Origin of the sequence: Halosimplex carlsbadense 2-9-1, from assembly GCF_000337455.1 — an archaeon.
GTDB classification, from domain to species: domain Archaea; phylum Halobacteriota; class Halobacteria; order Halobacteriales; family Haloarculaceae; genus Halosimplex; species Halosimplex carlsbadense.
The window spans coordinates 1-221,380 of record NZ_AOIU01000033.1 but is presented as its reverse complement, the minus strand read 5'-3'; the positions used below and the strand labels follow the sequence as shown (position 1 = coordinate 221,380).

At 67.1% G+C, this 221,380-nt stretch carries 243 protein-coding genes, 4 tRNA genes and 2 pseudogenes (1 of these 249 cut by a window edge); 124 read left to right on the top strand and 125 right to left on the bottom strand.

Translation table 11 applies throughout. The features are described 5' to 3' along the window. Positions 1-82, top strand: partial view of a helix-turn-helix domain-containing protein gene (locus C475_RS15250; protein WP_006884751.1) — the final stretch only. It extends 581 nt beyond the left edge of the window; only the last 82 of its 663 coding nucleotides appear in the window; its start codon lies off the left edge, out of view; it ends in the stop codon at positions 80-82. A 58-nt stretch (positions 83-140) separates the two neighbouring features. Further along, positions 141-500, top strand: a complete 360-nt coding sequence (locus C475_RS15245; RefSeq protein WP_006884750.1) for a DUF7344 domain-containing protein — start codon at positions 141-143, stop codon at positions 498-500. A 1-nt stretch (position 501) separates the two neighbouring features. Here the strand turns inward: C475_RS15245 and tpiA are convergent, their stop codons facing one another. Further along, a complete protein-coding gene (gene tpiA / locus C475_RS15240; RefSeq protein ID WP_006884749.1) occupies positions 502-1,149 on the bottom strand; it encodes a triose-phosphate isomerase in 648 nt (215 codons plus the stop codon). Between the two features lie 151 nt (positions 1,150-1,300). On the opposite strand from tpiA, the gene C475_RS15235 reads away from it, so the two are divergent. Further along, a complete protein-coding gene (locus tag C475_RS15235; RefSeq protein WP_049930710.1) occupies positions 1,301-1,861 on the top strand; it encodes a response regulator transcription factor in 561 nt (186 codons plus the stop codon). Positions 1,862-1,902: 41 nt separating this feature from the next. On the opposite strand, the gene C475_RS22430 is transcribed toward C475_RS15235, so the two are convergent. Further along, a complete protein-coding gene (locus C475_RS22430) occupies positions 1,903-2,442 on the bottom strand; it encodes a multiprotein bridging factor aMBF1 (protein WP_082223331.1) in 540 nt (179 codons plus the stop codon). A 147-nt stretch (positions 2,443-2,589) separates the two neighbouring features. Between C475_RS22430 and C475_RS15220 the strand changes: the two genes are divergently transcribed. The 5 genes from C475_RS15220 to C475_RS15200 all read left to right on the top strand — a co-directional run bounded on the left by C475_RS15220 (position 2,590) and on the right by C475_RS15200 (position 8,497). Then, positions 2,590-3,468, top strand: coding sequence for an aldo/keto reductase (locus C475_RS15220; protein ID WP_006884745.1), 879 nt, complete (start codon positions 2,590-2,592; stop codon positions 3,466-3,468). A gap of 183 nt (positions 3,469-3,651) precedes the next feature. Beyond that, entirely contained in the window at positions 3,652-4,845 is a 1,194-nt protein-coding gene (locus tag C475_RS15215) for a thiamine ABC transporter substrate-binding protein (protein WP_006884744.1), read from the top strand. Next, positions 4,846-6,588: an ABC transporter permease gene (locus tag C475_RS15210; protein ID WP_006884743.1), complete on the top strand. Its 1,743-nt coding sequence runs from the start codon at positions 4,846-4,848 to the stop codon at positions 6,586-6,588. Continuing rightward, positions 6,581-7,624, top strand: a complete 1,044-nt coding sequence (locus tag C475_RS15205) for an ABC transporter ATP-binding protein (RefSeq protein ID WP_049930708.1) — start codon at positions 6,581-6,583, stop codon at positions 7,622-7,624. The genes C475_RS15210 and C475_RS15205 overlap by 8 nt, the downstream gene beginning before the upstream one ends. A gap of 78 nt (positions 7,625-7,702) precedes the next feature. Next, complete coding sequence (locus C475_RS15200) at positions 7,703-8,497, top strand: SAM hydrolase/SAM-dependent halogenase family protein (RefSeq protein ID WP_006884741.1); 795 nt, start codon at positions 7,703-7,705, stop codon at positions 8,495-8,497. Positions 8,498-8,661: 164 nt separating this feature from the next. On the opposite strand, the gene C475_RS15195 is transcribed toward C475_RS15200, so the two are convergent. Both C475_RS15195 and C475_RS15190 read right to left on the bottom strand, forming a co-directional pair. After that, positions 8,662-9,243 carry a helix-hairpin-helix domain-containing protein gene (locus C475_RS15195; protein WP_006884740.1) on the bottom strand — a complete coding sequence of 194 codons (582 nt, stop codon included), beginning with the start codon at positions 9,241-9,243 and terminating at the stop codon, positions 8,662-8,664. A gap of 118 nt (positions 9,244-9,361) precedes the next feature. Then, positions 9,362-9,787 carry an NUDIX hydrolase gene (locus C475_RS15190; protein WP_006884739.1) on the bottom strand — a complete coding sequence of 142 codons (426 nt, stop codon included), beginning with the start codon at positions 9,785-9,787 and terminating at the stop codon, positions 9,362-9,364. 158 nt (positions 9,788-9,945) lie between these two features. Between C475_RS15190 and C475_RS15185 the strand changes: the two genes are divergently transcribed. Continuing rightward, complete coding sequence (locus C475_RS15185; RefSeq protein ID WP_006884738.1) at positions 9,946-10,923, top strand: MBL fold metallo-hydrolase; 978 nt, start codon at positions 9,946-9,948, stop codon at positions 10,921-10,923. 290 nt (positions 10,924-11,213) lie between these two features. Beyond that, positions 11,214-12,530, top strand: a complete 1,317-nt coding sequence (gene hflX / locus C475_RS15180; RefSeq protein WP_006884737.1) for a GTPase HflX — start codon at positions 11,214-11,216, stop codon at positions 12,528-12,530. A 19-nt stretch (positions 12,531-12,549) separates the two neighbouring features. Here hflX and C475_RS15175 read toward each other — a convergent pair whose 3' ends face one another. Both C475_RS15175 and C475_RS15170 read right to left on the bottom strand, forming a co-directional pair. Then, positions 12,550-13,326 carry a class I SAM-dependent methyltransferase gene (locus C475_RS15175; RefSeq protein WP_006884736.1) on the bottom strand — a complete coding sequence of 259 codons (777 nt, stop codon included), beginning with the start codon at positions 13,324-13,326 and terminating at the stop codon, positions 12,550-12,552. 134 nt (positions 13,327-13,460) lie between these two features. Continuing rightward, positions 13,461-13,745 (bottom strand): hypothetical protein, encoded by a 285-nt coding sequence (locus tag C475_RS15170; RefSeq protein WP_049930706.1) that lies wholly within the window; start codon positions 13,743-13,745, stop codon positions 13,461-13,463. Positions 13,746-13,769: 24 nt separating this feature from the next. Between C475_RS15170 and C475_RS15165 the strand changes: the two genes are divergently transcribed. The 3 genes from C475_RS15165 to C475_RS15155 all read left to right on the top strand — a co-directional run bounded on the left by C475_RS15165 (position 13,770) and on the right by C475_RS15155 (position 19,211). Next, a complete protein-coding gene (locus C475_RS15165) occupies positions 13,770-14,810 on the top strand; it encodes a lamin tail domain-containing protein (RefSeq protein WP_006884735.1) in 1,041 nt (346 codons plus the stop codon). Between the two features lie 90 nt (positions 14,811-14,900). Continuing rightward, complete coding sequence (locus tag C475_RS15160; protein WP_006884734.1) at positions 14,901-15,956, top strand: alcohol dehydrogenase catalytic domain-containing protein; 1,056 nt, start codon at positions 14,901-14,903, stop codon at positions 15,954-15,956. Between the two features lie 306 nt (positions 15,957-16,262). Beyond that, positions 16,263-19,211: an MEDS domain-containing protein gene (locus C475_RS15155; protein ID WP_006884733.1), complete on the top strand. Its 2,949-nt coding sequence runs from the start codon at positions 16,263-16,265 to the stop codon at positions 19,209-19,211. Between the two features lie 24 nt (positions 19,212-19,235). On the opposite strand, the gene C475_RS23940 is transcribed toward C475_RS15155, so the two are convergent. Beyond that, a complete protein-coding gene (locus C475_RS23940; RefSeq protein ID WP_161625203.1) occupies positions 19,236-19,400 on the bottom strand; it encodes a DUF7576 family protein in 165 nt (54 codons plus the stop codon). A gap of 3 nt (positions 19,401-19,403) precedes the next feature. Then, positions 19,404-19,697, bottom strand: a complete 294-nt coding sequence (locus C475_RS15150; protein WP_006884732.1) for a HalOD1 output domain-containing protein — start codon at positions 19,695-19,697, stop codon at positions 19,404-19,406. Between the two features lie 164 nt (positions 19,698-19,861). Between C475_RS15150 and C475_RS15145 the strand changes: the two genes are divergently transcribed. The 6 genes from C475_RS15145 to C475_RS15120 are packed head-to-tail and all read left to right on the top strand — an operon-like array spanning position 19,862 to position 27,678. Further along, positions 19,862-21,655 (top strand): DUF7408 domain-containing protein, encoded by a 1,794-nt coding sequence (locus tag C475_RS15145; RefSeq protein ID WP_006884731.1) that lies wholly within the window; start codon positions 19,862-19,864, stop codon positions 21,653-21,655. After that, positions 21,655-24,087, top strand: a complete 2,433-nt coding sequence (locus C475_RS15140) for a VWA domain-containing protein (RefSeq protein ID WP_006884730.1) — start codon at positions 21,655-21,657, stop codon at positions 24,085-24,087. Before C475_RS15145 ends, C475_RS15140 begins: the two co-directional genes overlap by 1 nt. After that, positions 24,084-24,896: a hypothetical protein gene (locus tag C475_RS15135; RefSeq protein WP_006884729.1), complete on the top strand. Its 813-nt coding sequence runs from the start codon at positions 24,084-24,086 to the stop codon at positions 24,894-24,896. The genes C475_RS15140 and C475_RS15135 overlap by 4 nt, the downstream gene beginning before the upstream one ends. Further along, positions 24,893-25,834 (top strand): DUF7502 family protein, encoded by a 942-nt coding sequence (locus C475_RS15130; RefSeq protein WP_006884728.1) that lies wholly within the window; start codon positions 24,893-24,895, stop codon positions 25,832-25,834. The genes C475_RS15135 and C475_RS15130 overlap by 4 nt, the downstream gene beginning before the upstream one ends. Positions 25,835-25,857: 23 nt before the next feature. Then, the gene (locus tag C475_RS15125; RefSeq protein WP_006884727.1) at positions 25,858-26,808 is read left to right on the top strand and encodes an AAA family ATPase; all 951 of its coding nucleotides are present in this window, start codon (positions 25,858-25,860) and stop codon (positions 26,806-26,808) included. A gap of 3 nt (positions 26,809-26,811) precedes the next feature. Beyond that, positions 26,812-27,678, top strand: coding sequence for a DUF58 domain-containing protein (locus tag C475_RS15120; protein WP_006884726.1), 867 nt, complete (start codon positions 26,812-26,814; stop codon positions 27,676-27,678). Positions 27,679-27,684: 6 nt separating this feature from the next. Here the strand turns inward: C475_RS15120 and C475_RS15115 are convergent, their stop codons facing one another. Next, positions 27,685-28,239: an excalibur calcium-binding domain-containing protein gene (locus tag C475_RS15115; RefSeq protein ID WP_049930704.1), complete on the bottom strand. Its 555-nt coding sequence runs from the start codon at positions 28,237-28,239 to the stop codon at positions 27,685-27,687. Positions 28,240-28,416: 177 nt separating this feature from the next. On the opposite strand from C475_RS15115, the gene C475_RS15110 reads away from it, so the two are divergent. Next, complete coding sequence (locus C475_RS15110; protein ID WP_006884724.1) at positions 28,417-28,800, top strand: DUF7522 family protein; 384 nt, start codon at positions 28,417-28,419, stop codon at positions 28,798-28,800. A 129-nt stretch (positions 28,801-28,929) separates the two neighbouring features. On the opposite strand, the gene C475_RS15105 is transcribed toward C475_RS15110, so the two are convergent. After that, the gene (locus C475_RS15105) at positions 28,930-29,994 is read right to left on the bottom strand and encodes a tyrosine-type recombinase/integrase (RefSeq protein WP_006884723.1); all 1,065 of its coding nucleotides are present in this window, start codon (positions 29,992-29,994) and stop codon (positions 28,930-28,932) included. 271 nt (positions 29,995-30,265) lie between these two features. Here C475_RS15105 and C475_RS15100 point away from each other — a divergent pair, with 271 nt between their 5' ends. From C475_RS15100 to C475_RS22425, 3 genes are all read left to right on the top strand, one after another. Continuing rightward, positions 30,266-30,481 carry a hypothetical protein gene (locus C475_RS15100; RefSeq protein WP_006884722.1) on the top strand — a complete coding sequence of 72 codons (216 nt, stop codon included), beginning with the start codon at positions 30,266-30,268 and terminating at the stop codon, positions 30,479-30,481. A gap of 301 nt (positions 30,482-30,782) precedes the next feature. Continuing rightward, entirely contained in the window at positions 30,783-31,253 is a 471-nt protein-coding gene (locus tag C475_RS23245) for a hypothetical protein (protein ID WP_152436449.1), read from the top strand. Positions 31,254-31,388: 135 nt separating this feature from the next. After that, entirely contained in the window at positions 31,389-32,459 is a 1,071-nt protein-coding gene (locus C475_RS22425) for a restriction endonuclease (protein ID WP_082223330.1), read from the top strand. Here C475_RS22425 and C475_RS15085 read toward each other — a convergent pair whose 3' ends face one another. From C475_RS15085 to C475_RS15020, 16 genes are all read right to left on the bottom strand, one after another. After that, positions 32,460-33,416, bottom strand: a complete 957-nt coding sequence (locus tag C475_RS15085; RefSeq protein ID WP_006884719.1) for a DNA adenine methylase — start codon at positions 33,414-33,416, stop codon at positions 32,460-32,462. It abuts the gene before it with no gap. A 94-nt stretch (positions 33,417-33,510) separates the two neighbouring features. After that, the gene (locus C475_RS23240) at positions 33,511-33,810 is read right to left on the bottom strand and encodes a hypothetical protein (RefSeq protein WP_152436448.1); all 300 of its coding nucleotides are present in this window, start codon (positions 33,808-33,810) and stop codon (positions 33,511-33,513) included. A gap of 51 nt (positions 33,811-33,861) precedes the next feature. Then, entirely contained in the window at positions 33,862-34,818 is a 957-nt protein-coding gene (locus C475_RS15080; protein ID WP_006884718.1) for a hypothetical protein, read from the bottom strand. Continuing rightward, positions 34,811-35,722 carry a hypothetical protein gene (locus tag C475_RS15075; RefSeq protein WP_152436447.1) on the bottom strand — a complete coding sequence of 304 codons (912 nt, stop codon included), beginning with the start codon at positions 35,720-35,722 and terminating at the stop codon, positions 34,811-34,813. Before C475_RS15075 ends, C475_RS15080 begins: the two co-directional genes overlap by 8 nt. Continuing rightward, positions 35,709-36,245 (bottom strand): hypothetical protein, encoded by a 537-nt coding sequence (locus tag C475_RS15070; RefSeq protein WP_006884716.1) that lies wholly within the window; start codon positions 36,243-36,245, stop codon positions 35,709-35,711. The genes C475_RS15075 and C475_RS15070 overlap by 14 nt, the downstream gene beginning before the upstream one ends. A 27-nt stretch (positions 36,246-36,272) precedes the next feature. Continuing rightward, positions 36,273-37,847: a hypothetical protein gene (locus C475_RS15065; protein WP_049930699.1), complete on the bottom strand. Its 1,575-nt coding sequence runs from the start codon at positions 37,845-37,847 to the stop codon at positions 36,273-36,275. 4 nt (positions 37,848-37,851) lie between these two features. Then, positions 37,852-38,235, bottom strand: a complete 384-nt coding sequence (locus C475_RS15060; protein WP_006884714.1) for a hypothetical protein — start codon at positions 38,233-38,235, stop codon at positions 37,852-37,854. After that, positions 38,232-38,564 carry a hypothetical protein gene (locus C475_RS15055; protein WP_006884713.1) on the bottom strand — a complete coding sequence of 111 codons (333 nt, stop codon included), beginning with the start codon at positions 38,562-38,564 and terminating at the stop codon, positions 38,232-38,234. Before C475_RS15055 ends, C475_RS15060 begins: the two co-directional genes overlap by 4 nt. Before the next feature lie 146 nt (positions 38,565-38,710). Continuing rightward, positions 38,711-39,181, bottom strand: coding sequence for a Cap15 family cyclic dinucleotide receptor domain-containing protein (locus tag C475_RS25350; RefSeq protein WP_449404418.1), 471 nt, complete (start codon positions 39,179-39,181; stop codon positions 38,711-38,713). Between the two features lie 158 nt (positions 39,182-39,339). After that, positions 39,340-40,377 carry a nucleotidyltransferase domain-containing protein gene (locus C475_RS23235; RefSeq protein WP_152436446.1) on the bottom strand — a complete coding sequence of 346 codons (1,038 nt, stop codon included), beginning with the start codon at positions 40,375-40,377 and terminating at the stop codon, positions 39,340-39,342. Continuing rightward, on the bottom strand, positions 40,346-42,022 hold the full coding sequence (locus C475_RS15050; RefSeq protein WP_235728462.1) for a hypothetical protein: 1,677 nt from the start codon (positions 42,020-42,022) through the stop codon (positions 40,346-40,348). Before C475_RS15050 ends, C475_RS23235 begins: the two co-directional genes overlap by 32 nt. Positions 42,023-42,635: 613 nt before the next feature. Beyond that, positions 42,636-42,896, bottom strand: coding sequence for an HNH endonuclease (locus C475_RS15040; RefSeq protein ID WP_161625201.1), 261 nt, complete (start codon positions 42,894-42,896; stop codon positions 42,636-42,638). A 109-nt stretch (positions 42,897-43,005) separates the two neighbouring features. Next, positions 43,006-43,182 (bottom strand) — tRNA-Trp (locus C475_RS15035). A gap of 63 nt (positions 43,183-43,245) precedes the next feature. Next, positions 43,246-43,476, bottom strand: coding sequence for a DUF5795 family protein (locus C475_RS15030; protein WP_006884708.1), 231 nt, complete (start codon positions 43,474-43,476; stop codon positions 43,246-43,248). 376 nt (positions 43,477-43,852) lie between these two features. Beyond that, positions 43,853-44,755 carry a DUF5794 domain-containing protein gene (locus C475_RS15025; RefSeq protein WP_006884707.1) on the bottom strand — a complete coding sequence of 301 codons (903 nt, stop codon included), beginning with the start codon at positions 44,753-44,755 and terminating at the stop codon, positions 43,853-43,855. Between the two features lie 5 nt (positions 44,756-44,760). Further along, positions 44,761-45,147 (bottom strand): hypothetical protein, encoded by a 387-nt coding sequence (locus C475_RS15020; RefSeq protein ID WP_006884706.1) that lies wholly within the window; start codon positions 45,145-45,147, stop codon positions 44,761-44,763. Positions 45,148-45,269: 122 nt separating this feature from the next. On the opposite strand from C475_RS15020, the gene guaB reads away from it, so the two are divergent. Together guaB and C475_RS15010 are read left to right on the top strand one after the other, a co-directional pair. Further along, positions 45,270-46,757: an IMP dehydrogenase gene (guaB, locus tag C475_RS15015; protein WP_006884705.1), complete on the top strand. Its 1,488-nt coding sequence runs from the start codon at positions 45,270-45,272 to the stop codon at positions 46,755-46,757. 80 nt (positions 46,758-46,837) lie between these two features. Further along, positions 46,838-47,269 (top strand): GNAT family N-acetyltransferase, encoded by a 432-nt coding sequence (locus tag C475_RS15010; protein ID WP_006884704.1) that lies wholly within the window; start codon positions 46,838-46,840, stop codon positions 47,267-47,269. An 18-nt stretch (positions 47,270-47,287) separates the two neighbouring features. Here the strand turns inward: C475_RS15010 and C475_RS15005 are convergent, their stop codons facing one another. Next, entirely contained in the window at positions 47,288-48,001 is a 714-nt protein-coding gene (locus C475_RS15005; RefSeq protein WP_006884703.1) for a TOBE domain-containing protein, read from the bottom strand. A 64-nt stretch (positions 48,002-48,065) separates the two neighbouring features. On the opposite strand from C475_RS15005, the gene C475_RS15000 reads away from it, so the two are divergent. The 4 genes from C475_RS15000 (at position 48,066) to C475_RS14985 (ending at position 51,430) form a co-directional block, all read left to right on the top strand. After that, positions 48,066-49,094, top strand: coding sequence for an extracellular solute-binding protein (locus tag C475_RS15000; protein WP_006884702.1), 1,029 nt, complete (start codon positions 48,066-48,068; stop codon positions 49,092-49,094). Then, on the top strand, positions 49,069-49,863 hold the full coding sequence (locus tag C475_RS14995; protein ID WP_006884701.1) for a molybdate ABC transporter permease subunit: 795 nt from the start codon (positions 49,069-49,071) through the stop codon (positions 49,861-49,863). The genes C475_RS15000 and C475_RS14995 overlap by 26 nt, the downstream gene beginning before the upstream one ends. A gap of 78 nt (positions 49,864-49,941) precedes the next feature. Beyond that, positions 49,942-50,370 (top strand): DUF5807 family protein, encoded by a 429-nt coding sequence (locus C475_RS14990; RefSeq protein WP_006884700.1) that lies wholly within the window; start codon positions 49,942-49,944, stop codon positions 50,368-50,370. Between the two features lie 13 nt (positions 50,371-50,383). Further along, the gene (locus C475_RS14985) at positions 50,384-51,430 is read left to right on the top strand and encodes a phosphotransferase family protein (protein WP_006884699.1); all 1,047 of its coding nucleotides are present in this window, start codon (positions 50,384-50,386) and stop codon (positions 51,428-51,430) included. Between the two features lie 3 nt (positions 51,431-51,433). On the opposite strand, the gene C475_RS14980 is transcribed toward C475_RS14985, so the two are convergent. Next, positions 51,434-52,528 (bottom strand): DHH family phosphoesterase, encoded by a 1,095-nt coding sequence (locus C475_RS14980; protein WP_006884698.1) that lies wholly within the window; start codon positions 52,526-52,528, stop codon positions 51,434-51,436. A gap of 83 nt (positions 52,529-52,611) precedes the next feature. After that, entirely contained in the window at positions 52,612-53,061 is a 450-nt protein-coding gene (locus tag C475_RS14975) for a universal stress protein (RefSeq protein ID WP_006884697.1), read from the bottom strand. 96 nt (positions 53,062-53,157) lie between these two features. Here C475_RS14975 and C475_RS14970 point away from each other — a divergent pair, with 96 nt between their 5' ends. Next, positions 53,158-53,595, top strand: coding sequence for a universal stress protein (locus tag C475_RS14970; protein ID WP_006884696.1), 438 nt, complete (start codon positions 53,158-53,160; stop codon positions 53,593-53,595). Between the two features lie 27 nt (positions 53,596-53,622). Here the strand turns inward: C475_RS14970 and C475_RS14965 are convergent, their stop codons facing one another. The 4 genes from C475_RS14965 to C475_RS14950 form a co-directional block, all read right to left on the bottom strand. Beyond that, complete coding sequence (locus C475_RS14965; protein WP_006884695.1) at positions 53,623-54,150, bottom strand: GNAT family N-acetyltransferase; 528 nt, start codon at positions 54,148-54,150, stop codon at positions 53,623-53,625. Further along, positions 54,147-54,512, bottom strand: a complete 366-nt coding sequence (locus C475_RS14960; protein ID WP_006884694.1) for a universal stress protein — start codon at positions 54,510-54,512, stop codon at positions 54,147-54,149. The genes C475_RS14965 and C475_RS14960 overlap by 4 nt, the downstream gene beginning before the upstream one ends. A 94-nt stretch (positions 54,513-54,606) precedes the next feature. Further along, positions 54,607-56,571, bottom strand: a complete 1,965-nt coding sequence (locus C475_RS14955) for an ABC transporter ATP-binding protein (protein ID WP_006884693.1) — start codon at positions 56,569-56,571, stop codon at positions 54,607-54,609. A 104-nt stretch (positions 56,572-56,675) separates the two neighbouring features. Further along, positions 56,676-57,191 carry a DUF192 domain-containing protein gene (locus tag C475_RS14950; RefSeq protein WP_006884692.1) on the bottom strand — a complete coding sequence of 172 codons (516 nt, stop codon included), beginning with the start codon at positions 57,189-57,191 and terminating at the stop codon, positions 56,676-56,678. Positions 57,192-57,280: 89 nt separating this feature from the next. Here C475_RS14950 and C475_RS14945 point away from each other — a divergent pair. The 4 genes from C475_RS14945 to C475_RS24415 all read left to right on the top strand — a co-directional run bounded on the left by C475_RS14945 (position 57,281) and on the right by C475_RS24415 (position 58,941). After that, a tRNA-Val gene (locus C475_RS14945) sits at positions 57,281-57,354 on the top strand. Positions 57,355-57,453: 99 nt separating this feature from the next. Further along, positions 57,454-57,594, top strand: coding sequence for a hypothetical protein (locus C475_RS23930; RefSeq protein WP_161625200.1), 141 nt, complete (start codon positions 57,454-57,456; stop codon positions 57,592-57,594). A gap of 70 nt (positions 57,595-57,664) precedes the next feature. Beyond that, a complete protein-coding gene (locus C475_RS14940; RefSeq protein ID WP_006884691.1) occupies positions 57,665-58,507 on the top strand; it encodes an aldo/keto reductase in 843 nt (280 codons plus the stop codon). 260 nt (positions 58,508-58,767) lie between these two features. Continuing rightward, positions 58,768-58,941, top strand: a complete 174-nt coding sequence (locus C475_RS24415) for a DUF7556 family protein (protein ID WP_006884690.1) — start codon at positions 58,768-58,770, stop codon at positions 58,939-58,941. 279 nt (positions 58,942-59,220) lie between these two features. Here the strand turns inward: C475_RS24415 and C475_RS14935 are convergent. Continuing rightward, positions 59,221-59,294: transfer RNA gene (locus C475_RS14935), tRNA-Lys, on the bottom strand. Positions 59,295-59,396: 102 nt separating this feature from the next. On the opposite strand from C475_RS14935, the gene C475_RS14930 reads away from it, so the two are divergent. From C475_RS14930 to C475_RS14920, 3 genes are all read left to right on the top strand, one after another. Continuing rightward, positions 59,397-60,851: a DHH family phosphoesterase gene (locus C475_RS14930; protein ID WP_006884689.1), complete on the top strand. Its 1,455-nt coding sequence runs from the start codon at positions 59,397-59,399 to the stop codon at positions 60,849-60,851. Positions 60,852-60,894: 43 nt separating this feature from the next. Further along, positions 60,895-61,731 carry an alpha/beta fold hydrolase gene (locus tag C475_RS14925; protein WP_152436445.1) on the top strand — a complete coding sequence of 279 codons (837 nt, stop codon included), beginning with the start codon at positions 60,895-60,897 and terminating at the stop codon, positions 61,729-61,731. 93 nt (positions 61,732-61,824) lie between these two features. Next, positions 61,825-62,274 carry a DUF5799 family protein gene (locus C475_RS14920; protein WP_006884687.1) on the top strand — a complete coding sequence of 150 codons (450 nt, stop codon included), beginning with the start codon at positions 61,825-61,827 and terminating at the stop codon, positions 62,272-62,274. 18 nt (positions 62,275-62,292) lie between these two features. Here the strand turns inward: C475_RS14920 and C475_RS14915 are convergent, their stop codons facing one another. Together C475_RS14915 and C475_RS14910 are read right to left on the bottom strand one after the other, a co-directional pair. Then, the gene (locus tag C475_RS14915; protein ID WP_006884686.1) at positions 62,293-63,273 is read right to left on the bottom strand and encodes an isocitrate/isopropylmalate dehydrogenase family protein; all 981 of its coding nucleotides are present in this window, start codon (positions 63,271-63,273) and stop codon (positions 62,293-62,295) included. A 69-nt stretch (positions 63,274-63,342) separates the two neighbouring features. Beyond that, on the bottom strand, positions 63,343-64,014 hold the full coding sequence (locus C475_RS14910; RefSeq protein WP_006884685.1) for a cyclase family protein: 672 nt from the start codon (positions 64,012-64,014) through the stop codon (positions 63,343-63,345). Positions 64,015-64,155: 141 nt separating this feature from the next. On the opposite strand from C475_RS14910, the gene C475_RS14905 reads away from it, so the two are divergent. After that, positions 64,156-67,311: a methyl-accepting chemotaxis protein gene (locus C475_RS14905; protein ID WP_006884684.1), complete on the top strand. Its 3,156-nt coding sequence runs from the start codon at positions 64,156-64,158 to the stop codon at positions 67,309-67,311. 157 nt (positions 67,312-67,468) lie between these two features. Here the strand turns inward: C475_RS14905 and leuD are convergent, their stop codons facing one another. The 9 genes from leuD to C475_RS14865 form a co-directional block, all read right to left on the bottom strand. Further along, positions 67,469-68,089 (bottom strand): 3-isopropylmalate dehydratase small subunit, encoded by a 621-nt coding sequence (leuD, locus tag C475_RS14900; RefSeq protein WP_006884683.1) that lies wholly within the window; start codon positions 68,087-68,089, stop codon positions 67,469-67,471. Between the two features lie 82 nt (positions 68,090-68,171). Further along, positions 68,172-69,593 (bottom strand): 3-isopropylmalate dehydratase large subunit, encoded by a 1,422-nt coding sequence (leuC, locus tag C475_RS14895; protein ID WP_006884682.1) that lies wholly within the window; start codon positions 69,591-69,593, stop codon positions 68,172-68,174. Continuing rightward, entirely contained in the window at positions 69,590-69,898 is a 309-nt protein-coding gene (locus C475_RS14890; protein ID WP_394295281.1) for a hypothetical protein, read from the bottom strand. The genes leuC and C475_RS14890 overlap by 4 nt, the downstream gene beginning before the upstream one ends. Positions 69,899-69,915: 17 nt before the next feature. Further along, positions 69,916-70,914, bottom strand: a complete 999-nt coding sequence (ilvC, locus tag C475_RS14885; RefSeq protein WP_006884681.1) for a ketol-acid reductoisomerase — start codon at positions 70,912-70,914, stop codon at positions 69,916-69,918. Next, entirely contained in the window at positions 70,907-71,563 is a 657-nt protein-coding gene (gene ilvN, locus C475_RS14880) for an acetolactate synthase small subunit (protein ID WP_049930695.1), read from the bottom strand. Before ilvN ends, ilvC begins: the two co-directional genes overlap by 8 nt. 1 nt (position 71,564) lies before the next feature. Then, positions 71,565-73,391: a biosynthetic-type acetolactate synthase large subunit gene (ilvB, locus tag C475_RS14875; RefSeq protein WP_049930693.1), complete on the bottom strand. Its 1,827-nt coding sequence runs from the start codon at positions 73,389-73,391 to the stop codon at positions 71,565-71,567. Between the two features lie 297 nt (positions 73,392-73,688). Then, entirely contained in the window at positions 73,689-74,945 is a 1,257-nt protein-coding gene (locus C475_RS14870; RefSeq protein WP_082223328.1) for a LeuA family protein, read from the bottom strand. Between the two features lie 280 nt (positions 74,946-75,225). Next, positions 75,226-75,516, bottom strand: coding sequence for a hypothetical protein (locus tag C475_RS23230; RefSeq protein WP_152436443.1), 291 nt, complete (start codon positions 75,514-75,516; stop codon positions 75,226-75,228). Positions 75,517-75,731: 215 nt separating this feature from the next. Continuing rightward, positions 75,732-76,121 (bottom strand): hypothetical protein, encoded by a 390-nt coding sequence (locus C475_RS14865; protein ID WP_152436442.1) that lies wholly within the window; start codon positions 76,119-76,121, stop codon positions 75,732-75,734. Positions 76,122-77,228: 1,107 nt separating this feature from the next. Here C475_RS14865 and C475_RS14860 point away from each other — a divergent pair. Further along, positions 77,229-78,059 (top strand): SDR family NAD(P)-dependent oxidoreductase, encoded by an 831-nt coding sequence (locus tag C475_RS14860; RefSeq protein WP_006884676.1) that lies wholly within the window; start codon positions 77,229-77,231, stop codon positions 78,057-78,059. 33 nt (positions 78,060-78,092) lie between these two features. Here C475_RS14860 and C475_RS14855 read toward each other — a convergent pair whose 3' ends face one another. Next, complete coding sequence (locus tag C475_RS14855) at positions 78,093-79,583, bottom strand: aldehyde dehydrogenase family protein (protein WP_006884675.1); 1,491 nt, start codon at positions 79,581-79,583, stop codon at positions 78,093-78,095. A gap of 192 nt (positions 79,584-79,775) precedes the next feature. On the opposite strand from C475_RS14855, the gene C475_RS14850 reads away from it, so the two are divergent. After that, on the top strand, positions 79,776-80,435 hold the full coding sequence (locus C475_RS14850) for an alpha/beta hydrolase (protein WP_006884674.1): 660 nt from the start codon (positions 79,776-79,778) through the stop codon (positions 80,433-80,435). Between the two features lie 90 nt (positions 80,436-80,525). Next, positions 80,526-81,467, top strand: coding sequence for a VOC family protein (locus C475_RS14845; RefSeq protein ID WP_006884673.1), 942 nt, complete (start codon positions 80,526-80,528; stop codon positions 81,465-81,467). 48 nt (positions 81,468-81,515) lie between these two features. On the opposite strand, the gene C475_RS14840 is transcribed toward C475_RS14845, so the two are convergent. Together C475_RS14840 and C475_RS14835 are read right to left on the bottom strand one after the other, a co-directional pair. Continuing rightward, positions 81,516-82,484: a VOC family protein gene (locus tag C475_RS14840; RefSeq protein ID WP_049930692.1), complete on the bottom strand. Its 969-nt coding sequence runs from the start codon at positions 82,482-82,484 to the stop codon at positions 81,516-81,518. 104 nt (positions 82,485-82,588) lie between these two features. Next, a complete protein-coding gene (locus C475_RS14835; RefSeq protein WP_006884671.1) occupies positions 82,589-83,131 on the bottom strand; it encodes a DUF1684 domain-containing protein in 543 nt (180 codons plus the stop codon). Positions 83,132-83,271: 140 nt separating this feature from the next. On the opposite strand from C475_RS14835, the gene C475_RS14830 reads away from it, so the two are divergent. The 3 genes from C475_RS14830 (at position 83,272) to C475_RS14820 (ending at position 84,852) form a co-directional block, all read left to right on the top strand. Further along, positions 83,272-83,577, top strand: coding sequence for a DUF5779 family protein (locus C475_RS14830; RefSeq protein WP_006884670.1), 306 nt, complete (start codon positions 83,272-83,274; stop codon positions 83,575-83,577). An 88-nt stretch (positions 83,578-83,665) separates the two neighbouring features. Beyond that, the gene (locus C475_RS14825; protein ID WP_006884669.1) at positions 83,666-84,343 is read left to right on the top strand and encodes a hypothetical protein; all 678 of its coding nucleotides are present in this window, start codon (positions 83,666-83,668) and stop codon (positions 84,341-84,343) included. A 98-nt stretch (positions 84,344-84,441) separates the two neighbouring features. Next, on the top strand, positions 84,442-84,852 hold the full coding sequence (locus C475_RS14820; protein ID WP_006884668.1) for a hypothetical protein: 411 nt from the start codon (positions 84,442-84,444) through the stop codon (positions 84,850-84,852). A gap of 18 nt (positions 84,853-84,870) precedes the next feature. On the opposite strand, the gene C475_RS14815 is transcribed toward C475_RS14820, so the two are convergent. Both C475_RS14815 and C475_RS14810 read right to left on the bottom strand, forming a co-directional pair. Further along, entirely contained in the window at positions 84,871-85,080 is a 210-nt protein-coding gene (locus C475_RS14815) for a ribbon-helix-helix domain-containing protein (protein ID WP_006884667.1), read from the bottom strand. A 110-nt stretch (positions 85,081-85,190) separates the two neighbouring features. Beyond that, entirely contained in the window at positions 85,191-85,406 is a 216-nt protein-coding gene (locus tag C475_RS14810) for a hypothetical protein (protein WP_049930690.1), read from the bottom strand. 109 nt (positions 85,407-85,515) lie between these two features. On the opposite strand from C475_RS14810, the gene C475_RS24410 reads away from it, so the two are divergent. Beyond that, on the top strand, positions 85,516-85,662 hold the full coding sequence (locus C475_RS24410) for a hypothetical protein (protein WP_006884665.1): 147 nt from the start codon (positions 85,516-85,518) through the stop codon (positions 85,660-85,662). A gap of 6 nt (positions 85,663-85,668) precedes the next feature. Here C475_RS24410 and C475_RS14805 read toward each other — a convergent pair whose 3' ends face one another. Then, complete coding sequence (locus C475_RS14805) at positions 85,669-85,989, bottom strand: DMT family transporter (RefSeq protein WP_006884664.1); 321 nt, start codon at positions 85,987-85,989, stop codon at positions 85,669-85,671. A 125-nt stretch (positions 85,990-86,114) separates the two neighbouring features. On the opposite strand from C475_RS14805, the gene C475_RS14800 reads away from it, so the two are divergent. The 4 genes from C475_RS14800 to C475_RS14790 all read left to right on the top strand — a co-directional run bounded on the left by C475_RS14800 (position 86,115) and on the right by C475_RS14790 (position 88,181). Beyond that, positions 86,115-86,519, top strand: coding sequence for a CBS domain-containing protein (locus C475_RS14800; protein ID WP_006884663.1), 405 nt, complete (start codon positions 86,115-86,117; stop codon positions 86,517-86,519). Between the two features lie 230 nt (positions 86,520-86,749). After that, the gene (locus C475_RS23925; RefSeq protein WP_006884662.1) at positions 86,750-87,064 is read left to right on the top strand and encodes a HalOD1 output domain-containing protein; all 315 of its coding nucleotides are present in this window, start codon (positions 86,750-86,752) and stop codon (positions 87,062-87,064) included. A gap of 85 nt (positions 87,065-87,149) precedes the next feature. Further along, positions 87,150-87,314, top strand: coding sequence for a hypothetical protein (locus C475_RS24405; RefSeq protein ID WP_006884661.1), 165 nt, complete (start codon positions 87,150-87,152; stop codon positions 87,312-87,314). Between the two features lie 150 nt (positions 87,315-87,464). Beyond that, the gene (locus tag C475_RS14790) at positions 87,465-88,181 is read left to right on the top strand and encodes a PH domain-containing protein (RefSeq protein WP_152436441.1); all 717 of its coding nucleotides are present in this window, start codon (positions 87,465-87,467) and stop codon (positions 88,179-88,181) included. An 11-nt stretch (positions 88,182-88,192) separates the two neighbouring features. On the opposite strand, the gene carA is transcribed toward C475_RS14790, so the two are convergent. Continuing rightward, the gene (gene carA / locus C475_RS14785) at positions 88,193-89,260 is read right to left on the bottom strand and encodes a glutamine-hydrolyzing carbamoyl-phosphate synthase small subunit (RefSeq protein WP_006884659.1); all 1,068 of its coding nucleotides are present in this window, start codon (positions 89,258-89,260) and stop codon (positions 88,193-88,195) included. Positions 89,261-89,363: 103 nt separating this feature from the next. On the opposite strand from carA, the gene C475_RS14780 reads away from it, so the two are divergent. Then, complete coding sequence (locus tag C475_RS14780) at positions 89,364-89,777, top strand: Lrp/AsnC family transcriptional regulator (protein WP_006884658.1); 414 nt, start codon at positions 89,364-89,366, stop codon at positions 89,775-89,777. Positions 89,778-89,850: 73 nt separating this feature from the next. Beyond that, positions 89,851-90,453: an NUDIX hydrolase gene (locus C475_RS14775; protein ID WP_049930688.1), complete on the top strand. Its 603-nt coding sequence runs from the start codon at positions 89,851-89,853 to the stop codon at positions 90,451-90,453. Positions 90,454-90,545: 92 nt separating this feature from the next. On the opposite strand, the gene C475_RS14770 is transcribed toward C475_RS14775, so the two are convergent. The 3 genes from C475_RS14770 to C475_RS14760 form a co-directional block, all read right to left on the bottom strand. After that, positions 90,546-92,318 carry a histidine kinase N-terminal 7TM domain-containing protein gene (locus C475_RS14770; RefSeq protein ID WP_006884656.1) on the bottom strand — a complete coding sequence of 591 codons (1,773 nt, stop codon included), beginning with the start codon at positions 92,316-92,318 and terminating at the stop codon, positions 90,546-90,548. A gap of 135 nt (positions 92,319-92,453) precedes the next feature. Continuing rightward, a complete protein-coding gene (locus C475_RS14765; RefSeq protein WP_006884655.1) occupies positions 92,454-92,798 on the bottom strand; it encodes a hypothetical protein in 345 nt (114 codons plus the stop codon). After that, a complete protein-coding gene (locus tag C475_RS14760) occupies positions 92,791-93,837 on the bottom strand; it encodes a zinc-binding dehydrogenase (protein ID WP_006884654.1) in 1,047 nt (348 codons plus the stop codon). The genes C475_RS14765 and C475_RS14760 overlap by 8 nt, the downstream gene beginning before the upstream one ends. Positions 93,838-93,995: 158 nt before the next feature. On the opposite strand from C475_RS14760, the gene C475_RS14755 reads away from it, so the two are divergent. The 5 genes from C475_RS14755 to C475_RS14735 all read left to right on the top strand — a co-directional run bounded on the left by C475_RS14755 (position 93,996) and on the right by C475_RS14735 (position 100,977). Next, the gene (locus tag C475_RS14755) at positions 93,996-95,177 is read left to right on the top strand and encodes an ABC transporter substrate-binding protein (protein ID WP_006884653.1); all 1,182 of its coding nucleotides are present in this window, start codon (positions 93,996-93,998) and stop codon (positions 95,175-95,177) included. A gap of 87 nt (positions 95,178-95,264) precedes the next feature. Beyond that, entirely contained in the window at positions 95,265-96,599 is a 1,335-nt protein-coding gene (locus C475_RS25260) for a molybdenum cofactor synthesis domain-containing protein (RefSeq protein WP_006884652.1), read from the top strand. 302 nt (positions 96,600-96,901) lie between these two features. Continuing rightward, entirely contained in the window at positions 96,902-97,861 is a 960-nt protein-coding gene (locus tag C475_RS14745; RefSeq protein WP_006884651.1) for a WD40/YVTN/BNR-like repeat-containing protein, read from the top strand. A gap of 196 nt (positions 97,862-98,057) precedes the next feature. Continuing rightward, on the top strand, positions 98,058-100,226 hold the full coding sequence (locus tag C475_RS14740) for a beta-glucosidase (RefSeq protein WP_006884650.1): 2,169 nt from the start codon (positions 98,058-98,060) through the stop codon (positions 100,224-100,226). 76 nt (positions 100,227-100,302) lie between these two features. Next, positions 100,303-100,977, top strand: a complete 675-nt coding sequence (locus C475_RS14735; protein WP_006884649.1) for an MBL fold metallo-hydrolase — start codon at positions 100,303-100,305, stop codon at positions 100,975-100,977. 27 nt (positions 100,978-101,004) lie between these two features. On the opposite strand, the gene C475_RS14730 is transcribed toward C475_RS14735, so the two are convergent. The 3 genes from C475_RS14730 to C475_RS14720 form a co-directional block, all read right to left on the bottom strand. Further along, positions 101,005-101,670, bottom strand: a complete 666-nt coding sequence (locus tag C475_RS14730; RefSeq protein WP_006884648.1) for a hypothetical protein — start codon at positions 101,668-101,670, stop codon at positions 101,005-101,007. Between the two features lie 81 nt (positions 101,671-101,751). Then, positions 101,752-102,537, bottom strand: coding sequence for a hypothetical protein (locus tag C475_RS14725; protein WP_006884647.1), 786 nt, complete (start codon positions 102,535-102,537; stop codon positions 101,752-101,754). A gap of 80 nt (positions 102,538-102,617) precedes the next feature. Next, a complete protein-coding gene (locus C475_RS14720; RefSeq protein ID WP_006884646.1) occupies positions 102,618-102,956 on the bottom strand; it encodes a DUF7126 family protein in 339 nt (112 codons plus the stop codon). Between the two features lie 120 nt (positions 102,957-103,076). On the opposite strand from C475_RS14720, the gene C475_RS14715 reads away from it, so the two are divergent. Next, complete coding sequence (locus C475_RS14715; RefSeq protein WP_006884645.1) at positions 103,077-104,411, top strand: PQQ-binding-like beta-propeller repeat protein; 1,335 nt, start codon at positions 103,077-103,079, stop codon at positions 104,409-104,411. A gap of 6 nt (positions 104,412-104,417) precedes the next feature. On the opposite strand, the gene guaA is transcribed toward C475_RS14715, so the two are convergent. From guaA to C475_RS14695, 4 genes are all read right to left on the bottom strand, one after another. Next, positions 104,418-105,335 (bottom strand): glutamine-hydrolyzing GMP synthase, encoded by a 918-nt coding sequence (gene guaA, locus C475_RS14710; RefSeq protein ID WP_006884644.1) that lies wholly within the window; start codon positions 105,333-105,335, stop codon positions 104,418-104,420. Next, a complete protein-coding gene (locus tag C475_RS14705; RefSeq protein WP_006884643.1) occupies positions 105,335-107,005 on the bottom strand; it encodes a CTP synthase in 1,671 nt (556 codons plus the stop codon). The genes guaA and C475_RS14705 overlap by 1 nt, the downstream gene beginning before the upstream one ends. Before the next feature lie 124 nt (positions 107,006-107,129). After that, entirely contained in the window at positions 107,130-107,753 is a 624-nt protein-coding gene (locus tag C475_RS14700) for a thioesterase domain-containing protein (RefSeq protein WP_006884642.1), read from the bottom strand. A 91-nt stretch (positions 107,754-107,844) separates the two neighbouring features. Then, positions 107,845-109,794, bottom strand: a complete 1,950-nt coding sequence (locus C475_RS14695) for a response regulator (RefSeq protein ID WP_049930685.1) — start codon at positions 109,792-109,794, stop codon at positions 107,845-107,847. Positions 109,795-110,022: 228 nt separating this feature from the next. On the opposite strand from C475_RS14695, the gene C475_RS14690 reads away from it, so the two are divergent. Both C475_RS14690 and C475_RS14685 read left to right on the top strand, forming a co-directional pair. Further along, positions 110,023-110,940 carry a PspA/IM30 family protein gene (locus tag C475_RS14690; protein WP_006884640.1) on the top strand — a complete coding sequence of 306 codons (918 nt, stop codon included), beginning with the start codon at positions 110,023-110,025 and terminating at the stop codon, positions 110,938-110,940. A 158-nt stretch (positions 110,941-111,098) separates the two neighbouring features. Beyond that, positions 111,099-111,890 carry a hypothetical protein gene (locus C475_RS14685; RefSeq protein WP_006884639.1) on the top strand — a complete coding sequence of 264 codons (792 nt, stop codon included), beginning with the start codon at positions 111,099-111,101 and terminating at the stop codon, positions 111,888-111,890. Between the two features lie 9 nt (positions 111,891-111,899). Here C475_RS14685 and C475_RS14680 read toward each other — a convergent pair whose 3' ends face one another. Next, the gene (locus C475_RS14680) at positions 111,900-113,972 is read right to left on the bottom strand and encodes an SLC13 family permease (RefSeq protein ID WP_006884638.1); all 2,073 of its coding nucleotides are present in this window, start codon (positions 113,970-113,972) and stop codon (positions 111,900-111,902) included. Positions 113,973-114,105: 133 nt separating this feature from the next. On the opposite strand from C475_RS14680, the gene C475_RS14675 reads away from it, so the two are divergent. The 3 genes from C475_RS14675 (at position 114,106) to C475_RS14665 (ending at position 116,929) form a co-directional block, all read left to right on the top strand. Continuing rightward, entirely contained in the window at positions 114,106-115,965 is a 1,860-nt protein-coding gene (locus tag C475_RS14675; protein ID WP_006884637.1) for a threonine--tRNA ligase, read from the top strand. Between the two features lie 93 nt (positions 115,966-116,058). Beyond that, complete coding sequence (locus tag C475_RS14670; protein WP_006884636.1) at positions 116,059-116,493, top strand: universal stress protein; 435 nt, start codon at positions 116,059-116,061, stop codon at positions 116,491-116,493. Between the two features lie 22 nt (positions 116,494-116,515). Further along, on the top strand, positions 116,516-116,929 hold the full coding sequence (locus C475_RS14665) for a CBS domain-containing protein (protein ID WP_235728461.1): 414 nt from the start codon (positions 116,516-116,518) through the stop codon (positions 116,927-116,929). A gap of 27 nt (positions 116,930-116,956) precedes the next feature. Here the strand turns inward: C475_RS14665 and C475_RS14660 are convergent, their stop codons facing one another. Together C475_RS14660 and aroC are read right to left on the bottom strand one after the other, a co-directional pair. Beyond that, positions 116,957-117,616: a uracil-DNA glycosylase gene (locus tag C475_RS14660; RefSeq protein WP_006884634.1), complete on the bottom strand. Its 660-nt coding sequence runs from the start codon at positions 117,614-117,616 to the stop codon at positions 116,957-116,959. Between the two features lie 31 nt (positions 117,617-117,647). Continuing rightward, a complete protein-coding gene (gene aroC, locus C475_RS14655) occupies positions 117,648-118,874 on the bottom strand; it encodes a chorismate synthase (RefSeq protein ID WP_006884633.1) in 1,227 nt (408 codons plus the stop codon). 133 nt (positions 118,875-119,007) lie between these two features. Here aroC and msrA point away from each other — a divergent pair, with 133 nt between their 5' ends. Together msrA and C475_RS14645 are read left to right on the top strand one after the other, a co-directional pair. Further along, positions 119,008-119,565: a peptide-methionine (S)-S-oxide reductase MsrA gene (gene msrA / locus C475_RS14650; protein WP_006884632.1), complete on the top strand. Its 558-nt coding sequence runs from the start codon at positions 119,008-119,010 to the stop codon at positions 119,563-119,565. A gap of 90 nt (positions 119,566-119,655) precedes the next feature. Beyond that, positions 119,656-120,219, top strand: coding sequence for a type 1 glutamine amidotransferase domain-containing protein (locus tag C475_RS14645; protein ID WP_006884631.1), 564 nt, complete (start codon positions 119,656-119,658; stop codon positions 120,217-120,219). Positions 120,220-120,249: 30 nt separating this feature from the next. On the opposite strand, the gene aroA is transcribed toward C475_RS14645, so the two are convergent. After that, positions 120,250-121,539, bottom strand: a complete 1,290-nt coding sequence (gene aroA, locus C475_RS14640; protein ID WP_006884630.1) for a 3-phosphoshikimate 1-carboxyvinyltransferase — start codon at positions 121,537-121,539, stop codon at positions 120,250-120,252. 156 nt (positions 121,540-121,695) lie between these two features. Between aroA and C475_RS14635 the strand changes: the two genes are divergently transcribed. Then, on the top strand, positions 121,696-122,868 hold the full coding sequence (locus C475_RS14635) for a M24 family metallopeptidase (protein WP_006884629.1): 1,173 nt from the start codon (positions 121,696-121,698) through the stop codon (positions 122,866-122,868). A 30-nt stretch (positions 122,869-122,898) separates the two neighbouring features. On the opposite strand, the gene C475_RS14630 is transcribed toward C475_RS14635, so the two are convergent. The 6 genes from C475_RS14630 to C475_RS14605 all read right to left on the bottom strand — a co-directional run bounded on the left by C475_RS14630 (position 122,899) and on the right by C475_RS14605 (position 130,216). Then, the gene (locus C475_RS14630) at positions 122,899-123,324 is read right to left on the bottom strand and encodes a hypothetical protein (protein WP_006884628.1); all 426 of its coding nucleotides are present in this window, start codon (positions 123,322-123,324) and stop codon (positions 122,899-122,901) included. A 418-nt stretch (positions 123,325-123,742) separates the two neighbouring features. Further along, positions 123,743-127,030, bottom strand: coding sequence for a carbamoyl-phosphate synthase large subunit (carB, locus tag C475_RS14625; protein ID WP_006884627.1), 3,288 nt, complete (start codon positions 127,028-127,030; stop codon positions 123,743-123,745). 257 nt (positions 127,031-127,287) lie between these two features. Next, positions 127,288-127,518: a hypothetical protein gene (locus tag C475_RS14620; RefSeq protein ID WP_006884626.1), complete on the bottom strand. Its 231-nt coding sequence runs from the start codon at positions 127,516-127,518 to the stop codon at positions 127,288-127,290. Between the two features lie 239 nt (positions 127,519-127,757). Then, a complete protein-coding gene (locus C475_RS14615; RefSeq protein ID WP_006884625.1) occupies positions 127,758-128,291 on the bottom strand; it encodes a DUF5815 family protein in 534 nt (177 codons plus the stop codon). A 65-nt stretch (positions 128,292-128,356) separates the two neighbouring features. Then, positions 128,357-128,773 (bottom strand): DUF7124 domain-containing protein, encoded by a 417-nt coding sequence (locus C475_RS14610; RefSeq protein ID WP_006884624.1) that lies wholly within the window; start codon positions 128,771-128,773, stop codon positions 128,357-128,359. A gap of 162 nt (positions 128,774-128,935) precedes the next feature. Beyond that, complete coding sequence (locus tag C475_RS14605; protein WP_006884623.1) at positions 128,936-130,216, bottom strand: NAD(P)/FAD-dependent oxidoreductase; 1,281 nt, start codon at positions 130,214-130,216, stop codon at positions 128,936-128,938. Positions 130,217-130,440: 224 nt separating this feature from the next. Here C475_RS14605 and C475_RS14600 point away from each other — a divergent pair, with 224 nt between their 5' ends. Further along, entirely contained in the window at positions 130,441-131,034 is a 594-nt protein-coding gene (locus C475_RS14600) for a DUF6149 family protein (protein ID WP_006884622.1), read from the top strand. A 42-nt stretch (positions 131,035-131,076) separates the two neighbouring features. On the opposite strand, the gene C475_RS14595 is transcribed toward C475_RS14600, so the two are convergent. Together C475_RS14595 and C475_RS14590 are read right to left on the bottom strand one after the other, a co-directional pair. Further along, a complete protein-coding gene (locus C475_RS14595) occupies positions 131,077-132,447 on the bottom strand; it encodes an NAD(P)/FAD-dependent oxidoreductase (protein ID WP_006884621.1) in 1,371 nt (456 codons plus the stop codon). A 67-nt stretch (positions 132,448-132,514) separates the two neighbouring features. After that, positions 132,515-134,728: a sensor histidine kinase gene (locus C475_RS14590; RefSeq protein WP_006884620.1), complete on the bottom strand. Its 2,214-nt coding sequence runs from the start codon at positions 134,726-134,728 to the stop codon at positions 132,515-132,517. A 181-nt stretch (positions 134,729-134,909) separates the two neighbouring features. Here C475_RS14590 and C475_RS14585 point away from each other — a divergent pair, with 181 nt between their 5' ends. The 3 genes from C475_RS14585 to C475_RS14575 all read left to right on the top strand — a co-directional run bounded on the left by C475_RS14585 (position 134,910) and on the right by C475_RS14575 (position 137,950). After that, positions 134,910-135,785 carry a homoserine kinase gene (locus C475_RS14585; RefSeq protein WP_006884619.1) on the top strand — a complete coding sequence of 292 codons (876 nt, stop codon included), beginning with the start codon at positions 134,910-134,912 and terminating at the stop codon, positions 135,783-135,785. Positions 135,786-135,932: 147 nt separating this feature from the next. Then, on the top strand, positions 135,933-136,772 hold the full coding sequence (locus tag C475_RS14580) for a hypothetical protein (protein WP_006884618.1): 840 nt from the start codon (positions 135,933-135,935) through the stop codon (positions 136,770-136,772). Next, entirely contained in the window at positions 136,772-137,950 is a 1,179-nt protein-coding gene (locus C475_RS14575; RefSeq protein WP_006884617.1) for an inorganic phosphate transporter, read from the top strand. The genes C475_RS14580 and C475_RS14575 overlap by 1 nt, the downstream gene beginning before the upstream one ends. A 29-nt stretch (positions 137,951-137,979) precedes the next feature. Here the strand turns inward: C475_RS14575 and C475_RS14570 are convergent. Then, positions 137,980-138,566, bottom strand: a pseudogene (locus C475_RS14570) (undecaprenyl diphosphate synthase family protein). 168 nt (positions 138,567-138,734) lie between these two features. On the opposite strand from C475_RS14570, the gene C475_RS14565 reads away from it, so the two are divergent. Both C475_RS14565 and C475_RS14560 read left to right on the top strand, forming a co-directional pair. Then, entirely contained in the window at positions 138,735-140,081 is a 1,347-nt protein-coding gene (locus C475_RS14565) for a DUF92 domain-containing protein (RefSeq protein WP_006884616.1), read from the top strand. Further along, on the top strand, positions 140,078-140,551 hold the full coding sequence (locus C475_RS14560; RefSeq protein ID WP_006884615.1) for a GNAT family N-acetyltransferase: 474 nt from the start codon (positions 140,078-140,080) through the stop codon (positions 140,549-140,551). Before C475_RS14565 ends, C475_RS14560 begins: the two co-directional genes overlap by 4 nt. A 56-nt stretch (positions 140,552-140,607) precedes the next feature. Here C475_RS14560 and dnaG read toward each other — a convergent pair whose 3' ends face one another. Then, positions 140,608-142,086: a DNA primase DnaG gene (gene dnaG, locus C475_RS14555; protein ID WP_006884614.1), complete on the bottom strand. Its 1,479-nt coding sequence runs from the start codon at positions 142,084-142,086 to the stop codon at positions 140,608-140,610. Positions 142,087-142,342: 256 nt separating this feature from the next. Here dnaG and C475_RS14550 point away from each other — a divergent pair, with 256 nt between their 5' ends. Genes C475_RS14550 through C475_RS14540 form a run of 3 tightly spaced genes read left to right on the top strand, consistent with a single transcriptional unit; the run spans position 142,343 to position 144,983 of the window. Beyond that, positions 142,343-142,564 carry a DUF3311 domain-containing protein gene (locus C475_RS14550; RefSeq protein WP_006884613.1) on the top strand — a complete coding sequence of 74 codons (222 nt, stop codon included), beginning with the start codon at positions 142,343-142,345 and terminating at the stop codon, positions 142,562-142,564. Then, on the top strand, positions 142,557-144,023 hold the full coding sequence (locus C475_RS14545; RefSeq protein ID WP_006884612.1) for a sodium:solute symporter family protein: 1,467 nt from the start codon (positions 142,557-142,559) through the stop codon (positions 144,021-144,023). Before C475_RS14550 ends, C475_RS14545 begins: the two co-directional genes overlap by 8 nt. 57 nt (positions 144,024-144,080) lie before the next feature. Beyond that, a complete protein-coding gene (locus C475_RS14540; protein WP_006884611.1) occupies positions 144,081-144,983 on the top strand; it encodes an HFX_2341 family transcriptional regulator in 903 nt (300 codons plus the stop codon). 48 nt (positions 144,984-145,031) lie between these two features. Here the strand turns inward: C475_RS14540 and C475_RS14535 are convergent, their stop codons facing one another. Next, positions 145,032-145,919 carry a hypothetical protein gene (locus C475_RS14535; protein WP_152436440.1) on the bottom strand — a complete coding sequence of 296 codons (888 nt, stop codon included), beginning with the start codon at positions 145,917-145,919 and terminating at the stop codon, positions 145,032-145,034. Positions 145,920-146,112: 193 nt separating this feature from the next. Between C475_RS14535 and C475_RS14530 the strand changes: the two genes are divergently transcribed. The 3 genes from C475_RS14530 to C475_RS14520 all read left to right on the top strand — a co-directional run bounded on the left by C475_RS14530 (position 146,113) and on the right by C475_RS14520 (position 148,908). Then, positions 146,113-147,195, top strand: a complete 1,083-nt coding sequence (locus tag C475_RS14530) for a Gfo/Idh/MocA family protein (RefSeq protein ID WP_006884609.1) — start codon at positions 146,113-146,115, stop codon at positions 147,193-147,195. Beyond that, positions 147,192-148,106, top strand: a complete 915-nt coding sequence (locus C475_RS14525) for a DUF6807 family protein (RefSeq protein ID WP_006884608.1) — start codon at positions 147,192-147,194, stop codon at positions 148,104-148,106. Before C475_RS14530 ends, C475_RS14525 begins: the two co-directional genes overlap by 4 nt. A gap of 91 nt (positions 148,107-148,197) precedes the next feature. After that, positions 148,198-148,908 (top strand): hypothetical protein, encoded by a 711-nt coding sequence (locus tag C475_RS14520; RefSeq protein WP_006884607.1) that lies wholly within the window; start codon positions 148,198-148,200, stop codon positions 148,906-148,908. Between the two features lie 15 nt (positions 148,909-148,923). Here the strand turns inward: C475_RS14520 and C475_RS14515 are convergent, their stop codons facing one another. Next, positions 148,924-149,964, bottom strand: a complete 1,041-nt coding sequence (locus tag C475_RS14515) for an NAD(P)-dependent alcohol dehydrogenase (protein WP_006884606.1) — start codon at positions 149,962-149,964, stop codon at positions 148,924-148,926. Positions 149,965-150,076: 112 nt separating this feature from the next. On the opposite strand from C475_RS14515, the gene C475_RS14510 reads away from it, so the two are divergent. The 3 genes from C475_RS14510 (at position 150,077) to C475_RS23220 (ending at position 154,852) form a co-directional block, all read left to right on the top strand. After that, a complete protein-coding gene (locus C475_RS14510) occupies positions 150,077-150,418 on the top strand; it encodes a 2Fe-2S iron-sulfur cluster-binding protein (protein WP_006884605.1) in 342 nt (113 codons plus the stop codon). 333 nt (positions 150,419-150,751) lie between these two features. After that, complete coding sequence (locus C475_RS14505; RefSeq protein ID WP_006884604.1) at positions 150,752-153,502, top strand: valine--tRNA ligase; 2,751 nt, start codon at positions 150,752-150,754, stop codon at positions 153,500-153,502. 198 nt (positions 153,503-153,700) lie between these two features. Continuing rightward, positions 153,701-154,852, top strand: a complete 1,152-nt coding sequence (locus C475_RS23220; protein WP_152436439.1) for a hypothetical protein — start codon at positions 153,701-153,703, stop codon at positions 154,850-154,852. A 434-nt stretch (positions 154,853-155,286) separates the two neighbouring features. Here the strand turns inward: C475_RS23220 and C475_RS14500 are convergent, their stop codons facing one another. From C475_RS14500 to C475_RS14490, 3 genes are all read right to left on the bottom strand, one after another. After that, positions 155,287-155,685: a PDDEXK family nuclease gene (locus C475_RS14500; protein WP_006884603.1), complete on the bottom strand. Its 399-nt coding sequence runs from the start codon at positions 155,683-155,685 to the stop codon at positions 155,287-155,289. A gap of 72 nt (positions 155,686-155,757) precedes the next feature. After that, positions 155,758-156,600 carry a phytanoyl-CoA dioxygenase family protein gene (locus tag C475_RS14495; RefSeq protein WP_006884602.1) on the bottom strand — a complete coding sequence of 281 codons (843 nt, stop codon included), beginning with the start codon at positions 156,598-156,600 and terminating at the stop codon, positions 155,758-155,760. A 91-nt stretch (positions 156,601-156,691) separates the two neighbouring features. Continuing rightward, complete coding sequence (locus C475_RS14490) at positions 156,692-157,465, bottom strand: DUF1405 domain-containing protein (RefSeq protein WP_006884601.1); 774 nt, start codon at positions 157,463-157,465, stop codon at positions 156,692-156,694. A 117-nt stretch (positions 157,466-157,582) separates the two neighbouring features. Here C475_RS14490 and pdxS point away from each other — a divergent pair, with 117 nt between their 5' ends. After that, positions 157,583-158,491, top strand: a complete 909-nt coding sequence (gene pdxS, locus C475_RS14485; RefSeq protein WP_006884600.1) for a pyridoxal 5'-phosphate synthase lyase subunit PdxS — start codon at positions 157,583-157,585, stop codon at positions 158,489-158,491. Positions 158,492-158,577: 86 nt separating this feature from the next. Here pdxS and C475_RS14480 read toward each other — a convergent pair whose 3' ends face one another. Further along, positions 158,578-159,120 (bottom strand): hypothetical protein, encoded by a 543-nt coding sequence (locus C475_RS14480; protein ID WP_049930682.1) that lies wholly within the window; start codon positions 159,118-159,120, stop codon positions 158,578-158,580. Positions 159,121-159,241: 121 nt separating this feature from the next. Here C475_RS14480 and C475_RS14475 point away from each other — a divergent pair, with 121 nt between their 5' ends. Continuing rightward, positions 159,242-160,405 (top strand): mechanosensitive ion channel family protein, encoded by a 1,164-nt coding sequence (locus tag C475_RS14475; RefSeq protein ID WP_006884598.1) that lies wholly within the window; start codon positions 159,242-159,244, stop codon positions 160,403-160,405. 77 nt (positions 160,406-160,482) lie between these two features. Here the strand turns inward: C475_RS14475 and C475_RS14470 are convergent, their stop codons facing one another. After that, positions 160,483-160,800, bottom strand: a complete 318-nt coding sequence (locus tag C475_RS14470; protein ID WP_006884597.1) for a hypothetical protein — start codon at positions 160,798-160,800, stop codon at positions 160,483-160,485. A gap of 137 nt (positions 160,801-160,937) precedes the next feature. After that, a complete protein-coding gene (gene uppS, locus C475_RS14465; RefSeq protein ID WP_006884596.1) occupies positions 160,938-161,864 on the bottom strand; it encodes a polyprenyl diphosphate synthase in 927 nt (308 codons plus the stop codon). 125 nt (positions 161,865-161,989) lie between these two features. Here uppS and C475_RS14460 point away from each other — a divergent pair, with 125 nt between their 5' ends. After that, complete coding sequence (locus C475_RS14460) at positions 161,990-162,913, top strand: metallophosphoesterase (RefSeq protein ID WP_006884595.1); 924 nt, start codon at positions 161,990-161,992, stop codon at positions 162,911-162,913. Positions 162,914-163,091: 178 nt separating this feature from the next. Here C475_RS14460 and C475_RS14455 read toward each other — a convergent pair whose 3' ends face one another. From C475_RS14455 to C475_RS14445, 5 genes are all read right to left on the bottom strand, one after another. Then, a complete protein-coding gene (locus tag C475_RS14455; RefSeq protein ID WP_006884594.1) occupies positions 163,092-164,084 on the bottom strand; it encodes a tyrosine-type recombinase/integrase in 993 nt (330 codons plus the stop codon). A gap of 44 nt (positions 164,085-164,128) precedes the next feature. Further along, on the bottom strand, positions 164,129-164,341 hold the full coding sequence (locus C475_RS14450) for a hypothetical protein (protein ID WP_006884593.1): 213 nt from the start codon (positions 164,339-164,341) through the stop codon (positions 164,129-164,131). Beyond that, positions 164,334-164,555, bottom strand: a complete 222-nt coding sequence (locus C475_RS23215) for a hypothetical protein (protein WP_152436438.1) — start codon at positions 164,553-164,555, stop codon at positions 164,334-164,336. Before C475_RS23215 ends, C475_RS14450 begins: the two co-directional genes overlap by 8 nt. A gap of 298 nt (positions 164,556-164,853) precedes the next feature. Next, the gene (locus C475_RS24400) at positions 164,854-165,030 is read right to left on the bottom strand and encodes a hypothetical protein (RefSeq protein ID WP_006884592.1); all 177 of its coding nucleotides are present in this window, start codon (positions 165,028-165,030) and stop codon (positions 164,854-164,856) included. Continuing rightward, positions 165,027-165,647 carry a transcription initiation factor IIB family protein gene (locus tag C475_RS14445; protein WP_006884591.1) on the bottom strand — a complete coding sequence of 207 codons (621 nt, stop codon included), beginning with the start codon at positions 165,645-165,647 and terminating at the stop codon, positions 165,027-165,029. The genes C475_RS24400 and C475_RS14445 overlap by 4 nt, the downstream gene beginning before the upstream one ends. A 430-nt stretch (positions 165,648-166,077) precedes the next feature. Here C475_RS14445 and C475_RS14440 point away from each other — a divergent pair, with 430 nt between their 5' ends. Beyond that, positions 166,078-166,332 (top strand): winged-helix domain-containing protein, encoded by a 255-nt coding sequence (locus C475_RS14440; RefSeq protein WP_006884590.1) that lies wholly within the window; start codon positions 166,078-166,080, stop codon positions 166,330-166,332. A gap of 1 nt (position 166,333) precedes the next feature. Here the strand turns inward: C475_RS14440 and C475_RS24395 are convergent, their stop codons facing one another. The 4 genes from C475_RS24395 to C475_RS14420 form a co-directional block, all read right to left on the bottom strand. Then, positions 166,334-166,570, bottom strand: coding sequence for a hypothetical protein (locus tag C475_RS24395; RefSeq protein WP_006884589.1), 237 nt, complete (start codon positions 166,568-166,570; stop codon positions 166,334-166,336). 151 nt (positions 166,571-166,721) lie between these two features. After that, positions 166,722-167,036: a hypothetical protein gene (locus C475_RS14430; protein WP_006884588.1), complete on the bottom strand. Its 315-nt coding sequence runs from the start codon at positions 167,034-167,036 to the stop codon at positions 166,722-166,724. Then, a complete protein-coding gene (locus C475_RS14425; protein WP_152436436.1) occupies positions 167,029-167,538 on the bottom strand; it encodes a hypothetical protein in 510 nt (169 codons plus the stop codon). Before C475_RS14425 ends, C475_RS14430 begins: the two co-directional genes overlap by 8 nt. A 105-nt stretch (positions 167,539-167,643) precedes the next feature. Then, complete coding sequence (locus C475_RS14420; RefSeq protein WP_049930729.1) at positions 167,644-167,862, bottom strand: helix-turn-helix domain-containing protein; 219 nt, start codon at positions 167,860-167,862, stop codon at positions 167,644-167,646. Positions 167,863-167,997: 135 nt separating this feature from the next. Here C475_RS14420 and C475_RS14415 point away from each other — a divergent pair, with 135 nt between their 5' ends. From C475_RS14415 to C475_RS14390, 8 genes are all read left to right on the top strand, one after another. Further along, positions 167,998-168,231, top strand: a complete 234-nt coding sequence (locus tag C475_RS14415) for a hypothetical protein (protein WP_006884585.1) — start codon at positions 167,998-168,000, stop codon at positions 168,229-168,231. A gap of 2 nt (positions 168,232-168,233) precedes the next feature. Beyond that, entirely contained in the window at positions 168,234-169,058 is an 825-nt protein-coding gene (locus tag C475_RS14410) for a DNA adenine methylase (RefSeq protein WP_082223326.1), read from the top strand. Between the two features lie 78 nt (positions 169,059-169,136). Then, positions 169,137-169,367: a hypothetical protein gene (locus tag C475_RS14405; protein ID WP_006884583.1), complete on the top strand. Its 231-nt coding sequence runs from the start codon at positions 169,137-169,139 to the stop codon at positions 169,365-169,367. Positions 169,368-169,369: 2 nt separating this feature from the next. Then, on the top strand, positions 169,370-169,657 hold the full coding sequence (locus tag C475_RS23205; RefSeq protein ID WP_152436435.1) for a hypothetical protein: 288 nt from the start codon (positions 169,370-169,372) through the stop codon (positions 169,655-169,657). Beyond that, positions 169,657-170,034: a hypothetical protein gene (locus C475_RS23200; RefSeq protein ID WP_152436434.1), complete on the top strand. Its 378-nt coding sequence runs from the start codon at positions 169,657-169,659 to the stop codon at positions 170,032-170,034. Before C475_RS23205 ends, C475_RS23200 begins: the two co-directional genes overlap by 1 nt. Before the next feature lie 204 nt (positions 170,035-170,238). After that, positions 170,239-170,460, top strand: a complete 222-nt coding sequence (locus C475_RS23195; protein WP_152436433.1) for a hypothetical protein — start codon at positions 170,239-170,241, stop codon at positions 170,458-170,460. Then, positions 170,453-170,818 carry a hypothetical protein gene (locus C475_RS14395; protein WP_082223325.1) on the top strand — a complete coding sequence of 122 codons (366 nt, stop codon included), beginning with the start codon at positions 170,453-170,455 and terminating at the stop codon, positions 170,816-170,818. Before C475_RS23195 ends, C475_RS14395 begins: the two co-directional genes overlap by 8 nt. Before the next feature lie 41 nt (positions 170,819-170,859). Then, on the top strand, positions 170,860-172,833 hold the full coding sequence (locus C475_RS14390) for a transposase (protein WP_006884581.1): 1,974 nt from the start codon (positions 170,860-170,862) through the stop codon (positions 172,831-172,833). A gap of 114 nt (positions 172,834-172,947) precedes the next feature. Here the strand turns inward: C475_RS14390 and C475_RS14385 are convergent, their stop codons facing one another. The 4 genes from C475_RS14385 to C475_RS25180 form a co-directional block, all read right to left on the bottom strand. Continuing rightward, complete coding sequence (locus tag C475_RS14385) at positions 172,948-173,226, bottom strand: DUF7692 domain-containing protein (protein ID WP_006884580.1); 279 nt, start codon at positions 173,224-173,226, stop codon at positions 172,948-172,950. Next, positions 173,223-173,381 (bottom strand): hypothetical protein, encoded by a 159-nt coding sequence (locus tag C475_RS23920; RefSeq protein WP_006884579.1) that lies wholly within the window; start codon positions 173,379-173,381, stop codon positions 173,223-173,225. Before C475_RS23920 ends, C475_RS14385 begins: the two co-directional genes overlap by 4 nt. 273 nt (positions 173,382-173,654) lie before the next feature. Beyond that, entirely contained in the window at positions 173,655-173,822 is a 168-nt protein-coding gene (locus C475_RS23915; RefSeq protein ID WP_161625199.1) for a hypothetical protein, read from the bottom strand. A 25-nt stretch (positions 173,823-173,847) separates the two neighbouring features. Continuing rightward, the gene (locus tag C475_RS25180) at positions 173,848-173,973 is read right to left on the bottom strand and encodes a hypothetical protein (protein WP_268869918.1); all 126 of its coding nucleotides are present in this window, start codon (positions 173,971-173,973) and stop codon (positions 173,848-173,850) included. A 290-nt stretch (positions 173,974-174,263) separates the two neighbouring features. Between C475_RS25180 and C475_RS14380 the strand changes: the two genes are divergently transcribed. The 16 genes from C475_RS14380 to C475_RS14300 all read left to right on the top strand — a co-directional run bounded on the left by C475_RS14380 (position 174,264) and on the right by C475_RS14300 (position 185,715). Continuing rightward, positions 174,264-175,784, top strand: coding sequence for a hypothetical protein (locus C475_RS14380; protein ID WP_152436432.1), 1,521 nt, complete (start codon positions 174,264-174,266; stop codon positions 175,782-175,784). Between the two features lies 1 nt (position 175,785). Next, positions 175,786-176,232, top strand: a complete 447-nt coding sequence (locus C475_RS14375; protein ID WP_006884577.1) for a hypothetical protein — start codon at positions 175,786-175,788, stop codon at positions 176,230-176,232. Between the two features lie 3 nt (positions 176,233-176,235). Continuing rightward, the gene (locus C475_RS14370) at positions 176,236-176,577 is read left to right on the top strand and encodes a hypothetical protein (RefSeq protein ID WP_006884576.1); all 342 of its coding nucleotides are present in this window, start codon (positions 176,236-176,238) and stop codon (positions 176,575-176,577) included. Continuing rightward, the gene (locus C475_RS14365; RefSeq protein ID WP_152436431.1) at positions 176,564-177,031 is read left to right on the top strand and encodes a hypothetical protein; all 468 of its coding nucleotides are present in this window, start codon (positions 176,564-176,566) and stop codon (positions 177,029-177,031) included. Before C475_RS14370 ends, C475_RS14365 begins: the two co-directional genes overlap by 14 nt. A gap of 1 nt (position 177,032) precedes the next feature. Then, positions 177,033-177,314: a hypothetical protein gene (locus C475_RS14360; RefSeq protein ID WP_006884574.1), complete on the top strand. Its 282-nt coding sequence runs from the start codon at positions 177,033-177,035 to the stop codon at positions 177,312-177,314. An 84-nt stretch (positions 177,315-177,398) separates the two neighbouring features. Beyond that, on the top strand, positions 177,399-177,809 hold the full coding sequence (locus C475_RS14355) for a hypothetical protein (protein ID WP_152436430.1): 411 nt from the start codon (positions 177,399-177,401) through the stop codon (positions 177,807-177,809). Then, entirely contained in the window at positions 177,799-178,296 is a 498-nt protein-coding gene (locus C475_RS14350) for a hypothetical protein (RefSeq protein WP_006884572.1), read from the top strand. Before C475_RS14355 ends, C475_RS14350 begins: the two co-directional genes overlap by 11 nt. 1 nt (position 178,297) lies before the next feature. Further along, complete coding sequence (locus tag C475_RS14345; RefSeq protein ID WP_006884571.1) at positions 178,298-178,627, top strand: hypothetical protein; 330 nt, start codon at positions 178,298-178,300, stop codon at positions 178,625-178,627. Next, positions 178,624-178,842: a hypothetical protein gene (locus C475_RS14340; protein WP_006884570.1), complete on the top strand. Its 219-nt coding sequence runs from the start codon at positions 178,624-178,626 to the stop codon at positions 178,840-178,842. The genes C475_RS14345 and C475_RS14340 overlap by 4 nt, the downstream gene beginning before the upstream one ends. Beyond that, complete coding sequence (locus C475_RS14335; protein ID WP_006884569.1) at positions 178,839-180,548, top strand: hypothetical protein; 1,710 nt, start codon at positions 178,839-178,841, stop codon at positions 180,546-180,548. The genes C475_RS14340 and C475_RS14335 overlap by 4 nt, the downstream gene beginning before the upstream one ends. Further along, positions 180,535-181,311 carry a hypothetical protein gene (locus tag C475_RS14330; protein ID WP_006884568.1) on the top strand — a complete coding sequence of 259 codons (777 nt, stop codon included), beginning with the start codon at positions 180,535-180,537 and terminating at the stop codon, positions 181,309-181,311. The genes C475_RS14335 and C475_RS14330 overlap by 14 nt, the downstream gene beginning before the upstream one ends. Next, positions 181,308-182,474 carry a hypothetical protein gene (locus C475_RS14325; RefSeq protein WP_006884567.1) on the top strand — a complete coding sequence of 389 codons (1,167 nt, stop codon included), beginning with the start codon at positions 181,308-181,310 and terminating at the stop codon, positions 182,472-182,474. Before C475_RS14330 ends, C475_RS14325 begins: the two co-directional genes overlap by 4 nt. 172 nt (positions 182,475-182,646) lie before the next feature. After that, positions 182,647-182,925, top strand: coding sequence for a hypothetical protein (locus tag C475_RS14320; RefSeq protein ID WP_006884566.1), 279 nt, complete (start codon positions 182,647-182,649; stop codon positions 182,923-182,925). Next, complete coding sequence (locus C475_RS23190; RefSeq protein ID WP_152436429.1) at positions 182,925-185,108, top strand: MFS transporter; 2,184 nt, start codon at positions 182,925-182,927, stop codon at positions 185,106-185,108. The genes C475_RS14320 and C475_RS23190 overlap by 1 nt, the downstream gene beginning before the upstream one ends. Further along, positions 185,105-185,323, top strand: a complete 219-nt coding sequence (locus C475_RS14305) for a hypothetical protein (RefSeq protein WP_006884564.1) — start codon at positions 185,105-185,107, stop codon at positions 185,321-185,323. The genes C475_RS23190 and C475_RS14305 overlap by 4 nt, the downstream gene beginning before the upstream one ends. Then, a complete protein-coding gene (locus C475_RS14300; RefSeq protein WP_006884563.1) occupies positions 185,320-185,715 on the top strand; it encodes a hypothetical protein in 396 nt (131 codons plus the stop codon). The genes C475_RS14305 and C475_RS14300 overlap by 4 nt, the downstream gene beginning before the upstream one ends. Here C475_RS14300 and C475_RS14295 read toward each other — a convergent pair. From C475_RS14295 to cmk, 15 genes are all read right to left on the bottom strand, one after another. After that, on the bottom strand, positions 185,712-186,296 hold the full coding sequence (locus C475_RS14295; RefSeq protein WP_006884562.1) for a type IV pilin: 585 nt from the start codon (positions 186,294-186,296) through the stop codon (positions 185,712-185,714). The genes C475_RS14300 and C475_RS14295 overlap by 4 nt on opposite strands. 6 nt (positions 186,297-186,302) lie before the next feature. Next, positions 186,303-186,860 (bottom strand): type IV pilin, encoded by a 558-nt coding sequence (locus C475_RS14290; RefSeq protein ID WP_006884561.1) that lies wholly within the window; start codon positions 186,858-186,860, stop codon positions 186,303-186,305. 5 nt (positions 186,861-186,865) lie between these two features. Continuing rightward, on the bottom strand, positions 186,866-187,429 hold the full coding sequence (locus tag C475_RS14285) for a type IV pilin (protein WP_006884560.1): 564 nt from the start codon (positions 187,427-187,429) through the stop codon (positions 186,866-186,868). Between the two features lie 5 nt (positions 187,430-187,434). Continuing rightward, positions 187,435-187,983, bottom strand: coding sequence for a type IV pilin (locus C475_RS14280; protein ID WP_006884559.1), 549 nt, complete (start codon positions 187,981-187,983; stop codon positions 187,435-187,437). A gap of 578 nt (positions 187,984-188,561) precedes the next feature. Then, entirely contained in the window at positions 188,562-190,196 is a 1,635-nt protein-coding gene (locus tag C475_RS14275) for a DUF7845 domain-containing protein (protein ID WP_152436428.1), read from the bottom strand. Positions 190,197-190,201: 5 nt separating this feature from the next. Then, positions 190,202-190,780 (bottom strand): DNA N-6-adenine-methyltransferase, encoded by a 579-nt coding sequence (locus C475_RS14270; protein ID WP_006884557.1) that lies wholly within the window; start codon positions 190,778-190,780, stop codon positions 190,202-190,204. Then, positions 190,777-191,538 (bottom strand): class I SAM-dependent methyltransferase, encoded by a 762-nt coding sequence (locus tag C475_RS14265; RefSeq protein WP_152436426.1) that lies wholly within the window; start codon positions 191,536-191,538, stop codon positions 190,777-190,779. Before C475_RS14265 ends, C475_RS14270 begins: the two co-directional genes overlap by 4 nt. After that, complete coding sequence (locus tag C475_RS14260; protein WP_049930662.1) at positions 191,535-192,008, bottom strand: hypothetical protein; 474 nt, start codon at positions 192,006-192,008, stop codon at positions 191,535-191,537. Before C475_RS14260 ends, C475_RS14265 begins: the two co-directional genes overlap by 4 nt. Positions 192,009-192,024: 16 nt before the next feature. Next, positions 192,025-192,471: a hypothetical protein gene (locus C475_RS14255; RefSeq protein WP_006884554.1), complete on the bottom strand. Its 447-nt coding sequence runs from the start codon at positions 192,469-192,471 to the stop codon at positions 192,025-192,027. Next, positions 192,471-192,980: a hypothetical protein gene (locus C475_RS14250; protein ID WP_006884553.1), complete on the bottom strand. Its 510-nt coding sequence runs from the start codon at positions 192,978-192,980 to the stop codon at positions 192,471-192,473. The genes C475_RS14255 and C475_RS14250 overlap by 1 nt, the downstream gene beginning before the upstream one ends. Next, positions 192,977-193,414 carry a hypothetical protein gene (locus C475_RS14245; protein ID WP_006884552.1) on the bottom strand — a complete coding sequence of 146 codons (438 nt, stop codon included), beginning with the start codon at positions 193,412-193,414 and terminating at the stop codon, positions 192,977-192,979. Before C475_RS14245 ends, C475_RS14250 begins: the two co-directional genes overlap by 4 nt. Then, on the bottom strand, positions 193,414-193,764 hold the full coding sequence (locus C475_RS14240; RefSeq protein ID WP_006884551.1) for a hypothetical protein: 351 nt from the start codon (positions 193,762-193,764) through the stop codon (positions 193,414-193,416). Before C475_RS14240 ends, C475_RS14245 begins: the two co-directional genes overlap by 1 nt. A 67-nt stretch (positions 193,765-193,831) precedes the next feature. Further along, a tRNA-Pro gene (locus C475_RS14235) sits at positions 193,832-193,902 on the bottom strand. 50 nt (positions 193,903-193,952) lie between these two features. Then, complete coding sequence (locus tag C475_RS14230) at positions 193,953-194,822, bottom strand: RNA-guided pseudouridylation complex pseudouridine synthase subunit Cbf5 (RefSeq protein WP_006884550.1); 870 nt, start codon at positions 194,820-194,822, stop codon at positions 193,953-193,955. Further along, entirely contained in the window at positions 194,822-195,400 is a 579-nt protein-coding gene (gene cmk / locus C475_RS14225; protein ID WP_006884549.1) for a (d)CMP kinase, read from the bottom strand. Before cmk ends, C475_RS14230 begins: the two co-directional genes overlap by 1 nt. A gap of 939 nt (positions 195,401-196,339) precedes the next feature. Here cmk and C475_RS14220 point away from each other — a divergent pair. Continuing rightward, positions 196,340-197,590, top strand: a complete 1,251-nt coding sequence (locus C475_RS14220; RefSeq protein ID WP_006884548.1) for an orc1/cdc6 family replication initiation protein — start codon at positions 196,340-196,342, stop codon at positions 197,588-197,590. Between the two features lie 73 nt (positions 197,591-197,663). Here the strand turns inward: C475_RS14220 and C475_RS14215 are convergent, their stop codons facing one another. Continuing rightward, positions 197,664-198,635: a DUF106 domain-containing protein gene (locus C475_RS14215; RefSeq protein WP_006884547.1), complete on the bottom strand. Its 972-nt coding sequence runs from the start codon at positions 198,633-198,635 to the stop codon at positions 197,664-197,666. A gap of 65 nt (positions 198,636-198,700) precedes the next feature. Then, complete coding sequence (locus C475_RS14210) at positions 198,701-199,345, bottom strand: adenylate kinase (RefSeq protein WP_006884546.1); 645 nt, start codon at positions 199,343-199,345, stop codon at positions 198,701-198,703. A gap of 119 nt (positions 199,346-199,464) precedes the next feature. Here C475_RS14210 and C475_RS14205 point away from each other — a divergent pair, with 119 nt between their 5' ends. Continuing rightward, complete coding sequence (locus C475_RS14205; protein WP_006884545.1) at positions 199,465-200,163, top strand: class I SAM-dependent methyltransferase; 699 nt, start codon at positions 199,465-199,467, stop codon at positions 200,161-200,163. On the opposite strand, the pseudogene C475_RS25345 reads toward C475_RS14205, so the two are convergent. Beyond that, positions 200,090-200,302 (bottom strand): annotated as a pseudogene (locus tag C475_RS25345) (hypothetical protein); the annotation flags it as partial. The gene C475_RS14205 and the pseudogene C475_RS25345 overlap by 74 nt on opposite strands. A gap of 336 nt (positions 200,303-200,638) precedes the next feature. On the opposite strand from C475_RS25345, the gene wecB reads away from it, so the two are divergent. Both wecB and C475_RS14195 read left to right on the top strand, forming a co-directional pair. After that, complete coding sequence (gene wecB, locus C475_RS14200; protein WP_006884544.1) at positions 200,639-201,745, top strand: non-hydrolyzing UDP-N-acetylglucosamine 2-epimerase; 1,107 nt, start codon at positions 200,639-200,641, stop codon at positions 201,743-201,745. 212 nt (positions 201,746-201,957) lie between these two features. Further along, positions 201,958-202,995, top strand: a complete 1,038-nt coding sequence (locus C475_RS14195; protein WP_235728459.1) for a glycosyltransferase family 2 protein — start codon at positions 201,958-201,960, stop codon at positions 202,993-202,995. Positions 202,996-203,024: 29 nt separating this feature from the next. On the opposite strand, the gene C475_RS14190 is transcribed toward C475_RS14195, so the two are convergent. Then, on the bottom strand, positions 203,025-203,885 hold the full coding sequence (locus C475_RS14190; protein WP_006884542.1) for a CheF family chemotaxis protein: 861 nt from the start codon (positions 203,883-203,885) through the stop codon (positions 203,025-203,027). 495 nt (positions 203,886-204,380) lie between these two features. On the opposite strand from C475_RS14190, the gene C475_RS14185 reads away from it, so the two are divergent. Next, entirely contained in the window at positions 204,381-204,971 is a 591-nt protein-coding gene (locus C475_RS14185; protein WP_006884541.1) for a metal-dependent hydrolase, read from the top strand. A gap of 30 nt (positions 204,972-205,001) precedes the next feature. On the opposite strand, the gene C475_RS14180 is transcribed toward C475_RS14185, so the two are convergent. Beyond that, entirely contained in the window at positions 205,002-205,871 is an 870-nt protein-coding gene (locus C475_RS14180) for a CheF family chemotaxis protein (RefSeq protein ID WP_006884540.1), read from the bottom strand. A gap of 352 nt (positions 205,872-206,223) precedes the next feature. Here C475_RS14180 and C475_RS14175 point away from each other — a divergent pair, with 352 nt between their 5' ends. Then, entirely contained in the window at positions 206,224-206,682 is a 459-nt protein-coding gene (locus tag C475_RS14175; RefSeq protein ID WP_049930659.1) for a CopD family protein, read from the top strand. An 11-nt stretch (positions 206,683-206,693) separates the two neighbouring features. On the opposite strand, the gene C475_RS14170 is transcribed toward C475_RS14175, so the two are convergent. Continuing rightward, complete coding sequence (locus tag C475_RS14170) at positions 206,694-208,307, bottom strand: GMC family oxidoreductase (protein ID WP_006884538.1); 1,614 nt, start codon at positions 208,305-208,307, stop codon at positions 206,694-206,696. Positions 208,308-208,905: 598 nt separating this feature from the next. Between C475_RS14170 and C475_RS14165 the strand changes: the two genes are divergently transcribed. Both C475_RS14165 and C475_RS14160 read left to right on the top strand, forming a co-directional pair. Further along, positions 208,906-209,340 (top strand): GlcG/HbpS family heme-binding protein, encoded by a 435-nt coding sequence (locus C475_RS14165; protein WP_006884537.1) that lies wholly within the window; start codon positions 208,906-208,908, stop codon positions 209,338-209,340. Positions 209,341-209,700: 360 nt separating this feature from the next. Beyond that, a complete protein-coding gene (locus C475_RS14160; protein ID WP_006884536.1) occupies positions 209,701-210,093 on the top strand; it encodes a hypothetical protein in 393 nt (130 codons plus the stop codon). 13 nt (positions 210,094-210,106) lie between these two features. On the opposite strand, the gene C475_RS14155 is transcribed toward C475_RS14160, so the two are convergent. Next, positions 210,107-210,946 (bottom strand): CPBP family intramembrane glutamic endopeptidase, encoded by an 840-nt coding sequence (locus tag C475_RS14155; protein ID WP_006884535.1) that lies wholly within the window; start codon positions 210,944-210,946, stop codon positions 210,107-210,109. 184 nt (positions 210,947-211,130) lie between these two features. Between C475_RS14155 and C475_RS14150 the strand changes: the two genes are divergently transcribed. From C475_RS14150 to C475_RS14125, 6 genes are all read left to right on the top strand, one after another. Beyond that, positions 211,131-211,322 carry a hypothetical protein gene (locus tag C475_RS14150; RefSeq protein ID WP_006884534.1) on the top strand — a complete coding sequence of 64 codons (192 nt, stop codon included), beginning with the start codon at positions 211,131-211,133 and terminating at the stop codon, positions 211,320-211,322. Between the two features lie 110 nt (positions 211,323-211,432). Beyond that, the gene (locus C475_RS24645) at positions 211,433-212,614 is read left to right on the top strand and encodes a DnaJ domain-containing protein (protein WP_006884533.1); all 1,182 of its coding nucleotides are present in this window, start codon (positions 211,433-211,435) and stop codon (positions 212,612-212,614) included. Between the two features lie 93 nt (positions 212,615-212,707). Continuing rightward, on the top strand, positions 212,708-213,841 hold the full coding sequence (locus tag C475_RS14140) for an ArsR/SmtB family transcription factor (protein WP_006884532.1): 1,134 nt from the start codon (positions 212,708-212,710) through the stop codon (positions 213,839-213,841). Between the two features lie 107 nt (positions 213,842-213,948). After that, the gene (gene hisD / locus C475_RS14135) at positions 213,949-215,265 is read left to right on the top strand and encodes a histidinol dehydrogenase (protein ID WP_049930656.1); all 1,317 of its coding nucleotides are present in this window, start codon (positions 213,949-213,951) and stop codon (positions 215,263-215,265) included. Positions 215,266-215,346: 81 nt separating this feature from the next. Next, a complete protein-coding gene (locus C475_RS14130) occupies positions 215,347-215,850 on the top strand; it encodes a GNAT family N-acetyltransferase (RefSeq protein ID WP_006884530.1) in 504 nt (167 codons plus the stop codon). Positions 215,851-215,941: 91 nt separating this feature from the next. Beyond that, positions 215,942-216,313: a HesB/IscA family protein gene (locus C475_RS14125; RefSeq protein WP_006884529.1), complete on the top strand. Its 372-nt coding sequence runs from the start codon at positions 215,942-215,944 to the stop codon at positions 216,311-216,313. Here the strand turns inward: C475_RS14125 and C475_RS14120 are convergent. The 5 genes from C475_RS14120 to C475_RS14100 form a co-directional block, all read right to left on the bottom strand. Beyond that, the gene (locus C475_RS14120) at positions 216,310-216,510 is read right to left on the bottom strand and encodes a dodecin (RefSeq protein WP_006884528.1); all 201 of its coding nucleotides are present in this window, start codon (positions 216,508-216,510) and stop codon (positions 216,310-216,312) included. The genes C475_RS14125 and C475_RS14120 overlap by 4 nt on opposite strands. A gap of 150 nt (positions 216,511-216,660) precedes the next feature. Further along, a complete protein-coding gene (locus C475_RS14115; protein ID WP_006884527.1) occupies positions 216,661-217,317 on the bottom strand; it encodes a hypothetical protein in 657 nt (218 codons plus the stop codon). Continuing rightward, positions 217,314-217,952, bottom strand: a complete 639-nt coding sequence (locus C475_RS14110; protein WP_006884526.1) for a hypothetical protein — start codon at positions 217,950-217,952, stop codon at positions 217,314-217,316. Before C475_RS14110 ends, C475_RS14115 begins: the two co-directional genes overlap by 4 nt. 82 nt (positions 217,953-218,034) lie before the next feature. Continuing rightward, positions 218,035-218,343, bottom strand: coding sequence for a DUF7116 family protein (locus C475_RS14105; RefSeq protein WP_006884525.1), 309 nt, complete (start codon positions 218,341-218,343; stop codon positions 218,035-218,037). Positions 218,344-218,495: 152 nt separating this feature from the next. Then, positions 218,496-218,735, bottom strand: coding sequence for a DUF5816 domain-containing protein (locus C475_RS14100; protein ID WP_006884524.1), 240 nt, complete (start codon positions 218,733-218,735; stop codon positions 218,496-218,498). Positions 218,736-218,880: 145 nt separating this feature from the next. On the opposite strand from C475_RS14100, the gene C475_RS14095 reads away from it, so the two are divergent. Together C475_RS14095 and C475_RS14090 are read left to right on the top strand one after the other, a co-directional pair. Next, on the top strand, positions 218,881-220,236 hold the full coding sequence (locus C475_RS14095) for a bifunctional metallophosphatase/5'-nucleotidase (protein WP_006884523.1): 1,356 nt from the start codon (positions 218,881-218,883) through the stop codon (positions 220,234-220,236). A gap of 84 nt (positions 220,237-220,320) precedes the next feature. After that, entirely contained in the window at positions 220,321-220,722 is a 402-nt protein-coding gene (locus C475_RS14090) for a universal stress protein (RefSeq protein WP_006884522.1), read from the top strand. Positions 220,723-220,743: 21 nt separating this feature from the next. Here C475_RS14090 and C475_RS14085 read toward each other — a convergent pair. Continuing rightward, positions 220,744-221,380, bottom strand: a 637-nt coding sequence (locus C475_RS14085; protein ID WP_006884521.1) for a mechanosensitive ion channel family protein, incomplete at its 5' end; no start/stop codon positions are given.

Sequence of the window (221,380 nt, the reverse complement as noted above, 5' to 3'; positions counted from 1 at the left end):
GGCGTCCCAACGCGTCCGCCGCGGCTCGGCGACACTCGTCCGAAACGCGCTGTTGCTCGACGAGGAAGCGGAGGGCACTTGAACGGCGGTACGATCGAAGGCGGTGGCTGAACCGTCCCGGGGACCTCTTCGAAGACACGATGGGCAGCCAGAGATCCACGACCGTCACCCTCTCACAGCTATCCGAAGCCGACGTCGACCTCGTCTACGCCGCGCTGGCCGTCGCCGACCGACGGTTCGTCCTCGCGCTGTTGACCGACCGGGAGAGACCGGTTCACCTGTCGTCGGTCGCCGACGCGCTCGCGGCGCGGAAACACGACGGGCCCGGGTCGGCCCCCGAGTCGCTCGTCCGTTCGACGATCACCGCGCTCTATCACGTCCACGTACCGAAACTCGCCGACGCGGGGATCGTCGTCTACGACCCCGAGTCGGAGACGGTATCGCTGGCGGCCGACCCCGAAGTCGTCGAGAAGGCGGTCGAGCTCCCCTCGATCGACTGAGTCAGGCGAGCGGCTCGACGAGGGCTTCGAGCGCGGCCCGCGGGTCGTCGGCCTTCGCGACGCCGCTGGCGAGCAGGACGCCGGTCGCGCCCAGGTCGGCGGCGGCGTCGAGGTCGTCGCCGGTCGAGATGCCGGCGCCGCAGAACACGTCGACCGACTCGTCGACCGCCGCGGCCGCCTCGACGGCGTCGGTGACGATGTCCGGGTCGGCCTTGCTGACGGGCGTCCCCGTTCCGATGAGTTCCGGCGGTTCGACGGCGACCGCGTCGGGCCCGAGCGCCGCGGCGGCGCCGACCTGTTCGGGATTGTTCGCGCAGACGACCGTCTCCAGGTCCGCCCGCTCGGCCGCGTCGAGGCTCGCGTCGATGTCGGCGAGCTTCCGGCGGGCCTCGGAGTGGTTGATCAGCGTGCCCTCGGCGCCGGCGTCGGCGACGGCCTCGGCGAGCGTGCTGCCGGTGTGGCTGCCGTGTTCGACGGGGCTGACGTGCTGGGCCCACGTCTCGACGCCCGTCTCGGCGACCGCCGAGAGGTGGGCGGCCTGGGGCGCGACGGCGACTCGGACGCCGGTCTCGTCGCTCACGTCGGCCGCCGCCTCGGCGATCTCGACTGGGTCACACGGGTAGGCTTTCAGGTTGACCAGAACGAACATACCCGAGTGGCGAACCGCGACGGGCAAATAGGTTGCGAGTGCGGCGACGACCTGCGAGGGAGTCGCGCCCGCGAAGGCTGTCAGCTGTCAGATTAGTTCGCGCGGCGAGGGGGGAGAAGTTAAGGCGGATTGTTCGCAAGATCACTTCGTCGTGACACAGGGGACCGCCGAACGTGGGACGGTGCTGGTCGTCGAGGACGAGGACCACCTCGCCGAGCTGTACACGGAGTACCTCCAGAACGAGTACGACGTGCGCACCGCCTACGGCGGCGTCGAGGCCATGAAGATGCTCGCCTCGGACCTGGACGTGGTCCTGCTCGACCGGCGGATGCCCATCGTCTCCGGCAACGAGGTCCTCGCGGAGATCGAGGAGCGAGGACTGCAGTGTCGGGTCGCCATGGTCACCGCCGTCGATCCGGACTTCGATATCATCGACATGGGTTGTGACGACTACGTCGTCAAGCCCGTGACCCGGGACCGCCTCACCGAGGTCGTCGACCGGCTGCTGAAGCTCTCGGAGTACACCGACCGCAAGCGCGATCTCACCTCGAAGAAGCTCAAACGGAACGTGTTGCAGGTCGAGAAGACCGAATCCGAACTCGCCGACAGCGACACCTTCCAGCGCCTCCAGCGGGAGATCGCCGAGATGGAGGAGACCATCCAGGGGATCGCCGACGACCTCGGCGACGACTACGTCGCCAACAAGCAATGAGCGGCCGCGGTCGAGCCCAGAGCGCGCTCGGGGGCCGGAATTTAGGAGTCCTTCCGTTCGACTACGTCGCCGAGCGTGTACTCGCCCGTCGAGTCCCCGCCGGACCACTCGGACTCGTCGGCCGTCCCGCCCGCCGAGAGGTTCACGTCGAGCGCGCTCTCTAACTTGCGCTGCACGTCGTCGCTCGGGAGCGTGTCGCCCCGCTCGATCTTCCGGATGAGGCTGGCCTTCTCGTTGAGCTTGCGGGCCAGGTCCTCCTGGCTCATGCCCGCCGACTCGCGGGCGGTGCGGACGGTCTCGTCGTAGTCCTGGGCGAGCTCGTCCATCTCGTCGAACATGTCCCGTCGGCGCTGGGAGGACCCGCCCGAACTCGACGAGGACCCGGACGACGACGAGCCGGAGGAACTCGACGACGAGCCCGACGACGACGTGGAGTACTTCGTCGAGGCCGACGACGATGACTGCTGTTTGACCTCGGTACCGAAGTCGGTACACTCGTCGCAGACGTCGAGCTCCGCCCCCTCGACCTTGACGCGGTTGGGGGAACTCGTCTCGCTCCCGCACATCTCACACTGAACCATGATCGCCCCTTGCCGGTCACCGGTCATAAAGGATGCGCCAGTAGTGACCACACGCGCCCGACGGGGGGCCGCCGCGGTAGTCGAACGCGATCCGGACGCACGCGTCGGGTCACCGGGGTTTTTCTCGCTCTCGGCCCTATGGCGGGTATGGAAACCAGACCGCTGGGCGACACCGGCCAGGAGAGCACGGTCCTCACCTTCGGCGCTATCGCGCTCGACTTCCTCGACCAGGACGCGGCCGACGAGATGACCGAGCGAGTCCTCGACCGCGGGGTCAACCACGTCGACGTGGCGCCACAGTACGGCACCGCCGAGGTCAAGCTCGCACCGACGCTCGCCGACCGCCGCGAGGAGGTCTTTCTCGGCTGCAAGACGCTCGAACGGAGCTACGAGGGCGCCTGGGAGAAGCTGGAGGCGTCGCTCGACCGCCTCGGCGTCGACCACATCGACCTCTACCAGTTCCACGCCGTCACCGAGTCGTCGGAGGTCGACGCGATCACCGCCGACGACGGCGCGCTGAAGGCCTACCGCGAGGCCCAGGAAGAGGGCATCATCGACCACATCGGGCTGACGAGCCACGGCAGCCCCGCGGTGATCCGCGAGGCCGTCGACCGCATCCCGGACCTGGAGACGGCGATGTTCCCAGTCAACGCCACCGTCGCCGCCCACGACGACGACGCCCACGCGTTCCCGGCGCTCGCGCGCGAACTCTCCGAGCAGGGGATGGGCGTGCTGGCGATCAAGACGTTCGCGAAGCAGCCCTGGCCCGACAACTTGGCCGAGGACGAACGCCCGTACAACACCTGGTACGAGCCGTACGACGACCCCGCGGAACTCCGGCGCTCGCTCCGCTTCACGCTCGCTCAAGACGGCGTGACGACCCTGACTAACGCCGGCGACCCGCGCCTCGTCGACGACATCCTCGACGCCGCGGCCGACTTCGAGCCGATGGACGACGAGGAACAGGACGCGATGGTCGAGCAACGACGCTCCGAGGAGTCGCCCGTGCCGACGGTCGACATCTGATCGGGACCCCGGTGGCTGACTGCGGTGAGTCGCCAGGTTCCCCGGACTTCGGTCCGGACGGTTCCGGTTCGTTCCGTTTCGTTGTCCTTTCCTGCACGTTCACGTTCCAGAACGGGCGATTTTGTCCGGAATCGCCGACTCCGGATCGCGAGGTATTTCATTCGCCATCGATATTCCTCGGTTATGGACCGACGTCGTTTCCTGACGGCCGCGGGTGCGGGTGTGGCCGGACTGATGGCCGGGTGTAGCGCCGAATCGACCGACGACGGCTCGACCGATACCGGGAGCGGGTCGACCGACACGCCAGCGAGCGGGGGGACCGCCACGGAGACCGACGGGACCGCGACCGCCGACGGAACGGTGGCCGGGACGGCTTCCGGCGGGACGCCGCTGTTGCGCGTGGGCACCTACCCGTCGTTCGTCGACGCGCCGAGTTCGAGCCCGGGGGCGTGGCTCAAGGAGCGCTTCGAGTCGGAGTTCGACGCCGAGTTGCAGTGGTTCGCGCCCGAGAGCAGCATGGACTACTTCCTCCAGCGGCGCCAGCAGGGCGTCAGCATCGACACCGACCTGTTCCTCGGGCTGGCGCCGGAGAACCTCGTCAGGGCCGACCGCGCGGTCGGCGACGGCGATTCGCTGTTCACCAGCGTCGACACCGCCGACCTCTCGAACGCCGGCGCAATCGTCGATGACTACCGCTTCGACCCCCAGGAACGCGCCATCCCCGTCGGCGCCTCCTACATCAGCCTCGTCTACAACCAGAACACCCTCGACGAGCGGAGCGTCGAGGCGCCCACCACGTTCGACGACCTGGCGAGCGCCCCCTACGAGAACGGGCTGCTCGTGCCGAACCCCCAGAACAGCGAGACGGGCCTGGAGTTCATGTTCTGGACCATCGACCAGTTCGGCGAGGACGGCTATCTCGACTACTGGAGCGACCTGATGGGCAACGGGACGCGCATCCTGCAGGACTGGGGGACGGCCTACGACGCCTACTCGAACGACGAGGCGCCGATGGTCGTCTCCTTCTCGACCGACCAGGTGTACGCCAACCGCTACGACCAGGACATGGCTCGCCACCAGGTCGGGTTCCTGAACGATTCGGGCTACGCGTACCTGGAGGGCGCCGCGCCGTTCGCGGGCACCGACAAGCTGGGACTGGCGACGGAGTTCATCGACTTCGTCCTGCGGCCGGAGGTCCAGGCCGAGATCGCCCAGCGCAACGTCGCGCTCCCGGCGGTCGACAACGCGGAACTCCCCGACGAGTACTACGACTTCGTGTACGAGCCCGAGGAGATCGTCAGCTTCGGGTACGACGAGCTCATGGGCAACGTCGAGCCGTGGCTCAGCGACTGGTCCCGACAGATCGCGACGCAGTAGATGCCCGCCAGGCAGGTCGCCGAACGGCTGAGCGCCCCCGCCCTCGCAGTCGTGACGCTCGCGCTGCTGGCGCTGATGTTCTTCTACCCGGTCGGGACCGTCCTCGTCGAGGCGGTCCGCGTTGACGGCGCCTACTCGCTTGCGACCGTCGTCGAGGTGTTGCGCGACCCGTTCTACTTCGGCGTGTTCGCCCAGGCGCTCGACGACCCGGCGGTCGTCGTCCGGTCGTTCCCGGACTACCGGCTCGGCCTCTTCGGGTTCACCGCCTACCAGGCGTTGCTATCGACGATCGCCGCCATCGCGCTGGGGCTGCCCGGCGCGTACGTCCTCGCCCGCTTCGAGTTCCCCGGCCGCCGGACGATCCGGTCGCTGACGGCCCTGCCGTTCGTGATGCCGACGATCCTCGTCGCGATCGGGTTCGTCGCCACGTTCGGGGCGAGCGGCGTCGTCACCGGGGCGCTGCAGTCGCTGGGCCTGCAAGTGTCGAGTTTCACCGGCACGCTCGGGATCATCGTCCTCGCTCACGCCTTCTACGACGCGCCGCTGATCGCGCGGATCACCGCCGCCTCGTGGGAAGGCATCGACGCGGAGATGACCGAGACCGCACGCTCGCTGGGGGCGTCGCCGCTGCGGGCGTTTCGGGACGTGGTGATCCCGCAGTTGCTCCCCGCGATCCTGACCGGTGCCTTGCTCACGTTCATCTTCTCGTTCATGTCGTTCGCCATCGTTCTCGCGCTGGGGGGGCTCTCGCTGGCGACGGTCGAGGTGTGGGTGTACCACCGTATCAGCCAGCTCGACTACGGGACCGCGTCGACGCTCGCGACGATGGAGATGCTGTTCTCGCTGGCGCTCACCTACGCCTACCTGCGATACGAGGCGCGCCAGCGAGCGGCGGGCGCCGCGCGCCCGCCCGACCGGATCGACCTGCTGGGCCCGGCGACGAAACGGCGGCTGTTCGCCTGGGGCTACGCCGTCGTCGCCCTCGTCGTGTTCGTCCTCCCCATCGTCAGCCTGATCGTCAGCAGCGTCACCGGTCCCGAGGGGTTCACGCTCCGCAACTACCGCTTCCTGGTCGAGCGACAGGCCAGCGCCTACGCATTCCAGGTCAAACCGCTGACGGCCGTCACGAACTCCCTGCTATTCGGCGCGGGGACGCTCCTCCTGGCCGTGCCGATGGGGGTGTTCCTGGCCATCGTCAGCACCCGACAGTTCAGCGGTCGCAAACTGATCGACACGCTCTCGATGGCGCCGTTCGCGGTCAGCGGCGTCGTCGTCGGGCTCGGCCTGTTGCGCGGGTTCGTCTTCGGCACGGAGGCGTTCGGCTACCGCTTCACCGTCACGGGCGCGCTCGCTATCGTCGCCGCCCACGCCGTCGGCGCCTACCCGTTCGTCACGCGCAACGTCGCGCCGGCGCTCGCCGGCATCGACGACTCGATCGTCGAGTCGGCGCGCTCGCTCGGCGCCTCGCGCGCTCGCGTCATGCGCGACATCGAACTCCCGCTCGTGGTTCCCGCGGTCCTCGCGGGGACGGCCTTCGCCTTCGCCATCAGTATCGGCGAGTTCGATTCGACGGTTATACTGGCCACCGGCGACGGAAGCTACACCATGCCAGTGGCGATCGAGCGGTTCATCGGCCGACGGCTCGGCCCCGCGACTGCGATGGGCGTGGTCCTGCTGGTCGTGACGAGCGTGAGCTTCGTGATCATCGACAGGCTCGGCGAGGGGAGTGGGTTCGGTGGCTGACCTGGAACTGGCGGGCGTCCGCAAGGCCTTCGCCGACACCGTCGCGCTCGACGGCGTCACCCTCGACATCGCGGAGGGGGAGTTCTTCACGCTCGTCGGCCCCTCCGGCTGTGGCAAGACCACGACCCTCCGAACCATCGCCGGGCTCGAATCGCCCACCGAAGGCACCGTTCGCTTCGGCGGCGCGGACGTGGCCGGCGTCCCGACCGAGGAGCGGGACGTGGGCATCGTCTTCCAGAACTACGCGCTGTTCCCGCACATGAGCGTCCGCGAGAACGTCGCCTACGGCCTGAAGTTCGCCGACCCGCCCGACGGCCAGTCCGTCGACGAGCGCGTGACCGACCTGCTCGATCTGGTCGACCTCTCGGGGATGGGCGACCGCGAGCCCGACCAGCTCTCGGGCGGCCAGCAACAGCGGGTCGCGCTGGCTCGCGCGCTCGCGCCGGCCCCGGACGTGTTGCTGCTCGACGAGCCCATGTCCGCGCTGGACGCCCGCCTGCGCGAGACGCTGCGCCGGCAGGTCAAACGCATCCAGACCGAACTCGGCGTCACCACCGTCTACGTCACCCACGACCAGGCGGAGGCGCTGGCCATCTCCGACCGCCTGGCCGTGATGAGCGACGGGGCCGTCGAGCAGGTCGGGACGCCCCGAGAGGTGTACGAGCGCCCCGCGACGGAGTTCGTCGCTTCGTTCGTCGGCGAGAACAACCTCTTCCGTGGCGAGGTCGTCGGCCGCGACGGCGACGGGACCGCGGTGTCGGTCGACGGGACGGAGTTCCGGATCGACGACGGGAGCGGAGACCGACCCGGTGGCGCTAACGACCGCCTGACCTTCTGCGTCCGCCCGGAGGACCTGCGCGTCGGCGCCGACGCGAACCGCTTCGAGGTCGCGGTCGACACCGCGGAGTTCCTCGGTGAGACCACCCGCTACTACGCCGAGTGGGGCGACCGGACCGTCGTCTTCCGGACGCCCGACGCTCACGACGGCGACGCGCTGTCGCTCGGGTTCGACCCCGGAGACGCGCGGGTGCTGTGAGCGGTTCGGGGACGGTCGGGGCCGTCCGATCGGCGGGAGACCGAGGGAATTAACCGCCGAATCGCCGTGTGAACGGGTATGATAACGCTCGCTTCGGACTTCCCGAGCCCGTACCCCGCAGCGATGCGGGGCGTGATCTGCTCGCGCTCGGACGCTCGGATCGAGGACGTGGCCCACGACTTCCCCCGGCAGGACGTTCGGGCGGCAGCGTTCTGGCTGCGCGAGGTGCTGCCCTATTTCCCGCCCGCAACGCACTGCGTCGTCGTCGACCCCGGCGTCGGGACCGACCGGAGCGCGGTCGTCGTCGAGGCCGGCGACCACGAGATAATCGCCCCCGACAACGGCGTCGCGATCCCCGTCGCGCGCGAACTCGCGAGCGAAGGCGACGCGGGGGCCGAATCCGGCGATGGCCCCGGCACCGACGACTTCGACGTGTGGGAGATCGACTACGACGACGCGGCGACGGCGAGCAACACGTTCCACGGCCGGGACGTGTTCGCGCCGGCGGCCGCGGACGTACACGACGAGGGCGGCCCGGCCGCCCTCGACCGCTGTCACCGGACCGGCGACTGGGTCGACCTGAGGTTCCCGGAGCCGGACGTCGTCGCGAAGGGTGCCCGCGGCGAGGTGCTCGTCGTCGACGGGTTCGGCAACGTCATCACGAACATCCCCGGCGACTCCGTCGGAGACTCCGACGGCGTCCGGGTCGACGACGAGCTGATCCCGTTCCGCGACGCGTACGCGGCCCGCGACCCCGGCGACAGGCTCGTCACCGTCGGCAGCCACGGCAACGTCGAACTCGCCGTCAACAGGGGTCGCGGCGACGAGGCGTTCGGCCTGTCGGTCGGCGACAGTCTGTTGCTGGAGTGGTAGCCGGCGCCGCCGCTCTTGATACCGAATCAGCGGTGGCCGTCCGCTACGCCGCGAACGGCGACGCCCGCCCCGAGGCGGGCTTCATACGGATTGCTCTCCGTCATTTCCGTATCGACCGACCGAACGTGGGCGGTCGTCGCGGGAACCAGTGAGAGCGATCCGTATCAGTCGACGAACTCGCGGAGGTTCGACAGGCTCTCCGGGCCGAGTCCGGCGACCGCCAGCAGCGCGTCGTCCGCCGCGCCGCGCACGTCGCTCTCGGTGACGTAGCCGGCGGTGCGGAGTTTCCCGGCGGTCTTCGGGCCGATACCGGCGACCTCCTCGAAGGGAACCTTCGGGTCGGTGTCGGTACCGCTCTCGCCGGATTCGGCGTCGTCCGGATCGTCGTCGCCGCCGCCCGGGTCGGCGAGCAGGTCCAGCGCCTCGCGGAGCGCGTCGGCCTTGTGTTTCGCCTTGCGGCCCTCCTCGCGCTCGTAGGCGGCGAGGCGCTCGCGGAGGCGGGCGTACTGGCCGGCGTCGCTCGGCGGTTCGGCGCCCGGACGCGGGCGGTAGCGCGTCCCGAGTTCGGCGTCGAAGCCATCGCGGCGCACGAGCGTCGTGCCCCCGGATTCGTCGCGCAGGAGCACCACCTGCGCGTCGGTGTAGATCACCTGCCGTCGCTCGGCGGTGCGCTGGTCTTCGAGGACGAGTCCGATCTGCGTGCCGATCCTGTTGGTTCTCGACGGATCGAAAGTTGGGTCTGCCATGGTCGGGTTCGAAGCCGTGCCTGGTTGTTTCTCGACGGCACGTACCCCGTACGATCACCACGCTCTCGGGCGGTTTGGGCCTGTCGGTCCCCGCACCGCCGGCGGCGTGCCGAGCGGGTCAGAGCAGCGACGCGAGGTGTTCCGGGTAGACGGTCACGTCGTCGAGCGCGTCGACCGCAGTCCAGACAGCTCTGTAGGTCTCGTCGGTCTCCGGCTCTCGCCCCTCGAACTCGTCGCGCTCGTAGGGCCACGACTCCGCGAGCGTCACGTCGTAGAGAAACCAGATCTCGTGGCCCCGCTGGCCGTCGAAGGTGAACGTGTTCTCCAGGGTCTCCAGCAGGTCGGCCTCGACGACCTCAACGTCGAGTTCTTCCCCGAACTCCCGGACCAGCGCCTCGTCGCTCGACTCGCCGAACTCGATCGCACCGCCGATCGGACGATAGAACGTCTCGGCCTCGCTCTCGTCGGACAGTCGACTGAGGAGCACCTCGTCCCCGCGTCGGGGAACGCCGACCGCCACCGGCCGAATGTCGCGCCAGCTCATGGGCCGTCCGCTACAGGTGTCGGCCCGATAATCGTTACGAGCGCGGACCGGCGGACGGTCAGACTTGCGAACGCTGTTTTCGATGTCATACAACGTATACTCGCGACAGTCGGACGACCGACGACACGTATATTCGGCCGAGGGGCCTACGGGCGGGCGTGACTCGGCGCGTCCGGCTGGGAAGCGGGATCGAGGTGACGTTCGCCGGTGGCGAGCGGTTCGTCGCGGACGGGAGCGGCGACGCCGACGCGACGCTGGTGAGCCACGCTCACGGCGACCACTACGCGAGCGATTCGGCGGTCGTCGCCTCGGAGCTGACGGCGGCGCTGCTCGACGCGCGACGTGACGGCGCCGCCCCGGCCGCGGTCGACCACCCCGCGGTCGAGCTGTTCCCGGCGGGCCACGTGGCCGGGTCGCGGGCGATGCGGCTCACCGACCCCGATACCGGGCGACAGTACCTCTACACCGGCGATTGCTCGACGCGCGACCGGTTCCACCTCGACGGCTTCGACCCCGTCGACGCCGACGTGCTGATCCTGGAGACGACCTACGGGAAACCCGAGTACCGCTTCCCCTCGACCGAGGCGACGGTCGGGAGAGTTCAGTCGTGGCTCGCGGCGACGACGGACAGGCCGGTCCTCCTGTTCGGCTACGCGCTGGGACGTGCCCAGAAGCTCCAGCGGATCCTCGCGGAGTCGCCGCGCGACCGCGTGTTCGTCACGGACGCCGTCGCCGACGTGAGCGACGTGATCGAGCGCCACCGCGACGTGACGTTCCCAGGTGAGCGCTACGGCGACGACGTGGACCTGGGGCCCGGCGACGCGCTCGTCTGCTCGGGGTCGCCGCGGAGCCCGTGGGTCGAGTCGCTGGTCGAGTCGACCGGGGCCGTGACGGCCGGCTTTTCGGGGTGGGCCGTCGACGACTCGTTCGTCTACCGCCGCGGGTTCGACGAGGGGTTCGTCCTCACCGACCACTGCGACTACGACGAACTCCTCGCCCTCGTCGCCGCCGTCGACCCCGAGCAGGTGTACACCCAGCACGGCTTCGCCGACGCGTTCGCGACCAGCGTCACGTCTGAACTGGGCATCCCCGCGCAGTCACTCAAGAAGGGGCAGGCCACACTCAGTGACTTCTGAGCGTGATACTGGTTCCCACGCCACGACAACGCTCTTGACGGGGCCGGCCGATCTGCCAGACACGGCGATGGAGATCAGACACTTCTGCTGACCGGTCGCTGACCACGAATGCGTCGCGTCCAGCGGTCGGACGCGAGAGCGCCAGCAGGACCCGCCGCGTCTGGGGCACCCTCGTGGCGCTGTGACCGGTTCCTTCTGACCCCCGATAGCCCGGCGGCCGTCCGGCGATCGGACGGTCGTCGGACGGTATCGCGCGCAGACCGACACCATCCACAGAACCATCTACACACATGAGACGACGAACGGGATCGACGGCGGTCGTCGCGGGGCGAGCGGCCGACCGACCGGTCGACACCGACGAGATACGAGCGCTGACTGAGGCCGCCGGCTACGAGGTCCGCGGTGCGGTGACCCAGGCCCGCGCGGCGGACCCGGGGACGTACTTCGGCCGCGGGAAAGTCGCCGACCTCTCGACGCGAGTCGCGGAGACGGACGCGGACCTGGTCGCCGTCGACAACGAGCTGACGCCCCGGCAGACGGCCGCGCTCCGGGACGCGCTCCCCGAGGAGACCGCGGTCTTCGACCGCTACCGGCTCGTGCTCGCGGTCTTCGCCGACCGGGCGAGCGCGCGGCGGGCGCAGCTCCAGACCGAACTCGCGCGACTGCGGTACGACCTCCCGCGGCTGAAGGAGCGCTCGGACGTGCAGGGACTGAACAGGAGCGTCGAGAAGGGGACGCCGCTCAACGGGGTCAAAAACCGGATCACAGACCTCGAACGCAAGCTCGACGACCTCCCACATCCGGCCGAGCAGCACCGCGCCGAGCGCCGCGAGCAGGGGTTCGACCTGGTGACCCTCGCCGGCTACACCAACGCCGGGAAGTCGACGCTGTTGCACCGGCTGGCCGACGACCTGACGCTCGACGGCACCGGCGGGAGCGGCGGCCCCGGGCCCCACGGGCGCGACGCCCACCCCGACGCGGCGACCGAGACGGCGGCGGTGCGCGACCGCCTGTTCGAAACGCTGGAGACGACGACCCGGCGGGCGACGATCGACGGTCGGCGGGTGCTCTGTACGGACACCGTGGGGTTCGTCGCCGACCTACCCCACGGGCTGGTCGAGTCGTTCAGCGAGACGCTGTCGGACGCCGCGGCGGCCGACGCGGTCGTGCTCGTCGCCGACGCGAGCGACTCGCCACCGGAGTTGCGCGAGAAGGTCGCGGTCGCGCTCGACGTGCTGGACGGGCAGGGCGTCGACGAGTCGGCGGTCGTCACGGCGCTGAACAAGACCGACCTGCTCGACGACGACGCGCTGGCCGAGCGCCGCGAGGCGGTCGCCGACCTCGCTCCGGATCCGGTGCCGGTCAGCGTCCGCGCGGGGACGAACTTCGACCGCCTCCGCGCGGCGGTCACCGAGCGGCTCCCCACCGAACGCGCCGAGTTGCGGCTCCCCAACTGTGACGAGGCGATGGGTCTCGTCTCGCGGGCGTACGACCGCGCCGCGGTCGAGTCCGTCGAGTACGGCGCCGAGACGGTTTCGCTGTCGGTCCGCGGGCGGCCGTCGGTCGTCGAACAGTTACGGGCGGACGCTCACGCGCTCGGCGAGTGATCTCCGAGGGAGGCCGCCGCTATGCGGGCCTCGCCCGCAACGAGAAGGTGAGCGGGATCGGGTCGTCGGGGAGCCGCCAGCGACCGGCGTCGTCTCGGACCATCCGGTCCCACCGGCGCCAGTAGTCGAAGGGGTGCTCCCGGAGGAACTCGACCCGCAGTCCGGCCGCGGCCAGCGCCGTGACCACGTCGCTCAGCCGGTGATGCGTCAGGAAGTGGCGCTCGTCGGCGCCGAAGTCCGACTCGGTCCGCTCGCGCGGCCCCGTCTCGAAGTACGAGCGAGCGGGGTCGAGGTCGCCGTCGAACGAGTGAACGAGCGGGTGCCCTTCGAAGAGGTAGAAGACGCCGTCGTCGGCGAGCGAGCGGGCGACCGCGTCGGCCCAGCCGTCCAGATCCGGGAGCCAGCCGAGCACGCCGCGGGCGGTGTACACCACGTCGAACTCGCGGTCGAGCGCGTCCGCGACGTCGTAGACGTTGCACTGGACGAAGTCCGCGTCGAGCCCCGACTCGGCGGCCAGTTCGCGCGCGACTCGCAGGCTCTCGCCGGAGATGTCGACGCCGACGGCGTCGGCGCCTTCCCGCGCCCACGAGAGGGTTTCGAGGCCGTTGTTGCACTGGAGGTGCAGCAGCGACCGGCCGGACACCTCCCCCACCGCCTCGCGCTCGTGGTCGAACAGCGTCGACTCGCCCGCCCGGAACGCCGCCAGCGGGTAGCTCCCGTGGTCCATCTTCTGAGGCGTCGAACGGTCCCAGTAGCGGCGGTTCGCCGCGAACACGGTCTCCGGGTCCTCGGCCATGCCGGTGAGAGACCGCGGTGGGGCTTATTATCGAGGGTCGGTGACCGGACGACCGGGGACGGCCAGTTCGGTGGCGACGGCCGAGGCCAGGACGGACGGGCGAGAGAGCGGCGGACGGCTGGCCGACGGTGGACTCAGAAGTATCGATTCCACGCCGCGAGACCGAGAACGGCGAGGGCCACTCCGAGACCGACGGCGAACGACAGCGCGAGCGCCCCACCGACCGACCCTTCGCGGAGATATCCCACGACGGCGCCCAACACAGCGGCAGCGACCACGTACGAACCCGTCTGCAGAGTCCCACTGCGTGAGTCCCCGGCCATGCGAACAGTGGTTATCCCGACGCTGTAATACTGTGGGACAGGGACGCTGCCCGCGCTTCGGTTCGAACACGTCGCGTCCGAGGTGCCAACGCTCATGCGGTTGGCGGACCGATCGAGGGTATGAACGGTCGTCCCGCTCGAGTCGCGGCGGTCCTCGCAGTGGCGCTGCTGGCGACTCTCGGCGGCTGCGCGGGGCTGTCGACGGGCGAGGGGCCGGGTACCGGGCCGACGGCCGCGGCGCCGGACGCGGCGAACGGGACGGCGGCGACGGTGGTCGACGTGGTCGACGGGGACACTATCGACGTGCGCTACGCGAACGGCTCGACCGACACGGTGCGGCTGCTGGGCGTCGACACGCCCGAAGTTCACGCCGACAACGACCCGACGGAGTACGAGGGGGTAGCGGACGACGAGGCGGGCGCCGGGTGTCTCGAATCGGCCGGCGAGAACGCAAGCGCGTTCGCCGAGCGATGGCTGGCCGACGAACGGGTGACGCTGGTCACCGACCCGGCGGCCGACCGCCGGGACCGCTACGACCGGCTGCTGGCGTACGTTCACGTCAACGCGAGCGGGGCGGACGGGTCCCAGGCATCTGACACCGCGACCGCGACGAACGGCACGGACTTCACCTACCGGCTGCTCGCGACCGGGCACGCTCGGGTCTACGACAGCACGTTCCAGCGGTCCGAGCGATACTACGCCGCGGAGGCCGACGCCCAGGCGGCCCGCCGTGGGCTCTGGCGCTGTCGGGACCCGAGCGCGACCGTGGCGGGCGGTGGCGGGACCGACGGCGGCGACTCGGGCGACACCGACGGGCCGGTCGTCACCTCGGCCGCGGGGTTGACCGTCGAGCGGGTCCACGCCGACGCGGCGGGCAACGACCACGAGAACCGCAACGACGAGTACGTGGTCTTCGGCAACGACGGCGAGGGGCGGCTGGAACTGGGCGGCTGGACGGTCAGCGACGAGGCCGACCACACCTACGCGTTCCCGGCGGGGTTCGCGCTCGGTCCGGGCGAGACGGTGACGCTCCGTACCGGTTCGGGCACCGACAGCGACGACACGCTCTACTGGGGCAGCGATTCGGCGGTCTGGAACAACGGCGGCGACACGGTGGTCGTCACTCGCGACGGCGAGACGGTCCTGCGATACGCGTACTGAGCGGGGCTGGGACGAACGCCGCCGATAGGACCGGACTGCTGTCGCCCGGACGACCGAAACGGTGACTGCACACGGGCGGAAAGAACGAGTATGCGCGCAGTCGTCCTCGCCGAGCACGGCGAACCGCTCGAACTCCGCGACGTGCCCGAACCCGAGCCCGACCCCGACGGCGTCGTCGTCGAGACGGAGGCCTGCGGGATCTGCCGGAGCGACTGGCACGCCTGGCAGGGCCACGGCGACTGGGTCGACGACCGCGTCCCGACGGGGCAGGTCCTGGGCCACGAGCCCGTGGGAACCGTTCGCGAAGTCGGTGCCGACGTGGAGACCGTCGCGGTCGGCGACCGCGTGGTCGTCCCGTTCAGCCTCGCCGACGGGACGTGTCCGGCCTGCCGAGCGGGACGGCAGAACTACTGCGAGGGCGCGACCGCGCTGGGGTTCGGACCCGCCGCGCCGGGGGCGTTCGCCGAGCGCTTCCACGTCCCCGCGGCGGACGTGAACGCCGTCCACCTCCCCGAGGGCGTCTCGGCGGTCGCCGCGGCGAGCATGGGCTGTCGGTTCGTCACCGCTTTCGAGGCGCTGGACGTGACCGCCGACGTGGGCGGCGGCGATGTGGTGGCCGTCGTCGGCTGCGGCGGCGTTGGCCTCTCCGCGGTCCAGATCGCCGCCGCGCTCGGGGCCACGCCCGTCGCCGTCGACGTGCGCGAGGCACCGCTGGAACTGGCCGCCGACATCGGTGCCGCGGCGACGCTGAACGCCGAGGCCGTCGACGCCCCCGAGCGCGTCCGCGAGCGCTTCGGCGGTGCGGACCTGTCGATGGACGCGCTCGGATCCGCCGAGACCTTCCGGACGGCTCTCGACTCGCTGGGGAGCGGCGGCACGCACGTCCAGGTCGGACTGACCGGCGAGGCCGACCGCGGCGAGGTGGCGCTACCGGTCGACCGCCTCGTGCAGGACGACCTGACGGTCGCCGGCTCCCGTGGCATGCCCCCACGCCGATACGACGACATCTTCGCGATGGTCGCCGCCGGGCAGGTCGACCCCGGGGCCCTGGTGACCGACCGCGTCGCGCTCCGCGAGGTGCCCGACCGGCTGGCGGCGATGAGCGACTTCGATACCGTCGGCGTCGAAGTGGTCACCGCGTTCTGAGTCGCGCATCCGGTCGCGCGACGGCGCGCCGGCGCCGCTGTCCCCCGAACCCGGCAACTACCCGATCCGTACCGTCGCGTAACCGGCGAGCGCCAGGCCCGTTTCCGGCGCCGAGCCGGTACGTATTGTCAGCGAAATACCGCTTCCCTTATACGGTTTAGTCCGCTCCTCCCCACGACGACGACCGCGGGGCGGGGCGCCTCGCGGCCCTTCACATATCATGACACGGCAACTATTTTCCGGAACGGGAGAAATCGAGACCGAGCCGGGTGGACGCGTGCGGCCGGACGGGGTGAGTCACGACGGATGAGTACGAAGCGCCACCTCGACGAGGACCGGGGTCGGGTGCTCGGGCTTGACAACGGGGTCGACGCGCTCCGGGAGAGCGCGGAGTTCCGCGGACCGATCGAGCCGCTGGACGGGCACGACCACGCCAACGACCACTTCGCGCTCGTCTACGACGACCGCGCGGAGCGACTCGCGGCCACGGTCCCGTTCCTTCGGCAGGGCCTCGACGCCGGCGAGAAGTGCCTCTACGTCGGCGACGAGCGGTCGCTGGAGACGGTCGTCGACCTGCTCCGCGACCGCGGTGTCGACGTCGACGGCGCGGTCGAATCGGGCTCGCTCGTCTTCGCGAGCGTCCAGGACACGTATCTCCGGGACGGTTCGTTCGATCCGGAGTCGATGATGGAGGTCTACGGGACCGAGATCGAGGCCGCCACGGCGGAGTTCGAAGCGCTCCGGGTGGTCGCCGAGACGGGCTGGATCGTCGAGAACGGCGTCCCGATCGAGGCGTTCATGGAGTACGAGAGCCGGATCAACGAGCTGTTCGACGGCGCCGACGCGATCGCGCTCTGTCAGTACGACCGCGAGCGGTTCCCCGCCGAGGAACTGATCGAGATCGTCCGCGTCCACCCGCACCTCATCTACGACACGACGGTCTGTCACAACGTCTACTACACGCCGCCCGCGGAGTTCTGCGGCCCGGACCGGCCCGAGCGCGAACTCGACCGGATGCTGGGGACGCTTCGCGAGCGTGCGCAAGCGAAGGCGTCGCTGCACGGGCAGACGGAGGCGCTCCGCAGCCACCACGCCCTCGCCTCGCGATCGGATCTGTCTTTCGACGAGAAGCTCGGCCGGTTTCTGGAGCTCGGTTGCGAGTACCTCCGCCTCGATATCGGCTTCCTCTCGCACACCGCGAACGGGCGGTTCGAACTGGTCGACGCGGTCGGCGACCACGAGCTGATCCAGCCCGGATTGACCGCGAATCCGATGGAAACCTACTGCCGACGAGTCCTGGAGAGCGACGGCCTCGTCGCGGTCGACGACGCCCCGACTGCTGGCTGGACGGACGATCGAGCCTACGAGATCTACGACCTCGACAGCTACGTCGGGACGACGGTGACCGTCGGCGACGAGCGATACGGGACGCTCTGTTTCGCCGCCCGCGAGGCGCGCGACCGGTCGTTCTCCGAAGCCGAGCGGACGTTCCTGGAGCTGACCGCCCAGTGGATCGGCTACGAGCTAGAGCGCGAACAGTGCCAGGCGCAACTGGCCGCGCTCAACGAGATGAGTCGCGACCTGATGGACGCCGAGGGCGAGTCCGCGATCGCCGAGGCGACCGTCGCCCACGCCGGGGGGACGCTCGCGCTGCCGCTGACGGCGGTCGTCCAGTACGACCGGGCGGCGGGCGGCCTTGAGACGGCCGCGCGGACCGAGCGGGCGACCGACGAACTCCCGACGGCCGCGCTGAGCGAGACCCCGTCGGGCTCGCTCTGGGAGGCGTTCACGGCGGGCGAGACGCGCGTCGTCGACGGAGACGTGTCGGGCGCGGGCGACGACGTGACCGAGATCGCGGCGGTGCCGCTGGGCTCGCACGGCGTGTTCGTCACCGCGACCGAGGCGAACGGCGGGTTCACCGAGGCGGCGCTGGAGTTCGTCGAGACGACGGCCGCGACCGTCGAGACGGCCTGCGGCCGGGCCGGCCGCGAGCGGCTCCTCGCCGAGCGCGAGCGGACGCTGGAGGAGCAGAACGACTCGCTCGAACGGCTCAACCGCATCAACGACACCATCCGCTCGATCGGGCAGTCGCTCGTGGGCGCGTCGACCCGCGGCGAGATCGAGACGGTGGTCTGCGAGCAGCTGGCCGACGTGGGGCCCTACGAGCTGGCGTGGGTCGGCGACCACGACCCGGTCACCGACGAGGTCACGCCCCGCGAGTGGGCCGGCGCGGAGAAGGGCTACCTCGACGCGACGACGGTGACGGCCGACGAGCGGACGACCGGTCGCGGCCCCGCGGGACGGGCCGTGCGGACCCGCGAGACCCGGGTCGTCGACAACATCGTCGAGGACCCCGACTTCGAGCCGTGGCGCCAGGCGGCGCTGACCCGGGGCTACCACGCCTCGATCGCCCTGCCGCTCGTCTACGACGACGCACTCTACGGCGTGCTCAACGTCTACGCCAACCAGCCCGGCGTGTTCGACGAGCTGGAGCGGTCGGTGCTGGCCGAGCTGGCCGACACCATCGCCTACGCCATCAACGCCGTCGAGAGCAAGCGCTCGCTGGTCAGCGACGAGGTGACCGAGCTGGAGTTCGCCGTCGGCGACGACGACCTGGGCGTCGTCGAACTCGCGTGCGAGACGGGCTGTGACCTCACGCTGGAGGGGATCGTCCCGACTCCGGACGGGCGACCGAGGGCCTACGCGTCGACGCGGGGCGTCCCGGCCGAGGAGCTCCGCGCGGCCGCGGTCGACCTGGAGACGAGCGAGCCGACGCTCGTCTCCGAGTACGAGGACGGCGACGAACCGGTGTGTCTCTTCGAGGCGACGCTCGGCGAGCGGAGCCTCTGCGAGACGGCGCGGCGCCACGGCGGGCGGCCGCGCTCGCTCACCGCCTCGGAGGGCACCGCGACGCTCGTCGTCGAACTCGGCGTCGAGGCCGACGTTCGCGAGTTCGTCGCGGCCTTCGGGGACGCCTACGCGGACACGGAGCTGGTCGCCCAGCGGAGCCGCGAGCGACCGCGCCGGTCGCCCACGGAGCTGCGCGCGACGCTGACGGAGGAGCTCACCGACCGGCAGTTGGAAGTGCTGCAGACGGCGTACTTCGGCGGGTACTTTGCCACGCCGCGAGGACGGACGGGGAGCGAAGTCGCCGAGTCGCTCGGCATCTCCCAGCCCACGTTCAACACGCACGTCCGCGCCGCCCACCGCAAGCTCTGCCGGCAGCTCTTCGAGTCCGGCGGGCCGGATCGCTGAATCGGGTCTCGCTCGGGAGCCGGGTCAGCCCTCGCGCCAGCCCCGGAGACACGCTTCGTCGCAGAACGAGGCGACCGCGAACGACCCGTCTTCGACGTGGCTCCGCGCGGGGTACCACTCCGAGCGCGACAGCCGTGCGCCGCAGTGCGCGCAGCTCTCGAACCCGTTTTCGTCGGCTTGCGAACCCACGACTTACCCGAGGCGTGCGTCCCCGCCGGCCACCGCGTCGAGGGCGACTGTTCCGTCGCCGGACACCGTCACCTCGTATCCGCAGTACTCGAAAGAGACCCGTGTCGCCGCTCGCTCGTCGCCGCTGGTCCGGTAGAACGCGTCGAGCGCTTCGGGGTCGACGGCGTCGTAGAGGGGTGTCGAGAGGTCGAGTACGTCCACACCCACCCGCTCCGCGACCGCGTCGAGGACGGCTTCGCTGGCGGACTGGTCGTCGTCGATCCGGTAGGTAAGCTCGGTTTCGATTGGTGTCTGCATTATCTACTACGTCCAAGGGGACATCTCCCCATAGCCGTTGTACCTCAGTGTGAAGCGTCGCCGCCGACCGGTGGCTATCAGTCTAGACGGCGCCGGATCGCCGCCGCGTCCGCGGGTCGAGCGCCACAAGACCAATGTACGTTCCAGTCGTCCCGGCAACACGAATGGCCCTCTCCGACGTGTTCCTCGCACCGCTCGGGCTCGCCGCCGCTCTGGTCGTCGTCCCCATCGTCCTCCTGTATCTGATCCGTCCGGATCCAGAGCGCGTCGAACTGCCCACGTTCCGTTTCCTCGCCGACGAACAGCGCCAGCGAGCGGTCACACCGCTCCTCGAACGGCTGTCGCGGAGTCTGCTATTGCTGATACAGATCCTCGCCGTCCTCCTGCTCGCGGGATCGCTCGCCGCGCCGTACGTCCCCGTCCAGGAGCGGGCGGTCGTCGAGGAGACGGTGCTGGTCGTCGACACGAGCGCGAGCATGGCGACGACCGACGGCGGCGAGACGCGACTCGACCGCGCGCTCGCAGCGGCCGACGAGGAAGTGACGACCCGGACGTCGGTCGTCACGACCGACGGCGGCGGACAGGTGGCCCTCCGCCGCGGCCCGCCCAGCGCCGCCCGTGACGCGCTCGCCGGTCTCGAAGCGACCGACGCCCCCGGCGACCTGCGGGGTGCCGTCGCGCAGGCGCGTGCGCTCGTCGAGGAAGACGTGCGCGTGGTCGTCCTGAGCGATTTCCAGGGCTCGGAGTGGGCCGACGCCGTCCGGAGCCTTCGCGCCCGGGACGTGAGCGTCAGCCTCCGGCAGTTCGCCGGGGGCGGCGCGGCCAACGTCGGCTTCGTCGACCGCCGGTTCGGCGGCTCCGAGGTGACGTTCTCGGTGCGGAACTTCGGCGCGGAGTCGGCCACGCGGACCGTCTCGCTGGGCGACCGCGAGCGGGAGATAGCGCTGGCCGCCGGCGACGTGACGACGGTGACGTTCCCGGTCCCCGCGGGCGCGAGCGAGGCGCGGCTCTCGCCCGGCGACGACTTCGCGACCGACGACGCCGTGCCCGTCGTCGCCCCCGAGGACCCGACGGTCGACACCCTCGTGTTGACCAACGACCGCAACCGCTACCTGACGACCGCGCTCTCGCTGGTCGACCAGGTCGATCTGACCGTCGACAACCCGCCCACGACCGTCGAAGACGACTACGACGTGATACTCTACAGCAACGTCGACGGCGACTCGCTGCTGCCCGGGAACGTCCAGGCGGGCCGCGATACGGTCGCGAGCGGCGGCGGGGTCGCCGTCCAGGCTCAGCCGGAGATGCCCGACCGGCTGCGCGACCTCCTGCTGGTCGAGCCGGGACCGACCGGCTCCGCGCCGACGGTCCGCCGGACCGCCGAGACGGCCCTCACCGAGGGCATCGACTTCCAGGCACCCGACGAGTACCTGACCGGCTCGCTGCGGTCGGGCGAGACGCTCGTCGAACTGCGCGACGGGACGCCGCTGCTCGCGACCGACCGCCGCGAGTCGGGGCGACTGCTGTACTACGGCTACATCGAGGAGCGGTCGAGCTTCAAGTACAACTACCAGTACCCCGTCTTCTGGAAGCGCGCCGTCTTCCACCTGGCCGGCCGGGAGCCCCTGTCGGCGCTGAACCACGAGACGGGCGACACCGTCCGGTTCGGCGCCGACCGGATCGAGGGACCGTCCGGACGGCTCGCGGGACCGACGGCCACCGTTCGGGAGGTCGGCGTCTATACTGCCGGGGGGACCGCCGAGAGCGCGGCGCTGCTCTCCGAGCGGGAGTCGGCGGTCGACGCCGCGGACCTGGGCGAGCGGTCGGGGCCGGTTGGCAACGTCACGCGCACGGAGACGCGGACCGTTCCCCAGCGGGTCACCGAGTTCGTCGCCCTCGGGGCGCTGCTCGTCGTCCTCCTCGAAGTCGGCTACCTGCGTCGGCGGGGTGAGCTGTGATGGCGGCCGCGCTGTCGGTCGTGTGGGCGGCCGCGTCGACGACCTTTCCCACGGCCCCGCTCCCGCTCGCAGTCTCGTACTCCGTCGACGGCCTGACCGTCGGCGTCGAGCAGCTCTGGCCGCTGGCGGCGCTCCCGGTGGCGCTGGCCCTGCTGGCGTACCTGATCTTTCGCGGCGAGGCGGGCACCCGGTCGGCCTCGCCGCGGAGTCGGCGACTGCTGTTCGCCAGCCGGCTGCTGGTCGTCACGCTGCTGGTCGTCGGCGCGATGGGGCCCTACACCGTCCAGACTCGCGAAACGCCCGGCGAGCCGAGGGTGACGCTGTTGACGGACGAGTCGGCGAGCATGGGGGCGTTCCCGAACGCGACCGACGACCTCGTCGGCGGGATCGAATCGGCGGGGGTGCCGGTGACGACAGCGACCGTCGGGAGCGGCGACGAGTCGCGACTCGGGGACGGCATCGCGGCGAACCTGCGGGAGAACGGCACCGTCGTCGTCGCCTCGGACGGGCAGGTGACCGCCGGTCGCAGCCTCGCGGCCGCCGCAGAGGACGCCCGCAGGCTGAACGCCACCGTCAGCGCCGTCGAACTCTCACCCGAGCGGACCGAACGAGCGGTCGCGGTCGCCGGCCCCTCGACCGCGAGCGTCGGCCTCCCGACCGAGTTCGTCGTCTCGCTCTCGGGCGTCGAGGCCGACGATTCGGTCCCGGTCACCGTCGAGATCGACGGCGAGGCGGTCCGGACCGGACAGCTGGCCGCCGGGGAGTCGCTCGCGGTCAACCACAGCTTCGAGGCGGTCGGCGACCATCGCGTGACCGCCAGGGTCGACGGGGAAGACGTCTACCAGCGCAACGACGTCTTCTACCACGACGTGCGCGTCGTCGAGAAGCCGCGGCTGTTGTACGTCGCGCAGGGGGAGTATCCCCTGCGCGGCTATCTCGGGTCGCTGTACAACGTGACCAACGCCTCGTCGGTGCCCGGCGACCTCGACGAGTACGCGGCGGTCGTGGTCCAGGACACGCCCGCCGGCCAGCTGGGCAACGTCAGCGCCCTGCAGGAGCACGTCATCGACGGTGGCGGCCTCGTGACGGTCGGCGGCGACAACGCCTACCAGCAGGGCAACTACGGCGAGTCGCCCATCGCTGCGATGCTCCCGGTACGGATGGGCAACGCGACCGGCGGCCGGACGAACATCGCCATGCTCGTCGACATCTCGGGCAGCGCCGAGGAAGGACTTTCGACGCAGAAGGGCATCGCGCTGGACGTGCTGGACCAGCTGGGCGACCGCAACCAGGTCGGCGTCGTCGCGTTCGGCGGCGAGGCCTACCGGATCGCCGACCGCCAGCCGCTCGAAGACGCCCGGGAGGCGATCGGCGAGCGGGTCCGCCGGCTCCAGACGACCCGCGGCGGCACCGACATCGCCGTCGGCCTGCTGGGCGCGGCGGACATGCTCGGGGACAACCCCGGGACGATCATCCTGCTGTCGGACGGCGCCGACGACGTGGAACGGCCCGCGGCGGTCGCCAGTCAGCTCGGCCGGGAGGGCGTCCGCGTCATCACCGTCGGCGCCGGCGACCGAGTCGACGAGGGCACCCTCCGGCGGATCGCCCGGGAGTCGGGCGGCTCGTACTTCGCCGCCAACGAGACCAGCCGCTTGCGCCTGCTGTTCGGCGGTGCCTCCCGGCAGTTCAGCGGCCAGAACCTGACGATCGTCAGACAGAACACGTTCATCACGTCCGGGGTGACGCTGGCGGCAAACCCCTCACAGGCTAACGACGTGTCGGTCAAAGCGGGCGCGGACTACCAGGTCGCGACCGGCGACGGGACGCCCGCGATCGCCTCCTGGCGGTTCGGCCTCGGTCGCGTCGTCTCGCTGACTGCCTACGGCGAGGACGGCGGCCTCGACGGCCTGCTCGACCGGCCGGACTCGCTGGTCGTCACGAAGTCGGTCAACTACGCCATCGGCGACCCGGCGCGCAGCCAGACGGGCGTGACCGACGTGAGCGACGCCCGCGTCGGGAGTCGGGCGTCGCTCACCTACCGCGGTGACGAGCGCCCGACCGTCGACAACGTCACCTTCCGGCAGGTCGCCGAACGGACCTTCCGCGGGGAGTTCACACCCCGCGAGGCCGGCTATCACGAGGTGCTCGACGCGACCTACGCCGCCAACTATCCCGTGGAGTACGCCCGCCTGGGCGTCGATCCGGACCTCGAACGGCTGGTCGACGTGACCGGCGGGCGGGAGTTCGGTCCGGACGAGGGCGCCCGGATCGCGGAGCTGGCTCGCGAGCAGTCGACGCGCGTCCGTTCGGTGCGCGACGCCTGGGGCTGGGTCGCGCTACTCGGTGCGCTGGTCGTCTTCTCAACCGAAGTGATCGTCCGGCGCGTTCAAGTGTATCGCGGTCGCACCTCACTCACGAGTGGTCTCCCGTGAGCGCAATCGGCCGACCGATCAGTCTGGGCCTGGTCGCACTCGTCGTGCTCACCGCCGGCGGCGCGGCGGGCGCGACCGTCCTCTACCAGGACTCGGCCCAGGAACTCCGGTCCCAGAACGACGCCCTCCGCACCGAGAGAGCCCAGCTGACCGACCGGCTCAACGAGACCCGGACCGAGCTGCGGGCGACGCGCCAGCGGCTCAACGAGACGCGGGCGCAGCTGAACACCCGGACCGAAGACGTCGACCAGGTCGCCGGGACGCTCAACCGGACCGAGCGCCAGCTCAACACCACGGAGGCCCAGCTCGCGCAGACGCGCAGGGAGCTCGCGAGCGCCAACGAGAACATCTCCCGGCTGGAGGGTGAACTGACCGAGCTCGAAGAGCGCCGCGACGAGCTACAGACGCAAGTCTCGGACCTTCAGGACCAGCGCGACGAACTGGAGTCGACCGTCTCCGACCTGCGGGGCCGGATCGACACTCTGGAAGCGGACCTGTCCGACGCCGAGGACCGCATCGACGAGCTGGAGGTGGCGCTCGACGAGCGCGACGAGCGCGTCGCCGCCCTCGAATCTGACGTGAGCAGCCTCCGTAACGACCTCGACCGGAAGAACCGCACTATCACCGATCTGGAAGACGACGTCGAGCGGCTGGAGATTGTCCTGAGAAACCGAAACGCGACCGTCCGGACGCTCGAAGACAGGCTCGAAGACAGGAACGCTACGGTCCGGAACCTGGAGTCCGACCTCGACGAGCTCTGCTCGGACCCGGCGAACCGGAACAAGACGACCTGCCAGGAGTACGGATGACCGACGACGCCGACTCTCGCGAGCGGATGAGGTGGGCGATCGGCGAGATCCGCCGCGAGGCCTGGAAAGCGGCCGTCACTGCCGCGGTCGTCGAGGCGGTGGCCGTCTTCCTCGGCGTCAATCTCGTCCTCGCGGCGCTTTCGCCCTCGTGGGTCCCGGACCGACTCCGCGTTCCGGCGAGCGTGACCGACCCCGTCGGCTCGGCGCTCGGCCGCGACCTCGGGGCGGTCGCCGTCCCGGGGTCGGCGACGGCGGCGGCCGCGGTCGGCGCGCTCGCGCTGGCGGTGGCGGTCTGGCTGCGACTGCGCGAGCCGCTCGTCGAGCGGTTCGAGGGCGTCAACCCGTCGGTCGCCGAGAAGCTGCGGACCGCCCGGGACGCCGCCGAGGCGGACGCCGACTCGCGGATGGCCCGGCGGCTCTACGGCGAAGTGCTGGCCGACCTGCGCGAGAGCTCGGCGGTCGGCCTGCTGAACGTCGGCCGGCTCGGCGCGGTTGCGGTCGTGATCGCCGCGCTGAGCCTCGCGACGGTGCAGGTGGCGGTCGTCGACCTGGCGCTGTTCGACCGGCCCCAGCCCGAGACGAACGGGTCGGCGGACGAACCGACGAACTACACCGGGCTGCTCGACGGCGACCGCGTCCTCGGCGACCGCGAGGAGGTGTCGACCGGTGACGACAACCAGACGGCCGAGATCGAGTCCTCCGGCGGCGGCCGCGACGTCGAGGAAGACCGCACCTTCCCCGACCGCGATTCGAGCGGCGCAGGCGGCGGGAGTGCCGGCGGCGTCGACAGCCAACAGGCGGAGTTCGCCGCCCCCGAACAGGTCGAGGACGCCGACCTCGTCCGCGAGTACAACCGGCGCATCCGCGACGGCGGGGACGGTGGGATCGACGGCGCCGACAGCAGCGGAGACGGCGACGGCAGCGACGACGGCGGATAGCGGTCGACGCGAACCTCCAATCCATGCAAGACGAACCCGACACGGACGACGTGGACGCACTGCAGGCGAAACTCGCGACGGCCCGCGAGGAGGTCGGCGAGCGCATCGTCGGTCAGGACGAAGTCCTCGAAGGGCTGTTCGTGTGCATCCTCGCCGACGGCAACGCCCTGCTCGAATCGAACCCCGGGCTCGGCAAGACGACGATGGTCCGCACCGTCGCCGAGGTGACGGATCTGGCCTTTTCGCGGGTCCAGAACACGCCCGACCTGATGCCCTCGGACATCACCGGCACCGAGATCATCCGCGAGACCGACGACGGTCGCGAGTTCGTCTTCGAGAAGGGACCGATCTTCGCCAACGTCGTGCTCGCCGACGAGATCAACCGCGCGACGCCCAAAACGCAGGCCGCGCTGCTGGAGGCGATGCAGGAGCGACAGGTCACCGCCGGCGGCGAGACCTACGCGCTGCCCGACCCCTTCTTCGTCCTCGCGACCCAGAACCCCATCGACCAGGGCGGTACCTACGCCCTCCCGGAGGCCCAGACCGACCGCTTCATGTTCAAGCTCCTGGTCGACTACCCCGAAGCCGACGAGGAACGCGACATCGTCGACCTCTACACCAGCCGGAGCCAGCAGGTCCCCGTCGAACAGGCGCTCACCCGCGAGGAGATCCGCGAGGCCCAGGAGCTGGTCCGCGAGGTCCCCATCGCCGAGGACCTGCGCGACCGCGCGATCGAACTCGTCCGCGCCACTCGCGGGACCGAAACCATCGAGTTCGGCGCCAGCCCGCGGGCGAGCATGGCGTTGGTCGTCGCGTCGAAGGCCCGCGCCTTCCTCCGCGGGCGCAACCACGTCTCCGAGGAAGACATCGAGGCGCTCGCCGCGCCCGTCCTCCGCCATCGCATCATCCTCGACTTCCGCGCCGAACGGGACGGCCAGACCCCCGACGACGTGATCGCCGACCTGCTGGAGTGAGCCGTGGCGATAGACCCCGACTTCCTCGACGAACTCGACCGCTTCGACGCGGCGCTCGACCGCGAGACCGCCGCCGTCCGCCAGGGCGAACAGCAGTCCCCCCGCGTCGGCGAGGGCCTCACCTTCAGTGACTACCGCCGCTACTCCCCCGGCGACGACACCCGCCTCGTCGACTGGAAGCTGTTCGCCCGCACCGAGGAGTACTACATCAAGCAGTTCGAGGAGGAGCGCAATCTCACCGTCCACGTCCTCCTCGACTCGTCGGCGTCGATGGACTACGGCGACGGTGAGAGTCACAAGTTCGAGTACGCCGCCAAAATCGGCCTGGGCTTCTGCTATCTCACCGCCGAGGAGCACAACGACTTCCGCTTTTCGACGATGGACGAGCGTTCCGAACGCCTGGATACCGGCCGGTCGAATCGCGGCGAGGTGCTGGGACTCATCGACCAGGTCAACGATCTCCGCCCGGAGGGCGAGGCGGACTTCGAGACGGTCCTCGAAGCCTACGCCGACCGGATCCGCTCGCGGTCGCTCGTCGTCGTGTTGACCGACTGTCTGGACGAACCCGAGCGAATCGAATCGGGCGTCTCGGCGCTGGCGCGCAACGAAGTCGACGTACTGCTCGTTCGCGTGATGGCGCCCGACGAGCGCGACCCCGACGTGGTGGGGGACGCGCTGTTCGCAGACCCCGAGAGCGAGACGACTCGCCGGTCCTATTTCAGCCAGTCGCTGGCGGACACGTATCGCTCTCGGTTAGATGCGCACGTCGACGAGGTGAACGAGCGGGTGACCGCGCTGGGCGGCGACCACGTCCTCGTCGATACCGGCGACGAGTACTTCGATTCGTTCGCGAGCGTGTGGCTGGGCTGACTGTCTTCAGGGCAAGTGCTCGCACGCGACGCCGTCGCCGTCGCCGTCCAGTCCGTGCGCCCCGTTCGACGCTTCGTGTGCCCGCTGGGCAGCCGCCTGCGACGAGAAGTCCTCGCAGTCGTAGTCGCCGCTGTACCCGGACGACTCGCCCGATCGCTCGGAACGGCTCGTCTCCGGTGCGGGCTCCGTTGGGGTGTCGACCGTCTCGGACTCGAGCGGGTTGTCGAACCCCGTAGCGAGGTCACTCCCGGTAGCGAGCGCGGCGCCACCGCCGCCGACCGCCGCGAAGACGACGACGAACACGAGGAGCCCGCGACCCGGTCGCCCGAAGAAACTGAGGAGGCTCCCGAGCACTGCCCCGGCCGCGACGGCGAGGTTCGAACCCGCCGCCGCGAAACTCGACCGGAAGACGAGCCCCCCGAACTGCCAGAGAGAGAACGCGGCGACGCCGAGTCCGGCCACGGTGAGGACGTTCTTCAGACGGGTGACCGCGAGGACGAAGACGATCCACAACACGCTGAAGAAGTTTCGACGGAATCGCCCCCACGAACTACTGACCATCTGGTTACTATATGGCTGTCAGCTACGTACATAACGTCTCGTGTTCCAGAACCGTGGTCGGCGGTATCTGGAACGGGACACTCGATCCGGCCCAGTCCGCAACCGGCACGCGTCACATATGTGATTGGCCACTCCGTGGCAAGTGATGATTTACAGCCATGTTCCGTACCGTCGGCCATGCGCTCGTCCGACGATCTGAGCGAACTCGAATCAGAACTCGTCAGCGTCTCCCGAACCGCGATCGGAGACGACCTCCGCAGCATCACCTACTTCACCGCCGACGACTACGAGCAACTCTACCTCCGGAGCGACCTCGAACAGGACGCGGATCTGGGACCGTTCGTCGCCAACGAGCGTCTGGGGTTCACCTCCCAGCAGACCTACGACGAGACTGAACTCGGGGAGTACCGGTTTACGGTCCGGGTCTTCGAGTGGGGGTCGATCACACGGACGATCGTCGGCGGCCACGGCGTCTTCGTGACCACCGACCCGCTCCAACTCGACGAACTCAAGGAAGTCGACACGTCGATTCGGACGGTGTTGAAGGAGTTCAGCGGGTGAATGACGGTCGGCTCGCACTGAGGCACGGATGTGAAGAACGCGAAGATGAGACTGGCGAGAGTTAAATACGGGATGGGGTCGGAGGGACCAGTCTTCCGGCGATTTCGCCGTGCGACAGGGCGTGAAGCGTCAGTTTTCATCGTTACCCCCGTCAGAAAGTGAAAGGTTTCCGAGATACTTCCGACGCCGCTCTTCGAGTCGCTGATCACCCGTCGCCACGTCGTAGTGCCGGCGGATCACGTCGGGGGAGGAGTTGACCCGCTCGGCGACCTCCTCGATGGGGATGCCGCAGTTGAGTTGCCAGGTGATCGAGCCGGTTCGAATCTGGTGGGGCGACCGCGACGAAGGGCACTGACTGGCGTAGTTCCGGCGGCGGTACTTGCACGTCTCTCGGTTGCGCTCGTGCGGGCAATGCTGGTAGAGACACGGCTGGGTTCCGAGGTACGCCCACGCTCGGATGGTCGTATCCGACGGACGGCCCTGCCGGCAGGAGAACAGCGGCTTCCGTCCGTGGTCGTCTCGCTTGTCGACCCGTTCGCGAGCGATGTACTCGTCGAGGACGTCGACGACCTCCGGCGGGATGCCGACCGGACGGTCGCCGTTGTTCCCGTTCTTCAGCCGCGTACCGGAGTCAGGCCGGTTGACGAACCGGAGCGTCCCGGTGTCGCTCTCGTAGTCGTCCAGGTCGAGTGCGAGGACGCCGCTCATCCGACAGCCGGTGAACCAGAAGACTTCCAGGAGGGCGTGTTGCGGGCTGGCCCGGAACTCCACCGAATCGCGGTAGAAGTCGACGAGACGAATCCCGTCCTCGGGGGCAAGTTTCTTTTCGCTCTGTTCGTCGGCCGCGGAGAGCTGCGGGATGGGTACCTTGTCTTCGATATCGTCGTCGACGGCATCGATCCGTTCGAGGTAGGCGAGCAGCTGCTTCACCGACATCATCTTACCCTTCACCGTGACCGGGGCGTCTTCGGTGAGGCTCCGACGGTACTCGTCGAGGAGCCAGCCGGTGAGTTCGTCGACCTGCTCGATCCCGCGTTCGTCGCACCACTCGCAGAAGCGGGCGAGTCGATTCGCGTAGCTCCGGACGGTCGCCTCGGTCGAGTCCATCCGGCACTCGTCCAGGAACCGATCGCGGGCGTCCCAGACGGTGAGGTCTTCGGGGGAACCCGGCGCGGCCGCGGTCTTCGGACTCACACGGACCCCTCCGAGAGTGCCATCATCCGGTTGCAGTTCGGGCAGGGCTTCGAAGTCTGAAGGGACGCCGCTGCGGCGTAGCTGTTACAGTTCTCCGTGTGTCTGCAGTCGGGACAGCGGAGGGCGTGATTCCCAGTTTGAGCAGTTTTGTCAACAGTTGGTTGCGACTGTGACATACGGGCTACAGTAGTATTCGATGCATACTTATTACTTATGTACTGAATACTACATAACCAGACAGTTATGTGCGGACTACGATATGCAAGTAATAATGGAGCGGACGAGTTTCAGCCTCGCAGGAGAGGAATTAGACGAAATCAACGCTCAGCTCGAATATGGAGACAACCGGAGCGCCTGGATTCGAGATGCGGTCAGGCTGAAGCTCGCGCTCCTGGAGGAGATCGGCGACCTCGACGAAGGGATGACTGACGAGGAGCGGAGAGAGTTGATTGTCGAGGCGGTTCGGAACGAAATTGGAGAGGAGTAGTCTACGGGTCGACTGACCTGTAATCTAATTCGACCCTGCGGACCGGTTCCTCTACCTTTCTGCCGCAGGCCACACATTGCAGCCCGATCCGGCTGTCGGGGAGGGTCACTTTTCGAATCGGGGCCTCACACCCATCAGGGCAACTGATCCAGTCGTCAAGCGTCATGCACCGTGACCAGTACGAGGGGGATGTAAAAGAGAGCCAGCCATCAGTGGAGTGAAAGTGAAAGTGGAACCAAGAGTAGCAAATTAAATGCAAAGGGTACAAGATGTATGAGAGGAATCGTAGGGTCAAGTTGAGATGGCATTGGAGTCGTATTTAACGGATGAAGAGTCCGCAGTAGATGGGTATGAGACGAAGAACTGGAAGTGGGTCGTGACCGACCAGAGAGTTCTGAAATATACAAGTAACGATGGAACGAAGGAAATAGTTCACGACCTCTCGCTCGATAAGATCAGCTCTGTGAGTATCGTAAGAACGGATAGAGATGTTGGGTACATTATGTTTGGAGGGGTCGCCCTGTTAATCGGTCTTGGACTCGCTGTACCAGGAAATTCAATGTTGTTGCTCGGAACCTTGGCTTGTTTCGGCATTGCCGCTGTATTTGGGATACTATTTTTGGGTTCTGACAAATCATACTTCCAAATTCGTGGTGAAGGGATTCTGGGAGATGCACAGGACATCTGGAAAATGAAAAAGACAGCAAACGAAGACTTCGGGGAGGTCCGAGACTTTGCGTTAACTGTCCGTAAAAAAGTCAACGAGAAGTAGAGGATTTCTGGTTTATGCCCGCTCGACCCCCCGTTGAGGGGGGCGCTCGCGGGCTCGCTTGAATACACGTAGCAAAATGAGGCTCGAATCTGTCTACGAGGAAACTTTATACAGGGTGTTAACATTGAGTTGAACATGAGCGATTCAGAGAACGATAGTGAATATATGTCTAAATCTGAAGCAGAGGAGGAGTTACAAACGCGAATCGACGAGGTTGGAGAGACGCCTTTCGAACACCTGAGCAAATTTGTCGTCGAAGAAGTCGAATCTCCGCAAGAAATCGAAGTAACACCGGAAGGTGGTGACGGCGGTCTCGACATCACGGGCCGCGTCGGGAAATCTATCTACGAGTGTGATTTTGGGGTCGAGGTCAAGCACTACTCTGGGACTGTCGGTTCTGACGTTGTTCGAGGACTCAGCGGGGCGCTGAATCGACACAGCTGCGGATTCGGAGCGGTCGTCACGAACTCTACATTCACTTCGCCCGCGAAGGATGCCGCGAGGGAGTCAGACGGACCTTCTATGAGGCTGATCAACGGCGAGAAGTTGTCGGCCCTGATGGTGGAACACTCAGTTGGCGTCAACACGCACGACGAGGGATACAAGATTGATAAGGAGTTCTGGGCACAGTTCGAGAAATTCGATGACGAACTCATTAGTTCTGGTGACGTTCCGCAGGCCGACAAGCTGGACGTGCTGAACGAGACACTGCGCGGAGTCGCGAAGGGCCAGCAGTACGGACCGGAGATCGTCGACCACCTGGTGCTGGAGACTGAAGAGGACTGGACTCGACGCCAGGCTGATTACTACGCTCTCGCAGCTGCGGCCTTGGGATTCCTCGAAGAAAAGGAAGGCGAGTACGACGGTCACAGGATGCGCCGCTGGGAACTCACCGAAGACGGACAGGAATATTTAGAGTACCTGGAAGAAGATTCCGGGCGGGCAGAGGAGTTCCGGCAGGAACACATCTTGGACCTACGGATATTCGAGATTATAGTTGAGCGGATCAAGGACGAGAAGATCGACCACGACAAAATCAAGGAGCTAATTCGAGAAAACACTGAGGTAACTGGAACCACGATCGGTCGCAGAGCGGGGACTATCAGAAGTTGGCTCCGTGATTTTGACGAGGTAAAGATGGACGATGACGGAAAAACGGCATACGACTACTACGAAAAAGATCTGTCTTCGACTTGGGGTGAGTGATTAAGGATAGTCGCTGAGATTGGGATGCGCGTGCCGACGGTCTTCTTCGTCGATATTCGTGATGATGACCTCATTGACCTCTCCTCGGCTGTCTCCATCGGAATTGATCGCTCTACGAGCGCCTACCTTTGAATGGTCGAAATACTTTGCAACCTCTTCCTCTTCGTAGAGGTCGGTAACTGAAGGCGCGTTCGAGATTACAACATCGACACCTTTGGCGTCGAGGTCGACGGCCAGCTCTTTCAGTCGCCTCTGTTCGTCTTTCCCGAAGGACTCGGAGGTATACTCGACGAAAGACGAAGATGCCGAGTTCGGGTCATACGGTGGATCGAAGTAGACGAGGTCACCGGGTTCAGCGTAGTCCTCGACGTAACCGAAATCCTCGTTTTTGATGTCCACATCAGCCGACTTCAGTGCATCCGCTGCCTGCTGGATTTTCGCGTCCATATCGAGGCCGAGATTCTTGTGGCTCCCGATAGGAACATTGAATTCACCAGACCGATTTTCGCGATAGAGCCCGTTGAAACAGGTCCTGTTCAGCCACAACATAATGGCCGCCTCACGGACCTCATCGAATTCCTCACCGTTCGGCCGCTTGTTGAATATCGCCCTCACCTGGTAGTAGTAGTTGTCAATTTCTCGATCGTGCTGATCTACCTGATCGTAGTCCAGAGCTGAATTCGGCTCATCGTCGGGCTTCCGCTCTCGAAGAAGGGAGAATTCGTCGAGAAGACCTTCGGTGTCATTCTTCAGTACCCGATAGAAGTTCACTAACCGCACGTTGATGTCGTTGATAGTCCCCCCGCCGTATTCGTGGCCCTCTCTGAAGAAGACAGCACCGCCACCTACGAACGGCTCGTGGTACCCCTCGATGTCCTCAGCCCTCCTGAAGTGTTCTCGTATTCGCTGGAGGATTTGACGTTTCCCCCCTGCCCATTTTAAAACAGGGTCTGCCATTGTTTGGTCACGGATCCCCAGGATCTTAAGTATAATGCTTAAACCAGATTACCATAGAATATCTTATAATTGGGTGGTTTCAGCATCACTTTGGTTACTGGCTATCTGCTCTGTTTGCTGCCTTTTCACAGAGAAGTAGAAACTCATGAATATCGTGTGCCGAATCTTTCACGTCTTGGTCGTTGGTCTTCCCTAACTCCTCCGCTTGCAGTCGTGACTTTTCGAATGCCTCTCGCTGAATCTCCAATTCCTCAGCATTCATCGAAGAGAAGAGTTCGATCAGTTGTTCCCAGCAGCTAGCCGGGTCGGAATTCAGCACAAATTCCCAAGACTGGTCTGATTCAGCGAGATGTCCGTACGGGTTAGAAGCTTCAAAATCGTCACCAGAGGGCATTGATACGCACCACACGAGGGCGAGTATTAATTTTTAGCCTCGGAGTGAAGGTTATGAACTGATGTCGAACTCTGCTTGCTCGTCAGGTTCGTACGTCCCGGCGATCGGCGGCACCGGATCGAGCGTATACGCGAGGTCGTCGGGTTCGCCGTCGACGAGATCACGGTAGAACTCCGCGGAGTATTCGGTCTTATCGAGACCAGTTTCCTCGGCGCGCTGCACGATGATGTGGTCGGCGTGTTCTCGAATGGGTGGCGCGATGTCGTAACCATCCTCGCGGTGGCCGATCACGAACATCCGCAGGCCGAGTTTCGCTTTGAATGTCACCAGCGGGTAAAACTCGCTGTTGACCTCGTAGCTCTGGGTCTGTGCGTTCGCCTGCGTACTCATCTCGTCGAGGACGGCCACCACGTCGGAATAGGACTCGCACAACTCTTCCAGGTCCGATTTGGATTCGACGGTGTGCGTCCGTTCGTTCAGCTCGCGCTCTTCCCACTCCAGAGTCGTGACGTTCGTGGCGAGGATGGCGTCGGACTGGTCGCGTAGGTGCAGCCCGGCACCGACCAGGGCGGAGTTCGTCTTCCCGCCGTCGGTCATACCGAGGAACACACCGAGGTATCCAGGCCGCCGGAGGTCGCGGACCAGCTGGGAGAACACCTGCGCGCTGGAGAAGTCCGACTCTCGACGAGTCAGCCCGGACAGCCAGGAGAGGACCGCGAGGTTCCCGCTGCGGACTGCCTCCGCTGCGACGGGCGAGCCGTGGGCGGCGATCAGGTTCTGACAATACTGGGTCTGTTCAAACGTCGCCGGGAGATCGGCGTCGTGGTCCTCGTTGATGTTCAGAATCTCGTCGTACCGACGCTTGTAGTGGACGTACCGACGGAGCGCACGGCCATCGAGGAACGGCGCGAGCGGATAGACGCGGTTGTTCTCGGTCAGTCGGCCCTCTGCGACCTCGCGGAACTCCGCAGCGCCGATCCCGAGCGAACTGCCGTCGTAGTTACTCACGGTTCACCTCGCTGCCGGGGTGCTGGCCGTTGCTGCCCGGAGAGCCGTCGGACTGCGCGCGCTCTTCCAGCGGGTCGCTGGACTCCTGAATGTCAGCTGACCCAGGCCGGTCGGCGGCCGCGCGTTCCTCCTGGTCGTCGGCTTCCTCGCGGCTGGGGATCAGTCCGTCGAGCGTGCCGTCGAGGTCGATGTCGAGGTCGAAATCCATCGGGTTCAGCCCGTCGGCGAGGAAGGAGTCCTCTTCCGCGCCGAGCAGCAGCGAGTGAGCCAGTTTGTCCGTGTTTTCGAGGACCTTCATGTCCGCACCAGCGCGGGCTTTCAGGCCCTCGAACGCCAGCGGGACGAGCTTCTTGCGCTGCTGTTTCAGCGAGGCTTTCTTCTCCATGAACTTCTGATGGGAGATTTCGCCTTCCCACGTCGACGTGAGCACGCGGCGAGGGACCGTCTGTTTCTCGCCCGTCTCGGGGTCGACCTCTTCGCGCTGCTCGATGCGATGGCCTTCGGCGAAGTAGATCGTCTCACCGGTGGCGCGACCGTGGCGGGTGGCGAGCCGGTCGCCCTCTATCTCTGCCTGTCCGAACTCGTCGGGATGGAGGTACTTCAGGCCCCACTCCTGGCCGTCGGGGTCGAGCAGGACGATCGGCACGTCAAGGCGCTTCTGATAGACGTACGCGAAAAGGAACGCGTAGACCACGATGAACGGGCCGGCGATCAGTCCCGAGAGCAGGACGATGGAGATCGGGCGCTCGGGCAGGCCGTACCACCAGACCAGGGCGAGCCCGGTCAGGCAGAGCAGCCCGAACATCAGCGGGATGCCGGTCGCTTTCAGCACTTCGAGCATCAGCCGCTTGTTCGACGGAGACGGTGGAGCCTGCGGGTTCGGCGGGTCGTTAGTGTTGGTCATGCTCGACACCTCGGAGTTTCCGGTTGGCGTAGAACGCGCCGGGCAGGGCGACGGCGAACAGGACGAAGACGGTCGAGCCGGCCAACCAGGTATCCTCGGGCGACGGACCACCTGGTACGAAGTCGGTCGAACCGACCTTGATGGGGTGGCCGTAGAGGGTTTCATCAGTCGAGATAGAGACACCGACGAAGCCGTTTTGCTCGGTGACGGCGAACTCGACCTTCGTCTTCCCGTTGACGACGATCGCCCGACGGTTGATCTCTCCCTCCTGCATGAACGCACCGGCGTCGGCGAGCGTGACGGCCACAGCGTTGTCGCTGCGGAAGGTGAGCATCACTGTCCCTCGCTCTTGGTTGTACGACGAAGAGAGCAGCGTCAGGCCGTCCTGAATCTGCGTGCCCGTCTGTTCGGGCAGGTTAACGCCCGACCCGCTGGTGGAGTTGTTAGCGGACTGTGCGGCACCGCTGGCAGGCACCACGGCCAGCAGCGCGATGATGACGATAGCAGTACCTATTCGGTTCATATTCTCGATAAATGTGGGTGGGTTGGTCTACGGACGATACAGCGCGGGGATGGCGACGAAGCCGACCAGGACGACCACGACCGCGACGGCCGCGGGCATCGGGATGTTGCCACCGCCGAAGTTGGGGAACAGCCCTCCCGAGCTTCCTCCGTCACGCAGGTTCGACTGCCGGGCTTCGAGTTCGGCGGTCAGGTTCCGGACCTCTTTCTGCAGGGCTATGAACTCGTCCATGTCAGTGGCGTTGTAGTCGATATCTCGGTAAGATATCTCCGACGTGTTCAGGGTCTTCCCGTTCACGTCGGTGACCTTCACGATCCGGAACTCGCCTTCGAGTTCCGTGGTCGACCCGGTTTCTCCACTGACGACGTACTGCGGACCAGCCAGCTTTGTGGCGTTGTACGTGTGGTTCAGCTTGAATCTACCATTCACAGGCAGCTCGTCGCTCATCAGCACACCGTCGTACGTGGGACCGTCGGACGGCGGCGACCGGATAACCATCGACCGGGTGGTCGTCATGTTCTCCGGCACGCCGACACCCATGGCGGAGAGACTCGATATCGCCCAGGTGTCGTATTCCTCGCCCTCGGGACTGTAGGATCGGGCTTCGAGATACGGATCGACTAGATCATCCGTATCGATCTCACCCTCTTGGTACTTCGAGTACGTACTGTTCACGAAGTCCGACACGCGGCTCTGAACAACGTCGTTCTGAGCCTCGATATCGCTCCAGTAGTTCTGATACTTTTGGGTGGGCAGCACCGTCCTGTCGTCGAAGTTCTCATTCGGCGCCGAGACGGTGTACGAGTCCACCTCAAGCCAGTACGTATCCTTCACCCGGTCGTTCGATGGGGTCACGTGCCCAGTGAAGTCGAAGTTACCAGCGTCGTTACTGAGGTACAGCTTGATGGAGCGAGTCGGGACGATCGACCCGTTCACGAGCGTAACCGTCGAAGTCTTCGAGAAGTTCGCGTTGTCGAGGTTGGTGTTGCCGTCCGTGTTGTAGTCCAGCGAGGCGAACGAGTCGGAGATGTTGGCATGCTGCGCCTCGACACCCTCGATGGACACCATCGTCAGCAGGCTGGTGTTGAACTGAGCTCGCAGCTGCATCTGCTTGGCGCTGTAGTAGTTCGAGACGGCTTCCCGTGCTTTCGCACGGGCGACCGCCTCACTGCTACCGTTTTCGAGCGCCCGGATGTACGCGTTCTTACCTGCCATCGTGGCGGGCTCCCTCGTATCCTGAAGGAAGTTCCCGTAGGAATCCATCAGGATTTGAGAGTTCTGCCGCTGGGTAGCGGCCTTGTCGTACATGTTCTTCCGGGCTTCGAGCGCGTCAGCCTGGGCTAACGCTGTTTCGTTGATGCTGCCACTGTCACTGAAGAAGTGGGCATGAGCAGCTGCTCCACTGACCGTTCCGATCGCGATCCCGGCCGCCGCGGCGGCGCCGATCAGGCAGGCACCGGCGCAGGCGAAAGCGTTGGCTTCACCGATCGGCCCATCGTCGTCGAGGTCGACCATGCCGGTCGTCGCCGCGCCACCGAGGGCGCTGGTGACGAGCAGCAGGGCGGCCACGAGCGCGAGCGCCCGTCCGATTCCGTCTCTCATGGTTTCACTTCCCGAGGACAGCGCCGCAGACCACCATCAGGCCCATGATCAGGATGCTCGACCAGGGCGAGGTGTTGGTGACCAGCGTTTGCACTTCGGCCAGCGTGGCGTGGGCGGTCATGATCACCGCAGTGACCGAGACGATCGCCCACTCCAGCGGGTGGTAGTGCTGGGGGTTGCGCGTCCCGCTGGAGGCGAAGACGATCGCGTAGGCGGCGAACGACCCGGCCAGCGGGAGGAACTTGTACTGGGTGAGCATGTCCACGATGTCGAGCATCAGCCCGGTCTGGACCAGCCCGACCACCGCGAAGAACATCAGCGCCAGCGCGGTGCCGATGTCCAGCTGCTTGTACGCCTGGAAGGCCGAGCGGTTGCGGTGCCGAGTCATCGGCGGAACCTCGCTTCTTTGGGGTTGTAGGTCACCTCCTCGCCATCGTCGTCTTCGAAGGATTCCTCTTCCTCCGAGACGCGGAGGGCCATCTGCGAGCCCTCGACCAGCTCGGCGATAAGTTGACGACGGATGCCCGCGGTGATGTACGTGGGTCGGCCGTCGATCTCCACGACACCGTTCCGGCCGGCGTTCGGGCTGAATCCCGTGATGCGGCCGGTCACTTCGTCGCCCGGTTCGAGGTCGATCCAATCGGAACCACCATCGTCGTCCGAGGTCTCCGGCTCAGGGAAGTCCTCGAACGACGAGGTTTCGTTGTTGGTAGCCATGCTACAGCCAGAACATCTAGTTCTACTAGTAAAAGCAGCTCCCCACCCTTGTGAAAGTGGAATATGACTATAGATGGCCCTCATCACCAACTATCGGATTTATGTCAAAATATACAGATATGAGTTTTCAAGAACGTAGCTCATATTCAGTCCTTTTTTCTTAATCGAATGGAACCGTGGTTGTTTCTGTGTTCATCAGTATAATATTTACCTTCCAACATTTCCATATCTTGGTCCGTTCGATACCGGAGATCATTAGTTCCAGTGTGCATTACCATACTGTCCTCCGACTGCCCATCAGGCATATTTCGATATGTAATCCGGAGTACTGGGTCAGACATATCTTGAATGAATGATGCAGTCGTACTAACTGATGTTGAGTCCTTGAAATAGGCGGTGACAGATATTCTAGTCCACGTCTGATCGATAACTATCCTTGGACCTTCAACCGTGCTGCCACCGTCGGTACGATATTCATCTAAGTCCGATTGATAAGACGATTGGAGGCCACCGATCCACTCTCCGTTCAAATCAGGCGGTTCAGTGAAGCGAGAAATGACAGGATATCTCCAGATATACTTATTCCATACAAGATATAAGCCACCAAATAATGTCATAGTTGGAATTGCTGGGGAAACGTCGTTAATATAACTACCAGGAATTATAGTAATAGCCTGTGAAATGGCCGAATTCAATGGACCTGCCAATAATACTGTTATCAACATCAAATATCCGACTTTAGTCCATCGCGCAGATTGAATCGAGTACGGATGCATTAGTAGTCATCCCAGAACTTCTCAAGTGCTTCAACGGTGGCCTCAGCATTAGAAACAGTCCACCTATCTGGGTCGCCCCATTGGCAGAGAGGATACATTTCGGATTGTTCCGGAAGATCTCCGAGATCCGCATTTTGCAACCATTCGATAATATCTAAGTACCGATCCTGTAAATCAGACTGTTTAAATATGGAATTTGGTACATTGTATAGGAGTCCTTCTAAGTAATACGATGATACAGCATCATCACTAAGATACCCACGATTAATGGCGTGCTTTGCTGCATTTTTTATCATTCTAATGGTGGGCTTGTAGTTTTGATCTGCAAGATCGTTTTTATCACTACCTTTCTCACGATGAATCTTTGAATAATTTACTATAGGCCGCCCAGTAGTTTGTGTTTTAAAATACATCCCAGTGTCATACACTTCATCACCGTCTTCAGGGAATTCGGAATATTTTCGGTAATCTGCAGCAGGAACTATGTCAGCGTCTTTTGAAATCGCACCAGTTGATTCGCTATTTACTTTAATAGCTTTATCACCGATCTCAAGCGCATCTCTACCAAAATATCCTCTAAGTGCTCGTTCAACTCTGCTATAGAAATCCTCCCAGTCGTAATCGAGATCCTGATAGTTATCCCAGAATCGGTTCTTCTCCCCTAAATTCAGGTCCTCTAAATCTTCTTGAAAGGGCATTGTGACTCGAACAACGATATCAACGTCACTAGTCCCATATATGTTCGTATAGTTCGCGTAAGAACCTTGCAAGTGAATGTCATAGGAATGATCAAAGTCCTCATTTTCGAGGCCATATCGGCCGTTCTCTATCGCTCTCTGGACAGAACTATATGTATCACTTGAGTTGGAAGTTGACCCTTGATTAGTCCACGTATCAAGAACAGAGGGGGGGATCGTCATTAGTGTTGAATCGTCTTCGCTTTCAGGGACTCTTGTATTAAACCTAGGTCTACCGGGGTGAAAGTGAAAACAGCCGTTAGAAGGATCAATTATCCCGTGATATTGTACCTGGGCCATTCGGATTCGGGACTCGATCTGCAGAGACAACCGAATCAACTACTTCTGGATGCTGGATGCCATGTTTCAAAAGGTAGCCAGCCATCGACTCACCGCCGAACATCGCCGTACCAGTTCTTTCGCAGCGCCAGAGAATCGAATCGGAGTCTTCGCATCCCAGTTTCGTATTCCGAACGAGTTTATCGATGTAGTCGACCGTTTCGACCATTTCAACACCTGTACCCGCTGATGCAGGGTATTCCTCTTCCCCGACGGTGACGCTCTTGACCTGCCACTCGGGCGGGCGGTCGAACGAGACGGGTTCAGACGGGTCAACCCCGTGGTCTACTTCTTCGATCAATCGCCGAGCGTCGGGCGGCAGCCCGAGCGCGCCCATGATTTGGGTCGGTGTCGCGTCCGGGTAACGTTCTAAGTATTGGTCAATCTGTTCACGCTGGCGTTTCTCCGCCGGAGTTTGCCCGACAGATGCAGCAGCACGGGCGGACGGCCATCGGTCACGCAGCTCACCCTCGCGGTCGAGGCCGCCGTCGGCAGCTGCGGTCGACTGGTCGCCGACTCGGGTTGCGGTCAGCGTTTGGTCTTGGTCGATCCCGTGGGGACTCCCGCACTCCGCGCATTCGAGGTCGACACCACGAGTCGACGAGCGAACGACACTCTCACCGTGGTCGACGGACTGGTCAGACTGATCGGATTCGTACCGCTGCTTGCAGGCGTCGGCGGTCGACGCCCAGCCGGCAGCGTCCGAACGGCTCTGAGTCTTCGCGTTCGCCGCGGTCACTGCGGCGGCCCACATGATGTATTCCTCCGAGCGTTCGTGAAGGTCGAGCGGGTCGATGGAGGCGTAATCTGCAACGTACCGGGCGGTACTCTCCAGTTCCTCGGGCTCCTTGATTTCGACCGTGCCCACGTCGTCGGCGTTCGCGTCCCAGTCCTGAATATCGAGATCGTGGGCGTCGGCACCAGCCCATTCGCACTCTTCGACGTGTTTCTCGATCACCGGGCGGAGGTCGTTCGGCGTGACCGGACCGTCGACGACCAGGACAACGTGGTCGTGGCCGTAGCAACGGTTAATCCCATACTCGCCGCGTTTGCCGGTGTGCGGCTCCGAGCGGCGTTCATACTGCCAGTCGTAGTCCAGAGATCGCATGGTGTTCCGGAGAGTATCGTAGCAACTGTTCCAGCTACTCCGACGGACCGAAATGTGGTCGACGGGCGCGACTCGCTCGCCACCGGGCATCGAAGACGCGCTCAGAGTGAGGAGACAGATATGCGGATCAGCGTAGTTAGCTGTGGACGTGCCACCAGACGGCCGCTCACCACCGGTCAGTTCGCGGAGCCAGCCTTCCATCTGAGCGTAGTACTTCATCTGATACGAGGCAAACCAGCGGGTGACAGCCTCAATGGAGAACTCGGCATATTCGGGGTCGCTGGACCGTCCTTTTTCGAGATTTATCGTCGTTCGACGAGTGTCCTCGTGGTCTTCGAGCATCTTTTCGACGGCTTCGCCCCAATCGTAGGGCGTTCGGGCTACCAGTTGCTGACCGGTCACATCATCGTCGATCTCCCGAATCGCCTCGCTGTGGTACGGCTCGTAGTGTTCGCGGGTGTAGTCGCGGCGGAGGGATACGCCGTCGCGTTCGGTCAACGGCAGCTGGGTCCGATCGGGGTACTTGGCGTAGGACTCTGAGACCCTTTCGGCAGTCGTCGGTAACTCGCGCGATGAATTGGCCGGGTTACCGGGTTGAGCCGGGGTTACAGAGTCTTTCGAGTTGGTTTGCCGAGAGCCGCCGGTGTCGGTTGGTTCCTCCGTCGCCATCTACAGTGAGTCAGAATCGACCGTGAGCCAGTCGTCATCGAGACCGCCCCGCGACCGCACCGCATCAAGATTCGCGCGCCTACGGCGCGCGGTGCGCTGCGGGTCCTCGCTCGGGCCCCCATGGGAGGGGGCCGCTCTCTGCGGGTCCTTGCTTGTGGTGGGAGGGTCGTCGGGTCCAGTGACTTGATAGCAGGTACGGCACTCTCTGGCCTCGGTGACCTGGTCGCCGATCCGGTTGATGCAGTTGTCCTTGCAGAGATGGCACTGGTACTGCCGGTAGGCTTCCCAGTCGGTCACTGCGGATCACCGTCCTCGACGAGTCGGACAGCTCGGCGAACTTCTTCGTCGGTCGCTTCGTTCTGGACCAGCTGGGAGGCAGGGACGAACTCGTTCCGGGGGAAGGGCCACTCGTCAGGAGAAGGACCGTCAGGGAGATCTCCCGTCACGGGAGCGCACCCCCGTTCAGGTGGTAGTCGGCGTGTGGTTCCGGTTCGCGGGCTTCGAGGTTACCGGGCTGGTTGTTCCAGCGGTCGTGATCTGCGTGATGGACCTCTAGGTCCGTCCAGAGGTCGTCGATCTCGCCGTGTGCGTAGGCGGTCAGCCGGTGGAGGTAGAGGTAGCGGTCGTGACCGGCCGCTGGGTCCCACACGCGGAGGCGTGGGTAGTGGTCGACGGAGAACTCGACTCGGGGGCCGACGATCACGCCGACCACCCCGACGTATCAAGTTCCTGAGTATGATTTTGGGGCGTTTCAGAAACGTCGAAAACGCGCCGCTCACTAACCTGAGCTAAAGAAAAATTAAAGGTCAGTATGGGGTCGGAGGGATTTGAACCCCCGATCGACTGATATCTCCGGTAGCGCCTCGGAACCCCAGAGGGTCATCACAGGGTCAGTGATCAGCCGACCCGTTCAGTATATCAGCTGGAGTGTCGTCCCGGGCGCCGTTGCCTCTGGAGTCAGTCGCCATGCCGGACTTGGCCACGACCCCGCCTGCATCACCGGATAAGCCCAATCCCACTAAAGGGGTTTCGGTCTCTGTCGGTTAGAGCGGTCAGTCGTCGTCTTCGATCTCGGCCCAGTCGCACTCCTGGCACTTGTAGCCGGTGACGAAGGAGGTGACGCCGGGCATGTAGCCGACTTTCAGCACGTTCTCGCCGCAGTCGGGACAGTCCCGCTCGGCGTCCTCGATAGCCTCGGCGTCCATGACCGACTCGCCCTCGATCAGCTCGGCCAGGCGCTTGGGCGTGACCATCCGCCCCTGCACGACGCGATTGTCTGCCATACCCGTCCATCGCCGCGCCCGTCCGTAAGCCCTTCCACTCGCGACCACGAGACCTAGCCGTCGATAGCGCCGAAACGGGAACGGGAACCAACAACACCGTAAACAGCGTGAAAGCCCCGGGCGTCTCGCTGTCGTTCGAGAGAGCTCCGCTCTCTCGTGATGACGAAAGACGCCGCAGACGTCTTTCGAACCACGCTCCTCGGTCGTTTCACTCCCTGCGGTGCTTGCTTCGCCGTCCTTCGTCGAGACGGCCGCCCCTTTCATTCCCACCCGCGTAGCTTGGTCGGACAGTCTGTGCAGATGGGGCTTTCACGCTGTTCGCGGTCACGAGTCGAGCCGCGTTGCGGTCGCCGTCACCGAGAGATCGGGCGAGGACTCACAGCCAGGGTGCGCGTTCGTCGTCGGTGGTGACGTAGTCGGAGACGCGACCGGGGACGGACTCGTCTTCGCCGGTTCCGTCCCCCTCGCCCTCCGAGTCGTCCGGTTCGCCACCGTCGGCGACCGGGGCGTCGTCGGACGTGTCACCGGGCACACCCTCGTACTCGCGGTCGCCGTCGGGGTCGAAGGCGAACAGCGCGGTCACGCCCAGCACGGCGAGCGCGATGGGCGCGTCACCCGGAACGAGCCCGAAGATCGAGAGGGGCAACACGCCGAGCGCCACCGCGCTCCCGAAGCGGAAGCGGTCGATGTCGACGACGGCGCGCAGCCACGGACCCAGCAGGGCCACGAGCAGGGCGAAGCCGACGCCGACGCCGGCCGCGGCGACCGCCCGCGCGATGAGTTCGGGGTTCGTCGTCACCGACAGCGAGACGCCGCTCGGGTCGAAGCTCGCGACGAGGCCGAGCGCGATGACGATCGCGGGCCGAGGGAGATACTCGCCGATACGGGCGCTGGCGGTCTTGGCCGCGACGGTGAGGATGACCAGGCCGGCGAACCGCGAGAACACCGGCATGTTCAGCATGTCGCGGATGGTCGGCGCCAGGGCGGCCTCGACCGCGGCGATGGGAAGCAGGACGGCGCCGACGGCGAGGATGGCCGTCGCAACCTCTCTCCGGGAGCCGTCCATCTCGGCGAGGACGACGGCGACGGTGGCGCTGCCGCCGAAGATGAGCAGCCCGACTTCGAGGATGCCGATCGGGTCGTCGAGCGCGCCCGCGAGGACGAGCGCGGGGAAGATGCCGTCGACCAGCGGGAGACACATGATGGTCGCGAGGAGCTTCGTCGCGCCGCCGACGCGCCGCTCGACGGTGAGTGCGACCGGGTGTTGGGAGCTACTCATGCCGCTCAGGCGTGGCCGTCTCCCGTGGCCAGTGGGTGGTCCGACCGTCGATACGCGCGCCGGCGGCGGGGGTACGCCTGCCACCGATTCGCACCGACGTACGCGGTCGGGTGCTCCGCGAAGTCCCGTTTGAAGAAGCCGGCAGAAGGTGTAAACGCGACGCTCGACGCGTCACGGGCGGTCTTCTGACCGATGCCAGCGATGGCGGGACTGGCGGAGTCCATATCTATCATTATTTTCCAATCGAGTATAAGAATTGCGTGAGAGACGGCCACATGCGACGCGAACCCGCTCACTTTCGGGCCGAACGGGTCGAATTTCGGGTCGGCCGAGACGAACCGTACGACGGCGAAACCGAACTGCTCCGTCGCTGGATCGAATACGTCGTTCAAAGAGTCGAACGATCGGTTCGGTCGTCGGAGATCGCCGGACCCGGTGGGCCGACGTCTCGGGAACGGCTGGCACGGAGCGGGCGTCTCGCAACGTTTTTGGGCCGGCGGGAGCGACGGTTTACATGGCGAACGATCCCGAACCTTTCTCGGAGAAACTCCGCGTGCCGGAGGCGTTGACGTTCGACGACGTGCTCCTGCGGCCGAAGGAGAGCAGGGTGGAAGCGGACGAGGCCGACACGACGACACGTGTGTCGAAGAACGTCCAGCTGCAGGTGCCGGTGCTCACGGCGGCGATGGACACCGTCACCGAGAGCGAGATGGCGATCGCGATGGCCCGCGAGGGTGGCCTGGGCGTCATGCACCGCAACATGGACGTCGACGAGATGGTCGCGGAGATCGAGCGCGTCAAGCGCGCCGACGAACTCATCATCCGCGACGTGGTGACGGCCTCGCCCGAGCAGACGGTCCGCGAGGTCGACGAGATGATGGCCCGCGCGGGCGTCTCCGGCGCGCCGGTCGTCAGCGACGACGACGAGGTGCTGGGCATCATCTCGGGCACGGACATCCGCCCGTATCTGGAGGTCGGCGAGTCCGACGAGGTGCGCGAGGCGATGACCGACGAGGTCATCACCGCGCCCGAGGACGTGACCCCGCGGGAGGCGCTCGAACTCATGTACGAACACAAGATCGAGCGCGTCCCGATCGTCGACGACGACCGGCTCATCGGCCTCATCACGATGCAGGGCATCCTCCAGCGCCGCGAGTACGACTCGGCGGCCCGGGACGACGAGGGCGCCCTCCGGGCCGGCGTCGCCGTCGGCCCCTTCGAGGCCGAGCGCGCCCAGGCAGCCGACGAGGCCGGCGCCGACGTGCTGTTCATCGACTGCGCGCACGCGCACAACCTCAACGTCGTCGACAGCGCCCGCGAGATCACCGGGGAGGTCGACGCCGACGTGGTCGTGGGTAACGTCGGCACGCGCGAGGCCGCCGAGGCCGTCGTTGACTTCGCCGACGGGATCAAGGTCGGCATCGGCCCGGGCTCGATCTGTACGACCCGCGTCGTCACCGGCGCCGGCATGCCCCAGATCACCGCCGTCGCGCAGGTCGCCGACGTGGCGAGCCAAGAGAACGTGCCCGTCATCGCCGACGGCGGCATCCGCTACTCCGGCGACGCCATCAAGGCCATCGCCGCGGGCGCGGACGCGGTCATGCTCGGCTCCTACTTCGCCGGCACCGACGAGGCGCCGGGCCGCGTCGTCACGATGAACGGCAAGAAGTACAAGCAGTACCGCGGCATGGGCTCCGTGGGCGCGATGCAGTCCGGCGGGGGCGACCGCTACCTGAAAGACGTCGACGAGGACGAGGAAGAGGAGATGGTCCCCGAGGGCGTCGAGGCGGCGACGCCGTACAAGGGCACGCTCGCCAGCGAGCTCCACCAACTCGTCGGCGGCATGCGCTCGGGCATGGGCTACGTCGGCGCCGAGACCGTCCCCGAGTTCAAGCAGCGCGCCGAGTTCGTCAAGGTGTCCCAGGCCGGCCAACAGGAGGGCCACCCCCACGACGTCGTCATCACCGACGAGGCGCCCAACTACAGCCCCGACGGCTCGTAGCCTCGATCAGTCCGTTCCGACACGTTCGTTTCGACACACCGACCGCAATTCTCAGGCGTCTTCGAGCGTGACGACACGACATGAGCGTCGACGTTCGCGTCGCGGACGACGAGGCCGACCGGGAGGCGGCCCTCTCGGTCCGACGCGAGGTCTTCATCGACGAACAGGGCGTCCCCGAAGACATCGAGATGGACGGCAGAGACGACGAGGCGGTCCACTTCGTCGCGACCGACGACGGCGACCCCGTCGGCGCGGCGCGGCTCCGCGAGGTCGAAGCCGGCGTCGGCAAGGTCGAGCGGGTCGCCGTGGTGGCCGACCGTCGCGGCGAGGGACTCGGTCGGGCGCTGATGCAGCGGCTGGAAGCGACGGCCGCCGACAGCGGGATCGACCGGCTGGTGATGCACGCCCAGACCCACGTCGAAGAGTTCTACGAGCGGCTCGGCTACGAGACGACCAGCGACGTGTTCGAGGAGGCCGGCATCGACCACGTCGAGATGGAGAAAGGGATCTGAGCGCGACAGGCTAGCGCGCTACTCGTTTGGATCGTTCGGCTCGGTCGCACCGGGTGCGGCGGTCGCGCGCGTCGCGGTCGCCTTGAACGACGCGACCACGTCGACGCCCGGTTCCAGCCCGAGCCCGTCGAGACTCGTCTCCGTGACGCGGACGACGAGCGGGTCCTCGGCGCCCACGTCGATGCGGACGAGCGCGGTCCCCTCGCCGCGGTCGACGTCGACCACCTCACCGCGAAAGCGGTTGCGCGCGCTCGTCTCGCCGCCCTCGGGAGCGCTCTCGGGGGCGTGCAGCGTCACGGCGTCCGACCGGAACGCGACCCGCACGTCGTCGGCGTCGGTCAGCGCGAGCGCGCGGACCGTTCCGGTGGCCGTCTCGACGGTCGCGAGGTCGCCGTCACGCGCTGCGACGCGCCCGTCGAGGACGAGCCGTTCGGTGGCGGCCGTCCCCGAAAGCGCCGCTTGCAGGCGGTCGAACTCGGCGAGGAGCTCGCGCGCCTCGTCGGTCAACCGACTGCCGCCGCCCTCGCTCCCGCCGCGACGACGCTCGACGAGCGGCCCGGCGGCGTCCTCCAGGTCGCCGATGCGGCCGTGCGCCCGGGAGTACGAGCGGCCGAGCGCCGACGCCGCGGCGTTGAGCGACCCCTCCGCGGCCACCGCTCGCAGCAACGCCGCGTCGCGCTCGTCGACCGTCTCCCCGCCGACCCGCAGGTGGGCCTCGAACCCCGCGTCCATACCGTCGAGTCGACCGCACCGACCAAAATCGTTATGTCTCGACCGACACAACGTCGATATGTCTATGTCGACACAACGGTCGGTCGACGGACGCCGCGGGCGGGGGACCGACGGGGTAGGGTCCGCCGACGTAGGGTCCAGCGACGGGACCACCCGCCGCGGGTTTCTGACCGCCCTCGGCGGTGCGGGGGCGACGACCGTCGCCGCCGGGGTGAGCGGTTGTGTCGGGAGCATGGGGAGCGCGGCCGGGACGGACGGGAGCGATAGCAGCGGGTCCGACGGCGACAGTGGTGGCGGACGGCCGATTTCGGTCCTCGCGGCCGGGAGCCTCCAGCTCGCATTCTCCGAGGGGTTCCGGGCGGCGGTCGACCGGCCGGTGCAGGTCGAGGCGCACGGCTCCGTGACGGTCGCACGACTCGTCGCGGAGGGACGGCGCGACCCGGACGTGGTCGCGCTGGCCGACACCGCACTGTTCGATCGGGTGCTCCCGGCGGAGTGGCACGCCGAGTTCGCGACGAACGCGCTGGTGGTGGCTCACACCGACAGCGACGCCGGCCGACGCGTCGCCGAGGCCGACCGCTGGTTCGACCCCGTCGCCGACGGCGCGGCGTCGCTCGGTCGGACGGACCCGGACCTGGACCCGCTGGGCTACCGGACGCTGTTCGCGCTCGACCTGGCGAGCGAGTACTACGACCGACCCGGCCTGGGCGACGCGCTCGTCGACCCGCGGCAGGTCTACCCCGAGACGTCGCTGCTGTCGCGGTTCGAGACCGGTGATCTCGACGCCGCCGTCGTCTACCGGAGCATGGCCGAGGACCGGGGGTACGACTACGTCGACCTCCCCGCCGAGATCGACCTGAGCGACCCCGACCACGCCGAGGCGTACGGCGCGGTGAGCTACGACCTGCCGGACGGCGAGACTGTCCGCGGCGCACCGATCACCTACGGCGCGGTCGCCCGGGAAGACGGCGACCGGGTCGCCGAGACGTTCGAGACGCTGGTCGGCGGCGAGTACCTCGGCGACCACGGCTTCGTCGTCCCCGAGGGGTTCCCCGAGTACAGTGGTGATGTCCCGCGTGTCCACCGCCCGTGAGCGGTCGCCGTGGGGCGCCGCGGCGCCCCTCCTCGGCGGGCTCCTGCTCGTCCTCTACGCCGTCCCGGTCGCGTGGCTCCTCCTCGCACAGCCGCCGGGCGCGGTCCTCGCCGCGCTCGACGCGCCGTTCGTCGTCGGTGCGGCCCGCAACACGCTGGTCTCCGCGAGCATCAGCACCGCGCTGGCGACGCTGTTCGGCGTGCCGCTGGCCTACTGGCTCGCCCGCGCGCGGTTCCGCGGGCGGACGCTCGTCACCGCCGTCGTCGCCTTCCCGCTCGTGCTCCCCCCGGTCGTCAGCGGGATGGTCCTGGTCGGCGCGGTCGGCTCGAACGGGCTGGGCGGACTCCTCGGCGTCCGGATAACCGGAACCCTCGCCGGCGTCGTCCTCGCCCAGACGTTCGTCGCCTCGCCGTTCGTCGTCCTGACCGCCCGGAGCGCCTTCGAACGCGTCGACGCCCACACCGAGGAGGCCGCCCGGACGCTGGGCGCGACGGAGTGGGGGACCTTCCGGCGGGTGACCCTGCCGCTCGCATGGCGAGGGATCCTGGCGGGCGTCACGCTCGCGTTCGCTCGCGCGGCCGGCGAGTTCGGCGCGACGCTCATGCTCGCGTACTACCCCCGCACCCTTCCGGTTCAGATCTGGGCCACGTTCTCGGGGCGCGGCCTCGACGCCGCCTTCCCAGTCGCCGTCGTCCTCCTCGCCCTCGCGTCGGCCGCGCTGGTACTCATCAACCTGCTCGGCGAGTCGTCGCTCGTCCTCCCCGAGTGAGCGCCCGTCCGAGAGCGACCGCCCGCGGGAGCGCCCGGAGACGCGCCCTTTTTTACCGGGGGAAGCCTCTCGTGGCCCATGAGCGACCGCGAGGCATTCCTGGCCGGCGACCGGCCCGAAGACGTGTTCATGTACTTCGCAGACGACGCCGTCTCGGGCATCGACGCCCTGGCGGACCACGGCGAACGCGTCGCGGACGGCGTCGTCCTCGTCGTCGAGGGCGACAGCGGCCGCAGCGCCTTCCAGAACGCGACCGACATGGACCCGATGGCCTTCGCCAAGCAGGCGATGGCGAACGACGGCGAGATCGACGCCGACGCGACCGGCGGCGTCTGTCCCGACAGCGACGAGGAAGGACCGCACGACGCGCGGTTCGTCTTCGCCTTCGCAGAGGAACAGAACGAGGAGGTCGAGGGACTGTACAACGAGGGCGACGTGATCCACGCCTACGTCCAGTGTACCTGCGGCACGGCCTACTCCGAGAAGTGGCTCGCCGGCGAGAAGTGAGCCGCGAGCGGCGATGACCGACCCGAAGTACGGCCCCCGCGATCCGCTCTCGGCCGAGCAGGTCGCGGCCGCCGTCGCCGCCCTCCGCGCGGACTGGACCGTCCTGAACGCCGAGCCGATGCCGGCCGGCAGCGACATCGTGTACGGCGTCACGGTCCGAGACGGGGAGGACCGACGGCGCGAGGTCGTGCTGAAGTGTTTTCGGAGCGACGGTCCCGTCGACGGTCGCTCCCCGGAACGATTCCTCGTCGAAGTCGACTTGCTCGAACTCGTCGGACGGGAGACGGCCGTTCCCGTCCCGACGGTCTACGGCGCCTATCGCTCCCGGGACGGAGTTCCGGTGCCGGCGTTCCTGATGGAACGGCTCCCCGGCGAGGCGCCGCTCGGGGTGGCCACCGAAGATCGAACGGGCGCCGCCGACCGCCTCCTGGGCGACGCCGGCCGGTTCCTCGCCCGGATCCACGACTTGCGGTCGTTCGACACGTTCGGCCACCTGGTGGCCGGCGAGAGCGGGCCGACCGTACGGGACGGGCAGGGGGCGTGGCGCGCCCGGCTTCGCGATATCGTCGACGGCTCGCTCGACGGGCTGGCCGGGACGCGCTTCGCCGATCTGGAGGGGGTGTTCCGCGAGTACGCCGACGGCCGGTTCGACGAACTCGACCTCGCGGCCGACGCCGCGCTCCTGCACGGCGACTATCGGCCCGGAAACCTGCTCGCCGACCCCGAGACGGGCGAGCCCACGGCCGTCCTCGACTGGGGTGCGGCGCAGGCCGGTGACCCCCGATACGAACTGGCCTGGGCCGTCCGCGAGTTCTCCGAGCGGGCGCCCGTCGGTTCGGCCGTCCGGGAACGCGTTCGCGAGACGCTCCTCGACGCGTACGAGGACGCCCGAGGGGTCCGGTTCGAGCGCGACGAGGCGTTCGAACGCCGACAGTCGTTCTACCTCGCGGTCACCTGGATGGTCGAGTGTCGGTGGTTCGACGCCTGGTGGGGCGGCGCCGACGAGTCCGCGCGCGAGGCGCGGGCCGAGCGACTCCGAAAGAACGTAACGGAACCGTAACGGTCAGCGGTCGGTGTCGGTGCCTTCCGCCTCGTCCTCGGGCGGGAGCGCGCGGAAGGCGTCGAGGATGGCCTGTTTGGCGACCGCGCCCCGAGTCGTCCAGTGGTGGGCGTAGTCGAGCATGTCGTCGTAGATGTGGGGCTTGCAGCCCGCAGCGCGGGGGTGGCCGCCGCCGTTGACCTGTTCGGCGACCTCGTGGGCGCGCTCAAAGCCCTCGGAGCCGCGGATCGAGGCGCTCCCCGCAGGTTTGACGACCACCGAGGCGTCGGCGCCCTGCTGGCGCATCGCCTCGGCGACCTCGTTCTGCGAGCAGCGGCCGTAGGTGACGCCGACGGTCCACTCGCCGACCTCCCGGAGTTCGCCGCGCTCGACGGCCTTCTCGATCAGCGCCTCCTTCTCGACGCGTTCGTCTTCGAGGAACTCCTCGACGGCCTCGGGGAAGTCGACGCCGTAGCGCCGGATGACGCGAACGTACTCCTCGGGGTCGGCCCACATCGCGTAATCGGCCAGGTCGTCGCTGCGCTCGTCTTCTTTGATCCACAGGTCGTGGTCCCGGGTGACCCGCGCCAGCGCCTCGAACTTCTCGGGGAAGTCGGCGTCGAGTTCCGAAAGCGCCACGTCGGTCGTGCAGACCTCGTCGGAGTCGCCGACGGTCAGGTCGACCCCCGCGGCCTCGACGGCGTCGACGAGGTCGTCGTCCCACTGGTGGTGGTCGAACCAGCGGACGGTCGTCCGCTCGGCCAGCCCGTCGATACCCGTGATGTCGTCCTCGCCGTCGGGAGCGAGGTCGCAGACGAAGACGAGGGCGTCGTCGGGCGCGTACTCGACGGCCCACTCGATGCTCTGGCGGAGTTCGTGCGGGCCCGAGGGGACCAGCGCGGCGTCCTCGCCGTGGACCTCGCGGATCAGCGCGACGCAGCCGAGGCCGTCGGCGTCGGTGTCAGCGATCACGACCGTCTCGGCGCCGGATAGCGCCTCGACTGCCTCGCTCTCCTTCTTTGTCTCCTGCAGCGAATCGGGGTAGAAAAAGCCCTCGCCGGGCAGGACCGACTTCCGTTCGAGCGGGAGCCGGTCGCCGTCGATGATCCAGTCGTCCATACGGGCGGGAGCGCCCGCGAGGGTATCAAGCCCCCGGTTGCCGGAGTCGGTGTGACGACGCGCCGGACGTCCGCGACGGCCGCTCAGGCGTCGGCCGCCGTGACCTCGCCCTCGTCGAGCTGGCGGACGGTGAGGACGGGCCGGTCACAGCGGCGGACGACGGCCTCGGCGACGCTGCCGAGGACGAACCCGTGGTCGCCGTGGCGACCGCGGGTCCCCAGCGCGACCACGTCGGCGTCGACCTCTTCGACGTACTGGGTGATCTCGGCGCCCGGACGGCCGTTGCGGACGGCCGTCTCGACGGAGCCGTCGGTGCTCTCGCGCACGTCGTCGAGGGCATCGTCGGCCGCCGCCTCCAGCGCGTCGACGAGTTCCTTCCTGAGTTCGTCCGGCGACGCCGCTACGTCCCCCCGGTCGACCACGTACAGGGCGTGAACCTCGGCGTCGAACTTCTCGGCGACGTCCAGCGCCACGTCGACGGCCCGGGAGGCGCTGTCCGAGCCGTCGGTCGCGATGACCACCGTGTCGAACATGGTCGAGTGATCCCCCGCCAGGGGTATAAACCACCCCATCGCCGACGCGACGACACCTCGGTGACTTTTTGCCCTCGCCCGTCCGAGCAGTAGGCAATGAGTCTGGACATCGAGCAGGTCCTCGTGCCGGTCGACGCGACCGACCAGGCCGAGGAGGCGGTCCGCTGTGGCCTCGCCGTGGCCGACCGGTACGACGCCGCGGTCCACGTCCTGCACGTGATCGACGAGCCCGTCAAGCGGGGGATCGAGACCGGCGAGGTCGACGCCGAGGCCGTCGCCGACGAGCAGGTGTCGTTCGCCGACGACGCCGACGAGTTCGCCGACGACGTGTCGGTCACCCACTCGACGGTCGTCGGCTTCTCGCGGTCGCGACTGCGCCAGCACCCCGGCAGCGCCATCCTCGACGTGGCCGAGGAGCTCCCCGCCGATTTCGTCGTCGTCCCGCGCGAACACGGAACCGAGCCGGACGAGACGCTCGGCAAGTCCGCCCAGTACGTCGTCGAATACGCCAGCCAGCCCGTCCTGTCGGTCTGACGCGCTCGCGAAAACGGGACCGCCCGCTCAGGACAGCCGGATCGCCATCTCCAGCTCGAAGCTCTCGGCGTTGCTCGTCTCGAAGCCGAGCTTCTTGTACAGGGCAATGGCCGGCTCGTTCCAGCGTTCGACGGTGAGCCACACCTTCTCGATGCCCGCGGCCTGGCCGCTTCCGAGCAGCGCTTCGAGCAGTTCGGTCCCGATGCCCGCGCTCTGATAGTCGTGGAGGACGAACACGGCGAGTTCGTAGGCCGCCTCGCGGTCCGGGACGAGGATGGCGTGACCGACCGGCGAGCCCTCGTGGACGGCGACGACGTTGACCGACTTCTCCGACAGCAGCGTGTCCAGCCACTCGCGGACGGCCTCTTCCTTGACCGGCGGGATACCCTGCGCGCGGTCGGCGGCGTCGAACGCGTCGTACATCGCGACCAGCCGCTCGAAGTCGTCGACGCCGCTCTCCTCGATGCGGATCTCCCGGTCCTCGCCGTCGGTGAACGCGACCGGCGGCGCCGGGAACGAACCGGCCACCTCGTCGGGGTACGTGCGTCCGGTCATCGAACGAGAGTCACCGTCGTATCGGCGTTCAACAGCACGAACTCGGCGACCTCGCCGAGTTCGATCTTTCCCATCGGGCTGCGCTGGCCGCCCCCGATGACGATGCGGTCGAACTCCTCGCGCTCGGCGAACTGCGAGAGCTGGCTCCCCGGATGGCCCGACAGCTGCGTCACCTCGGCTTCGATGCCCGCCTCGTCGACCCGGTCGCGGACCTCCGACGCCACGTCGTCGGGGTCGTGGTCGTCCGACGTGTCGAGGACCGCCACCGTCAGCTCGTCGCCCGCGTCGCGGGCCCGAGTCAGCGTCTCCTCCAGCGCGTCGAATCCGTCCGGACTCCCGCCCATGCCCAGGAGGACGTTCATACCCGACGGTGCCACGCCCGGACGCAAAAAGCTTCCCGCCTGCACCCGCCGGAGAGCACCCGGAGCCACCCCGCCGTGGCCCGCGGTCGACGGGTCAGTCGTCGTCGCTGGCTTCGACTTCGGCGTCGGCGTCGACTTGCGACCGCCGCCGCGCGGCCCGCTCGACGAACTCCTCGGGGAGTTCGTCGATCTCCCCCGCCTGGACCGCCCAGAGCTTCGCGTAGAGGCCGTCCTCGGCCAGTAGCTCCTCGTGCGACCCCCGCTCGACGATCGCGCCGTCCTCCAGCACGACGATCTTGTCCGCGTCCTTGATCGTCGAGAGGCGGTGGGCGATAGCGAAGGTCGTCCGGTCGGCGGTCAGCTTGTCCAGCGAGCGCTGGATGAGCATCTCCGTCTCCGTGTCCACGTCGCTGGTCGCCTCGTCGAGGACGAGGATGTCCGGGTCCTTGAGGATCGCCCGCGCCAGAGCGATGCGCTGGCGCTGCCCCCCGGAGAGTTTCACGCCGCGTTCGCCGACCTTCGTGTCGTAACCGTCGGGGAGATTTTGAATGAACTGGTGGGCCTCGGCCATCTTCGCCGCCTCGACGATGTCCTCGCGGTCGGCGTCGAAGGTGCCGTACTCGATGTTCTCCTGGACCGTGCCGTAGAAGAGGAACGTCTCCTGGCTGACGTACCCCAGCGCCTGGCGCAGACTCGGGATGGTCGCCTCCCGCAGGTCCGTCCCGTCGATGGTGATGGCGCCCTCGTCGACATCGTACATCCGGAGCAGGAGCTTCATCACCGTCGACTTGCCGGCGCCGGTGGGACCGACGAGCGCGACCGTCTCGCCGCCCTCGACGTCGAAGGTGATATCGTCGACGATGGCCTCGGCGTCCGGCCCGTCCCCGTACCCGAAGCGCACGTCGTCGAAGGCGACGTGTCCGTCCTCGACCACGAGTTCCTCCGCGTCCGGGTCCTCGACGATGCGACTCGGCGTGTCCATCAGCCCGAAGATGCGCTCGCTGGATGCGTGGGCGCGCTGGTACATGTTGATGATCTGCCCGAACTGGGCCATCGGCCAGATGAACCGCTGGGACAGCAGGATGAACCCGACGAACTGCCCGACGGAGAGCTCGCCCGTGAAGAACCACGGCGCGGCCCCGGTCGCCTCGTACGTGACGACCCAGACCCCCCCGATGAGGAAGGTAGCGACGAAGCCGATCCCCGAGAGCAGTCGGAGCCCCGGGAAGAACTTGATCCGCGTGTTGATCGCCGCCCAGTTGGCGTCGAAGTAGTCCTCCGAGACGTCGTCGACGCGGTCGGATTCGAAGCTCTCGGTGTTGGCGGTCTTGATGACCTGGACGCCGCCGAGGTTGTTCTCCAGCCGCGAGTTGAGCTGGCCGACCGACGACCGAACTTCGGCGTACTGGGGCTGGATCGTCTTGACGAACTTGTACGTGAAGAAGGCGATCATCGGGACGATCACCAGCGTCACCAGCGCCAGCTGCCAGTTCCAGTAGAGGAGGATCCCCGCGATTGCGACCACCATCACCGACAGCCGGAAGAAGGAGTTCATCCCGTCGTTGAGGAACCGTTCCAGCCGGTTCACGTCGTTCGAGAGGATGGACATGAGCTCCCCGGTCTGCTTGTCCGAGAAGAAATCCATGTTGAGCCGCTGCATCTTGTCGTAGGTGTCGGTGCGGACATCGTGCTGGATGTTCTGGGCGAAGGAGTTCCAGCCCCAGTTGCGCGTCCAGTGGAACGCCGCACCGATCGAGAACGCCGCGGCGATGAGACCGACCGTAAACCAGATCTGGCCGGTCGCCTCGGTCGGCAGCCACGCGTCGGGGACCAGCGGGATACTGTAGGACGTGGTATCGCGGAAGGTCGCGTCTATCGCCAGGGTCAACAGAAGCGGCGGAAGGAGGTCCAGCACGCGTGCGAAGACGCTGCTGATCAGGCCGACGACGAACTGCGGGAGATTGTCGCGACCGTACTCGGCGAACAGCCGTCGCATCGGCCGATCGACGCGGTCGCGTACGTCGTCGAAGACCTCCTCCTCGTCGAGGTCTACACTCATCGAATACGCTCAGGGGACGAGGTTCCTAAAGCGCGTCGAAGCCGTGAGAGTCCTTCCCGTATCGGAACTCGCCGCGTTCACGACCGGGAGTCCGTCACCCGCGCTCACCCGCTCGCGGTGCGCGCCGCCTGAGGAATCGCGATCCGGTCGCCCACGTCGACGCCCGTTCGGTTCGTCCACCCGCGCGGTACCTCCAGCACCCACTTCCCGCGGCCGCGATAGGTATTCTCGTAGCTACCCTCCGGCACTCCCGCGTGGTGGATCGTCGTGACGCGCTCGTCCGCCCCGACGAAGACGATATCTATCGGAAACGCCATTTCGCGCATCACGTAGCCGTAGCTGTCCTCCTCGCCGTGGACGAACAGCATCCCCTCGTCCGCACCCAGGTCGGAGGTATTGCTCAGGCCGAGAAACCGCTTGGGCTCCGTGTCGGCGACCTGGGCCTCGACGGACACGAGTTCCGTCCCGTTCTCGTCGTAGGCCGTGACCGTCACCCGGTCGTAGCTGTCGGGATCCGGCGGGTTCAGCTGGTAAAACAGACCCGACTGGACCGCGTAGACGCCCCCGACCAGTACCAGGAGACAGACTCCGAGTCCCCAGACCACCCGACTGTCGACCATGGTCGATTGGATGGGGGCCGTCCGCCTAAGCCTGCGGGTTCGACTCAGAGAGAAAGGGTTATTCCGACCCAGGGGGAAAATCCGGGCGAGGGTTCGTGGTCTAGTTGGTTATGACGCGGCCTTTACAAGGCCGAGACCGGTGGTTCAAATCCGCCCGAACCCACTCACTCGCCTCCCCCCACCGTTTTCAGTCGAGAGATTCGAGCGCAGAGCGAATGACTGGGGGAATTACTACGGCTACACGGCCGAGCAGCTGAAGATTGTGGCCGGGACTGGTATCGGCCTGACGATCGGACCGCTGCTCTTCTCGCACGTCGACGGCTGGGGTGTGGAACGGGTCGCCTTCGCGTTCGCGCCGGGCGCGCTCGCGGTGGTCGTCCGTCTCACGGTCTACCGCCTGTGACCGGGCACGCCCGTCCGGTATCAGTACTTACAACCCATCGCCGGACCAACACAGAGCCGGTGAGACTTCTATGAGCGACGTTCCGACGAAGACACTGCCGAGCGGCGACGAACTCCCACAGATCGGGTACGGCACCTGGAACATCGGGGGCGAGACGGTCCAGGAGGGCGTCCGCGCCGCCCTCGACGCCGGGTACGGCCACGTCGACACTGCGGAGGGGTACAAAAACGAGGCGGAGATCGGCGAGGCGCTGGCCGACTACGACCGCGAGGACGTGTTCCTCACGTCGAAGGTGCTCGCGAAGAACCTCAACTACGACTCGGTGATCGAGTCCTGTCGAGACTCCCTCGAACGGCTCGGTACCGACTACCTCGACCTGTACCTGATCCACTGGCCCAATCCCGCGATATCGCTCCGGGAGACGCTCGACGCGATGGCGACGCTGCACGACGAAGGGCTCGTCCGGAACGTCGGCGTCTCGAACTTCAGCGCCTACCAGCTGAGCTGCGCCCATCACATCTCGGACGTACCCATCGCGGTCAACCAGATCGAGTTCCACCCGTGGCTCCAGCGGCCGGATCTGGTGGAGTACTGCCGGGAGACCGAGACCGTAGTCGAAGCGGCGGCGCCGCTGGCCCGCACCGAAGTCTTCGAGGACGAGGCCGTCCAGACGCTGGCCGACGAGTACGACCGACACCCCGCCCAGATCGTCCTGAAGTGGGCGACCGAGCGCGACATCGTCGTCCTGCCCAAATCCTCCTCGCCGGACCACGTCGAGTCGAATCTCGACCTGTTCGACTGGTCGATGGCCGACGAGGACCTGGAGACGCTCGACGCCCGTGACCGCGACGAACCCGTCTACGACCATCCGGCCCGCGACTGGTCGAGCGACGTGTACGGCATCAACCAGTAGCCGGCCCCGACCGGCTCCGGACTGGCGCGCTATCGTCGTTTTTTCGCTCGGATCCTGCCGCCCCGTTCGACCGCGAGTCACACCTCCTCGTCCGACGAGGGGAGTCGCGAGTCCGATTCGCGGGCGCCCGGATCGCCACCGTCCACATCTAGAAGAGAAACCAATACGCGGGTTCACCGATGAGGGATACTTCTTTGGATGTATGCCACGATCCCATCTAAACCAAAACATTCATCATACTATCTGGTGAATGTCTGGGTATGAGCACCGATGTGCGGTCGGTCGAGCAACGGTCGGTAGACGAGCGGGAGATCGTCGCGGCGGTCGACGAGACCGACGGGATGGCCCGGTTCGTCGTCGCCGACATCGTCCGCGACGACGCGTGGCTCTCCGCGCCGGAGCGCGACGCCTGCTCGCTCGATGAGTGGCGCTAACTCGGCCGCGGTCGGTCTCATTCTCCGACGCTATCGTCGTCCGCCAGTAGAAGGGACTCGTAGCCGAGTCCGGCGCGACTCGCCAGCCCGGTGAAGACGTGCGGTCCCGCGGCGCGGCCGAGAAAGGTCGTGCCGTTCCGAACGACGCCCGCGTCTCCCGGGATTTGAACCGGATACAGACGTTCCTGCTCACTGCGTTGCGCGGGCTGCGACTGCCAGGATTCAAATCCCTCCGTCCGGTTCACGCACCGCTTCGCTGTCGCTCGACGGTGCGTTGTACGGGCCGGAAGGGATTTGAACCCCTGACCGTCTGATTAAGAGTCAGACGCTCTGCCGGACTGAGCTACCGGCCCACGAATTCGAGTTACGGAGGTTGACTGATATACGTTACTGTTCGGGCCCGTGGGTTCGGAACAAGGGGGAATTATATGCGTCGTCGCCTTTGACGTGACACTATGAGTACCGGCATCACGATGGCGTCGATGTCTCGCTACGCTATCCTCGGGTGTGGGAGCGTGGGCCACGCCGTCGCCGAGGAACTCGTGGGCGAGGGCAAGGAGGTCGAGATCATCGACCGCGACGAGGGTCGTGTCGAGGCGCTGCGCGACCAGGACCTCGACGCCAACGTCGCCGACATCCGCGACGAGTCCGTCGTCGACGAGGTCGCCGACTGCGACGTCGTTCTCATCCTGTCCTCCGACGTCGAGGCCAACTCCGCGGCCGTCGAGAACCTCCGCGCCCGCGGCGACGACCACTTCATCGTCGCCAGGGCCTCCGACCCCGTCTCCGCCGACGAACTCACCGAGCTGGGCGCCGACGTGGTCATCAACCCCTCCGCCGTCATCGCCGACTCCGCGCTGCGCGCCCTGGAGACAGGCGAACTGGAGTACAAGGCCCGCAACCTCGCCGAGGTCATCGACGACACCGACGGCCGGATGGCGATCCTCGTCCACCGCAGCCCCGACCCCGACTCCATCGCCAGCGCCGCGGCCCTGCGTGACATCGCGGCCAGCCGCGACGTGGAGGCAGACATCATCTACGAGGGCGAGATCGGCCATCAGGAGAACCGCGCGTTCGTCAACCTGCTCGGGATCGACCTGGTCTCCCGGGACGAGGTCGACATGGACGACTACGGGACGGTCGCGCTCGTCGACTACGCCAAAGGGGGCGCCCCCACCGAAGCCGAGGCGATCGACATCCTCGTCGACCACTACGAGAAGGAGAACGGCGAGGTCGACGCCAGTTTCGAAGACGTGCGCTCGAACGTCTCGGCCACCTCCACGATCCTCACCAAGTACATCCAGGAACTCGACCTCAATCTCAGTCAGGAGGTCGCGACCGCCCTCCTGTACGGCATCCGCGCCGAGACCCTGGACTTCAAGCGCGACACGACGCCCGCCGACCTGACCGCAGCGGCCTACCTCTATCCGTTCGCCGACCATGACACACTCGAACAGGTCGAGTCGCCGTCGATGTCGCCCGAGACGCTGGACGTGCTCGCCGAGGCCATCCGCAACCGCGAGGTCAGCGGCTCGCATCTCGTCTCGAACGCCGGGTTCATCCGCGACCGCGACGCGCTGGCCCAGGCCGCCCAGCACCTCCTCAACCTCGAAGGTATCACCACCACCGCGGTCTTCGCTATCGCCGACGACACCATCTATCTCGCCGCCCGCTCGAAGGACATCCGCATGAACATCGGGAAAGTCCTCGACGACGCCTTCGGCGAGATGGGCGAGGCGAAGGGCCACTCGACCGACGCCGCCGTCGAGATCCCGCTGGGCATCTTCACGGGCATCGAGACCAGCGAGGACAACCGCGAGACGCTGCTGCAGCTCACCGAGGAGGCCGTCCGGAAGAAGCTCTTCGACGCGATGGGCGTCGACTCCGCCGGCGAGGGCAACGGCAGTTGAGACGACCGAAATCGATTTGTCCCGCCGGACTGGACGGCCGTTCGTGCCAACTGTTCGGACCGACGACATCGAGCTATTTTACGAGGAGCGTGGGTCGGGCCCACCGGTCGTTTTGCTCCACGGAGCGCGAGGGGATCACCGAATCTGGGCCGACCGTGCGGCGGCACTCGCGGAGGACTACCGAGTCATCGTCCCCGACGTTCGTGGCCACGGTCGAACTGGTGAGTCAGAGCGGTCGTCGTACGGTATCCCGCTCTTCGCCGACGACCTGCACGCGCTCACGACCGAACTCGAACTGAACCAACCCGTCGTCTGCGGCCTTTCGATGGGCGGGATGATCGCACAAACCTACGCCGACAGGTATCCGGATTCACTCTCCGGTCTGTGCGTCATCGGGTCGGCCGCCCCGGAAGTACTCACGAGGGGACAGTGGATTCAGTTCAGACTCGTCCTTCCCGTGGTGAGTGCCCTCCGGGGTGTCGCCGATCCCGAGCGCGTACTCGCCGCCGTGAATTCGGTCCTCGAGCGGATCTACGGGGAGGAAGCCAGTGGTGACCTCGACGAAGCGGACCGAATCCAGCGAGACTACGACTCGTCGGTACCCGAGATGCGAGCGACCGAGCGAGAGAAGGTTACCGAGGCTCTCACGTCGTACTACGACGTGACGATAGACTACGAGACGTTCGACGTGCCGGCGCTGGTCATGTACGGTGAATACGAACCGTCGATGACGGCACGGCACGCCGAGTACATCTACGACCGGATCCCCGACTGCGAACTTCGAACGATCCCAGACGCCGGCCACAGCTCTCACGTCGACAATCCGGAGTTCGTCTGCGATTCAATCCGGACGTTCGCCGAGCAGGTGACCGCACAATAGAGGATGGTACGACCGTCCGTAGTGTTGTCCTCGCAGGGGTCGACCCTCGTCCCGAGCGGGAGATACATACCGGAGAGCGTGTTACTCGAAGGCATGAGCGACTCCGAGTGGAGCGACCGGATCGTCGGCGAGCGGATGCAGACCGACCAGGAGTTCGCCGAGAAGGTCGCCGCCTCGAACTTCTCGCGCCAGCAGTGGGGCCTGATCATGACGGCCGTCGAGTTCGAGATCGAGAGCCCCGACGACCCCGAATCCGCTCGACTGGTGGCGAACACGAGCAAGGTCGAGAGTATCGTTCCCGAGCTGGAGAAAGTCGACCAGGCGAGGGGGATGGCCGCGGGGGGCGGCCGGCAGTCCGACGACTCCGGCGGTCTCTTCGACGGTGTGAAAGACGCGCTCGGGCTCGGCGGCGGAGACGACGGCACCGACCGCGAGCAACTCGCCGCGGCCGAGGAGATGGCCCAGATGTACGCCGGCGACCTCCAGGAGAAACTCGAATCGAAGGGCAAGTGGGAGGAGGTCTGCGTCCTCGCGCGGGAGTAAGCGGCTTTTTGATCGGTCTCAGAGGCGGTCGACGACGGCCGCGGTCACCTCGTCGGTGCTCGCGTCGCCGCCCAGGTCGGGCGTCCGCGGGCCGTCGGCGAGAACGCCCTCGACGGCCTCGCGGACGGCCGCGGCCTCGTCGCCGTAGTCGAGGTGGTCGAGCAACATCGCGGCCGAGAGGATCATCGCCGAGGGGTTGGCGACTCCCTGTCCGGCGATGTCGGGTGCGCTCCCGTGGACCGGCTCGAACAGCGCGTTGTCCTCGCCGACGTTCGCGCTCGGGAGCAGGCCCAGGCCACCGACCAGCCCGGCCGCGAGGTCCGAGAGCATGTCGCCGGCGAGGTTGGGACAGATGACGACGCCGTAGTCCTCGGGGTGCATGACGAGGTGCATCGCCAGCGCGTCCATCAGCGCCGTGTCGTAGTCGATATCGAACGAATCGCCGACCGCCTGGGCCGTTTCGAGGAACAGGCCGTCGGTCTCGCGCATGACGTTGGCCTTGTGGGCGATGGTGACGTCGTCGAAGCCGTTCTGCTTGGCGTACTTGAACCCGAACTCGGCGATCTCGCGGGAGGCGTCCTCGGTGATCACGCGGGTCAGCGTGCGGACGCCGTCGTCGATCTCCGCCTCGATGCCGGCGTAGACGCCCTCGGTGTTCTCGCGGATGAACACGAGGTCGGTGTCGGGCTGGACGGCATCCAGGCCGGGGTAGGAGCGGGCGGGGCGGACGTTGGCGAACGAGCCCACCACGTCGCGCAGCGGGAGGATCACGTCGGCGGCGGTCTCGCCGGCGGCGCCGAACAGCGTCGCGTCGGCGTCGGCGGCCAGCTCGCGGGTCTCCGCGGGCAGCGCCTCGCCGGTCGCTTCCCGCACGGCGTCGCCCGCGTCGCCCTCGACGAAGTCGAAGTCGGCGTCGACCGCTTCGAGCACGTCGACGGCCGCCGGCGTGACTTCCTGTCCGATCCCGTCGCCGGGGATCACGGCGATCTCGTGAGTCATGGCGCTAGCTCCACAGGGTGCCGAAAAGAGGGTGTCGATGTGTCTCGGCGGCCCACGGCTCTCGCCCGGTTAGCGTGACTCACCGTCTCCGGCGTATGCCACCGCACGCACGGGCGAGGCGTCGGCGCTCTCGAACCGGAGCGGGTAGGCGCGGAGTTCGAACCGCTCTGGCAGCCGGTCGAGTCCCCGGAGGTTCTCGACGATCAGCCGGTCGGCGCCGAACAGCCGCTCGTGGACGGGGAATCCGTCGGGCTCGCCCTCGCCCGCGCGCTCGGTCGGCGTCGGGTCCGGGTTGATCGTATCGACGCCCAGGTCGCAGTCGCGCTCGGCCAGCCACGCGGCGGCCTCGGCGGTGAGATACGGGTGGTCGAGGTACCGGTCGTCGCCCCAGTGGCGGTCCCACCCCGTGACGACCGCGACGAGGTCGACCTGGTCGGGGTCGACGGCCAGGGCGGCCCGGAGCGCGTCGAGGTCGATCGGGTCGCGGGCCTCGAGCGGCCGCAGATCCGCCGCGACGGCGTCGAACCGGAACCGGTCGACGGGGAACTCGTCGAGCGACGGCCCCGCCGTCAGATGCGCGGGCGCGTCGACGTGCGTCCCCGCGTGGGAGTCGAGATCCAGCCGTGTCGTCCGGTAGCCGTCCGACGCACGGGTCGCGCTCGGCTCGACGGACACGGGCTCGGTCCCGGGGTAGACGGGCATCCCGGTCGCCAGTCGGTGCGAGAGGTCGAACGATGACACGGGGTCGCGTACTCGCCGACCGATGAAAGCCCCGTCGGTGGGATCCCGTGGTGATGGTTGTCGTACGAGACTGCCGTAGTGGTATCATACATGATAACTGATGAATCAAACATAAGAGATCCGGCGATAGCTGGAGTGATAATGAGACTGAGTGCGAAACTCATCCTCGTCTTTCTGGTGGTTTCGCTGATACCGACCGCGGTGGTCGGGGTGACGGCGAACCAGTCGATGACGGATCTGAGCGAGCAGTCCCAGCGCGCGAGCGCCGCGTCGCTGGAGGCGCAGGTGACCGATGAGCTAAACAACAGCGTCGAAGCCCGGGCCGAGGAGATCGGGAACCTCCTCAACGAGCGACGAGCCGACGTGAAGTCGCTGGCCGGGACGGCCGCGATCACCGACTACTACGCGGCGACGAGCGGCGAGTCGGCCGAGGCGCGCGAGCGGAGCGCCCAGCAACTCGGGTACGTCGCGCTCCACGTCCGCGACGCCGTCGAGAGCACCACTGAGACGCTCCTCGACGAGCGCTACGACGGACGGGCGTGGGAAGAGCTGAGCGCCGAGGAGCAGCGGGCCGTCGAGACGGCCGTCGAGCGGCGGCTCGCCGGTACCGCCGGCAACGGGACGGCCGACGAGGGCGCGCTCACCGACACCTTCCGCCCCGGCTACGTCGCGGAGACGGGTCGTGCGATGATCACCGACAGCGAAGGGACGGCCGTCGTCCACCACGAGGTCGGCGACGGGGAGGTCCTCGGGAACGGCGTCGGCGGACTGACGATGGTCTACGACGCGATCAACCGAACGGTCCGTACCGAGGAACGGGTCCACCAGGGCGACGACTGGGCGACCGAGACGTACACCACCGCCGACACCACGCAGGCGGGCGACCCCGATGAGACGCGGGTGGTCTCCTACACCTACTACGACCGGTTCGACTGGGTGATCGCGCCGAGCGTCTTCGCGACCGAGTTCCGCCAGGGCGGCGTCGTCGACGCCCGGTCGAACATCGCGGCCTCCTTCGAGAGCGCGCTCTGGACCCAGACGATGAGGGTCGACGGACAGGACGTGCAGGCCTACCGGAGCCTCCGTCTGACCGACGCCGACGGCCGGGAGATCGTCAGCGTCACCCGCTCCGACGACGGCTCGGTCGACCGCTCGGAAGGCGAGACCGACTACGCCGACACCGAGTGGTTCTCGCGGGCGAAAGGCGCCCGGCCCGGTCGGGTCGTCGTCGGCGAGATCACGATGGGGAACGGAGAACAGCGCAACATGCTCGCGACGCCGGTGTACCACAACGGTCGCCTGTCCGGGGTCCTCGCCGCGGAGTTCAACTACCACCACGTCACCAACATCACCAACAGCGTCACGGTCGCCGAGTCGGGGCACCTCTACATCGTCAACGACCGGGGCGAACTCGTCAGTTATCCGCGGGAGTCGCTGCTGCGTGAGCAGACCAACCTCGCACAGGGCGCGCTCGGCGACTCGCTGGCGACGATCGTCAACGAGCGGATGCTCCAGGGCGAGGCGGGGCTCGCGACCTACAGCCTCGGCAACGACACCAGCGCCGCCCAGCGCTACGTCGGCTTCCGACCGCTCGACATGGGCGAACGGACCTACACCATGGTCGCGACCGTCCCCGAGTCGGACGTGACCGACCCCGCGGCCGCCCTCGGCGCACAGCTCCGCGCGGAGGCCGACTCGACCCGCCAGACCATCCTGCTCATCCTCGGTGCCATCCTCGTCGGCGTCGTCGCGGCCGGCTACGGCTTGGCGCGATACTTCGCCAAACCGATCGAGCAGGTCCGCGACCACGCCCAGCGGCTCGCGCGCGGCGAGTTCGGCGAGGAACTCGACGTCGACGCCGGCAACGACGAGATCGGGGAGATGGTCACCGCCTTCGAGGAGATGCACGGCAACCTCTCGGTGGCCGCCGCCCAGGCCGACGCGCTCGCCGACCAGGAGTTCGACGCCCCCGTCCTCGACGAGGACGTGCCCGGCCGGCTGGGCGCCGCGCTGGTGACCATGCACGAGAACACCGAGGCGTTCGTCGCCGACCTCGACGAGGCCCGCAGCGAGGCCGAGGCCGCCCGCGAGGAGGCAGAACAGCTCGCGGCCGACCTCCAGCGCCAGGCCGAGGAGGCCGCGGGCGTCCTCGAACGGGCCGCCGACGGCGACCTGACCGCGCGGATGGACGAAGCGCGCGACAGCGACGCCATGCAGACCATCGCGACCGAGTTCAACGAGATGCTCGGTGAACTGGAGGACACCGTCGTCGACATCAAGCGCTTCAGCGACGAGGTCGCCGGCGTCAGCGAGCAGGTCTCCCGCGGCTCGACCGAGGTCTCCTCGGCCAGCCGGGAGGTCGCAGAGTCCATCGAGGGGATCGCCGCCCGCGCCGCCGAGCAGACCGGGAGCCTCGAGGAGGTCTCCGGCGAGATGAACGATCTGTCGGCCACCGTCGAGGAGATCGCCTCCTCCTCGGACGAAGTGGCCGAACTCTCCGCCGAGGCCGCTGTCGACGCCCGCGAAGGGACCGACCTGGCCGAGGACTCCATCGACATGATGGAGACCATCGAGACCCAGGCCGACGCGACCGTCGACGAGATGGAGCGGCTGGAGAACGAGGTCAGCCAGATCGACGAGATCGTCGCGCTCATCGACGACATCGCCGAGCAGACGAACGTCCTCGCCCTGAACGCCTCCATCGAGGCCGCCCGCGCCGGCGAGGCCGGCGAGGGCTTCGCCGTCGTCGCCAACGAGGTCAAGAACCTCGCCGAGGAGACGAGCGAGGCGACCGACGAGATCGCCGACCTCATCGACGGCGTCGAGTCCTCGACCGCCGAGACCGTCGGCGACATGCGCGAGATGCACGAGGCCGTCGCGGACGGCCGCGAGACTATCGACCAGAGCCTGCGCACGCTCGAAGAGATCGCCGACCACGTCGAGGAGGCCAACACGGGCGTCCAGTCGATCAACGACGCCACCGACGAGCAGGCCGCCTCTGCCCAGGAGGTCGTCGCGATGGCCGACGACGTCGCCGACGCGAGCCGCGAGACCCGCTCGGAGGCCCAGGAGGTCGCCTCCGCCGCCGAACAGCAGACGATGACCGCCACGCAGATGGCCGGCACCGCCGACGAACTCGACGGCCTCGCCGACGAGCTGCGCGAGCAACTCGACGAGTTCACCGTCGAAGACGGGAGCGACGGTGACGACCCCGCACTGGACAGCGGTGACAGTGACGACCCCGCACTGGACAGCGGTGACGACGACGACCTGAGCGCCGCAGCCGACGACGACTGACGGCCGTTGGGGCGACGACTTCCGGCTCTATCTCCGACCCGACAGCCACGGCTGCGCGGAGGCGACCCTCCGCGGTCGTGAGAGCGATACAGGATCGACGGTTCGAAGCGGTACGGACTGCAAAACGGCGTCGACTCGCCTGGGCCGGTCGCGACGGTCAGTCCGCCGATTCGAGATAGGGGAGCGAGCCGGCCGTCTCCTCGATGGCGTTCCGGTTGGCCTTCATCAGCGCGGTCGTGTCCCAGTTGCCCTCGACGAGGGCCTCGCGCTGGGCGCGGTCGACGCTGACGTTGATCTCGTTGCCACCGTACGTCACCGTCTCGGCGCGCACGTCGACCTCGATCTCGCCGTCGGGGTTGTCGTCGACCCACTGCTGTAGGGCGTTGATCGTCTCGTGGTCGGCGGTGACGGTCGGGATACCGAGCGCGAGGCAGTTACCCGCGAAGATCTCCGCGAACCCTTCGCCGATGATGGCGTCGATGCCCCAGCGCATGAGCGCCTGAGGGGCGTGCTCGCGCGAGGAGCCGCAGCCGAAGTTGTTGTTGACCACCATGACGTTGGCGTCCTGGAAGCGCTCCTCGTTGAACGGGTGGTCCTTCTCGTTGTCGTCGTCGTCGAACCGCAGGTCGAAGAAGGAGAACTGACCCAGCCCGTCGAAGGTGACGACCTTCATGAACCGCGCCGGGATGATCTGGTCGGTGTCGATGTCGTTACCGCGGATCGGGATACCCGACCCCTCGACGTAGTCGACCGACGGGATGTCCTCGGTGCCGCTCATGCGACCACCTCCGGTGGTCGCACTCGCTCACGCTCGCCGGTTTCACCGGCTCGCCGTTCCGAGACGCTTCGCGTCTCGCGGCTCATGCGAGTTGCACCTCCTCCAGGTCGCGCACGTCAGAGACCTCACCGGTGATCGCCGCCGCGGCGACCATCCGCGGGTTCATCAGGACGGTGCGGCCGTCCTTGGAGCCCTGGCGGCCGACGAAGTTCCGGTTGGACGAGGAAGCACACGCCTCGTCGCCTTCCAGCTGGTCCTCGTTCATGCCGAGACACATCGAACAGCCGGCGTTGCGCCAGTCGAAGCCGGCCGCCTCGAAGATGTCCTTGAGACCTTCTTCCTCGGCCTGACGCTGGACGCGCTGGCTGCCGGGGACGACGAACGCGCGCACGTCGTCGGCGACCTGGCGGCCCTTCACGATCCGGGCCGCGCGGCGCAGGTCCGGAAGACGGGCGTTGGTACACGAACCCAGGAAGGCCACGTCGATGTCGTAGCCGTCCATCGTCTCGCCGGGCTCGACGCGCATGTGGTCCTGGGCGCGCTTGGCCGTGTCGACCTTGTCGTCTGCGAGGTCCTCCGGCGCCGGGATCGGGTCGTGAATGCCGATGCCCTGGCCGGGCGTGGTGCCCCAGGTGACGACCGGGTCCAGCTCGCTCGCGTCGATGCGGACCACGTCGTCGTACTCGGCGTCCGCGTCGCTGCTGATGGACTCCCAGTAGGGCTTCAGCTCGTCGAACTTCTCGGGGTGGTCCTGGAAGTAGTCCGTCTGTTCCAGCCACTCGAAGGTGGTCTCGTCGGGGTTGACGTAGCCCGCGCGGGCGCCGCCCTCGATGGACATGTTACAGATAGACATCCGGCCCTCCATGTCGAGGTTCTCGATGGCCTCGCCGGCGTACTCGTAGACGTAGCCGACGCCACCCTCGGTGCCCAGGCGACGGATGATCTCCAGGATGATGTCCTTGGCCTCGACGCCCTCGCCGAGTTCGCCGTCGACCTGGATCTTGCGGACCTTCTGCTTCTCCATCGCGATGGTCTGGGTGGCCAGCACGTCGCGGATCTGGGAGGTCCCGATCCCGAAGGCGAGCGCGCCGAAGGCGCCGTGCGTGGAGGTGTGGGAGTCGCCACAGACGATCGTCTTGCCCGGCTGGGTGAGCCCCTGCTCCGGGCCGACGACGTGGACGATGCCCTGTTCGCCGCTGGTCGGGTCGAGAAAGTCGATGCCCGCGTCGCGGACGTTCTCCTCCAGCTCGGACATCATGTTCTCCGCGGCGTCGTCGCCGTACGGTCGCGACTGGTCGGCCGTCGGCACGATGTGGTCGACCGTCGCGAGCGTGAGATCCGGTCGCGCGACCTCGATGTCGCGCTCGCGGAGCATGCCGAACGCCTGCGGGCTCGTCACCTCGTGGATGAGGTGCAGCCCGACGAACAGCTGGTCCTGCCCGTTGGGCAGCGTCGTCACTTTGTGCCGGTCCCACACCTTGTCGTACAGTGTTCCCTGACTCATACTGATCCGTCTCGTCCGTCTACGCCCCGCTGGAAGACGCGATTGGCGTCTTCCGCGTCCTCGTCGGGGTGTTCGTGGTCCACGTCGCTCATCGTCTGCGCCGACTCCTCGTCCGTGGCGTCGACCACGTCTCGCTCACCGCCGTCGGCGGCCACTGTCGGTCCCCGCTGGAAGGCGAAGTCGTCGCCGAAGGCCGTCCCGGTGTGAGGGTTAGTGTGGCTGAACTCGCCCATCGTCGCCTTCGGGGCGGCGTCGCCGACGGTCGCTGTCGTCGTCTCGGTCGGTGTCGTATCCTCGTCTGTCATCTGTTTGGGTCCGCTCGCTACTCCTCGTCGGCCCACGCGAACAGCTCGCGCAGGCGCCCGCCGACTTCCTCGATCTGGTGGTTGGCTTCCGCGTCTCGGTACTGCTTGTAGGCCGGCCGGTGGGCCTGGTTCTCGTTGATCCACTCGCGGGCGAACTCCCCGTTCTGGACGCCTTCGAGGATCTCGTCGAAGCCGTCGCGGTCGATGATCTCCTCGCCGCGCGTGAGCCCGCCGTACTCGGCGGTGTCCGAGACGGAGTTCCACATCTCCATGTTGCCGCCCTCGTACATCAGGTCGACAATCAGCTTCAGCTCGTTGAGACACTCGAAGTAGGCCATCTCGGGGGCGTAGCCCGCGTCGACGAGCGTCTCGAAGCCGGCCTTGACCATCTCGGTGACGCCGCCACAGAGGACGGCCTGCTCGCCGAACAGGTCGGTCTCGACTTCCTCCTGGAACGTCGTCTCGATGACGCCGGCGCGGGCGCAGCCGATGGCCTGCGCGTAGGCCAGCGCCTCCTCCTTGGTCTCTCCGGTGGCGTCCTGCTCGATAGCGATGAGACCCGGGGTGCCCTCGCCGCGCTTGTACGTGCGGCGGACGAGGTGGCCGGGGCTCTTCGGGGCGACCATCGTCACGTCGACGCCCTCCGGCGGCTCGATCTGGCCGTAGTGGACGTTGAACCCGTGTGCGAACTGGAGCGTGTCGCCCTCCTCCAGACCGTCCTCGACGGCCTCGAAGACCGCCGGCTGGACGGTGTCCGGGACGAGCATCACGGTGATGTCCGCCTCGGCGACGGCGTCGTCCGGCACCGCGACGCGCAGTCCGTCGGCTTCGGCCTCGTCGCGGGAGGCCGAGTCCTCGCGGAGACCGACGACCACGTCGACCCCGCTGTCGGCGAGGTTCTGGGCCTGCGCGTGGCCCTGGCTGCCGTAGCCCAGGATGGCCACGGTCTTGTCCTCGATGTACGATGCGTCTGCGTCGCCGTCGTCGTAGACGGGTACGGTGAAGTCGTCAGTCATCTGTAGCTGTCTGAGGGGTCTCGCCGGTCTCTGATATTGGCTCCGCTTTCCGTCGCGTGTCTTCGAGCACGTCCGCGCCGCGCTCGACCGCGGCGGCACCCGTGCGGACGACCTCCTGCACGTCGAACTGGTCGAACGCCTCGACCGCCGCCTCGATCTTCTGCTGGCTCCCCGTGATCTCGATCGTGATGGTCTCGGGCGAGGCGTCGACGACCGACCCGTCGTACATGTCCGCGACGGCGTTCACGTCGTCCGGCTTCTCGCCGCTGACCTTCACCAGGATCAGCTCGCGCTGGACCGCCTCCGGTTCGAGCTCCTCGACGGAGATGACCGGCACGAGCTTCTGCAGCTGTTTCTTCGCCTGGTCGACGCCGGGCTCGGGCTCCTCGATGACGATCGTCATCCGGGCGACCTCGGGGTCGTCGGTCGCGCCGACAGTGAGGCTCTCGATGTTGAACTGTCGACGGCTGAACAGGCCGGAGACCTCCGCGAGGACGCCCGGCTCGTGGTTGACCAGCGTCGACAGCACCGCCTTGCGCGGCTGGTGGGTCGCCTCTGCTTCCGGGTCGATGCGAATGCCTTGGGAGTTCCGTCGGCCCGCCGGTCGCATCCGTTCGTCGGGATGGGGGCCGTCCATGCCTTGTGTCATCTCAGAGATCACCCAGTTGGTCGCCGTTCAGTGCGAACAGTCCGTTATCCCCGCCGCTGGGGACCATCGGATAGACGTTCTCTGCCGGGTCGATGATCGCGTCGATCACCGCCGGGCCGTCGTAGTTGCGCGCCTTCTCGATGACCTCGTCGACCTCCTCGGGGTCCTCCAGCCGGAATCCGCGCGCGCCGAACGCCTCGGCAAGCATGTCGAACTGCGGGATCCACGGGTACTCCGAGGCCATCCGCCGGCCCTCGTAGAAGCCGTCCTGCCACTGGCGGACCATCCCGACCGCCTCGTTGTTCAGGACGACGTACGTGATATCGAGGTCCTCCCGCACTGCGACCGAGAGTTCCTGGACCGTCATCAGGAAGGATCCGTCGCCGTCGAAGCAGACGACCTCCTGGTCGGGCGCGGCGATCTTCGCGCCGATCGCGGAGGGGACGCCGTAGCCCATCGTCCCCAGCCCGTGGGAGGAGACCCACGTGCGGGGCTCGGTGAACGTCCAGAACTGGCTGGCCCACATCTGGTGCTGGCCGACGCCGGTCGTGACGATGGCGTCGTCGGCGGCGAACTCGGAGAACCGCTCGACCACGTACTGGGGTTTGAGCGGCTCGTCCTCCGGCGTGTCGTAGGTCATCGCGTACTCGTCCTTCCAGGCCTGGCACTGCTCGCGCCACTCCGCGTAGGCCTCGGGCGAGCTGTCGGTCGCCTCGTAGGCGACCGCCATCGCGTCGTCGAGCTGGCGCAGGACCTGCCTGGCGTCGCCGATCAGCGGGTAATCCGCTTCGATGTTCTTGCTGATCTCGGCGGGATCGATGTCGACGTGAACGATGTCGGCGTCCGGTGCGAACGTCTCGACGCCCCCCGTGAGTCGGTCGTCGAAGCGCGTCCCGACCGCGAGCATGCAGTCGGTGTTGGTGATCGCCATGTTGGCGTAGCCGGTGCCGTGCATCCCGGCCCACTCCAGGGAGAGTTCGTGGTCTTCCGGGAAGGAGCCGATACCGGGCATGGTCGTGATGACCGGGATCTCGTAGTCGGTGGCGAACTGCCGCAGTTCGTCGCTGGCGTCGGCCTTGATGACGCCACCGCCCGCGAGGATGACCGGGCGCTCGGCGTCGGCGAGCGCGCCGGCGGCCGCGTCGACCGCCTCTGGCTCGGCGGTCGTCGGCGGGTTGTACGTATCCGGCGTCTCCGGCTTGCCGGGGAACGCGTCGGTCTCGCCCTGGGTCACGTCCTTGGGCAGGTCGACCAGCGTCGGGCCCTGTCGGCCCTCGTCGGCCAGCGCGAACGCCTCGCCGACCTCGGTGCCGACCGTGTCGGCGTCGGCCGCGAAGTAGCTGTGTTTGGTGACCGGCTGGGTGACGCCGACGGTGTCGGTCTCCTGGAACGCGTCGTTACCGACCATCTCCGTCGGGACCTGGCCGGTCAGCGCGATCATGGGGTCCGAGTCCATCGACGCGTCGGCGATGCCGGTCACGAGGTTGGTCGCCCCCGGCCCGGAGGTCGCCAGGCAGACGCCCGGTTTCCCCGAGACGATGCCGTAGGCGTCCGCCGCGTGGGAGGCCCCCTGCTCGTGAGCCATCGTGACGTGCGTCAGCTCCTCGGAGTCGTACAGCGCGTCGTAGACGGGCATGATCGCCCCGCCCTGCACGCCGAACAGCGTCTCCGCGCCGGCCTGTTCGAGCGCCGCGACGATCGACTCCGCGCCCGTCGACACGGTGTCGTTCGTCGTTCGGCCCTCGCCGGCCGCTGTTGTCTCCGTCGTCTGTTCCTCGGTGTCCGTCCGTTCGCCTTCTGGAGGCGACACTGGTGTTTGCTCGCTCATGTGTGGTGGTGTCGTCGTATCCGCTCCGCGTCGAATCGATGCGTCCGCCGAGAATGAACTGCAGTAGGTGAGGGGGCTAAAGAGCCCCTACGATACCGCGAAGCGCGCCGCTGGACGCGAGTTCGGCCGCCTCGACGCCAGCGGTCTGTGTCATCACTACGAGTGTCTGCACACCGGCGGCAATAAATTTTCCGTGTCCGACGCGCGCTCCCGACCGTTCGGTGGCGGGAGGGCGCCGCTCGCGGCGACGGTAGCTTTCGCTGTGTGCGCTCGGCGGCCGTGGAGGCGGGCATCGTCCTACGCCCGGACCTCCTCTTCATCGACCTCGCGGTCGACGCCGACGTCCTGAGCGAACTCCTCCAGGACCTCCATGGTGACGCGATTGTCGTCCGCGCCGAACTCCTTGACGCGTCGGGTAATCTCGCGCACCTCGTCGTCGGTGGGCTCGTAGCTCGCCTCGACCAGCCGCTCGCGCACCGAGTGCTGACCGGTGTGCTTGCCCAGGACGAGTTCACGCGAGGCCCCGACCATCTCCGGGGTCATGACCCCCGGCTCGAACGTGTCGGAGTTCTCGATGACGCCGGCCGCGTGGATCCCGCTCTCGTGGGAGAAGGCGTTGCGGCCGACGACCGGCTTGTTCGCCGGCACCGGGATGTCGCTTTTGCCCTCGATGATCCGGGAGATCTCCGTGATCCGCGTCGTGTCGATCCCCGTGTCGACGTCGTACAGCGACTCCAGGGCCATCACGACCTCCTCGTAGGCCGCGTTGCCCGCGCGCTCGCCGATGCCGTTGACCGAGACCTGCGCCTGGGCGGCGCCGGCCTCGAAGCCCGACAGCGCGTTGGCCGCCGCCAGCCCGAAGTCGTCGTGCGTGTGGACGTCGATGTCCGCGTCCGTGCGGTCGACGACCTTCGCGATCATGTCGCGGAACCGCGTGGGCGTCGCCACCCCGCAGGTGTCCGGGATGTTGATCCAGTCGGTGCCCGCCTCGCTGACGGCGTCGACGACCTCCATCAGGAACGCCTCGTCGGTTCGGGTGGCGTCCATCGGCGAGAACATGCAGTCGACCCCGGCCTCTTTGACGCGCTCGACCGACTGGACGGCGCGCTCGACGGCCTGCTCGCGGGTCGCGTGCATGGAGTCCTCCAGCTGTACGTCGCTCGTCGAGACGAACACGTGAACCAGCTCCACACCGGAGTCCAGTGCCGCTTCGACGTCTTTCTCGACGACCCGCGCCAGCCCGCAGGTCGTCGTCGAGGTCGAGTTCGCGATGTCGCGAACGGCCTCGAATTCCGCGTCGGAGTTGACCGGGAAGCCCGCCTCGATGACGTGGGTTCCCATGTCGTCCAGCACCGCCGCTATCTCCCGTTTGTCTTCGTAGGAGAACGACGTGCGTGGTGACTGCTCCCCGTCGCGGAGCGTGGTGTCGAAAATACGTGCCTCGTGAACTTCCGAGGTACTATTTAAAGTACCCTGGAAGAACTCGATCCGCCGGCGAAGCCGACGTGCCCTCAGTATTGGACATTGTACTCTATGCTGTTCCCTCGGAGGCAATAAAGGCTCCGCTCGGTGCGTTCGTGCGGTAGCGCGTGGCACGATTCCGGTCTTGAGATCCGGTTTGAAGCCAAAGCGGACAGTTTGAGATTGATTGGAAGAATAGGGTAGCAGTTAAATGAGTTGGTTAGGGAGATCAATCAATTTGTAGAACCGGACACTGCTATTCTTAGAAGTTCAGGCTTGTCCAATAGAATCGAACATTTCTGATGGCCGGTTTCCACAGGTCGCGGACTACCGAACAAGCAGGGGAAATCAAATAGTCTGAATCAATCTCTTCCTATTCGTCGTCAACATGCCTCATGGTCACCTCAATATCATCCTCAATCCCGATCTCTTCTGTAATTTCACTCCTCTCCAATTTCACCAAACGAGCTGCTAAAAACAGTGCAATCCCCAATTCGATCAAACCGACTACAGATCCGATTAACCCTGTAAATCGAGTTAATACTCCTACGAGCGCAAGTATAACACCAATTCCTTGGATGATGTCTTGAATCGTCTCTAGTTCTCCATATGCTTCTGACTCAACGATCAATAAGGGGCGAAGTCCATCACGTCTTAGATGCATGTTTGGAACTGATGACTCAGTATTATCGGCTAGTCCATCATTAGAATTTGCCCATGAAGGTCACTTGAAATCCATATCAAGGGTTTCGATTTGGATTGATAAGATTCGATACTTCCCCGAGAACCGGACACTAATTCAAGCAGGGTACTCAACGAGTTTCGGAAAATCTGCTCTGAGGAATATAATCGGTTTGAGAGGCGTGGAGGGGCTTAGAATTAGTCTCCGAAGAGGTAGTCAAGTAACAACTCAATATACTCTGTCACATCGCTGAAGATGAGTGAAAAGAAGCGACGTATCAGTGATTGCTCTTTGCTGAGATTAATTAAGTCAAGCTTGTCGGCGGCTCCCAACGCGGTTGGAATTGATGGGATAAGGGCTGTTACCCCGACAAATACGACTAGTATAGCGATCCAGATCTTAGATATTAAGCCGGTGAAAAATAGGGTATCCACGGTCCAGATGAAGATGGTGATGATTCCTGCCTTCCATTTGACCGCATTTAGATTCCACTCAAAGAAGAACCAATAGGTCCACCATTTTAGCCAGCCAGTCAGTCCGCCCATTGTTCGTATTATATCAGGATCTTTCTTGTGTGAAATAGACACGATAGACCGAAAATATCCGGCTGTATGGGAGTTTACGAATTAATCCCGTACTTTGCTGTCGCAACTAACCATCCGACCCCCCAAGTCTGGACGTGACTTCGGATTAGCCCAGGCAAAGTGTCTGCAAGTATAATCTGGTCCCAGGGCCAGGCAAACAACTTCATGACATATACATCCATCATAATAGTGACCGCTTGCGATACCGTCCCAGCATCTGCGAGTCCCGTGAAGAAGTAGAATAAAGCCCACAGGCTACCGCCGTAAATATACATATTGGAAATTGCGGCCGTGCTCGTGGCTGTACCTATTGCGTAGTTCGCAGTACGGGAACCTCGTCCCATCTTTCTATTTCTCTAAAGGAATCCTACAAATAAAAATCACTAGCATGGTAATTAAATAAATGGTGAAATTCAGAGATAGAGTCAACGAAGACGGGCCCATGAACTCTCACATATAGGAAACGGGATTTTCACCTCGTACTTTATCCTCCGGAGTGAGTGCAATCGTACCAGTTCGCCTCGGTCGGGACGTGCGCCAACTATTACTCTCGACGACGTACCGCTCGGCAAAGGCGTCCCGGCACCTGTTCAATACTCCTCCGCCGTCCGTCGCCTGACGAGATTCTCAGAGAGTCAACGACGCAGGAGTCGAAAGTACTCGCCCCGAAACGGGGCGAGGTGGGTGGGGATCGCCCCCGATCCCCCCGAAACGAAGTGGATGGCTTCGTGCCCGTGTGTGCGGGCAGTTACCGGTTCGTTGCGACGTGATATAGCGCTTTGCCCAATTTGTTTAGGGGATGCTCTCGGCGAACTGCCGAAGTGAGAAAACCGGACACGGGGGGAGCGCCCGGAAGATGGTTGGAGGTGTCTGCACTGTGGGGGGAAGGGGGTAGGATGCAGACGAATTCGAATGAGAACCGAGCGAAAATAAATACGGACCAGCGGTTTCAGCCCGCGAAAGAGTGATGGTCCGGATCGATCGTGGCGGAAAGCGCTCTGGGATGGAATCGAACACTCCTTTCCCACTCGCGGTTCGTCTCGCGGGGAGCGACCACCTCGTCGCGCGAGGGAGTACACTTGAGTGACTCCCCGAGAAAATCAACGGAGTATGAAGGGCTTAGCCGGAAAGACGGCACTCGTCACTGGAGCGGGCTCGGGTATCGGACGCGCCTCGGCGCTTCGGTTCGCCGAGGAGGGCGCGAACGTCGTCGTCGCCGATATCGACGTCGACGGCGGCCGCGAGACGGTCGAGTTGATCGAAGACGCCGGCGGCGACGCCGTCTTCGTCGAAGTCGACGTGTCCGATACCGCGTCGGTCGAACGGATGGTCGAAGCCACGGTCGAGACCTACGGGCGCCTCGACTTCGCGCACAACAACGCGGGTATCCTCACGGACTTCGTGGAGACGACGGGCATCAGCGAGGCCAACTGGGACCGGATCGTCGACATCAACCTCAAGGGGGTCTGGACGTGCATGAAGGCCGAACTGCAGGTCATGGAGCGCCAGGGCAGCGGCGCCATCGTCAACACCGCCTCCGAGGCCGGCCTCGTCGGGATGGGCGGGCTCTCCAGCTACTCGGCGAGCAAACACGGCGTGGTCGGACTGACGAAGTCGGTCGCGCTGGAGTACGCCGAGCGCGATATCAGGGTCAACGCTATCGCGCCCGGGCCGACGAAGACGAACATCCAGTCGGGAATCGTGGGCGACTCCGGCGGGTCGTCGATACTGGGCCGGATACGGACCGTCGTCCAGATGGCCAAGATGGCGCTCTGGAGCCTCCGCGCCGAGTTCGACACCTCGGCGATGCAGGACGTGCCGATGGACCGGATCGCCGACCCCGAGGAGATGGCCGGCGCCGTGGCCTTCCTCTGTTCGACCGACGCCTCCTACATCACGGGCGTCACGATTCCCGTCGACGGCGGGCAGGCGGCCGACTGAGCGACATCAGCCGACCGAGGTGCTGGCTCCCGCTCAGAACGGGTACTCTCTCGGTTCGCGCTGCAGGGAGATCCACTTCGTCTCGGTCAGCTGTTCGAGGATGGCGCCGTCGTTGTAGCCGCCGACGCCGGAGGCCTTCGTCCCGCTGAAGGTGACGTGGGCCTCGTCGTTGATCGGCTGGTCGTTGATGTGGACCTGCCCGGTCTCCATCCGGTCGGCGATGTCCATCCCGGTACCCAGATCGCCGGCGTGGACCGACCCGGCGAGGCCGAACTCGGTGTCGTTGGCGATCGCGACGGCCTCGTCGATGTCGGAGAACGGGATGACCGGCGCGATTGGGCCGAAGTGCTCGTTACACGCGGCGGGCATGTCGTTGGTCACGTCCGAGAGGACGGTCGGCTCGACCACGAGGGAGCCGTCGACGCCGTCGTAGTCGCGGGTGTCGCCGCCGGTTTCCAGCGTGGCGCCGGCGTCGACGGTCCGCTCGACGTAGTCGAGCATCTCGTCGCGCTGGGACTCGTCGATGATCGGGCCGACGACGGTGTCGGCCTCGTGGGCGCTGCCGACCGCGAGCGACTCGGCGCGGTCGACCAGCGCGTCGACGTACTCGTCGTAGACGTCCTCGTGGACGACGTGGCGGTTGATCGAGATGCAGACCTGGCCCTGGTGGACGAACGAGCCGAACGTCGCGCTGTCGATTGCCCGGTCGATGTCGGCGTCGGCGGTGACGACGTGGGCGTTGTTGCCGCCGAGTTCCATCGACTGCTCGGCGAGGTTCTCGCCGGCGATGGCGGCGACGTGGCGGCCGACTTCCGTCGAACCGGTGAAGGCGACCACGTCGCTCTCGGGGTGGCCGGCGACGCGGTCGCCGATGTCCGAGCCGCTGCCGGTGACGACGTTGAGGACGCCGGCGGGCAGGCCCGCTTCCTCGAACAGTTTCGCGAACAGTAGCCCGCCGGTGATCGGGGTGTTCGTCGCGGGCTTGAGGACGACGGCGTTGCCGGTCGCCAGCGCGGGCGCGACGGCGCGCATCGAGAGGTTGAGCGGGAAGTTCCACGGCGAGATCACGGTCACGACCCCGCGAGGCTCGCGCTTGACGATGTGCTCTTTGCCGGGGATGTTCGAGGCGGCGTGGTCGCCTTTCGTCCGCCGGGGCAGCGTCGCGGCCTCGCCGGCCTGGTCCGTCGCGATCTGGACCGAGGTCTCGCCCATGATCTGCGACCCGCCGGCCTCGTGGGTAAGCAACTCGATAATCTCATCGCTGTGGGCCTGGAGCGCCTCGATGGCGTTCTGGACCACTTCCGCGCGGCGTGCGGGCGGCGCCTCGGCCCACTCGGTCTGGGCCTCGGCGGCGGCCTCGTAGGCGGCGTCGACGTCCGCTTCGACGGCCGCGGGGACCGTCGCCACCTGCTCGCGCGTCGACGGGTCATCGACGGCGAGTGTTTCGTCGCTCTCGGCGGCGGTCCACTCGCCGTCGACGTACAGTGCGTTCCAGTCGTCGTCGATCGCGTAGCTGTCGGGCACGAGTGTCTCGGCTAGGGGAGTCGGACGGAAAAGGGGCGAGGTGCCGGGTGGTGCTGCCGGGGCCGGTCGCAAGCGCAGGCGCCCCGCGATAGACCGGGCTTCAAGTCGCCGCCACGCCTACCGTCTCACGGATGTTCGACGCACGAACGGGACCGGGGGCCGACGACCGCGGGACCGCGGGAGCGGCGTGAGATGGACAGCCCCCATCAGGACCAGCCGCTCATCACCGCCGGTGCGCCGCTGTCCGTGGCCGAAGCCGCGGTCGTCCTCGTCCACGGCCGCGGCGGGAGCGCCGACGGCATGGTCGCGCTGGCCGACGAGTTCTACCGTCACGGCCTCGCGCTGGTCGCGCCGTCGGCGCGGCGCAACCGGTGGTACCAGAACTCGTTTCTCGCACCACGTGAGGCCAACGAACCCGACCTCTCCTCGGCCCTGGCGGCCGTCGCCGACGCGGTCGAGACGGTCCGCGAGGCGGGCGTCCCGCGGGACCGCGTAGTCGTCCTCGGGATCTCCCAGGGCGCCTGCCTCGTCGCCGAGTTCGCCGCAGGGACTCCCCGTCGGTACGGCGGCGTCGTCCTGTCGAGCGGCGGGCTGATGGGTCCCGAAGTCGGCGATTACGACGGGTGTCTCGACGGGACGCCGGTCCTCGTCGGCGGCCACGAGGACGACCAGGCGGTGCCGATAGCGCGCGTCCGCGAGACGGCGACCGTCTTCGAGTCGCTCGGCGGGGACGTGCGGGCCCGCATCGAACCGGGCGACGACCACGGGATCACCGACGCCGAACTCGCGGCCGTGGCAGAGCTGGTCGAGGGGCTCCTGACCGACGCGGACGGCGAGCGCTCGGGGCGGTGAACCGGATTCAATCCGTGACTTCCGCGAGTCGGCGCGCGGGTTGAGTGTGCCGGCAGAGGGGGTATCGTGGTCGGCCTCGAACCGCGGGGCATGCCGGCAGACATCCCCGGGATCCACCACGTGACGGCCGTCGCGAGCGACCCCGGCCGAACACACCGGTTTCTCTCTGAGACGCTCGGGCTCCGACTGGTCAAACGTAGCGTCAATCAGGACGACGCGTCGGTGTATCACCTCTTCTACGGCGATCGGAGCGGGACGCCCGGAACGAGCATGACGTATTTCCCCTATCCGGACGCCCAGCCCGGCCGTATCGGCACGGGACAGGTGACGACCGTCCAGTTCCTGATCCCCGTCGGGTCGGTCGAGTACTGGACCGACCGCCTCGAATCGGCGGGCGTCGACCACGACCCGCCGCGCGAGCGGTTCGGCGACACCGTGATCCAGTTCGAAGACCCCGACGGCCTCCCGATAGAACTCGTCGCGCGCACGGACGCGCCGGACGGCGACCCGCCCGACGGCCCCGTCCCCGAGCAACACGCCGTCCGCGGCTTCTTCGGCGTGACCCTCTCGCTGGCGACCGCCAGCGGGACCGGGAATCTGCTCAAGACGATGGGGTTCCACCCGACCAGGAGCGAGAACCACCGCCAGCGGTTCCGCGCCGGCGGGGAACTGGGCGCCGTCGTCGACGTGCTCGAAGACCCCGAGGCACCGCGGGGCGAATCCGGAACGGGAACGGTCCACCACGTCGCCTTCCAGGTCTCCGACGCCGAACAGGCACAGTGGCACGACACCCTCGTCGAGCGCGGACTCCGCCCCACGCAGATCATCGACCGCAAGTGGTTCAAGTCGATCTACGCCCGGACCGCCGGCGGTGTCCTCTTCGAGTTCGCCACCAAATCGCCCGGCTACACCGTCGACGAGCCTATCGACGAACTCGGCGAGCGTCTGGTCCTCCCCGAGTGGCTCGAAGACCGCCGTGAAGAGATCGAAGAGGGCCTCCCGGAGCTGTCGACCGCCACCCAGGAGGCCTGATCGGGCTGTCGGGCCAACGAGCGGTCGGCTCGTGGCCCCACGACGGGCTCACCAGTCGTCGAACGGCGGCAGTTGCCCCTCGATCATCTCGCGGTCGTCCGCCAGCCACGGCGGGAGCACGAGGTCGCCCCCGGGATCGGGGTCGCGCTCGGCGACGCCGAGCCCGGGTCGCTCGGTCGCAAGTTCGAACAGGACCCCACCGCCGTCACGGACGTACAGCGACTCGAAGAAGTGCCGGTCTTTCACCCGCGACACGTCGAAGTCTCGCTCGTCGAGTAGCTCGCGCCACTCGCGGAGCTGGTCGCCGTCTTCGACCGTCAGCGCGACGTGATGGATCGATCCGCGACCCTCCTTGCCGTACTCGGCGTCGTCGGTCAGCAGGTCGACCACCGATTCGCGGCCGCCCGGGAGCCGGTAGCGGACCGCGTCGTCGCGCTCGGCGACGATCTCGAACCCGAACGTGTCGAGCAGGCTCGCGGTCACGTACGGGTCCGCCGACCGCACCGAGACGCCGCGGACGCCGCGGATCGCGTGTTCCGCCGGAACCGAACCGTCCGCCGATCCACCGGTCCAGGGGTGGTCAGCTCCCGCGTCGAGGTCGATGGGGGCGGCCTCGCCGTCCGGGACGCCGACGAGTTCCAGCGACGTGCCGTCGGGGTCCTCGAACGCCAGGCCGGAGTCGCCGAACCGCTCGGTGGGCTCGACGGCCACGCCGCGGTCGGCGAGGCGGTCGTGCCAGAACGCTATCGAGTCCGCGGGCACGCGCAGCGCCGCGGTCGTGATGTCGGGCTTGCCGATCCGACCGGGGTCCTCCCGCGGGTAGGTGAAGAAGGTGAGCACCGACCCCGGCGTCCCGCGCTCGTCGCCGTAGTAGAGGTGGTAGACGAACGGCTCCTCGAAGTTCACCGTCCGCAGGAGAAAGCGCAGTCCGAGCGTCTCCGCGTAGAACCGTCGGTTCTCGGTCGGGTCGCCCGCGACGACAGACACGTGATGCACGCCGAGCGTGTCAGAGAGCACTCGCGGAGGTAGGGCCCCGCCCCGGATAAGCCTGTCAGCACCGACCGCCCGGACGCCGGCGACGGTCGAGCGACGGCGACGCCGAGGGCGCCGACGACGCGACCCTACTCGTGGCGTTCGCCGGCCTCGACCGTCGTCTCCAGCCAGTTCTCCTCGGGCGGATACGGACAGGAGAAGGTGTCGCTGAAGGCGCAGAAGGGCGAGTAGGCGAGGTTGAAGTCGATCGCCACCTCGTCGCCGTCTTCGAGGTCGCGTTCGGTCTCCAGTTCCATGTAGCGGCCGCCGTCGTAGGTCTGCTGGCCGGTCGTCTTGTCGCGGAACGGCACGAAGATGGCCTCGTCGTCCGGCTCCTGCTTGTAGCCGTGGAGTTCGTACGAGTCGCCGTCGAGGTCGAACGCGAAGCTGACCACACGCTCGTAGCGAACCGTCCGACCGTCGGAGGTCTCCATCTCGACGGGGTCGGGCTGGTCGTGGACGGTGACCGTCGCGTCGACGCGGTAGTCGGCGTCGGGTTCGAAGTAGTCCAGCCCGTCGAAGTCGTCGCGGTCTTCCGGCGGGATCGGCGATTGGGGGTGTTCGTCGAGGAACTCGTCCTTCTCGGCGCGGTTGGCCCGCAGGCGCTCGGCCCAGTCGTCGGTGTCGCTCATGGCCGGAGGTTGCCGCCGCGGTGGTTTGAGTCCGGCGGTCGACGGGGAACGATAGTCGCCGGGGAGAGAGAGTTGCGGTGGGCGGGGTAGCGTGGGCCGTCGGACACACCTTTTTCTCGGTCGACCGCGAGGGGGCGGGTATGAGCGAGATCGACCTCGACCTCCAGACGGTCGAGGAGGAACTGACCGACGAAGACGAGGGCGGTGACGACGGCGGCGGACGCGTCGTGCTCGGCGTGCTCGACGGGACGACGCCCGACGAGGAGTGGATCGAGGTCGTCGAGGACGGCGGGACGCTCGTGCTCTCGATCGAGGGGGACGTGAACGAACTGGCGGCGGGGTTCGCCGGCGACGTGCGCGAGGTCGACGGCGACCTCATGCAGTTCCGCGGGTTCCTCGTCGTGACGCCGCCCGGTGTCGGCATCGACGCCAGCCGACTGGACTGAGCGCTCCCGACGCTCGCGGCCGCTCGACACCGGACCGCCCAACTCGTGAGCGGCGTCGCTTATGTGGCCGGCGCGCCAACGGTGGGGTATGCCGATGAAAGGATCCGGGCGGTCGTCGTCGTGGCGAGAGGTCGACCAGTTCGAGGGCGGCACCGGCTGGATCGCCTACCCCGACGAGGAGATGGAGCGGGCGAGCCACGCTCTGGTCACCGACGGCGACGTCTGGCTCGTCGACCCCGTCGACGTCGACGGCCTGGACGAGACACTCGCCGAACACGGCACCGTCCGCGGGGTCGTCCTCCTGCTCGACCGGCACAAACGCGACGCCGAGACGCTCGCGCGCCGTCACGAGGTGCCCGTCTACGTCCCCGAGTGGATGGGCGACGTGCGCTCGGACCTGACGGCGCCCGTCGAGCTGTTCCGGCGGAGCCTGGCCGACAGCGGCTACGACCTGCACAAACTGATCGACAACCCGGTCTGGAAGGAGGGCTTTCTCTACGACGAGGACTCGAAGACGCTGGTCGTCGCCGAAGCGGTCGGCACGTCGTCGTACATGCGCACGAGCGACGAGCGGCTGGGTGTCCACCCAGCGCTCCGGCTGAAACCGCCGAAGGCACTGGGTCGCTACTCGCCCGAGCGGATCCTGGTGGGTCACGGCGAGGGCGTCATGACGGGTGCGGCCGACGCGCTGGCCGACGCGCTCTCGGGGTCGCGCAAGCGGACGCCGCGACTGTACGCCAAGACCGCCCGGGAGTTCCTGTTTTGAGCCGCCGCCGTGGCGACTCCCGTGGCGGCGTCGAGAGCCGCCGGCGCGGCGAGGCGCGCGAACGACGGAGTTTTGCCGGGCACGGAGAATAACCCACCGTGGTCTACGCGACGCGCGGACTGGTCGAGTCCTGTCTCAGATTCGCACGGGAGTCCGACCCCGACCCGGTGACGATCTCGCTGTCGGTGACGCCCGCCGGGGAGCTGCCGGGCGCCGACCTCTCGCCGGAGACACCCGTGTTCACGCATTTTTACTACCCTGACTCGGCGGGGTCGGTCAACTTCGTCTTCGGCGTCGACATGGGGACGCCGGTGGGCCAGACACAGGCGCGGTTCGTCTCCCACCCCAACGGGGAGCTGCGCGTCCGCCAGCGCGACGACTTCCACGAGCGCATCTTCGTCGCCGTCCCGCCGTGGGACGAGGCGTCGGTGGCGGTCTTCGACCGCCGCGGCGAGGAGCAGACGCTGGAACTGCTCGACGTGGAACCGCCCGAGGAGTTCCCGGAGTAACGGGTCTTCGGCGACGACTCAGTCCAGATACCCCAGATCTTCGAGCTGTTCGGCGATCTCGCCGAACTCCGCCTCCGTGAGTTCGCCCTTCTGCTCGTGCTGGATGACGATGCTCCGGAGCAAGAATCTGACGAGGTCGCTCGTCGAGGAGAAGCTCGTCCCCTCGATGGTCTCGTCGACGCGGTCGGCCAGGTCTTTGGGGATCGAGACGGTGGTGTAGTCGGTCATACCGGCGGATGGGCGGGGTCGCGGTTAGGCGTTGTGTCTGGCCGCGATCTCGGTCCCCCGCTACCGACCGATTGAACCAGTCGCTCGAACGTTCGATGCGGGGTAGTAGTCTATCGCCGCTTCAGTAGCACAGAAATGAGCATAAGCGCCGCAAAGACGACTGCGAAGCCCATCACTCCGACTCCGAAAACGTAGTACGGGTTCGTAAAATCGGGGCTGTTGAGGAACAGAAAGAGGCCAAAACTCGAACCCATCAAGACGATCACCGCAGACTCAATACTCGGATTATACCAGTCTGCAAGCGAATCCCGAACAGTTCCAGACATATCAGAACAATAACTTTTATACCGTATAGCGTTTGTGGTCGGTGAAAATCCGATAAGTTCGCAGATGTACCGACCGGACACCTTTCAGTTCGGAACAACAACCGATCGTATGGCCTTCCGAACCACGCTGGGCTGGTCGCTGATCTCCTCGGGTATCGTCACGCTGCTACTCGGCGTCCTCCCCGGCGGCGACCTGATGTGGGGACTGCTCCTCCTCGTCGTGGGCGTCGCGACGCTGCTGTACCGCCAGACCTGACCGCAGTCAGGCGTTCGCGGTGAGGTTCAGCCCGACGATGCCGACGACGATGAGGCCGACGAACGCGACGCGAGCGGCCGAAAGCGGCTCGTCGAAGAGGACGATTCCGAGCGCGGCGGTGCCGACGGCGCCGACCCCGGTCCAGACGGCGTAGGCGGTGCCGACGGGCAGTGTCTCGACCGCCTTCGCGAGCAAGACGACGCTGATCAACATCGCGACGCCCGTCGCGGCGGTCGGGACGGGCCGGCTGAGCCCCTCGGAGTACTCCAGGCCGATCGCCCAGGCGATCTCGAACAGGCCGGCGACGAGGAGGAGATACCAAGACACGGTCGGCCCTTCCACGAGGACGCGCCTGGGGTTTGCGGTTCGAGCCGTCGGGGACAGCCCTCGCGACCCTACACGCTTCGCCGGGACCGCCGGTGTTTATGGGCCGGATGCGCGTATGATCGCCTATGGAAGACATCTTCGTCGCGCGGTTGATGAGTTCGGACCTGCAAGCGGTCGGCCCCGACACGCTCGTCGAGGACGCGGCCACACAGATGCAGGACAACAGCGTCGGGTCGCTCGTGGTCGTCGACGACGACAACCAGCTGCTGGGAATCCTCACGACGACGGACTTCGTCGACATCGTCGCCAAGTCCAAGCCGAAGGCCCAGACCACGGTCGAACGGTACATGACGACCGACGTGGTGACGACGGACGCCCAGACCTCCATCGTCGACGCGGCAGACCTGATGATCGAACACGGTATCCACCACCTCCCCGTGATCGACGACGAGGAGGGCGTCATCGGGATGATCTCGACGACCGACCTGGCGGGCTACATCTCTTCCGTCCAGACGCCGTCGCCGGCCTGAGCGACTGCCGTTCTCCTCGGGCATCCGGTCTCCGTCACTACTCGACGACCGGATAGCCACGGTTGGATCGTGATCGGCGCGGACGCGATGGGGGAGGGTCTCGGCGTGACCGTGGCCCAGAACTCACAACCCGACCCCGTCATCGGGCCAGCAATCACACGGTTCCCGACGGGTAGCTGACCGGGAGCTGGCAACTACACTTGTGCCGGACGCTTCGCATCTCAACGTGTATGGGACAGGAGCCGTTCGACGAGGCTGACGACGCGGGCGGGGAACCACCTGGGATCGTGCGAGCACAGATCGACGCGCGATCGGAGACCGCTGACAACGAGTTTCTCGAACTGATCGCCAGACTCGAAGGAGTCGACGCGACGGAGTTACCGTCGCTATACCACGAGGTCGACCACACCATCGAGAACCTCTTCAAACGGCCGCCGTCGCGGGACGCCCAGATGGAGATTTCCTTCTCCTACGCGGGATACAGAGTCACGATCGACCAGCGCGGGAACGTCAGACTGGTGCGGGTCGGCGACACTGTCCCGTAGCCCGCGAACGGCCGGGTCCGCGAGCGGTCGAATCCGGCGTGGGAACCGGTCAACGTATATCCCGGTCGCCCCACAACAGCAGCACATGGCGTTTCCCAGCTACCCCGAGTACTGGAACGAGATCGAGCCGGGCCTGCTGATCCTGATCGGGTTCGTGCTGTTCGTCTTCCCCGAGCCGGCCACGTCCGTGCTCGGGGCGGGACTCCTGTTGCTCGGCGCGTCGTGGTGGTTCTACGAGTGGGAGCGCTAGCCGCGCCACGAGCGTTCGGATAGCTGACAGCAGAGCGTATTAGGACGTACCTTCACCCAAAGGAATCGTAGGCGCATTCTGATATGAAGCCGACGACAACGGTCGGGTAATGACTGGCGAGACGCCCGCGACGCCGCCCGGAGGGAGTCGATGAGTGATGGGAATGCCCTGGACAGGGCGATGACACTGGCCGAGATGGCGCCACACCCGTCGGTGACCGTCGGTGTCCTCGCGTCCCGCGAGGAAGCGTTCCCCGAGGGACGGCTGCACCGCCCTCCCGTCACGCGCCTCGGCGGGACCGAGGCGCCGGCGTACGTCCTGACCAACGAGAAACGCGGTATCGGCCTGGGCACGAAGCGCAACACGACGAAGCCGTCCGGTGACCGCGGGACGGCGGTCGTCGTCACGGACCGTCGGACGCTCTGTCTGGTCGGCGGCGGCGAGGAGGACAGCGTGATCGAGGTCCCGCACGACTCGGTCGTCGAAGCCTCGTATCACACGGGGCTGCTCGCCAACCGATTCGTCCTCCGGACGCCGCGCAAGCAGTACCACTGCTGGGCCAAGCGGTCGACCAGCGAGTCGCTGCTGTCGGCGGCGGCGGAGTACGTCGAGGAGCGCACGTCGGAGACCCCCGACGAGATCGAGACCGACGACGGGGCGAACCAGCTGACCTACCGCGGGCAACCGATCAGTCGCGAGAACCACCCCGGAGTCCCCGACGAACCGCCCGCGGACTCCGCAGAGTCGGACGGCGCCGATAGCGACGGCGACGAGTCTCGGGACCGGAGCGACGCCACGTCCGCCGAAGACGGGGACGACTCGCGGATACAGTATCGCGGAAAAACGATCGACCGTTCGGGGAACTGAGCGACCAGTCCTCAGTTCGTCGTCGCGACGGACTCCTCGTCGGCCATCGACAGCACGTCGTCGAAAAAGCCCTTCGAGTCGTTGGGGCCGGGATTGGCCTCGGGGTGGTACTGGCGGGTGAGGATGTCGAGGTCGTCGTTCTCCAGGCCCTCGGGGGTGTCGTCGTTGACGTTGATCTGGGTGACTTCGAGGGTGTCGCCGGGGTCGGCGACGGTGTAGCCGTGGTTCTGGGTGGTCATGACCACGCGGTCGGTCCGCAGGTCACGGACGGGCTGGTTGACCCCGCGGTGGCCGAACTCCATCTTCTCGGTCTCGCCGCCCAGCGCGTTGGCGACGACCTGCTGGCCGAGGCAGATGCCCGCGATGGGTTTCTCGCCGACGAAGTCGTCGACGAGCTCGTTGGCCTCTTCGAAGTTCTCCGGGTCGCCGGGACCGTTGGAGATAAAGAGTACGTCGGGGTCCAGCTCGGCGACGTCCTCCTCGGTGGTGTCGTGGGGCATAAGGTGGACGGTCGCGTCGCGCTCGACGAGCGAGTCGACGATCGAGCCCTTCGCGCCGCAGTCGATGAGCGCCACGTCGGCGCCCGACCCGTCCTCGTTGTAGACGACCGTCTCCGGCGTGGTGACCTGGTCGCCGATGTCCGTGTGGTCGCTCATGTGCTTGCACTGCTCGAGTTCGTCGAGCGCGTCCTGCTCGGTCACGTCCTCACCCGCGGCGATGCCGCACTTCATCGCGCCGGAGTCCCGGATCTCGGTGACCAGGTCGCGAGTGTCGAGCTTGTCGACGGCGGGCACGCCCTCCGCTTCGAGCCACTCGACGACGTCTTCGGTCAGGTCACGTGCGACGACGCCGCGCGGGTGGACGCGATCCGACTCGAAACGCTCCTCTCGGACGCCGTAGTTGCCGATCAGCGGATAGGAGAACGTGAGGATCTGCTCCTCGTAGGAGGGGTCGGTGAGGCTCTCCTCGTAGCCCGTGTACGCAGTTGTAAAGACCAGTTCCCCGCGAGTCGTGCCCGGCGAGCGTGCGCGCGCCTCGACGACGCGTCCGCCCTCCAGTGCCACGTAGGCGTCCGTCATTACGAGATGCGTATACCATCTCCGGTGATAAGTGTTGCTTTCGAAGCCAGGTTACGAAATTCGTAACGGTCAAGTGGGGTGCTGTGGAAGGTGGAGGTATTCGATGGACGACCTCGACCGCGAGATCCTGAACATCCTCCGCAGGGACGCGCGCACGCCGTACACGGAGATCGCCGACGACGTGGGGACCTCCGAGGGGACGGTCCGCAACCGCGTGGAGTCGCTGGTCGAAGAGGGGGTCATCGAGCGCTTTACCGTCGCGACGCGGACGGGGAACGTCAAGGCGATGATCGAGGTCGGGGTCGACGTGAGCGTCGACACCCACGACATCAGCGAGCGGGTCGCCGAGTGGACCGAGGTCGACTTCGTCTGGCAGGTCTCCGGCGAGGAGGACATCGTCTTCGTCGTCGACGCCCAGGACACCGAGCGGGTCAACGAGATCATCACCCAGACCCGCGAACTGGAGGAAGTCGTCAGCACGAAAACGCGGCTCATCCTCGACGAACGCGTCGGGTGATCGACCGGTCCCCGCGGCCGCGGTAGCGACGCGAGTCGAAGACTGTTTGAACCCGCTCTACCACGTGACTGCCATGAGTACGGACGACGAGGGGGCTCCCGGAGGCGACGGCGCGCCGTCGGCCGACGGAGCCGACGACTACCACGAGAACGCCGAGCAGTCGGTGATCGCCGTCGACGAGAACGACGAGGAACAGGGACTGGTCAACCGCCTCGACGCCCACACCGGCGACGGCACCCGACACCGCGCGTTCACCTCGATGCTGTTCGACGAGGACGACCGCATCCTGCTCGCCCAGCGCAGCCCGAAGAAACGGCTCTGGGACACCTACTGGGACGGCACCGTCGCTTCCCACCCCATCAAGGGTCAGACGCAGGTCGAAGCGACCCGCCAGCGGCTCGAAGAGGAACTCGGCGTCACGCCGGACCAGTACGACAACCTCCGGGTGACCGACCGCTTCGAGTACAAGCGCTACTACATGGACGAGGGCCTCGAACACGAGGTCTGCGCCGTGCTGAAGGCCACCCTGATCGACACGAGCCTCGACCCCGACCCCGAAGAGGTCGGCGGCTACATGTGGGTCCCCTACGAGCGCCTGCACGAGCACCCCCGCTGGTACCGGCAACTGCGTCTCTGTCCCTGGTTCGAGATCGCGATGCGCCGAGACTTCGAATAGTCGGCGGCGACCGACGGACGCCTCCTTTTCTCACAACGGCCCGGACGGCGCACAGCGGCCGGGCACGCGTTCGCGGCGTCGGCGACGGAGTGTCAGTCGTCGGCCTCGATCCCGGTTCGGTCGCGGTCGTCCTCGTCGGCGGCCCCGGTCGCCGCCTGCGTGCCCGGTTTCGGAGCGGCGTCGGCCGCGTCGTCGGCGAGCGGGAGCCTGAGCGCGACGGTGCAGCCGTCGCCGTCGTCGGCGAACTCGACGGAGCCGCCGCACTCGCGGACGACCCAGTTGACGAGCCAGAGGCCGACGCCGCTCCCGTGTTCGAGCGCCGTCTCCCGGCCCGCTTCGATGACGGTCCGCTCCTGGTCCGCGATCCCGGGCCCGTCGTCGGCGACCCGGATCTCGACGAACTCGCCCGGGCAGTCCGTCGCCCGTACCTCGACCGCGGGGTCCTCGCCGGCGTGTTCGGCGGCGTTCTCGAACAGTTCCTCGAAGGCCCGCTCCAGACAGGGGCCGCCGACCACGGTCAACCTCTCGGGCAGGTCGACGGTGACCGTCACGTCGTCGTGGGCGGCTTCGACGCCGTCGGCGAGGCTATCGACCCGCTCGGTGGCGGCGAACGCCCGGTCGCATTCCTCGTCGACCATCCGGGAGACGTGGCCGATCTTCTCGCTGCGGGCGACGACGCCGTCGACGGTCTCCTCGATGCGGTCGAGCCGGCGACGCACGTCGTCGGTCTCCTCGACGTCCTGGCGGAGCAGTTCGGCGTTGCCGGCGACGACGTTCAGCTCGTTGCGGAGGTTGTGCCGGAGGACGCGGTTGAGTACGTCGAGCCGCTGCTCGTGCTGGCGGCGGTCGGTCACGTCGCGGAAGCTGACGACGCGGCCGGCGACGCCGCCGTAACTGCGGTAGAGCGGCGAGACGCGCACGTCGTAGTAGCGGCGGCCGTCGGGCCCGTCGAGTTCGAGGTCGGCCTGGCCCGTCGAGCCGGCGTCGATCGCCGACGCGAGGCCCGGCGCGACGGCTTCGATGGGCGTCCCGACGACCGCCTGCGGGTCGACCTCCAGGAGTCGGGCGGCCGCGGGGTTGACGTCGACGACGCGGTCCGCGTCGTCGAGGATGACGATCCGGTCGTCCATCTCGTCGACGACGGCCTCGCGACCGAGCTGTCGGGTCGCCGGCGTGATAGACAGCAGGCGACCGCGGAACAGCGCCGCGGTCATGACGAGGCCGCCGAAGACGAAGCCGAAACCGCCGAGGTCGTACCGCGGGGGGACGAGGCCGAACAGCGAACTGGCCCACAGCGACGCGGCGACGAACATCGCGGCCAGCAGCGCCGTCCCCTGGCTGCGGAAGAAGTCGGTCGTCCGGAAGTTCAGCCGGACGAGTTCGAGCCCGCCGACCGCGATGAGCAGGTAGGAGTAGCCGACGTGGGCCCACATCCCGAGGCCGAACTCCTCGGTCAGGTACGCACTCGCGGCGCTCGTCTCGATCCAGCGGTCGGCCCAGACGAGGTTATGGGCGTCGTTCGTCCAGACCAGCGCGGCGAACAGGAGGGGTTCGACGAGCAACAGCGCCAGCGTCCGCCGGTCGACCGACCGGTCGCTGTCGGTGTAGGCGAGAACGGTCAGCAGCCAGGCGGCCGGGAGGACCACCGAGACGGTCGCGGCGACGCTCGACCACCGGAGCTTCCCGGCCAGTCCCGGCGACGCCAGGGCCATCCCCTGGGCGAGCGCGAACAGGCTCGCCCCGGCGACGAACGCCGACAGCGGCTTGGCGCCGGGCGTGTCGCGGAACACCCACACGAACGCGGCGACGCCGCTCCCGACGATCGCCGCGAGCAGAACGAAGGGCGTGAACGACGGCGTCGGCATCGATACGGGAGCGTTTCACCGTCCCCAGGATAAGTGTATATGGCCCGATATCAGAATTGGATCGGAGCGGCCGCGGCGCCGACCCCGGTCATCGGGCGGGTGGTCGCCGCGTCGGTGCTGTCGGGGGTCGCCGCGTCAGGGACGCCGGTTCGCGAGCGCCGTCCAGACGCCCAGGGCGCCGAGGAAGACCGCGGGGACGAACGGCAGGACGAGGTAGGCGTCGCGGTACCCCAGCGGGAGCGCTTCGAGCAGCCCCTGCACTTGGGGGATGCCGATGATCGTCCAGGGGATCACGACGAGCGCGACCACCAGCGCGGCGACGAGCGCCCACCCGCGGAGCCCGAACTCCCGCGACTCGGGGTCGGCCACGTCGTAGCCCTCCGGCTTGACCGGGGGCACGCCCGACTCCGTTTCGTCCCGCTCGGTGGTCTCGTCGTCCGCGACCGTGCCATCGCCGTCGGGAACGGGCGTCTCAGTCATCGTACTCACTGTCGGGGACGACGACGACCTTTCCGAACCCCTCGCGGTCCTCCAGGCGTTCGTGGGCGCGGGCCGTCTCGCTCATCGGCAGGCGCTCGCGCACGCGCACCTCGAAGGTGCCGTCCCACACCTTCGCGAGAACGTCGTCGACTTCGCCTGGCGTCGCCATCGTCGAACCGACGATCGACAGCTGGTTCCAGAACACGCGATTGACGTTGGTCTGCGGGCGCCCGCCGGCGGTCGCGCCGCAGGTGACCAGCCGGCCGCCCTTCGCGAGGCTCTTCAGCGAGTCGTCCCACGTCTCGCCGGCGACGTGGTCGACGACCACGTCGACGCCGCGGCCGTCCGTCAGTTCGCGGATCCGCGCGGCGAAGTCCTCCTCCGTGTAGTCGATCGCGTGGTCGGCGCCGACCGCCCGGGCGTAGTCGAGTTTCTCCGCCGTGCTGGCCGTGGCGAACACCTCGGCGCCGGCGACGTCGGCGATCTGGACGGCCGCGTGGCCGACGCCGCCCGAGGCGCCGAGCACGAGCACCGACTCGCCGGGGTCGATGTCCGCGCGAGTGATCAGCATCCGCCAGGCGGTCTGGAACACCAGCGGCGCCGCGGCGGCGGTTTCCCAGTCGACGCCCTCGGGGACGGCGACGAGGTTGTCCTCGGGGACCGCGGCGAGTTCCCCGTGGACGCCGGGGACGTGCTCGCCGATGATGTGGTAGTCGACGCACATCGATTCCTCGCCGTCGCGGCAGAACTCGCACTCGCCGCAGCTGACGCCCGCCGTGACCGCCACGCGGTCGCCGGGTTCGAAGCGGGTCACCTCCGCGCCGACCGACTCGACGACGCCCGCGGCGTCGCAGCCGGGAACGTGGGGCATCTCCAGGTCGATCCCCGGGAGGCCCTTCCGGGTCCACACGTCGAGGTGGTTCAGCGCGCCCGCCTTCACGTCGACGAGGACGTCCTCGCGGCCCACCTCCGGGTCGGCCCGCTCGGCGTACTCGACCACGTCGCGGCCGCCGTGGTCCGCGTACTGGACTGCGTACATACTCCGATCCACTCGTGCAGTGCGCAAAACGGTGACGAACCCGCCGGATCGGCGACCCGACCAACCGGAGGAGGGGGAGTGGCGATCCGCCCGAACCGATTCTCAGTTCGGATAACTCGGGGGTAAGGTCATTATGGGGGTCGGACAGATGGGAACGTATGTCAACGGCCGTGGGCGGACAGCGCGAGATAGAGATCCACCACCACTTCGTGTGGGGGAGCGAGCAGGAGGCGATGGACGCGGTCCTGGCGGAGTACACCGACCGCAACCCGAACGTATCGGTCGCTGAGGAGCAGACGGTCATCAACGCGCTCCGCCTGATGATCAAGAGCCGGATCCTGCGCGAGGACCCGCCGGACGTGTGGGACGAGTGGCCGGGCGCGAACCTCCGGCCGACCGTCGAGGCCGGCGCGACCGCCGACATCACCGACCTCTGGGAGCGGACGGGCATGGACCGGGCGTACTTCGACGGGATGGTCGACGTGGCCCGCTTCGACGGGGAGTTCCACGCCGTCCCGCTTGACATGCACCGCATCAGCAACCTCTACTACAACGTCGAGCTGTTCGAGGCCGCCGGGGTCGACCCCGCGCGGCTCTCGGGGCCGGACGAACTCGCCGAGGCGCTGCCGGCGCTGGCCGAGCAGGCCGACCAGCCGATCGCCGTCTTCGGTCGGAACCCCTTCGGGCTCCTCCAGCTGTGGGAGACGCTGTTCCTCGCCCACGAGGGACCGAGCGGCTACAGGGAGGCGGCCGACGGGCGGCCGTCGCCCCACCGGGCGGGTATCCGCGCCGGGTTCGACACGCTCGGCACGTACCTCGCGGCCGGGCCGGACAACCCGGAGTTCATGGACTCCAGCGACCTGGAGTTCGCCTTCTCCGACGGCGAGGCGGCCTGTATCAACAACGGGTCGTGGTCGACGGGCCACATGGCCGGCACGGACATGGAGTTCGGTCGCGACTGGGACTGCGTCCCGTTCCCGGGCACCGACGGCACTCACATCGTCAACACGAACGCGATCGTTCCGGCGGCTCACACCGAGGGCGACGACGCGGTGACGGAGTTCGTCGAGTACTTCGGCTCCGCCGAGACGATCGAGCGGTTCAACACGATCAGCGGCTCGGTCCCGCCGCGGAGCGACGTGTCCGCGGCGGACCTGCACCCGATGAGCCGCCAGCTCCACGAGGCGTTCGGCGGCCGCGCGACGCAGCTGCCGTCGATGTGTCACGGGTTGGCCGTCCAGCCCGAGCAGGTCGTCCAGCTCAAAGACGCCGTCGCGACGTTCCTCCAGGACCGCGACGCCGACGCCGCCGCCGATACGGTCGTCGCGGCGCTGTCCTGACCGCCGCCGCGTCCGCCCGCGCGGTCGCGGGTCCTCGGTCCCGGTCGGCATGCTGGCCTTTTTGGTTCGTTGCCGGGTATCGATCCCATGGTCGATTTCCAGTCCCGCGACACGAGCCGCGGGTACGGCGACGACGAGGACGAGGAGGCCGACGCCGAGGGGGACGGGGCGGAGGCCGCCGAGGGGGAACCGCCGGACGAACCGGACGAGGGGGAGCCGAGCGAGGAGGGATCGGCAGGGGAACCGACCGAGCCGGAACCCGCCGACGAACCGGCCGTCGAAACCGAGGGGGGCGACGCAACCGGGCCCGAGAGCGATGTCGGTACCGGGTCCGACCCGGAGGCGTCCGACGGGGAGAGCGACGCCGACGCGGCCGAAGCGGGCGGGGACCCGCTCGACGGTTCGTCCGGGGGCGCGAGCGGCGACCCGCTGGCGCCTGACACGGGCGACGCCGGGACTGGTTCCTCGGGGGACGATACCGGCACGGACCCGTCGACCGACCACCCCGACGACCAGCCGGCCGAGGGAGCCGCGCGCGAGACGACCGACGACGGCCGCGACGCCGACTCGTCGGCGGACGACCCGTTGTCGCCGTCGAGCGAGTCGGATCGGGCTTCCGAGGGAGTGGGCGACTTCGACGACCACCCGTTCGCCGACGACGAGGGCGGCTCGGAGACCGCCGCCGAGACCGAAGCCGACAGCCACTCCCACGGGCCCGACGACCGGTCGGGGGACCCGGCCGACCGCTCGCCCGATTCCGGTGGTCACGCCCACGGCTCCGACGACCACTCCCACGGCACAGACGACCGCTCGCACGGTTCGGACGAGCACCCCCACGGCACAGACGACCATGCTCACGGCTCCGACGGCCACTCCCACGACGCGGGCGGCCACGGGCACGAGTCCGGTGGCCACGCACACGGTCATTCCCACGGCGCCGAGGTGGGGCTGCTCGGTGTCGGAGTCGTCACGGTCTCCTCCACGCGCACACGCGAAGACGACGCGAGTGGCGACGTGATCGAGGCGGTGATCGAGGCCGCCGACCACGAGGTCGTCACCCGCGAGATCCTCCGGGACGACCTCGACGGCGTCCAGACAGCGCTGTTGAACCTCACTGGCCGCGACGACGTGGACGTGGTCGTTACGACCGGCGGGACGGGCGTCACGCCCGACGACGTGACCGTCGAGGGCGCCCGCCCCCTGTTCGACCGCGAACTCCCCGGGTTCGGCGAGCTGTTCCGTATCCTCTCCTACGAGGAGATCGGCACCCGCGCGATGGTCTCCCGGGCCACCGCCGGAATGGTCGACGGCGTCCCCGTCTTCTGTCTCCCCGGCAGCGAGGCCGCCGCCCGGTTGGGCACCGAGGAGCTCGTCGTCGAGGAGATGGCCCACCTCGTCTCGCTGGCTCGCCGCGACGACTGAGTACCGATCGCCACGGCTTCCCTCGCGCCCGCACGACAGCGCCCCGGCACCGCTCCCGTCGCCGTGAGGCGAAAGTGTTCGGGCCCCCCCGACTCGCTCCGAGCGGTTTCGTTTTATCATTTCAATCTTTCGTCGTTTCACGCCCGTTAACTCGAGTTGGCGACGGGTCTCGTCCGGACCGGAATCCGTCGCGTCGTCGGAACGAATGTCGCCAAAATGGGCGTTTCGGGTAGTTAAACGGCTCAAATTGGCACTAAGTTCGTTCCCCCATTAAGTGCAATCGGTCGCATGACCCGGATGCAATGTCCGAACGCACCGCCACTCGACGCAGCGTGCTGAAAGCAGCGGGCGCAGCGATCGGCGCGGCGGCCGTCCCGACGGCCGCGGGCGCATCGACCGACGATTCGGAGTGGACCGCCGTGAAGTCCCCGACGGGGGGGACGCTCTACGACGTCGAGGAGACGAGCGAGGGCGCGTACGCGGTCGGCTCTGCCGGGGTCGTCCTCGAACGCACCGCGAAGGGCTGGAAGAAGGTCCTCGACGGCGGCCCGACGGGCAACGGCAACAATCTCTACGGCGCGGACGTGACCGACGACGGCAAGCGGCTGTGGTTCGTCGGCTCCTCGGGCGCCATCGGCGAGTACGACGTAACGACGGGCAACCTCGTCGACCACTCGGCGCCGATGGACGTGACCAACAACTTCAACGACGTGTCGGTCACGGGCGAGGCCGGCGAGGCGAACGTCTACGTCGCCGGCGACTCCGGGAAGATGTACTACAGCTTCGAGAACGGCGCCACCCAGACCTGGGACTACGTCACGCCCGGCTCGGGCTCGGCCATCAACGCCGTCGACTTCTACGACGACCGGAAGGGCCACATCGTCGACGGCAACAAGTCCGTCTTCTACACCCAGGACGGGGCGACCTGGGACAAGATCGGCCTGGCGGACGCCAACGTCAACTTCTACGGCGTCGATTCCGACGGCGCCGACGACGTGTGGATCTCCGGGGGCGGCGGCACGGTCTTCCACTGGAACGGCAGTAGCTGGATCCCCGCCGACACCGGCGACGCGGGTCTCCGCGACATCGAAGTCGAGGGCGGCGTCGGCTACGCCGTCGGCGGCGGCGGAAAGGTCTACGACCGCGAGAGCGGGACGTGGACCCAGGACGCCACCCCGTCCGGCCAGAACCTGAAGGCCGTCTGCCGGAAGAGCGGCGTCGAGATCGCAGTCGGTGCCGGCGGCACCATCGTCGAACACTGACGCCGTCGGTCGTCTCTCACCCCCTCCACGACACCGGTCCCTGCGGCCCTCGTTTCCCTCTCGGGCCCGTTCCCCCGCCCCCTCCGTCCCCCCGGACCTCCCTCTCCCGTACCGCCCTCCGGCTGTCAGGCGTCCGGTCCCCGCTTTTATCGCGGAGGGAGAACCGTTAAGTCGATCCTGACTGAACGTCCAATCAATGCCATCGAACACTGTCGAGCGCTTGCTCTCGGAACTCACGCTGGCGGAGAAAGTGCGGTTGACCCACGGCGCGACGGACACGGAGGGGACGGCGACGGGGTTCGTCCCCGGCGTCGAGCGACTGGATATCCCCGCGGCCCGGTTCAGCGACGGGCCGCTGGGCGTCCGCACGGACGAACCGGCGACGGCGTTCCCGGCCTCGACGGCGCTCTCGTCGTCGTTCGACCCCGGGCTGGCGCGGGAGTTCGGCCGGACGCTCGGCCGCGAGGCGCTGGCGCGCGACCAGGACGTACTGCTCGGGCCGGGGCTGAACCTGATCCGGGTGCCCCACTGCGGGCGAAACTTCGAGTACTACTCCGAGGACCCGGTCGTCACCGGTCGCTTCGCCGGGAGCGTCGTCGACGGCATCGAGTCGTCGGGCGTGGTCGCGACGCCGAAACACTTCGTCGCGAACAACCAGGAGACGGCCCGTGCCTCGGTCAGCGCCGAGGTCGACGAGCGCGTCCTCCGCGAACTGTACCTCCCGGGCTTTCGCGACGCCGTCGAGGCCGGCGCCGGCGCGGTGATGTCCTCGTACAACCGCGTCAACGGAACGTACGCGAGCGAACACGAGGGACTGCTCACGGAGACGCTCAAAGACGAGTGGAGCTTCGACGGCGTGGTCATGTCCGACTGGTTCGGGACCGAGAGCGTCGTCGGCACCGCGAACGGCGGCCTCGACCTCCAGATGCCCGGCATTTCCGCCGAGGAGCTGTTCGAGTCGATGGGCGCGGCGGACGAGGAGGGTGCGGATCGGGACGCGCAGGCGTCCGAGACCGGCGCCGGCCCCGAGGACCCGACCGAGGGCTTCGACTACGCGGACGGGATGCCCGACCCGCGGACCGGTGGTCTCTACCGGGAGGAACTGGCCGACGCCGTCGAATCGGGCGAGGTGCCCGAGTCGCGGCTTGACGACATGGTCGGGCGGCTGCTCACCCAGCTGGAGCGCCACGGCCTGCTCGACGGGAGCCGCGACGCCGAGGCTCCCGAGGGCGCCGTCGACACGCCCGAACACCGCGACCTGGCCGAGCGGATCGCGGTCCGCGGGACGGTCCTGCTGGACAACGACGGCGTCCTTCCCCTCTCGGACGACGCCGACGTGGCCGTGGTCGGCCCGAACGTCGACGAAGCCATCCTCGGCGGGGGCGGCTCCTCGGAGACGACGCCGTTCACCGAGACGAGCCCCGTCGAGGGGATCGAGGCCCGCGCGGCGGGGTCGGTCTCGGTCGCCCGCGGCCATCCCCGAGTCGAGGACGTCTCGCTGTTCGACGCGTTCGAACCGGACGACGGGGCGGACGAGAACGGAGCGGAAGCCGACGCGTCCGTCGACGAGGCCGTCGCAGCAGCCGAGGATGCGGACGTGGCGCTCGTCTTCGTCCGCGACCAGGCGACGGAGGCCGCCGACCGCGAGACGCTCGCGCTCCCCGGCGACCAGGACGACCTGATCGAAGCGGTCGCGGCCGCCAACGACCGGACGGTCGTCGTCGCCAACACGAGCGGCCCCTTCGCGACGCCCTGGCGCGAGGACGTGGCGGCCGTCGTCGCCGAGTGGTACCCCGGTCAGGCCCACGGGTCGGCCGCCGCGGCCGTCCTCTACGGTGACAGCGACCCCGGCGGGCGCCTCCCGGTCACGTTCGCCCCTGAGGAGTCGTATCCCACCGCCGACGAACGCCGGTACCCCGGTGTCGACGGGGAGGCACACTACGACGAAGGGCTGCTCGTCGGCTATCGCCACTTCGACGCGACCGGCGCCGAGCCGACCTACCCGTTCGGCCACGGTCACTCGTACGCGAGCTTCGAGTACCGCGACGCCGAGGTCGTCGACGACTCGACCGTCGCGGTGACCGTCGAGAACACCGCCGACCGCCCCGGCCGGACGGTCGTCCAGGCGTACGTCGACTCGCCGACGGCGCCCGACGACCTCGACCGCCCGCCGCGGGAACTCGGTGGATTCGCCTCGCTGGCGCTCGGCGCGGGCGAGTCCCGTCGGGTCACTCTCGACCTCGACGAGCGAGCGTTCGGCCGCTACGACGCCGATGCGGGCTGGACCGTCGATTCGGGCGACCACCTCGTCTCGCTCGGTCCGTCCTCGCGAGACCGCTCGCTCGACGTGACGATCGAGCGATAGGGGCCGCTTCCACGGCCGCTCGTCGATTTCACGCCGCGACCGCCTGTTTATCCCGCCGACGGCCGTACGCGGACGTATGGTCACGCGACTCTCCGAGGACGCCTGGTGGATCGAACTCGGCGGTGTCAACGCCTACCTCGTCGACGACGAGGGGGCGCTGACGCTCGTCGACGCGGGCATGCCGTGGCACGGCGGTCGCCTGCTCGACGCCGTCGTCGAGGCGGGGTTCGCGCCCGACGACCTCGACCGGGTGCTGATCACCCACTACGACCTCGACCACGTCGGCGGCCTGGCGCGCCTCGACGGCCTCGACGTCACGATGTACGCCGGTCGGCGGGACGCTCCGCTGGTAGCCGGCCGCGAGCGACCGCCGTTCTCGATACCGAAAGGCGCCTTTCAGCGGCTGGTCGGTCCGCTGGTCACGCCGCCCGAAACCGAGGTCGTCCCGCTGGCCGACGGCGACGCGGTCGGCTCGTTCACCGCCTACGAGACGCCCGGCCACACCCCCGGTCACGTCGCCTACGTCAGCGAAGCGCTCGGCATCGCCATCCTGGGCGATCTGGTCCGCGAGTCCGACGGCCACCTCGACCCCTCGTCGTGGATCATCTCGGCCGACACGGACGATGTCCGACGGAGCATCCGCGACCTGGGCGAGGCGGCCCCCGCGTTCGACGTCGCGGCCCCGGGTCACGGCGTCCCGTTCGAACGCGGCGGTCGCGACCGCCTGACCGACCTCGCGGGACGACTCTGAGCCCGGCCTACCGGACGGGTCGACGACTCACATATCGCCGGCGGATTCGCTGCCGACGTTCTTCTCCGCGCCGCCCTCGTTAGAGGCGAGCCCAGGCGAGTGGCGCGAGGTTCCGCCGGTGAAGTCGGCGTCCCCGCCCCCGCCGCCGCCGGGGAACGTCCCGTTCTCGAAGTCGGTGGCGGTGACGCCGGAGGGGCGGGCGTCCTCGGCGCGGCTCACCTCGGGCCGTTCGACAGTCTCCTCGGCGGTCAACCGCTCGACCAGGTCGGGGTCGGTCACGACTGCCGTCCGGGGCAGCGGCTCGTCGTCGGGCCAGCGACGCCAGGCGACGCGCTCCTGCTGGAGCGCCGCGCGAGCCTCCGCCTCGTCGGCCGTTTCGACCCGCTCGCGCGGACGCGGGACGCGCCCGTCGAGCGCTCGCTCGGCCTCGTCGGTGTCGGTGACGTGGTGGATCCTGACCGTCGGCTCCCCCGACCGGATCAGGTCGTAACTTCCGGCCCCGAGCAGGCGGTCGAGGCGCCCGTCGCGGCGGAGGACCAGGTCGACACCCTCGAACGCGACCGTCTTCGGTCCCCGGACGAGGCCGCCGAGCCCGCCGGGGTCGTACTCCAGCCGGTCGCGATAGACGCGCAGCTCTGATCCAAGCGCGGGAACGGCACCGGCGAACCGTTCGCTCGGGATCGGATCGGTCATCGTACCAACTAGTCGGCGTTCGGGCATAAGCTTCGGGGGGAGCGGGCGGTCGCCCGCGGTCCCGGTTCGGTGCCCCGGACACTACTCGGCGACACCGTCGCCCCCGGTTCCGCCGGTGAACTCCTCGGCCTCGGTGGTGTTCCCCCGTCGGGCGATCCCGTCGAGCGTAGCCGGTCGGTCTCGCCCCGGTGTCGACCGACGCGGTCGCTCGTCGTCCTCGTCCCCGCGGACGGGAGTCACGTCTTCTTCCCCGTCGAGTGTCTCGACGAGCGTCTCGTCGGCCACGACCGCAGACCGCGGGAGCGGCTCGTCGCTCGGCCAGCCCCGCCAGAACACGCGGCTCCGCTGAAGCGCCTCGCGAACCGTCGCTTCGTCGGCGGCACCGATCCGTTCGCGAGGGGTCGGCACGCGGGCGTCAAGCGCGCGCTCGACTTTGTCGGGGTCGCGCAGGTGACCGAGCAAGCGGTTCGACGCCCCCGACCGGACCAGTTCGTAGCTCGCCGTCCCCAGCCGTCGGTCGCCCCCGGTGTCACGGCGGATCGCGAGGTCGATATCGTCGTACTCGACGGCGGTCGCGCCGGGCGAGAGTCCCTGCTCGACGGTGAGAGCGTCGCGCCCGAACCGAACGCGACGGCGGGCCGCGCCGACCGCGATCGCCCCGAGAACGCAGACGAGCGCGGCGACCGCGCCGCCGCCGACGGCCGTGGCCGCGGACGGCGCCGAGACGCCGTTGATCGCCAGCAGCGACCGGAGGAGGGCACCGAGGAAGGCGCCGCCGGCCAGGGCACCGACGCCCTCGCGCCAGGCCGACAGGGCGGCCGCTATCGCCGATGCAGTGGTCGTCGGACCGATCGACACATCGGTCATACGTCGTGAATTTCTCTCGGAAGGACATTAGTGTTGTCCCGAGCCCGACAGGGTCGGTCCCGTCAGGAGCGTCCCGGGCGTTACTCTTCGGAGCCGGCCGCCTCTGTCAGTTCCTCGGCGACGGTGTCGGCGTCGAACAGGGCGGGGTCCATCGCGAGGACCTGCTGGCCGCTGACGAACTCCGGGAGCGAGTCGGGGGTGTAGGCGACGACACGCACGTCGGGGTTGAGGTCCCTGGCGACGACGATCGAGGTGGCCTGGCCGACGTCGGTGAGGACGAACACGTCGGCGTCCACGACGCCCGCGTCTTCGAGCGCGGGCCGGTTGGCGACGCCGTCGACGATCCCGACGGTCGCCCCCCGGTCGCGCAACTCGTCGGCCAGCCCCTCGGTGTCGCTGCCTGCGAACACTGCCTTCATACGGACACGCACGACACCCGGGGGCTTGTGTCTCACGTTTCCGACAGCCGACCCGGTCGGGGCCCGAACCAATCACACGAACAGGAAAAAGCACTTACCAATCCCTTCGAAACGCTCGACATGGACGCGCCTCTCCGACGACGTTCGCTCCTCCGCGCGCTCGGTGCGGCCGGCGCCGCCACAGTCGCCGGCTGTCCGGCCGGTATCGGCGAGTCGGCCGGGTTCGAGCCCGGCGAGACCGACTGGCCGAGCGCTCGCTTCGGGCCGCGCAACACGGCCGTCCACCCATCCGCTCCCGGCCCGGGCGGCGACCTCTCGGTGGCGTGGACGGCCAGCTTCCGCGAGGGGTCCGACGCGTCCGCGGGGGTGAGTGCGATTTCCTCGCCGATCGCCCTCGACGGGACGGTCTTCGCCGCCGCCGATATCAGCGACGACTCCGGCTGGCAGACGGTCGTCTCGGCGTTCGACCTCACCACCGGTGACCGGCAGTGGGAGCGGTCGCTCCCGATGTCCGACGCGGACGGCGAGGGGGAGACGTCGCCGGCCCGGACGCTCGGGTCGGACGGCGAGCGGCTCGTCGTCGGGACGCTCTCGGAGGGCCCCGGGCTCGCCGCGCTCTCCCCGGTCGACGGCGAAACCGAGTGGGAGGCGTCGCTGGAGACGCCGTTCGAGTCGCCGGTCACGGCCGAGGGCGGCTCGGTGGTCGTCGGCGACCGACTCCTGGCCACCTACGACGCGAGCGACGGGCGCCGGGCGTCCCGCTACGCCCCGGGCGAGGACCCCCTGTGGCGCAACCGGTTCCCGCCGACGGTGACCGAAGACACGATTTTCGCGACCGACCGCGCGGCGATCCACGCCGTCGACCGCGAGCGCGGCGAACGGCGCTGGATGGCGAGCAACGACTTTTACACGATTCTCTACGGGGAACGGGGCGCACCGTTCAACTCGCCGGTCGTCGTCGACGGCGTCGCCTATGCGGTCTGCGGTCGGATCGCCAACCGAGACACCGGCGGGATGGTCGCGCTCGACGTCGAGGACGGCTCGGAGCTGTGGACGGCGATCCCCGAGGGCGACGACCCCGCCACCTACGAGGGGGACCCCGAAGCGTTCGAACAGGCCGCCTTCTACGGAATGGGGCTCGTCCTCGACGACACGGTCTACGTACAGGGCATGGAACGCGGCGAGTGGGGCTGGTTCGCGGTCGACGCCGCCGACGGCTCGGTCGAGCGGATGGACACGGACGGCGGACTCGTCGCGGCGGACGGTCTCGTCTACGGAGTCACCGCCGAGGACGGGGGGCTGAGGGCCACTTCGGTCGACCCGTCGGCCGACGAGACGCTCGGCGCCGCGACGGTCGACGAGTGGGAGGATCCGTGGGTCGGCCCGCAGGCCGTCGCCGGCGAGTACTACGTCGTCACGACGAACCAGGGGATCGCGGCGTTCGGACCGAACTGACTGGCGCTATTCGTACTCGATGGTCGCCGGCGGCTTGTGGGTCACGTCGTAGAGGACGCGGGCCACGTTGTCGTTCTCGCCGGTGATGCGGGACTGGATACGCTGGAGGGTGTCCCAGTCCACGTCCTGGGCGCGGGCGGTCATGCCGTCGCGGCTCTCGACCGAGCGGACGGCGACGACCCAGCCGTGGACGCGGTTGTCGCCCTTGACGCCCGTGGCCTTGCCCAGTACCGCGGCCAGCGCCTGCCACGGATCGTGGTCTTCGAGTTCCTCCTCGACGACGTGGTTGGCCTCGCGGGCGACTTCGAGTTTCTCCTCGGTGACCTCGCCGATGATCCGCACCGCCAGTCCGGGGCCGGGGAACGGCATCCGCTCGGAGATGATCTCCTCCAGATCGAGTTCGCGGGCGACCTCCCGGACCTCGTCCTTGTAGAGGTCGCGCATCGGCTCGACGATGCCGTCGAAGTCGATGCGCTCGGGGAGTCCGCCGACGTTGTGGTGGGACTTGATCGTCCCCTCGCTCTCGATGCGGTCGGGGTAGATGGTCCCCTGGACGAGGTAGTCGGCGTCGACCTCGCGGGCGACCTCCTCGAACTCCCGGATGAACTGCTCGCCGATGATGTGGCGTTTCTCCTCGGGGTCGGTCTCGCCTTCGAGCGCCTCGACGAAGCGGTCCTGTGCCTCGACGATCCGCAGCGAGTCCATGTAGTCGAAGGTCTCCCGGATCTGGTCGGTCTCGCCTTTCCGCATGAGGCCGGTGTCGACGTAGACAGCGGTGAGCTGGTCGCCGATGGCCTCGTAGGCCAGCGCGGCGGCCGTCGAGGAGTCGACGCCGCCCGACAGGCCGATGACGGCGTTGGCATCGCCGATCTCCGTCGCGATCTCGTCGAGCTTCTCGTCGATGAACGAGTCGACGTCGACCATCAGGCCTCCACCTCCTCGGTGTCCGCGACGGCTTCGTCTTCCGCCGATCCCTGTAACTCCAGCGCCGCGTCGAGCAGCCCGACGAACGGCGGGCTGGCGCGGCCGGGTCGCGATCGGAACTCGGGGTGGAACTGCGTCCCGAGGAAGTACGGGTGCTCGGGCAGTTCGAGGATCTCCATCCGGCGACCGGACTCGCCGGAGAAGCGCAGGCCCGCGGCTTCGAGGTCGTCGATGTACTCGGGGTTGACCTCGTAGCGATGGCGGTGGCGCTCGGTACAGCTGTCCTCCCCGTAGATATCCGCTGCGAGGGTGTCCGCCTCGATATCGGTGTCGTGGGCACCGAGGCGCATCGTCCCGCCCATGTCGTCGACCCCCTCCTGCTCGGGGAGGATGTCGATGACCGGGTAGGGCGTCTCCTCGTCGAGTTCGGCGGAGTGGGCGCCTTCGAGACCGAGGACGTTGCGGGCGTATTCGACGACCGCGAGCTGGAAGCCGAGACAGAGGCCGAGGTAGGGGACGCCGTTCTCGCGGGCGTAGCGGATGGCCTCCATCTTGCCCTCGGTGCCCCGGGAGCCGAAGCCGCCGGGGACGACCACTGCGTCCATGCCGTCGAGCTGTCCGTCCGTGCCGTCGGCGAGTTCCTCGGCGTGGATCCACTCGGTCTCGACGTTGACGTTGTGTGCGAGCCCGGCGTGTTTCAGCGACTCGTAGATGGAGAGATAAGCGTCTTCGAGGCCGTACTTGCCGACTAAGGCGACGTTGACGGTGCCGGTCTGGTCCTGGGTGACCAGCTCGCGCCACTCGTTGTGGCGCTCGCGCTCGGGCAGGGCCTGGTCGGCCAGGTCGAGGCGCTCCATGACGTACTCGTCGAGGCCTTCGTCCTCGACCATCAGCGGCACCTGGTAGATGTCGGGCACGTCGGGGTTCGAGAAGACGGCTTCCGTGGGTACGTCGCAGAACAGCGCGATCTTCTCCTTGGTCTCGGGGTCGAGCCGGTCGTCGGCGCGGCCGACCAGGATGTCGGGCTGGAGGCCGATCGAGCGCAGTTCCTTGACGCTGTGCTGGGTCGGCTTGGTCTTCTGCTCGCCGTTCTTCGAGTAGGGGACGAGCGTGACGTGGACGAACTGGATGTCCTCCTCGTCTTCCTCGTGGGCGAACTGTCGGAGCGCTTCGAGGTAGGGCATCCCCTCGATGTCCCCGACGGTGCCGCCGACCTCGATGATGCAGACGTCGCTGCCCTCGGCGACCTCGCGGATGCGCCGCTTGATGTCGTCGGTGACGTGCGGGATGACCTGGACGGTCTTGCCAAGGTAGTCGCCGGCCCGCTCTTTCTCGATGACGGACTGGTAGACCTTGCCCGTGGTGACGTTGTGCTTCGAGGTCATGTCGATGTCGAGGAACCGCTCGTAGTTCCCGAGATCGAGGTCGACCTCGCCGCCGTCCTTGAGGACGTACACCTCTCCGTGCTGGAAGGGATTCATCGTCCCGGCGTCGACGTTGAGATACGGGTCGACCTTGACCGCGGTCACGTCGAAGCCGGCGTTCGAGAGGAGTCGCCCGGTGCTGGCGGCCGTGATACCCTTGCCCAGCCCGGACATGACGCCCCCGGTGACGAAAACGAACTTGTTCCCCAGAGTTTCGTCGTACCCTGTTTCCGGTTCCGTCGGCATACCGACCGTGCGCGGTGTGACCTGAAAACCGTTTCGGGAGCCACTGCAAATCCGCGTGTTTGTCAACGTCTCACGGCCGTGGACCGTCGATCCGGTCGGTTCGCTGATCCGTCCGCGACCTCGGTCAGACGCGACCTTCGAAGAACGCCGCGACGAGTCGCGCCGCCTTCCCCGCCTGGCCGACGAAGTGGTGGTCGGCCGCCAGTTCCGTCACCGCGAACCCCCGGTCGCGCGCCCGCTCGACGACCGGCCGAGCGTCCACCGTCTCGTCGCGGCTCCCGAAGACGACCTGCCCGGGGCAGTCGATCCGCTCGACGGCCGCGACGGCGTCGACCGCGCCCGACCCGTCGCCGATCCGGGGTGGGGGCGCGAGCGCCGAGACCGCCGCGAGCTGTGCCCCGTCGTCGTCCGCCAGGTCGGCCGCGGCAGCCAGCGCGAGACAGCCGCCGAAGCTGTAGCCGAAGAGAGCAGTGGAGCCGAAGCGTTCCCCCGCCCAGTCGAACGCCGCCCGAGTGTCTCGGAGCTCTCCCGGTCCGTCGTCCCACTCCCCGTAGTCGAACCGCAGGCAGGCGATCCCGCGGTCGGTCAGCGCGTCGGCGACCGCGGTCAGCCGGCGGTCGGAGCGCGACCCGCCAAGCTGCGGATGGGGCGGACAGGCGACGACGCAAGCCGTCGGCTCGACGCCGGCCGGCTCGTCGAGCGACCCGCGCACGTCGCGACCGCCCGGAACGACTACGTGTTCGCTCACACCTGGAACTGGTCGCTCGGTCCCTCGAAACTTTCGGCGAGCGGTCGGTCAGCCACCGCTCGGTCGGGGGGCGTTCCCGGTGGACGGCCGTTCACTCGGCGGGCTCGACGCCGGTGACCTCGAAGCGCGCACCGCCGCCGTCGCCCTCGGTCGCGTCGACGCGCCAGCCGTGGGCCTCGGCGATCCGCTCGACGATCGCCAGACCGAAGCCGGTGTTGCTCGCCCGCGTCGAGAACCTGGAGTCGAACACGTCGCCGCGCACGTCTTCGGGAATCCCCGGTCCGTCGTCGGTGACGTAGAACCCGCCGTCGCAGTCGCCGACACGGACGACGAGGGCGGGCTGGGCGGACGCTTCGTCCTCCGAGCGGTCCGCGGAGCCGTGCTCGACGGCGTTACGAAACAGGTTCTCCAGCAGTCGCGTGAGCCGCTCGGGGTCGGCCCGGACGGTCAGGTCGGTCTCGACGTCGAGTCGCTCGGCGTCGGTCTCGACGGTCCCCCAGGCTTGGCTGGCCGCCCGCGCGAGTGCGACCGGCTCCGGCTCGGCGATCGCCTCGCCCTGCCGGGACAGCGCGAGGAGGTTCTCGATCATCGCGTCCATCCGGTCGACGGCGTCGCGGGAGCGGTCGAACTGTTCGGCGTCGCCGGTCGTCTCGGCGGCCTCGATCGCGCCGTTGAGCACCGTCAGCGGGTTCCGGAGGTCGTGACTGACGACGCTCGTGAACTCCTCTAAGCGCTCGTTCTTCCGTTCGAGTTCGTCCCGCTGGCGTCGCAGCGCCGCCCGACGCTCGGTCCGGTCGAGCGCGGATTCGAGCGTCGTCGCCAGGATCTCGACGAGCACCTCGTCGGTACCCGAGAAGGCGTGCGTCCGCTCGGCGGAGACGACGAACACGCCGTGGTCGCCCATCGGATGGAAGATCACGCTCCGCGAGGGAGTCCCCTCGTCGACTCGGTCGTCGGCCGACACGTCGTCGATCCGGACCGGTTCGCCCGCCTCGAAGACCTCCCAGACCAGCGCGGCGCGCGACCCGTCGGGGGCCTCACGCGGGTAGGCCGGCACCTCGTCGAACGACTCGTGGACGGCGTCGACGACCGCGGTCGGTTCGAGCCGCTCGCCGGCATCGTCGAGCAGGAACACGCCGCTCAGCGGGGCTTCGAGGACGGCGTCTGCGGCCTCGGTCGCCGCCCGCGCGGTCTCCTCGCGCGTCTCGGTGTGCATCAACGCCTTCGTCCGGTGCTGGAGGCGTTCGATCTTTCGCTCGCGGTCCGCCCGTTCGGTCACGTCGCGGGTCACTCCCAGCACCGCGCGGTCGTCGGTCTCGCCGATATCGTAGGGGTAGATCTGCGGTTCGAAGACGTGACTGTCCCCCTCGGCGTCGGTCACCTCGATGCCCGAGAGCCGCTTCGGTTCGCCGGTCGCGATGACCGACCGGAAGTCCTGCTGGAACTGCGCGGCAGCGCGGTCGCTCAGGACCTCCTCGACGGTCGCGCCCTCGATCGCCTCGACGGTGGTGCCGTGGAACGCCGCGAGCGCCTCGTTGACCAGCCGATAGGTGCCCGTCTCGTCGACGACGTAGACCAGGTGGGGCAGCGAGTCGACGATCTTCCGGAGCCGCTGCTCGCTGTGTTCGACCCGCCGACGCGACCGGGCGTGTTCCACCGCATTGGCGATCCGGTTCGCCAGGACGGTGTACTGGTCGGTCCCCGTCTCCTTCTGGAGGTAGTCGGTCACGCCGGCCGAGATGGCCTCGCTCGCCACCGCCTCCGACCCCTTTCCGGTGAAGAGGATGAAGGGGAGTTCCGGACACTCCGCTCGCACTCGTTCGAGGAACTCGATCCCGTCGAGCCCCGGCATCTCGTAGTCGGAGACGACGCAGTCGAACTCACAGTCGTCGAGGCGGTCGAGCCCCTCGGCGGCGTCGGCGGCCGTCTCGACGCCGAATCGCTCGTCAGCCCGTTCCAGAAACGTGGCGGTCAGTTCGGACACGTCCGGGTCGTCGTCGACGTGGAGAACCCGAATGCTGTCGCGCGACGGGCCACTCATGATCCCCACCAACCGTTTCCCGGCAATAACGATTGGGACGCGAGTATCGTACCTGAGAGCGTTCCCTCGACCGGGACTGAATACTACGTCTCCGACAGCCGGCCGCGGGCGCTGGCCCCGCTCGTGGACTCAACAGGGGCTCCGCGAACCCGGCCCGGGCACGCAAGCCCGAAGCGAGCCACTGTGTGGCTGAAAAACAATTAAAGGCTCGGGCACAAAGCGGGGGGTATGGGAATCATCTCGCGCGCCTCGTACGTCGTCCGGTCGAAGATCAACGCGGTCCTCAACCGGGCGGAAGACCCCTCCGAAACGCTCGACTACTCCTACGAGCAACTGCGCGACCAGCTGCAGGACGTGAAACAGGGCATCGCCGACCTGACCACCCAGAAGAAACGCCTGGAGATCCAGAAGCGCCGCCTCGAAGAGAACGTCGAGAAACACAACGAACAGGCCCGCGAGGCCGTCCAGCAGGACCGCGACGACCTGGCGCGCAAGGCCCTGGAGAAGAAAAAGCAGAAGATGAGCCAGATCGAGGGCCTGGAGACTCAGATCGCCGAGCTCCAGAACCAGCAGGACCGGCTCGTCGAGCAGAAAAACACCCTCCAGAGCCGCATCGAGGAGTTCCGCACCAAAAAGGAGACGATGAAGGCCCGGTACGAGGCGGCCGAAGCCAGCACCAAGGTCTCGGAGGCGATGACCGGCGCCGGCGACGAGTTCGAGGACGTGGGTCGGGCCATCGAGCGCGCGGAGGAACGCACGGAGGACATGGAGGCCCGCTCGCAGGCCATGGACGAACTGCAGGAGTCCGGCGCGTTCGACGACGTGCTCTCGGACAAGGACTCGATCGACCGCGAGCTCGAACAGCTCAGCACCGACAGCTCCGTCGACGCGGAACTCGACACGCTCAAAGGCGAGATGGGCAAGGGCACGACCGAGACGACCGAGGAAACCGAGAGCGCGAGCGGGTCGCGCGGGTCCGACGGCGGGAGCGAGTCGGCCGATACCGCGAGCGAGGACGCCGAGGTCGACATGGACGTCGACACCGAGGTGGATACCGCCGACGTGGACGCCGACGCCGAGGACGTATCCGTCGAGGAGTCGGAAGTCGAGGCGGAGCTGGAAGAACTCAAGGACGACGAGCAGTAGCGTCTCACCCTCGGTGACCGTCGCCGTCCCCGGCGGTGGCCTCGACCTGTCGGCGGAGGAATCTTTTTCAGGCGGACGACTGACGGACGGGTATGTTCGCTGGTTCGAGCGCCGCGTCGGGAGCGACGACGCCCGAGTTCGGGGGTCGGTGGTGACCGATGACGTTCAGGCGTCGAGATATCCTGCGGATCGGCGGGTTCGGTGCCGTGCTCGCGATCGGTGGGTGCGTGTACAACGGGCCGTTCAGCGAGGCGCGGTTGTCGCTGTCGGTCCGCGAGGAGTTCGGCGCGTCGGCGCCGGTCACGGTCCCGCTGACAGTCGAGGCTTCGGTCCAGAGTGTGGACACGAAGGTGGCGTCGCTGCGAGGCGTCGAGGTGGTCGGGCTGGACGCCGACGGCTCGGTACTCGCGTCACACGCGCTCGACGATCTTACTTACCGGGGCGCGCCGGCGTCCCAGCGCACGAGCAGGGAGACGGAGGTGGGCCTGGGCTCGACGGTGACCGCCTACCGGGCGGAGTGGTCGTTCGAGCCGACGCTGCGGACCGACGCGGTCCCGGCGGCACTCACGTTCAGCGCGACCGGGCTGTCGCTCGGGCGGGACGACACCACGACCGGAACGGTCGGGAGCGAGACGCCGCCTTCGCTCGTCGCTCCGGCCGCGGCGAGCCGTCCGCCGCCGCCGCTCAGAGTCGATGCCCTGCGCCGACGCGGGGGTACGCCGTCCGTGCGGACTGTCGGTCCCGACGCGTACGTCGGTCACCGGCTGGAACCTCGCGTGAGCGCTCTCGACGGCGCGCCGCTGGTACCGCCGAAGCCGACGGCGACGGCGACACCCACGGACCGGCGGGACGGGTCGGACGCGGTCGGGACCGAGGGGCGGCCGACGAAGGGACTCCGAACGGCCGCGGAGATAGACCCCGACGAGGACGGTTCGACGCCGGCCGAGTGACGAGCGGGATCAGGGCGGCCACATCGTCGCGATCGCGAGTGTCGTCACGACGGTGAGTAGCAACTGAAGCGGCGCGCCGACGCGCGCGTAGTCGGTGAACTTGTACCCGCCGGGGCCGTACACCATCAGGTTCGTCTGGTAGCCGATGGGCGTGATGAAGGCGTTGGCGGCGGCGAAGGTGACCACGAGCAGGAACGGGAAGCCGTCGAGTCCGAGCCGCTGGGCGGTCGTGACGGCGACCGGGATCAGCAGGACGACCGTGGCGACCGGAGTGATGATCGCGGCGACGACGGCGGTGAGCAGGTACAGTACCGCGAGCAGCGCGAGCGGGGGGACGGCCTCGCCGACGGCGACGAGGCCGGCGGCCAGCGCGCCCGCGCCGCCGGTCGCCTGCATGGCGACGCCGAGCGGCAGGAGCCCTGCGAGCAGGAAGACGACGCTCCAGTTGACGGCGTCGTACACCTGCGACCCGGTGAGCGTCCCGGTCGCGACGAGGGCGACCACGCCGCCGAGCGCGCCGATGGTGACCGGCACCAGTCCGGTCGCCGCCAGCGTGATGACCGTCGCGAGGATGCCGATGGCGACCGCGGCGCCGGCGCCCAGGCCCGGTCCGGTCGGTGCGGTGCCCGCCGGTTCGGTCTCCGGGTCCTGTGCCGTCGATCCCTCGGTGTCGTCCCCGTCGACGACGCGCTCGGTGACGACGACGTAGTTGGCCTCCTCGAAGTAGTCGACGGTGGCGGCGTCGGTCTGGAGGAGGAGGGCGTCGCCGCGCTGGAGAGTCACGTCGTCCAGCCCCGCGCGGAGGAGGTCGTCGCCGCGGCGGACCGCGAGGAGGGTCGTATCGAACCGGTCGCGCAGTTGCAGGTCGCCGACGACCCGGCCGTCGATCCGCGACTCGGGGTGGACGACGGCCTCGACGAGCGTCGCGTCGTGGGGAGCGAAGGCGAGTCGCTCCTCGGTGACGGCTTCCCGCGAGCGCTGGGCGAGTCCGTGGCGCTCGGCGAAGCGGTTGACCGCCTGGAGACTCCCGCGGACGGTGAGCCGGTCGCCCGCCCGCACCTCGCGGTCGGTCGCGCTCGCCAGGAAGGCGTCGTCGTCGCGTTCGATCTGGAGCACGTCCACGTCGACGTCCTCCCCGGGTTCGCCGACCGTCTCGACCGCGGCCGGTCCGGCGCCGTCCCCGTCGGCCGCGTCCGCGACGGCGGTCGCGTCCGGGGTGCCGCCGTTCGCTTCCGCCGCCGCGGGACCGGGCGCGTCGGGCGTCCGCCGGTCGTCGCTCTCCGGTCGGCCCGACGGTTCGTCGGCGAGCGGGTCCGCGTCGGTCGCCGCGCCGTCCTCGAGCGCGTCGGTGACGGTCCGGCCGATCAGCGGCGAGTCGTCGCGGACGACGAGGACGCTGAGGTGGCTGTCGAGATCGAACTCGTCGGTGAAGTCGGCGCCGGCGGGGATCCGTTCGGGGACGAGCCAGCGGCCGACGGTCAGCAGGTACGCGAGCCCGACGGCGAGGACGACGGCGCCGACGGGCGTGATCTCGAACATCGACAGCGGGTGGTTCAGCAGATCCCGCGAGAAGTCGCTCGCCAGCAGCGTCGTGGAGGTGCCGACCAGCGTGAGCGTCCCGCCGAGCATCGCGGCGAACGACAGCGGCATCAGCAGTTTCGACGGCGAGACGCCCGCCTTCTCGGAGAGGCCGGTGATCATCGGGATGAACACCGCGACCACGGGCGTGTTGTTGACGACGCCCGCCGACAGGCCGGTCACGCCGACGGTCGCGCCGAGCAGCCGCGTCTCGTCGCCGCCGGTCACCTCCGCGAGGACGGCGCCGAGGTAGTCGACGACACCGGTCTCCTCGATACCGGCGCTGAGGACGTACATCGCGATGATCGTCACGGTCGCGCGGCTGGCGAACGCCTGGAGGGCCTCGGTGGCCGTCACGCCCGTGTACGGTTCGAGGACGGCGAGGGCGACGAGGACGCCGATCGCGGTGATGTCCGGCGGGAGCCACTCGGAGACGAACAGCCCGAGCGCGACCGCGATCAGCGCGAAGACGACCAGCGCACCCGTCGATAACCCGAGGACCATGTCCCTCGACTCTCGCGGTCGCTCATAAAACGGGGTGACCGTAGAGCGCGATCGGACCGAGGTCGGGCGGTTGCTTCGGATCTCGAAGCGATCCCGCCAGCACGCTTTTTGCTCCCCGCGGCGACCGTTCGGTATGCGACTCCTGTTCGTCCACTCGGACCATCTGGAGTTCGAGGCCCGCGAGGAGGCCGGGCCCGACGACCTCGCCGAGACGGAAGGCGTCCCGATGGAGGGGCGCATGGAGGAGTGCGTGACGGTCTTTATCAGCGTCGAGTCCGACGACGAGACTGACCTGTCGGGCGTCGTCGCGAACGCGACCGACGAACTCCGGGACGTGACAGGGCAACTGAACACGAACCGAGTGGTGCTGTACCCCTACGCCCACCTCAGCGAGGACCTGGCGAGCCCCGACGCCGCCAAGTCGGTCATGCGGGACCTCGAGTCCGAACTCGAAGCCGAGGGGTACGAGGTGCTGCGAGCGCCCTTTGGCTGGTACAAGTCCTTCGAGGTCGCCTGCAAGGGACACCCGCTCTCGGAGCTCTCCCGGCACGTCTCCGCCCATCGCGACGAGGGAACCGGCGGGGAGGGCGCGGGGGACGAGACGGACCGCGAACCCAGCGAGTGGCTGCTGATGCGCCCCGACGGAACCACCGAGGACGCCGTCGCGGCCAAGTCCGCGGTGAGCGAGGACATGCGGGCGTTCGTCGAGAGCGAGGTCGAGGGCGTGACCGCCTCGCCCGGCGAGGAGCCCCCGCACGTCGAACTCATGCAGGAGAAGTCCCTGGCCGGCTACGACGAGCTATCGGACGTGGGCAACCTGCGGTGGTACCCCCGCGGGAAGCTCGTCCGGGACTCGCTGATGGAGTACGTGAACGACCTCGTGGTCGACTACGGCGGGATGCCCGTCGAGACGCCGGTCATGTACGACCTGGGCGCCCGAGCCATCGACGAACACGCCGGGAAGTTCGGGGAGCGCCAGTACCGCTTCGAATCGGGCGACCGCCGGATGATGCTGCGGTTCGCCGCCTGCTTCGGCCAGTTCTCGATCATGCGGGACATGCACATCGCCGAGACCGACCTCCCGCTGCGGATCTACGAGCTGTCGACCTACTCCTTCCGCCGCGAGCAGAAGGGGGAGGTGACGGGGCTCAAGCGGCTGCGCTCGTTCACGATGCCGGACATGCACACCGCGACCGTCGACATGGACGGCGCCCGCCGGGAACTACTGCGCCAGGCGACGCTCTCGCTGCGAACGAGCGACGACCTCGGGCTGGACTACCAGCCCGCGCTGCGGGTGACCCGCGAGTTCTACGAGGACAACGAGGCGTGGGTCGCCGAAGTGGTCGCCGAACTCGACACGCCCGCGCTGATCGAGATCGTTCCCGAACGCCACCACTACTGGTCGGCGAAGATCGACTTCGCTGCCATCGACGGCCTCGGCCGGCCGATCGAGAACCCGACGGTCCAGATCGACGTCGAGAGCGCCGAGCGGTTCGACATCACCTACACGGACGCCGAGGGGAGCCACCACCCGCCGATCCTCCACTACTCGCCGTCGGGCGGGATCGAGCGGGTTATCGCCGCGCTGCTGGAGGAGGCGGCGACGATGGACACGCCGCGACTGCCCACCTGGCTCTCGCCCACGCAAGTTCGCTTCGTCCCGGTCGGCGAGGAACACGTCGAGTACTGCGACGAACTGGTCGACGACCTCGGGGCGGCGGATATCCGGGCGGACGTGGACGACCGCTCGGAGACGGTCGGCAAGCGCATCGCCCGCGCCGAGACCGACTGGGTGCCCTACTACGCCGTCGTCGGCGACCGCGAACTCGACAGCGGGAGCCTCGACGTGAACGTTCGCGCCGAGGATACCGAGGTCGAGCTGACGCCCGAGGCGTTGGGCAAGCGCGTCCGCGAGGAGACCGCGGGCCTCCCCCGGAAACGACGCTACCTCCCGAAACACGTCGGCGACCACCCGAACTTCACCGGGCGGTGACGCCGCCGACCGGACCGAGGAGACGCCGGAAAGCGTTTCGATCCGCGAGAACCGCCACCTACCACTATTTACCCAGGGGCGCAACCGTCGGGTATGTACGACGATATCCTGTTGCCGACGGACGGGAGCAAGGGGACGACCGAGACGGTGAAACACGCCATCGGCATCGCACGCGACAACGACGCGACGGTTCACGTGCTGTACGTCGTCGACAGCCGTCGGTACCGCGCGGCCGAGGCGGACACGAAAGACGAGATCGTCCGCTCGCTGGAGGTCGAGGGCGAGCGGGCCGTCGAGGACCTGGAGGTCGACCTCGAAGACGCGGGGCTCGTCGTCGAGACGGAGCTGCGCGACGGCATCCCCCACCGCGAGATCGTCGACTACGTCGGCGAAGCGGGCATCGACCTCGTCGTGATGGGCACCCACGGCCGCACCGGCCGCGACCGGGTGCAGAACCTCGGGAGCGTCACCGACCGCGTCCTCGAAGACGTCAACACGCCCGTCCTCGTCGTCGACATCGGCGACTGAACCCGTGCTCGTTCGAGCGCTGATGACGGCCGACGTGGTGACGGTCGATATCGACGCGAGCCTCGACGACGCCGTCGGGAAGCTCCTCGGCGAAGGCGTCGGCAGCGTCGTCGTGATCGACGGCGAGACGCCGATGGGGATCGTCACCGAGACCGACGCGCTGGAAGCGGCCCGCGAACGGGGCCGGCCCCTCGCCGAGATCGCCGTCAGTGACCTGGCCCATCCGCCGCTCGTGACGACCGATCCCGACCGGACCGTCCAGCGCGTCGCGCGGACGATGGCCGAGGAGGGCGTCAAGAAGGTGGTCGTCACCGAGGGGCTGTCGGTACTCGGTATCGTCACGCTGACCGACGTGGTGTACCACGTCGCGGACCTCCGGAAGGAGGCCGCCGCGGCCGCCGAGGACCTGGCCGAGCGGGACTGGCGACGGGACTGACGTGCTGTCAGTGTGGTCGCGGTCGGCTCACTCGTCGGTGTCGGGGCCGCGACCGGTCTCCAGGCTGCCCTGGCGACCCTTGGTCTGGCGGTAATCCGTCCCCAGCAGGTCGGCGAAGTGCTCGACGAACGCCTCGGTCTGCTCGGGCGTCTGGTCGGCCGGGTCGAGCATCGGGACGAGTTCGAACCCGCGGCCGCGCATCGTCGTCGCGTGGAGTTCGGTCACGTCCAGCTCGTCCTCGCTTTTGGTCGTGTACTGGAAGGCCAGCGCCTCGATAGCGCGCTGGCCGACGGGGACGATGATCTCGGGGTTTATCATCCGCAACTCGCTGGAACGGTAGGCTTCGCAGGCGGTCACCTCCTCGTCGGTGGCCGTCCGGTCCGGGTGACGACAGCGGGTGACGTAGGTCAGGAAGACCTCGTCCGGCTCCGGTTCGGCGGCACCCGGGTCACCGTCGACGAGCCCCACGCGGTCCAGCACGTCCCACACGAGCGACTGGTCGCCGGCGAAGGGGACACCGGTCTCGTCGGCAGCAGCGCTGGGCTGGTCGCCGATGACGACGAAGTCCGCGCCCACGTCGCCGTAGCCGTGGACGATCCGCTCGCGCGTCTCGACCAGTTCCGGGCAGTTCGTGCAGTCTTCGTCCATCCCGAACGGGTTGGACATCTCGTCCTGGCGTGCGTCCATCAGTCGTCGCTCCCTAGTCGCTGGACCCGCATCAGTCCTCGTCGACCGTCTCGGTCATCGTGTCGGCGTCGTCGGGGTCGTTCTGGGGGCTCTCGGGGTGATAGGCCGTGTCGTACTCGCCCGGACGGCCGTCGAGACGGTCGGGGTTGATCCGGCCGGCCAGCAGCATGAAGTCGAGGATGGTCACCCGGAGCATCGCCTCGACGACGGGGACCGCCCGCGGCGGCAGGCTCGGGTCGTGGCGGCCGACGACCTGTGCCTCCTTCGTCTCGCCGGTCTCCCAGTCGACGGTCTCCTGTTTTTTCGGGATGGAGACGGGCGCGTGCCACGTCGCTTCGCCGTAGATCGGTTCGCCGGTCGTGATACCGCCCTGCAGGCCGCCGTGGTCGTTACCGACGGGGACTGGGTCGCCCTCCTCGCTGACCACGTCGTCGCGGGTGCCGTCGTCGAACTCCCAGTCCTCGTTGCGGTCGACCCCAGCCATCTCGCGGGCCTCGCGACCCTGGCCGTACTCGACGGCGGTCGTCGCGGGGATCGAGAACATCGCTTTCCCCATGCGGGCGGCAAAGGAGTCGAACCGCGGGGCGCCCAGACCGCGCGGAACCCCGCGACACTCGAAGTAGACCGAGCCGCCGATGGAGTCGCCTTCCTCCTGGTACCGGTCGATGGCGTCGCGCATCTCCTCGGCTTTCTCGGGGTCGGCACAGCGGACCTCGTTGTCCTCGGTGTGTTCGAGCATGTCCTCCCAGGTCACGTCCTCGGCGGTAATCGACCCGATCTGGTTGACGTGCGCCTTGACTTGCACGTCGTGGTCAGATTGGTCGAGGACCTGCTTGGCGACGGCGCCCGCGGCGACCCAGTTGACGGTCTCCCGGGCCGACGAGCGGCCGCCGCCGCCCCAGTTGCGCGTCCCGAACTTCGCGGAGTAGGTGTAGTCGCCGTGGGAGGGACGGGGCGCCGTAATGAAGGGCTCGTACTTGCCCGAGCGGGCGTCCTTGTTCTGGATGACCATCCCGATCGGCGTCCCGGTCGTGTAGCCCTCCAGCGTCCCCGACTTGATCGAGACTTCGTCGGGTTCGCCCCGCGAGGTGGTGATCATCGACTGACCGGGTTTGCGCCGGTCGAGTTCCTTCTGTACTTCCTCCTCGGAGATCTCGACCCCAGCCGGACAGCCCGACACGGTACAGCCCATCGCCTCCCCGTGGCTCTCGCCGAACGTCGTGAACCGGAAGAGACGGCCGAACTCGTTACCGTTCATTGTATCCGTGTGAGTGGCGGGGGCATTTGAACCTTGTAGAATGTGGCAGGGTTCGAGACGGGCCGAGATGGGGCGGGTCGCCTGGGCTCCACTCGTCGCTGGGTTCAAACGGCTTCGCACCTAATTTCGGGTAATGACCGAAACAGAGACAGCGACACTGGCGGGCGGCTGCTTCTGGTGCATCGAGGCGGCGTTCGAGGAACTGGCCGGCGTCGAGGACGTTACGTCCGGCTACGCCGGTGGCGACACCGACAATCCCACCTACAGGCAGGTCTGTTCGGGCTCGACGGGCCACGCCGAAGTCGTGCAGGTCGAGTACGACTCCGAGGCGATCGCCTACGAGGATCTGCTTGAGGTGTTCTTCCGCATCCACGACCCGACGACGAAAGACAAGCAGGGACCGGACGTGGGCTCGCAGTACCGGTCGGCCGTCTACTACCACGACGACGAGCAGAAGGCGGTCGTCGAGCGCTTCGTCCACAACCTCCAGAGCGGCGGCGAGTTCGAGAGCTACGAGAACGACGAGATCGTCACCGAGATCGCGGCGCTGGACACCTTCTGGCGGGCAGAGGAGAAACATCAGAACTACTACGACAAGAACCCGAACGACCGCTACTGTCAGTTCCACGCCGAGCCGAAGGTCAAGAAGGTCCGCGAGCAGTTCGCCGACCGGACCGCGAAGAACGTCTGATCGGGCCCTGTCGCCCGTCTCAGTCGGCCTGGCGCGGGTTGCGCAGGCAAGTGCAACGCCTACGTCTCGCTCTCCCCTGAACAGCGTGCAATGAGCACGATGCAATCGCAGGACCTCGACGGGGCGACCGTCGCGGTGCTGGTCGCACCGGAAGGGACCGAGCGGGTCGAACTCGAACAGCCGAGACGGGCGCTCACCGACGCGGGCGCGGAGGTCGACGTACTGAGTACCGACGACGGCGAAGCGCAGACGGTCGACAACGACCTCGAAGCGGCGGAGACTGTCGAGATCGGCGGGACGATCGACGAGGTCTCCGCCTCCGACTACGACGCGACCCACGTCCCCGGCGGCACGGTCGGCGCGGACCGACTTCGCGCGGACGACGACGCCGTCGCGTTCGTCGGCGAGATGGTCGACGACGGCAAACCGGTGGGGTCGATCTGTCACGGGCCGTGGACGCTCGTCGAATCGGGCGCCGTGGAGGGGCGGCGGCTGACCTCCTATCCGAGTCTCGAGACGGACATCGAGAACGCGGGCGGCGAGTGGGTCGACGAGACGGTCGTCACCGACGACGGCCTGGTGACCAGCCGGAAACCCGACGACCTGGACGCCTATTGCGACGAACTCGTCGCGGAGATCGCGAAGGCGACCTGAGCAGCGATTCGCCGTCGAGAACCGCGGCGCTTACTTCGAGACGGTCGCGCCCAGCTCGGCGAGCGTGTCGAAGAAGCCGGGGAAGGATACGTCCACGTCTTCGGCTTCCGTAATGGTGGTCTCGCCGTCGGCGACGAGGCCCGCGACGGCCAGCGACATGATGATGCGGTGGTCGTCGCGGCCGGGCAGGGTCGCGCCGCGCAGATCGGTCTCGGCGCCGCGGATGGAGAGTCGGTCGCGTTCCTCGACGACGGCGGCGCCCATCTCGGTGAGCGAGTCGGCCATGACGCTGACGCGGTCGGTCTCCTTGTAGCGGACGTGCTCGCAGTCGACGATGGAGGTGGTGCCGTCGGCCGCGGCGCCGAGGACCGCGATCGTGGGCAGGAGGTCGGGCGTGTCGGCGACGCTGACTTCGACGCCGGTCAGGTCGGACTGCGAGACCGTTATCTCGCCGGCCTCGCGGTCCCAGTCGATGTCGGCGCCCATCCGTTCGAGCACGTCGACGATGGCGGCGTCGCCCTGGGCGCTGGGGTAGGCGCCCTCGACGACCAGCCCGTCGGGTGCGGCGAGCGCGCCGGCGGCGAGGAGATAGGACATCGAGGAGAAGTCGCCGGGGACGTGGTACTCGCCGCCCTCGGGCGCGTAGGTCTGGCCGCCCTCGACGTGGTACCCGCCCTCGGTCTCGGTCGCTTCGACGCCGAACGCCTCCAGCACCTCGATCGTGATGTCGACGTACGGCGCGGACTTGAGTTCCGTTTCGAGGTCGACGGTGATCCCCTCCTCGGAGACGGCCCCGGCCATCAGCAGGGCGGTGACGAACTGCGAGGACACGTCGCCGGGGATCGAGGCCGTGCCACCGGAAACCGGCCCGCCGATCACGAGCGGGGCCTGGCCGTTGGCGCGGGTGCTCTCGGCGCGACCGTCCAGTTGCTCGATAGCGTCCAGCAGGGGGCCCTGCGGACGCGAACGAAGCGAACCGTCGCCGGTGAGGACGGTCAGGCCGTCGGCGAGGGCGGCCGTCGCGGTGGTGAGTCGCATCGTCGTCCCGCTGTTGGCGCAGTCGATCACGTCGGCGGGCACGTCGGGGAGCCCGTCGAATCCGGAGACTTCGAGCGTCGACCGGTCGTCGGCGAGGTTGGTCTCGCCGCCGTAGGCCTCGACAGCGCGACGTGTAGCCTGTGTGTCGGCGCTGACGAGCGGGTCCCGGACCGCGGCTTCGGCCCCGTAGCCCGCGGCGAGGATCGCCCGGTGCGTGTAGCTCTTCGACGGCGGGGCGCGCGCCCGGCCCTCGACCGTCGACCGCTCGATGGTGGCGTCCATGTGCTCCGGGTCGTTCGCTTGGTGTATGAGGCTACCGGAGCCGGCGAGGCTGGCAGCGCGGTTCGCGCCGAAACGGACCGTGGTGGGGCGCCCGTTGTTGTCGGCTCGTTTGCAGGCGGCGCACTCTATTTACCCCGGGCGGTGTTTCCCACGCGTATGGACCCGGATCTGTCCGCGCTCGACGCGTTCCTCGACGAACAGGACGCCGACGGCTACCTCGTCCACGCGGACTCGACCGACTCGACGCAGTACTACCTCTCGGGGTTCGACGCGCCGGACCCGTTCGTCACCCTCTACGACGGCGAGGTGCGACTGTTCTTCCTCCGCAGCCTGGAGTTCGGTCGCGCCAAGCGCGAGGCCCGCGCCGCGACCGTCGAGCGGGGTATCGACTACGACTTCGGCACCTACAACGAGGAGTACGGGCCCCGAGAGGCCACCTACCGGTCGCTCGCGGACTTCCTCGACGCCCACGGCGTCGACAGCGTGGTCGCGCCGCCGCGGTTCCCGCTCCACGCGGCCGACGGCCTGCGCGACCTGAACGTCTCGGTGACCGTCGACCGCGAGGACACCGTCTCCGATATCCGCGCGGTCAAGACCGACGAGGAGATAGCGAACGTTCGCGAGGCCCAGACGGCGAACGAGGCCGCCATGCACGCCGCCGAGGAGCTGATCGCCGGCGCCGACGTGGAAGACGGCACGCTCTATCACGAGGGCGAACCGCTGACCAGCGAGGCCGTCAAGACGGAGATCGAGGTGACGCTGCTTCGCCACGGCTGCGCGCTGGACGAGACGATCGTCGCCGGCGGCGCCGACGCCGCGGACCCCCACGACCGCGGGAGCGGTCCGCTGGCGGCCGGCGAACCGATCATCATCGACATCTTCCCGCAGAACAAGGCGACGAAGTACCACGCCGACATGACCCGCACGTTCTGCAGGGGCGAGCCGACGGAAACTGTCCGGGAGTGGTACGACCTGACGGAGGACGCCTATCGCGCGGCGCTGGACGCCGTCGAACCCGGCGCGACCGGCGCGGACGTACACGACGCCGCCTGCGACGTCTACGAGGACGCGGGCGAGCCGACGCTGCGCAGCGACGAGGGGACCGAGACGGGGTTCATCCACTCGACGGGCCACGGCGTCGGCCTCGACGTCCACGAGGGACCGAGTCTCGCCCCCAGCGGCGAGGAGCTGCAGCCCGGCCACGTCATCACGATCGAACCGGGGCTGTACGACCCCGAAGTCGGCGGCGTCCGCATCGAGGACCTGGTCGTCGTCACCGAGGACGGCTACGAGAACCTGACCGACTACCGGGTCGAACTGACGCTGTAGCGCGCCGGCGACCACGGGCCGGCGGCGCGGTCACGCCGTCTCGCCGGCGAGCCGGTGGAAGGCGAACCGGCTGGCGAGCCCGCTGAACAGCAGGCCGACCAGCCCGCCCGCGACGACCGTCCCGCCCTCGCCCCCGCCGACCGCGAGGGCGAGTGCGGCCACGGCAGCCGTCACGACCGCGGTCGCGAGCGCCATGGCGCCGCCGACCTTCGCGGCGGTGGCCATCGGGACCTCGATCCGGATACCGCGCCAGTAGCCGAGGCTCGGGCCGGCGGCGGTCGCGAACCAGACCGGGTAGAGCGCCGCCGCGCCGACGACGACCGCGGCGGCGAGGCCGGCGGGGATCGCCACCGCGACGGCGACCGCCGCGACCACGGTGTCCGCGGAGAACAGTTCCTCCTTCCAGCGCCGGACGATGTTGGCCCGGAGCGACTGCGGTTCGTCGTTGGAGGGCATCGCTCGCCGAATTCGAGGCCGCGAAGTGTAGTTCTTGTGACGCGGCTCCGAGATCGGTCGGTTCGTGTTGCTCACGTATCAGTTGTTTCTGTTAGTTGCGTCGTAGAGGGAAGCCGAATGACCGAGACTGCAGGGGACAGCGAGCGATGAACGCCCTCGGTGCGCTCGCTCACGGGTCGGTTCACTCCCCGGTCGCATGTCGAGGCGCTCGCTCGCGCCTCGCACCGCGCGGATAGTGCCCGCTCAGGCGACTATCGAGCGCGAGCGCGCTCACCCGTCCACTCCACCGGGGGCGCAGGCGCTTCGGACCGCGCGCGAACGCCGTCGCGCGGACACCGGGGACACCGCCGCTGGGGAGTCGAAACGGAGGAGAAAAGAGAGCGAAAGAGCTGGCGCGGGCAGACGCCGGAGTCGTCGCTCAGTCCTGCTTGGGCTGGCCCCAGTACTCGTCGCGCTTGACGCGCTGGCCGACGGGCTGGACGTCCAGCGGTTCGTCGGCGGCCTCGATGGCCTCCAGCGCCGCGCGAGCGGAGGCGAGCGTGGAGAAGTAGGTGATCTCCTCCTCGACCGCGGCCTCCAGCGGTTCGCGCTGGCGCGAGACGATGAGGTCGACCTCGCCGCTCTCGACGGCGTCGACGAACTCGTCGGTGCTGTCGAAGGTCACCAGATCGAAGTGCTCGGCGTAGGCGTCGACGAGTTCCTCGCCGGCCTCGGTCTCGCGACCGGGGAACTCGCTCTCCGAGAGGTCCACCACTGCGGTGCCCTCCAGCGGGATGGCCTTACCGACGGACATCTGGGCCTTCTGGTAGGCCTTGCCGAAGGTGTCGGCGGTGCCCATGACCTCACCCGTGGACTTCATCTCCGGACCGAGGCGCGGGTCCGAGCCCGGCAGGCGGTCGAACGGCAGGACGACCTCCTTGACCGAGACCTGTTCGGGCACCTGCTCGGTGACGTCCAGGTCGTCGAGGGTCTCGCCGGCCATGACCTTCGCCGCGAGCTTGGCGATCGGGACGCCGGTCGCCTTGGAGACGTACGGGACGGTACGCGAGGAGCGGGGGTTCGCTTCGAGGACGTACACCTCTTCGTCCTTGACGGCCAGCTGGACGTTCATCAGGCCGACCGTGTCGAGCGCGCGGGCGATGTCTTCGGTGACCTGGCGCACTTTGCGGTTCACGTCGCGGCCGAGCGAGCGCGGCGGGATCATGCAGGCGGAGTCGCCGGAGTGGACACCCGCACTCTCGACGTGCTCCATGATACCGCCGATGAGGACGTTCTCGCCGTCGGAGACGGCGTCGACGTCGAGTTCGACGGCGTCTTCGAGGAACTCGTCCACGAGGATCGGCTTGTCGGGGCTGACGCGGACCGCTTCCTCGATGTACTCCTTGAGGTCCTCGTCGCTGTAGACCACGTCCATCGCGCGGCCGCCCAGGACGTACGAGGGACGGACGAGGACGGGGTAGCCGATCTCGTGGGCCAAGTCCAGCGCTTCCTGTTCGCTGGTGGCGGAGCCGCCCTGGGGCTGGGCGATGCCCAGGTCGTCCATGAGGCGGTTGAAGCGGTCGCGGTCCTCGGCGAGGTCCATCGCGTCGACGGCGGTGCCCATAATCGAGCAGTCGAGGCCGCGGCGGTCGATCTCGGCTTCGAGCGGGTGGCCGATGTCGACGGAAGTCTGGCCGCCGAACTGGACCATCACGCCGTCGGCGCCGGTCTCCTCGACCACGTCGGCGACCTCTTCGGCCGTGATGGGCTCGAAGAACAGGCCGTCGGAGGTGTCGTAGTCCGTCGAGACCGTCTCGGGGTTGTTGTTGACGACGGTGGCGTCGATACCTAACTCCTCCAGCGCGCGGACCGCGTGGACGGAACAGTAGTCGAACTCGACGCCCTGCCCGATGCGGATCGGGCCGCCGCCGACGACCACGACGCTCTCGACGTCGGGGTCGACCTGGACCTCGTTGCGGCCCAGCCCCGAGATGGGGTCCCTGGAGGAGTAGTAGTACGGCGTCGTCGCCGCGAACTCGCCGGCGCAGGTGTCGACGAGCTTGAAGTCGCGGTCGGAGGTCTGGGACTCGACCTCGTCGACGGTCACGTCGGGCCCGGGCGAGGTCGCGGCCTCGGCGGACTCGGCTTCGGCGCCACCGTCGGCCATCGCGGTGTCGTCGTCGGGCGCGTCGGGGCCCTCGACGGTCGGGAGCCACGAGACGTGCGTGTCGTTGAACTCGCCGCCGGCGAGGGCGGTGATCTCCTGGTCGGTGAAGCCCACGTCCGCGGCGGCCTGGTAGTCGCCCTCCGCGGCCGCGTCGGCCGCGTCGGCGATGCGCTGGAAGCGTTCGAGGTACCACTCGCGGATCTCCGTGATCTCGTTTATCTCCTCGACCGTGTAGCCGCGACTGAACGCCTCGAAGATGGCGTAGGGACGGTCCGGCGAGGGGCGTTCGAGGTAGTACTCCTCTAACTCGTCGTTGAACACCGTCGCGAAGTCCACCGCGGGGTCGTACTCCGAGGAACGGAGCGCCTTCAGCAGCGATTCCTCGAAGGTGCGGCCGATGGACATCGCCTCGCCCGTCGACTTCATCGCCGGGCCGAGCTCGAACTCCACGTCGCCGAACTTGTCCTTGGGCCACCGGGGCACCTTCGTGACCACGTAGTCGATGGCCGGCTCGAAGGCCGCGGTGGTCTGTCCGGTGATCTCGTTGTCGATCTCGTGGAGGCGCTTGCCCAGCGCGACCTTGGCGGTGACGCGAGCGATGGGGTAGCCCGTCGCCTTCGAAGCCAGCGCCGAAGAACGAGAGACGCGCGGGTTCACCTCGACGACGCGGTACTCGCCGCCGGGCGTGCCGTCGTCGCGCCAGGCGAACTGGATGTTACAGCCGCCCTGGATGCCCAGTTCGCGGATCACGTCGAGCGCGGTGTCGCGCATGACCTGGTGGCCCTCGTCGGGGATGACCTGGCTGGGCGTCACGACGGTGGACTCGCCCGTGTGGATGCCCATCGGGTCGAGGTTCTCCATGTTGCAGATGATGATACACGAGTCGTCGGCGTCGCGCATCACCTCGTACTCCAGCTCGATCCAGCCGTCGATGGACTCGGTGATCATCACGCGGTCGTCGCGGGAGAGGCGCAGCCCCTTGCGGACGGCCTTCTTGAGTTCGTCCATGTCGTCGATGACGCCCGACCCGGCACCGCCCAGCGTGTAGGTCGTGCGCATGATGACCGGGAGGCCGCCGACGGCTTCGACGGCGTCCTCGACCTCGTCCATGGACTCGATGGTGATCGACTCCGGGACCGGCTCGCCGATGGACTCCATGCGCTGGCGGAACTGGTCGCGGTCCTCCGTCGCGTAGATGGTGTCGAGGGGCGTGCCCATCACGTCCACGTCGTGTTCGTCGAGGACGCCCTCCTCGGCGAGTTCGGCGGTGACGTTCAGGCCCGTCTGACCGCCGAGACCGGCGATGACCCCGTCGGGGTTCTCCTTCCGGATGATCTCCGAGATCGCCTCGGTGTTGATGGGTTCGATGTAGACGGCGTCGGCCATCTCCGGGTCGGTCATGATCGTCGCCGGGTTCGAGTTGACGAGCACGACGCGAGCGCCCTCCTCCTGGAGCGCGCGACACGCCTGCGCGCCCGAGTAGTCGAACTCGGCCGCCTGTCCGATCTTGATCGGCCCGCTCCCGATCAGCAGAATGGTACGGTCCTCGTCCTGTGTCATTACTCGGGGGGAGTCCGCTCGTCGTAATAAACCCGGCGAAAGAATGCGGAAATCGAAACGCAGTTTCGAAAATCGTATCTCGGTGAACGCGCCAGGCTGGTCCGACGGATCGCGGAGACCGGGGTCGGAGCCGGTCGGCCGACGGTCGCGGACCGGTACCGACCGCCGCGGACATCGCTATCGGTCACACAGCGAGGTGACGTAAATGGGCGACGATACGGCGGCGGCTGGCGACTCCTTCCCCAGAAGGTACGGCCTCAGTTGCTCCGCTCGGTGAACTCGTAGCGGTATGGCTGGTCGCGGATGACTTCGACGTCGCCGGACTGGGCGTGACGGCCGAGGACGGTCGCTACGCGGTGAGCGCTGTCGAACTCCTCGCCGTGTTCGTCGAGCAGGTCCAGAATCTCCCTGGCCGTCAACGGCTCCTCCGCGTCGGCCTCGTCCAGCACGGCGCGGATCCGATCGAAGTCGCGCTGCCGTACGCGCATACACTACCGTATACCCTCCTCCACCATTAAACGGCGTCAGACAGCCGTCAGACGGCCTATATCCGGAAATCGCAGGACGGCAACGCCACGGGTGTGTCGTCGGCTGTCATACGTACCGCGCCACTACGTGCAACAAAACGGAAACGTTTCGGCCATCGTTCAGTATCGTCGAACAGGGATTCTGCAGACGGCGTTCCGGATCCGGACGGCGGCGGCCGACCGCCCGGCCTTCGGCGCGCTCAGACCGCGGAGTCGTGTTCGGTCTCGAACTCGCGTTCGTCGCGGTACTGGTCGACGAACTCGGTCACGTCGAACTCGTGGAGCCACTCCTCGAACTGCGCGGTGGCCGCCTCGTCGTCGGCGTGGCTGACGGCGTGGTCCATCAACTCGACGACGAGTTCGACGACGACCTCGTGGAGTCGGCGGGCGTCGAAGTCGCTCAACCAGAGCATCGAGTAGCCGACCTCCCCCTGTTCGGACAGGTCCTCGTTGACCACGGCTTCGGGGAACTCCTCCATCACGATACCCATGACGTGAGCGGTCGTGAACTCGGGGAACTCGTCGGCCGTCTCGATGCTCTCGGTGAGTACCTCTACGAGGAACTCGGGGACGAACCGGCCGAGCGGATGCACGTCCATCACGACCGCGTGCGCGTCGCCACAGGCGCAGTCGTACTCCCGCAGGCCCATGTCCAGGTCGTGGACGGCGACGGTCTCCCCGCAGGGCAACTCGACGTCTGCCCCCTGGCTCCCGGGGACGCGCGGTTCTACCATTACCGAATCTTGCCCCGTCAGCCGTTTAAACGCCGCGGTACCCGGCGAGCGACTGCCGTGAGAACTCAGGGCCAGTCGTCGCGCTCGTCGTCGCCCGCGTCTTCCTCGGGAGCCTCCGGTTCGCCCAGCTCCCAGTCGGCGGCTTCCGCCGCGTCGGTGACGGGGAGGTACTCCCAGCCGACCTCCTCGGCCAGTTCGGCGTCCTCGTCGTCGCTGCCGACGAAGACGTGGCGCTCGGTCCCGAACTGCTGGGCGACGTTCTCCAGGCTCTCCGCCCGACTGCGCGGCCCCGAGAAGAAGTCCTGTCGGATGCGGTGCTTGCGCGTGAAGTTCGTCACCACGTAGGTCGGCTGCTCGGAGACGACGCCGACGTACTCGCTCCACTTGCGCGCGTCCTGGAACACCCGGTCGGGGTAGGCCAGGGCCTTCAGCGCGTCCAGGTCGAAGGCGAGGGTCATGTCGCTGCTGCCGCCGCTGTCCATACTCGATAGGGGCACTGGCCCGGGGAAAACGGCTTCGATCAGGCCCCGAGCGCGACAGTACCGAACGCTGACCGGACATCGACGGCGGAGAAGCGAGTCCGCGGAGCGCTCGCGGTGGTAGTGGTTCGGCTGCGGGAGAAACCGCCGGGTTCGCAGTCGGCGTTACTCGGGCTTGGGGGTGGCCTCTTCGAGCTTGTCCATGTCCACGTCCTCTTCGAGGAGGAGATCCTTGTGCTGGGCGACCTCGCGCTCCTCGCGCATGAGCTTCTTGAACTTGGACTGCTGGGACAGGTCGCCGATGAGGACGCCGCCGACGATCTTGCCGTCGTTGAGCGCGAGGCGGCGCCACTCGGTGTCGCTGTACTTGCGGGCGGCGTCGTCGTCGCCGATCGTCGGGTGGCCAAAGGAGAGAAACGGGAAGTCGAAGTGGGTGATCGAATAGGAGGAGACCCAGCGGAACTCCTCGGGGTCGTCGGACTCGCCGCCGGCTTCGAGGTCCTCGACCATGTTCTGGCCGGCGATCGAACCCTGCTCCTTCGCCGAGCCCCACGAGCCGTTCTGGCCCATCTGGCCGAGGATAGTGTCGTAGAACCACGTCAGGTCGCCCGCGGCGTACACGTCGTCGACGTTGGTCCGCATGTACTCGTCGGTGACGACGCCGTCGTCGTTGGTCTCGACCGGCGTGTCCTGGAGGAACTCAGTGTTGAAGCTCAGGCCGATGGCGACGCCGGCCCAGTCGCCCTCGTAGCGCTCGCCGTTGGGGTCGATAGCAGCCTCGACCTGGCCGTCGTCGTCGGTCTCGAACTCGGAGACGCCCGAGTCGAAGACGGGCGTGACACCGCGCTCGCGCATCGCTTCGTGGAGGATCTCCGCGCCCTCCTCGTCGAGCGCGTAGCGCCACCAGCACTCGCCGCGCATCAGGTAGTTGGCGTCGAGCTCCTGGGCGCCGCAGATGGCCGCCAGGTCGATGCCGAGCAGGCCTGCGCCGACGATGATGCCCTGGTCGGCCGCCTCGACGTTCTCCTTGATAGAGCGGGCGTCCTGGAACGTCCAGAAGTGGTCGATGCCGCCGGCGTCCGCGTTGTCGATGCCGAAACTCGCCAGACTGGCGGGCGTCCCGCCGGTCGCGAGGAGGAGCTTGTCGTACTCGTAGACGGTCCCCTCGTGGGTGTGGATCTCGTTGTCCTCCGTGTCGATCGTGGTGACGTGCGTGTTGAGCTGGAGGTCGATGTCCCGTTCCTCGTACCACTCGGGCTCGTGGATCGAGATGGGCGCCTCGGGCAGTTTGCCCTTGGCGAACTCCTTGATCAGGATGCGGTTGTACAGCGCTTCACCCTCATCGGTGATGACGGTGATGTCCGCGTCGGGGTCTTCCTCCCGGATCGTCTCCGCTGCCGAACTCCCCGCGATGCCATCACCGATGATGACGTGGGATGCGCTCATGGCCAGGGTGTTCGCAACCGTGGTTAATACGGATTGCTATCTCTCCATGCGGATGATTGGCAGACACATTCCCTCGAACGAAATAGTTGATCGTTCCGTCATGACGAACGCGCGCTGGAACCGAAACCCCTAGCGGATCGCCGATTCGGTCGGCGTTCGGGCGTGCCGTCGGTCGGTGCGTACCCGAGACGTTGAATACGCTCGCGTCCAAACCTCCGAACACGATGAAAATTAGCCAGAACGTCCGTCACTTCGCCGCCAAGCAGGCGTTGACGCTCCCCGTCGTCGGGGAGAAGGTCAACGACCGGCTGGTCGGGATGCACACGGATATCTTCGCCGAGAAGGCCGACCCCGCCCGCCGCGAGGAGCGCCGGGACCACCTCGACGACTTCTTCGACGCGACGATGGACACCTACGTCGCCGCGCTCGAGGACGGCTACCCGGAGGCCGAAGCCCGCGAGATCACTCACGTCCAGGCCAACTTCGACTTCTACAACCACGGCTGGACCGAGATGATGGAGTTCCCGAGCGACGAACTCGGCGACCACTACGACCGCTACAGCGAGTTCTTCGAGCGCTACGACATCACCATCGACGACCCGCTCGGCGCGTTCACCCCGGTCGACGGCGTCGCCGACGCCCCGTCGACCCCGGAGAAGCTCGACGACCCCGAACACCCCTACGCCGAGGGCGGCTTCGCCGACGACGTGTACGTCGAGACCGCCGACGGCGAACTCGTGGTCGGCGGGGAGGAGGCGCCCGAGGACGTGTCCGTCGAGGAAGCGCCGGGCGTCGACGGCGACGAAGTCGACGCGTGAGCCGCGCCCCCCGCTTCGCGCCCCGAGTCGCCCGTGGCGGGACTACCGGTCGCCCGTGATCAGGTCCGCACAGGCGTATCCGGCCTCGATCCCGCCGTCGAGCGAGCGCTCGGGGTACTGCGCGCGGGAGGCCATCCCGGCGTAGTAGACGCCCTCGGCCACCTCGCCCCCCAGATCGTAGGGGACGACCATGTCGAGATAGCCGCGCTCGTAGATGGGGGCAGTTCGGGGGTTCCGGGCCGTCTGCACCCAGTTGACGCCCTCGCGGTCGAAGGCGGGGAACATGTCGCCGACCCCCTCGGCCCAGTAGTCCTCGACCTCCGAATCGGACATCCCCCACAGCTCCTCCTCGGGGCTCTGGATGTAGCTGGCCGTGTAGTAGAGGTGTTCGCCGCCGTAGCGCTCGGGCGGCACGAAGTTCGTGTGTTCGATGAACACGCCGAAGGGCGCCTCGTCCTTGATGTTCAGCCAGTAGGTGTCCGAGAGGGACTGTTCCATGCTCCAGACCGAGCAGACCGTCCCCTGGAAGTCGATCTCGCAGGGATAGCCCGTCAGGTCTTCGAGGACGTTCGGCATCGCCGCGACGACGACGGCGTCCACGTCGTGGGTCTCCGTCTCACCGTCGCGCTCGACCGTGATCGACTCGACCGTCGAGCTACCGGTCGTCGATGTCGCGCCCGCGACCGCTGCACCACCGTCGGCCGCCGCGCCGACCCCCGTTCCGATCTCGGTCACGCGCGCGCCGGTCGTAACGTTCTCCGTGCCGACGGCCGCGTAGAGTTCGTCGAGCAGGACGCCGAACCCGCCCTCCAGATAGCCCAGCTGTTCGCCGCGGATCACGTCGCGCTCGCCGCGGAACTTCACGCGACCGAGCAGCCACGCCGCCGACACGTCCTCTTTGCGCGAACCGAACTTCGCGTCCAGCAGCGGCTCCCAGAACGACTCGTAGACGTGGCGGGTGGTGTGGTCGAGCAGGAACTCCTTGATGGGTACGTCCTCGAAGTCGGTGATGTCGTCGTAGGTGTCGAACTTCGGGACGCCGCCGCGCACGTCGATCTCCTTGACGAGCATCGCCAGCCGGAACTTGTCGTAGATCGACAGGTGCGGGTAGGCGAGGATCTCCCAGGCCTTCTCCATGGGGTGGACGACCCCGTCGACGTAGTACGAATCGGTCTTGTAGCGCCACTCCAGGTCCTCGCCGAGGCCGAGGTCGTCGATCAGTTCGACGATGGTCCCCTCGGAGGCCGAGAGGTGATGATAGAACTTCTCGATAGGGTCGCCCGCGGTCTCGTAGACGGCGGCCAGGCCGCCCACGTCGTCGCTCGCCTCGAACACCTGGACCTCGCGACCGCGTTGCTGGAGGCGATACGCGGCCGCGAGGCCGGCGACGCCGCCGCCGACGACTCCGATCATACCTCCCGTTCCGCCGTGATCGGAAAAGCCCTTTCGCTCGGTCGCCCCCCGTCGGCTCGGCGGCGGGTCACTCGCCGGGCGGGAGTTCGGGCGTCTCCGCGGCGAGCTGGAACTCCAGGACGACGACGGTCCCGGTGGGCTCGTTGTCCTCGAACCAGACGTTGCCGCTGTAGAGGTCCATCATCACGGAGACGAAGTAGAGGCCGAACCCGTGGGCGGTCTGGCTGGTCGCCATCTCCCGCTGGAAGACCTGCGTCTGCATGTCCTCCGAGAGGCCGGGGCCGTTGTCGGCGATCCGGACCTGGATCCACTCGCCCATCGGTTCGGTCGCGACTCGGACCCGGGGGCGGGCGCCGTCGTTGTGTTCGACCGCGTTCGAGAGGACGCCCTCGACGACGTCGGCCACGAGGTCGTTGGCGGCGACCGTCAGGTCGTCGGCGACATCGAGTTCGACCGCGACCGACTCGTAGCGCTCCGAGAGCGCGAGGCCCTCCTCGTAGAGGACTCCCGAGAGGTCGACCCGTTCGAGCCGCTCGTCCTCGGTGGCGGTCACGGTGTCGTTGACCGCGCGGATCTTCTCGGTCATGTCCGTCAGATCCGAACACCACGTCCGGATCGTCCCGAGTTTCTCGGTGTCGCCCTCGCCGACGCGCGTCTGCAGGTGCTGGGCGTGGCCGTCGATGACCAGCATCGCGTTGCGGATGTTGTGCCGGAGGACGCCGTTGAAGAACTCGATCTGTTTGTTGCGTCGCTCGACGGCGACCCGGCTGGCGCGCAGTTCCTCCTCGTACTCGACGCGCGTCAGCGCCGTCTCGGTCGTCCGCGCGAGGATCTGGCCCAGCTGTTCGTCGGTCTCAGTGTACCCCTCGCCCTCGTCGGTCCCGATGACGAGCACGCCGTGGTCGCCCAGCGGCAGGAACAGCGCCGACGCCGAGCCGAACGCGTACGGGCCGATCACGAGGTCCCGTTCGCCTTCGAAGGTGGCGAGTTCGCCGCTCTCGTAGCTCGTCCAGAGCGGTCCCGTCCCCCGTGGGACCCGGATCGACTCGTCGGCTTCGACGCGGAGTTCCGCCGCCAGCCGGTCGGTGACCGCTTCCGAGACGAGCGCGTCCGTCGGCTCGTCGTACCGAAACAGGGCCGCGTAGGGCTGGTCGTGAACGTCGCTGGCGAACCGGACCGCGATGTCCGCGACCTCGGCCGCGGTTCGCGCGCCGATGAACCGCTGGGTGGCCGCCTGCATCGCCGTCAGCTGGTCGAGCCGACGCTGTTGGTCGGACACGTCCCGAAGGTGGACGAGTCGGCCCTTCGGGACCCCGTACTGGTCCTCGACGGTGGTCACGCCGAGCGAAAACGACGACACCGCCCGGTCGTAGCCGGGCGCGTCGACGGTGACCGCCGCGCCGTCGGCGACCCGGTCTGCGAACCCGTCGGCGACCGCGTCGGCGTGGCGCCCCGAGAGGTCACCGCCGTCGACGAGCCGCTCGGCGGCCGGGTTGTGGTCGATCACCGTGTCGGCGTCGTCGAGGATCACCACCGGGTCCGCGAGTTCCTCGGCGAGCAGGTCCGCCGCGACGGGCGCGACGCCTTCGAAGTCGTAGCGAAAGAGGACGAGCCCCGCTACCACGCCGTAGACAGCGAACATCGCCGGCGCGACCGAGACCCCCGGATGGACCCCGCCGGCCACGGAGACGACGACGGTTCCCGCGGTCGGGAACAGCCCCCCGAGGACGAGCGCGCCCGTCTCGGCCCGGTAGACGTTGCGCGAGTCCAGCAGGAAGGCGATGAGGAGGAGATACCCGACGAGTATCAGGCCGTACGCGACCAGTGATTGCGCGGCGAGGGCGAGCGTCTCCGCCGCGGCGGGCGCGGTGATCCCGTTCTCGGTGACGACCTCGAGAGGTGCGAGCACGAAGCCGTGGACCGGCGCGGTCACGTGGACGAGCGAGAACGCCGTCAACGGCGCCCAGAGCGCGGCCAGTCGACCGCGAGTGAGCCACTCGCGGTGGCCCGTGTAGACGACCGCGAAGACGAGCCACAGCATCGGGATCTGCGACGAGACGGCGCCTGCGAGGAGGGCGGCACCGCTCGCGACCGCGGTTGAAGGCGCCATCAGAACCGTCACCTGCAGGAGCGCCCAGCCGCCGGCCGCGAGCGACAGCCAGCCGAACGGCCGCGCGCCCGGCCGCTCCCGGTGACGGTAGGCCACCGCCGCGAGGGCGAACTCGACGGCGCCCCCGACGGCGGTCGCGGCGACCACCGGAGCGAGCGCCTCACCAGCCATCTGACGCGTTCACGAACCCGTATTTTCAACTTGTTCGTATTATAGATTGTGTCGCATTATCGCGCGAGACAATGCCGTGACCGAGCCCCGACGTGACGCGCTCGTCCGGTTCCGGCACGCTCCTGGGCTCCGTCCCCGTACTCCGCTACCTTTTTGCCCGCAGTCGCGGAAATCGCACGATATGGTGACGGTGCGGGCGCCGGCGACGAGCGCGAACCTGGGGAGTGGCTTCGACGTGTTCGGTGTGGCGCTGGACAGACCGGCCGACGTGGTCCGGGTTCGGCGAGCCCCCGAGACCACCATCGACGTGACCGGTGCCGGGAGCCAGTTCATCCCCGAGGACCCCGCGGACAACACCGTCGGCGCCGTCGCCGAGGCGCTCGACGCCCCCGCCCACATCGAGATCGACAAGGGCGTCCGCCCCGCCTCGGGCCTGGGTTCCTCGGCGGCCTCCGCCGCCGCGGCCGCGGTCGCGCTCAACGAGCTCTACGACCGCGGGCTCACCCGGAAGGAACTCGTCCCCATCGCCGCGGAGGGCGAGGCCGTCGTCTCCGGCGACGCCCACGACGACAACGTCGCCCCCGCGATCCTCGGCGGGTTCACGATCGCGACGCCGAGCGGCATCGCGACGGTCGACGCCGACATCTCGCTCGTGACTTGCCTCCCCGACATCGTCGTCTCGACCCGCGACGCCCGCGAGGTCGTCCCCGACGGCGCCCGCGTCGCCGACATGGTCGAGACCGTCGGCAACGCCGCCACCCTGACGACGGGCATGCACCGTTCGGACCCCGAACTCGTCGGTCGCGGCATGGAGGATTCGGTCGTCACCCCCGCCCGCGCCGAACTCATCGACGGCTACAGCGACGTTCGAGAGGCCGCCTTCGACGCCGGTGCCACCGGCGTCACGATCAGCGGCGCCGGCCCCTCGGTCATCGCCGCCTGCTACGAGACCGACCGTCGTGCCATCGCCTCCGCCATGGTCGACGCCTTCGACGAGACGGGCGTCGAGGCCCGCGTCTACCAGACGGCGATCGGCGAGGGCGCCACCTTCCACTGAGCGAGCGCGCGCCAGCCGGTCGGGGGTTCTTTGCCAAGGTTCTTGACCCGAGGGCCGCTCTGTATAGATACGCGTGTCTTCTTTCCCGTCTCCCCGACAGCGTATCGCTCCCGCGCCCCAACGGCCCCTGAACACGGCCGGTGGACGATGAACCCGAGCCGCGTCGACTCGATCGTCGATCTCTCCTACGGACTGCTGATCGCGGTCGCGGTCGGGCTCATCGTGGTCGCCGGCAACACCGTCGGCCTGGCGTTCGGATTCGGCGTCCTCATCTCGTATCTGCTCCACGTGGTCTGGAAGATGGCCCGCTTCGACCCCGACTGGATGACCACCGCGGTCAAGGAAACCGTCGAGGAAACCGTCGAAGAAACCGTCGACGAAACCGTCGAGGCGAAAGTCGGCGAGACCGTCGAACAGACCGTCGGCGAGACCGTCGAACAGACCGTCGACGAAACCGTCGGCAGCGCCGTCGAGGAAACTGTCGACGAAACCGTCGAGGAGAAAGTCGGTGAGACGGTCGAAGAAACCGTCGAGGAAACGGTCGGCGAAACCGTCGAGGAAACCGTCGAGGAGAGAGTCGGTGAGACGGTCGAAGAAACCGTCGAGGAAACGGTCGGCGAAACCGTCGAGGAAACAGTCGGCGAAACTGTCGAGGAGACTGTCGAGGAGAAAGTCGGTGAAACCGTCGAAGAAACCGTCGAGGAGAAAGTCGGTGAAACCGTCGAGGAGAAAGTCGGTGAAACCGTCGAGGAGACGGTCGAGGAGAAAGTCGGCGAAACGGTCGAGGAAACGGTCGAAGAGAAAGTCGGTGAGACCGTCGAGGAGACGGTCGGTGAGACAGTCGAGGAAACCGTCGAGAAGACGGTCAGCGACACGGTCGAAGAGACCGTCGAGGAGACCCTGGAGGAGCAACTCGACGGGACCGGTGACGACGGCGACGGGTCCGACGCGGAGTCGGAGCGAACGGCCGGCGACGGGGGGAGCTGATGGTCGAGCTCCTGCTCGTTGTCGGCGTCCTCGTCTCGATGTTCGTCGCGTACAACATCGGCGGGTCGACGACGGGACCGGCCTTCGGCCCGGCGGTCGGCGCGGACGCCATCTCGAAGACGACCGCCGCGGTGCTGATGGGGGTGTTCTTCTTCGTCGGCGCCTGGACCATCGGCCGGAACGTCGTGACGAAGCTCGGGTCGGAACTGGTCACCGACGCCGGCGTGTTCACGCTGGAGACGTCGATCGTCGTCCTCTTTTTCATCGGCGTCGCGCTGCTCATGGGCAACGTCTTCGGGGTGCCGGCCTCGACCTCGATGACCGCGGTCGGGGCGATCGCCGGACTGGGGCTCGCGGGCGGGGCGCTCGACCTCGCCGTCATGGGCGAGATCGTCACCTGGTGGGTCGTCTCGCCGATCATCGGCCTCTGGGTGTCGCTCGTCATCGGCCGGTACTTCTACGCGCGGCTCAACAAGCTCGTGGCGATGGAGCGCAGCACCGGGCCGCTGTTCGACGTGGACCGGTCCGGCTCGATACCGGGCGTGAGCGTCCACCCGACGACCAATCGGCGGGAACTGGCCGGCGTCGTGGCCGTCGTCGCGATCGGCTGCCTGATGGCGTTCAGCTCCGGCACGTCGAACATCGCCAACGCCGTCGCGCCGCTGGTCGGCAGCGACGAACTGGAGATGAATCCGGCGATAATTCTGGGGGGTATCGGCGTCACCATCGGCGCGTTCACGATCGCCCGGCGGACGCTAGAGACGATGGGCAGCGACATCACGGAACTGCCGCTGACGGCCGCGATCGTCGTCGCCGGGGTCAGTTCCACGCTGGTCGTCTTCCTCTCGGCGCTGGGGATCCCCGCGAGTTTCGTCATCATCGCGACGATGTCGATCGTCGGCCTGGGGTGGGGCCGGGCGACCCGGCCGATGACCGTCCCCGAGGCCGTCTCCACCGAGGACGCCCCGCCGGTCACCGTCGACGCGCTCGCCGCGGACGAGCCCGGCGAGGAGTTGCCACCCATCGGCGAGGAGGACGCCGAGGACATCCCCGACCCCGGCGACCTGTTCAACCCCGCGACGACCGCGCGCGTCGTCCTGATGCAGAACGTCGTGCCGGCCATCGCCACCGCCGGCGCGTACCTCACGTTCCGGTTCGTCCCCGTGTTCGGGTTCTGAGCGGTTGTTCGCCGACGAGCGCGTGAGGCCTACCGCCCGAACCGCCGCTGGCGATTCTGGTAGTCCCGAAGCGCCCGGAGGTAGTCCCGGCGGCGGAAGTCCCGCCAGTTCACGTCGGTGAAGTACAGCTCGGAGTAGACGCTGTCTCTTATACACATCTCTGATGGCNTAGATCCGGCTGGACGGGGAAGACGAGTTCGCCCTCGATGGCGGCCTCGTCGATGTCCTCGGGGGCCAGGTCGCCGGCGTCGACCTCCTCGGCGAGGCTCTGCACCGCGGCGGCGAACTCGTGTTTGCCGCCGAGGCCGATCCCGACCTGGATCGGCGCGTCGGCTTGCTCGTCGTCGTCGGGGCCGCGGACGGCGAGCTCGCGGGGGGCGTCCACGTCCGCGAGCTCCCGGCGGATGGTGTCGACGACCTCCGTGTCGAGGACGCTGACGTAGACGACGACGCGGTCGGCGCCGAACTCGAAGGCCCACTCGAAACAGGCCTCCAGCGTCTCGTAGGCGTCGGCTTCGAGCAGGTCCCGCTCGGTGACGATGACCGCGACCGTCCCGGGGAGGTCGGCGTCGCTGGAGCGCAGGCGGTGGCCGAGATAGCGGTCGTACAGTCCCACACCCCCGCTTTTCCCGGACACGCCCTAAATCTCACGCTCGGCGGCGGCGGGTCGGCCGGCGGCCGCGGTCCGGTGTCGCACCGGCCGAGCGGGAACGTGTCACACCGCGGGCACGGGGCGAAGTGGTTCGGAAACGGTAAGTAGCTCACCGGGGATACCGACAGTAGCGTGACAACGACAGTCCGGCGTGCGGGCGCGTTCGCCCTCGTCGGGACGCTGGCGCTCGCCGTCCCGCCGATCGCCAACCGAACGAGTCGGGCGCTCGCGACCGTCGCCGCGCCCGGCCCGTTCCTCCTCGTCGCCGCCCTCGCGCTGTACGTCGTCGACGAGGGACCGGTCTTCGAGCTGTTCGCCCGGCCCGGCGACCGCCGCGACGGCCGCCTGTACGGCCTCGCCGGCTTCGCCCTGGCGGCCGCGGCGCTGGCGCTGCTGTCCGTGCGATTCACCCTCCCGCCGACGGTCTTCGTCGGAACCGTCTTGCTGCTCGCGTGGGGGAACCTCGGCGGCCACCTCGTCCGGACGGTGCGCGACGAACCGTTCGCCGCGACCGCCGGGTTCGTCCTCGCCGGCTTCCTCGCGGGTAGCGCCGGCCAGTACGCCGCCGCTCGCCTGATCGGGACCACGGTCGAGTGGCCCCTCGTGGCGTTCCTCGCCGCCAGCGGCGCCCTGCTCGGGGCGCTGTTGCGCGCCGTGCTCTTCGAGCGCGACGACCCGCTCGTGATGGTCTCGATCGGCCTGTTGCTGTGGCTGTTCGCCGACCTGCCGCTGTCGATCGAGCCCGCCGTCGTCGGCGCCGCGCTGGCCCTGGCGTTCCTGTTCGGCTACCTCGCCTACGCGCTGGAGACGGCGTCGCTCCCGGGCATGATCACCGGCGTCTTCCTCTGTCTGCAGACGATCGTCCTCGGCGACTTCGGCTGGTTCGTCCTGCTGGTCACCTTCTTCGGCGTCGGCGGGCTCTCGACGAAGTTCCGATACGAGGAGAAAGAACGGCGGGGCATCGCCGAGGAGAACGAGGGCGCCCGCGGCAGCGGGAACGTCCTCGCCAACTCCCTGGTCGGTCTGTTCGCCGTCCTCGGGTGGTCCGCGAGCCCGACGCTGACCGGCGTTCCCGCGGATCTGTTCCTGTTCGCGTTCGCCGGCTCGATCGCCGCAGCGATGAGCGACACCCTCTCCAGCGAGATCGGCGGCGTCTTCGACAACCCGCGGCTGATCACCACCTTCGAGCGCGTCGAACCCGGGACCGACGGCGCCGTCACCTGGCAGGGCGAAGTCGCCGGACTGGCCGGCGCCGTTCTCATCGCCGCCATCGCGCTCGGGGCGTTCGGCCGCGTGGACGCGCTCGGTGCGGGCATCGTCGTCTTCGGCGGCGTCGTCGGCATGACCGTCGACAGCCTGCTGGGCGCCACCGTCGAGGGCGTCTTCCTCGAAAACGAGGGCGTCAACTTCTTCGCCACGCTCGCGGCCGGGATCGCGGCCGCCCTCGCCGCCGTGGGCGCCGGCTTCGTCGCGATATGACCGACGGTACGCACGTCCGTGAGGGTCGGTCGGCCGACGTACCGCCGCTCCGGGCGATCCAGGCGGCCGTCCTCGCCGAGCCCTGGGAGGAGTTGCTGGCCGTCGCCGCCGACGGGCCGCCGATACTGCTGGTCGCGACACCGGCGGGTGCGGCCACCGGGACCGGGGACGCGACGACACCGGTCGGCTACGCGCTCGCGGTCACCGACGGCGACGACGACGCGGGCTATCTCGCCGAACTCGCGGTCGCGCCAGACCACCAGGGCGAGGGTCACGGGTCGGCGCTGCTCGACGCGCTGGTCGATCGACTCCGCGAGTCGGGCGTGAGGAAGCTCCGCGTGACCGTCCGCGAGGTCGACGAGGACGCTCGCACGTTCTACCGCGAGCGCGGCTTCGAGCGGCGCGAGCGACTCCCCGAACACTACGAGCGCGGGGACGGGTTCCTGCTGGAGCGGCGCCTCGACGACTGAAAAACGAGCCGAGCGGCGAGCGGACGGGACGGCCGGCGGGCGGAGGGCGCCCCCGATCAGACCTCGTCGGCCGTGACGATGCGGACGTTGACCGGCTGTTTGACGTACTCGCCTTCCCCGCGGGGGACCACGAGGTCGACGCCGCGCTGGGCGGCCACGTCGAGGACGCGCTGGGAGAGGTCGTCGTCGAGGACGACCGACGCCGGCACCGTCTCGGCGGACTCGACCAGGTCGAACGCCTCGTCGGCCTCGCCCTCGGCGACCGTACCGTATGCGGCGTCGAGCAGCCGTACGCGGCCGCTCTCCTCTCCGACGACCGCTTCGACGTGGCTCGCGAGCGTGTCCGGTCGGGACTCGCCGGACGAGTCGGTGGCGGACGAGTCGGTGTCGCCCGGCGGCTCGGTTGGGACCGTCGTTTCGGCCCCGGCCGCGCGTTCGGAGGCGTCCGCGGTAGCCGGCGTAGCGCTCTCGGTGTCCGAGTCGTCGGTGGCGGCGGACTCGACCGACGCCCCGGCAGCCGTTCCCGATTCGGTGGGGGCCTCGGGGGCGTCTGCCTCGGCCGGTTCGACCGGCGACTCCGGACCGGCCGTCGCCGTGTCGCCGTCCGGCGGCGAGGGCTGACTCGACCCGTCGGTCGCGGCGAGACCGTGCGCGTCGTCCGTCTCGGCCCCGTCGTCGGCCTCCGCGGAATCCGTCGTCGGCGCCGCGTCAGCCGCTGGCGCTCCGTCGTCGTCGGTCGAGACCGTCTCGAAGGGCACCTTGTCACGCAGCGCGTCCATGACGGCGCCGCGGGGGAGGTCCTCGACGGACCGACCGGTCGGCGCGAGCGCGGCGTAGTCCACGTCGCCGACCTGCGACAGCTCCTTGAGAATGAGGTCGCCGCCGCGGTCGCCGTCGAGGAACGCCGTCACCGTGCGGTCCTCGGTCAGTTCGGCGACGGCGTCGGGCACGTTCGTCCCCTCGACCGCGATGGCGTTCTTGATGCCGTACTTGAGCAGCTGGAGCACGTCGGCGCGGCCCTCGACGACGATGATCGCGTCGCTGTCGGCGACGCGAGGGCCGGCGGGCAGGCCGGCGAACTCGGTGATGTCCTCGACGCGTGCGCTCCGGCGGACCTCGTCGACGAGGTCCTCGCTGGACATCGTGGTCGCGTCGAACTCCGCGAGGAGATCCTTCGCGCGCTCGACGACGCGCCGGCGCTTCGCCGAGCGCACGTCCTCGATATTCCGTATCTCGACGTCGGCCGTCGACGGGCCGACGCGCTCGATGCTCTCCAGAGCGGCCGCGAGGATCGCCGTCTCGACGCGGTCGAGCCCGCTAGCGATCGTGACCTCGCCGAAGGAGCTCCCGCGTTCGGAGTCGACCTCGACGTCGATGCGGCCGAGCTTGCCCGACTCCTGGAGGTCCCGCAGGTCGAGCTCGTCGCCGAGCAGGCCTTCGGTCTGTCCGAAGACCGCGCCGACCACGTCACTCCGCTCGACCACCCCGCTGGTCCTGATGTCCGCGTGGATCAGATACTTCGCTGAATCGTACATTGGTGAACTGCCCCGGTTCGGGGCGTGATATGGATGGTGTGGGTGATGGTGAATCGCCGTCCATGAACGACTTCACTGAACAACCCGTAACTTGTCACTCGACGACTGTAATATCTGCCGATGCCCCGGATATCTCCGGAACTCGGCCGGCGCTTCACCGTCTCGTCCCCTCCAAAATGAAGAGAAATATTCTTCGAAAATACACTCCGTAGGCGTTCGACGAAAGGTTAAGGGGCGTGTAGCCGAACGGTCGTGTATGAACGAGCGCACGCGGCTGGTCGGCTGGGCGGCGATCGCGGTCGCGCTGGCGGCGCTGTCGGTGCCGTGGTTCCTCTGGGGCGCCGACGGCGTCGTCGCGGGGCTGCCGGTCTGGGTGTGGTACCACGTCGGCTGGCTCTGCCTGGTCGCCGTCGTCTTCTGGGTGTTCACGAAACGGGCGTGGGGCCTGGGCGTCGAGGGGGTGAGCCGCGATGGCTGACACGGCTCTGCAGGTCGGGATCATCGCGGGGTACATGCTCGTCGCGCTGGCGATCGGCGTCGTCGCCTACCGCCTGACCGACCGGACCGCCGAGGACTACTACCTCGCGAGTCGCACGCTGGGTACCGTCGTCCTCCTGTTCACCACCTTCGCGACGTTGCTCTCGGCGTTTACCTTTTTCGCCGGCCCGAACATCAGCTACGGCGCCGGCCCGGAGTGGATCCTCGTCATGGGGCTGATGGACGGCGTCATCTTCGGGATCCTGTGGTACGTGCTGGGCTACAAGCAGTGGCTCGTCGGGAAGGCCAACGGCTACCTGACCCTCGGGGAGATGCTCGGCGACCGCTTCGGCTCGCTCCGCCTGCGCCTGCTCGTCGCCGGTGTCAGCATCTTCTGGCTGTTCCCGTACGTGATGCTCCAGCAGCAGGGCGCCGGTACGGCCATCGAGGCGCTGACCGGCGGCGCGGTCCCGTACTGGGCCGGCGCGGGCGGGATCACGCTGTTCATGATCGGCTACGTCGCCCTCTCGGGGATGCGCGGCGTCGCCTGGACCGACACCCTCCAGGGCGCGTTCATGCTCGTGATCGTCTGGGCGGCGTTCGTCTGGGTCGCGAGCGCAGTCGGGGGCGTCGGGGCCGCGACGGCGACGCTGGGCGACGTGGACGGCAACTTCCTCGCGCTCGGCGGCGGCACCTACACGCCGGAGTACATCCTCTCGACAGCCATCTCCATCGCCTTCGGCGTCACGATGTTCCCGCAGGTCAACCAGCGCTTCTTCGTCGCCGAGTCGAAGGCCGTCATCAAGCGCACGCTCCCGCTGTGGCCCGTCCTCGTCGTCCTGCTGTTCGTCCCGGCGTTCATGATGGGATCGTGGGCGCGGGGCCTGGGCATCCAGGCCGGCGCCAACGAGAACGTCCTTCCGCTGCTGCTCGCCGAGTACACCCCTGCGTGGTTCGCGGCGCTCGTCGTCGCGGGCGCAATGGCCGCGATGATGTCCTCCAGCGACTCGATGCTGCTGTCGGGGTCGTCGTACTTCACCCGCGACATCTACCGCCCGCTGGTCGCCGAGGCCTCCGAGGAGCGCGAAGCGTTCCTGGGTCGGGTCGGTGTCGCCGTCTTCGCCACCCTCTCGTTCGTCGCCAGCCTGTTCCAGCCGGCGACGCTGCTGGAGATCGGCGACACCGCCTTCGGCGGGTTCGCACAGTTGGCACTCCCCGTGGGCGTCGCGCTGTACTGGTCGAACACGACGAAGACCGGCATGTACGTCGGTATCGGCGGGAGTCAGCTGTTCTACCTGTTGAGCGTCTTCACCGAAGTCGTCCCCGGGAGTTTCCTCGGAGGGTGGTCGTCGTCGGTCGTCGGAATGGTCCTCGGGCTGGTGCTGACGGTGAGCGTCTCGCTGGTCACCAGTCACGCACTGGGCGAAGACACTTCGGTGTACGCGACGGGCGCGGACTGACCGGACCGGTCCGGCGAGTCTGCGGAATTTATACGCCGCGGGGGCCACCTACCGAGTATGCAGACCCACATCGTGCCGGTCGGATTCGACTACGACCGGTTGATCGCGCCGCTCGTGCGCGACAGGCTCGACGTGGACCGCGTCGTCCTGCTGGAGGGCGCGGTCGGCAGCGAGGCCAACGTCGAGTACTCCCGGAACCTCGCCGCCAAGCTGGAGAAAGACTACCGCAACCTCCTGGGCGCGACGACCGAGCGCTTCGTCGTCGAGGACGTCTATGACTACGACGAGGCGTTCGAGCAGGCGTTCGAACTCATCAACGCCGAGCTGGACCGCGAGGACGACGCCAACGTGTGGGTCAACATCTCCGCGATGCCCCGCACGGTTTCGTTCGCCTTCGCCACCGCCGCCCACTCCATCATGGTCGAGCGCGAGGAGGACCGCCAGCGCATCCACACCTACTACACCGTCCCCGAGAAGTACCTCGAAACCGAGCTCGCCGAGGAGCTTCACCGCGGGATCGACCTGCTCTCGGACCTGGAGGAGAGCGTCGACGACCCAGAGCTGGCCGAGCGCGTCGACGAGCGGCTGGCCGCCGCCGAGGAACTGCTCTCGGAGTTCGACGAGCGCGGCACCACCATCGGCGCCAAGGAGTTCGACGGCCAGCACATCCTCGAACTCCCCGTCGCGTCGTTCTCCAACGTCAAACCGTTCGAGGAACTCATCCTGTTCACTCTCGGCGAACACGGCGAGTTCGAGTCCGTCTCCGAGCTGGCACAGGAACTCGCCCGCGAACTCGGCGAGGAGTACACCGACAGCTTCCGCTCGAAGGTCATCTACAACGTCGACCGCCTCGGCCCGGGCGGGAAAGGCTACATCGAACAGGAGGAACACGGGAAGTCCTACCGGACGCGCCTGTCGCGCATCGGCGAGCTGTGGGTCCGAGCGCACTCGGACGATTGAAAATATCGGGTGTCCGCCGGAGTCCGTCGGTACCGACGGGCGGTCCGGTTACCCGTAGACCGAGACGTTGTCGTAGTCCGCGAAGATTGTCCAGCTCGTTTGACAACTCTCCCGGCCGCGCCAGTGTTTGAACAGTTCGGTGACCTTGAACTGTCCGGACTCGCCCGGCTCGACGGTGAGCTGGAACTTGGCGTGGTTCGACGCCCTGAAGAAACCGACGTAGTACTGCTCGCTGAGAACGACCTGGTCGTCGTCGGCCATGTTGTAGTCATCGCCCTGGCTCATAAGCGACGCCGCCAGACCTGCCGCGCCGAGAGCGCCCGACCCGGAGATGCCCGCCGCGCTCATCGCGAGCGACAGCGCCGAGGAGGCAGTGCTTAGGGAACTCCACCCACCGCCGAAGTCTGCGACCGAGGACCCGTCTTGCGGGACCGGATGCATGTACATGTCGCCGTCCTCCGGCGGTTCCATACCGAACTGGATCGTGTTGTCGTCCTGGCGTTCGATTTTGATCTCCTGGTAGTCCGCCGCCCAGTCTCCCTCGTAGCGATTGGCGGGATAGTCGAGATTCCTGTCGTCGTCGGGGTTTCCGTCGCCGTACCCCTCCGACTCCGTCACCGGCATGTCCCCTTTCTCGGGCTCAATGACGACGAAGTCGGCGCAGACCTCGAACATGTACCGGGCCAGCGGATCGTCGTGTTCACTCTTGTCGTCGCGGGAGACGTTAGTCAAGACCAGGGCCCCACCCAGATTTCCTTTCACATGGGTGCCGTTGAGGTCGTAATCATAGCCCCCGATTCCGTCCCAGGAATCGCCTTCTTCGGCCGCTGCCGCGTCCCGTGCAAACAGCGACGGAACCGCAGCAACTGCACCCGCGCTGCCGATCATCTTTATCGCGTTCCGTCTGGACGTACCGTCACTATACTTCTCAACCACATACGTTTTCATAGATTGATTTCGTTTAATACTTTTGGATCAATATAATTGGTTGATATTTTGTGCCGGCGTGAACAGTCCTTCGGTGGCTCGAAACCGCTGTGGGCCATCGACTCGTCAGACCGGATCAACGATCCAAGCGAGTTCGGCCGGCGCGCCAAGCCTCAAGGCCACCGGCGTCGGAGGTGACTCAATGACGAGGATCGGACTCATCGGCGCCGGCGGCATCTCGGAGTTACACCTGCCGGCCTACGAGGACCATTCCGACGAGGTGACGCTGGCGGGCGTCTGTGACGTGGACGCGGAGAAAGCCGAGGCGGTGGCCGACGACTTCGGCGTCGAGTACTGGACCGACCACGAGACCTTTCTGGCGGAGGCCGACATCGACGCCGTGGACATCGCGCTGCCCCATCACGTCCACTATCCCGTCGCGAAGGCCGCGTTGGAGGCGGGAAAGCACGTCCTGATCGAGAAGCCGCTGGCACCGTCGCTCTCGGACTGCGTCGAGCTCGTCGATCTGGCCGACGAGCGCGACCTGACGCTGCTGGTCGGGCAGATGCAGCGCTATCACCCGCCCTACCGGGCACTCAAGCAACGCGTCGACGCGGGCGAACTCGGCGAGATCCGTCACGCTCGCTGTGACGCGCTGGTCAATCAAGCCGACCTGTTCCCGGAGGGTCACTGGCTCTACGACGGGGAGAAGGCCGGCGGCGGGGGCGTCATCGGCTACAGCGTCCACAAGCTCGACCTCCTGCGGTACTACCTGGGTGACGTGAAACGGGCGGCGGCCTGGACCCGGACGGTCGACGACGCCTTCGAGGACGCCGAGGACTACGCGACGGGGATGCTGGAGTTCGAATCGGGCGCCATCGCCGACTTCTCCGTGGCGCTGTCGGCGCCGGCGATGCCCTACACGGAGTCGTTCTGGCTGCTCGGCGACGACGGCGCCGTGCACACGCTGCCGGAGGGCCGCCAGCAGGAGGGGTACGTCGGCTCGCCGACGCCGCGGATCAACGCCCGCGACGACCCCGACCGCCGCAAGGCGTTCGACGAGATCGCGGGCGACGGGACGGAGTTGCCCACATCGAACGCGTTCGTCAACGAGATCCTGCACTTCGTCGACTGCGTCGAGGGCGGGGCGGAGCCGCTGACGAGCGGCCGCGACAACCTCGGGACGATGGCGGCGATCCGGGCGATCTACCGGAGCGCGGCGCGCGACGGCGAGCGCGTGACGACCGACGAGGTGCTCGCCGACGCGCGGGAGGGAGCGCGATGACCCTGGAGACCGACGTCGAGGACGGCGTCGTCTCGGTGATCGCCGACGGGACGCTGCTGGCCCGCTACGACGCCGAGCCAGCGGGGAGCAAACCCGGCTTCGACACGCTGGCGCTGCCGTCGGGCGTCGACACGAAGCCCGGCGAGAACCTGGTGGTGTCGTCGCCACACGACCACCCCTGGCACTTCGGTCTGTTCTTCTGCCAGAAGCTCGTCGACGGGGTCAACTGCTGGGAGTCCGAGCCCAACGCCGCCGCCGGAAACCCTCACGGGTACGCCGAAGCCGGGGAGTACGAGGTGCGTGATGCGAGCGACGGCGGTATCGAGGTCGAACAGGAGGCGACCTGGCGGACGGACTCCGGAGAGGAACTACTCGACGACGCGCGGCGCATCCGGATCGGCGAGCCCGACGACGAGGGGTACCTCCTCACCTGGGAGCAGGACGTGACCGCCCTGGAACAGCGACGACACCTCTCCAGCGAGACGCTCCACGGTCACTACAGCGGGCTGAGCCTGCGGTTCGCCCGGAGTCTGCGGGAGGGGCGCGTGCTGTTGCCGGATGGACGGGACCCCGGAGAAACGTCGCCGCCTCGTGCCGCGAGCGGTCCGGCGGCGCGGTGGTGCGATTACTCGGGACCCCTGGACGGGCGGCCCGGCGCCGGTGCGGTCGGCGATCCCTGGTCGGCCGGGGTCGCGATGTTCGACCACCCCGACAACGGGGCCGGGCCGGTCAACTGGTTCGTCATGGACGAGCCGTTCGGGTTCCTCGCGGCGAATCCGACCTGGGGCACCGTCGAGACGCTGGACGAGGGCGAGTCACGGTCGTGGACCTGGGGGCTGTGGGTCCACTCGGGAACGCCCGACGAGGAGCGGGTCGAACGGGCCTACGAGTCGTTCGTCGACTCCGTCTAGCCGGCCGCTCGGGTGGGGCCGACCGTCCCGAGGCGCGTCGAAGCGGGGCGTATCCGTACGCTTTTACTAGTCGGGCGAATCCGTCCCGCACGTGACCGGCAGATTCGCCCTCGACATCGAGACGGTCAGTCCGTCGCTCGACCGCTACGAGCGGCCGCCCGATTTTCGGGATCCGGCGCATTTCGAACTGCTCGCCGTCGGACTCGCCTACGAGGACGCCGACGGCGAGCGGGAGGCGGAGATGCTGTACCGGGAGACCGGGTCCCCCGAGGGCGAACTCGACCTCGTCGACCGGACGTGCGACTGGATCGACGACCGCCCCGGGGACGTCTGTCTCACGTACGGCGGTGAGCGGTTCGACTTCGTGCATCTCGTCGGACGCGCCGAGGCCGCGGCGAGCGAGCGCCCCGAACGGGCCGCCACGTATCAGCGAATCAGCTCGCTGCTGGACGAGGGACTGACCCACGACGATATCCAGCCGTCGGCCCAGGCCGAGTTCGGGGAGTACACCAGTCTCGAAGCGGCGTGTGCCGAGGTCGGTATCGAGCCCGCCGAGACGCGCTGGGCCGACTACGAGCACGGCATCGACCTGGACGAGCTGCGCCCGCCGAAGTACCGGGGACTGGCGGAAGTGACCAACAAGGACATCCCCGTCCTCGGCGAGCGGTACCTGGCGCTCGCGGACGCCGGGGCGACCGAGACACTCACCTTCCGGTCGCTCCGCGAACTGCTCGACCACTACGGCCGCGAGGATATCGTCCATCTGTTCGACCTCGCCGACGAGCGACCCTTCGGTGGCTGATCGGGGGCGACGTATCTACGGCGTGACGACGGCGCGGCCGTCGATCTCGCCGTGTTCGAGCTTCTCGGCGACGGCGTTGATATCGCCGAGGTCGTAGCGACTGGTCGTCAGTTCCACGTCGCCCCGTTCGACGAGTGCGACGAGCTCCTGCAGTTCGGTGAACCGGCCGACGATGTTACCCTGATAGGCGAACTCGCCGTCCACGAGCGCCTGGGCGGGCTCGTGGACGTGCCCGCCGTAGCCGATGATGTGGTGGTCGCCACCGGCGGCGACGATATCGGGTGCCAGGGCCGTCGTCTCGTCGGCGCCGACGAAGTCGAGTACCTGGGCGGCGCCGGTGCCGTCGGTGAAGTCGTCGACGACGGTCGCCACGTCCTCGCCTTCGGGGTCGGCGGTCAGGTGGGCGCCCAGGTCCGCTGCGAGATCCCGGGCGGATTCCTTGAGGTCGACCGCGACGATGTCGGCGGCGGACATCGCGTCGAGGCACTGGAGGCCGATGTGACCGAGTCCGCCGACGCCGATCACGACCGCCGTGTCACCGGGATTCAGGTCGCCGACGGCGCGCTTGGCGGCGTGGTAGGCCGTGATCCCGGCGTCGGCGTGGGGGGCGATATCCACTGGGTCGACGCCGTCGGGGAGCGCGATCACGGACCGCTCGCCGGTGAGCAGGTAGTCGGCGAAGCCGCCGTCGACGGTGAGGCCGTTGAACGCCTGGCTCTCGCAGTACATCGTCTCGCCCTCGCGACAGGGTCGGCAGACGCCACAGGTCTGGACCGGGTGACAGACCACCCGGTCGCCCGGCTCGACTGTCCGCACGTCGTCGCCGACTTCGACGACGGTCCCGGCGTTCTCGTGGCCGAGGGTCATCGGGAGGTCCTGGTCGACGTAGTCGGTCCACATCCCCTCGACGATGTGGTTGTCCGTCTGGCACCAGCCGGCGCCTTCGACCTCGACGACGACGTCGTCGCTCGCGGTTGCTTCGGGCCGGTCGATCTCCTCGACGGTGAGTCCGTTCGCCACGTCGCCGGTGTACTCGTGGAGCCTGGCAGCGCGCATGCGTCGGCCTTGGGTCGTCGGAGGGTTAAACGCACAGTCGGCGAGCGCCGCTCGGTCCGGGCGCGGCGCTCCGGTCCGAACGGGTAAGCCGGTCGCATCCCAACGACGAGCCATGCCCACGGTCCGATACGGCGACCGGACGATCGACTGCGAGCGCGGCGACATCCTCCGGGAGGTACTGCTCGACGCCGGAGTCGTGCCACACAACGGGAACGCGAAGCGGGTCAACTGCCGCGGACACGGCACCTGCGGCACCTGCGCGGTCGCTGTCGACGGTCCGACCAGCGCGCCGACGGCGCGGGAGCGCTGGCGGCTCGACTTCCCGCCCCACGACGCCGGGACGGGACTGCGACTCGCCTGCCAGACCCGCGTCGAGGGCGACCTCACCGTCGCGAAGTTCCCCGGGTTCTGGGGGCAGTACACCGACGACCCGCCGCTGATCGACGACGAGTAGCCCGCCGCCGCCGCGTTCGCGTCGACGGCACGGCCTGTCGCGATGACGTAAGCGTTATGTTGGCGCCTCGTCCACTCTCTACCGATGACAGGGCCGTTCGACGGAGCCGTCGCCCGCACCGCGAACGAGCCCCGGCTCCCGGTAGCCGCCGTACGTGTAGGGGCCCCCTAGCCCCACCACTCACCATTTCTGACTGCGTTCGCACCGCTCGGCCGACGATCCACCGATACGACCTATGACAGACACGTCAGCAGCTACGGACCGCACGCACCGCCCGATACCCGCCGCGCTCGGGGCACGAGCGCCGCTCGCTTCCGCGCGAGGTGAGCTCCGATGAGTACCGACAGCGACGCCGGGGCGGACGACACCCCGGAAGGCGGGGACGCCGACGAGGCGCTCCCCGGCGAGTACGACCCCGAAGCGGTCGAGCCCGAGTGGCAGGACCGCTGGGTCGAGGCGGGGACGTACGAGTACGATCCCGACGGGGAGGTCGACCCCAACCTCGTCTACTCCATCGACACGCCGCCGCCCACCGTGTCGGGGAGCCTGCACATGGGCCACCTCTACGCCCACACGCTGCAGGACTTCGCCGCCCGCTACCACCGGATGGCCCGCGGGCACACGTACTTCCCGTTCGGCTACGACGACAACGGCATCGCCTCCGAGCGGCTCACCGAGCAGGAACTCGGCATCCGCCACCAGGACTACACCCGCCGGGAGTTCCAGGAGAAGTGCCGCGAGGTCTGCCAGGGCTACGAGTCCGAGTTCACCGACCAGATGCAGTCGCTGGCGATGTCCATCGACTGGACGAACACCTACAAGACCATCGAGCCGCGCGTCCAGCGCATCTCCCAGCTCTCCTTTATCGACCTGTACGAACAGGGCCGGGAGTACCGCCAGCGCGCCCCGACTATCTGGTGTCCCGACTGCGAGACGGCCATCTCCCAGGTCGAACAGGAGGATCTGGACAAACACACGAAGTTCAACGACATCGACTTCGACCTGGTCGAGCGCGGGGACTCGGCAGAGGCCCCGGAACGAGGTGAGGGGCCGGCCGACGAGGACGCCGCCTTCACCATCTCGACGACCCGTCCCGAACTCCTGCCGGCCTGCGTCTCCGTGTTCGTTCACCCCGACGACGAGGACAACGCCGACCTCGTCGGCGGCACGGCGAAGGTTCCGATCTTCGGCCAGGAGGTCCCCATCATCGAGGACGAGCGGGTCGACCTGGAGACCGGCAGCGGCATCGTCATGTGCTGTACCTTCGGCGACCAGACCGACATCGAGTGGTACCAGGCCCACGACCTGCCCCTGCGCATCGCCATCGACGAGTCGGGCACGATGACCGACCTCGCCGGCGACTACGAGGGCATGACGACCGAGGAGGCCCGCGCGGCCATCATCGAGGATCTGGACGACACGGGCGCGCTCGTCGAGAGCCGCGACCACGACCACACCGTCCAGGTTCACGAGCGCTGTGACACCGAGGTCGAGTACCTCGTCACCGAGCAGTGGTACGTCGAGATGCTCGACCGGACCGACGACTACCTCGAAGCCGGCGAGGAGATGGACTGGTACCCCGAGAAGATGTTCACCCGCTACCAGCACTGGATCGAGGGCCTGGAGTGGGACTGGTGTATCTCCCGCCAGCGCGACTCGGGCATCCCGATCCCCGTCTGGTACTGCGACGACTGCGGCGAGACGGTCGTGGCCGAGAAGGCGGATCTGCCCGTCGACCCGCTGGCCGACGACCCGCCGGTCGACGCCTGTCCCGACTGCGACGGCGACGACCTCCGCCCGGAGGAGGACGTCTTCGACACCTGGGCAACCTCGTCGCTCACTCCGCTGATCAACGCGGGCTGGGACTGGGACGCACAGGAGGAAGAGTTCACGATGGAGCGGCCGGAACTCTACCAGTTCGACCTGCGCCCGCAGGGCCACGACATCATCTCCTTCTGGCTGTTCCACACCGTCGTCAAGTGCTACGAGCACACCGGCGAGGTGCCCTTCGAGAGCGTCATGATCAACGGGCACGTCCTCGACGAGAACCGCGAGAAGATGTCCTCCTCGCGGGGTAACGTCGTCCTGCCCGAGGAAGTGATGGAGCAGTACCCCGTCGACGCCATCCGCTTCTGGTCGGCCAGCGCCTCAGTCGGCGACGACTTCCCCTACAAGGAAGGGGATCTGGAAGCCGGCGAGCGCCTGCTCCAGAAGCTCTGGAACGCCTCGCGGCTGATCGACCAGCTAACGGGCGAGCCCGAGAGCATCGAGGAACCGGACGAGGACGACCTCGCAGCAGTCGACCGCTGGATGCTCGCCGAGCTGGACGACGCCGTCGCCTCGCTCACCGAGCAGTTCGAGGAACACGAGTACTCGAAGGCCCGCAACGAACTCCGGTCGTTCTTCTGGAACTCCTTCTGTGACGACTACCTGGAGATCGCCAAACAGCGACTGGACGACGCGGATGGGGGCGCCGACGCCCGCTCGACGGAGTACGCGCTGCTGACCGCTCACCGGACGTTCCTGAAGCTGTTCGCGCCGTTCCTTCCGCACGTCACCGAGGAACTGTGGCAGCGCCTCTACGCGGACGGTGGTGAGGACAGCCTCGACTCGGTCCACACGGTCGACTGGCCCGAGACGCGCGGCTACGAGGCGGATCTGGAAGCGGGCGAGACGGCGATGGAAGTTATCGCCGCGCTGCGCCGCTACAAGACCGACAGCGGGCTGGCGCTCAACGCCGACCTCGACCGCGTGCAGGTCTACGGCGGTATCGCCGGCTTCGAGGACGCCGTCGCCGAGGCGATGCACGTCGCGGATCTGGAGACGCTCGACGAGGCGCCCGAGGTCACCACCGAGGTCACCGGCGTCGACCTCGATTACTCGCTGGTCGGCCCCGAGTACGGCAGCCAGGTCGGCGACATCGACGCCGCGATCGAGTCCGGCGACTTCAAGGAGGCCGACGGCGAGTTGCACGTCGCCGGCGTCGAGTTGGATTCGGAGATGTACGAGATCGAAGAGGCCCGGACGTACTCGGGTGACGGCGAGATGATCGAGACGGAGTCGGCGGTCCTGATCGTCGGCTGAGGTCGCCTTTATCTGAGGATTTGCAATTTTAAAGCTCTTGGCTACACACTTCTCTCTAAGTAACCGCATATAGTATATGTGTTTTCAATTTAAGGAGGTCTGATATCAATTATATATTCAGTCCCGTGCGATAAGTAAAATCTAAATTAGATAATCAAATTATAATTATCCGGGTGGGGAGTTGATTTGAATGAAGCCGTGATAGAAAATACCCCAGCTGACTCCAGAAGAATGTACAGAATCCAATGGATTTGGAAAGAGACTGAAGACCCTTACTACGATACCGCCAGCTCGTATATCGGTGAAAGAGTTAATAAATTGGGCTATGATGCCTTGTTTTCGGGGGAGCATAGCATCCCAGCGAAAGTCTCACAAAACTCACTCTCGAATTCAAACTATAGTCTAGAGGATTTATGGGACGATTTGGGGGAGAGAGATGGAATTATTGGAAAAGGTGAAGTAGAAGCTAGCAGATTAGAGGAGAGGCTATCTAAGTCAGTTCGATACGATGACAACTTACTAGCTGCTGATGGCGCTGGCGCGCCAAGTGATGGAGAGAATAACTCCAAAGATGTACTCTCTTCAATCCGAGATCTTACCCAAGGTGTTAATCCAATCAGTAAGATAGTCCCACGAGAATTAGGAGAAAAAGTACTTTCTGAATCCGCTTCTAGAATTAGAGTGGTCTACTCGTCCTGCGATAATTTCACGGACACTATTGAAGAATGTAAGGAATTCGATGTGGAATTTATTAAAACTAGCCCCGATCTTGGTGCTGGACATAAGGTATACGCCGGCCCCCTTCATGCGTATACCCCCTTAGCCCCATTTTTCAAAGAAGAAGTAAAATATCAACTTCGTTCCCCGATTACTTGTGTGTGGAGAGAGAATGATGAAGTCTCCAGTTGTGCTGAAATCGTGGATATTATGCAAGAGTCAGGTTGGGAAAAACGGTTACTAGATCAGAAGAGGGTTGTAATAATGGAGACGCAATCCGGGACAACACCACGGAAGAACAAGAAAGATACTACAAGTAAAGCATCTCCCGAAGGAGTTGTAGCAGAATTAGCCGACGCTGTTCTCAAAAGTGAGCAGTGGCATATCCGATTATTCGATCTTCCAACAACAATTAACAGGAACTATTCACACTACTGTGCAATTGGTCAAGCTCATCGAGATCCTTGGGATCACGATCTGTCACCTGTAAGCGGTGGGATTACTTTCACTCAAGGTAGGCAACAAATTGAAGATATTTGGAGAGATTTGGGATTTTCTACAACACATATTGATGTGGGAAACCAAGATCAGTTCAATAAGTGGGACGGTGTTATATGTAACATTCACAAATAATATCGTTGATCGCTCTCTTAGATGTGGTGTGGTCGTCTATACTTGGCATCCTACATACATTTTTAGTGTTTGCTGTTCTTAGGAGATTAGGATATGAATGGCAACTGGGAATATCATTATTTACTTCGGTTATTGGCTTGATCCTAATCGGCGGATTACCAGTTTTACTACTGTTATCATATGGTCTAATGAGTCCGACAATTCTATTACTTTCAATCTTATCATATATAGTAATAACTGAATTGCTGCCGAATGAAGGAGAACCACTGGGCTTGATTTATCTACGTATATGGCCAATTCTAACTTTGGCATACCTCATATCCTCATCCATAGAGTTGTCTCTAATCGCAATCATTGGTTGATGAATTGGCTTAAATATGATTAGGTTGTTTCGGATTTGTCGAATTCATGGCTGACATTCTAACGGCAGAGTATTAGCCGCGTAGCTCGGGCTCGCGGACGACCGTCTCGGCCCAGTCGAACGCTTGGAGGTGCCCGTCGTGGAGCGCCGCGGCGAAGAGGTCGTTGGCCAGCGCCGCGCGGAGGCTGACCCACACGTCCCCGACGCGGATGGCGATAGCGTCGTAGTCGGTGGCGCGCTCGGGATCGTCGACGGGCTCGCACAGAATCTCGTGGCCCGGAACGAGGATGTTCCGCAGTTTGCCGGGGTCGCCCAGGTAAGCGTCGCCGACGCCCGCTGCCACGTCGTCGTCACCCGAGTCGGACGACCCGTCGCCGTCGTCGAAGTCGACGCGGATCACGAAGCGGTTGACCCGGTCGACGAACGCGCCGCTGACGGGGTCGCCGTCGCGCGACAGGAGAGGCTCGGTCATCGACGCGCCGTTGTCGGCCGAACGCCGTAGCGGTTCCGTTCGGTCGCGGACGGTCAGCCATCCACACCGGATTCACTCCGAGACGACCGGGTCGCCGCCCTCGACGAAGGGAACGCCGGCCATCGCGGGCCAGTACTCGAATAGATTCGAAGCGGCGTCCCGACGAACGTCCTCGATGTCCTCGCGGGCGAAGCGCTCGATGCCGGCCATCCGGACGCGCTCGCCGGTGTTGATCCCGGCGGCGTGGGTGAGCAGGCCGTGCCAGAGGACGACCGTCCCCGCCGACCCCGCTATCTCGTAGGGGTCCCACTGCTCGTGGAGTCGTCGGTCGTAGTCCCACTCGCCGGGCACCTCGCCCGTCGCGGGGAGCTGGGAGTTGTTCGGCTTTCCGCCGACCGACTCCAGGGCGTGGTCGGCGAAGTAGGCGGCCGCTGCCCGATGCGAACCGGGCCAGACGGTGAAGCCGCCGCCACGGGGCCCCACGTCGTCGAAGTAGACGGCGGCGCCCAGCTGGAAGGTCGTCACCTCGGGGTTCTCGTCGAAGGCGGCGTAGCCGTCGAGGTGACCCTCGACGGTCTTGGCGCCGTGGACAGGGTCGGCGGCGTCGCCGTCGGGGAACTCCAGCGCGACCTGCATCCCGGGGCCAGGGGCTTCGAGGACGCCCTCGCCGGCTAGCGCCTCGGCAGCCGGGAACAGCCGTTCGGCGACCTCGGTCAGCGGCGCCTGCTCGACGCCCTCCACGGCCACCTCGTAGCCCGCCCCGATCAGCGCCTCGGGATCGTCCGCGTCGGCGTCCATCGCGTCGACGACTGCCGCGCGAGCGTCGTCGACGACCGCGGTCGGAAGCAGGTCGTCGCGCACGAGGAAGCCGTCGCGCGCGAACGCCCTGCGCTCCGAGTCGGTGAACGATACCATACCTCACTCATGGCCGAACCGGGGGTATAGCTTCGGACCGCGGAAGCACCTTCCCGAAGTTTCCGGGGAGCGCAGGGCCGAGATTCCGGCTCTAGGCCGCGCCGCGTTTCACCTTCTCGACGCGGGTCGCGAGCGCGAGAAACGTGGCGAGTAGCGTGAGGACGACCGCCCAGGCGGCGGCCAGGTCGTGAGCGGCGACGGTGTGGTCGGGGAGCCCCGCCGTGAGGAAGGGTTCGGCGCGCAGCCAGGTGTGATGGGGGCCCTCTAAGATCGGCCAGAAGTAGTCGACAACGTCGTTGAAGCCGTACCACGCGAGCGCGACGGCGACCGAGCCGACCGAGAAGGCGGCGTAGCGGTGGATCAGGAACGCTTCGACGGCCATCGCGAGGTGACTGAAGATCAGGAACCAGTAGAGCCAGGCGGCGATGCCGCCGGGGCCGTTGAGGACGAGCTGGACGAACGGCGTCCACAGTCCGAGCTTGATACAGCCGAAAAACGCGAGTGCGTGCAGCGGGCCGGCGTCGATATCGAGCTTCCAGGCGACCAGCGAGAGGCCGATGAACATCGTCGCGACCGGCGAGTCGGGGACGAGCGGGTAGGCGACCAGCGGCGCGGCGCCGAGCTGTCCCCCGAGGAGCGGCGGGGCGAGGTCGGTGGGCTGGCCGGCGTAGTACCAGAAGCCAAAGAGCGTGCCGACGAGGTTGACCAGCGCGATGGGCCACGCCAGCCGGAGGCCCAGGTCCTCCAGCCAGTCGGGGAGCGGCGCGACGTAGGCGGGAAGCCCCTCGCCGTCGGGCAGGGGCGCGTCGAAGTAGCGGGCGACGACCTGCTCGATCCGGCGACCCACGCGGCTGACGGCGGACATGCCCCACCCTGTGGACGCCGCGCGCAAAACGATAGCGGTCGGGTCGTCGAGTCGGTGGCCGACGGATTCCACCCGCGAACGATACTCGTTAAGTGAGTCCGACGCTAAGCCGGGGACATGACCGACGAAACGGACCTGGAAGAACTCCGTCGCGGGACCGAACTGGTCAAGCGCGGGTTCGCCAAGATGCAGAAAGGCGGCGTCATCATGGACGTGGTCGACCGCGAGCAGGCCCGCATCGCCGAGGACGTGGGCGCCGTCGCGGTGATGAACCTCGAAGCCGTCCCCGCCGACATCCGCAAGCGCGGCGGCGTCGCCCGCATGGCCGACCCCGCCTCCCTCGAAGCCATCATCGACGAGGTCTCTATCCCCGTCATGGGCAAGGCCCGTATCGGCCACACCAAGGAGGCGCAGATCCTCGAGGCCGCCGGCGCGGACATGGTCGACGAGAGCGAGGTCCTCACGCCCGCCGACGACCGCTACCACATCGACAAGCGCGACTTCACCGCCCCGTTCGTCTGCGGCGCCCGTAACCTCGGCGAGGCCCTGCGGCGCATCGACGAGGGCGCGGCGATGATCCGGACCAAGGGCGAGGCCGGCACCGGCGACGTGAACCAGGCCGTCCACCACCAGCGTAACATCAAGGGCGCCATCCGCGAGCTGGAGGGCGCGACTCACGAAGAACGGGAGAAGTGGGCCCGCGAGCACGAGGCGCCGGCCGACCTCGTCCACGAGACCGCCGAGATGGGACGGCTCCCGGTCGTCAACTTCGCCGCCGGTGGCATCGCGACGCCCGCCGACGCCGCGCTGATGATGCACCACGGCTGCGACGGTATCTTCGTCGGCTCCGGTATCTTCGGTGCCGAGGACCCCGAAGCGATGGGGACCGCAGTCGTCGAGGCCGTCAACAACTGGGACGACCCCGAGACGCTCGTCGAGATCACTTCGAACATCGGCGCCGGCATGAAGGGCGACGCCAACGTCGACCTCCCCGAGGAAGAGAAGATGCAGGGTCGCGGCGTCTGAACGGCCGCGTCTCTCCACCGGTTCTCTCCTGACCACTCGATCCGATCGAGCGGCCGCGTCGTCGGTCGGTCGCAGGTGTCGCCCGGTCAGTCCGCGGGCCCGTCGGTCGGAGTGCCGGACGCGGCGCTCGACCGACGGCGGAGGTGTCCGAGCCCGACCCCCACTGCGCCCGTGACGAGGAGCGGCGTCCCGAGCGTGGCGACGAGGGCGATCACCGTCCCGACGAGCCCGTACCCGACGACGCCGACGAGATAGGCCGCGATCAGCAGAGGCGTGATCAGCGAGACGTTCGTTACCGGGCCGACGTACATCGGGAGCGTCATTCCGAGGACGGCCAGCGGCCCCGCGAACACCATCGTCAGCCAGCCGACGAACATCCCCGAGAACGCGTCCGTCCCCGTCCTCGACACGGGGTCGACGGCGGCCTCCAGTCGGTGGACGGCCACGCCCGAGAACACGGCCGCGACGGTCGACGAAGCGACGAGCATCCCGGCCGAGATCAGAAACAGCCCGTATGGGCTGACGAACGCGACGTACGCGGCCGTGTACGCCAGTGCCGTCAACCCGTAGACGGCGCCGACCACGAGCGGCCTATCCCATCGCGCCTTCGGCTCCGACCGTGGATCCATACCCACTCGGACGGCACCCGCCCATATGTAGGTTCGCTGTCCAGAACTCGCCGTGTCACGGCGCCCGCGACCGGACGGACAAGCGCAACGCCCAAGACTGTCCACTCACGAATCCCGACGTATGCTACAGGCGACGCCGGTCGACGCCGCCCGCTCGTTCCTCACGGGGTTCGAGACGCTCGGCGCCCGACTCGGCGTCACCGCGTTGCTGCTCGTCGTCGTCGCGGGGTTCGGCTGGCTGGTCCTCCCGCGGCTGATCCAGGGAGTGCAGGATTCGGCCCTGCAGTGGGCCGTTAGCGGGGCAATTTTGCGCGCCGCTCAACTGAGCCTGCTCGTCGGCAGCGGGCTCTCACTACTGTATCTCTGGGGGTTCGGACCGACACTCGCGGCCCTGTCCGAGGAGGTGACGAACGACTCGGAGCTCCAGACGCTCGGGCGAGCGCTGGGCTCGGTGGTCGTCTTCTTCGCCGCGTACGCGGTCGCCCGGTACCTCTCGAATGTCGTCGCCAACCTCAGCCGCCACGCCGACTGGCTGACCGACCACCAGGAGGAGATCCTCCTGCGGACCGCCCAGCTGTTCCTGTTCGGCTTCGCCGGGATCGTCATCCTGGGGATCTGGGACACCAACCTCGGCGGCCTCCTCGTCGGTGCCGGCTTCCTCGGCATCGTCGTCGGCTTCGCCGCCCGCCAGACCCTCGGCTCGCTCATCGCCGGGTTCGTCCTCATGTTCTCCCGCCCGTTCACCATCGGCGACTGGGTCGAGATCGGCGGCGAGGAAGGCATCGTCACCGACATCACCATCTTCCACACCAGGCTGGAGAACTTCGATGGCGAGTTCGTCATCATCCCCAACGACCGCGTCTCCGACCGCCCGATCACGAACCGGAGCCAGAAGGGCCTGTTGCGCATCCGCGTCGACGTGAGCGTCGACTACGGGACCGATCCCGACCGGGCCAAAGAGGTGGCCATCGAGGCCATCTCGAACTGCACCGAAGTCGTCGACGCCCCGCCCCCACAGGTGTTCCCAAAGGAGTTCGGCGACTCGGCGGTCGTCCTCGAGATGCGCTTCTGGATCGACCACCCCACGCCGCCGCGCAAGTGGAAAGCCATCTCCGCCGTCGTCAGCGCCGTCAAGACCGCCTTCGACGAGGAGGGGATCAAGATCCCCTTCCCCCAGCGGGAGCTCAGCGGACGCGCCGAGACCGGCGGCTTCGACGTTCGCGGCCAGGTCGGCTCGAACGGCGACTCCGAGGACGCCCAGGCCGAAGCCCGCGGTAACGACTGAGGCGTCTCGCCGGGGACGGCCGTCTCCGACGCGAAAAAATCGGTCTCCGGTCGAATCTACTGAAAGCGCAGCGGGCCCTATTCGACGCCGAAGTACCCCTCGACGACGAGCGCGAAGCCGACGACCCACAGACCTGCGAGGCCCGTGACCGCGGCGACGTGGAACGCCCACCCGAGGCCCGTCCCGCCGACCAGCGGCGTCGCCATCGCCTCGCCAACCCAGGCGAGCGGTCCCGCCGTCCCCGGCCGAGTCACCGCCACCAGAAACGCCGTCACGACCGCCGGCCCCGCCGCACCGAGCAGCGCGAGCCCCAGCCGACGACTCGCCCGCACGACGCTGCGCGGCCGCGTCCCGTGCGTCACGAACGCGTCGGCGTCGGACCCCGAATGTGCCATGATAGATGATGTCACACGCCTGCCCTACTTAAGCGTATCGTCACGTGGGTACAAGTGGCACGCGATCGAAGACGACGACGTGCGATCGGGCCATCAGGCCGCCAGAATAGCGGTCACGGAGCGCGAAAAAGGTGTTCTCAGTCGGCGGTGCGCTCGAACTCGGCGTCGGTCTCCGACTCGATCGCCTCGCGTTCGGCGCTCGGGAGCGCGTCCTTGAACCGCCGGAGGACGCGTCGGGCGTCGTTGACCTCGGTGCCGCCCAGGGCGCGGACCAGCGCGAGCGCCCGTCGCGCGCGAGTCTTCCGCCAGGACTCCTCGCGGTGTTCGTAGGTCCGGATCGCCCGCAGGAAGTCGACCTTTCGGAACTCCGGCCAGTAGGGCGTACAGAAGTAGACCGCGGCCTCATTGCCGTTGGCGTGCCACGGCAGGAAGTTCGACGTGCGCTCGTCGCCGCCGGTCCGCACGATCAGGTCTACGTCCCGACTCGGCCCCTCGTAGAGCCGATCCTCGATGGTCTCGACGTCGATGTCCCCGGCACCGAGCGCGCCGCGGTCGACCTCACTCGTTACGTCCCGGGCCGCCGAGAGCAACTCGGCGCGGCCCCCGTACGCCAGCGCGATGTTCAGCTGGAGGTTGTCGTACCCCGCGGTCCGCCGCTCGGCGTAGTCGATCGCCTCGCGTACCCGCTCGGGCAGTTTCCCCGTCTCACCGATCGCCCGGATGCGCACCTCCGAGTCGTGGACTCTATCGGCGTCGGCGAACTCCCGAAGCTTCTCACAGAGCAGATCGAACAACGCCTCGTTCTCCTCCTCGGGGCGATCGAAGTTCTCCGTCGAGAAGGTGTACAGCGTCAACTCGTCGATGCCGGTCTCCCGACACCACTCCAGGACCTGCTCGGTCGTCTCCGCGCCCGCCCGATGACCCTCGGAGGCGTCGTCGCCCTGCTGTCGCGCGTATCGCCGGTTGCCGTCCTGGATGACGGCGACGTGACTGGGCGTGCCCGACAGCTCCAGTTCGAGCAATCGCTCGTACGCACCGCGTGCCAGCTGCCCCAGTCTCTCCATCTGATTAGGTTCTTTCAGCCCGACGATATGAGTTTTGTGTTTAGCGCGAGCGGAAGATCCCTCCGAAGCCGTTTTCATGCCCTGCGGTGTATCCATCGGTTGACAGACCGACCGTCCCGTCCGCCATGATAGATCTCACTCCCGACCGCGACGACTCGATGCCTCGCGCCGCTCGCGACAGCATCGGCGCGCTCGACGCCGACAGCCCCCGCATCGTCAGTATCAGCGACATCCACGGCTACCTCGACGCCGCCCGGTCGGCGCTCACAGCCGTCGGCGACCACCCCGACTTCGACCCGCTCGTCGAAGCCGACGCGGACGGCCGGCTCCGCTGGGCCGGCGACGACGAGTCGGTGCTGGTGTTCAACGGCGACCTCGTCGACCGCGGCCCCGACAACGCGGCCGTCGTCGACCTGGTCGAACGCCTCGCCCGCCAGGCCCCGCCCGGCCACGTCCGCGTTACGCTCGGCAACCACGAGTGGGGCGTCCTCTTCCGGGACCTCGTGAGCTGGGACAGCTGGTTCTCGGGCAGCCGATCCGACGACGCTCGCCGCCAGCTCTGCGAGGCGATCGTCGACGGCCACGTCGTCGCCGCCTACGACGGCCACGCGTTCACCTACGCCCACGCCGGCCGGGTGAGCGACTACGATACCGCACGACTCAACGACCGGTTCGCCGAGGCCGCTGAGGAGTTGCTCGACGTGATCGGCACCGACGAAGACGAGCCGACCCAGAAGCGCCTGGTCGACGACTATCGGGAGGTGCTCGGCATCGGCCGCGCCGGCGGCCGCGCCTTCGGCGCCGGCATCGCCTGGCTCGACTTCAAGTTCCTGAGCGACGACGCACCGCTCCAGATCGTGGGCCACACGCGCCAGGAGGAAGTCGTCCAGAAGGGCAACGTGATCTGCGAGAACGTGATCCGCGCGAATCTGGAAGAGTCCGGTGGGGAGGCCGTGCTGGTTGAGACCGAAGGGGAGTTGGTAGCACTGGAGCGGCGCGAGAACGGAAGCGTTCGGAAGCGGGAATTCGAGATTCCCGAGCGGGATTGATTGAGAACTCGTTCTGCGGTACCTTCGTACCAGAAGTTTGGATAGCGCTATAGTTTCAACTAAGAATTTATTGAGAATTTTAAAGTGGGACCGCCGAGCCTCGAAATCTCGAAAAATCGCCGCTTCACATGGCTGTACTTGTCGAATCGGTCTGCGTTGATTTGGGTGGTGTAGGAACTCATTGTTCTGACTCCATCCGCTCGATGTACGGGCGCCGCCGCTCCTCGAGCTTCTCGAGGGCGGTAGCGTGGTCGTAGTACTGTTCGATCGTCTCGATGGACGCGTTCACCCGCTCGGCGACGACCTCTGGCGGGAAACCAAGGTCTCGCTGCCAGATGATCGAGCCCGTCCGGACCTGATGGGGCGACCGTGACGACGGGCACTTGCTCGCCTGGTGGGGATCCTTGAAATGGCAGTCGTCCGCCTCGTAACCGTGCGGACACGCATTATGCACGCACGGGAAGGTGACCCGGTAGCTCCAGTCGCGGATCGTGTTCGTCGCCGGTCGTCCCTGCGACGTGGTGAACAACGGCTGGCGGCCGTGGTCGTCGTGGAGATCGTGGCGGTGGTGCTGGAGGTAGTGGTCGATCACGTCCGCCACCGACCGAGGGAAGCCGACCGGGCGCTCGCCGTCGAGCTTGTTCTTCAGCGGCGTATCTGTCTCCGGCCGGTGGTGGAACTCGACGCGGCGGTTCTCGCTGTCGTAGTCCCGAACGTCCAGGGCTCGGGTGCCGCCCATCCGGGCGCCGGTGTGCCAGGCCAGCTCGAGCCAGGCGTGACGTACCGTCCCGTAGAGGGGCGGCGTCTCCCGGTAGTAGTCCAGTAGCGGACGGGCGTCGTTCGGGTGGAGTTTCGTTTCGTCGGACTGTTCCGAGTCCGGCACGTCCGGGACGTGGACCTTCTCCGAGAGCCCCTCGTCGACGGCCTCGATGCGCTCGAGGTACTCGATCCAGTTCCGGATCGTCTTCATCTCGTTCTGGAGCGAGGTACCGGCGATGTCCTCGGCGAGACGGTCGTTCTCGTAGGTGTCGAAGTCCCAGCCGGAGAGTTCTGAGACGGTCGCGATGCCCTTCCCCTCGCACCACTCGACGAACAGCTTCAGCCGGTAGAAGTACGTCTCCAGCGTCTCCTCGCTCTTGCTGGTCTTCTGCTGGTTCAACCAGCGTTCCATCGCTTCGCGAGCGGTCAGACTGCGAGGGCCTCGCTCTCGTCCGTTCATCGCTGGTCGCCGTGACCCTCCTGGTCAGTGGTCGTATCGAGTGACCGCTCGGCCGCGTCGATCGTCTCAACGAGTTCGTCGACGACATCGTCTCCCTCACGGGACCCATCGCAGGTGACGAGCCTCTCGAGGTCGCCCTTCGCAATGTCAACGAGTTCCTCGAGTACCTCGCGCTCGACGGCAACGGGTTCACTTCCATCCTCAGGCATCGCAACCACCTCGTTCGTCGGATCCGCGGCCACATTCGGGACAGACCAACCCGTTGACGACGTTTACCTCGAACTTTTCACCACAGACACAATCTACTGTCTGCGGCTCCGAAGGGGGCCGAGTGAAACTGTGACCGAGTTCGCGGCGGATCACTTTCTCCAACTCCTCAACGCGCTCCTCGAGCTCCTGGACACGGCGGTCGGTATCGCTCATCGGCAGCCCCCAGCGTGTTCCGGACAGACCGGGACCATTTTTGGATAGTACTCGTCTTCGGCCGAGAGGTCGAAGCCGTCGACAACGGTGGGGTCCCACGTTCGACTGCAGAAGTGGCACTCCACGATCTCGGCGGTCGGGTCGACGAACGGTGGGCGCTCAGTACCACCTTCAGTCCGCAGGCGAGCGGAGCAACACTCGGCCGACGCCTGGGCGTTGAAGTACTCGGATCCGCATCCGCCACACACGTGTCGGGGAGAGACTGGCTCGTCGGTCGACGCGATGATACGACGGGCGTTCATGCCGGGCACCTCCAGCCCTCGAAGACCGAATCCGCACACCGCGTGTGCAGGACGTAGTCGTCGACCTCGTCACGGTCGCGCACCCGGACGGTCTCGGCGTCGACCGTGACGTGGTCCTGGTCGAGTGGGACGCTACGGCCGCACACCCCGCAGGTCGCCGACTCGGTATTCACCGGTCGACACCTCCGTCCGGCTCAGTACCGCCGTCGGCGGCAGCGACCGGCTTCTCCACGACGATCTCCCCATCCTCGTTCTGGAGGTAGTGGGTCGTCTGGTCTCTGACGTGACCCCAGGCGTTCTCGCAGGTGAGGCACATCGCGTTGAACCTGTCCTGCTGCTGGAGTTCGCCATCGCAGCCGTCGCGAGGACAGTCCTCGTGATCCCAGCACTGGCCGGGATCGTCCCAACCGTCCTCGCTCAGGTCCATGAACTTCTCCCAGCGCGCTTCCCGGTGCGCTTCGCGCTGCATCTCGGCGACTCGGTCGCTCTCGAGGTCGGCGATCTCCTGATAGCACTCGCGGATCGCGACCTCGCTCACGTCGGCCGTGTAGCCGACGGCCTTCTGGGACCGCTCCTCGTTTTTCAGAAGCGCGACGTAGTAGACCACGCTGGCCGCGATCGTCGACGGAGCGCGGTTGATCGGGTGTTCGTAGTCCGCTCGTTTCGCGAACTCCGTGGCGGTCTCCCGAACGTCGTCGCTCAGATTGAGATCGTCGATGATCTCGTCGACCTGTTCGTGAGCGAGCGGGAGTCCGCCGTCGGTCGCGAGCGATGCGTCTCTGTCTGTCATGGGTTCTCTCATTATCTGACTCGGAATCCGGTGTCCGCAAGGGGCGGCCCGCCGCAGGCCGGGACCGTCCGCAGAGATCCCGTCGAGCCTGGCGCTGCACGTCGGGCAACTATCTGGAAATCGGTGCCTATCCGCCGTAGTCCGGGTATATTTTTGGGGCCGGGGTTCGTCTTGCATAGCACGGTCACCTGCTTGACCGACACGACGCCCGTGCTGAGGACACGGGCGTCGACCCCGTTTTCCGAGAGTCGACGACCCCGAGGAGCGCCGCGTCGGCCGTAGTGACCACTATCTTAGTCATTACATATATAGGTTGGCCCATATATTGGTCCAATATGGAAAGATACGGCCCAACTGTCAGCGTTTCCGAGGGAATTATTCGGTATCGTTGTGGGGATAGTGTGTGGTTCGTAGAAACCGGGCTCCATGGATGACTGGTCGAGACGATATCATTCTGGAGTACCTGGCAGACACGGGAGTCGCCCTCAACAAGAAAGGGCTTGAGATAAATCTCCAAGAGGAAGGATACGATATCTCTTACTCCACGATAAAGAGACGACTCCCAAAGCTCGAAGATGCGAACCTTATCGAGATCGTCTATGATGCCGGTCCCTGGTACCGGATCACCGATCGTGGCCTCAGCTATCTCGAAGGTGAGGTAGACCTTCGAGAAGACTCTGAGTGACCTACGCATAGTACACTCCAGGAGCGTCGAAGTCCAGCTCCACGTCGTCCCGCGTGTAGCTCCGCCCGGTCTTCTCGTCGATCGCCTCATCGATCTCCGGCTCGGCGTCCTCGTGCCACGAGTTCGCGCAGCTGTGGCAGTACCAGTGGTTGTTCGTCGGCGCGACCTTGTGCCCGTTCGGACAGCGAAGTCGCCAGCTATCCTCCTGCGTCTCGATCTTCAGCTTCTCTACCGACATGACCGATTGGCGAGTTTGAGATGTGGTATATAAAAACCGAGTCTGAGGGTCTCAGTGAAAGTGAAACGGCGGATCTGAGCGCGAGAGTCGCTTAGGATCCAGCGAGTGGTACGTATCCAGCAGGTGAAAGTAGTGAAAGTGGTATCTACTATCAGTCGGCGTCGGCAAAGTGCGGCGTCAGCGGGTCGACGTATTTGAACCCACGAGTCGGCACCTCAACCGGACAGTCTAAGTCGACCTCGCGGGCACCATCGAACCAGAGGCGCCCGTCCTCCAGGGCGGTGATGTTGCCCCAGGCGTGGATCCGACCGTCCCATTCGAACCAGACGCGGCGCCCCGGCTCGACCTGCCGCGGAGTCCCGGACACGCGCCAGAACGCTTCCTCGTCGTCGCCGAGGTTACCGAGGTGCTTGTGGGCGAGGTCTCCCGGGCTGGCGTGAATGAGGACCTCGTTCGGTCTACCCATCGTTTTGACCCTCACTTGCATCGATACTGCTACGGACTTTTGAAGCGGGATAACTCACGCAGTCGCCCGGACTCAAGTCAGCGGCGTCGTCTCGGTCGATCACCACCCACGTCGTATCCGCCGGCTCAATAGCGTAGCCGAAGACACCGGCTGTGAGTTTCGTCAACCAGCGTTCGATTCGTGGAGCCGTCTTGCCGCCAAGCGTCACGACGGCTTTGTCAGCCGGGATCTTCGGTCGGGCGCTGCCGACCGGCGCGCCATCTCCGAAGTAGAAATCGTGTACCTCGTCGTGGCCGATAACTCGACCAACGTATCCGCTGATGCGCCCGCTGTCTTCGCGATCATCGTATATCTTTTCCGTTCGGTATTCTGGCACATCCTCGCGCTTCTCGATGATCGGAAGGCCGGAGTCTTCCTGGTGTCCGACGACTTCCCAAACGCCCTCCTCGTTCTCGATGTACTGGCCGTACACCAGTTCCCGAGGGTCGTCTGGTAACAGCACGCGAGAATCCTTGAATAGTTGCACACGCATTTGTTCTGGAACATAGTACGGTCATTTTCTACTGAATTTACAGGATTTGTGTTGTTTCTCGTAGAACGTAACTGATTACTGACTATCGTCGCGCGGGTCGTTTACCAGCTCGAAGAGACGGGTAGACTCGTGAACCACGCGGACGTGACCGGCGGCTTCGAGCACTTCGAGTCGGTTGTAAACAGTGTTCCGCGAGTAGCCTGATTCGTCTACGAGCATCCCTTTCGTTGCGCGCCCGTCTTGGAGAACATCGAGTATCGCCTCATCAGCAGGGCGTAGATCGTCCTCATCCATTGGTGTGTGCATTGGCTGTGCGCGTGCCATGTGCAAAGTAACCATTCCAACGCACTTTGACTTTGGGGTCTGCCCATGCGTATTACTTGTGCAGTATGCACAACTACTAAGTACATCCGGTTTGAATGGGTAGATATGAGCGTTCCAGCCTACGTCGAAGGAGAAGACCTCACCCGGTACGCGGACAAGCACGGTATCGAGAAGAACACGCTCGTGCGGTCGAAGTGGGACAAGGCGACCTACCAGGCCGTCAAAGTCACCGACACGTACGTGGCGTTCGACAACGGCGAGAAGCACACCCACCGTGACCTTGCGAGTTCCGTTGAGAACGGCACCATCGAGGTCATCGGTACTCGCGCCACGCGGTGAGCATGACTGTGAGTGCGTTTCCGTACCCTGGCGGTAAGACGCTCTTGACCGACTGGATCATTGAGCAGATCCCCGACCATCACGTCTACGTGGAGCCGTTCGGTGGGTCGGCGGCAGTGCTTCTCAACAAACCCCGGAGTTCCGTCGAAGTCTACAACGACATCGACGGCGACATCGTCCAGTTCTTCGACGTAGCTCGGGAGCGACCAGACGAACTGATAGAGTGGGCCAAGCGGACGCCCTACAGCGAAGAGCTGTACAACCGGTGGGTGACGGACTACTACAATGGCGAACGACCCGATGACCCTGTGGAACGCGCGGGGCGATGGCTGTTCCTTCGATTCACGCAGTTCGGCGGCAAGTACGACCACACCGCCGGCTTCAAGCGCGACCAGCCGCGCAAGAAAAAAGGGTCGTCTCACCTCTGGCGCACTCTGGAAGAACGCGTCGACGCGATCTCCGAGCGGCTCCAGGGCGTTTCCATTCAGAACGGTGACTACCAGGACATCATCGAGAAGTACGACAGTCCAAACACGGTGTTCTACTGCGACCCGCCGTATCTCTCGAAAGAGCATACGTACCGCGTCCGCGACTTCGACCACGGTGAACTGGCCGACGCGCTATCCGGCATCGACGGGCACGCGATGGTGTCCTACACTGACGTCCCGGACGGCTACGGGAGCTGGACAGAACTCACTCAGGCGCATAACCACGAGTCGGATCAAGACCCGAAACGGGTGACGGAGCGGCTATTCCTGAACTTCGTCCCCGAAGAGACGCCCCGCTTCGCGGGAGCAAACCAAACGCGTCTCACAGAGGTGCAGTGAGATGGCGTCTACCCTGGTCGGCGAACGTGGGTTCGATTCCCGCGCAGGGCGTCGGGTGGCGACCTACGCCGTGATACAATGAGCGCACGACAGACACACGAAGACGGGCCGAGCATTCTGACCGATGGAGCAGAGATCCACTTCACCGACGAACGCGACGTTAAGCGTGCTGACAGGGTCGAGTTCCTTCGGGGTGGGTGGATCAAAGCTATCTACAAGGAGAGCTATCAGCTCGAAGTGTACCCGCCGGATGCCGTCCAGGGCGTCTACACGCACACGAAACACCTCGAAGACGAAGACTGGTGGTGAGTATGGCTAAGTACGAAACCGGGAGAGACGCCGACTCACAGCAAAAAGAGCGCGTTGTCGCCGAATGGACGGAACACCCGTTCACCGGGATCGGCAAGCGTTCGTGGGTGGTTCAGCACCGTGTCGTCGCTGAGTCGTTTTCGGCGACTGGTGTCGATATTCGACACGAAGTCCGTTCGGACGACGCGGACGGCGTTCCAAACGAGTGGACGCCGGCAGAGGTCTACGAAGCCCGCGAACACGGTGTAAGCAAAATCACACGCGCTGACGGTAAGGAGTGGTGGTCGTAGTGACAGAACATACCGAGTGTGCAGTCTGTGGTTACGAGCCTGACCCTGACAGGATTCCGCCTCACTACGTCCTCTCGCTTGCTGACGAGGACATCGACGACGAACACGTCGAGTCGTACCCGTTCGGTGGCTCGCTATCCGTCCCGTTCGCCTGCTCCGACGAGTGTTGGCTGGATGCTCAAAATGACCCCGAACTCGTCACTGACGGCGGTGTTGAAAGAGATTGGGACTACGTGGAAGGTGTGATTCGTGACCTGAAGATCGACGGATATGAAGTAACAGAATTCGAGTCAAACACATCGAACGCTCGCCCTCAAAAGGCGTTTCTCCTACGCGTGGAGCGTTCTGTAGACACAGACGGTGATCACGGTGACTGATAGCGTCCGGTGGGGACGTAGCCCTGACGACGACACGTGGTATCGGATCGACGACTGGAGCCGTGCTGGTGACGGGACAATTATCCCAAAATTGGTGCAGGAAGTAGACCGCGACGAAGTCCCCGCAAACTGGCAAACTACGGTACTGGAGCGTGATCCGAATGCCTGAGTCACCGCACGAGATGGGCCTCTGCCTATTCTGTGATGGCGATGCAGACGATTACTGTGTCGTTTGTAAACGCGGTGGTGACGGTGAGTTCTGAAAATAAAACCGAAGAGTGTCCGTACTGTTGGGGCGAGGGGACGGTCAAACGGCGCTACGGGACTGTCGGCCCTGGCCCGGCGAAGATCGTGAAACAGCGTGAATGTCCGGTCTGTGAGGGAGACGGCGAGGTCTCCAGGGAGGTGACTGAATTCGATGACTGACGGACGCTGGCTTATCGGATGGGTGTGCGAGGACTGCGACGAGGAGCTCGGTGGCGAGCAGCGAGTATGGGATCTGGCGGAGAAGCTCCGGAAGGAGCACGAGGAAGAGACCGGGCACACGACCACTGTCCGCGTCGTCGAGGAAGAGCGGATCATTCCATCACAGGGCGACCGGATGGAGATCGGCGAGTCGATGCTCGAAATCGCCGAGCAACGTAACGACCGCATCGAGTGGATCTGCCCCGAGTGCCAGCGGACTGGCGAGGAGCTCAACAGCACCAAGCGGTGTCCCGACTGCGATGAGCGGCTTCGAGAGGTCTTTCCTGACGGTGGTTCGGAACTGACCAGATTCGAGTAGAGCGCTCTATTTAAATAACGACATCCTGTAGAGATTCAGAAGTGGCCTGGAACCCGCCTGAGGGCGTTGATCTGGACGAGGTAATCGAGGTCGCCGAGGAGATGGGCTATCTTCCGGATAAGTCCGGCCAGGAGTACATCGACCACCTGCGAGAAAACACCGACGTGACGGTGATGGGCACGCCCGAGCGCGTTCGTTCGTTCTTCAATCCACAAGCAGAGCACTGGACAGAGCCGATGTACCCGGCGCTGGATATGCCGGGGGGCCCGCTGCGGAAGCCAATAGATCCAGCCGACGAGTGGACACGACACATCGCCGTCCTCGTGAGCAACCTGTCGCACGTCCTTCCCGATTTCGAAGACCCGTACAAGGGAAGTGGTGCGCTGGACTTCCGCGATCTCGTCCGGCTCGAAGTCTACAATCAGATACTCGGCTTCAAGAACGCGCCACAGCTGCGCCGTCACCTCATCAGGTCGAACGCCCGCCAGGACTTCCCGGTGCACGAGGTGCTCGGGCTGGACAGCATCCCACACCAGAACACCATCCGGAAGGCCCAACAGGAACGGTTCGGCCCGGGTGCGAGTGAGTTTATCGCCAGGTGGGCACGGCGCATCGAGATGATCGGCGTGATGCGCGGCTACGAGTTCCCCGAAGTAGACGACAAGCGACTCTCGAACAACGGCGGGATACTGGAGATCCCGGTCGAACTGAAGCGCGGCTACGCGCAGGGCGCGCTCGATCTCCTGCGCGACGACATGCCGATCACGAAGGACGAGGAACTCGCCACCTGGACGGACTACGGCCTGCACTTCGATTTCAGCCTACACCTCTGCGACACCGGCAACGCGCCCGAGGCCGAGCTGGAGAACTTCGCCGACGACCGCGGGCTCCAGAAGGGTGCGGGTATCTTCGAGACCGCAGAGACGTTTCGGAACGACATCTACCGCGTCAGTATCGACGAGTGGGAAGCGACCTTCGACCGATGGACGGAGCGCATCCTCGATGCCGTGTTCCCGAAGACGCTTCGAAGCCGTGAGTTGCCGGTCGCGGTGGACTCCACCAATATTCCTACGTGGGCCGCGGAGACCTCGGATCTCCCCGGCGTCGTCGGCACTGAGAAGCTGAAGAACACGCACTACGCCTACCAGATCCTCTCCGGACAAGCCGTCAGTGACGGGATGCCGATTCAACTCGGCCACGATCTCCAGCTGGAGAACCGTCCGATGCACGAGCAATTGAGCGACCTGCTGGATACCATCGAGGCCCACGGCTGCAACGTCGGGATACTCTTTGCCGACGCCGATTTCGCCAGTGGTCGCGTGGCGAACATGCTCAAGAGCCGGGGCGTGGACTTCGTGATCTCGTACCCGAAGCACTACGTCAGCAGTTACACCGGCGAGTGGGAAGACCAGGAGCAGACGTTCGGCGTCGAACCGGGGTACCTCATCAACAAGAACAAGACGACCCCTGAGCGTGCCGAGGTAACGTTGTTCGGTGAGTATTCGAGCAAGGTCGGGCACGCCGGCGACGACGCACAGCAGCAACTCTCGGAGTTCTTCGACGCCGAAGCCGAGTGGGTCACCGACCGGCAGAACCAGAAGACGCTGGAAGCGTACGTTGATCGGCGCGACGGTGGCGACATCTTCGAGGCCAAGAACCGTATGCGCTGGTTCACGTTCATCACGAACCTCAATGTGAGCGAGGAAGAGGCCCGAGCGCTACGCGAATACTACCACTACCGGTGGGCCATCGAATCGGCGTACGGGTCGTACAAGACCCACTTCCTGCCCGGGACTCGGAGCACCAACCTCGGGCTGAGGACGTACCTGTACCTCTTCGGGATCTCCGCCTTCAACGCGTGGGTCGCCTCGAACGTCAAGGCACGGCGACAGCACCTCGAAGACAACGAGCGCAACCGGCCACCGATCAGGGCGAGTCGGTTCACGACACTCGGTCAGCAGCGGTACCGAACCGACGAGTTCCTGACCGAATCTATCAACTTCGAGATGGATTAGAACGGCGGACTGACAGCACGAATCACCGACTCACAGCACGACCTTATCTCAGGTGGCTTGCGTGTGCAAGTAATCAAGGATTAGCGCGTACTGGTAATGTTCGCTCGCTCCCGCTCATGAGTCGATCTCGACCTCCGCGGAGACGCCGTCGGCGCCGGCCTCGAAGTCGAACTCGAAGCGCTGCGAAACGCCGTTGAACCGCTCCACCAGCTCGCGCCGCTGGGCGAGCGACAGTTCCTCGTCCTCGAGGAGATCGACGACCTCGCCGACGAACGCTTGCACGTCTTGGCTGGCGAGCATCAAGGCGCGCGTGTTATTGCAGTCGTAGAACGCGGACACGTCCTCGACAGTGTCTTTCCGGTGGTCGAACTTGCCGTCGGTTCGGATTCTCATGCGATTAGTTCCTCGCAGTTGGGACACTGGTAGGTGTGAAGCCCCGTCCCGCAGGGCTCGTGTTCGTACTCCATGGCGTCCGACTCCTCGCCGCAGTACGGGCACTCGACCAGTCTCCGACGCTCCAGCCACCAGGCGAGTAGTCGCTTGATCATTGCTCTCTCGTACACACGACGGAGAAAATCGCGGTTCTCTCGCGCATCTCAATCACGCACCCGTTATAAAGTGCGCCCGGATGCGTGTGTGATCACGCCGGCGGCCAGGTGCGCTCGGCGGTCGCGACCGCGGTTTCGTACACACGAGTTCCGCGCGCAGTTCTGCGCTCGTGTGCATATTCGCGGGAGCGGTTCTGCGGCCGCGCGACCGGGAGCGGTCGCGGTCAAACACGGTCGCACGGGGTTCGCGGGGGAGAGGTGATCCCGGCATGGTCAGACGCGGAACGTGATCGTGCCGTCGTCCCAGTCGATGCCGTCGATCTTCAGCTCGTGTCCCTTCTCGATCCCGAACTCGTTGACGAACCCGGCGGGGAGGCTCGTTCCGAGCGTTCCGGGACCCTGAGCGGTGACGGTGCGAGTGTACTGCTTTTGACCCGACATGTGGTTACCGCTCGATTGCCACTTATCAAAAGCATTCCCGGTGAGTGAACCCGTCTCTATCTATTCTCTCCCTATCGTCTATCGATTTTCTGTATAGAGGTTCCCTTATTATCTCGCTATCCTCGCGGCCAATTTGGAGGGTGTAGGCCATATCATGGATGTTCCGGCGGCTACCGCCGGCATACCCCTACCCGCATGCGGGGGTGGTAGAAAACCATGGACTCGGACACCCAACGCGGCGAAGACGAGACGGATCGGGACGAGACTACGGAGCGACCGACGTGGCGCGACTGGCGCAACATCGACGGGGCCGGCGCGTGAGTGAGGGCGAGCCTCGAGGACTCGCCTGTTCCGACGCGTTTCTCGAGTACCTCGAAGCGTTCCGTGAGTCGTACCCGAAGCTCGGAGTACAGCCTTCGAACCAGCGGTATTCAACCAGACATGATTTCAGCACAACTCAGACGTAGTGGTATCGCAACGGCAGCGCTCGCCGTGTTCGTGGCCATCATGGTCGCGACGGCGACACCGGCGGCAGCGGCGTCGCCGGCACTCAACTTCAGCGACGACAAGACGCCGAACCCGACGATCGTCGAGGACGAGCTCACGATCCACGAGCACGACCGCGGCCAGATGGGCGACGCGCTCGAGTACTACGACGACAGCGGCGAGGTCACCTCGCTGAACGCGTCGGTGAACTCCTCGCAGACGACGCCGGTCGGCGTCCGCTTCGACAAGGTCGACGCCGAGGCGTTCGCGCAGTTCCCGCGCGTCGACAGCGAGGGCGACAACGCGGCGACGTGGACCAAGGCGAGCGACTGGTCAACGTCGTCGGGCGCCAGCTCGTCGGTGTCGGTGTCCGAGGCTGACGCCGACGGCGTCGAGAAGGTCACCGTCGACGCATCGGTCGCCTCCACGGAGACGGCGACCGCGACGTTCGGCGCGAACGTCTCGCTCGACTCGGATCCGAACAAGCGCGTGCTCACCTTCGGCGGCAACGTCGACGAGCTGACGACCGACGCGACCGTCGACGTGCGTGTCGTCGACGGCGACGGTGACTACCGCTCCGCCAACATCAGCGCCTCGGAGCTCGCGAGCGACGAGACGGTGATCGCCAACGGAACCGGCACCGGGTTCGTCTTCCAGGAGCGGATCAGCAACCTCCCGCTCGGCGGGACGGGCGACGGCGCACTTGACTCGATCCAGCAGATCGACGTGGTCGCCAGCGAGTCCGACGCGGAAGTGACGATCTCGTGGCTTGACGCCGACCGCAAAGGCGAGGTCGACCTCGCGGAGATCGAACGCGACACCGACGACGACGGCGACCTCGAGACGACGACGGTCACCAACATCTACGAGGGCGGCGTCACCAACATCACCGGCCTCTCGACGCTCGGCGACACCTTCGACACGGCGTCGATCAACGACCTCAGCGTCTACGACGTGAGCTACGAGCTCGCCGACCTGACCGACGAGAGCGAGTACTCGGTCAACTTCTCCAGCGCGGACGCGTACAGCTACCCCGAGAAGCTCGAACTCTACGGGGACCTGTCGGTGCCGACGGCGATCGACATCTCGCACGGCGACCTCACGCTGGAGTTCGACCAAGGGCTCATCAACGAGCGCTACGCGGTCCTCGAGGTCGGCAGCGGCGTCGACTCGTCGACGGACTTCGGCAACGTGTCGGACTCGGCCATGACCGACATGACGGGCTCGCTCATGGGCGACGACACGACCGCGGAGCTGGTCTCGTCGGCGACCGCCGACACGAACTACCGGATCCACGCGGTGGCCCTCCTGCAGACTGAAGAGGTCGACGACGTGCAGGGCTCGGCGGGCGGCATGGGGCCGACCGGCTCGGGCGGCGGCGGGTTCTTCAGCAACGTGTGGGGCCAGATCATCGGCGTCGCCGCGGCTGTCGGCGGAGCCTTCGGGATCTCCCGGTACTTCGGCGGAGGGAGCTAACATGTCCGCGGCCGGTGGTCCGCGTATTCGCCGGCTGTTCGACCGTGCAGCCGAGGCTGGCGACCTCCGGACGGTTATTTTCCGCGGGATCGGCGCCGTGCTGTTCGCCGGTGGCAGCGCTGTCGCGTCGGGCGTGCTGACGCTCGCCGACCTGATCATCATCCCGATGACGGCACTGGGCAACTCGCTCGGTGCGATGATCGAGGCGACGTTCGGCGGTGCCGCTCAGATCATCAACATCAGCGCGCTCGCGACGGCGCTGTCGATCGGCCCAGGCGGGATGTTCAACCTCGGGCCGCTCACCTTCGCCCTGGGGTTCGCAGCCGTGCTCGTGGGGCTGTACTTGCTGAACTGGTACGTCAGCCTCGACCGGACGGGAAACCTCTGGCCGGGGCTTCCGTTCGACATTCCCTGGATAGGCGACGGCCCAGAGGAGGAACAGGAGTAGCGTATGGTCGAACCCGGCGACTACGTCGACGGCGTGACGATCCGCTGGGGTCGCGTAGCGTCGACACTGTTCGGCGCGACGATCCTCGCGTACTTTCAAGGCGCCGCCGCGGCGTTTCTCTCGCTGGCCGACATTCCGCTCGGGCTCCTTGGCGGGCTCGGCGAGTTCCTCGGGTCGCTCGTGGCGGTCGTGACCGGCATCTGGCCGGCGCTGATCCGCGGCGGATGGGCTGGCGCCGCCGGGTTCGTGCTCGAGGCGGGGGTCGCCGGATACGCGGTCGCGATCGGGCTCGTGCTCGTGACGTTCTACGTCGCAACGGTGGTGATTCGTAGTGCCACCAACTGACGGGAGCGATGGCGGTGGCGGGCTACTCATCGGGATCCCGAGAGCGTGGATCAGTCCGATTCGGGATATAGCCGCGTTGTATCGCGAGTACGGGTCGATCCCGCGAGCGGTGGCGGCGATCATCTCGACCTACATCGTCGAGTCGGTGTTCGGCCTCGGGAGCTACGTCGTCGCGTCGGTGCTGTCGGTGTTCGACTTCGTGACGCTCTCGCTCGCCTGGGTCCAGGCCCAGATCTCGGGCGCGTTCGCCTGGGTCGGGTTTGACATACTCAGCGCAGTGCGATGGGTCCAGGTTGAGCTCGCGATCGCGACCGAGGCGGCCGGACCGCTCGGGCCGCTCGTCGCGATCGCCATCGCGTCGGTGACGCTGGCGGTGTTGTATCGAGCGGGGATCGCGCTCCTGGGTGAGCTGCCGGGCGGCAGTTCGCTCGTCGACTTCCTGGGGCTGAGATAGCATGGTAGTAGAGAAACTGAAACACCCGCTGACCGGGCTCGCAGTGGCCGTCAGCACGCTGGGGCAACTCAGCTTCGGCTGGTTCGAACCGGTGTGGGCGCTCGCCTCGTCGACGGCGACCTACTGGTTCCCGGCGGTCGCGACGAGCGGCGCGACGATCCTTCCGGAGCTGGGCTTCCCGAACCTCGGGACGAATGTCCTGCTGGCCGGTGCGCTGCTATACGTCGGGGTACAGCTCGACAAACTGGTCGACAAAATTCAAGACTGGAAAGAGAACCGATGAAACGGACTAACACGGCGAAAACGGCGAACAGAGACCCCTCGGACAGAGGGCGCAACTCCCCATCCGCATGCGGGGGTGATCGGCGTGCCTGGTGACCTCTTGGCGGGGATCGACTTCGTCGGCGCGATCCTGATGGGAGTATTGCTCGCGTTCGTGGTTGCCCTCGGTCGGTTCCTCGTGGCGTACTCGAGGGTTCGCGACCGCCGCGACGCACTCTCGACGGCGTTCGCGATCACGGGCCGGTGGACGCTGGCGCTGATCCTTGGCGGTGCGAGCGCGGTCGGCGTCGGGCTCGTTCAGTTCGGCGACATCGTCGCCATGACCGTCGGGTTCGTCGTCTCACATCCGTACTTCGTAACGAACTTCGGGATCATCGGGATCGGCGCCGGCGGGCTGTCGGGCCTGTTCACGATCACCGGCCAGGAGTTCATCGGCATCGGCATGCTGATCGTCGGGGTCGTTTTCCTGAGCGTGGAGGTGGACGATGCTGTCTAACCTCCCGCTCGAGGTCGACGACGCGCGGCTGTCGGACCTCGGGTTTGGCGGTTGGTTCGGGCTCGTGATCATCGGCGCCGGCGCTGCAATCGCTGGTAGTGAGATCGTCGACTGGGCGACTGGCAGCGGGAGCGACGTACTTCTCGGAGTCGGTCTCGGCGCTGTCGTCGCGCTCGTCGGGGCGATGTTCGCCTATGAAGACGCCTCGCCGGAGTGCGATGCAACGTGTGCCAACTGCGGGGCGCACGTTCGGGCGCATTCCTCGAGAGACAGTGTCGACGAGTACGTCGAGGTCAACGCGTCGGGCGCTCCCCGACGAGCCACTCTCGGCCCGTTGTCGGTCGTCATCGGGACTCACGAGCACGAATCCATCTACTGTTCAGGCGAGTGCGCTGCGAAGGACGACCGAGTCCTCCTCGAGCGCGACGGCGAGCAACTCGAGCCGGTCGCGACGAGCGACGCCCACCGAGAGGGGGAGGTCGCCTAACATGCTCCCCGAGTCGGTGCCCGTAGAGGGCGCCCGCCTGGCCGGCGCAGTGGCCGGTGTGCTCCTGACGCTGTACTGGACCTTCGAGCGACTCCGCGGCGAGGGCCACGATCCAGTGCTCCGCATGAGCTCGTCGAGCGACACGGGCTCGGCGTCGTTCCTCGCGAGTGGCGTCGCCGCGGTCGGGATTGTCGTCGGGATCGTCGCCATGCTGGTCCTCGGCGTCGGCGGCGCCGCGCCGATCGTGGCGAACCCGGCGCCGGTTCTGGTGTTCTTGGCGCTGATCGTCGTCGCTCACTGGGTCGTCGAGAAAGAGGAGAGCGAGACATGACGGCGCCGTACTCGCTCCGAACGCTGGCGGCGCCGGAGCTACGTCGCGACACTGTCGAGCGGTTCGGCATGCTCGGGATGGGGGCGCTCGCCGCCGGTACCGGGACGGCTGTCGGGAGCGCGCTGGCCGTCGCGCTCGGCGTCGTTGGTATCCTGGCCGGTATCGTCTCGCTGAAAGAGATCGACGAGCGAGCGAGGGAACTCGAGAACGCATGACCCGCACGTCTACCGTGCCCCTCGCGGCGCTGATGTTGGTCGGGCTCCTGGTGGCGGCGCCGCTGGTCGCGACGGTCGCCGTCGACGGCGCCGCAGCGACCGCGGCCAACCAGGCGGCCAGCCCGTCGAGCGCCAGCGAGTACTCCCTCGAGGAGCTCAAGCGCGACGGCGCCCGTCAGAACGTCGACAGCGTTCGTATGGCTAACACGGACGATCTGATGTACTGGTTGGTGTACTGGCCAGCGAACGACGTGTTCGCGAGCCCTGGCGGCGATGAGGGCGGCCAGTACCTTCCGCCGAACCAGACGGTCGGCCGAGACACCGTCTACCTCCGGACGTGGGCGTTCAGCGACCGCGAAGAGACGGTTCACATGGTCTTCTGGAACGAGAAGACCCGGACGGTCGAACGCGGCAACACGACCGTCGCCGAGCCCTACGCGGCCAACGTCAACGAGGTCACCCGCGAGGTGACCGTCGACCGCGGCCGGCCGACCGTCGCGATCGACATGCCGAATCACCAGTCCCAGAAGCGCGTGACCATGTGGATCGAAGGGAAGGACTGGGCGCGGTGGACGTTCCGACACAAGAGCCTCGCAACCACGCAGGCGGTCAACATCGACAGCGCCGGCGACTACCTCGCGTCGGTGATCAGCGACTTCCTCGTGTGGATCATCATCGGCGGGTTCCTCGTCGGCTGGGTCTGTAAGGTCGCGATCGACCGCGCCGGCGACGGCCCGGGCTACGGGCTCGCCCCGTGGGTGATCGGGCTATCGCTGGCGACCGGCCTCGGCTCGCTGATGTTCTACGAGAGCGTCGCGAGCCTGGTCGTCAACGCCCACATCGTGCTGTCGGCCTACGTCGTCGGGATCATCGCGATCATCATGCTCGAGATGCGCTCGACGGGCGTCTCGAAGGCGATGTTCCTGCAGCCGAAGCTCACACACGCCGAGTCGCCGACCGGCGACGACGCGTTCGACATGCTCGACGCCGAGCTCGAGGACGCCCGGATCGTCCGCGGGACGGACGGCACGGTCTCCGTGGTCACTCGCGGACTCCTGCCGTTCCTGGCCCGCGCGTTCGGCGCGAAGGCTCGGCTGTACAACGCCGAGAAGCTCCGAACGCGGGTCAACCTCCAGAACTCGAAATGGGACGAGCTGTTCGTCGCCGACCCCGAGGCCGACGAGATTCTCCACTACGAGCCGGAGGGCTGGAAGCTCGAGACGCCCCCGCTCGACCGCGAGCACGTCGGCACCTACGGCGCTATCGCGCTGGCGTTCGTCGTCGGCGGCCTCGGCATCCAGTTCGGCAGCGTCTCACCGTGGCTGGTGATCGGCGCACTCGGCGCCGGGCTCCTGGCGTGGGCGGCCGAGACGGTCAACGGCGAGGCGTTCGTCGAGCCGGCGCCGGTCCATATCCGGACGGCCGTCGCGAGCATGTTCGCGCTCGCGGAAGACGTGGACGACGCGAAGACGCTCGATGATGCGCGGGACCAGATCGACAAGCTGCGGGTCCAGAAACAGCGGAAGATCGACGAGGAGGTCGAGGACCACGACCGGACGCTCCTCGAGGAGATGATGGACCCCGACGAGGAGATCCCGGCGCCGACCGCGCGGTCGGACGACGAGGACAGCGAGGTCGTCGACAGGCGCCGCGAAAGCGGCGAGGGCGCCCGCTCGGAGGGAGGTGTCCCGAGTGACGACGACTAACCAGCGCGAGGAACCGGACCCGTTCCGGCCGGCGCTGGTGACGTTGTCCGAGGACGTGCGCGAGCGAGTCGACGAGCTGCTCGATGGGCTCGACTCGGAGGGGCGCGCTCTCGAGTGGCTCCAAGAGGTGACGATCCGTACTCTCGGGACGATCGACCAACGGGTGTACCGCGACTTCGCGCGGCAGTTCCGCGGCCAGCAAGGCGTGCTGCTGGCGGCCATGCTCGAGCCGTCGGCGCGACGGGGCCGCATGCGGGCGCTCGACGACGAGGTCGCCGAGCGGACCCGTGAGAACCTCGTCGCCCACTACGTCACGCCGGCCCATCGGAAGGCGTTCCGACGGCTCCGCCGCGACGCCACGGACTACGCGGACGCTGCGGGCGACGGCGACGCTCACAACCCCAAGCGCCAGCGGTTCGTCGCGATGCGCCCGGAACTCTCCGAGCTGGAGCAATGGCAAGAGCGCGCGCTCGACTCGCTCCTCGAGGGCTTCGAGGACCGCGCCGAGTTGCTCGACTGGGGCCACGACCTCCTCCTCGCGACGCACGGCGAACTCGACGAGGAGTGGGTGACCCGCGTCTACGACGAGGAGTCGACGGCGTCGGTGATGACCGGGGAGACGCCCGAAGACAAGCGCGCTCGACGGCTGTTCGCCGCCCATCACTTGCTCCCGTACTACCGCGCCGGCGTGCGGGTGCTGTCCGGACGTGCGAGCGAGGTCGCCGACGAGGGCACCCAACGGACGGAGGCGAAGTTCGCATGAGCTCAATCGAACACGACGAACAGACGATCGACTGGGGCGACGAGGACCTCGCGGACGAGGAGACCGCCCGCGAAGTGCTCGAGCAATTCGAGGATCCGGTCCGGTCGACAGCCCAGGCGACGGGCAACCCCTCGAAGTGGACAGACGCCCGCTACATGGCCGAGGAGTTCGGAATCCCGTCGTGGGACCCGACGCGCTTCGACTACGAGGACGTGATCCCCAACTGCTGGGATCACGAATGGGACGCGGGTCGCGACCGCGACGCCGGCGGAACCGACTTTCTCGCTCGCGGGAAGCCCGGCAAGGGCAAATCGACGCTCGGGTGCTACGTCGCGATCCGTCAGCTCGAAGCGAACGAGGAGAAAGTCGTCTGGCGGGGCTCGTCGAGTCGCTCGGAGTGGCTTGCGCTGGCGCCCTGGACGGTGCTGTGTCTCCCGAAGGGTGTCGATATCACGGCGCGACTCGAGTCCAAGGACCCGACCGAGCCCGCGGTCGAGCTCGGCGTCGACGACCTCGAGGAGATCGTCCGCGAGGTGCGCCGGTACTCGGACCCGGTCGACCTGAATCGCCAGCTCGACCAGGGGACGTTTCACGTCGTCTACCCGGACCCGCTGCTACGCGGCTGTCAGGAAGTGCTCGACAGAGACGACGAGAAACAGTACGACACGCCGCCGAAGCGTGACACGCTGTTCTCCGAGGAGGACCCGGCTTCGCACTGGTGGTTCGCCTGGGCACTCGCTCGCGTCAACCACGGGCCGCACCACTGGACGACGTGGATCTGCGACGAGATCGGCGATATCGCGCCGCAGTCTGCGCAGAAAGACCAGTTCGGCACGTACCAGAAAGTCGAGCTTCTCAAAGACATGTGGGTCGACGCCCGAAAGTTCGGGCTGTCGATCTTCTTGTTCGGTCACTCAGAGGTCGACATCCACCAGTCGATCCGTCACAAGATCCGCTGGCGCATCCAGATGCCGGGCACGGCGAACCCGACGACCGCGTCGGACGTGGTCGGCTTCGAGAGCGTCCCGATGGACCGCGAGGTCACCGACGAGTACGAGATCGGGAAGGCGCTCATGTACAACGAGACGCACTTCGAGCCCTTCCGGTGGAAAGATGTGCCGGCACCGACCGCTTATAAACTCAAAATCGAGGTGGGTCGATGAGATCCGTCTCGATTTTTTCAAAAAGTCGACTCGAAAACCCAGGGGCCGACCGCGGCGATCGGGCGTCGACGACGAGCTCGAGCCGGCCGGCGGCTCACTCTAACGCGCGCGCGTATCGGATGGGATCGCAGGGGTCCCCCCGCGGGGGCACGCGCCTCGGAGGTGACCGCGCGTGTTGATTCGCGAGCTCATCGCGGGCGCGCTTGAGCTGGTGTTCGACCTGGTCGGCATCAACGGCGTGGCGATCGGCGCGCTGGCGCTGGTCGTCGCTGGCCTGTGGTACCTTCGGGAAGCGGCCGGCGCGTTCGTGGTGCTGGCGCGGTACTCGCGGATGCTGTCGATCATCGGATTCGTCGTGCTCGGGTTGTTCGTCGCCGGGACGGCGACCGGCGTCGTCGAGCCTGGGTTCGTGGGATCGCTCGCCAACCAAATCGCGGAGCTACTGGACTAATGATACAGATTAGAGACATCACGGAACGGGTCGGCGAGTTCATCGCCGAGCGACGGAATCGCATGGGAATCGCGGAGTGGACGGCCCACGGCGCGACGCTGGTCGCGTTGATACTCACGTCGGTGCTGCGGCCGTTCACTGTCGAACTCAACCCGGTCGCTCGGTATCTGTTCGACGCGATCGGCTACGGCGCGACCGCTGGACTCGCCATGGTCGTCGTCGGGCTTCTGTTCGAGGCGTGGCGGAAGGCCTCGGACTGGATTCCGAGGATCGCTGAGGGTGTGGCGTGGTCGCTCGCCGGCCTTGGCGTCGTCGACGTGTCGATCAACCTCTGGCGTTTGGAGACTGTCGGCTGGCCCGAGACGACTCTCATTAGTGCTGTGTGGGCGATCGTGCTGAGCGGCGGTCTCGGTGTCGCGAGCATGCTGGTAGTCAGGAATCGCAGCCTGGTCCTCGCAGGCACACAGCGTGTCGCATTGTCGCGATCGGTCATGCGGACAGTTGTCATCAGCTGCATCGCACTTCTGCTGGTAGTCTCTCCAATAGCGGCCAGTCTGGGCATCTTACCTGCATCAACAGGCAAAGCCACTGCAGCAGAGGGATCTCTGATAGATGGGTTTGAGGACGGATCGGTATCCGATTGGGGCCGGACAGATAATTGGTATGTAAGTAATGAAGACCAGTACACTCTGAGTGGCGATTATGGGCTTGCTATTGACGACTTCAGCGGAGATACTCAAGTGGCTGATTTGTCGTTTAGCGGCACTCAATATAGCAATTTCTCATTTTGGGTCAATCCCCAAAATATCGGTACGAGACTGAGCTTCACCATCCGTGAGGAGACGACTGGGAAAACCACTTGGTACTTCGAAAACGGCGATATTATGATAAATGACGTGTCGGGTGGAGAGGTTGTAACCCTCACATCTTATAGTTCAGGAATTTGGTATCAGGTGGCACTGACTAACATAGACTATGGAGCGAACACTGCAACCGCAAAAGTGTTCAATTCTAATGGTGACGAGTTAGCATCCGCTTCAATTGGATTAGAATCTGTTTCTGAGATTAACTCTCTGAGGATCTACGGTGTTTCCGCGAATGGATCTGTCGATGATATACGAGCCAACGGGGGAATCGGAGGTTTGCCAACCCCAGCGCCGCCGGATACTCCAGCGCCGCGAACAGACTATGACCTCTCTGTCTGCTACCAGGGCGACGCGGACTTCCAATCGGTCGGCGCCGAAGCGACGTGGAACCCGTACCCGAACAACGCGAACAATTCCTGGGCGAGCTCGGAGTACACGGGCGACTCGTCGACGACGGAGTTCGATCGCTACGGCGATACCACGCTCGAGGACGCCAACGCGTCGCCGAACGTATCCTATCGCGTGGGCGTCGAGAGCGAGCGCGCGAGTTTCGTCTTCGACGGCGTCAACCCCACGACCTCGAACACCCGCGGCGACTTCGAGATCGCGTCGCCGTTCACGAAGTGGCTCCAGGACCCGGCGGACATCTCGTCGTCGGGAGTGTGTGAGCCGAGCACGACGCCGTCAGGCACGACCACGCCGATGCCGACGCCGGTCGGCACGCCGCCGGGAGACGCTGATCCGACGGCACTGGGGACCTGCACGCTGCCGGGCTCCGACGGCGCCAAGACCGGACTCCTCGTCGAGTACTGGGACCCGAGCATGTCGACCGAGTCCGTCTGGTTCAACCTGAGCTACGCCGGCAGCAGCATCAACGAGTTCGTCGAGTTCGACTCGCCAAAGGGCTACTACTACGGCTGCCACGGCGCCAGCGGCGGGATCGACCCGGGCGACCAGTCGACGCCCACGCCGTTCCCGGAGCCGACGGCGTTCCCGGACGGGACCGAGCCGACGCCGTTCCCGCAGCCGACGGCCTACCCGCAGCCGGACGAGCCGACGCTCGAAGGGTCGGCCAACTATAGCGACGGCAGCTCGAGCAACTTCTCGGAGATTGGCTTCGCGGACACTGACCCGGCGAACTCGCTCAACGGCTCGCTCTCGGGTGGCTTCGGGCCGACCGGCGGCTCGGGCAGCTCGGGCTCGCCGGTCGTCGGCGTCGCCCTGGTCGGCGGGGTCGGCTTGGTCGCCCTCCGCTTGACGGGCAACGACAAGCGGGTCGCCAAGGCGGCGAGCAAAGCCATCGGGAGGCTCCGATGATCCCGGCGCTGCCGGACCCGGTCAGCCTCGAGGGCGTGTTCGGCGGGCTCGCCGAGGCGCTAGTGTGGTTCGTCGGCGCGCTGCTGGCGTGGGTCATCTGGTCGCGAGTGGTCAAGCTCGAGGCGGCGCTCGTCGAGCGCGTCCCGACGAAAGTCGTCGTCGGCTTGGTGGCACTCCTGGCGCTGGTGGTCGCAGGGGTGATACCGCTGCCATGACCGCCGGCGTCGACGAGATCGGCGAGTCGGTCGCGACGCCGTGGACCATGGCCGCGGCCGTCTACGCGAGCGGCTGGGTCGCACGTCATACGTTCGTCCCCGTATGGGCGAAGGACGCGCTGGCGGTCGTGCTCGTCGGTGCGCCTGTCGCGGCCGCAGTACTACTCGCGCGACGGACGGACGCGTTCGAACTCACAGGCGGCCGCTGCCGGGCGCGGAACCGGACGGACGGCCGCAGGTGTGCGAACTCCCGGGATGCGGGCGCGGACCTCTGCGGGACGCACCAGAACACGCACGACGTGGATCTGCACCCGACCGCGCTTGAGGACGCCGTCGACCGAGATGCAGCTACGCGGTCGGTCGATAAAAGGGAAAAGAACGACGCGAATTAGGCGTCGGGGCCTTCCTGCTCGTTCAGCGTCGACGAGGAGTCGCCCTCCTGAGACTGCCAGACGACGCTGATCTCGTAGTCGCTTTCGACGCCTGCGTACACGAAGTCACCAGAGACGACAGCGCTATCGTCACCGGAGCCAGCTGCGGCCGGCCACGATCCGGTGGAGCCGTCCACGTAGTTCGTACTTGAGGCGGCAGCCGGGTCATCGTAGCCTTCATGTACGATAGGGGTATCGACCGCCGGATCATTACTCGATGGGTCGTCCCAGTCACCGTTTGAGATGTATCCGCTACCACGGAGATAGAGCTCGTTGTTGGAGATTGTGTCACCACCGTCGTGAGAGATAGTCACGAATCCGGCGGCCGGACCATCGTAACTGCTCCCTGTGATATCTCCGTCCGTCTCCTCGTAGTCCATACCGATCGTCGCCGTCGGTGCGCCTTGCTGTGTCTGGTTCCCCAGCCCGAGGACGAACGATGCGATGACGGCTGCGAGGATCACCGTGATCGCGACCATCAAGATGACGCCGATAACCGGCGACACTGCGTCGTCGTCAGTAAAGATGTTTTTCAGATTCATTGTTGATTAGGCGTCGGGGCCTTCCTGCTCGTTGAGCGTCGAGGAGGTGTCCCCTTCCTGTGACTGGTAAACGACGCTGATGTCGTAGTCCGAACTCACATATACATTCGCGAAGTCGCCAGAGACGACATTACTATCGTCCCCGCTTGCCTGAGAGTCTGGCCAATTGCCAGCATTCACTACATGAAGGTCTTCTCCAGTTTCGTCCGAAACGAATTTCTGAATCTCGTCGCCCCCATCAACTTCACTGGTATCCGTGATTGAGTCAGATTCATTAAACCCAGATCCACGGATGTACAACTCTTGATAACTGACAGAGTCTCCGCCGTCGTGGGAAACTTCCAGCAGCCCCCAGTTCTTGTTACTGGGGTCGCTGTGTTCCTCGACCTGTTCGTAGTCGAAGCCGATCGTCGCGGTCGGTGCGCCCTGCTGTGCCTGGTTGCCCAGTCCGAGGACGAACGATGCGATGACGGCTGCGAGGATCACCGTGATCGCGACCATCAGGATGACGCCGATAACCGGCGACACCGCGTCGTCGTCAGTAAAGATGTTTTTCAGATTCATTGATATTAGGCGTCAGGACCTTCCTGCTCGTTCAGCGTCGAGGAGGAGTCGCCCTCCTGAGCCTGCCAGACGAGGCTGATATCGTAGTCCGAACTCACGTAGGCGTTCGCGCGGTCGCCTGAGACGACCTTGCTGTCGTCGCCACTTGCCTGAGTGCCCGGCCACTGACCGGCTTCCAGCACGTGGACCGTACTGCCGTCCTCAGACGAAATGTAGCCGCCGAGATCGGAGTAGGTTCCACCTGTGCCGATATTGCTTCCTGAATCTCCGGTTAGGGCGTCAGAATCGTTGAACCCACTTCCACGAACGTAGAGTTCTTCATAGTTGACCGAGTCACCGCCATCGTGAGAGATTTCTAAGACACCGTGGCTAAGGTCGTCGTTATTGTCTACCTGCGTGTAGTCGAAGCCGATCGTCGCCGTCGGCGCACCCTGCTGCGCCTGATTTCCGAGGCCGAGGACGAACGACGCGATGACGGCCGCGAGGATGACCGTGATCGCGACCATCAGAATGACGCCGATAACCGGCGAAACTGCGTCGTCGTCAGTGATGATGTTTTTCAGATCCATTTGTATTAGGCGTCCGGGCCTTCCTGTTCGTTCAGCGTCGAGGAGGAGTCGCCCTCCTGAGCCTGCCAGACGACGCTGATATCATAGTTGCTCTGGACACCGACGTAGACACGGTCACCCGAGACGATGGCGCTGTCATCACCGGATCCCGCTACTGCTGGCCAGGAGCCAGCACTACCGAGATATGCGTCACCCGTCGTGTCCTCGGTGGGAGTGTAGCTTCCACTGTTTGCTGGGAGCGACGTGTCATCAGAATTATCCCAGTCGTTATGGAATCCCGACCCACGAATGTATAATTCCTCGTTGGAGATTGTGTCTCCACCGTCGTGGGAGACAGTGAGGTATCCGTATGAGTTCCCGCCTGCGTCCGCGTCCGTTTGCTCGTAGTCGAAGCCGATCGTCGCCGTCGGCGCACCCTGCTGTGCCTGGTTGCCCAGCCCGAGGACGAACGACGCGATGACGGCCGCGAGGATGACCGTGATCGCGACCATCAGGATGACGCCGATAACCGGCGACACCGCGTCGTCGTCGTTTAGTAGCTGCTTTAGATCCATGTCCGACTGGCACGTATCTGGATATCATCTTAAAGGGTACTCGCTGTTTCCCGAAACCGACCATTCAAGGCCACTTATCGGGTGATTACACTTTCCGACAAACAGGTCAAGACGCTATTGAGTGGGCGCGAGAAAGTTTATACCTCGGAAAACCGGGCAAGGCCCGGGAGATGCGGTGAACATCTTTGCACCCAAGCGGAGAGTGACAGGTTCTGTGTCAGTTACAGGACGCCACCCTGTCTGGAGCCCGTCGGCAGTCGCCGGTGCGTCCCTACGTATACTATCCGGTTAGATGAATGTTACTATGAATTCTTGTTCGACCTCTGTTTCACGTGCTTCGGGTGGAGTCTGGCGGAGAGGCGGGGGTGTATTTTTGCGCGCCGCAGGCGCGTGGCCTTAGGCACACCTCCTAAGGGGGTTTGCCCGTGCGGTGGGCACACCCCAACCGGCGAACCACCGGTTCGGCGCCGATCGGCCAACATCTGGGTTCCACTCGAAAAGGGGGTTCGGGGTAGATTCGGACTATACCTTATAAAAAGAAGCGACGACCGACAGTGATGCCTCTCTGCCGTCGGGCGTCAGTGCAGCGTCGCGACCGGCCGACGCATCGAGGTCCCGTCGACGGAGACCTCGACGATCGCCCGCTTGAGGTCCCGCGGGTCGCGGCCGTCGTTCGTCCAAGCGTCGAGCATCTTGTCGAGCACGTCGTCGACGCGCGGGTTCGTGGAGGCCTTGTGCTTCGAGAGCACCGTGTCGATCCGGACCGTCGGGCGCTCGCCCTCGCTACTCGGGGCGTCGAACTCGGCGCCGTACTTCGCGAGCCACCGGTCGAACGCGCTCGAGGCCGACTGGCGCACGTCCATGTCGACCAGCTGGGCGGCGCGGTCCGCAGCGCTCTCGATCTTCGTCTCGGCGGACTCCACGATCGCGCGGATCTCCTGACGGAGCTTCTCCGAGACGAACCGGACGTGGCCGTTGTCCGACGTGACGACGCCCTCGAGTCGCTGGAGACACCGGTACACCGTCGAGAGTCCGACACCCGCCGCATCGGCGACCTTGCGTGCCGGCTGGCCGCCGTCGGTCGCGAGGTTCTCGACGATCGCCTCGTCGGCGCTGGTCATGTCCCGCAGCGTCGTCACGATCAGGTGCTCCTGATTCGCTTCGAGCCGGGGCGTCGGGTCCGAGTGGATCGGCACGGACTCCGCAGCGGCGCCGGCGCCGAAGTGATCATCCGCGACGTAGGTGGTCCCGCCGGCCTCCGTCGGGATCTCCGCCCAGGAGAGCAACGAGACGAGCCGCTCGTCGAGCTCGCGGACGACTTCGTCGCGCTCGCTCCAGGGCACCGACCCAGCAGCGGTCCGCCCCTGGACGAACTTGACACCGAGCTTCGGATGAAACAGCGGATCTTCCGGTTCGAACTTCTCGGGGTGTTCCGGCAGGTAGCTCTTGATCTGGCCACCCAGCCGGTGGCCCGAGACCATCTCGCCGGCGCTGGTCGAACCGTGGCGCACCACGTGGTGATACCCGCGTTCACGCTCGTTGTCGAACTTGTAGACGCCTTTCGTCCCATCGGCGTCCGACAGCAGCATCGCCAGCCGGTCGAAGATCCCGCCAGTGCCGATGAGCTTCTCGTTCATCGACCGGGTGAGTCGAACGTACCGCTCGAGGGCGGTGATCCGCCCGTCGAACGGCTCGGCGAAGTAGCCGTGATAGAGACCCAGGTCGGCGGCGTTGGCCAGCTCGAAGACTAACCGCGGCAGGAGGTCGGCGACCTCGTCGGGCTCCAGGTTCGACGGCTGGCAGTGGACGCTTACGCCCTCGTCGGGCTCGGTGTGGTCGAACGCGGTCGTCGTACGCTCACCGTCCGACTTCCGCATGTCGGGGAACCGCGGCGAGATGTTGTAGTCGCACTTGCGCTCGCCGCGACCGCGGGCGTTGATATCGAACTCGTAGAGGCGATCGCTGGCGATCTCGTCCTCCGGGCGCGGCTGGAAGCCACTCTTGCTGTAGTTCATCCGGATATCCCAGCGCTCGCCGTTGATCTCCACGTCGGAGAGTTCGTGGTAGCCGTCGAACTCGTTGATCAGCAGATCCGCCAGCGCCCAGTAGGGGTCGAGTCCGTCGTAGTCGACGTACGCCTCGCTGTCATCGCCGACAGGCGCGTAGTAGAGCCACATCTCGGATTCGTGCGTGGCTCGGGTGACTTGGGACACCGCCGTCACCTCCGATCCTCATCGGCGGCGTCGCCGAGCGTGGCCTGTCGGGTCGGCGCGTAGCGCTCGCCGTCGACAAAGACGGCACCACGGTCGTCGAAGGCGTCGATAACCGCGTCAGTGGGCTCGCCGAACGCGAGAAGCATCGAGGGGAACGGTGCGGAGTTGTCCGCGTCACCGAACGACAGACGGCCCTCGATAAAGCACACCGCCGCGGCATGGCTGGCGAACTTGTGGAACCACTGGGTCGACGTGCGAGCCGGGACGAGCACGATCACCAGCTCGACGGCGTCGCGGGCGCCCTCGAAGCGCGCCTTCTCGATCCAGTCGGCCACATCCGAGTACGGCGGGTTGCACCAGACGACGCCGTGCCACCGCTGAGCGAGACCGTCGTCAGCCTCGGTGTAGGTCTCGGCGGCGATCGACCGCTCCTCGGCGCCGGAGCATGGGTCAAGGTCGAAGCCGTCGACGGCGTCGTCGAGCGGTCGCAGGAGCGACGGCGGGGTCGCCCACTCGTCGGACTCGCTCGACCAGTGGACCTGCTGGTACTCGGAGGTGCCGTCTCCGGCGTCGGCGTCACTCACTGCGACCCCTCCGATCGCTCAGTTTCCGTGTCTACACATCGCTGGTTGCACGCCCCTCCGTCGGGAACTAAACGCGACTGACGGAGGTGGCCGCGTGCCAGCTCCACCGCTTCGGCGTCAACGTCACAGCCCCAGTAGGACAGGTCCCGCTCCGACGCGACCGCCGCACCAGGTGCGGACCCACAGAACGGCTCCAGTATCCGCTCGCCGTCGTCGAGGACGGGAGAGGCCAACAGTTTCCGATAGAGCGCAAGGGGCTTTGCGGTCGAATACTCGGACTCTGCACGGCCGTCGACGTTGACGAGCGTGCCGCGATCCTGCACGTACCGCTCCGTCTCGCCGTTCGTCGCGACGGGGATCGGGTAGTGGCTGACGCGGCCGTAGTAGCCCATCCCCATCCGTCCGGGCGTCCACGCCCAGTTACGGCGGAAGACGAGTTGCTCGGCGTCTTGGAGAGAGGTGCGAACCACGTCCTGAAAGCGGTCGTCGGCGAGGCAGAACAGCCAAGCGCCGTCGACAAGCACGCGCTCTAACTCCCCGAGGAGGATGGGGAGAGCTTCGTCCTCCGCCATCTCGAACATCGGGTTCTCGCCTTCGTCTCCGTGTTTCTGGCGGTCGTAGCCCATCCGGTTGGTGCCATTCTCGTAATCGAACTCCCACGGGTAGTCGACCACGGCCGCGTGGGCGAAGTCGTCGGGCAGCTCGCCGAGCGCCTCGAAGGCGTCGGCCTGGATCACCTCTCGCTCAGTCTCGCTCACGCCGACCACCTCCGGCCACAGGAGTCGCAGGACCAGTGATCGCCCTGCCAGCTGTGGAGTGTGTCCCCAACGCAGCGGTGGCAGTATCGGAGATCCGGCGACTCGTCGGCAGGGTGGAGCGCGCACTCCGTTCCGCCGTCCGTGACGAGTCGCGCCTGTTCGTTGTCGGACTGGGGCACGATCCCGCGACGGTCGATGTCTTCGGCGAGCTCCTCGAGTCCACCAAGCAGGCCGAGGTTGCGGGCTGCCGCCGCTTCGAAGTAGTCGACGAAACCGAAGTCGGGATCGGCAGGAGCCCAGAACTCTGAGACCCACGCGTCACGGAGCGCGGAGTCGATAGCGAACCGCTCCAGTTCTCCGGCGACTCGCTCAGTGTCGCTCCTGGACTCACCACCGTCGGTCGCAACTACCGGCCCGCCGATCTCGACCGCGGTGTCGGCGTCGGGCCACCGCTCAGAGACATCGCGCACCTGAACCGGGGTCGGATCACTCGCCATCGACCTCACCCCCGTCGGTCGCGACGCGCTCGGAACGCATCCGCGAAAGCTTCGCCGCAGCGGTACGCGGCCGTTCGTCGCCATCGTCGTCGGACTCGGTCGCGTAGTACTCCGGCGGCCGCCGCGGACCGAACATCAGCCGCTCGGGCCGCTCGCCGCGCTCTCGAAGGAACTCCTCGCGCTGGTCGAGGAGTCGGAGAACGCCCTCACGGGGTCCGTCGGTCGGACCAACCTCAGGGTGGTGCTCGGCAGCCCAGTACGCTCGGCAGACGGCTATCTTGTCGATACCTCGGATGCGAGATTTCAGCAGACCCTTCCGGTCGGCATGGCCGACGAGGTCCCAGTCGAGGAAGCGCGCGGGGTTGTGCCCGATGTCCTTCTCGATCCCGGGCAACTCGGGGAGGTCGCGACCGCCGGCCTGGTTCGTCGACGGCATCAGCCGCTCACCTCCGCCGAGCTGGGGACGCGTTCACGGTCGATCAGCACGGTCCACGTCAGCTGGGCGACCTCGGTCTCCGAGCGGTCGGCGTCCACGTCGTACCACCGGCCGCCGAGATGCTCGTCCAGCAGCGACGCCGGGATGATCACCGACCGGAGGATCGGGGTCTCCGGGCGCGGGGCGTAGACGGTCAGCAGGTAGACGCCGCCGGCGTCGACGAGCTGGTCGTGCGCCTTGCGCTTGATGTACCACTGGCCGGACCGCTGCCGACTGGCGCCGGCCGAGCGAACGACGCACGCGCCTTTGATCTCGACTTCAGTATCAGGCTCGATGAGCGGGATCCCGTAGAACGGGCGCTCGTAGGAGGGATCGAGGCACTCGACGGTCCGTGCGTCGTGCCACGTCGCGACGGAGTCACCGACGAACTCCAGGCCCGGATCGGCGTTGATCACGGCGCTCTCAACGGAGTCACCGCGCTTCTTGGAGGACTCCAGGGTACTGCTCACGCCGACTCACCTCCATTCGACCGCTCGCCTCCTCCACCGTCGGCGACGAGCTGCGGGTCGGCTTCGGCGCTGTCGTGTTCGATGCGGTCGGCCCACAGTTCCCGGAAGTGCTCGCTCTCGGCTTTCCGAAGGAGTCCCGTCGGTTCTACACCTCGGTTGGGGACCATCGACCGCGGCCAGTTTTCGTATTTCGCGAGTGAAGCGGGTACGATCCCGTCGCCGGAAGGGTTGTCGGCGCCGTTAGTCGAGACTTTGACGGCGCGGCCGTCCGGACTCGCGTACCGAAGCAATATCATGTTCCGCGGGCCGGAAGCGACGGAGACCGCGTATATCCGGGGCGAACCGCGATCCTGATCGGAGCCGTATTCGATCCAGCTCTCGGGGATCGGGTGGAACTCGTCGCCGTCGATCTCGACGGGCCACTCGTCGGACATCAGGCGTCACCTCCCCGGGCGCCCAGCTCCTCGAGGTCGTCCGGCCCGAAGTCCTCGGCGCCGATCTTCGCCGCGAGCCCCTGATCCGCACAGGAGGGGTTGTCGGGCACGTTCGACTTCGAACAGTCGACCTCGTGGTCGTCGGTCAGATGAACCGACGAGGTGTAGCGACCGACGACGACCTCGTCGACGTGGTCCGGGATCGTCCCATCGGGGAAACAGATACCGCACTTCTCGCGACTCTTCGCGACGGTATCTTGCGAGGAAACCCCGCGTGCGTACTGTACGTCGGCGTAGCAGGCGGGATCGACCTCGGACTCGCGGCCGGCGCCGCGGCTGTCCGGGGTCATGCGGAGTCACCCCTAAAGGTACGATTCCAGACTATCAGGAAACCCTGGAAAAAGGGTATATGGGTAGTGGGACCGCCGAGATTCGAACTCAGGTCCGACGCACCCCATGCGCCGAGGATACCGCTACCCCACGGTCCCGCGTATCGGCAGACGAGCCACCCCTGATTAAGCCCTTCGCTTTCGGTCGGTCAGACCAGCACGCGTTCGAGATCGAGTACCACACCGCTGTCGGCCTCCGGGTCGCCGGCGAGGGTCGCGAGACAGACCGCTGCCTCGTCCGGAGTGTAGCAGGCGACCAGGTCGCCGCGGAACACGTCGTCGATGTCGATCAGACCAGGCGCGTAGACGGGCGCCCCCTCGGCGACCTCCCGAGCGGCCGACTCGGCGATGGTCGCGCTCGGCAGGTCGACGAGCGCCCGCTCGGCGGGCTGGACGACCTCGCGGAGCGGGTCGGTGTCCCCCTCGTCGGCCCACGCGAGCGCGTCGACGAAGTCGTGCAGCGACACCAGCTTCCGGTCGTCGAACGAACCGGTCACCGTCCGGCGGAGGTGACCCATGTGCGCGCCGGTCCCCAGAGCGAGCCCCAGATCGTGGCACAGCTTCCGGATGTAGGTCCCGCTCTCGCAGCGGACCCGCAGTAGGGCCCGCCGGTCCTCGACCTCCAGCGCGTCGAGGGCGTAGATCTCCCGCGAGCGCAGTCGGCGGACGACCGCGCTCTTCTTGGGCGGCTTCTGGTAGATATCGCCCTCGAACTCGGCGAGGACGGACCTCAGATCGGCGGGGGCTGGACCGTGGAGTTCGAGGACGGCGATGTATTCCTTGTCGCTGTCGTCGAACACCTGGGCCATCCGCGTCGCGTCGCCGAGCAGCATCGGGAGACAGCCGGTGACTTTCGGGTCGAGGGTGCCGGCGTGGGCGGCGCGCTCGACGCCGGCCATGTCCCGGACCCACGCGGCGACCTGGTGGGCCGACGGGCCGGGGGGTTTGTCGAGGTTGACGACGCCGAACTCCAGCAGATCGTCGACGGATCGGTCGTCGGGCGGGCCGCGGAGGGACATCAGAAGTCGTAGTCCACGCCGGTGACCGGCGCTCGCCCCTCGTCGTCGTCGGGGTCGTAGGACTCGACGGCCGCGAGGACGATCTCCAGCTCCGCGGCGGGGCTCCACCGGGAGGTGTTGAGCACGAGGTCGTATATCGAGCGGTCGTCGATCTCGATGTCGTAGTACTCGGCGTAGCGTTTGGCCTCGCTCTCGGCGCGGGCGGTCGTCTCCTCGCGGGCGGTCGTGACGGACTTGTCCTCGCGGTCGGCGATGCGCTCGGCGCGCACGTCCATCGGGGCGTCGAGCCAGATGCGCAGGTCGGCGTGGTCGCCGGCCATCCATCCGGCGAGGCGCGATTCGAGGATGAGGTCGTCGTTCTCGTCGGCGATCTCGCGGAGCCGGCGGTCCAGGTCGCGGTCGACTTGGTCGTCCTCCTCGGCGAGTTCGTTGAACGCGACCAGCGACATGTCTCGCTCGTCGGCCATCTCGCGGAAGATATCGCCGCCGCTGACGTGGTCCACCTCCAGCGCGTTCGCCAGCGCCGCGGCGAACGTACTCTTGCCACTCCCGGCTGGGCCGGAAACGGTTATCAACATACGTCGTTTCCGTTCGGTCCGTAAATAGAGGTTGCGGAACCGCCCGTTTCGCCCCAACGAGTTCGCACGTCCCGAATCGGTCTCATCAGGAGATCATATCTCAGGGGAGACACACACCCGATTCCGAGTTAGTGGAGCCCGAGCGGCCGGAGGAGTTCGCTACGACCCGGGAACTAACTCGGAATCGGGTGTGTCTAGACTAGTTACTAGGTTCTAGAACGAGAAGAGAAACGAGAAGAGACGAGGTAGTAGAGGGCGGTCGGAGCGCTCGAACCGTCGTTCAGCTCTCTGAAATATCGAGAGACGGGAACCGGTTCCACCGTGCTCCCAGCGAGGCGGTCACACTGGCCGACTAACTCGGAATCAGGTGTGTGTGCCACTGTATGACCCGAGCCGCAACTAACTCGGAATTCGGTGTCCCGGGTCGTCATTCGTCGACCGGCTCACTGCGACTAGAACTAACTCGGAATCAGGTGTCCCAGTGGGCTGTCCCGGCGGTCGGGCCTCAGTCCGGGCCGCCTCGATCCCCTCGGCCGTCACGACGTTGTGACCGCTCGTCCCCCAACTCGAGCGGTCGGACCGACGGGTCCGTTGGACTGGCCACGCGAGAACACGTCGAACCTCCGCTGAGGTCGCCGAACTAACTCGGAATTAGGTGTGTCACACCCAACCGACACCCGGCCGAACCCGGTCGGACACGCTCGTTGACGGTTCATTCCAACGATATCACGTGGACGGCCGGGGCCAGCGACGGCGGGGCGACGCTGATCAGCGATGGAGCGGCGGCAACGCCGGGCCAGTAACTCGGAATCGAGTGGGGTCGACCCAGTTCAGAGTTACGAGCGGGCGACACAGGACGGGCATCTGGGGGCTGGTGGGCCGCAACTAACTCGGAGTGCAGTGGAAACGCTTTTCCACGGGGACGCGAACGGACAAGCCATGCAGGAGCACGGCGACGGGTCGGCGGAGGCGGGCGACGAGCTGTTCCAGGCGGTCGAGGAGGGCGGCGGCGACACGGTCTTCGCGAACCGCGAGTTGCTCAACATCGACCACGTCCCCGACGAGGCGCGGATCGTCGGCCGCGACGAGCACATCCGGGACCTCGCCAACGAGGTCGGCCCCGCGGTGACGGGATCGCCGCCCAACTCGGTGATCCTCTACGGGAAGACCGGGTCGGGCAAGTCGCTCGTCGCCAACCACGTCATGGAACGGGCGCGAACGGAGTCCCAGCGCCGCTCCAACCGCCTGGCGACCGTCACGGTGGACTGCGCCCAGGCCAAGGGCGAGGCCGACGCCGTCCAGACCATTGCGACCGGTATCAACCCCCCCGGCTCCGGCGTCGACATCCCGACGCGGGGCATCTCGACCAACGAGTACTACAACCGCCTCTGGGAGATCCTCGACCGCGAGTACGACGCCGCGCTCATCACCCTCGACGAAGTCGACCGGCTCGACGACGACAACGTCCTGATGTTGCTCTCGCGAGCCCGCGAGGCCGGGAAGGTCGACGTGCCCATCGGTATCATCTCCATCTCGAACAAGGTGAACTTCCGCGAGCAGATGACCGAGCGGGTCAAGAGCAGCCTCGGTCACAACGAGTTCATCTTCGACCCCTACGACGGCGAACAGCTCCGACAGATCCTCGAAAATCGGCGCGACGCCTTCTGCGACGACGTGCTCGACGCCGGCGTCATCCCGAAGACCGCGGCGCTGGCCGCCCAGCGCCACGGCGACGCGCGCAAAGCCATCCGCCTGCTGCGCCACGCCGGCGACTACGCGAAGAACAACGGCCTCGACGAGGTGACCGAGGACCACCTCGAACGCGCCCAGGAGCAGGCCGAGGTCGAGCGGCTCAAGGAGCTCATCGCCGGCCTGCCGCCCCACAGCAAGTACGTCCTCTACGCGCTGGCGAACCTCACCGCCAACACTGGCCCCGAGGAAGACTGGTTCCGGACGACCGTCATCTACGACGTCTACCAGAAGGTCTGCGAGGCCGAGGGCGCCGACGACCTGACCACCGACTCCATCCGCGGGCTGCTCAGCGAACTCGCCTTCCTCGAAGTCACCGAGTCCAACCAGGAACACGGCGGCATGGGCAAAGGGACCTACAAGGAACACCGCCTGCTGTGGGAGCCCAGCGTCGTCTTCAAGATGGACCCCGATCCCGCCCAGGTCGACGTCGAGCGCTGAGAGTACGTCGACCTGCCGCCGAGGAGACGACCGCCAGCACGTACCGCGGCCGAGAGAATCGAGACGGACGGCGTTAGGACGTCGACGGCGTCGTCTGGACGTCGAGCGCCTTGCGGACGATCTGGGTGAAGCTCATCGAGCAGACGAAGTACCAGACGATCCACGCCCACATCGGGCCGATGCGCTCGCTCCACGACGCGATCTCGCCGATGAGCGGGAGGACCATCACCGGACCTGCACCGGCGACCATCTCCGGCGTCTGGACCATGAAGTAGATCCAGAGGAACACGGGGATGTTGACGAGCATGATCCACACCATCGGGCGGAACTGCTCTTTGAACATGCCGAGCTGGTCGCCCATCGCCTCCATCTGCTCCTCCTGGATCTCTTCGAGGGCCTCGTCGTCGCCGCGCTCCTTGGCGTCCTTGCGGCGCTCCTGGATCTCCTGCATGCGCTCCTGGTACTCGCCCATCTTGTCCATGTTCATCAGCTTGCCCTGCAGCACCGTCGAGCTGAAGCCGGTGAACGTGGCGAGCACGAGGATCATGATGTAGAAGGGCAACACGTCCGCCAGCGGTCCGAGACCGATGTCGATCACGCCGCCGACGGTGTTGCGGATCGGCGCCTGCGAGTAGCCGAGAAAGAGGGCGATCGTCGCGACCGCTGCCATCTTGTCCCAGCGGGACCACCCGCCCTCGTCGTCGTCGGTGGAGCCGCTCGACGCGGACGAATCCGAGCTATTCGACGCCGACGAGCCGCCGACGTCCGACGACGTCCCCGCCGAGCCGGTGTCGTCGGGCGCGTCGTCGCCGAGGGCGTCGCGAACGCCTTCGGGGTCGTCGACGACGAAACCCTCGCCGTCGACGTCGACGAGGATACCCTGCTCGATGAGCCGCCCCCACTCGCCGCTGGTAATGTCGCCGCTGACGTCCGACCACTGCACGGTGCCCTGGTCGTCCGCCACCGCGAGCACGCGCGCCATCGCGTCGGCCATCGACTGGCTCTCGTCGGCCAGCGACGCCGCCTTTTCTGCCGTCCGTGCCATTGCTATCTATCTCCGTCCTCGGTCGTTATCAACCTTTAATTCTCCCGATCGCCGTCCGAGCGGGGTCACGCCTCGGCCTCGACGGCCGCTTTCACGTCTTCCCAGACCTCGTCGGGGGCCTGGTCGCCGTCGATCTCGACGTAGCCGTCGTGGTCGGCGTACAGCTCCAGCACGGGCTCGGTGTTGTCGTGATAGACCGACAGCCGGTTGCGCACGGACTCCTCGTCGTCGTCCTCGCGCTGGTAGAGGTCGCCGCCACAGTCGTCGCAGACGCCCTCCGTCTCGGGCTGGTTGAACTCGACGTGGTAGTTTGTGCCACAGTCCTCGCAGACCCGGCGACCGGTGAGTCGGCCGACAAGTTCCTCCTCGGGCACGTCGAGGACGAGCACGACGTCCAGATCCGTCATGTCCGTGAGCGCCTCGGCCTGGTCGCCGTTGCGCGGGTAGCCGTCGAGGACGAACCCATCGCGACCGTCCAGGGCCTCGCCGACCATCGCGTCGACGACGACGTCCGGGACGAGGTCCCCGCGGTCCATGTACTCGCCGGGCGTATCGTACTCGGTGTCCATGTCGCTGATGTCCATCTCCTTGTTCGCCCGCAGCGCGTCGCCCGTCGTGACGTGCTCGACGCCGAACTCGTCGGCGAGACGCGCGCTCTGCGTGCCTTTACCGGCGCCCGGCGGACCGAGAATCAGGATCTTCGGGTTCATACCGCCGGCTTCGGCGCACCGCCGCTTTATAGTGTCGTTCTGGTCGGCGTGTCGACCCGCCCTCGGTGTCCCCCGTCCGTCGGTAGGCTTACCACCGCGGCGATCCCACCCCCGCCCGCATGGACGAGCGAGTCCGCCGGACGGTCGAGACCTACGAGCGCGTCGCCGACGACTACGCCGACCGCCACGGCGACCGTTCGGTCGTCGCCGACATCGTCGAGGCGTTCGTGACCGCGGTCGACGCGACGGGCGCCGATCCGGGGACCCGAGGCGGCGAACCGGACCCGACCGGCCCGCCCCGCGTCCTCGACGTGGGCTGTGGCCCGGGCTGGGAGTCCGCGGCGTTCACCGAGGCGGGCTTCGACACCGTCCCGTTCGACCTGACCCGGTCGTTCCTCGACCGGGCCCGCGAGCGCGTCCCCGACGGGGCGCCGGTCCGAGGCGACATGCGTACGCTCCCGTTCGCCGACGACGGCTTCGACGGGCTGTGGGCCTGCGCGTCGCTGCTGCACGTCCCCGAGCGCGACGTTTCAGCCACCCTCGCCGAGTTCGAACGGGTGCTCGCACAGGGCGGCGTCGCGCTCGTCTCGCTCAAGGCCGCAGGCGGTCCGGGCGAGGGCGTCGACGCGAGCCCGTACGACGAGGACCGGCGTCACTTCGAGCGCTACGACCCCGGCCGCGCTCGCCACCTGTTCGAGGCCGCGGGGTTCGAGGTCGTCTCCGTCGCGACGGACGGCGGGGGCGGCGACGGGACAGGCGGGGACGACGCGGGAGACGCCTGGGTAGCCGTGACCGCCAGGGCGAGCAGGTCGCCGTAACCGCCCGGTCGCGCGACCCCTTCGTGGTGTCACAGTGACCGTACACCTCGTAGGCGAGGTCGTACCACTCCAGCCGTTCGGCCGCGTTGCGGTACAGGTGGACGTGAGCCGGCGTGTTCGTGAAAACGAGATATCTCACGGCTAGTCGCTACGGCGTCTAGCCGAGCGTTCACGTCCGTGGTTTCGCCGGTGCTCGGATAGTTATGGATCGCTTGATAGGTCGGAAACGAACGTATAATCCCGGCCGAGCGGGCCGCAACTCGCGGCCAAGACGGCGTCGAACCGGCGGATTCGCGGGCGTCAGATCCGCCGTCGAGCCGCGCGTCGGCGGCCGTGGACGGTCGTCTTCGCCGACGACTCGTCGCCGGTCCGAAGTCCAGACGACGGTCGGCCCGGAGACCGCGGGATCGGTGGGGACGGACGGGCGCTTAGGCGGAGTATATTGATGGAACTCCGAGGTGGTCTTCGCCGTAGTATGAAGGTGCTCTCTGTCGTCGGGGCGCGACCGCAGTTCGTCAAGGAGTTCGCGCTCACCCGAGCGCTGCGGGACGACCACGAGGAGGTACTGCTTCACACCGGCCAACACTACGACGCGGAGCTGTCGGCGGTGTTTTTCGACGAGCTGGGGATCCCCGAGCCCGACTACCAGCTGGGGGTCGGCTCCGACACCCACGGCCGCCAGACGGCCGAGTGCATCGTGGGTATCGAGGAGGCCATCGAATCCGAGTCGCCCGACTGCGTGCTGGTGTACGGCGACACGAACTCGACGCTGGGGGCCGCGATCGCCGCGTCGAAGTCCTCGCCCGACCTGGTTCACGTCGAGTCCGGGCTCCGGAGTTACGACCGCGAGATGCCCGAGGAGGTCAACAGGGTGCTCACGGACCACGTCGCGGACGTGCTGTTGGCTCCCTCCGATCGAGCCGCCGAGACCCTGCGCGAAGAGGGGATCCCCGACGAGCGCGTCCACGTCGTCGGGGACGTGCAGTACGACGCGATACTGGCCGCGCGCGAACACGCGCGGAACGCGTCGACGGTCCTCGACGACATGGGGCTCTCGCCGGGCGAGTTCGTCCTCGCGACGGTGCATCGACCGCGTAACACCGACGACCCGGACCGGTTGACGGCGATCCTGGACGCCCTCGCGAGCGCCGACCGGGAGGTCGTCCTGCCGGTGCATCCGCGGACCGAGCAGCGCCTCCGCGACGACGGGCGCTGGAAGGAGTACGCCGAGCGACTCCGGCTCGTCGACCCCGTGGGCTACCTCGATTTCGTCCGGTTGCTGGACGCCGCGGCCCGCGTCGCGACCGACTCCGGCGGCGTCCAGAAGGAGGCCTTCTTCCTCGATACGTTCTGTCTGACCCTCCGGGAGGAGACGGAGTGGGTCGAGACGGTCGAGTGCGGGTGGAACGCCCTCGTCGGCGCCGACCCCGACCGGATCGCGACCGGGTTGACCGCCCCCGAGCCCGACGGCTCGAAACCGTCCCTGTACGGCGACGGGACGGCGGCGACGCGGATCGTAGACGTACTCGAAGACCGCTCGACGCCCGAACAGGCCGACCCGAACCCGATTCGCGACCGGTGATCGCGGGACCGACTCGAACGGCCGGCCCGGCTCCGTCCGAACGGCTCCCACCGCTCCCATACCGACGCCTCTCGGCTCCGCTCGCCCGACCAGTTTCCGCACGAGCGGCCGTCTCAGCCCCCTTCTGACGCCCCTCTCCTCCTTGTCTCGCGTGACAGCACCGCCCGCCAAACCGGCGGTAGCGGGTTTTTTACCCGTCAGATCCTTCCCCTATGCGCTCCATTACCAAGTGGATATCAGCGCGATACTCGGGCGGGATGTACGAAGGGAAGACCGTCGGTGTAGTGGTCCCAGCCCACAACGAAGCGGAGTTCGTAGGGGAGGTGATCACGACGATCCCCGAGTTCGTCGACCGAGTTTTCGTGATAGACGACCGGTCGTCCGACGGGACGTGGGAGCGGATACAGCGCGTGGCCGAACGGGTGAACGCGTCCCCGAACGTCGCGAAGGCCGACGGCGGACAGGTCCGGGCTCGGGTGGTTCCCCACCGCCACGAGACTAACAAGGGCGTGGGCGGTGCGATAAAGACGGGCTACGAGTTCGCGGTGCAAGCGGGCATGGACGTGGTCGCCGTGATGAACGGCGACGGGCAGATGGACCCCGACATCCTCGACGAGATCATCGAACCGGTCGTGACGGGGCGGGCGGATTACTCGAAGGGGAACCGGCTCTACTCCGCCGAACACTACCGCGGGATGTCCCGGTGGCGGTTCACCGGCAACGCGATACTGACGTTCATGACCAAGATCGCGAGCGGGTACTGGGGGATGAACGACCCGCAGAACGGCTACACGGCGATCTCCCGGGAAGCCCTGGAAGCGCTGGAGATCGACGACCTCTACGACGACTACGGCTTTCTCAACGACCTCATCGTGAAGCTCAACGTCCACGGGTTCCGGATCACCGACGTGGAGATGCGGGCGGTGTACGGCGACGAGGAGAGCGGGATCGAGTACAGTTCGTTCGTCCCGAAACTGTCGAAGCTCCTGCTGATTCGGTTCCTCTGGCGGCTGAAAGCCAGGTACCTCGTCACGGACTTCCACCCGCTGGTCTTCCTCTACGGACTGGGGCCGCTCGGCGTGGTCGCCGGCCTCGCGTCGCTCGGCTGGGCCGCTCTCGACGGCGGATTGACCGTCCTCTCGGCCCAGATCGGGATACTGGTCGTCCTGTTCAGCTGTTTCGTCACCGTGGTGGCGATGACGATGGACATGGAGTACAACGAGTCCCTGGAGGGACACGCGCGCTTCTGACCGCGTTCGCAGCGAGCCCGAGCCGACAGCTACTGCTCGCCCATCGTCTCGCCGGCGACCGAGCGCCCGCGTGCGGTCATCTCTACCTCGGTGCGCTCGCGGACCACCTCGATCACGTCGAGTTCGATCAGTCGGTCGTAGATCGCTTCGATGTCCTCGACCTCGCTGTCGACGAAGTCGGGGATCTCGAACGGCGAGACGCCCGAGTGCAAGGCCATGACGACCTGCTCCTCGACGGGGCCCAGGTCCAGGTCGGCGCGGTTGCGCTCGACGCCCTCCTCCAGCACCTGCCAGAGGACGGATAGATCGTACTCGCCGCCGGTGATGTGGGTCTCGACGCTGGTCTCCCCCTGGCTGTGCTCGACCTCGATGACCCGGCGCTCCTCCCCGGCGGCCTGGCGTTCGTCCTCCTCGACCTCGCCGATGTCGTCGCGCTCGATGACGACGCGCTCGCCGTCGGCCAGCGCCAGCCGGATATCGTCGTCGGTGATGCGGATCCGGGCCTTCGTCCAGTCGGTGCCCTGGACGACGCCGCCCTCGACGGCGGGGTGGTCGACGAAGAGCACCTCGCCGTTGAGGCAGGCGTGGTAGAAATCGGTCTCGAACTCGTCGTGTTCGGCGCCCGAGACTAACACCACGTCGTCACCGACGTGGAGGCCGAGGTAGCTTGCGACGCCGGCGGCCCGCTGGTTCACGTCGTAGCGTTCGCCGACCTCGTCGATATCGGCGAGCGGGACGGTGAGCTTCCCGTCGGCGACGAGCACCAGCCGCTCGGTGGTGAGGACGATCCGACAGGACTGCCAGCCGGCGTCGTCGCGCTGGTGCCCCTCGGCGACGGCCTGCATGTACCGCCCCTGCATGTCAGTCACTTTCTTCTCCGAGTCACTCATGGGGGATCGACCGCGGGTGTCGGGCCTTCCCGGCCGTCCGCAATATGAGTTGCGGGCCGATTATCGTGAGTGGGACTGCGCGACCGCGGCGCCGGTCGTCGTTCGCTCGTCGGTTCGTCGATGGGAGCCGGTCGCGAGCGCCGAGTCGTGCGGCCGACACCGCGGAACGGGTGGGGTCTCGTCGCGGGCCCGCGTCTCCGTCGGCGTCCGACAGGGGGACCCGTATCTCGGGGCGAGGAGGGTCGAGCGGCGGTCTCGAACCGAGAAAGGGGAGGATAACAATACGAGCGACGCCGAAAGGTGACCGCGTGAGGACGTGTTCGACGGCACATCACGCACGGGACGCGGAGTGGTCGGTCGGCGCCGCCACCGGCGACCGCTCGCGACGGACGGGAGAGCGGAGAGCGTGGAACGATGCCGGTCACCGGTGGCTCTCGATGCCGTCGTCGACGCGCCGGGCCGGGCACGCCGCCCGACCGTCGACGGGGTGCTGAGATGTGGCCCTGGGAACACCTCTCGGTCGGCTATCTGCTACACTCCGCGGTGATGCGGACGCTGTACCGCCGGCCCCCTGGCGACCTCGGGACCGCCGCCGTCGCCATCGGTACGCAGTTCCCGGACCTGATCGACAAGCCCGGCGGCTGGGTGTTCGGCGTGCTCCCCAGCGGGACCTCCGTCGCGCACTCGGCGTTCGTCGCCGTCCCGGTGAGCCTCGTCGCCGTCGCGGTCGCCCGCCGACGCGGCGTCCCCGAAATCGGCGTCGCGTTCGCCATCGGCTACCTCTCTCACCTGGTCGGGGACGTGTTCTTCTCCGTGCTCATCGGCGGGGGGCCGGCGTTCGGGGCCGTCCTCTGGCCGCTGGGGGAGGACCCCGCCGGCGGGACCGTCTCCGTCCTGGCGCTGGTCTCCCGGCTGTTCGCCCGCTGGGTCGAGTACCTCGCCAGTCCGGTCGGGATCGGCTACGTCCTCTTCGAGGTCGGACTCCTGGCGGCCGCGGTCGCGGTCTGGGTCCGCGACGGGACGCCGGGACCGGGTGCGCTCGGCCGCGCGCGGCGACTGTGGGAACGACGGACCGAGCAGGGGTAGCGAGTCGGCGGAAGGGGCGACCGGACCGAACTACTGCTCGCTCATGGCTTCGCTCGCGAGGTTCCGCCCGTGAGCGTTGAGCGACACCTCGGTGCGCACGCGGACCTCGTCGACGGCGTCCATCTCCAGTAGTTTCCCGTAGATCTCCTCGACCTCCTCGACGCTGATGCCGACGAAGTCGCTCATCTCGAAGGGGGAGACGCCCGAGTACAGCGCCATCAGAACCTGATTCTCCGTCTCGGTGAGCTCGTACTCCTCGCTCCCCCGGTCGGAGACGACGGCCTCGAACAGGTGGGTCAGCGCGCGGCAGTGAGCGTCGGTGCCCGAGAAGTGCGTCTCGACGCTGCGGCCCTCCCCGTCGGTGTGTTCGAGCTGGACGACCCGGCGCTGGGCGCCCATGACGTCCCGGCTGGCCGTCTCGACCGTGCCCACGTCCTCGACGGGGAACGACGTGCTCCCGCCGCCGGGCAGGGCGAGCTTGACGGTGTCGTCGGCGAAGCGAAAGCGCGCTTTCGACCACTCGGACTCCTGGACGACGCCGCCGACGACAGCCGGGTGTTTGACGAGGATGACCTCGGCGTCCAGCGCCGCCCGGCAGTACTCCCGGTCGAAGGCGTCGACGTCGGGCGTGTCGACGAGGAGCGCGTGGTTGCCGGCCCGGAGGGCGGTGGCGCCGTCCGCGGGGAATCCCTCGGGGACGACGCTCTCGGGGTCGTCGACGAGTTCGACGGCGCCGTGGGGGAACGACTGGTTGCCGTCGGCGTCGGCGAACACCAGCCGCTCGCTGGTGAGGACGACCCGCGAGGAGCGCCAGCGCGGCTCCGCGACGGCCTCACCGTCCCTGACGACGAACGCGTAATCGCCCGAGGTGTCCAGGAGTTTCGCTTCGTCCCCGCTCATGGCACGACTGTACGGTGGTTGTGGCTCCGACGTATATAACTTCCACTGGGTGCGACGGCCGACACGGACCGAGCGAGGCCCCCTTCGGTGGTACGGGACCGATCCGGTTGCCTCGGTCGGGCGGCACGTCGTCCGGACCGAGAGCCGGACTGCGACGACGTGTTTGCAGTGTCCGTCTCACGCGATGGGCTCCCTCCTTGCGCCCCTGTGATCCCGTGATGGGGTCCGACGCGTCGGACTCCGCGAGCCGTCCGCCGGTCGCGCCGCTCCGACCGCCAGCGCGCCGCCGTTCGCCGGCCGCGAACCGCCGGAAGTGAGTACGTTCAAGTGAGTCGCGTCCCCCGGGACGCACATGTCAGCGCTGGATGCGGCGATGTACGTCCTGCACCTCGTCTTCGGCGGGGTGTGGACGGGCAGCGTCGTCTTCGTTACAGTCGGTATCCTGCCCACCGCCCAGGACGGCACCGCCAACGCCGAACCGCTCCGGGCCGTCGTCGAGAAACTGCGATGGGTCTCGCGGGCGAGCGCGCTCGTCCTCCTCGCATCGGGCGGCCACATGGCCGGCACGCTGTACACGGTCGAGTCGCTCACGGGGTCGTCGCGGGGCCACCTCGTCCTCACGATGGTCGCGCTGTGGCTCGGTCTGGCCGCGCTGGTCGAGATCGGGTCGAGCAAGCTCGCCGACGGCTTCGACCAGAAGAAGGTGCGACAGCCGGCCCGCGGGGCCCGCCCGTTCTTCCTCGCGGCGTCGGTCGTCGCTGCCGGCCTCCTCGTCGTCGGCGGTCTGCTCGCCTCGCCGACGCTCGTCTGACTGCCCGCTTCTCAAAGATCCTCGTCCACGTGGTCCGCCGCCTTCAGCGCCAGCGCCGCGATGGTGAGCGTGGGGTTCATCGCGCCGCTGGTGACGAACACCGACGACGACGCCACGGAGAGGTTCCCCACGTCGTGGGTCCGCAGCCGCGGGTTCACGACGCTCGTCCCGGGATTTGACCCCATCCGCGTCGTCCCCATGTGGTGAGCCGCCGGCCCGGTGTTGTCCGGCCCCACCGTCCAGCCCACGTCGGCGCCCAGTTCGTCCATCACTCGCCCCTGTATCTCGTTGGCCTTCGCGAGCGTCCGCCGGGTCCGATCGTCCAGCGACCACTGGATATCGGGCACGGGGTTGCCGTGGTCGTCGGTCCTCGACGGGTCCAGCGCGACCCGGTTGGCCTTCCGCGGAAGCTGTCCGACCAGCCCGCCCATCGCGACGTGGGTCCCGTAGCTCTCGCGCACCGACTCCAGCAGGTCGTCGCCCCACTCGTCGGCGCCGAGGGCCTGCTCGACGGGTGAGGGGCCGGCGTAGTTGAGAAATTCAAGTTTGATCGGTCCCACTCCCTTCAGGTCGTTGTCGTAGAACTGGTGGGACTCGGTGGTGTTGAACCCGACGTGGTTCTGCCGGGTCGGTCGGTCGAGCGTCCCGCCGGTCCCGGCGAACAGGTGTTCCATGAAGTACCGGCCGACGAGCCCGCTCGAATTGGCGAGCCCGTCGGAATGTGCCTCGGACTTCGACAGCAGGAGCAGGCGCGGGATCTCTACCCCGCCGGCGGCGAGGACGAACTGCCGCGCTTGCTGTCGGTGTTCCGTCCCGTCGGGTGTGGCGTAGACCGCCGCCTCGACGCGCTCGCCGCTCCGGTCCGTCTCCAGACGCTGGACCGGGACGCGGTCGACGACGCGTGCGCCCGCGTCTTCGGCCGCCTCGACGGTGTGGTCGGCGCTGTACTTCGCGCCGGAAGGACAGACGGGCTGGCACGTGCCGTAGCCGACGCACTGCCCGCGGCCGTCGTAGGCCTCGGAGTTGCGCGCGTTCGGGACGGAGTGGGTCGCGATCCCCAGTTCCTCACAGGCCTCGGCGAACAGCGAGTCGCTGTACGAGGGCGGGAACGCGGGCAGCGGATGGGGATCCTCGCGGGGCGGCGCGAAGGGGTTATCCGACGCGCCCGCGACACCGATCGCCGCCTCCGCCGCTGCGTAGTAGGGTCGCAGGTCCTCGTAGGCGATCGGCCAGTCGGCGCCGACGCCGTCGCGGCTCCGTCGCTCAAAGTCGGACTCGTGCAGGCGCATCACCATCCCCTGCCAGTGCAGTGTCGACCCGCCGACGCCTTTCACTCGCATCGCGTTCAGCGGGTAGACCAGCTCGCCAGTCGAACTGTGGGCGTCGCGTTCGCCGCCCATCTCCCAGACCGACAGCGAGCCGTGCGCCGGCCGGATCGCCCGTTCCATCCGCTCGCGCCGGTCGTCGAAGTCGAACCGCGGCCCCGCTTCGAGGACGACCACTTCGTGACCGCGGTCGGCGAGCCGGTTCGCCACCAGCGCACCCGCCGGCCCCGCGCCGACGATACACACGTCGGCCCGCTCGCTCGGCGTCCGGTCGGTGCCAGCGCCCTCGCTCGCGCTCATCGGAACTGGATTAGGCAAACCTAAACTTAGGGCTTGTCATGCCGGCGCGGCGCGCGAACCCGGGGCGATCCCCACGGCGGTGCGGAGTGTTTAATCGTCGCGGTCGTTTAGAGCGGGTGCGTGCCTTTAGTCCCCGCCCGAGCCTACCCGGACGGGAGCGATGACAGCGCGGCGAACCCGGGCACGCGACACCGAGTGGCGCCGTAAGCGCCGACCAGCCGAGGGGTCGCGAATGCCTCGGCATCGGTCGCCTTATCGGGCGACCCGCCCGGCACGAGGGTTTCCCGGCTGACCCGGCACGCCGCCAGGGATGATGTCGGTCGTTAGTGTTCCGGGCGCACATTTCGAGTATGGCACGTAGATCGGCTTCAAATAATACATGCAGCTCCCGATCTGGTCTACTGTTGAGACAGGTTCTCCCCTACCGAGCCCCATCCTCGTTGTATTCTCGGGAGAACAGTCGATACTAGTGAGTTTGGCATGACATCTACCGGGAGTGCGATCTGTTTGATAGAGTTGCATGCCAGTGCTGAATATAGGGTGTGTATCTCGCAACGAATTCGATGATCGGTAACATTACCCACTTACTCTCCGAAGTATGACTGAGTTCACCATGACAGCAACTGTCAGTCTCGAAACAGCGAAAGCAGTCGTCGAAGCGTGTGAACAGAAAGCCGAGGAGATCGATAACCCGATGGTGATTACAGTCGCGAATTCGGAGGGGAACCTTATCGCACAACATCGGATGGACGGTGCATGGCTCGCGTCTGTCGATATCTCTCGAAACAAGGCGTTCACGGCAGCCGCACTGGACATGCCAACCCACGATCTGGCCGAACCTTCTGAGCCTGGAAACTCCCTGTACGGGCTCCAGAACACCAACGAAGGGCGGATGGTGATCTTCGGTGGGGGCTACCCACTTGAAAAAGACGACGAGGTTGTCGGGGCGGTCGGCGTCAGTGGTGGTGCCGTCGAACAGGACATGGAGGTCGCCGAAGCAGGTGTCGACGCGTTCGAGGATCTCTCCTCGTAGCCTGCCACCCATTCAGCTACTATCGATGACGGGGTTGAGCGAGTAGCGATACGACGTCTGCCGAACGAAGCCCCTCTATTCGGCAGACTGGTTCTGGCGGCATTTCGATACATAATCAGACAGCAGGTCATAGCTCACCTGAACACGGTCCCCTCACGGAGACCTATCCGCACTGTTGGATTCAGTCTGTTGTGGCGTATTTTCGATGTATGGGGGCCCAGAATGTTCGATTTCAGGTTCACCGGGCCTACTAGCAGATTCTCGGCCGGTAGTGTTCCGGGCGACACTGTCGAGGCAGACAGCGACCGCGCCGTCGCGAGTGGCCTACCGTTAAGACCGGGGGTTTCGAACACCGGACTCATGCCAGTCGACCCGGAGACCGCGGCGATAGCGGTCGTCTCACTGATCGGGGCGGGCGCCGTCGCGGTCGTCACGCGCCGCCACTACGAGCCGCCGCCGCGGGAGGGAGAAGAGGAACCCCCGGAGCCGCTGTTCGAGACGGGCGTGTTCGCCGTCCTGAGCGGGGGGTTGTTCGTCGGGCTCGGCTACGCGCTCGCGACGGTCGGCGGCTGGGGGGCGCTGGGTGAAGTCGCCACCATGGCGCTCTCGCTCGTCGGGCTCTACTCGGTGTACGCGACCTACACCGGTCGGATCGCCGCCGACACGGACCGGGCGACCGCGCTCATAGGGACCATCAGCGCGGCGGTGCTCGGCGTGTATCCGCCGCTGTTTTTCGCGTTGTCGGCGCTGTAGAGCGGGGCGGCGGTCAGAGCAGCGCGAGCAGCGCCGAGGTGGCGTTCTGCGGGTCGGGCAGCTGGTCGCCGAACGCGACGACGACGTAGAGGAGCGTGAACAGCGTCGCGTTGTAGATCCCGTGGATCAGCGACGGGACGACGATGTTGTCGGTGAGCTCGTAGGCCGCGCCGAAGACCAGCGAGGGGCCGACGAGGATGCCCAGCGCGACGAAGTTGCCCGCCGCCGACCCGCCGGTCAGCGCGAACCAGTGGAGGAACGCGAAGACGGTGCTGGCGAGGAGAACGGCGGCGACCGGACCGAGCACCTCGCGAAGTCGACCCTGTACGACGCCGCGGAAGAGCAGCTCCTCGCCCGGGCCGATGAGCAGGATCGACGCGGGGATCAGGATCAGCAGAACCTCGGGATTCTGCATCCCGATCTCGGCGGCCTGGTTGGTGCCGGTGTCGACCTGGAGGAGAGCGACGAGGATCGACCCGGTGAAGGCGGCGCCGAGCGCGAGGACGTAGCCACCGACGACAACGGCCGCCCCGCGCAGGTCCGGCAGCTCAACGCCGATGTCGAACGGTCCGGGAACGCCATCCAGTCCGAAGATCGACCTGACCTCCGGGCCGACGACCGGCCGTAGCTTCAGATACGCGAACGCGACCCCGGCACAGCCCACGCCTTGGACGAAGACCAGACTCAGGACGATCACTGCCGCCGGCGAGATCTCGACGCCTAGGCCGAGGGTCAGTATGGCGGCCGCGACAGAGGCGAGGACGAACCCGAACGCCAGACCGCCACCGCCGAGACCGAGGGCGGCGACCAGCGCGACGATCGTTCGAAGCGGAGACCGCTCACTCGTTGCCATTCTTGCCCGTCCGTACGCCCGTCGGCGGCAAAAGCGATCCCCTCTCGCGGACGAGCGCTCGACGGACGACGACCGATCGACGACTCGCCCCCACAGGCGTATAAGGTCATCTTACGACTTCCCGGGCGTCCATACTCGTTTCAGGGCAAGCTATATGTGAACGTCCCACACACTATGAGATACGATGGTAGAATGTGACCACTGCGGCGACGACGTATTTCGAGCGTGGCGGCGACGCGAGCGGACGGAGACGATGACCCACCGGACGGTCGCGTGGGTCTGCGAGGACTGCCATCCCGAACTGGGCGAGACCGGTCGAACGGGCGCGCCGGAGCGCCGAGCGGTAGCCGACGGCGGTCAACCGACCGAGTCGTAGCGCGGAGTCGGAGTGCAGGCGGTCCACACTCGCGGGGTTTCCGGCTGTCACCTGTAGCAACTTACTTGTAGGTGACGCCGAAAGAACGGGGCGAAACCGTTACTGGGTGTATGAGCAGGACGTTCTACGGCGTCCTCGGGGTGGGACCCGACGCCGACGAGGAAGCGATCCGCGCCGCCTACCGGGAGCGCGTCAAGGAGCACCACCCGGACGTGAGTTCCGACCCCGGCGCCGCCGACCGGTTCAGGCGGGTGACCGCGGCGAAAGAGACGCTCCTCGACGCGGCCGAGCGCGCCAGGTACGACCGGCTCGGACACCGGGCGTACGTGGCGTCGCACGCCGATTCGACGCTGTGGGCGACCGACCCGTCGGACGGGACCACGCCGAACCGCAGGTCGAGGACCGAAACGACCGAAACGAGTGGCTCCCGTGACGCGACCGACGGCTCGTCCCGGGGCGGTTCGACCGGGACGTGGGCCGGACGAACCGGCGCGAACCGTCGGTCGTCGGACCGACGGAGCCGACGGCGGACGGCAGGGCGAACGCGGAGCGACGGTGCCCGCCGGTCGGGGTCGTCCCGGTCGGCCGACGCCGCGGCGTCGAATACCGACGATGCAGACGGGCCGACGGCGCAGAGCGGGAGCGACCAGTCGACGGATCCGGGCGCCGATCCGGATCCGTCGAATTCGACAGGGTCCGCGGACAGTGGCGCGTCGAGCGGCGAGCGTTCGACGGGTGGTGAGCGGTCGAGCGACGAACGGTCGAGTGGCGACGAACGGTCGAGTGGCGACGGGACATCGGGCGACACCACGACTGGGACGGTCGGGTCCGGTGGGGCATCGGGGACGACGGATGCGGTGACAGGGTCGGAGACCGCCGACGGTGGGGCCGCGAGGGCGGACGCAGCGGGTGGGGGACCGGAGTCGACGGACGGACGGCGTCGCCGTGCGACCGGCGGGACGACCGGCGAAGGGGCGCGGCGGCACGGACGGTCGTCGACCGGCTCGTACGCCACGACCAGCTTCTGGGGAGCCACCGAGGACCGCGCGAGCGCCGGGCGGTCGTCGGATCCGATGACCCGGCGCGCGCTCGCCGCGCTCCGCCGGCTCGGTCCGTGGATCCTGGTCCACGTCTTGTTCCTCTCGCTGGCGGTCGGGACCGGCTGGTACGTCTACGCGGTCGTCCTGCCGCCGGCCGAGCGGTCGGTCGCGCTGCTGTTCGTGCTGATCGGCGAGGTGGGGCTAGCGGTGGTTCTGTCGTCGTTGCACATACTCTCTCGACTCTACCGATAGCGGACGCTGGGCGCTTGTGCGCGCGTTCCGAGCTTCAAACGAGTTTTTGTCTTTTGCGAAAGCCCATTATGGTCGGCCATCTGTGCTAGACCAATGGGTCGTCTGCTGCCGTTCAAGTCGGAGCCCACGCGGACGCCCGACGAGCCGCGAGTCCTCGACCTCGACGACGAGGCGACCGAGGAGGCGCTGTCGGCGCTCTCGTCGGACACCGCGCGAAAGATCCTGGCGACGCTGTACGAGGAGCCGAAGACGCCGCCGGAGATCCGCGACGAGGTCGGCACCTCCCTCCAGAACGTCCACTACCACGTCGAGCGACTGGAAGCGGCCGAGCTGATCCAGCCCGCCGGCGAGGGATACTCCGAGAAGGGCACCGAGATGACTATCTACGCGCCGGCCAGCGAGGCGCTCGTCCTCTTCGCAGGGCAGGAACGCGACCGCTCGCGACTGAAAACCGCGCTGACTCGCCTGCTGGGTTCGGTGGGCCTGCTCGCCGTCGCGAGCCTCGCGGTTCGGCGGCTGTTCGGCGAGTCCGGGGCGAACCTCGGCGACTTCGGGGTCTCGTTCGGGGCGGGGTCGCAGTCCGGCGGCGACCGCGGCGCTGGCGGCGGCGACGGTGGTGGCGCAGGCGGCGGGGACGGCGGTGACGGTGGTGCCTCGGGCGGTGACGGCGCCGACGCCGGTGCCTCGGGCGGTGGAACCGGAACCGAACCGGGAGACGACCCGGTGACGTCGACGACGACCGAGGGCGGGGACATCGGTATCTTCGGCGGCGAGGACACGGCGACGGACGGGGGCGCGGCGACCGCGACTCCGACGCCCGACCCGGCGACCGCGACGCAGGGGACGCCGGCCCCGACCGAGGCCCCGTCAGCCACGCCGACGCCCGCTGGCACTCCGTCCCCGACGCCCGCGGAGACCATGTCGGCGACGCCCACTCCGGCCGCGACGCCGTCGCCCACGGCCGCTCCGACGCCCACCGCGACGGCGACATCCCAGCCGACCCCCACGGCGACGAACCTCCCCTCGCCGACGCCGACCGAGACGGGCATGGAATCGGGGACGGTCACGCTCGACACCGCCACGCAGGTCCCGGCGGGGACGGCCGATGGCGCCCGTCAGGTCGCCGGGAGCGGCGACGCCCTGCTGGCCGACCCGGCGGTCGCGTTCTTCCTCGGTGGGCTGTTCATGATCCTCGTCGTCACCGCCTGGTGGTACGTCCAGGGCTGAGACGGCGAGGCGGTTCGACCGGGATGGTCCGCTCGCGGCGCCCGTTTCGGCGCCATCGGTCGGCCGCGATAGCAAGTCGTATGGGCCAGTCGCGGCAAGGACTCGGCATGAACGTACGACGAGTGGAGGCGCTGGACCCCGGCGAGCGGGCGGCGCTGTTCGACCGCGACGCGGGGGTCGACGCCGTCCGCGACGACGCCCGCGACATCGTCGACCGCGTGCGGTCCGAGGGCGACGCCGCGCTCCGGGAGTTCTCCCGGGAGATCGACGGCGTCGAGGTCGGCAACGTCGACGTGACCGACCGCGTCGAGCGTGCGGTCGAGGAGATCGACGACGGGATCCGCGCGGCCATCGAGGACGCGGCGGCCAACATCCGCGAGTTCCACGAGCGCCAGCTACCCGAGGACTGGACCGAGGAGTTCGACGGCCGCGAACTCGGCCGGCGCTTCCGGCCGCTCGACACCGTCGGCGTCTACGCCCCCGGCGGAACGGCCGCCTACCCCTCGAGCGTCCTGATGGGCGTCATCCCGGCGGTCGTAGCGGGCGTGGAACACGTCGCCGTCGCGACGCCACCGGCCGAGGAGCTGAACCCGGTGACGCTGGCGGCGGCCGATATCGCCGGCGCCGACGCCGTCTACCAGGTCGGCGGCGCCCAGGCGGTCGCCGCGCTCGCGTACGGGACCGAGACGATAAACGCCGTCCAGAAGGTCGTCGGCCCCGGCAACCAGTGGGTCACCGCCGCCAAGGCCGAAGTCCGGGGCGACGTGGAGATCGACTTCCTCGCCGGCCCGAGCGAGGTGCTCGTCGTCGCCGACGAGACGGCCGACCCCTCGCTGGTCGCGGCCGACCTCGTGGCCCAGGCCGAACACGGCGAGACGAGTTCGGTCGTCGCCGTCACCGACGACGAAGCGACCGCCGAGGCGGTCGTCGCCGCGGTCGACGACCACGCCGCGGGCCGCGACCGCGAGGAGACGGTCCGCGCGGCGCTGGAGCGGGACGCCAGCGGCGTCTTCCGCGCGCGGTCGATGCCCGAGGCGGTGCTGTTCGCCGAGGAGTACGCCCCCGAACACCTCTCGATCCAGGCCGACGACGCCGAGGCGTTGCTCGACCGCATCCCGAGCGCCGGGAGCGCCTTCCTCGGCCCCTACAGTCCCGTCGCGGCCGGCGACTACGCGACGGGGACCAACCACGTCCTCCCGACCAACGGCAAGGCCCGCGTGACCGGGGGGCTCTCGGTCGACACCTTCCTGCGGTCGACGACCGTCCAGCGCCTCTCCGAGGACTCGCTCGGCGACCTGCGCGACACGGTGACGACGCTCGCGAACGCCGAGGGGCTGGAGGCCCACGCCCACAGCGTCGACGCGCGCTTCGACGACGGCGCCGACGAGAGCGACGGAAGCGACGCGGGTCGCTCCGGGGAGTAGCCCCGTCCCACCCGAGCGGTCGGAGTCGCGGCGGCGACGCGGGTCGTCAGGTCTTTCTGCGATAGCGCCGTTCGGTCGTGCATGACAGAGGACGTGCGCTATCGGCCGGCGAACGTCGGCGACGTGGCCGCCATTCAGCGGGTCGCCGACGACGCGTGGCACGCGGCCTACGACGACATTCTGGGCGAGGATACCGTCGAGGCGATGCTCGACGAGTGGTACGGGGACGACGCCATCGAGGCCGGCGTCGAACACGAGGCCCAGGACTTCTTCGTCGCCGCCGTCGACGGCGAGGTCGTCGGCTACGTCCACGCCGGCCCGCACCCGCCCCGGCGGGTCCACCAGGTGTACCGGCTCTACGTCGACCCCGAGCACTGGCGCGAAGGGATCGCGCGGAACCTCCTCGCCGAGGTCGAACAGGCGCTGTACGATCGGGACGTGACCGCCTACGAGGCGGAAGTGTTGGCCGACAACGACCGGGCCGTCGCCTTCTACGAGGCCGTCGGCTTCGAGCAGGTCGACGAACAGGAGACGGATTTCAAAGGCACCAGGGCGGCCGAGTACGTCTTCCAGAAGCGGCTGTAGCGGGGCGGACGTGAGAGCGGTCTCGGCGGAGAGCGCCGACCGTGGTTCGCCCGCCGTCAGGGTTAACACGTTCGGGACGGAACTCACGGGTATGAGTTCCACGACGGAGGCCGACCCCGCCCCGGGCGGAGAGGACATCGAGGTCACGGAGGCGGCCGCCGAGGAGGCCGTCTCGCTACTGGACGACGAGGACATGGACACCGACGTGTCGGGGCTGCGACTGTTCGTCCAGCAGGGCGGCTGTGCGGGGTTGTCCTACGGGATGCGCTTCGAGTTCGAGCCCGACGAGGACGATACCGTCCACGAACACCACGGGCTGCGTGTGTTCGTCGACCCGGCGAGCATCGACTACGTCGAGGGGTCGGTGCTCGACTTCGAGGGCGGGCTACAGGGCGAGGGGTTCCACGTCGAGAACCCCAACGTCGTCAGCGAATGTGGCTGCGGCGAGAGTTTCCGGACCTAGTCTTCGAGTTCGAACGCCACCTCGACTTCCGCCTGGTACTCCCGGCCCTCGACGCTGGCGACCTCGACGCCCATCTCCTCGACTTCCACCCACTTGACGTTCTGCAGGGTGTCCTCCGCACGGTCGACGGCGTCGTCGACGGCGTGGTCGAAGCTCTCGGTACTGGTCCCGATCAGCGTTATCTTCTTGAATACCATCGCGAGCCAGGTCTACGGACGCCGAGTACAAAAGAACCGGCCGAGTGACGGGGTGGAGCGACCGGCTCCCGAAGGATAACCGGTCACTACCGAGCAGTCAGCCCCGCAAGCGATCGGCGAGCGACCGGCGGGCCGTCACTGAGTGGAGGGTCAGGCGGCCCGCTGTTCGAACCGCTCTTCGATGTACTTGGAGATGCCGTTGAGGTGGGCGGTCCCCCACGTCGCGACGACGACGGCGCCGAGGGTGTTGTAGATGAGGTCCCACAGCGAGTCCTCGAGGCCGTACTGGGTGAGCACGGAGTCGGTGCCGAGCAGCGCGGCGACCTGACCGATGGTAAACTCGAGGATCTCCCAGAAGACGCCGTAGGCGAGGACGAACAGGAGGATGAAGACGAAGACGAACCGCGGCGGCAGGCTGATCTGGTCGGAGTGTTCGTCGAGCGCGCGGACGGTCGCGTAGCCGACGCCCGCGATCACGGACGACGACAGCGCGTGGGTCATGTGGTCCCACCACCAGACGCTCTGGTAGAAGCTCTCTCCACCGGGAATGCCGATCGTCCCGAAGGCGTGGAGGAACACGGCGCTGGTGATCCACAGCGTCAGCCCCGCGTCGAGCGGGACGCCGTAGTCGCGTTCGAGCGCGGGGACGAGCTGCGCGATGAGCAGCGCGACGCCCGCGTTGGCGATGATCTTGACGTTCACCTTCCAGACGCCGAGGAGGAAGATTCCGAACATCACGAGCTCCATCAGCCAGGTCAACTGGCGTTGGCGGCGCGCGGTGATGCCGAGACGGTCGCGGATCCTCATACGATACCTCCCTCGACCCGCTCGGAGACGGTCGCCCGCCGCCGAACGTACACCTGGAAGACGAGGCCGGCGACGAGCCCGGCGATGCCCGAGGCGACGAACTCGACCATCAGTTCGTGTTCGATCTGTTCCTTGTCGAGGTCAGTAAGCAGTCCGTCGGGACCGGGATCGAGCAGCAGCGCCGTCCCGAGGTGGACATCTGACCCCCAGCGGGCGAGCGCCCACAGGCCCGCCGCCGCCAGCGTCGTGACGACGACGAACAGGACGGCGAAGCCGACGCTCATTTCGATGGAGGTGAACAGGTGGAGGTTCACCGCCACCAGCAGTGCGAAGGCGGCGATCGAGAGGTACACTGCGATAGTACTGGTCATCCGGACGGTCACGAGCGCGCGGGCGACGACCGGCAGGCCGGCGAGCAGGACGACTTCCGCGGGCGCCATCGTCCGCACGTTGCCCCGCACCAGCGCCGGCAGCGCGACGACGGTACCGACGGTCACGGCGAAGGCCGCCCACAGTAGGTCGCCGTCCAGCAGGCTCTCGACAGTCACGAGGCCGAAAACGCCGACGAGTACCCAGCCGATGGCGGCGTTGAGCCGCGTGTCCGTCAGCAGTTCACCGAGGTCCCTCTGTGCCATCTATACCCTCACAGATTCGACTCCACCAATGAAACGCTACCGACTGTCCGGCCGTGATCCGAACGGAGAAACCCGCGACCGCTCAGGCCGCGTTGCGATGGCAGGCGACCTCGTAGTCGCCGTCCTCGTCGACGCCCATGATCGCCCACTCGTACTCGGGGTCGGCCGCCTCCAGACGGCGTTCCAGGTCCGGTACGTCCTCCGACCAGGCGACGAAACACCGGTATTCGCCCGATTCGGGCGTCTCGTCGAACTCCTCGGCCGGTGTGACGTGGACGCTCCGCCACTTGCGCTCGGCCAGGTACTCGCCGCCGCTGTCGGTCACCGTGTATCCGAGGTCTGCGAAGATCGACCGGGCCTTCTCGTCGAGGTGCTTGGTAACAGCCCTCATTCGTGTATCGATACCGCGGGATACGGTATAAATGTTCCTACGGTTCACGGTCGCCCGGTGCGCAAGCGCGCCGCATCAGCGGGTAGCGACCCATTATTCGGGATCGGCGACCCCTCAGATAGGGGAACGATCCGACGGCGAGGGCCGGCCGGTCACTCGTGGGCGGCGTCCCACTCGTCGGGTTTCTTGAGGTTGCCGCAGTCGTTGCATTTGATCCGTCCCATCGAGTCCATCGCGGTGCGGAAGGAGTCGCAGTTGCCGCAGAAGTAGCCCCAGCGGCGCTCGCGGTCGGGCGTCCGGTAGACGACGAAGAAGGGGCCCTCCGCCCCGCGCTCGGCGTCTTCGGTGTCGACGTACAGCGTCTCCTCGTCGGGACCGGTCTTCGTCTCCATGTGAGGTGAGAGGACCACGTCGCCCAAAATCCTTCCGTCCGTGGCAGGATCGACGCGCGTCGGTCCCTCGCCGTCTGACTCCGCCGCGCGAGCCGATCTCTCACCACCGAAGACGATATCACCCGCGGAGACAACGATCCGACGGATGTCGCCCCGCCTCCTCCACTACTCCGACGTCGAGAACGCCTACGACACGCCCGAACGGGTCGCCCGCGTCGCCGGCCTGCTCGCCGACCGGCGCGGCCCCGACGCGCTCGTCGCGGGTTCGGGCGACAACACGGGGCCGGGCGTCCTCTCGCTGGTCACCGACGGTCGCCAGTCGCTGGACTTCTTCGAAGCGGTCGAACCCCACGTCGAGACCGCCGGGAACCACGACTTCGACCACGGCTTCGACGCGCTGCGGGGCGTGGTCGCCGACTCCCCGCAGCAGTGGACGCTCGCGAACGTCGCTCTCGACGGCGAGCGCTTCGGCGCCGAGGCGGGGATCGACCCGGGCGCCGTCGTCGACCTGGCCGACGCGACGGTCGGCGTCGTCGGCGTCCTCGACCCGGCGACCACCGAGATGACGCCCGGCACCGGCCCGCTGGCGTTCTCGGACCCGGTCGACGCGGTGGCCCGGACGGAACCCCGGCTCCGCGATTCGGGCGCCGAACACGTGGTCGCGCTCGCCCACACGAACGACGACGACGCCCGCGCGATCGCCGCGAACACGGGGGTTGACGCCGTCCTCGCGGGTCACTCCCATCACCAGCACGCGACCGCCGTCGACGGCACGCCGTTCACCCGGCCGGGCGCGACAGGGGCGTACGTCTACGAGGTCGACCTCGACACCGGGGCGGTGACCTGCCACGACACCGCGACGGCCGAGCCCGACCCCACCGTCGCGGCCGCGCTCCGAGAGCGGATCGCCGACAACGACCTCGACGAGGTGGTCGCGCACGTCGAGGAGCCGATATCGCGGGACCGCGAGCGCCGGCTCGGCGGCGAGTGGCGGCTGGGTAACTTCGTCGCCGACGCCTACCACTGGAAGACCGGCGCCGACGCGGCGCTCCAGAACGGTGGCGGGATCCGGGAGGGGCCGCCCCTCTCGGGCGACGTGACCGTCGGCGACCTGGTGAGCGTCAGTCCGTTCGAGGAGCCGGTCGTCGTCGCCTCGGTCACCGGGCGGGAGCTCCGGTCGGTCGTCGCCGAGGCGGACGGCCGCGCCGTCGACGGGCTGGCCGACTACTGGTACGGCCACGTCAGCGGCATGCGCGTCGCCGCCGAGAACGGCGGCTACGAACCGTACGTCGGCGGGCGACCGGTCGCGAGCGACGAGCGCTACACGTTGGCGGTCCCGAACTACCTCCTGGTCACCGACCTGGAGTTTCCGACGCTGACGGAGGCTCACGCCGTCGAGCGCTACGCGCTCCAGTACGAGGTCGTCGTCGAGTACGCCCGCGAGAGCGGGATCGACGCGCGATTGGAGGGGCGGATCCCCGACGCGGTCGCCGCGGAGTGAGCGGTGGCACCGCGCCAGCCCGGGGGGCCGGGCCGGCGAGCCCAATGGAAAGCTTCAGGCCGTGGGGCCGAGAACCCTCGGGCGATGACGCAGGTCGTCGTCCCGGTCCGCTACCCGCTCTCGGAACACTCCAGGGCGACGCTCGCCCGGGCTATCGAGATCGTCGAGGAGCGCGGCGGCCAGCTCACCGTGATCCACGTCAATCAGTACCAGGACAACCACCAGCCCAGCCGTCGCGACCTGAAAGACGCGGTCGAGCGCGAGTTCGGTCGACTGTCCGACACCCGCTACGTCGTCCGACAGGGACTGCTCGTCGAGGAGACGCTGCTCGACGAGATCGTGGCCGAGAACGCCGACATCGTCGTCATCGGCAAGAAACAGGCCGGCCGCTGGCGCCGGATGATCCGGCGACTGGTCGACGACCCCGACATCGAGACGTTTCTGCGCGAGGAACTCGACTGCGACGTGGTCACCGCCGAACACTGACCGGCGCCCGCGACGCTCTTCTCAGGACCGCTCGGTTCCGTCCCCGTCGCCGCCGAACGGGTCGTTCGGTCGGTCCGTCGGGTCGACCGATCCGCGCGTATCGGACGGGTCGCGATCCGGACGCCGCGGGCGGTCACCCGGCGGTCGCTCGGGGGACGCGCGGTCGGAGACACCGACCTGCATCTCGCCGCTGGTTTCGTCGAAGACGTGGTGCTGGTGGGGGTAGGCGATCGTCACGTCCTCGTCGGCGATGGCCTCGTCGAACGTGCTCTGGATATTCGACCGGATACGCAGTAGCCAGTACGGTTCCTCGACCCAGTAGCGCAGCCGGAGGTTGATACCGTGATCGCCGAACGCGTCGATGTAGCAGGTCGGCCCCGCCGGGTAGCGCGCGGCGCCGACGCGGATCGCCGGCCCGCCGCTCACGACGCCGTCCACGTCGCGCGCAGCGTCCTCGGCGAGCTGCCGGGCGCGGGCCACGTCGCTCTCGTAGGTGATCAGGATGTCCAGCGACTGTCGCGTCCGAGTGTCCTCGGCGGAGTAGTTGACCACGTCGCGCTCGCGCATCGTCCCGTTCGGGATGACGATGAACGTGTTGTCGAGGGTGAATATCTTGGTGTACCGAAGCGTGATATCCTCGACGAACCCCCGTTCGTTG

Bases quoted from the DNA above. Each gene is read 5' to 3' on its own strand.
- C475_RS14790 (WP_152436441.1), top strand. From the start codon at position 87,465: ATGAGTGATGGGAATGCCCTGGACAGGGCGATGACACTGGCCGAGATG.
- C475_RS14950 (WP_006884692.1), bottom strand. From the start codon at position 57,191: ATGGTCGACAGTCGGGTGGTCTGGGGACTCGGAGTCTGTCTCCTGGTA.
- C475_RS15065 (WP_049930699.1), bottom strand. From the start codon at position 37,847: ATGAGAGACGGAATCGGACGGGCGCTCGCGCTCGTGGCCGCCCTGCTG.
- C475_RS14190 (WP_006884542.1), bottom strand. From the start codon at position 203,885: ATGAGTGACTCGGAGAAGAAAGTGACTGACATGCAGGGGCGGTACATG.
- C475_RS14660 (WP_006884634.1), bottom strand. From the start codon at position 117,616: ATGGACGCACGCCAGGACGAGATGTCCAACCCGTTCGGGATGGACGAA.
- aroC (WP_006884633.1), bottom strand. From the start codon at position 118,874: ATGAACGGTAACGAGTTCGGCCGTCTCTTCCGGTTCACGACGTTCGGC.
- C475_RS14460 (WP_006884595.1), top strand. From the start codon at position 161,990: ATGATAGATCTCACTCCCGACCGCGACGACTCGATGCCTCGCGCCGCT.
- C475_RS14120 (WP_006884528.1), bottom strand. From the start codon at position 216,510: ATGGTATTCAAGAAGATAACGCTGATCGGGACCAGTACCGAGAGCTTC.
- C475_RS15160 (WP_006884734.1), top strand. From the start codon at position 14,901: ATGCGCGCAGTCGTCCTCGCCGAGCACGGCGAACCGCTCGAACTCCGC.
- C475_RS24395 (WP_006884589.1), bottom strand. From the start codon at position 166,570: ATGTCGGTAGAGAAGCTGAAGATCGAGACGCAGGAGGATAGCTGGCGA.
- C475_RS14800 (WP_006884663.1), top strand. From the start codon at position 86,115: ATGGAAGACATCTTCGTCGCGCGGTTGATGAGTTCGGACCTGCAAGCG.
- C475_RS15170 (WP_049930706.1), bottom strand. From the start codon at position 13,745: ATGAGCGTTGGCACCTCGGACGCGACGTGTTCGAACCGAAGCGCGGGC.
- C475_RS24410 (WP_006884665.1), top strand. From the start codon at position 85,516: ATGGCCTTCCGAACCACGCTGGGCTGGTCGCTGATCTCCTCGGGTATC.
- C475_RS14635 (WP_006884629.1), top strand. From the start codon at position 121,696: ATGGACCCGGATCTGTCCGCGCTCGACGCGTTCCTCGACGAACAGGAC.
- C475_RS14115 (WP_006884527.1), bottom strand. From the start codon at position 217,317: ATGAGGATCCGCGACCGTCTCGGCATCACCGCGCGCCGCCAACGCCAG.
- C475_RS15115 (WP_049930704.1), bottom strand. From the start codon at position 28,239: ATGGTCAGTAGTTCGTGGGGGCGATTCCGTCGAAACTTCTTCAGCGTG.
- C475_RS14675 (WP_006884637.1), top strand. From the start codon at position 114,106: ATGCGACTCCTGTTCGTCCACTCGGACCATCTGGAGTTCGAGGCCCGC.
- C475_RS23925 (WP_006884662.1), top strand. From the start codon at position 86,750: ATGGGACAGGAGCCGTTCGACGAGGCTGACGACGCGGGCGGGGAACCA.
- C475_RS14720 (WP_006884646.1), bottom strand. From the start codon at position 102,956: ATGAAGGCAGTGTTCGCAGGCAGCGACACCGAGGGGCTGGCCGACGAG.
- C475_RS14990 (WP_006884700.1), top strand. From the start codon at position 49,942: ATGAGCGACCGCGAGGCATTCCTGGCCGGCGACCGGCCCGAAGACGTG.
- aroA (WP_006884630.1), bottom strand. From the start codon at position 121,539: ATGGACGCCACCATCGAGCGGTCGACGGTCGAGGGCCGGGCGCGCGCC.
- C475_RS15000 (WP_006884702.1), top strand. From the start codon at position 48,066: ATGTCGACACAACGGTCGGTCGACGGACGCCGCGGGCGGGGGACCGAC.
- C475_RS14590 (WP_006884620.1), bottom strand. From the start codon at position 134,728: ATGGCTGGTGAGGCGCTCGCTCCGGTGGTCGCCGCGACCGCCGTCGGG.
- C475_RS14765 (WP_006884655.1), bottom strand. From the start codon at position 92,798: ATGACTGAGACGCCCGTTCCCGACGGCGATGGCACGGTCGCGGACGAC.
- C475_RS23920 (WP_006884579.1), bottom strand. From the start codon at position 173,381: ATGATCAAGCGACTACTCGCCTGGTGGCTGGAGCGTCGGAGACTGGTC.
- C475_RS14725 (WP_006884647.1), bottom strand. From the start codon at position 102,537: ATGACCGATGTGTCGATCGGTCCGACGACCACTGCATCGGCGATAGCG.
- C475_RS14810 (WP_049930690.1), bottom strand. From the start codon at position 85,406: ATGTCTGGAACTGTTCGGGATTCGCTTGCAGACTGGTATAATCCGAGT.
- C475_RS14860 (WP_006884676.1), top strand. From the start codon at position 77,229: ATGAAGGGCTTAGCCGGAAAGACGGCACTCGTCACTGGAGCGGGCTCG.
- C475_RS23915 (WP_161625199.1), bottom strand. From the start codon at position 173,822: ATGTCGGGTCAAAAGCAGTACACTCGCACCGTCACCGCTCAGGGTCCC.
- C475_RS14835 (WP_006884671.1), bottom strand. From the start codon at position 83,131: ATGAGCGACACCGACGACTGGGCCGAGCGCCTGCGGGCCAACCGCGCC.
- C475_RS14305 (WP_006884564.1), top strand. From the start codon at position 185,105: ATGATCCCGGCGCTGCCGGACCCGGTCAGCCTCGAGGGCGTGTTCGGC.
- C475_RS14220 (WP_006884548.1), top strand. From the start codon at position 196,340: ATGCAGGAGCACGGCGACGGGTCGGCGGAGGCGGGCGACGAGCTGTTC.
- C475_RS14240 (WP_006884551.1), bottom strand. From the start codon at position 193,764: ATGACCCCGGACAGCCGCGGCGCCGGCCGCGAGTCCGAGGTCGATCCC.
- tpiA (WP_006884749.1), bottom strand. From the start codon at position 1,149: ATGTTCGTTCTGGTCAACCTGAAAGCCTACCCGTGTGACCCAGTCGAG.
- carB (WP_006884627.1), bottom strand. From the start codon at position 127,030: ATGACACAGGACGAGGACCGTACCATTCTGCTGATCGGGAGCGGGCCG.
- C475_RS15190 (WP_006884739.1), bottom strand. From the start codon at position 9,787: ATGAGCTGGCGCGACATTCGGCCGGTGGCGGTCGGCGTTCCCCGACGC.
- C475_RS14985 (WP_006884699.1), top strand. From the start codon at position 50,384: ATGACCGACCCGAAGTACGGCCCCCGCGATCCGCTCTCGGCCGAGCAG.
- C475_RS14450 (WP_006884593.1), bottom strand. From the start codon at position 164,341: ATGCCTGAGGATGGAAGTGAACCCGTTGCCGTCGAGCGCGAGGTACTC.
- C475_RS14890 (WP_394295281.1), bottom strand. From the start codon at position 69,898: ATGACAGACGAGGATACGACACCGACCGAGACGACGACAGCGACCGTC.
- C475_RS14830 (WP_006884670.1), top strand. From the start codon at position 83,272: ATGAGCGAGATCGACCTCGACCTCCAGACGGTCGAGGAGGAACTGACC.
- C475_RS15210 (WP_006884743.1), top strand. From the start codon at position 4,846: ATGCCCGCCAGGCAGGTCGCCGAACGGCTGAGCGCCCCCGCCCTCGCA.
- C475_RS14430 (WP_006884588.1), bottom strand. From the start codon at position 167,036: ATGGGTAGACCGAACGAGGTCCTCATTCACGCCAGCCCGGGAGACCTC.
- C475_RS14195 (WP_235728459.1), top strand. From the start codon at position 201,958: ATGCGCTCCATTACCAAGTGGATATCAGCGCGATACTCGGGCGGGATG.
- C475_RS14735 (WP_006884649.1), top strand. From the start codon at position 100,303: ATGGTCACGCGACTCTCCGAGGACGCCTGGTGGATCGAACTCGGCGGT.
- uppS (WP_006884596.1), bottom strand. From the start codon at position 161,864: ATGGAGAGACTGGGGCAGCTGGCACGCGGTGCGTACGAGCGATTGCTC.
- hflX (WP_006884737.1), top strand. From the start codon at position 11,214: ATGAGACGACGAACGGGATCGACGGCGGTCGTCGCGGGGCGAGCGGCC.
- C475_RS14155 (WP_006884535.1), bottom strand. From the start codon at position 210,946: ATGGCAACGAGTGAGCGGTCTCCGCTTCGAACGATCGTCGCGCTGGTC.
- C475_RS14960 (WP_006884694.1), bottom strand. From the start codon at position 54,512: ATGAACGTCCTCCTGGGCATGGGCGGGAGTCCGGACGGATTCGACGCG.
- guaB (WP_006884705.1), top strand. From the start codon at position 45,270: ATGGCGAACGATCCCGAACCTTTCTCGGAGAAACTCCGCGTGCCGGAG.
- C475_RS14405 (WP_006884583.1), top strand. From the start codon at position 169,137: ATGAGCGCACGACAGACACACGAAGACGGGCCGAGCATTCTGACCGAT.
- C475_RS14445 (WP_006884591.1), bottom strand. From the start codon at position 165,647: ATGACAGACAGAGACGCATCGCTCGCGACCGACGGCGGACTCCCGCTC.
- C475_RS14770 (WP_006884656.1), bottom strand. From the start codon at position 92,318: ATGCCGACGCCGTCGTTCACGCCCTTCGTTCTGCTCGCGGCGATCGTC.
- C475_RS14285 (WP_006884560.1), bottom strand. From the start codon at position 187,429: ATGGATCTGAAAAACATCATCACTGACGACGACGCAGTTTCGCCGGTT.
- C475_RS14780 (WP_006884658.1), top strand. From the start codon at position 89,364: ATGGACGACCTCGACCGCGAGATCCTGAACATCCTCCGCAGGGACGCG.
- C475_RS14395 (WP_082223325.1), top strand. From the start codon at position 170,453: ATGACTGACGGACGCTGGCTTATCGGATGGGTGTGCGAGGACTGCGAC.
- C475_RS14580 (WP_006884618.1), top strand. From the start codon at position 135,933: ATGAACCCGAGCCGCGTCGACTCGATCGTCGATCTCTCCTACGGACTG.
- C475_RS15110 (WP_006884724.1), top strand. From the start codon at position 28,417: ATGCGCTCGTCCGACGATCTGAGCGAACTCGAATCAGAACTCGTCAGC.
- C475_RS14110 (WP_006884526.1), bottom strand. From the start codon at position 217,952: ATGGCACAGAGGGACCTCGGTGAACTGCTGACGGACACGCGGCTCAAC.
- C475_RS14690 (WP_006884640.1), top strand. From the start codon at position 110,023: ATGGGAATCATCTCGCGCGCCTCGTACGTCGTCCGGTCGAAGATCAAC.
- C475_RS14845 (WP_006884673.1), top strand. From the start codon at position 80,526: ATGCCGGCAGACATCCCCGGGATCCACCACGTGACGGCCGTCGCGAGC.
- C475_RS15070 (WP_006884716.1), bottom strand. From the start codon at position 36,245: ATGAACCGAATAGGTACTGCTATCGTCATCATCGCGCTGCTGGCCGTG.
- C475_RS15030 (WP_006884708.1), bottom strand. From the start codon at position 43,476: ATGGCAGACAATCGCGTCGTGCAGGGGCGGATGGTCACGCCCAAGCGC.
- C475_RS14125 (WP_006884529.1), top strand. From the start codon at position 215,942: ATGAGTTCCACGACGGAGGCCGACCCCGCCCCGGGCGGAGAGGACATC.
- C475_RS14575 (WP_006884617.1), top strand. From the start codon at position 136,772: ATGGTCGAGCTCCTGCTCGTTGTCGGCGTCCTCGTCTCGATGTTCGTC.
- C475_RS14540 (WP_006884611.1), top strand. From the start codon at position 144,081: ATGCAGACCCACATCGTGCCGGTCGGATTCGACTACGACCGGTTGATC.
- C475_RS14300 (WP_006884563.1), top strand. From the start codon at position 185,320: ATGACCGCCGGCGTCGACGAGATCGGCGAGTCGGTCGCGACGCCGTGG.
- C475_RS14605 (WP_006884623.1), bottom strand. From the start codon at position 130,216: ATGAGCGCATCCCACGTCATCATCGGTGATGGCATCGCGGGGAGTTCG.
- C475_RS14930 (WP_006884689.1), top strand. From the start codon at position 59,397: ATGAGTACCGGCATCACGATGGCGTCGATGTCTCGCTACGCTATCCTC.
- C475_RS15150 (WP_006884732.1), bottom strand. From the start codon at position 19,697: ATGCAGACACCAATCGAAACCGAGCTTACCTACCGGATCGACGACGAC.
- C475_RS14775 (WP_049930688.1), top strand. From the start codon at position 89,851: ATGAGTACGGACGACGAGGGGGCTCCCGGAGGCGACGGCGCGCCGTCG.
- C475_RS14940 (WP_006884691.1), top strand. From the start codon at position 57,665: ATGAGCGACGTTCCGACGAAGACACTGCCGAGCGGCGACGAACTCCCA.
- C475_RS14180 (WP_006884540.1), bottom strand. From the start codon at position 205,871: ATGAGCGGGGACGAAGCGAAACTCCTGGACACCTCGGGCGATTACGCG.
- C475_RS15145 (WP_006884731.1), top strand. From the start codon at position 19,862: ATGGCCCTCTCCGACGTGTTCCTCGCACCGCTCGGGCTCGCCGCCGCT.
- C475_RS14905 (WP_006884684.1), top strand. From the start codon at position 64,156: ATGAGACTGAGTGCGAAACTCATCCTCGTCTTTCTGGTGGTTTCGCTG.
- C475_RS14160 (WP_006884536.1), top strand. From the start codon at position 209,701: ATGCCAGTCGACCCGGAGACCGCGGCGATAGCGGTCGTCTCACTGATC.
- C475_RS25260 (WP_006884652.1), top strand. From the start codon at position 95,265: ATGGTCGATTTCCAGTCCCGCGACACGAGCCGCGGGTACGGCGACGAC.
- C475_RS14130 (WP_006884530.1), top strand. From the start codon at position 215,347: ATGACAGAGGACGTGCGCTATCGGCCGGCGAACGTCGGCGACGTGGCC.
- C475_RS15130 (WP_006884728.1), top strand. From the start codon at position 24,893: ATGACCGACGACGCCGACTCTCGCGAGCGGATGAGGTGGGCGATCGGC.
- C475_RS15060 (WP_006884714.1), bottom strand. From the start codon at position 38,235: ATGACTCGGCACCGCAACCGCTCGGCCTTCCAGGCGTACAAGCAGCTG.
- C475_RS14665 (WP_235728461.1), top strand. From the start codon at position 116,516: ATGACGGCCGACGTGGTGACGGTCGATATCGACGCGAGCCTCGACGAC.
- C475_RS14415 (WP_006884585.1), top strand. From the start codon at position 167,998: ATGAGCGTTCCAGCCTACGTCGAAGGAGAAGACCTCACCCGGTACGCG.
- C475_RS15195 (WP_006884740.1), bottom strand. From the start codon at position 9,243: ATGGCAGACCCAACTTTCGATCCGTCGAGAACCAACAGGATCGGCACG.
- C475_RS14095 (WP_006884523.1), top strand. From the start codon at position 218,881: ATGTCGCCCCGCCTCCTCCACTACTCCGACGTCGAGAACGCCTACGAC.
- C475_RS24645 (WP_006884533.1), top strand. From the start codon at position 211,433: ATGAGCAGGACGTTCTACGGCGTCCTCGGGGTGGGACCCGACGCCGAC.
- C475_RS14380 (WP_152436432.1), top strand. From the start codon at position 174,264: ATGATTTCAGCACAACTCAGACGTAGTGGTATCGCAACGGCAGCGCTC.
- C475_RS14385 (WP_006884580.1), bottom strand. From the start codon at position 173,226: ATGAGAATCCGAACCGACGGCAAGTTCGACCACCGGAAAGACACTGTC.
- C475_RS15220 (WP_006884745.1), top strand. From the start codon at position 2,590: ATGGAAACCAGACCGCTGGGCGACACCGGCCAGGAGAGCACGGTCCTC.
- C475_RS14475 (WP_006884598.1), top strand. From the start codon at position 159,242: ATGCTACAGGCGACGCCGGTCGACGCCGCCCGCTCGTTCCTCACGGGG.
- C475_RS14255 (WP_006884554.1), bottom strand. From the start codon at position 192,471: ATGCCGTCGACGAACCAGGCCGGCGGTCGCGACCTCCCCGAGTTGCCC.
- C475_RS15025 (WP_006884707.1), bottom strand. From the start codon at position 44,755: ATGAGTAGCTCCCAACACCCGGTCGCACTCACCGTCGAGCGGCGCGTC.
- C475_RS14340 (WP_006884570.1), top strand. From the start codon at position 178,624: ATGACGGCGCCGTACTCGCTCCGAACGCTGGCGGCGCCGGAGCTACGT.
- C475_RS15215 (WP_006884744.1), top strand. From the start codon at position 3,652: ATGGACCGACGTCGTTTCCTGACGGCCGCGGGTGCGGGTGTGGCCGGA.
- C475_RS14375 (WP_006884577.1), top strand. From the start codon at position 175,786: ATGTCCGCGGCCGGTGGTCCGCGTATTCGCCGGCTGTTCGACCGTGCA.
- C475_RS23195 (WP_152436433.1), top strand. From the start codon at position 170,239: ATGGCGATGCAGACGATTACTGTGTCGTTTGTAAACGCGGTGGTGACG.
- C475_RS23235 (WP_152436446.1), bottom strand. From the start codon at position 40,377: ATGGCCCAGGTACAATATCACGGGATAATTGATCCTTCTAACGGCTGT.
- C475_RS14105 (WP_006884525.1), bottom strand. From the start codon at position 218,343: ATGAGGGCTGTTACCAAGCACCTCGACGAGAAGGCCCGGTCGATCTTC.
- hisD (WP_049930656.1), top strand. From the start codon at position 213,949: ATGAACGTACGACGAGTGGAGGCGCTGGACCCCGGCGAGCGGGCGGCG.
- C475_RS14490 (WP_006884601.1), bottom strand. From the start codon at position 157,465: ATGTCCGCCGTCAGCCGCGTGGGTCGCCGGATCGAGCAGGTCGTCGCC.
- C475_RS14100 (WP_006884524.1), bottom strand. From the start codon at position 218,735: ATGGAGACGAAGACCGGTCCCGACGAGGAGACGCTGTACGTCGACACC.
- C475_RS15010 (WP_006884704.1), top strand. From the start codon at position 46,838: ATGAGCGTCGACGTTCGCGTCGCGGACGACGAGGCCGACCGGGAGGCG.
- C475_RS15165 (WP_006884735.1), top strand. From the start codon at position 13,770: ATGAACGGTCGTCCCGCTCGAGTCGCGGCGGTCCTCGCAGTGGCGCTG.
- C475_RS23190 (WP_152436429.1), top strand. From the start codon at position 182,925: ATGATACAGATTAGAGACATCACGGAACGGGTCGGCGAGTTCATCGCC.
- leuD (WP_006884683.1), bottom strand. From the start codon at position 68,089: ATGAGCGGCACCGAGGACATCCCGTCGGTCGACTACGTCGAGGGGTCG.
- C475_RS14325 (WP_006884567.1), top strand. From the start codon at position 181,308: ATGAGCTCAATCGAACACGACGAACAGACGATCGACTGGGGCGACGAG.
- C475_RS15055 (WP_006884713.1), bottom strand. From the start codon at position 38,564: ATGGCTACCAACAACGAAACCTCGTCGTTCGAGGACTTCCCTGAGCCG.
- C475_RS14230 (WP_006884550.1), bottom strand. From the start codon at position 194,822: ATGTCCCTCCGCGGCCCGCCCGACGACCGATCCGTCGACGATCTGCTG.
- C475_RS15100 (WP_006884722.1), top strand. From the start codon at position 30,266: ATGGAGCGGACGAGTTTCAGCCTCGCAGGAGAGGAATTAGACGAAATC.
- C475_RS14510 (WP_006884605.1), top strand. From the start codon at position 150,077: ATGCCCACGGTCCGATACGGCGACCGGACGATCGACTGCGAGCGCGGC.
- C475_RS14560 (WP_006884615.1), top strand. From the start codon at position 140,078: ATGACCGACGGTACGCACGTCCGTGAGGGTCGGTCGGCCGACGTACCG.
- C475_RS14170 (WP_006884538.1), bottom strand. From the start codon at position 208,307: ATGAGCGCGAGCGAGGGCGCTGGCACCGACCGGACGCCGAGCGAGCGG.
- msrA (WP_006884632.1), top strand. From the start codon at position 119,008: ATGACCGAAACAGAGACAGCGACACTGGCGGGCGGCTGCTTCTGGTGC.
- C475_RS14730 (WP_006884648.1), bottom strand. From the start codon at position 101,670: ATGACCGATCCGATCCCGAGCGAACGGTTCGCCGGTGCCGTTCCCGCG.
- C475_RS14615 (WP_006884625.1), bottom strand. From the start codon at position 128,291: ATGGTAGAACCGCGCGTCCCCGGGAGCCAGGGGGCAGACGTCGAGTTG.
- C475_RS14345 (WP_006884571.1), top strand. From the start codon at position 178,298: ATGCTCCCCGAGTCGGTGCCCGTAGAGGGCGCCCGCCTGGCCGGCGCA.
- C475_RS14965 (WP_006884695.1), bottom strand. From the start codon at position 54,150: ATGACCGGACGCACGTACCCCGACGAGGTGGCCGGTTCGTTCCCGGCG.
- C475_RS14915 (WP_006884686.1), bottom strand. From the start codon at position 63,273: ATGACTCACGAGATCGCCGTGATCCCCGGCGACGGGATCGGACAGGAA.
- C475_RS14185 (WP_006884541.1), top strand. From the start codon at position 204,381: ATGTGGCCCTGGGAACACCTCTCGGTCGGCTATCTGCTACACTCCGCG.
- C475_RS14970 (WP_006884696.1), top strand. From the start codon at position 53,158: ATGAGTCTGGACATCGAGCAGGTCCTCGTGCCGGTCGACGCGACCGAC.
- C475_RS14545 (WP_006884612.1), top strand. From the start codon at position 142,557: ATGGCTGACACGGCTCTGCAGGTCGGGATCATCGCGGGGTACATGCTC.
- C475_RS14595 (WP_006884621.1), bottom strand. From the start codon at position 132,447: ATGATCGGAGTCGTCGGCGGCGGCGTCGCCGGCCTCGCGGCCGCGTAT.
- C475_RS14705 (WP_006884643.1), bottom strand. From the start codon at position 107,005: ATGCCGACGGAACCGGAAACAGGGTACGACGAAACTCTGGGGAACAAG.
- C475_RS14920 (WP_006884687.1), top strand. From the start codon at position 61,825: ATGAGCGACTCCGAGTGGAGCGACCGGATCGTCGGCGAGCGGATGCAG.
- C475_RS14505 (WP_006884604.1), top strand. From the start codon at position 150,752: ATGAGTACCGACAGCGACGCCGGGGCGGACGACACCCCGGAAGGCGGG.
- C475_RS14245 (WP_006884552.1), bottom strand. From the start codon at position 193,414: ATGTCCGACGAGTGGCCCGTCGAGATCGACGGCGACGAGTTCCACCCG.
- C475_RS14760 (WP_006884654.1), bottom strand. From the start codon at position 93,837: ATGTACGCAGTCCAGTACGCGGACCACGGCGGCCGCGACGTGGTCGAG.
- C475_RS14530 (WP_006884609.1), top strand. From the start codon at position 146,113: ATGACGAGGATCGGACTCATCGGCGCCGGCGGCATCTCGGAGTTACAC.
- C475_RS24405 (WP_006884661.1), top strand. From the start codon at position 87,150: ATGGCGTTTCCCAGCTACCCCGAGTACTGGAACGAGATCGAGCCGGGC.
- C475_RS14410 (WP_082223326.1), top strand. From the start codon at position 168,234: ATGACTGTGAGTGCGTTTCCGTACCCTGGCGGTAAGACGCTCTTGACC.
- C475_RS23230 (WP_152436443.1), bottom strand. From the start codon at position 75,516: ATGCATCTAAGACGTGATGGACTTCGCCCCTTATTGATCGTTGAGTCA.
- C475_RS25350 (WP_449404418.1), bottom strand. From the start codon at position 39,181: ATGACATTATTTGGTGGCTTATATCTTGTATGGAATAAGTATATCTGG.
- C475_RS14500 (WP_006884603.1), bottom strand. From the start codon at position 155,685: ATGACCGAGCCTCTCCTGTCGCGCGACGGCGACCCCGTCAGCGGCGCG.
- C475_RS14370 (WP_006884576.1), top strand. From the start codon at position 176,236: ATGGTCGAACCCGGCGACTACGTCGACGGCGTGACGATCCGCTGGGGT.
- ilvB (WP_049930693.1), bottom strand. From the start codon at position 73,391: ATGAGCGAGCAAACACCAGTGTCGCCTCCAGAAGGCGAACGGACGGAC.
- carA (WP_006884659.1), bottom strand. From the start codon at position 89,260: ATGACGGACGCCTACGTGGCACTGGAGGGCGGACGCGTCGTCGAGGCG.
- C475_RS14740 (WP_006884650.1), top strand. From the start codon at position 98,058: ATGCCATCGAACACTGTCGAGCGCTTGCTCTCGGAACTCACGCTGGCG.
- C475_RS15175 (WP_006884736.1), bottom strand. From the start codon at position 13,326: ATGGCCGAGGACCCGGAGACCGTGTTCGCGGCGAACCGCCGCTACTGG.
- C475_RS14600 (WP_006884622.1), top strand. From the start codon at position 130,441: ATGAAAATTAGCCAGAACGTCCGTCACTTCGCCGCCAAGCAGGCGTTG.
- C475_RS15140 (WP_006884730.1), top strand. From the start codon at position 21,655: ATGGCGGCCGCGCTGTCGGTCGTGTGGGCGGCCGCGTCGACGACCTTT.
- C475_RS14685 (WP_006884639.1), top strand. From the start codon at position 111,099: ATGACGTTCAGGCGTCGAGATATCCTGCGGATCGGCGGGTTCGGTGCC.
- C475_RS23215 (WP_152436438.1), bottom strand. From the start codon at position 164,555: ATGAGCGATACCGACCGCCGTGTCCAGGAGCTCGAGGAGCGCGTTGAG.
- C475_RS15245 (WP_006884750.1), top strand. From the start codon at position 141: ATGGGCAGCCAGAGATCCACGACCGTCACCCTCTCACAGCTATCCGAA.
- C475_RS23245 (WP_152436449.1), top strand. From the start codon at position 30,783: ATGGCATTGGAGTCGTATTTAACGGATGAAGAGTCCGCAGTAGATGGG.
- C475_RS14610 (WP_006884624.1), bottom strand. From the start codon at position 128,773: ATGGACAGCGGCGGCAGCAGCGACATGACCCTCGCCTTCGACCTGGAC.
- C475_RS14480 (WP_049930682.1), bottom strand. From the start codon at position 159,120: ATGGATCCACGGTCGGAGCCGAAGGCGCGATGGGATAGGCCGCTCGTG.
- guaA (WP_006884644.1), bottom strand. From the start codon at position 105,335: ATGGTCGACGTCGACTCGTTCATCGACGAGAAGCTCGACGAGATCGCG.
- C475_RS15125 (WP_006884727.1), top strand. From the start codon at position 25,858: ATGCAAGACGAACCCGACACGGACGACGTGGACGCACTGCAGGCGAAA.
- C475_RS14630 (WP_006884628.1), bottom strand. From the start codon at position 123,324: ATGCCCTCCAACGACGAACCGCAGTCGCTCCGGGCCAACATCGTCCGG.
- C475_RS14290 (WP_006884561.1), bottom strand. From the start codon at position 186,860: ATGAATCTGAAAAACATCTTTACTGACGACGACGCGGTGTCGCCGGTT.
- dnaG (WP_006884614.1), bottom strand. From the start codon at position 142,086: ATGTACGATTCAGCGAAGTATCTGATCCACGCGGACATCAGGACCAGC.
- C475_RS14140 (WP_006884532.1), top strand. From the start codon at position 212,708: ATGGGTCGTCTGCTGCCGTTCAAGTCGGAGCCCACGCGGACGCCCGAC.
- ilvC (WP_006884681.1), bottom strand. From the start codon at position 70,914: ATGACTGACGACTTCACCGTACCCGTCTACGACGACGGCGACGCAGAC.
- C475_RS14440 (WP_006884590.1), top strand. From the start codon at position 166,078: ATGACTGGTCGAGACGATATCATTCTGGAGTACCTGGCAGACACGGGA.
- C475_RS15005 (WP_006884703.1), bottom strand. From the start codon at position 48,001: ATGGACGCGGGGTTCGAGGCCCACCTGCGGGTCGGCGGGGAGACGGTC.
- C475_RS14670 (WP_006884636.1), top strand. From the start codon at position 116,059: ATGTACGACGATATCCTGTTGCCGACGGACGGGAGCAAGGGGACGACC.
- C475_RS14205 (WP_006884545.1), top strand. From the start codon at position 199,465: ATGGACGAGCGAGTCCGCCGGACGGTCGAGACCTACGAGCGCGTCGCC.
- C475_RS14585 (WP_006884619.1), top strand. From the start codon at position 134,910: ATGGTGACGGTGCGGGCGCCGGCGACGAGCGCGAACCTGGGGAGTGGC.
- C475_RS14515 (WP_006884606.1), bottom strand. From the start codon at position 149,964: ATGCGCGCTGCCAGGCTCCACGAGTACACCGGCGACGTGGCGAACGGA.
- C475_RS25180 (WP_268869918.1), bottom strand. From the start codon at position 173,973: ATGGCCTACACCCTCCAAATTGGCCGCGAGGATAGCGAGATAATAAGG.
- C475_RS14165 (WP_006884537.1), top strand. From the start codon at position 208,906: ATGACTGAGTTCACCATGACAGCAACTGTCAGTCTCGAAACAGCGAAA.
- C475_RS14335 (WP_006884569.1), top strand. From the start codon at position 178,839: ATGACCCGCACGTCTACCGTGCCCCTCGCGGCGCTGATGTTGGTCGGG.
- C475_RS14955 (WP_006884693.1), bottom strand. From the start codon at position 56,571: ATGAGTGTAGACCTCGACGAGGAGGAGGTCTTCGACGACGTACGCGAC.
- C475_RS14470 (WP_006884597.1), bottom strand. From the start codon at position 160,800: ATGGCACATTCGGGGTCCGACGCCGACGCGTTCGTGACGCACGGGACG.
- C475_RS14645 (WP_006884631.1), top strand. From the start codon at position 119,656: ATGAGCACGATGCAATCGCAGGACCTCGACGGGGCGACCGTCGCGGTG.
- C475_RS14455 (WP_006884594.1), bottom strand. From the start codon at position 164,084: ATGGAACGCTGGTTGAACCAGCAGAAGACCAGCAAGAGCGAGGAGACG.
- C475_RS14815 (WP_006884667.1), bottom strand. From the start codon at position 85,080: ATGACCGACTACACCACCGTCTCGATCCCCAAAGACCTGGCCGACCGC.
- C475_RS15085 (WP_006884719.1), bottom strand. From the start codon at position 33,416: ATGGCAGACCCTGTTTTAAAATGGGCAGGGGGGAAACGTCAAATCCTC.
- C475_RS14825 (WP_006884669.1), top strand. From the start codon at position 83,666: ATGCCGATGAAAGGATCCGGGCGGTCGTCGTCGTGGCGAGAGGTCGAC.
- ilvN (WP_049930695.1), bottom strand. From the start codon at position 71,563: ATGACACAAGGCATGGACGGCCCCCATCCCGACGAACGGATGCGACCG.
- C475_RS14360 (WP_006884574.1), top strand. From the start codon at position 177,033: ATGGTAGTAGAGAAACTGAAACACCCGCTGACCGGGCTCGCAGTGGCC.
- pdxS (WP_006884600.1), top strand. From the start codon at position 157,583: ATGACCGACGAAACGGACCTGGAAGAACTCCGTCGCGGGACCGAACTG.
- C475_RS14495 (WP_006884602.1), bottom strand. From the start codon at position 156,600: ATGGTATCGTTCACCGACTCGGAGCGCAGGGCGTTCGCGCGCGACGGC.
- C475_RS14090 (WP_006884522.1), top strand. From the start codon at position 220,321: ATGACGCAGGTCGTCGTCCCGGTCCGCTACCCGCTCTCGGAACACTCC.
- C475_RS14420 (WP_049930729.1), bottom strand. From the start codon at position 167,862: ATGGATGAGGACGATCTACGCCCTGCTGATGAGGCGATACTCGATGTT.
- C475_RS14980 (WP_006884698.1), bottom strand. From the start codon at position 52,528: ATGGACGACTGGATCATCGACGGCGACCGGCTCCCGCTCGAACGGAAG.
- C475_RS14175 (WP_049930659.1), top strand. From the start codon at position 206,224: ATGTCAGCGCTGGATGCGGCGATGTACGTCCTGCACCTCGTCTTCGGC.
- C475_RS14995 (WP_006884701.1), top strand. From the start codon at position 49,069: ATGTCCCGCGTGTCCACCGCCCGTGAGCGGTCGCCGTGGGGCGCCGCG.
- C475_RS14550 (WP_006884613.1), top strand. From the start codon at position 142,343: ATGAACGAGCGCACGCGGCTGGTCGGCTGGGCGGCGATCGCGGTCGCG.
- C475_RS14215 (WP_006884547.1), bottom strand. From the start codon at position 198,635: ATGGCACGGACGGCAGAAAAGGCGGCGTCGCTGGCCGACGAGAGCCAG.
- C475_RS14295 (WP_006884562.1), bottom strand. From the start codon at position 186,296: ATGAATCTGAAAAACATCTTTACTGACGACGACGCAGTGTCGCCGGTT.
- C475_RS14150 (WP_006884534.1), top strand. From the start codon at position 211,131: ATGGTAGAATGTGACCACTGCGGCGACGACGTATTTCGAGCGTGGCGG.
- C475_RS23205 (WP_152436435.1), top strand. From the start codon at position 169,370: ATGGCTAAGTACGAAACCGGGAGAGACGCCGACTCACAGCAAAAAGAG.
- C475_RS14850 (WP_006884674.1), top strand. From the start codon at position 79,776: ATGGACAGCCCCCATCAGGACCAGCCGCTCATCACCGCCGGTGCGCCG.
- leuC (WP_006884682.1), bottom strand. From the start codon at position 69,593: ATGAGTCAGGGAACACTGTACGACAAGGTGTGGGACCGGCACAAAGTG.
- C475_RS15075 (WP_152436447.1), bottom strand. From the start codon at position 35,722: ATGACCAACACTAACGACCCGCCGAACCCGCAGGCTCCACCGTCTCCG.
- C475_RS14695 (WP_049930685.1), bottom strand. From the start codon at position 109,794: ATGAGTGGCCCGTCGCGCGACAGCATTCGGGTTCTCCACGTCGACGAC.
- C475_RS23240 (WP_152436448.1), bottom strand. From the start codon at position 33,810: ATGCCCTCTGGTGACGATTTTGAAGCTTCTAACCCGTACGGACATCTC.
- cmk (WP_006884549.1), bottom strand. From the start codon at position 195,400: ATGTTGATAACCGTTTCCGGCCCAGCCGGGAGTGGCAAGAGTACGTTC.
- C475_RS14280 (WP_006884559.1), bottom strand. From the start codon at position 187,983: ATGGATCTAAAGCAGCTACTAAACGACGACGACGCGGTGTCGCCGGTT.
- C475_RS14210 (WP_006884546.1), bottom strand. From the start codon at position 199,345: ATGAACCCGAAGATCCTGATTCTCGGTCCGCCGGGCGCCGGTAAAGGC.
- C475_RS14755 (WP_006884653.1), top strand. From the start codon at position 93,996: ATGTCAACGGCCGTGGGCGGACAGCGCGAGATAGAGATCCACCACCAC.
- C475_RS24415 (WP_006884690.1), top strand. From the start codon at position 58,768: ATGAGCACCGATGTGCGGTCGGTCGAGCAACGGTCGGTAGACGAGCGG.
- C475_RS14350 (WP_006884572.1), top strand. From the start codon at position 177,799: ATGCTGTCTAACCTCCCGCTCGAGGTCGACGACGCGCGGCTGTCGGAC.
- C475_RS14975 (WP_006884697.1), bottom strand. From the start codon at position 53,061: ATGTTCGACACGGTGGTCATCGCGACCGACGGCTCGGACAGCGCCTCC.
- C475_RS22425 (WP_082223330.1), top strand. From the start codon at position 31,389: ATGAGCGATTCAGAGAACGATAGTGAATATATGTCTAAATCTGAAGCA.
- C475_RS15200 (WP_006884741.1), top strand. From the start codon at position 7,703: ATGATAACGCTCGCTTCGGACTTCCCGAGCCCGTACCCCGCAGCGATG.
- wecB (WP_006884544.1), top strand. From the start codon at position 200,639: ATGAAGGTGCTCTCTGTCGTCGGGGCGCGACCGCAGTTCGTCAAGGAG.
- C475_RS14620 (WP_006884626.1), bottom strand. From the start codon at position 127,518: ATGCGCGTACGGCAGCGCGACTTCGATCGGATCCGCGCCGTGCTGGAC.
- C475_RS22430 (WP_082223331.1), bottom strand. From the start codon at position 2,442: ATGGTTCAGTGTGAGATGTGCGGGAGCGAGACGAGTTCCCCCAACCGC.
- C475_RS14525 (WP_006884608.1), top strand. From the start codon at position 147,192: ATGACCCTGGAGACCGACGTCGAGGACGGCGTCGTCTCGGTGATCGCC.
- C475_RS14745 (WP_006884651.1), top strand. From the start codon at position 96,902: ATGTCCGAACGCACCGCCACTCGACGCAGCGTGCTGAAAGCAGCGGGC.
- C475_RS14715 (WP_006884645.1), top strand. From the start codon at position 103,077: ATGGACGCGCCTCTCCGACGACGTTCGCTCCTCCGCGCGCTCGGTGCG.
- C475_RS15155 (WP_006884733.1), top strand. From the start codon at position 16,263: ATGAGTACGAAGCGCCACCTCGACGAGGACCGGGGTCGGGTGCTCGGG.
- C475_RS14680 (WP_006884638.1), bottom strand. From the start codon at position 113,972: ATGGTCCTCGGGTTATCGACGGGTGCGCTGGTCGTCTTCGCGCTGATC.